The following is a 223,122-nucleotide window of genomic DNA, read 5'->3' as shown; positions in this document are numbered from 1 at the left end:
TTGCTGCTGTCTTTTTATGCCTTTGAGCCCCTGGGACTGGAACCACACCAGGGTCAGATACCTTGACTTGAAGTGTGTTTGAATAGTCTTAGTATCAACCAGTGTCCGCAGTTCCTTGCTCAAGGCTTCCATTACTTCGGGATCGACCGATGCAGTTGCAATCGGAATACTTTCATGCCTGATATTATACTGATTTTTCCGCAGGTCTCTCTTGATAGTAATGGCAAGGCGTGGGATGTTGTGCTTGATCAGTGACATCTTCTTATCAACACTGACATGTGCGAGAAACAGTTTCGAGTAGCTTATATCGAACAGGTTTTCAGCGTTGCTTTGTTCGATTAATGCTTTGATGTCAGCATTGATAAATCTTCCGATCTCGGCGCGCTTGAGCAAGGCGTCCATGCTCTTATGTTGCTCCTGGTCTTCAAACAGATGTTTGTTGCTGGTACCCATAGCGATTGTTCTGGCCAGCTGGTGGGGCCACAGCAAGTCGGGGTTCTCACCGCAGGCCTCAGTCGCCCGAGTGATGAGGTATTCATTGCGCGCCATCCACCTGGGCAATGCCCTCCTGTCCCTCAATTCGAACAGTGCAAGTGAGTTCAGCATTTGCACCAACGCCTTATCCGTGTAGCTGGTAGCCCAGCCCCCATAGACATGGTTGACAATGGTATCCATCAAAAATTGAGACCTGGATTCATGCAGCTGCTCAATGACAGGATACAATTGACCAAAGTTATTTTTCCCTGGTCGGTAGAAAAATTCCTCCGCCTGACGATAAACCTCCTGATCCCCTGTGGTATCAAGTGCCATGGCCGGTATGATATCGCTGGAAGCTACACTGAATTTTTGATTGAGCTCATCATGTTGACTGAATTGACCTGGCAACAGGTTTGGCCAATTCGCCTTCTTATAAATACCCGGCAGAGCATCACCAATACGGCGCATATCGGGAATATCGCGTCTTGACATGGACAAGAAGTCTGCAAAGGCACGTGAGAACTCAGCGAGGGTCAGGTTACCCAGTAATAGCGCGGATTCGAATGGCTGACTGTGAATGTCAAAAAGATGCTCATAGAGTTGTGTGCAGGTGGTGGCAGTGCGAGGGCAGCTGAAGTAGGCGACAGGACTCATTCCCTCGTTAATCCACTGCGAAAACAGTGGGCAGGTTAACAGCATGTCCGTGTCGATGGCGTCGCAGAAATCAGAAAAGGCTTTGTAGGTGTCCTCATCCTGCAGCGACAACCGGGCATCCAGAGCCTTTCGGTGAATAGTCCCGAGACTGAGTTCGCGGCTGACAACGGTGCCGGACGCCTCTTCAAGGAGAACGGCGATCCTCTCCTTGATGATTGCCAGTGCTGGGTGTAGCGGAACTGTTGCGTTCAAAGTCCAAGATCCTCGGCAAGAAATTCCTCGCGCTGCGAGGCGCTAAGCTTAACGTCAGCAGGGGACAATTTCAAAATACGCATGGCCACAGGGCGCCATTTCTTCGAGCGTATGCTTTGACACCAGTCAATGGCCAGGGCCCTGGTGTGTTCATGGCGAAGGGCTCGCAGCATCAGGTGCAACAACCTGGCATTGGTTGCGTCATCGCCGTCCACCAAGTCCTTGAGTCCAAACTTCTCATGAATACGGACTTCGATGGCCTGGGCGCACTGCGGGTCGGCATCCTCGAACTGGCGATCGATTTTCCAGGGTTCGTTGAAGGCTAGATTCCTTTGTTTCACGCGTCCGAAGATTTCACCGCAAAGCACGGGGGCTACCGTTTCAACATACCTGGCTTTCTCCGCAGAATTGAAGATCGAGGACAGCTCAGCACTCATCAGATCCAGCACTCGCGGCGATCCGCCCAGGGCACGTTCCAGCACAAGTCCTGATTCACGCTTGATGTAGGCCCGGAGTTCGTACAGCGAAGGGTGCTCAATCATCATGCTCTCGTGCAACTGCCGGCGCTCTTCAGCCGCCATCGCTGAATCTTCGTTACAGAAGTTGTGGTACACCGCAGCGTAAATTGCAGCTGGCCAGGCCAGGTAACCAGGGCCTTCAAGTATGCGAATGGTTTCAACGGCCTTGTCGATCCAGAACGAGATCCGCGACATCACGCCCTGACTGGGAGAGTCCGATAATTCGCGGCAAAGCGCCTCATCCAGTGAGAAATTAGCCCAGTCCTGATACTGAAGCTCGATGTAGCGTACCAAGCCAGCATGTCCTTCATCCGTGGTTGAATGCGCCAACGCCACCAAGGTCAGCCACTTGACGTCGCTCGGGTCATGCATTCTGAACAGGTTCCGGGCCACGTAGAAGTCACTGTCAGGCGCACCCTGTGTAAGCATCAACAAGGGCATCCATTGCCCCAGTAGCTTGTGATTGAAATGATTTTTCTCTGCACTGCGCCAGAAAGCTTTCCCGAAGAGGCCATGGTCTGGCATGGCATAGTGAAAAACCCTGGGATGCATGACTTCGGGCAATAGCTTGGCTACCTGCAAGACTTCAAGGTAATTGAGCATCTTCAGGGCAACGGCGTCACGAAGAAACGCGATAAATTCCCTTGGGGTAAGGTTGCCCAGCAACGCTTCACCCGAAAGATCCTGGCCAGTGGCGAGCAATGCTCTCAGCGGAGGATTGGCCATCTTGTCGCGCCAAGGCTGCCAGGCAAAGAAGATGACTGGACTCATGCCGGCTTGCACCCAGCTGCGGATGGTATTGCGATCTTGCTGCCTGAAAATCCTCGCTATCTCATGGTCGCCATGAAGCCTGGGGTTATCTTTCAGGGCTCGTCGATAAAGCTCAGGAAGTGTCAGTTGCAAGAGCTTCGAACACCCCTCAGCAGACTCATGCGATTTTATTTTGGCGGCAAAGAGAAACTTCATGTCGTCGATGAAAGCATCATTGGCGGGGTGCATGTCTAGCTCCATGTCTATAGCTAAAGTCTAGGGGGGCCAAGAGGCGATTGTCACCAGAATTTTTCTGGCTTTGGCCAGATGTCGGCGCGATGCGCCTGGTATAAGGCCAAAGAGATGGTCAAAGTCATCGGTTAAACGTAATATTGTGATCTTACGGAAGCTTTGAGGATGAACCGATGAAACGCCTTTCCCTGTTGTGTACCCCCTGGCTGGTTGCGATCGTGCCCGCCCTGATGTTGCTGGTGGCGTTAGCCACTCAGCATTTCCTTGGCTGGGAGCCCTGCACGATTTGCGTTGAGATCCGCGCTGGGCTTGCCGCCTGTACACTTGCCAGCCTTCTGCTGATCCTGACAAGCACCTTCAACCGGTACATCATGATGGGCTTCAGGCTGATGCTGATGGCCTGCTCTTTGGGCGTGGTGTTCTTGAGTGCGAAGGTATGGTTGCTTGAACGCCACATCATCGAGGCCACGTCATGCAGCCCCTTCCCTTTCTATGCCCAGCACATTCCGCTGAACGAATGGCTACCGTACGTGTTTGCTAGCGCGGGGTTGTGCGGTGAAGGCGACTTTGCCATCCTCGGCGTGTCATTCACCGCGTGGACATTGCTAGCTGTCGTCGCATATTTCATCCTGGTCTGGGTGCTTACCGGACGAGCCTGCCTTAACGATGGCCAGGCAGCTTGCCAGCCCACTTCCTCCGCTCAATAGGTGCACAGATGGCCAAGAAATTTTATGCCGTGGTGAAAGGGGCTGAACCAGGAATTTACAATACCTGGGAAGGGGGTGCCAAAGAACAGGTGCATGGCTACCCCGCTGCCCGATTCAGGGGCTTTGCAACCGAAGAGGAAGCCAGAAGCTGGTACTGTAGCCAGGTCGACCCTGACTACCAGGAGCCTTGGGAGCAGGCGGATCTGGACGGGTATGCAATCATGGTCATGCTGCAGCCCCACAACAAGAGCCAAGACCATGTGCAGCTGCTCGGCACCAATCTCTATGATGAAGTGACAGAAGCACTGGCGCGCCAAGCAGCCCTCGATGAGTTCTGGACACCGGAACATGATCTGATGGGCACTCCGATCGTGGAGGTGCACTTTCGCCCTGAGAAGGCACTGGAGGCCGTCAAGACGAACCAGAGGTCAAAAGAGTACGTACCTGAACCTGGTGATGGATACTGACAATGTTTTCATTTGCCCTCGTCAGTCTTGTTTGCGTTGCGCTGATGATCGCGGTGTTGAACATCGCCATGCAGGCTTATGTGCACCAGAGCACGTTGGCACAGGCCAATGGCCTGGTTGCCCAGGGTGCGCAGATCGCGATGGCCGTTCGCATTTTCAAATCCGATGGCCATTTGCTTGAGGAGTACGCATCATTCGACAGGCCCAGCCATTTGTTCTCAGCGCTTCAGGAACAGGGGTATCTGAAAACCATCCCGGTTCCCTATGGCGGTGGCGACTATGAGGTCATGGCGCTTGATGTCGTGGGCCGTTACGGTGTGCCCAGAGGCCCAAGCACGGTAGTGGCGACCAACGCAGAAGCCTCGGCCTCGCTCACCGACAAGCTGTGCAAGGAGATCAATCGGCGACACTCGGACAGGTTCGGGTGCCTGAAAGACCCATCACGCACCGGTAATCTGTTCTGGTACCTGTTGGGTTAGCGAAAAGCCTTGTAGCTGACTTTGCTCCAGTGATGAAATGAAAGAAATCAAGGAGATTCCAACGTGAACATGACCACTCCACGCAACAACCTGCCCGCATTGCTCATGCCATTGGATACCCCAATGCTCGATGAGATCGATGCTGTGTACGAAATTGCAGATGCAGAGCTGCCCAGCCAAGTGAGCGTCTATGAAGACGCCATGCGTATTATCAAAGCCAATCCCAAGCCTCAAGAGCAGTTGGCTGAGATGTTCCTGAGCCATGTACGCGCCATTGCCAAGCGTGACGGCTTGATGGCCGGTGTGCCTGAAGAGAATTTCGTGACAGTGGCCAAGCAGATTGCCAAGGACTGGGACAACACCAACGGCGTGGATTATCGCCGTGAGCAGGCAGCGGCAGCACCTGAGTCAAACCCAGGCCTCTGACGTAACCAACAAGAAATGGCGCCACCTGGCGCCTTTTTTGTGACCGTTGTCCACAAGGGTCAGCTGGAAGGCTCGATGCCGGTGGGTTGATTGACGAGGAGCAGCTTGCGCCAGGACTCAGGCAGTTCACGCACTTTACTGACCATGCTTGGGGCAATGGTTTTGAGACGCTCAATGGCCAGGAAAGGCGAAGTCAGCGGCTCCAGGTCTTTGATGTGCCCTCGAATCCAGCCACTTAGCATCCTGAGCATGGGGATGTTCGCCTGAAAGGTCATTCGCTCGGCAATGAGCAGGTGCTTGACCGCATTCAGAGCTGCCGGTTTGAGCGGTGAGAGGTTGAGCACTTCGGTCACTGACTTGCCCTGATCGAAGCACAGCGTCATGTAGGCATACAGGGATGACATGAAGCGCTGGGTTGGGGCTGCGCCCTGGGTTTCACCCGCCGTATTCAAAATATTGGTCTCAAGCAGTTGGCAGATTCTCGGGGTCAACATCGGACGCAGACGGATGGCATATTGCTCGCCACGAAACAGTTTTGGCATCCTCAGCAAGGACTGCACAGCCTCTTCTTCGGTAATGCCAAGCCGTAGGATGGTATCATTGAACATTTCCGAATTTCTGCCAAGATCTGCACTGCACAAGGCCAGGCCGATGGCAAAACCATCACGAAACCTAGGGTCGATGATATCGATATGGTTGACAGCGGAATCGACGTCCTTGCTGCTGAATTTCGAGGAGAAGCACTCATGAACGATGATCGGGAACAAGTCTTCTTTGCCAATCCACTGATCTTCACTGAGCTCACGCTGCAAGGCGTACAGCGGCTGGAACCCCTGTCGCTCACGGCCCAGCCGCTGGCAAAACAGGAACAGCTCATCGCGGTCTTTCAGCGTCCAGTGGTTGTGGACTGGCAGAGAAATCTTGGGTGCTGGCAAGAACATAAAACCCCCCGTCCGGACGCGGCATTCTAGGTAGCCGCTGATCCGTGTTTTTTTCCATTCTTTCACAGGTGATTTTGGAATTCCAACCAATATTAGCGTAATCCATCAGGGTGTCAGCCAATGGTTCCCGTGATGCTGCTGGATCAAATCACTGCGCATCACATATAATTAACCAAAATGACTGGCCATAAAACGAGAATAATCATGCCTTTGCCCACCCTTGCAGAACAACAGCTGGCGCTTGCCGTGGAAGCCCTCACCCGTATCGAGGAGCACTCTGATGACACCGATTCCCGCCACGCCGCTCAGCATGCATTGATACGAATTCGCAGGATGGGTCATGAGCAGCCGGCACAGGCCGCTCAGAAGGAAAATGCCTGAGGCTACACAGCGGGTGGCGAGCGCCTGATTGCGTCTCGCCAATATTTCAACGCCCCAATCCTGTTGTACAGCTCATCCTGCAGGCGGGCGTGGAAGAAGGTATAGAGCCTTTCTGCGACTACACCAAACCCGGTCATGGCCAGGAAGGCCAGGACACGGGTGATGCGCAGGTGGTTGTGGTCGAATTCTGTAAGCCATAGCACCGACTGCGTGTCGAAATTGGCGGCCTTGATGAAGTCCACGGCCTGGCGCTGAATTCCCCAGTGCCTGAGCATTAGATCCAGGTTGATGCCAATCTGCTTTTTTAGCAGAGGGCTGATCGCGACCGCCTCACAATGCAGCGCAGTGAGCACGGGGGCTTCTGGATTGATGGTGGATACTTCTGGCAAGGGAAACAGCCACTGAATGTAGGTGTGCGTGAACTCCAGTTGATCGTGATCGAACGCCTGAATGTCGCGTAGCGCGTGCCCCTGAGGCGCACTCAGGGACTGCATGAACTGGAACCAAGGATCATCAGTCATTGGGAATTGGCGTTCGATGTGGTTGAGGTCGATGGAACTGCCTGTCTGATCCTGGCAAGCAGCGAAGGGTCGAGGCGCTTGAGCCTTGCATAAGCGGTGTCCCCACTTGATTTGCCGGCAGCGCGCTTGCGATAGTCGTCAAAATCAAGATCTTCGCGCAACAGTCGTTCCGCATCACTTTTAAAATGCCAGAAGCCAAGTGGCGACTTGGCATTTTCAATCCAGAATGCCGAGTCCCGAATACCAAAGAACACCAGTAGCGCTCGGTAAAGGCCTAGAGCAGCCAGGTCGCCCTGCTCCGCAGCGTGCATGGTAGTCATGAGGCTTCTGCCAAGTACCTGCTTCTGCTTGTTGCGAAGCTCAGTCGCCCACGGCACTTGTTTGACCGTGCCCGTCAAAGGTTCGAGGGTGAAGTCCATGTCTTCGGCACCAGGATCATTCAGCCAGCCCTGCATTTTTCGGGAGCAGTCAATGCAGACCATCCGAGATGAAATACGCTTCTCTTCCTCGCGCTCCCTGGCTGTCTTATAGTGAATGGAATCGACCTCCGTGTGGCCGCAGACTTTCCTCACCTGGCTTCTGATATTGATGCTCGACATCGCTTAACCCCATTCGCTGTGTTACTGAATTTTATGGGCCTCGCAAAAAATAGTCAATTTACGCATAAAGCGTGAAACCCCGCGCCACACTGGGTTTCCACCCTCCTGGGGGAGGAAAAATCAAACAACCGTTTGAACAAACTTGAGATATTTTCATTTTATTTGCATCGAGGGGGTTGACGGGAGTTCACGCATTCGCTTTAATGGAAACAAGACAACGGAGAACACCTCAAATGAACGCACATCACTTCAATCAACAGATTACCAAGCAGGCAAAGAATTATTTTGCTGGCTGGTGTGTGAGTGTGCGGTAGGTAACTCGAAAGAGAGCCTACCGAAGCGAAAGCAAAGGTAAGGCTCGAAACAAGCGGATTCTTCCAAGAACCCCGGAGCCTAACCAAAGCTCCGGGGTTTTTGTTTGGACTCAAAAAAATGGGGTTGTGGCAGAGTGGACGAATGCACCGGACTGTAAATCCGGCTTGAAAGACGCCCTGGTTCAAATCCAGGTGACCCCACCATTTTGCAATACAAGGGCTTTGAAGCTCGACAGGCAGGTTGAAGATGAGACGTTTAAGTGCACTGGCGTTTATCCAGGCAGCAAAGCGAGCCAGCTCCCTCCTCGACGAGATTGAAAGAGCGCTTGACGGACTTGAGGTCAAACTCAAGGCGCATGAAAACAATCAGGTCGCTTTAAACAAGCACTGAAAAAATGAACATTTGGCCAGGGTTTTGGCGGGAGAGATGATGTGTCAAACATGAAGGAATTTCATAAAGCACGACTCCTCCAGCAGTTACAGCGCGAGTTCCGCACGCTGGGAAAACTGGTTACCGGCTTCGAAAAACGTCTTGAGAAAGACGGTGATAAACGTAAATTGGACGCCTAGCTCAGCTGGTAGAGCGCTCGACCGATAATCGAGAGGTGGCAGGTTCGAACCCTGTGACGTCCACCAAATTGGGGACTTAGCTCAGCTGGGAGAGCAACTGCCTTGCAAGCAGTAGGTCAGGGGTTCGATCCCCCTAGTTTCCACCAGATCCAAGGGTTTATGGGTAACGCTGTTGACCTGGAGAGCGATCTCCGAAGCAGTTCCAGGGTTGATGTTCTAATGGCATGATGCGGGATTCCAAATCCTTGCGGTTCAAGTTCGAGTCTTGATCAGCCCGCCAATATAGCTGTAAAGGTTAAATTCCGAGATAGCTCAGCGGTAGAGCCGCGCACTGTTAATGCGTTGGTCGCTGGTTCGAATCCAGCTCTCGGAGCCAAATTGAAGCCTGCAAAAGAGTGGCAGGTCAGTGTTACTGGGTAGGTTGTCGAGCGGCCAAAGACGGCGGTCTGTAAAATCGCTCCCTCCGGGTTCAGAGGTTCAAATCCTCTCCTGCCCACCATCAATGACAGGCTGACCGCCTGGAGAAATACAGGGGACTTTACTGCAGTGTAAAGTCAGGATGAAAGCGAGGTGCGGGGCTGCTCATCCAAGGTAGGTGGAGTTGTAAACGGTGCGGGTTTCATGCACCACATTTTCTGAGTGGCTAGCTCAATTGGTAGAGCACCTGGCTTTTAACCAGGGGGTTGGGAGTTCAACTCTCCCGCCATTCACCAGTACACTTCCGGGATAACTCAGTCGGTAGAGTGGCAGACTGTTAATCTGCAGGTCACAGGTTCGAACCCTGTTCCCGGAGCCAAATTCGTAGCACCGTTTTATTGCAGTGATAGCTCAGTTGGTAGAGCGATGGTTTGAAACGCCATGCGTCACAGGTTCGATTCCTGTCCACTGCTCCAAATTGTAATACGCAGTATAGCAGGTTTTGCTCCTCTAGCTCAATCGGTAGAGCGCGTCCTTGGTAAGGACGAGGTTTCAGGTTCGATTCCTGGGCGGAGCACAAGGGTTTGGGGGCAGATGCTCAGATGAGGACGCGAGCACGGCATAAACTAGGCGCCGAGGTGTAACAACCAGCCACGCATTGAACTGAGGGAATGTGACAGAAGCACTCATAGCGGCCTTGGATCGGTAATCACTCCCCCAAGGCGGGGTAAACCAGCAGAGGAAGCGAGCCCTAATCTCAGTTCGAGCTTCGAGGTGTAAGAACCTCCAGGTAATGGCATTCGCGGGTTCGACTCCCGTTGCCTCCACCAAATGAAGTTGTTACAGATTTACGTTGATGTGGCTGAATGGCTAGGCAAGTGATTGCAAACCACTTTTATGCAGGTTCGACCCCTGTCATCAACTCCAGATTGCAGCATGTGTTTCACGGGTGGTTAACTCAGTAGGCAGAGTAGCTGACTCTTAATCAGCAGGTCGCGAGTTCGATTCTCGCACCACCCACCATGATTCGGCGCTTGATTCGAGTTCAAGCATTGTCAGTGTAGCGGCGGGACACTGTCTTTTTAGTGAAGTAGCTCAGCTGGTTAGAGCATCTGCCTTACAAGCAGGGGGTCTTCGGTTCGAATCCGAACTTCACTACCACTTTTTAGGCTCGTAGCTCAGCTGGAAGAGCGCCTGGTTCTGACCCAGGAGGTCGTTGGTTCAAGTCCAACCGGGCCAGCCACATCGCAGTACGCAGTATAGGTTAGTACAGGTTTTATGGTGGAGCTAGCTCATCAGGTAGAGCGCCGGCTTGTGACGCCGGAGGCGACGGGTTCGAGACCCGTGCTTCACCCCACACGTAGGCTCGTAGCTCAGCGGGATGAGCGCCTGGATTTGACCCAGGAGGTCGTTGGTTCGAATCCAACCGGGCCCGCCACATCGCAATAAAGCAGTAAAGGTTTATGGTGGGGCTGGCTCATCAGGTAGAGCGCCGGCTCGTGATGCCGGAGGTGACAGGTTCGAGACCTGTGCTTCACCCACAGACGTAGGCCCGTAGCTCAGTTGGAAGAGCGCCTGGTTCTGACCCAGGAGGTCGTTGGTTCAAATCCAATCGGGCCCGCCACATCGCCGTAGAAAGGGATTGAGTCGCAAGGCAGCCTGGCGCCCTCCTCATCTTCTACCGCAAGTTTGAATGGCTTCTGGGAAAGGTGCGCATCGGCCAGCGCAGCGGAGGGTGACTCCGTGCCTGAAACGCTTGGGATGGCTCTCCGGAGAGCTTGATCTAGCACTGGGCTGTACAGGTATCAAATCCTGTCTTTCCCACCAAACGTGGTACAGCATGCGCCAGCTTCTAACAGGCCCTTCAGGTTCACCGTGACTTGCTGATGTGCCGAAAACTTTGCGTCTTTGGTATACGGGTTGTGCCCTTGTCTGCCAGGCAAGAGAAGCGGGTTCGAATCCCGCAGGACGCTCCATCTCCATGGTTCCGCTGCACATGCGGGGCTTCCATCAACCCTTCAACTCATTTAACAAAATTGGAAGGAAAAATGCGTCATGAGCTTATTCGAGGCAGTGCAAATAAAACGGGCTGAGTTGCGCAAGGACGCTTCTCAGGTTACCGGCTTCAAGATCCTTACCCTGCTGGTCGGCGAGCTGGAAACGCTCACCAAGGGCAAGGAAGTCGAGGTCGCCATCACTGATGAACTGGTGGTGGGGGCAATCAAGAAATTGATCAAGTCCAACACCGAAACCATCAGGCTCAGCGGCGACAACCCTCGCCTGGCAACCGAGAACGCGACCCTGCAGGCCTTCCTGCCGGCTGAAATGAGCGAAGACCAGTTGCGTGAGGCGCTGAGTGCCAGTGGCGCGACCAGCATGAAGGACGCCATGAAGTACCTGGGCGATCATTTCGCTGGCCGCTACGACAAGGGCAAAGCCTCGGCGATCGCCAAGGCGCTGCTGCAATAAGCGCCAATGAGGCCTGGGAGACCAGGCCTTGTTCGTTTCTGCAGGCAATGCGAGTTGACGTCCTCCCCCACCTGAAGGAAGATGTTTCCAAGGCTACGATTGGATGACCCTAGGTAAGGCCTGCAACTGGGGCGACCCGCGCCTTCACAGTCCCAAATCAGCCAGCAGGTGAGTTTCGGCAGTCCCTTCCAGAGCCGGGATAGACAGGATGAGTTGCTTGCACATCCCAGCTGAAAGCATCAGATCGCTGGCTGTTTTGGGGGAATGCCCGCCTGCGATCAGGCAGTTCGCCACATGGCCGACCACGCGCTCCACGGGCGTGGCATTAGCGGCCAAGTAGCCTTTGCTTCCCAGGTTGGACAACGCCTGACATTTGCTCAAGGCTGATAGCATAATACTGGCGATTCGGCTATCACGGGGCGAAAACGTGTAAGGTGCCACACCCATGAGATACCCATGCGTGGCAGCAGCATTGAACAACGCCAGGTAACACCTGCTGATATCCCGCTGAAGCGATCTCGCCCCGTTCGATAAGGTCAGCCTCCTAGGCGCATTCAAGAGCGCCTCGGCTCTGACCCAGTCCCCTGCAGCCAAGTGCGCCCTAAGGGTTCGAAGATCAACCACCGCCATGAAAAAAATTCCTTGCAAGTGAGTATTTATAGACTTCAGGTGGCCAGCAACCAGAAAAGCCCCAAGACCCGAAATCATACCTCAAAAAAGGGCTGTGGCAATATATTAGTTAAGCGAGTTTTCTAAACCAGTCTTTAACGGTCGGATGGGCGCACCATCTCCGTTTCACAGGAAGCATCTGAATGTCACCCTTGACGCATGGAATCTTTGCTACTCTTTTGCCAGTATGGATTTCATCACTGGTTGAGGGCATGGACATGCAACCCATCAGGATCAGGAGCTTCTTACTTTACATGATAATCGTTCTTACGGCGGGCGGCTGTGCCTCTGTCTCAAAGGAAACCTCAATACGTCCCCCCTTTGGTGAGAATACAGATGGGGACAAGGAGATAATTTTTGAGGATCCTGTAACTACAGTCCCCGGAGGGGGGATCTCAGGCCAAAGAATCGCGGTCGTTGACAGAGATGAAGGGGCAGTAGCAGCTGCATATAGGGTTATCGAAGCCGATGGGAAATTTACCCGCCTGAAAGTGAGCTATGCCACAAACAGGCTGGCGAAGAAGGTAGATGGCAACCTGCAATACACGGCAGAGCCTGGCGATTTGTCGTTCGGGCATTGCTATGTCAGCATCCCCAAGGATCATCGCATGGGCGAAATAGAGGCACCTTCAAAGTGGCGCCTTGAGTTCAGACCAAACCCCGAGAAACACATCGTGTTGATGTCTGCCGCCAAAACAACCAGGGAGCAATTCTTCAGTGACATCAATGGTGCCCTGACTGACACCAAGGGTTCCAGTGCCTTTGTGTTTGTCCATGGCTTCAACGTCAGTTTCGAAGATGCTGCTCGGCGAACCGCGCAGATGGCATACGATCTGGAGTTCAAAGGCGTGCCGGTGTTTTTCAGTTGGCCCTCCCAAGGCAATATCCCCTCCTACACCGTGGATGAACGCAACATCGAATGGGCAGAAGCCGACTTGAAGGGCTTCCTGCTGGACTTTCTGCGCAACTCCCACGCCGATAACGTGTATGTGATCGGCCACAGCATGGGCACCAGGGCCTTGTCGCGATCGATCGCGAGCATTGGTGCTGAAGACCCCGCCTCAGCCAGGAAAATCAGAGGGGTGATACTGGCTGCACCTGACATTGATGCGGTTGTGTTCAAACGCGATATAGCACCGAAGCTGATCGGCACCGGTCGAAATGTCACGATGTATGCCTCATCGAATGACGAGGCCCTGGGCCTTTCCAAAAAAATTCATGGCTATCAACGCGCCGGGGATACCAAAGGCGAACTGGTGATCGTCAGTGGTATGGACACCATTGATGCCTCGAACGTCGACACCAGCCTCGTTGGGCATACCTACTACGGCGACAATAGATCCATCATTTCAGACATGCACTACCTGCTGAAGTCTCAACTCCCTGTCCAGGATCGAGCAGGCTTGTCCTCTGCCGGCAAGGCCCCGGCCCTGTACTGGGTGTTCAAGCCCTGACGGCAGCATGTGGAACAACAGCACCCCTTCTTTGGCAAAATGCCTTATACTCCAGGGCATATTGCCACATTAGGAGGTGTCCATGAACACGCAACCCGATCTCAAGGTACTTCAGATCCTCGGGGGCTCCAATGGTATGCGCGCAGATGCCCTGATCCGCTCTGGCGTGCCATTGGAAGCGCTTGAGAACCTCACCAAGCACGGTGTGAACCCCGTGGGCGTGGGGATCATCAATGCCCGCACCCTGCGCCATCGCAAAGCCAGGGGCGAAGCCCTGTCCCAGGAAGAAGGTGATCATTTCTACCGTGTCAGTCGAATCGTTGTCCTGGCTGAGTCGGTCTTTGGGGACAAGGAAAAGGCTGCCCGCTGGTTGGCCAAGCCTCAGGCCATGTTTGATGGACTGACGCCGCTGGCCGCTGTCGCCACAACGCCCGGCTATGTTGGCGTAGAAGATGCCCTGCAGCGTATCCATCACGGGTTTGCCGCATGACAGCGCTGGTCTTGTGGCGTATCTCGAACTACAAGGATCTTACTGGCATAGGCGGAACGATCGTTTCAGGCCGCTGGCACACCAAGGGGCGGCCTGTCGTCTACCTGGCCGATTGGCCCGCCACCTGCGTGCTTGAAGTGCTCGTTCATTTTGAGATGGCGATGGGGGAGCTGCCTGAATCTTTCACCCTGCTGCGCGTCGAATTACCTGACTCGGTTTCAGTCAAGGACGCCCGAGGGCAACTCAAGCCTGGCTGGCATGAGCAGTCCGAAGTCACCCAGGCCATGGGGGACAACTGGCTGACCAGCAGCGAATCGTTGCTGCTGCGGGTACCCACGGCCATCGTGCCTGAGAACTGCAACTTCATCTTCAACCCGCTGCACCCCGACGCCAGCCAGGCCAAACTGACTTCCTTCGAGTTCCCAGCAGACAAGCGTCTGTTCGCCAAACTCTCCTGATCGCACGGGGCTACTTGGCTTGCGTGCTGGCGATGCCGGCCTCACCAGTTGACCCGGACAATGGATTGAGCGCTGATAGCATGCCTAGAATAGAGGAGCTGCATTGACACCAGTGCAGCCCATAATCACCAGGGACTCAGCGATAATGGTCGACCAGGAAAGAATGGCTGAGAATGCCATCATCAAAAGAAAGATCGAAGACCTCGTCGATTACTGCGCGAACGCTATTCCTGGGGCCTCCTATCCGACCTGTGAAAAGCCACCGATTGCGCATTGGCTGTTGACCCTGGAAGACCCGCAGAAAGCTGCTGAATATTTCTACCGCCACCTGCGCGAAATAATGCTGGGCAGCCGCAACTTACTCTACACGGACAACACACCTGACGTTTTCGAAACGCTGACAGACAAGGGCGTCAATGTCATCGACCTGCTCGCCTGTTCGCTCTACATGGATGCACCCACCTATAACGAAATACAGTTCTTCATCCCGACCGTCATATTCGACTTGGTCGCTTGCAAGCACTCCCATCAGCAATATCAAAAAGAGGTGTTGGCGCTCGACAGCCAGTTCCTCAAAGCCCTGCGGGTGCCGACGTTTGTCATCCAGTCATCACGATCATCAGGTCTTTCATTTGAAGATCCCGCAGCCCGACTGTTCACCATGGTTCTGGGCACGGATAACAGCCTCCCTTACCTGGCTCACTCACCCCTGATGCAAGTGTGTCGGCAAGCCTGGTTGGACGCGCTCAAGCATGACAGGAGCGATTATGCGGCGTGGACGGCTACTGAAATGTTGAAACAGTTTCAAAGGCTCCCCGTTCCCGAGGTCGAAGACGCAAAAGCGCTTTACCGAAATTTCTTCCTGGGCATCGCCACGGGGTTCTCCAGCTTTGACTTCAGCGACAATCTGTCGACCAAGGACTTTGCGGGCAAACGCGTATCACGGTACGAACTCCTGGGTTTCTCGCTGGATGAGCGCCTTGAAATGGCCACCTCATGGCTGAAGACCGGTGCCGTGGAGCCTTCCAGGGAGTGCATGCGCAGCCTGTTTGAGTATCCGGATCAATTTGCCGAAGCCCTGGTTCAAGCGCACGCGCCGCAAGAACTCATGCAGGACGTTTTCAGCCACGCCCTTTTCGACTACATGCATCAGATGCAGGATACCGTTCTTGATTTTCAGCTGGATTACCCCTCCACACACCATTTCAAATCCCTTTTGTCACTGATCGACCACCATCGATCAGCCCTGGTCGATGCGGGCTACGTGAACATCAAGGGCAGCACTACGCTGCGAGCGCTCGCCATCGATCTGAGTGTGGCTGAGGCCTTCGAATCACTGGGCTACCTGCCCTGCGAAGATATGCAGTTGGGTGAGTGGTTTTGCTCCAATGACCTGGCGCAGACTCAACCAGACCAGCAAGCCCCATCGCTGCGAAAAATGAACCTGGCTATCAGGCTGGGGCAGACCCAGCTGATTCAGGAGGCTGTTGATTCTGTTTTTTGGCGCAGGGAGGCCAAAAACAATGGCCTTGCGCAAAAGGAGTCTGTCATATACCTGCTTGAAAGCAACTGGGCGGGCCTGGCCAGCATCCTCCCTTCGCGGGTGTACTTCGAGCGAGCCCTTCGCTATGTGCCCGCTGACCTGCTGCTGCGCAATCCTGCGTTCGAGCAGTATGTTGATTCGGCCCTTGAGCATGAACTCGGCTTGTAAAGCTCAAGGGCTCGCCAACTCATTCGAATGAAGCCTCGCAGGCCTCCACGAACCTGGCGACCACCGAACCACCCCGCTCCACACGCTCGGTATCTGGAGTTTGGCCGCCACCACGCAGGAATCTGGTGATTTTTGTTTTGGAGGGGTACTGGCACCAGATCCACGTTGACAACATCGATGTCAGCACCTGCTTGTCATTGCTCAATCAATATATGCATATATCAACTTCCAGAACTGTACGCGCTTCCCGATTTTTTATCCCGCGCATTCATTACTCATCTGGCGGGTGAACAATTACTCACTTGGTGAGTAAACAGGACGCGATTTCCCATTCGCACCAATCCGCATTCAATCTGTGCAAAGAGAACATTTGTACTCTTTCAAGTTCGACGTTAGAATTCAGCGCAGATAAGCCACAGGTGTTGGGCCACTGGATTATCAATTGCATTTAACCACTACCCCAAATTGGGGAAGCCCCTGTTGGTAACTTCAAAAACCTTCGGATCTATTGACGTATGACTGGCAGGAGTAGATCAAACCGCCGTAGAATCCACTATTTGATTGCCGACACCCACCTGGATTTCGGGCTTCGCAGGCCCACCATGATCCATCCAGGTGCACAGCCAGGATTCAGGAGCCACCCATGATCCACGATGATCACACTCCAAACCTTTTTCTTCCTGCAGATGATCGACCGGCAACCCCCGACATCGATGCCCCGTCTACCGAACTAGAGATGGCAGATGGCCTTCATCTGGCGAATGGCCAACCCGAGACGCTGTTCCGCCTGCTGAACATCCACTTGGTCGACTCGCTGTCACGGGGTCGCATTCAAACCATGAGCATCGACGGCGGCACCGCGCTCACCGGGCGCAACGGCCAAGGCAAGACATCGCTGTTGTCGTTGGCACTGATCTTCGCGGGTGTTGAGCCTAAAGATGTGGTTTCCCAGGGCAAGGACTCGTTCATCGACTACTACCTACCCAATCAAACCTCTTTCATTGTCTACGAATACGAGCGCCCAGACGGCAGTCGACGACTCGTCGTGGCCTACAGCAACAGCACGGCTGAGCGCGTCTATTTCCGCTTCGTGAAAAGCGGGTTCCTGCGTGAAATGTTCGTCACCGACGATGGACAGTTCGTGCTGGCTAAAGAGTTTCGCATGCGGCTGGTTCAACTGAAGATTCCGCATGCCGACAAGCAAGTCGAAACCTATGTCGACTTCAGAAGCATCATTCAGTACTGGCAGCCCCACGGCGCGGAAAGCAAGCACAGACGATACCTGCTTGGCATGTCCGCCGACTACGCCTTCACCAGCTACAATCGCCCCCTGCGCCACCTCGAAAAGCTCACCAAAGGGATGTTCTCGCGCAAGGCGAATTTCGATGACCTGCAGCAGGTCGTGGCGGACTGGGTTTTCGACAAACAGTCGATGGGTATCCAGACGGAGCGCGGTCTTGTCGAGAACTGGCCACGTGACTACAGCGCGTACCAGAACATCATGGGCATCCGGCCCTTGGTCAATGAGGCCATCGAGGTGCGCCTGAATCTGGAAAATGCTGAAGATGGCATGCGGGAGCTGAAGGAAAAATTCCTGCTCCTCAAAGAACACCTCGAAGTGACCAAGGCCCAGCGTGAAAGCCAGCGGGACAGCCTTGAGCAGTTCCTCCAGGGACGCAAGGACGAGTACGACCAGGCCTACAGTGCGCTACTGGCCGACATTCAAGCAGCCAAGGCAGATATACACCAGTGCGAAAACACCCTGCAGAGCATTGAAGATGCGCGCTTGAAGATGCTTGGCCAGGATGTTGAGCGCAAGCGCGCAGAATACAGCCAGCGAGAGATGTTTGCCGCAGAACTCCATCGAATCGAGAAGCGCCACGACCTGGTGCTCGGCGCGGCCACCCACATCAAGGCCAAGTACGATCAGGAAATCAACGCTGAAAACAGTCGTCACAATGACTTTCGTACCGCAGTGGCCCAGGAATCTGCGGCGTTGCGCCACCGTGAGCGTGAGGAGCAGGTTGCGGCAGATCAACGCCAACAGGACGCCAGGCGCACCTATCAGGAAGCCTCCAGTGCAGAGCGCGAGGCTTTGCAACGTGCGATCCAGGAAGTCACCCAGCAGATGGGTCGCGACCAGGAACGTGTGAACAATCCGGTCATCGATCCAGCCCTCGGTGAAGCCCTTGAGAACAAGACTGAACAACTCGACCAAGCAGAGGCAGTCGTCGCCCTTCATGACAAGGCAGTCAGGCAGCAAGAAAGCACGGTCAGTGATCTTCAGGCACAGTCGAGTGCCCTTGACCAGGAAATCACCAGGATCAAGCAAGCGGCGAGTAAACAGCTGTCCGTGATTGAAGGTATCAAGCGCGCCCATGCCCCCGAGCCTGACAGCCTGCTTCAGTTTCTGCGATCCAATCGTCCGGACTGGTCAGACAACATTGCAAAAGTGATCAACCCTGGCCTGCTCCACCGCACTGACCTGCATCCTCAGCTTGCCACAATCTCCGACAGCCTCTATGGCATCGCCCTTGACCTGGAATATGTTGACCCCGTGGATGAAGCGGATGAGTCAAAATTGCAGGCATTGCTGGCTGAAGCCCATGAGGAGCTGGCTGCCATCGAAGGCCAGTTGGAGCGCGCAAGCGAGCGCCAGAAAGACCTTCGCCAGACCCACAAGGTTGCCCAGGATGAATTGGGCATCGCCCGATCGAAACTGAGCAAGGCCCGGTCAGTAAAACAAGTCATCGATGCAGAAATCAGCACTCTGAAAAGGGATCTGCGGAAGAATCGCGACGAAGCCATGCTGATTGCCCAGGACACGCTCGCCGAGACAAGGCGCAAGTTGAATCTGTCGCAACAAGCCTATGATGCGTTCGCTCGCCGGCTTGCCAGCGACCAAGATAAGCTCGATGAACGTGCCAAGGCAGAGAAGGCGGCGATCTCTTCCCGGTATCAGCAAGCGGAAGCTGACTTGAATGGCAAGATCCATGCGCATGCTCAGGCCACCGACTTGTCGATACGGTCTTTGAAGGCGGATCTAAACCGCAAGCTGACTGAGGAAGGGGCCGACGTCCAGGTTATTGGAGAGCTCGAAGAGCAAATGCGCGAGCTGAAGGCAAAACTGGTCGAGATCGACAGTTGGCGCGACCTGCTCAACAAATGGCAACATTGGCTGGAATACTCTGAGCCGGAAAAGCCAATCCTTGCGACCAGAATCGAGCAGGCCAACACGCTTATGACCGGCAAGAAGCTGGAGTTGGAAAAGACCACTGAAGCCTGGTCACGCACGAAAACTGACATTGGCGCGACAATCAACGAATGCCGCGACGCCATCAACGGCTGCGTCGAAAATTCGCTGATCGTCGACAACGCCTTGAAAGAAGTATTGGCCCCATTCACTGCCACCAAGCGATTTGAGGCCTATGAGGAGGTCTGGCAGGCCGAAATCCTGCGGGCATCCATGGGCGGTGTTCAGGCTCGCCTTCGCGAGGCGGACAAAGAGCTTCGCACCAAGGTCAGCAAGATGCGCGGAGCATTCGTGACCACGCCACTCGCGCCACCCGCGACGTACTTCCAGGATCGTGTCGCCAACCTGCGAGAAGAGTCCAGCGGTGAGGTCGATACCCGGATGATGCTGCAAGTCATTGAGGACTGGTTTGCCAACCACCACGACAAAAGTCGCCGGCTGTTGATTGCCGATGGGCGCACCATTTTCGGCGAGATCCAGGGCCTTCACCGGGAGCTCAAGAGCTTCTCGGAAAAAATCACCCGCTTCAACACGGGTCTACAGGAACACTTGACCCACAGCTCCCAGGTGTTCGACAGCATCACCAACCTGAAGGTCTCCATCTTCTCCTCCGTGGAAGAGCTCGACTACTGGAAGATCATCAGCAAGATCACCGACGACAGGGAGCAGTGGCTCACCGAAGACACCCTTCCGAACCAGCAGGCAGTGGAGAATCTGCTGGCGCTGCTCAGCCACTGGGACATCAAGAGTGGCATCAACGCCAACTTCAAATCCCTGGTCAGCATTCGCGGCTCCGTGGAGGAAAAGAACAACCTTCGTCAGTTCCGAAATCGCTCCGAGTTGGAGAACGTTTCCTCCAATGGCCTGAGCTATCTGATCCTGATCATCCTGTTCCTGGGCTTCATTTCCAAGGTGCGTGGCAACGCTCCGGTGCAGCTGACCTGGTGTGTCGACGAGCTTAAGGCCATCGATGCCGAGAACGTGATTTCTCTGTGCAATTACCTTGGGCAGAACCGAATCACCCTGTGCACCGCTTTCCCTGATCCGGACGCGGAAACGCTGATTCTGTTCGAGAACAAGTACAAGCTCGATGCGGAACGCCGGCTAGTGGAGTGCAAGCTGGTGGCTACCTCTGACGCTGACGTGGACGTCGAAGGTGATTACGATCTGGATCTGGAGAGCGCCTGATGAACCCATTTTCCCGTGTTGTAACCGGCTTGCTGGAAGGCCAGTTCATCTGCCCCGTCACTGATCAGGAAGGTTACCAGTACCTGACCAGCACACAGCTGACCAATGGGCGGACGAATCTTGAAGAGATCGACCTCTACCTGCGGCGTCTGGACTTGCGGATCACCATGACCCGTGGAGCGGGCGCCTATTTTGCGGCGCACGCCGACATCGACAACGAGGGCAAGAAGGCGGCCAAGAAGCGCTTCACCGAACTCAAGAACATCCTCAGGCCCATGGTCTCCTTCCTGGAGATCGTCATGCGCATAGCCGGTGATGACGGTGCGGTGTCGGCAGGGCAGAAGCTGGATCTCAACCGCATGATGGGTCGGATCGCCGCGAATGCCAGCCTTACAGAACAGCTCCGCCAGACTGCCATTGATACAGGTCTCGTCAGCAAGGATGGATCCGACCGCGAACGACTGAACAGGATCGTGCGCAAATTCCAGAATGACGGGTTCCTGCGCTTAGTCAATCCCGAGTCGGAAATCTACATGTTCACAGGGCGCATCGAATGGTTGATGGAGGCCATCGAATACCTGATGCAGCACGACAAGATCTCGGAAGAAGACAGCGACTTCGAAAAGCGAGTTGAAGCATGAGCACGCTCGAAGATACCGTCATCAACCATCTGAAGCTACTGAACAGCCAGAGCGCGCTGATCGCACAGATGTACGCCGAAGGCCATATCCTGCGCACGGAGCAGAATGCCAAGGCGCTTAACCAGCTGCTCCAGAACCGGGCGGTGCGGATCAACCCGATCGTCGATAACTCCTTTCGACTGTCGCCCAACCTGAGCAAGCTACTGGACGAGGCCACTCACCGCTCACGCAACTACGGTGTGTCAGCTGACTTCGCCGAGCAAATGGGGCGGCTGTCGAAGCTGCTCGACGACTACTCGCATGCCTATTTTGACGGTCGCACGGACGACGTTCAGATCCTGCACGGGGAAATCGATGTCACACTCTACGAAATAGCCGAAGAGATGAATGAGTTCCTCCTGCATGTGCGCACAGCGGCGGAAAACAACTTCGGCAACGTCAGGACGTACAAGGAGAAGGAAAAGCAGAACCTCCACTACCTGGAGCAGCTTGAACGCATCGTCAAAGCCCTGATCCAGTTCGATGCAGTCAGCCTGCTGGAGGAGCTTGCTGCACCCGAGCGCGAGCCCCTGGAGGCCCTCTACCGTAGCCACATCCTGGACAACCTCTCCCGCTGGCGCTCGGCGACGTCTGACATCACCCATGTGCTGAAGATGTACCTGCACAAGCTGCGCACCGTTGAACCCCGCGCCAGGCGCATCCGTGCACTGCAATTGTACCTGCGCCGGCATCCTGAGTACGAGGTCGGGACACCGGATGAATACCCGGAAATCCCGGAGTGGGCGTACCAGCACGAACCCATGAAAATCCGCCTGGAGCCTGACCTGGGTCGACAGGAGATTCGGGATTCGCTGGTTGATGTGGCCATGAGCATCGAGAAGGCCATACCGGTACCAACCAAGGCGCGTGGCGCGGGGAAACTGGTGACCGAAGAGGCGCCGAAGGCTGCGCTGATCAAGGGCTCCCCGCTGGTGGTGGTCAGTCAGCGCCTGCTCAATGAAGCTGCCAGGGTGACGGAACAACTCTCTGCCGCGCACTACTTTGCGCAAGCTCCGGAGACCCAGGTGCTCGACCAGGAATCGTGCTTGATGTGCTTCCTGACCCTGCTGGAAAAACAGATGAAGGTCAACGCCAAGATCATCCGCAGGGTGGCCATCACGCAAGTGGCCAGAAACAGCGATGACTTCCTCAGCGGCAACGTGATTATCGAGGATGTGTTGCTATGCAAACGTTAGGGATCATCAAGCGCCTGCTGGCCATCTACCAATCAGTCGAAAGCGATTATCGCAGCACCAAGCAGCTGGATGCGTTTTGCGCCGAATACGGGATTGGCCAGCGGGTCGGGGCGAAATGGCGCTTCACGCAAGCAGACAAGCAGGCTATTGCGGTCGTCATTCGAAATGTCGGCAAGGTGGATCCGGACACACCTACCAACGCCTGGGAAGGCTCATCCAGGACTGAGGCCTTGAGCAAGGGCGGCAATGAGAAATTCACCGGCAAGCGCTTACGTCACGATCGCGTGGCGGTGAAGTCCCTGCCTGGCCGACCACTGCTCGTGGGCCCGACACCCATCGAGCTTCCGGAGGGCGCTTGCCTCGACCTGGATCGACACTGGGTGGTGAAGCACTGCGGTCACGACAGCGTGCTGCTGGTGGAAAACTGGGAGAACTTCGAGCTGTCGCACCAGACACCGATCCTGACCAATATCACTGGAAACCCTTTGGTCGTGTTTCGCGGCGCGCCTGGCAGCTACCGAACCCAGAGTGCGCAAAGATTGCTCACGGCACTTGAGCTTCCAGTGGTTGCCTTCACGGACTATGACCCCGAGGGTCTGGCGATAGCCGCCAGCCTCCCCTTCTTCAGCCGCTACCTGGCACCGAGCGACGCTTTGCTGACAAAACTGATGGATGAAGTCAGCACGGAGCGGCGCTATCAAAATCAGCTCGTGGGCAAGCTGGCCATGCTTGAAAAACTGAGCGACCCAGACCTTGTTCGGGTGTATCGCATTATCCGAACAGCAGGAAAAGCGTTGCCCCAAGAAAAACTCATAGGCTTGACGGCATTCAGCAGCAGTGAATAACCATCACCTTCAATTTGTTATGAATTGAGTTTAATGGAATACAATACCAGGAATTGCGATGCCACGATGGAAAATGAATTTTTTTTGAGAACTCGACTGTAGCGCATAGAATATCCAAAGCATGGGGGTGCTGCATGAGCAATAAAGAGAAAATCAAAGGGCTTTTCAAATCAACGACGCACCGAACCCGAAGAATCGCCGAATTCAAAAGGTCGTTCCTAGAGTTCAGTCCAGGTGTGGGTCAGGAAGCCTTGTCTCGCCTAGACGAACTTTCCCCCAAGAAGGTTTCTCTTAACGCATCCCAGAAAACCGAGTTGATGATTGACTTGGCATGGTCTTCTTCCAAGCTCGAAGGAAACCGCTACAGTCATCTGGACGTCATCAAGCTTCTCACCTACGGAACACTTCCAAGAAATGCATCTGCAGAAGACACGCAGATGATTATTAACCACAAACATGCATTCGACTTGGTTCGAAACACTGCGGATATTTCCCTGAGAATGCTTAGGGAGGTGCACCGGTGCTTAGCTGACCCAGGTGACATTGAAGGTGATACGCAGCACTTTGTTAAAAAGCACGAGCTCGGCCTAATCCGCGAGACCGAGACCATGAGCATTACTCATACTGCCTACACCCCGCCTGTATTCTACCCAGGTAATGGATCTGAGCGCATCTATGACCTGATCGACTACACAATGAATGCCGCCAGTGAGATAGAAAATCCGGTAGAGTCTGCATTTTACATACTCACCAGAGTCCCCTACATACAAGCATTTTACGACGCAAACAAGCGGACTTCCCGCATCATGGCCAATGTCCCATTACTTGCAGCCGGCTGCATGCCAATATCTTACGACATCATGCAGAAAAGCGATTACCTTGAAGCCATCATGGCCGTCTACGAATTCGCTGACACTGAGATTTTCAGGGATGTATTTCTTGAGTCATACACGGATTCCTACCTCAAGTATTACCCGATTCCTCCAGCCCTTGATGACGACATAAGGTTGGATCTTCGTGGCTATCAGCAGGATCTCGCCAACTTCGTTATTTCGGGAGAAAAGACCGGGAGGGCTGAGCTTTTCTTGGCAGAAGTTTCGGGAAAATCTTTGGGGCGCAAGCCAGGGAAATCTGACCTGGATCTATAATTTGCAAATCAGCAATCGGTATTCACTGGATGTCAGCGAATGATTTTTCATTCCGACATCCAGCAATTTTGAATGGATTCAACCGCGACTCTTCATCAAGTAGTTAGGACAAGCAGAACCCATCATCAGGCTCGGCAGCTCGTGGCCTTTTGCCTTGGGTCTTTTCCTGAAGCTCCGGATGATTGTCGCGCAGCACCTGGAGTTGCACCGCCACTTCTCGGCGCACATCCGCTTCCGTTTGAGTCAAGGCATGCTGAGTCAGGGTGCGCTGCAGGAACCCCTTTGGGAAGGTCATGATGACATCGATACCCAGCGCCTCGGCTACCACCCCACCCGCGAAGTCGGCCCCCGTCTGGCCACCCGAGACGATCAGCTCGAAGGGGTGGTGCGCGGCCACATGCTTGAGCACCTGATACATCCACTCATTCACCGAGTGGTCTGTCCAGCCGTACTTGTTCAAGGTGTAAATGCCGTTGCCAGCGATGTTGAGGGTCTTCACGCCCAGCTCATTACAGCGGCGCCACAGCTGTCTGGCCGCCTGAATTGGTGCCATCGAGAGCGGTAAGGCAATGTAACGCTCTTTCCCACGGGCCTCGGCGAGCTTACGCGTCAGTCGCTCGCCACCAGACTCGTAGTCCTCAGCAAAGGCCACCGTCAGATCAGCCGAATTGGCGTTGAGTTCGGTGCGCGGCGGGTATTTGTCGGATTTGTGTTCGCGGACTTGCATGGCAGACTCCTATTTTAATCAATATAGCAATAAAGAAACCACGTTTTCCAGCTTAGGGTTGTGTTATCATCCCTAGTGCGAACCTTCGACGTGGTTGTTCAGCGAAGAAAACCTTGATAATGAGGTCGTCTCATTTTTTCCTTAAAAATCAGAACGTTACGAATTTGCATTTTGGAAGAGGTCTTGCAAGGGTAAATTCTAGTTACTCATTGATTTTAAAGGTTTTTTGCCATAAAAGCTCTACTTCACCGCCGCGCAGGCGGCTTAGAAAAGCTGGAGAGAAGCCCAGCCCGCGCAGCAGAGCTTCACCGCCGCGCAGGCGGCTTAGAAACTCCAGGGATTCTTATATGCGCCGCTGCGCTTTCTTCACCGCCGCGCAGGCGGCTTAGAAAAGGTCGGCGGGTTTATGAGACTTGAACACCGACTTCACCGCCGCGCAGGCGGCTTAGAAACACGGTGCCGGATCAGATCCCCATTGCCCTTGTCTTCACCGCCGCGCAGGCGGCTTAGAAAAGGTGCGAATCAGCACTGGTCAGCAGCTTGGCCTTCACCGCCGCGCAGGCGGCTTAGAAAGACATGGGGCTTGAGGAAGTCCTGGGACTGGTCTTCACCGCCGCGCAGGCGGCTTAGAAACAGCGCGCCCCGGCTGCCTTCAAGGCATTGGGCTTCACCGCTGCGCAGGAGGCTTAGAAATTAACGTGGTGCTCACCCTTTGTTCGGGCTAACCTCACCGCTGCACAGGCGGCTTAGAAAAAGGCACTGACACGCGAAACCAAATCGCAGCTATTCACCGTCATGCAGGCGGCTTAGAAACGCACACCGGCTAACTCATTGAGACAAAAGCCCTTCACCGCCGCACAGGCGGCTTAAAGTTCCAGCGCGGCTTGCTACCAGGGGTTTCCACTTTACCATCAATAGTCTTGATATCTGACGTCCTGCCCAGCCTATAATGGGTAGGTTCAATAATACGCATTCCTCATGAACATCGAAGACGACATTGCCCGCCTGCGCGCCTCAGGCATCTCCCGCACGAAAGCTGCACAAGCCCTCGGCCTGCCAAAGTGGAAACTCGATACGATGTTGGAGCTCCTCGAAATCGAGTGGAAGCCCCGCATTCGGGGTGGCACCTATGTGATCGACGGGGTTACCGACACCCTGGAAGGTCATGCTCAGGCCTTGGGTGTCGCGCCCACCACGCTGCGCCAGCGCCTTCAGGCTGGCAATGACCTCACAGCCCCGCCTGCAAACACACCTATAAGCTCGGAAGAGGCTCATGCCTTCGCTGAATTGCGTAGGGCAGGTGTAGCCGCCTGGGATGCTGCGAAGCAAATTGGGCGGCCCTACAATACACTGAAAAATGCGGCGAAGAAGTACGTGAAGGACTACGACAAGATCATTGCCACGGCCCCCAGAATTCGACGATCGCCGGAAGAGATTGAGCAAGCCGCTTAGCGTCACTCATCGCCCCGGCGAGTCTTCTATGCGGTTCAGCCTTGAGCGTCAAACGGTGACGACCTCAGTGACTGCAAAGTGCTTGGCGCAGAAGAAATCGCCTGCATATTCCTGGGCTTCTTCCAGACTCTTGAGCGGCTGGCTCAATCCCTGGCGCCCGTCGATTTCACCCATCACATACCAGTCACCTACCTGGAACTGAACGTGTGACTTATGGAGCACCTCCAGGTCTTTTTCCCTCGCCTGGCGGATCAGGCACACCGGAGTGGCGTCAGGCTCGTCGCTGACCGAGCGAACGTACCCCAGATGGGCCTCAACCCGACTGGCTGCTTCACGCTCGGCGGCTTCGCGAAGCATCTCCTCCAGCATCTGCTCGACCTCTTCATCGGTCATGGCCTTCGGCGTATTCATGATATTGATTGCCCGGAGCCACGACTTGTGCTTTTGCGCAGCGTCAGTCAGCATCTTTTCAAGTTTTTTACGCCCGATCGCATTGATGTAGGGAGGCGTGACGAACAACAGTGCCACCACCCCTGGCTGACCTTGCTCCTTGATGTACTGGTTAAGCGAATTTCGCAGCCAGCCCCGAAAATTCAGAGGGGTGACCTGAAGCCCCGGATTCAACGCCATCAACCCTGTTACGCCTGTCATAACCATACTTTCCTTTCAGAATTGATGTTAGCAGCCCTGCGGGCTGTACTCGAATTTGGGCAAAAGCCCTGTTGTGTTGAGCGACGCGACATTATCTCTCAACGCGCTGGCCAGCCGATTGGGGCGGTTGTCCACGATCATGTCCAGCCAGTCAACGAGCTCCTGCAGGTGGCCCCTGGGGACTTCCGCTACCCCTTCGGCACAGGCATCAGCCTGCGCCATCACTTGCGTCAAAATGTTAGTCAAACGCGGGTGATAGTTGACATGCTCGACCCAGCCAACCCCTTCCTTCACCATATCGGCATCAACGCGGATGCACTCATCCAAGCCCAGCAGGCTCGGGGAGACCAGGCCAAAATCAACCGGATAAACCCTGCCCTGAAAGCGATGCTTTTGGCGTAACTGGGCCCCCAGGCGAGGCGGCAGGCAATAGGGATCCAGGGCGATCAGCTCGGCCACCCCTAGTTCCAGACACACCCTGAGCGTTTTGTGCAGTTCTGCGCGCAAACAGACCTCGAAGGAAGGCTCTCCTTCAGGCATCAGCAGCGCAATGAGCTCAGGAATATTTTTAACGTCATGCATGTCCTGACACCGAGAGTAGTGGCCTATGTTGCAATATACCACTAAACCCGAAATCTGCCTAACCGACATCAACCTGCGCGCTTCCACCACTCCTCAACATTCCGTTTCCTGGACAACATCAGGCAGCATCAAATACTGCGATACCCTCCATGGCGCAGATGGCAGATAGGCGCCAAAAAGAAACCCTCTGGCTTCCCGCGAACGATGGTGCATCACCTTGTCATGGCAGAAGCCCATCGTGTCCACGACATGCCGCCCCTGGTCATTGAGCAGTTCCGGATTGAAGATCGCAGTCGTAACGACATTTTCCATGAGCGCGGCAGTCCGGTCATCACAGGTGCAGGTCTCAAGGCTGATCATCACATAATGCTTGCGAGCGACACGCAGATCCGCCTGGACAACGTCATACAACTCATTGCATACAAACGCCCTTTCCAGGTTTGCGTAGGTTACCTTGCGCCTTGTCTTTGCCCGCTCTTCAATCAACGCATCGTAATAGTCCCGGAACACGCCCGAGGGCGTAGTATCCCAGGTCACGAACATTTTCTCCGTGGCAATGCGCCTGGCCAACAGGAACTGGATGCCCAATGCCGCATTGGCCGATACCCCTTCGACAGCGACCGCACGGTCTATAATGAGCGTCAACATCGATATGTTACGCAGATTCAGGCGAGTCGCTGACCCCAAGGTCGGGCAGCTGGCAATCACCTGGGTAAGACGAGATGCCAGCTTATCCGCCAGGGGCGCTCCCAGCATGCCATTGGCCAGGATCAGCTTTGGAAGATCACTCAGCGTGGGTACTGCTTGCTGATGCGCCCTGCGCGCCTCCTCCGTGAAACCGAGCAGCATTAGTTGCTCCGATACCTCCCACCAGGTGGAAGGGGCAGCGCGGCCCAGCAGATCGATTGCACCATCCACCTGCAAATCCACGCCCTGGAAATAGAGCTTCGGGCAATGCGCCAGTGAAAAATGCGAGTATGCCTGCTCAGCGAAGTAGGCCCCGATGGATGAGTTGGGCCACGCCATGGCCGACAGCTCGTCTTCACACAAGAGCATCAACATGCGCGTCAGATCACTCTTCACCTCATCAGTGGCGCGCTGAAAACCAAATGGAGATTCCAGTATGTTGACCGCCTGGGCCTGCTCCAGGCTGAGGGTCATCTCTCCACAAGTCATGCCTGCAGGCGCATCCTTGCGAGTGCCCTGGGTATTCTTGGAGTCGATGGCAATGGTGACCATCTCCGTGACTGGAATCGGACTCTTCCACAATCTGCGATTGATTGCAGCGTGGTATTCAGCTGCACGGGCCCCTGTCGGATCCACCACCAACTCGGTCATGGCCATTTGATACTGTGACCCTGGTTCATAGGGGAACATTTCACCGTCCTCGGTCAGGAAGGGTACCGCATGATCCCCCACCGTCCAGGGTGAAGCTGCCTGCGTGATGGGCAGAAGCGCGGCGGCCTGCGCAAGCTCGATTACGCCGGCAACGGCAATGGCGCCGGCTGGTGTCGACGCCAGGCAGGACTGAATGATTGACTCGTTTCGACAAGCTGATGCCGCCGAACTACCCCACGTCTGTACTGACAGAGAGGATCGACTCAATTGCTTGTTACCCTCCCCGAGCGAGTCCAGCAAACCCTGTTCATGGGACTCGGTAAATTGCCTCCCTGTTAACGCACGCCCCCACCGCTTGAGCCGAGTTTGCTTCAAAACATGCTGCACAGCCAGGTCAACACCTGATTCAAGCGTAAGGCTCACCAACCAGGGCAATCTTCCACCCAGCTTGCCCGCCATCTGGTTGAAATCAAAATCCCTCACTGCTGCAGCGGCGCCAGATGAAATGAGCGCCACTTCAATCTTGTGCTTTTCGGCTGCGTGTCCGCTCAGAGCGGAAGGTTCGACAGGGTGAAGCAAGACCCTGTCCTCAAGTTGCCTGACAATGCCTCGAACAATCGCCTCATGTCGATCCGCGCTCTGTTGCTTGAGGCATGTGGTGACAATCATCCAGGCCTGCGAGTCGCGATGACCGCGTGAATTATCGGTCGGATGCCCAGGGCAAATACCCTGTAGGTGACGGGCGAAATTAAACTCGATTGTGTGCCCTGGCGGTCTCAGAATGCCCCCTAGTTCTTGAGCCAGGTTTTGATAAAAAACCGCCTTCTCACTGGGGCGATGGCAGCCGGGCATCCCCAGGATGGCGTAAGCACTCTGGAGAACTTGGGAGGAGGATCCTGAATTGACGGCTGGCATTGTCAGTCCTTGAGCCATGCGCAAGAAAAATCGAACGATGGCCATAATTGATTTACCGCCAATATACCACTTATCCAAGACTCCATCGCCTGAAGCTTTAAAAATCGAACGCAGGGGAAGCGTCTTCCTCATGGATTGAGGCCAAGCGCTTTTCACGTTGGCGCTCTATATCAAACTGCATGAAGGTAAACATCGACTCCCTCGGCTGACTGTTCGGGTTGTCGATTCGAACATCCGTGATGGCGCCCTCATAACCCTCCCAAAATTCCTGTGCCAGCTTGAGGTAAGCCATGACCGCCGCCCGCGAGTGATACAGCGGTGGCTGGTAGTCATCACTTCGAACGGGTGTATAGCCCCTGACACCCACATCACCGCGAACCAGGTTCCTGAAGGTACACCATTCAATCGTGCCATCCTCAACAACCCTGTACTCACGAAGCTTGCCCCTCACCATCATGGCCAGCTCCTCGGAGTCAGGTGTAAATCGAGCGCGGACGTCTTCAGCGGCGATGCTGCAGGCGTACACACTGACCTGAGGGTTGTCGGTTAAGCGAATGTCCGCAATCATCCAGCAGCCGGTACCCTCATCTTCGGTTGCTTGCGCCAGCACTGGACGATCGGTTTTCGGGTAATCCTGGCTATCCAGCACCAGCGAAATGCGCCCTTTGGTTTTGCAGATTTTTGTCTTCATCAAAATTGATCTCGAATCAGATGCAAAACCCGTCGTCTTGGGGTTTTTGGGGTCTGGCAGGACGCTGCTGTCGCCGTTCCCAGCTCTCGATAATGTCCTGTGGCACCCTCGCGTGCTTGGCCAGGTCATGGATGGTTAGCTCGGCCTTGAATCGTTGATCCTTGTGGGATTCACTGGGAATGAATGCCGGAGGGTTGGCCGGGAATAGCCAATTCAGCGCCAAGCCCGCTGTCACAAACGACAACCCTGAGCGATAGCCAAGGTCGGGGTGCATCTGAACATCAAGGATGCGCAGGCGCTCTCTGGGGTGCAGCGACATCAGCAAGGTGATCAGTGGGCTGGAAGGCTTCTCAGGGCGCTCAAACTTGCCAGTGGCCTGGAACTTCATCATGGCCACAGGATTGCGAATGAGTCGATTGAGGTCTTTAGAGTTCATAAGGGGTCTCCTGATACATCATCATAGACGGCCAGGTCTTCAGGAATCAAACGCACCGCACCAGTTCGGCAAGGCCAATTGGACATGGAAAAAGCTCACTGACCATAATAGGAAAAAAGGAGATCCGCCATGTCCACCAAGCTTGATAACATCAAACCACTTTCTGCCATGTCGATCGAACCCATTGATCCGATTATCAGCCAATTCCTGGATTTCAATGCCGTGTTCGGCGGAGATAATCCATTCGACAAGGCGGTACCAGCCGACGCTGACGTGCGCGCAAAAAGCGCTGCCCTGCGCAAAATGGCGCCTGATGCTGTCGAGCTGCCGACCATCAAACCTCTTCCAGACGATTTATATGGGATGCCTTCGCCTTGAACAGAGGCTCGCAGTGCTTGTAAGCGGCCTTGTCCCGGCTTCACGCGCTCCTGCCAGTTTCGTCGACCAGCCGACGAGGCACTGTCATCGCCACCTCAAGCCACGATTGCACGCCCACGCGTTGAGTCTTCGCCAGTGCCGGTTGTAAGCTTGAACAACACCTCGCAAGGAATAGCCAGATGCCAGACCATTCCAAAAAAACCGTCCATGACGTAAAACCTTTGAGCCAGGACTTTCTGATTGACATCCGTGACATCAAGCCATGCCCGGAGATGCCACGCGTGCTCGAAGGTGAACTTGTCGGCAAGAACAGCCTGGACTCACTCCTCCCAGGTCTCAGCCACCTGTTTGCCCTGCACAATCCGGTGATTGAGGAAATACACCTCACGGATCACTGGTTCCGCCACCACAACGACACCCCAGAAGGCCTTGAGCCTGTCATCGCAGACTTCCTTAAGGAACATCCGCGTTACCTCGGCACCAATGTCGCCGGAGCACTCGGTGAATCCAAGGCCTGCCCGAGGGCCTGGTCGCAGCTCTCAAAAGAGATCCACAAGCTGAACAGGGATCAGGCTGTTGTAGCCGCCAACGGCACCTGGATCGCACCTGAGCGCCTCCTGAGCGTCCTTGTTGGACGTGACCCGGCTATCGCGCTGCTTGACTACGCCAAGTCACGGGGCTTGAACGTGCTGAATCAGATTCCAGGAATCAGCAAAGACCTCAAGGCAATCGCGCCGGACGAGCCTGGGCTCTGAGAACACCGCAAGTACTGGGCGCCTGCTAGGTAGAACGGACGCCCATGGCCATATACCACTCTAACATCAGCCCTCCATCCACGGTGTCTTCTGCATAGACTGCGGTCGCTCTGCCAAGAGGATCTGCAATAGTCCTAATGGGGTTAGAGGCAGGATATTGAGGTCAAAGCGATTGCCAAAGAGAGGTTAGCCGCCGTGGGAAGCGCAAGCCCATCCTCCAAAACATCAGGCGCCTCTTCGCTTGCGGGTAAATCGCTGCGCCTTGGCCAGAAGGCTGCATAGTTTGGCGATTTTCCAGTGCCAGCAGCCGCTCCTGTAGCTGGTTCAGCTCTCCGAGGGCTCTGCTATCCCCCGCCGCCAATCGACGGTACAGTTTGTTGCGCGCCTGGGACGCCAGATCCAGCCCTGGATTTTTACCCGCCAAGATCCAGCATTGAAAAAAACGGCGATTAAAATCCTGGTCGGTAAGTGAGCAGATCATCAAGCAGGCAATGGCTTTTTCTAGTTGACCAAAATTTTCCAGCCGGGTGGGATCAACCATGGTGCCATTGAACATGACGCGAAGGTACGGCATCAGCGCCTCCAGATCCTGACACTGCTCGCCAGCGCCGGAGTAAATCTCATCAAGCTCCAGTGCGCTAAAACAGCGCAGCAGATCAGCTTTGAGGTTTTCAACTGTTGTCTGCGCATCGACAGTGGCCTTGAGCTCGCCGGCAAACTTGAGCGAGACGTGCATCATGAGCTGCAAAAAACGATCGACTTCACACAGCGGATTCAAAGGTAATTCAGTGGTCACGGATCGACGGGGCCCATTCTTAACAGGGATGGCATTATGCCCATGGCGACACCTACTGCCAAGGAAAGCAGTGGCGAAATGACACAACCGTTGATTTCCGCCAGACGCCATCGCTAGCATGGAAAAAAGGATGATCATGAGCAGATTAAACCTGTCGGCCACCAATAAAGCCTTCAAGAAAGCCTTGTCCGAGCCCATCAAGTCGCTCTACCACTACAATGGCTGTGGCTTTTTCGACGGCGGCTGTTTGCTTCTCGCCGATGCACTTGTCCTGTGGAGCGGCGGAGATTTGAAGCTAGGCGGTTGTGTGCGCGAAGCCCATAAGCGCACCATCGATGTTGATCATTGGTTCGTCACCACCGAGCGCCTCGACAGCCTGCTGTGCCTGGATGCCAATGGACTGATGACACCTAGCGCATTCATCCGCTACTGGGAGCATGTCGAAGCCCTAGGCCAGATCATGTTCCGCATCCAGCCATCCCCCAGGGTGGATGGCGAAATTCCAAGAGACCTGATGTTCAGTAAGCTGCTGTCAAACCAATTGGAACAGGCCTTAGGCCCCTATGAACAATGGATTGCCGAGGTCATCCAGAACTGCGTTTCAAGCCAAGGCCCTGGCGCACTGCCCAGATAAGCGGAACCTCCAGGCAAAAAGCATCAAGGGCAAGATTGCAGCGAAAGCGTCGAATGGCTTGGGGCGGGTTCGGCTTTGCCGAAAAACTTGCGGTCGAAGGCGGCAGCCGTCTTGCTATGCTCACACTGATATTGAGCAAATGCCCCCATGGGAATCCTCAATGCCTCAAGCTCACCTTTCCAGGTCGCATGGAAACGCCGCATCAGCTCGAAGTAGTCTTTCTCGGATGGGTTTGGGGTCGCATCCTTCAGCTCAGCCAGCGCATCATCGAACATTTCTCCGATACTAGAGAGGCGGTGTTGTCGCTCTTGCGCTTGGGCAAGATTCAACACCTTGTGCACGTCCGCCTCGTCGACAAAAATGTACTCAATGGCACTATGCACGACGTAGTAACAAGGAATGCCTTGATACAGGGACTTGGCTGCCGTCATGTGCCAATCCTTGGCAAAGGCGCGCTTGCTGTCGTAACCCAGCATGTCGAGCACTTCCTTATCGATACCGGCTTTCTTCGCCACCGTTTCGATGAAATGCGCGGTGGAAATCCCTTGCTGCTGAGGGATATCCTTCATTTCATTGATGTCATCGCCATTGGCTTCGACGCACCGCTTCACAAATACCAGGTTCATGCCCGCTCCCCATCAAATGCCAGGCTGCGCAAGGTGGTCTGTCAGCGTTTTGCGAACCACTGCAGCCTGATGAGCATACATGGCGCGAACGTCTTCAGCGACTTTTCTTGGGCTGTGCCCTGATTGGAGAGCGATCGCCTCGTTCAGCCGTGCGCCAAACTCATCCAGTATCCGGCCATCTGCATGCAACAGCACGGTAGTGACCGAGAACTCATCATCAGCCTCCTCATCGTCCTCCAGATTCTCGCTATTTTCCTCATCCACTTCAGCTTGCGCCTTGGCTTTGGAATCAAACAGCATGATGCCCTGGTACAGGTGATCACCCAGCGGCTGGTCGGTCAAATTGAAGGCCCGAGATACGCCTCCATCAAACTCTACCGCAAACATTTTCAACACTGCGCTCATCGAGAATCACCTGGTTCCGTTATTTCTTCCACCCTAACCTGGGAGAGTCCTGGCCGGCAAGCGGGCCCAGAAGCCTCGTGGTAGCCTAAAGAAGGCTGAGGGCCGTTTGAATGTCCTCTGCCGTCATTTTTTGAAGCAGTCCCATCGTTTCTTTATCGACTGTAACCCACCCAGGTGCTCATCGGCTTAGTCGAAGCACTGTGTGATCAATTTAGATAAAAACCGACTTGGCAGACGCCGCAGCACCCGCTTCATCCTGTGTACCGTGACCTGGCAAGGTAAAAAAGAACATCGCTGAGCCAGCGTTTTATCACGGCGCATACCAGAAGCAGCCTCAATAGCACGTGTCTTCGTGCGCGGAACATCTGGCCCGCAACCACCCATCGCGGTTAATCAGCGATCCAGGGCGTGCGCAGATATCGCACGTTGAGGCAGAACGGGCTTCAGCTTCACTGATCAAGTCCCTGCAGCGCTGATTCCCACCCGATGCATAAAATCGCAAAGTGCCAAACTTCTGCTTGACCTGGCTGACAGTCATCGGCGGACAACCGGAAGATTCAATTTCGGCCTCTAGTTTGGTGCAAAGATCCTCCAGAAGATCGTGCCAACCGTCTCCCGTTTCCACGCCTACGAAAAACGGGTGGCCTCTCATCATCGGGTGTCGATCGCAAAGACAATCCATTAAAAAACTCACAGCTATCTCCCTGACCAAAGTTTTAAACGCTACTAAAGTATCACACCTCCAAAAAATCTCAAAATTTACCATACCAATTTGAACTAAAATTCATAACGTACGAAAACCAGCGCAAGCTTCAGAAAACCTGGCAAAGACAGCACCCGTCAGGAGGACGTGTTTGCAAAAAGAACCGGCATGTGTATGATTGTGACTCTAGACAGGCATGGAAAAACCTGAAATGAAGAAGGCTTATAAACAATCAGTCTTGGATGAGCAACGCTGCAAGCTCACACAACTGCTGATTGGAGACTTGAGTATTCCAGCCTTCTGCTACAACTTCAAGCTAGACCGAAAGGTTCTGATTCCCGTCATGGCGGGCTCCAAGCCTTACACTGACAGGTTGTGGGACGAGGTCTGCTCAAAGACTGGGTTGCCCTCCGAAGGCTCTCAGGTGCCGAAGCTGCGCACCAACATGGAGCGAATTCACCTGCTTGATGAATGGTTGGGCAGTGACAGCGTCGAGCACGCGGCAGCTCGACATGGAGTTGACCCATCCTTGATCTATAGATACTTCATCCATGCTGTTAACCTGGATGCGCGGCACGCCATGAAACTGGCTGTTGCGCTGCAACTTCCAGAAAATTACTTTGAAATAACGCCACTTTCTTCCAGCGCACCTATAAAGCAGTCGACTTATGATTACAGCCATCGTCATCCGCCCGGAGGCATTGACAAGGATCTCCTGAAAAATCGATCGAACAAATTTAAGGCGCTGATAGGGCACCATAACATTCATGAATTTTGCCGTGCCTTCAACCTTGACAGTCGTCTGATTCATGCCGTGCTATTTGACGGCACTCAAATGAATCGCATCCTCTGCAGAGATGTGACGCACGCTTTGAGCTTGCAAAGCGACTTCTTTGATAGACCGATCTGCGATCTCGATCATCTTGAAATACTCAGCGTACAAGATGAACTAAAGCGCTGGCCCTTGACTGAGCAGTTGCGCGTATTGCGTCAAAAAGCCTTGGCGCACCTCGCTCGACTCACTCACTATCGGTAGTACCTGCAAGCCTCATGGCAGTTCAATTGCCCAATGCTCACCCAGTACACTGGTAATCATGTCCATCAGGATGCTTACCATGAGCAAGCAGTGTCTGCAGTTCACCATTGAGGAAATCGCGCCTTCCGTGGCGCCGGATCGCGAGATCCGATTAAAAGGCCAAGCCACCCTGGCGGGTGAAACGGCGACTGCCCCCGCACAAGCCCTTCGGCTTCAGCCCACGACCGATCAGCAATCCCTGATGATCTTTCTGGAGCCAGGTGACACGATTTTCCTTATCGCTACAGTGATCGACCAGGGTGCCGACAAACTGCTGATCATTGACGAGATGTTTTACAATGAATTGGAGTTCGAGCCGGCCCAACATGCGCTGGAAGCGCAGAAGCACGCCGAGATCTTGAAAGCCATTGATAGCAACCTGGAGTTTCTGACCTGGGTAGATCGCTGCGCATTTCCAAAGGATGTTGAAGAGGAATTGGTGGAGCTGGGGGTCGATCGTAGGATCGCACTGGGCCTGCGCATGAACATGACTGCTCAGCGGGGCCGGATAAAAACCATGGTCGAGCTGTTTCAGGACAATATCCGGGGTGGCGAATATAAAGAGGCCCTGCTGACCTACTTGGTCAGCATGCATCATCAATACATGAAGATCAAAGAGGATCAGCAGGTGGCGCAGCCCAAGCATCAGGATCCGGCCCACGAACCTGGTCTTTAGGAGGCCTCATGACCCCATTGCCCCAAGCAATCCATCGACCCAAAATCCGTCCCAAGCGCACACATCAGCAACTGTTCGGCATGCTGGGCGTCACCCACCACACCGTGAAGTATTGTGTTGAACATGACCAGAGTAACCACCTGGACATGCTTACCCAGGTCGACTCAAGCTTCACCCTCAAGGACAGCCACCCCTTCCGCTATGGTGCGCTTTCAGAACAACTCAATCAGGTAGCAGAACAGTTCGGCTGCTGGACAACCGCCTGCCCACCTATCCTGGCGCAGGCGCAGTTCGACGGCAAGGTCGCTTATCTGGTGGTGCTGACCATGATCGATCGAGCGGTGATTCAATTTGACACCAAACAACAGCTGCTCCAGCTGATAGAGCCCATTCAATGCCTATTCAAGGCGCTGGAACCCTATGGCTGCCCTGAGCCAGGACGAGCGCTCTCATCTGAGCGCCTGGCGAAGTGGTTTGTGCAGTCGGCAGCGATTTCCTACCGTAACGATGCCCGCTGCACAGGGTCTCTCGACAAGGTGAAGGCTGAAAAACAGGCGGTGAAAAGCTGCGACCGCTTGCTCGCCGAAGGTGTGTTCGACACCCTCCCCCCGATGATCCGAGAAACGCTGTATGAGCGTCTCGTGTTCAAGATGGGGCGTCAGCACGCGAATACACAGGCGCGGTCACGGGAGTATTCAGGCGCGGAGCCTGTCTAGGGCAGTCGCCGATTCGCCCGCCAGGGCGGCTCAGCGTTGCGGCTCCTGCCCAAAGCCCCTTACAGCCCCGGTTCGCTCAGGTCGTTCGCCCGCAGAACGGTTTTCACCGGGGGCCGAGCAATCGGGGATTGCACGACTTGCGCATGCAACCAGGCCGGCAGCTGATCAGCGATTTTAAAACAGTCGTTGACCATCAGGTCGTCAACCACTGTTTCTGAGGCAGTGAGTTCAGTGCGCTTGGCCTCATCGAAAACGCGTACGTCGAAGTCCTCCAGGACTTTGATCGGCACACTCATGTGAAACGACTCGGCGGCTGTCTCATAGGCCAGTTCATCCGTGAGTTCCGGGTCTATTTTGACCTGGTAGACGCCGGGTAAAGCGGCATCAAGCACATGGATATCGGTGTCGGCAGAGCGTTGGACAACGGCAACAAGCAGGGAACGGGAGGTCATGGCTAATCCTTGGAAGAAATCGAATAATGGCAGAGGATCCTTTTTCGTCGTTGCGGTCAAGAGCGCCGCGACTTCAAGACTCACCATCCTTTCATCATCCACGTGGCATCAGCTGCGTGTCCACTCCCTGCTTGCGCTGTGCTGCAGCGCCGAGGCGCTCAAAGCCCGATATCACACTCCAGCCTACTGGCCACCAGTGATTCACTCACAAGACCCAGCAGGCACCGGGCAGGCACCAGGGCGTAGAGCGCATCTGCACGCTGGGGCGTGGTGGCATAATCCAGGATTTGTGCATCATCAACGGTTTCCAGGAACAGCCGACTCCACGCAGGAAACTGCCTCGCTAATGCAACGATCGCCTCCATCACCGAATGAGTGGGTTCTACAGACTTCAGCACCGAGCGCCAATCCGCCCCATCGGCAATGAGTGCCCGGATCAAGGTCTGACGATGCTGATCAAGCGAAGCATCCTCCCAGCTCGACATCAGCGCCCTGAGCAGCAGTGTCGCCTGATCCCCCTGATCAGCTCCACGCATCTGCGCGTACAGGCCTGCCAGGTGCTCCGTTGGCGCGTGTACAAGCCAGTGGGCATAGTACTCGGGTAAAAGCGCGCCAGCAGGCTCCTGAAGCGGATTAGGCAGCCCGATGTGCCAGGCCCTCATCACCTGTTGAGCCGCCTGGCTGCTGAGCCAGATTTCCAGCGGGTGCGCGAGGGTGATCCCCGGCATACCGAATGACCAGCCGCCCGCCTCCTTTTCAAAAACCCCAAGTATCAGACAGGGCGCCCTGAAGATCATGCGGGCGTGAATCGGTGTATCCCCTTCGATATCCAGGCCCAAGTTCAACGGTTTGATGATGTCAGAGGAGACAACAAGCAAGCACTTGACGGTTTTCTCATCCAGCCTTGAAAAGTCCAACTCCAGATTGACTTCATTGGCGCATCCCCTGGAAAGTTCAAGGGGTTTACCGATCGGTTCGCCTGCGGCACCCAGTTGCACCCAATCTATTTTCAGTTCAACGATGCGCACGGCACCCTGGCCGAAATCATCAAAGAAATGGGTGTCGGTCAACCTGTCCTTGGTGATTTTTGCTGCAAGCGCATTGCTTGCGAAAAAATGATTGCGCACCCTGTTCTCCAGCACGAACGGCAGTCTGACAAGCCCTGGATGATAGCAAATATCGTTTTATCTGTATATTGACTTGAACCCTGAAATTGCTACTCTAGCTCATCGAAATCGGGGGTTCTTCATGTCCACTATCAGTCCGTGTGTCAGCTGTGGGGCGTGCTGCGCTCATTTCAGGGTCTCGTTTCACTGGATCGAATGCCAGGGCTCGGGCGGGCGCGTCCCAGAGGATCTTGTGGAGCTGGTCACCCCGTCGCGGGTGGCCATGAAAGGCACATGCGGTTCCAATCCGCGTTGCGTGTCATTGCAGGGTGCTGTTGGCGCCAGCGTGGCCTGCGCGATCTATGAGCAGCGCTCCGACCCTTGCCGTGACTTCGATGCTTCCTGGTCAGCCGGCGAGCATAACCCCCGCTGTGATGCCGCACGGGCCGCCCATGGCCTGTTGCCGTTGACCCCGGCTGACTATCCAACCCTCATCCCGCTGAGGGATTCCAGCCTGGCGGCGCACGACTGAGTACCCGCTAACCGCCTGTTTACCCTAATGGAGTATCCCATGTATTTGATTATCCTCAAGCGCTACCTCAGCTGCCTCATCGGCTGGACATTTCTGGCCGCATGCCTTTGGGTGGCGGTGATCTGGCTGGTGGATGGCTGGTTGCCCACGGCGGCTTTTGTGCTTGTCCTCGGTACCGCGCTGTTGTCCATTCCGGTGCGCGTCTACCTGGATTACCGCGAGATCCGTGAGCAGGTATTGCAACTGAACGAAGTGCGCAAAGGCCAGGGCGACCTCACTCCCTACCTGGGCATCCTCGCGGAAAAGATCGCCGAGAAAACCGGTATGCCATCGCTGCTGGTTGAGTTTGTGGTGGGTAAAACCCAAGAGCCCTTGCAAAAGTGGCTGGCCAAGCGCCAGGCTTCAGCTGCACAAGCCAGCGCTTGATGACCCTGCGCTGCGCCCACTCGGTCATGGGCGCAGCGAACTAGGCGGCTATTTTCGGCGAGCGGTCGATTCAACAGCCTGGCCCGACTGTATCAGCAGGATTGCCGCCACGCCCTCCAGGGTAAATAGCACCATCTGCACCAGCACGGCGCCAATGGCGCCAGGCACCATCACCGCCTGTTTCTGCTCCAGCGGCAACTGATGAAACTGCCCCGCCAATAGACACAAGCCCAACTCAGCAACCATGCACAGGGTGAGCATGATCCAACCATGCACCCGCAACCGCCCACGCGAAGCATGCAGAAGGTAGTCCGAAAATTTCTCAGTCAATTTACTCATTAATAGGTTCTCGCATTTTTACAGGCCGCAGCCCTTATCAGATTCCGGAAGTGTCTGTTGCCTACCCAGTGCTTTTCCCAAGATGTTCATGACCTGCTGGGCCTGCGCCTCATCGAGGAAGGGCTCGCCCTGTGCCACAAGCTCCCCTGCGCAGTACACGACCGGGCAATTGGATGCTTGCTGCAGCTCGATTTGCTGTCCGGCTTTGACCTTGGCGAGTGTTGCGCCCATTTCCTTGCCGGTGGCAAAGGCCGTCGAGACCAGAAGCGCCTTACCCCTGTCACCAACCACCTTGAAGTAGAAGGCCCCATTTTCCCGGTAGCTCAAAAACTCAGGCCCATTCGCGACCTTGTGTACGGCCTCATGGACTTTGGGAACAAAAGCGCTGAATGATCTGAGTCCCACCGCGTCCCGCAGCTGCTCCAGAAACGGCCTGGCCACGCCCCTGGCCTTGTGCGCGCCATGCTGGAGAATGCCCTCCAGATCACCAGGATTGGCCATCAAGCGCGAGTAGTGCGCACGCATCGGCTCGATCTGCCTGTTCAGCAGCTCGTACAGGCGCTTTTTAGCTTCGCCCCAGCCGAGCCCATGCACAAGATCGGCGCGATACGCTTGTGCCTCCTCAGAGGTGGAGAAGGCCTGGTAGAGGCTGCACAGGACACTGCCCTCAGGATCTTTGGGCTCACCGGGCAATTTGGAATCCGTGACGATCTGCCCGATCGCTTCCTTCAGCATCTTCGGTGAGGTGAAGAGCGCAATGGTGTTGTCGTAACTCTTGGACATCTTGCGGCCATCAAGGCCTGGCAAAGTCGCCACGCGCTCGTCGACTACCGCTTCGGGCATGACAAACACCGGCACGCCGTTGCCGTAAGCGTTGTTGAAGCGCTGGCCAATATCCTTGGCCATCTCGACGTGCTGGATTTGATCGCGCCCCACGGGCACCTTGTGCGCGTTGAACAGCAAGATGTCGGCGGCCATCAGCACGGGATAGGAAAACAAGCCCATGGAGATGCCGGCATCCGCGTCCTGGCCTGTGGCAATGTTCTTGTCGACCGCCGATTTGTAGGCATGCGAGCGATTCAGGAATCCCTTGGCGCTGATGCAGGTAAGCAACCAGGCCAATTCGGTAATTTCCGGAATATCGGATTGTCGGTAGAACGTGACACGTTCTGGATCCAGCCCCGCAGCCAACCAGGTGGCCGCCACCTCCATGCGCGACTGCTCGATGCGAGACGGGTCATCGCACTTGATCAGGGCGTGGTAATCCGCCAGGAAGAAAAACGACTCCGCCGTAGCGCCCTGGCTGGCTTCAATGGCGGGCCTGATAGCCCCGGCGTAATTGCCAAGGTGCGGGGTACCGGTCGTGGTGATCCCCGTGAGAATTTTGGTCTTCATGGTGCGTTCTCAGTTGTTTCCTTCAGATTGCCACAAGCACCCTGGCGCAAGGCGACACTATTTTTAAGGTTCGATACCCATGCCACGCAGGATCAGAACAGCTGCAAGCTCTTCTGGGCCATGCGCTTGAGCGACGCGTCCTGGCTGTACAGCAGATCATTGACCGACATCCATTTGGCCGACAGGCACTCATTTTTGTTGATGCTGACGTCCTGGCCCTTGGCATTCCAGAACGCAAAGCGAACGTCGATGTGCCAATGCTCAGGCTCGCCTTTCTTTTCGCTGGCGGGGATCTTGTGAATATCGAGGTCGAAGATCTTGCGATCCAGCACGACCAGTTCACCCAGGCCGACCTCTTCCAGCACCTCTCGCAAGGCTGCCTCAAGTGCGGTTTCACCGGGATCCACGTGGCCGCCTGGGGCGACGAAGAACTTGTAAATGCCGTGCTCGATCAGCAGGACATTCGACCGCCCCTTGCTCAGAATCCAGCCCGAGGCGGTGACATGCGCGAGTGACTGCCCTCGGGCAAAGAGGTCACCAGTTCCTTTGATCAAATCCCGAAGAACATGGGCATTTTCGGTCTCTGGGTTGGCCTGTAAATAATCGGCAAGCATCCGGCGCATCAGGGATTGGGGCACGGCAATTTCTCCTGTACGAAAGTCCAGAAATCGTACCACGTATAATCCATATATTGAAGGCTGCCCACCGCACCACATCGCGTCAAAGAAGGGTTTCACCCGCGCCCTCGCAGCGACCTTGGCAGCCAGTCTACCCCCGGCTGCCCTTTGGTCGGTCAGGAGTACATTTGTACTCCGCCTGCATTGATTCGCCCGGATCTCCGGCCCATGCTGAAAGCAGTGCTGCAGGCTTTCGCAACTGAGGATCATGGGTCATGTACGTCAACAATCTTGAGCTCAAGCTCACCAGTCAACCCGAACTGCACGAGCACGAAGGGTTTAGCCGCATTGTTTTCATTGGCGCGGCCAAAGTGATTGACAGTGAAGCATTCGACATGGTCAACCTGATCCGCTGCGCCTATCGCGCAACGCCCGAAAGCGCCAGCGCCATCTTGGCAACACTGGCTGCCGGCAGACGCGTCACCGTTGCCGGCACCTATGAGCCGCAGGCCTTCATGAACTCGTGTGACCACTTGCACCACTTGGCCGTGGATAACCTGGCGCTGAGCCGGAAAAAACCTGCTCGGCAGCTTGAAAGCGAGGCGTCACCCGGTCTGTAGGGCTGGCTTTTGAATGCGGGGCCAATCGCGACCAACAGGTTTGGCTGCTGGCGTACCTGCCGTCAGGCTTGCCGGCTCACGATGACGGAGGTTTGGGGTTGGGGTTGGGGTTGGGGTGACAATGCCTGTCTGACGCCCTACTATGCCCCTTTTCATCAGCCATGATGTCTGCCATGCAAGCCAAGAAGCCTCAGTACGAAATCTACACCTCAATGATGGACGCCGAGATCAAGCAGGTGCGGCAACTGCTTGGAACGTCCCTGGACAAGGACGCTTCGCGGGGAGCGGTACTGGAAGAGCTTTTCAGGCGGGCGCCACAATTTTCAAAGACGCTGTCGATACACATCTATGCCGAGGAATATTTCTGGCTTCGAACGGGGGCCAATATTGTTTTCCCGGCCAGCACCGCGCTACTGGATGCATTGCACACTACGCCCTTCGATAAGCGCTCGGCAGATGCATTCCGACTCCCCTTCCAGAGTTTCATGATCAGCATCCCCAGCGGATACAAGATCGACGGCCTCCGGATCCCCAGCTTTCTGGTCACCTGCATTCCCTACCATCAAACGCAGGAACTCATTACCAGTCCATTCGCCCGGCTTGCCAATCAGCAGAAAGGCATCTTCATCAGGCTGGAAGACTCGCCGCCTGACGACGTCTCCATCAGCATCGCCTACCGCGATCCGATCGGGCCAGCAGCCTATGCGCGCACCCACATCAGTACGCGGCATATCCCCGAGCTTTTGGGTGTCGAGATGGATGTAGAGAGCCGCGAACAAATCAAGCGCTACCCCAACTATCAGGATGTTAGCGACCTGTCAGAGCACGACATGCAGATTCAAAAGGCAATGCTGCGCCTGGTGATCGGTCTGGGTGCACACACCCTCAGCGAAAAGGTCGCCTTCAGTGCGGGCTTCCCTGGTGATCGGGAACCCAAGATGATCGGCAGGTTACCCGCCACCTTCAATGGCCTGACGCTGTCGCTGAAGTAGACAGGCTAGGCGGGCAGTACGGCGTCTGTCGAATGTTCGTCGATCTGTGCGCAGCGATCTTTCAGGATGTTGATCCTACGCCGGCACAGCAGGGAACATGCGATCAGGACGGGGAAAGGCGCCACAATCCAGGGCATGGGGGTATACAGCATGCTCTGGATGATGTGGGTCAGCCACATTACTGCACAAACCGACAGAATGAACAGGTTCAGCTGTTGAAGCCTGATCACTTTCCTGAGCAGTTGCAATTTCAGTACTGACTTATTCATTGAGCCCCCTGTCAAGCCGTGGATTGTAGCGATCAAGGCTGCCTTCGTCAAAAAAGCTAACGACCTCGCTGTTTCTAAATACTGCGCCAATACGCTTTATACTGCTGGAACACGTCTATCCAAGATCGCGACCATGCATAAGCAGAAAATGCCGACCATCCTGATCGCAGGCCAATCATCGCTGACAAATGCGCCATGGCTATTCGAGGGCCTGCGTCCGATTCTCAAAAGCCCGGTTTCGCGGGCCAGCACCCCCTCTCATTCGCTGATGCGGCAAAAACCCTGATGCACCAAATAGACTGCAATCGCCTGGGCACATCCATGCCAAGGCAGTAGTTGAGAAACATGCTGCAGCGGCCATAAACTGGTGGAAGGAAATTGCTGCACAGGCGGAGTCACCTCAGGAGAACTCAATGACCACGATCGCCCTAAGAGTCAGGCCCGGCAAGACGCTCAACCTGGACGACAGCAAATATCTATCGGACAAGATTAGTCAGTGGGCAAAGGGAGTACTTGACCTGGATGCGGTCTTGAAGTTTCTGAATAAAACTTCATTGGACAGGCGGCACCTCGCCTCGGGGGTTATGCAGAAAGGACAACTCATCAAGTCAGCGGCGAGCCGCCACGATGATAACGCCAAATACCCATTTGACCAGCAAGCGGGGAAGACCGCACTTGGCCAGTTGATCCTTCTCCTTGAAAACCTGAGAACCCGTACGGCAGCTGTCTCCAGCATCTGGGAGGAAAACCCACCAAACGATCCAGACTGGATCATCAACATCAGCAAGCACCTGTCTGACCGCGCCGTCTACCTCCTGCTCATCACCAGGCCAGAGCCTGCAGCCATTCGCAGCAAGGCGATGAATATCCTGCCCAGCATCGCACAATCAGTCACGAATGAGCGAAAAGAAGTGATCCTCTCCATGGCAAAAAAGCACAGGAAAATAACTAGGCTGTACGCCGCCACAGGTTGGCAGGAATGCAGAGCACTGGCAACGGAAACTGAAAGGTCTGAGTTGCTTGGGCTTGATCTCGGGATCTAGCAGGTTTCTTACTACAGCCCCATGTCGATCGATAGCTGGTTATCCCAGTTTGCCTCGGACGTGTACTCCAACAACCACCGTGGACGACCATGGTGCTCGTACAAAATGTCATTCTCTGCTGGTGTTGCCTGAATGACGTAGGGCATCAGGAATGGCTGGTCGAGCGTATTCAGCAACGCAACCGCCCAGTGCTTTTGATATTCAAGGCCAATGTCACCCATTAACGCACTCACTACGCTGACAGGGTTGTTGTTGACCGGGTTTCCTGTCTCAAGGGTTGCAACCCAATCAGCTCCCCGCCCGATCATCTCCTGGATCAACTCGTTTTTCAGCGGTGTGATGTCAGCGTAGCGCCATGCCAAGGCGCACTGTTGCAGGGTTTCCGAGCAAAGTGACGTCGGTACGCTGCGAAGATGCTGCATTTTCTGGCTGTCACACCCCCAGGCCACCTGAAGAACGGCTTCGCTGAACGATGCCTGCGCCCCAACACCCTCAGGAGCCAGAAGGTTTGGCCAGGACGTCGACACATAGCACATTGGATTTTTGGGCATCTCAAGCAGTTCGGTCAATATCGCAAAATCGCCCGCAAGAGGAATGCCAGGGGCGCTGAAGCTCGTGCTTTGAAGATCAAAGAGGCCCAGCACCACTAGATTCTCATTGAGAACCGGCGAAAGATCGAATTTGGCCTGATGGATGATCTGCCCTTTGCGATGGACAACAAACTCATAGCTACCCAGATGGGCCAGGCCACCACCTTTTTTATATGGAGATGCGACAAACAACAGTCTTGAGGCATAGGTGGGCAATTTTTCAACGCTCAGAACGATGTTACTTTCAGCATCGAGCATGAAATCGTCTCGGGCATCATTAACCTGCTTAAGCCCCTGCCCATATGAACCGGTATTGCCGTAGTAAATCACATCCTCTTGGCCTTCGAGTTGGCCATCTTCATTGAGCAGGTAGCACGCCAGGTCTACATCAATGTTCTTTTCAATGACCAGCGACAGGATCACTTCACCGGATGACATCTCTTTACCCAGCAGACCAGGAAAGTTTTCCAGCCTTGATTTCCATTCGATATTCATTTTGAAGATGGATTCCGTAAAAATAGCGTGAACCGTTTTACCCCAGTATAAATTTTGAAGAATGTCAGCAGCAACAAGCGGTTGACTTAATTCGAAATGCCGCGCCCACGACCGCGTTAAATCACTCACAGATCGGTAACGCACCCCACGCCGTGGTATAGGCCGGTGACAATAAATCCCTGCGCATCGACCAGGACGGATCCCGCTTCAGGCGAGCCGAGTGTATGGCCTGTTTCCCATACCGCAGATTAATCAGATCCATCACGGCGCCCAGCTTGTCACAGGACTCGCTTTGCGCCTCGGCAAACAAATCCGGGGTGAATTCCCCGCGTTGATGCAGATCGCTCAACCTGACCGAGCATTTGGCATAGTTGAATCCTGGTCGAAAGATCCTCTCCAGGCCACCCAGGGCAGCCCTGATTAGCAACCGTGTGTCGTCCGAAGGATTGCTCAACGACACTTCTGTCGCGTTGTAGTAGCGCCTGGAGGGGGACTCATGCATGCCTGTCTGAAGGGATACGCCAATACGCTGGCACAGGGATCGCTGACCCCGAAGCTTTTCCGCAGCACCCGTGGCGTAGCTAGCGGCGGCTTGGCGCAGCTCATCGAGCGACTGGATGCGCCGACCAAACATGCATGACTTCATGATTTCCTGGCGCGGCGGGGGGCTGTGGTGCAACTTCAGGCACGCTTCACCGCTGAGCTCTCTGGCCGTGCGCTCGACGTTGACGTTGAACATTTTGCGCAGGGATTTGTGATCGTAGTGGGCCAACTGCCAGGCCGTGTCGATGTTCATCAAGCCCAACTGGGCGCCAAGCTGGCGGCCAATGCCCCATATCTCACCGATCGGTGCCAGGCGCATCAGCTTTTCCTGGCGCTTTGGGTCAGTGAGATCCACCACACCTCCGGTGGCGGGCCATGTCTTGGAGGCCCACTGCGCCAGCTTGGCCAGCGTTTTGGTGGTGGAAATACCGATTCCGACCGGAAGCCCGACCTCCCGATAAACCTTCTGCTTCAGGTGGCGCCCAAACACCTCCAGCGACCCTGATATGCCATCTAGGTCGGCCCAGCTTTCATCGATACTGTAAACTTCCGCGTCGCACACTTCGCCATGGATGACCTGCATGACCCTGGCGGACATGTCGGCATACAAGGCATAGTTGCTTGAAAACACATGTACATTATGATGTTCAAGAAATGCACGGCGCTGGAAGAATGGCTCCCCCATCTTAAGGCCAAGTTTCTTGGCTTGAGCGTTTCGTGCAATTATGCAGCCATCGTTGTTCGACAACACAACAGCGGCCTGCCCGTGCAAGTCTGGCCTGAACAACAACTCGCAAGAGACATAAAACGAGTTGACGTCAATCAACGCAAACCGCTTCATAGCACCCTGTGACGGACATCCCTGAGCACAAAATCGACAACACCCCAAAGTTCAATGGTTTCGGAGTGTTCTAACTGTGCACGGCGTCCTCTTTTGTCCACAATATACAACTTGAAGGCGCCTGGTTTGCCCTCGGCGAGACAAATCCGGTGCCGGCCATCCACTGCCACGATGGCGATGCGCCCATCAGAAAGTTCCGACTTGCGATTGAGGATCAATATGTCCTTGGCATGCAGGCCAAGGCCCGCCAGCGCTTCGCTCTGCAGGCGCCAGGGGAAGATGTGCGGTGCGCCGATCATGGTCAGCTCATCCAGGGACAGCTTGGGACATTCATAGTCGGCAGCCGGTGACGCAAAGCCTGTAACCTGCAGCTTTGGAGCGAGACGTTCGAGGTGATCTATCCGTTTTCCGGGGGTGCTGAAGGCTTCGCTCATGGGTTTGATCTGACTGGAAAGGCTGTACATTTATCCAGCCTCCGAGGTGATCTGTCAAGACTGCCAGGTCGCGCCCAGGGGGGAGGCCTCGATTGGACAGAAGGAAAGGAGCGTCGAGTTGTTGAGCGACAACACGCCGAAATGGGGTATGCCAGGGGTTACAAATGATGAAGCAGTGCAGTCACTTTCAGTGAACAATTTGCTCCCAGCTAAGTTAAATTTGTGGTTTATCAGACATCAGAAAAAATTTGATTGGCACTGCATGCTGAACTTGAAGTTTTGGCCGTGGTTATAAGTTCAAGAGCAACCCATTGCTATCACTTCACGAGGTTTCGTTACGGACACGGCGCGCTCAAAGTCAAGTCGACCTGGATCAGGGACGTATTTGAAAACACCTTCATGAACATCAAACTTCACTTCGGCCAAATACTCCGTGTTGAAATTCTGCACATCACAGAATGCCTCAGCAGCGGCATCCAGACTGGCGAAGCCGATCGACCAGTAGTCGAATGTGTTGGAGCCTGCCTTCCCACCCAGGTTTTGATGGCAGCCGATCACCTGATAACGGAAGAGGATATTCTCATCGCTTTTCACCAAAATTGCGTGCGAAGCCCAGCTTTGCCCTTTGGCCTGTTTTCGAGGCGTTGCGCGCAGCACAACAGGCTCTGCACGCGGGTCGTAGCGCTCGATGGCCGCCATCAGGCCACGATCAGCAAGAATTGATTCGAGCACATCCTCTTTCAGTAATGGCTTCACGGCAAAGCTCCGAGCAATGTTCAGGCAGGCTGGCCTATTCTCATTGCATTCTGCATGGCTGTATTTCCCGAGTCAATTTACGTTTAACTCGTACTTTTTTGAGGGCGCATTTAATCGAGCGGCGATAGCCGCTAACTGAATCAACCCTTCTGCGGTGGCTAGGGATGTTCGAACTCCCGTACTGACCCGTTGCAGAGGGTTGTCGCACCCTTCAGCGCAAAGATCGCAAGAAGCGCCTTCGCCGAGACCAAAGGTGTCACCGCCTGGCTTTCGCCCAACCCAGGCCGGCCAGGTGGTTGTCGCTTTACCATGGCGAGGGTATCCTTCTGGGCTTCACTCCACGACCGACCTGACATGTCTTTGCCAAAGCCTTCAGACCTCAACGAAATCCTGCGGCCCGCAGCACAGCAAGATGCGTTTACCGAGGAACTGCAAGGGCCCGACTATCGCTTCATGGCGGCCAAGGTTCTCCCCGATGGCACCTACGTCGGGATTCAAGGGCTGCTAACCACATATGCGATCTGCATTGGCATCACTCCGATGACAGCCTTCCAACGTCGCTACTGCTACTTGCACCTGGGCGACTGTATAGAAGCCTACTCCAACCTGAAGCAAGGTGAAGATGTGCCAATCGGGTGGGTCGCCAGGCGTCCGGAAACCCTCGAAGATATCGAGGCGAAGCGGCGACCGCCTCGCAATCAATGAGGGGACTTACCCCTGGCCCAAGCCGATGTTGCTTTGGGCAACATACCGAAGCAATGTGACCCGGTACTCGTTGAGCGCAGACTTGATGCGCTCAATCTTCTCGCCGTCTGAGAGCCCCGATGCTGCGATCTCAAAGACCATGTCGGCCACATAATCGGTTGCGACCTCTTCTGCCGGCGCCTGCATGTGTCGATTGATCAGATCGAGCGGATTGCTGATCTTGCCGGCATCAAAGCCAGGTAAGGTTTTGGGTGTCATTGCGCTGCTCCATGGGTGATGGCCAGCGCTACCTGCGAAGCCAGTTCTACGATCGTCGTTTTCTTGCTGGCGCTGCCCTGCAACAGCAGGTTGGCCTGGGGATGGCCGATGGCCAAATGCAGCCCTGCCAGGTGATCATGCTTCAGCAGCGCTTGCACGGTTTTGACCAATTCCGGGCTGTTCAGCGCGTTGCAGAATGCACTGTCCTTCGTGCCTGCGGCAAAGATCAGGTGCCTGATGTCCATGGCGCTGGAGAACGCCTTTGTAAGCGCTAGCCTGAGCGACTCAAGCCCAGGCGGCCCTGCCAGGGGCAGCACCTTGACACACGAAAGCAGCAAGTCCGGGTTCTGGACGCCCTTTGGCAGCCGGCTATGAACTTCCTGCAGGAAGGCCTTCGTGGCAATTTCGTCCTGTGGCCCGATCACATACCAGCTTTGGGTCGCCGACTTGAATCGCTCATTGACCCATCGCATGTCGCTCGCTGCATAGAGGCTCGGAATAGCCACGGCAGACAACTCTGAGGGTTCCAGGTTGAATTCCCCATTGATCGCCGGGTAAGCCGCTTTGTGGATGAAGCAAGTGGCCACTGAGGTTTGATCCAGCAGCCGCTGAGGATCAAGCTCGTGTGTTCGCACCAGTGCAAGGCTTGCCTCATCGTCCGTGGGCAGCACGATCTTCGTGCGAATTTGTCCGAGCAGGGCTTTGGACTGTGACTCTCCGAGTTTGTGCTGCAGGGCGCTCAGGGAGCTGGAACCCATCACATTGATCGCCGCGCCGGATCGACTGCCCGCAAACCAGACCAGATCCTCTTTCCGAAGGTACTCGGCACCCTCATCAGCAACGAAAAAGCTTTTCCATTTGGAGCCTCCGGGGGCTGCGGCGTGTTCAGCCGGAGTCAGTCCCGCCACCATTTGCCGATAAGCCTCAGTCAGGGCTTGCGCCACCAGCCCTGATGCATCTCCGAACAAGGTGCTGGGCATATCCAGGCAAATGGTCTTCTGGCGATCCACAACCAGCTGCTTCAGGGGCAACGGCTTTCCACCTGCACAGAGCTTGTTGCGGATCCGGCTATCCACCCAGAACGGGCGAAGGGCGTTCAGGATGGGCAGCAGCCGGTTGACGGGCGCTTGCGCCACCCCATCCGAGTAAGACGACCCGTGGACATTCAACAAGCCCAGCGGATCAGCGAGGTTGATCGCAAGTTCAGTGGCCATGAAGCCTGGGAGGGTGGCCGCCTGATGCTGCAGGTACCGATCAATCGCTGTCACTGTCTGGGAAGGGTTGGCCAAGGCTTCATAGAGGTCTGCCAGAGTTGGGGCGACGCGCATCGACTCCTTGAGGTAGCCATACACCAGCATCGCATCATTGACGCCCCCAAGCCCTTCCATGCCGATGACGCTGCCAAGCATTGACCGCAGGCCCTCGGGGGAGATCGCATCAAGCAGGTTGACCGGGTGTACCTGATCAGACACACCGATGAACACCAGCTTTTGCTTGTGCCGCTCCACCAAGCGACTCACACTTGCCAAACTGGAATCCAGCAGAAGCCCGGAATGCCCCAGTTGCATCAATCGATCAAGGATGGGCGCAATTACCAGTGAGGCGCGATCGTGAAAGCTTCCACCAATGACCAGCGCAGACGCCATCAGATCGTCATCGGTGAGAAAAAAGGGGTTCTGATCTTTCGTCACGTCCCGGAAATTCAAAACGTGGTTGGAAGGAGGCTGCAATCGATTCTTGGACATGGCTGTCTTCTTGTTTTAGGGATGACCACTCGCAACCGGAAGATCAAGGCGGTCATACCTGTGAAATTTCCAACAATATACACGATAATCGGTTAGCCGACATGCTTGGCTTGTTGAGGGTCGAAGCGTGATGCTGTCGCCCTGTCAGGCGCTAGACGTCAACAAGAGGTGGTCGGTGCGGCGGTCTTTTCAGCACTGAGTCCTGGCGCACGAGGCGCCCGAAATCACTGATAACAGCCTCAGGGCGTTTGTCATCAAAACATCCATAGAGCCAGATTTCATTTGCCGATGCCACCCTGAGCGACAATGTAAATGCTGGCTTTGCCAGCTTGATGTACCAGTAATCAAGCAGTTGCTGTTGTGCATGCAGCCCAGAGGCATCCAGCATCAGATCCTGGGTGGGATGTCGCAAGCAACTGTGGTGAGGCATGCCCAATTCATCTTCAAGCACCATCACGATCGCGGAGGGGGCGAGTGAGGCCAGCCCGGAAGTCAACGCGAAGCCGGCTTCTGACTCGTAGTGTGCCTGCATGGGTGCACGCAAGGCGTTTTGAGGGTTGGGCCAGGAGATGATTTCAGGCGCTGCTTTCGAAAACCGCCGCATGAACTGCACCGCGTGATCAAACGCGTCTGCATCAAATTCCATGGCTGAATTTTGTTGGCATTCCCAGGGGGTGGGCTGGGGGTTTACTCGATTGGCAAGCATCTGAATCCTCCAAAGATGTTGCACACGATACCACAACTCAATTTGCAGGTAATTCGAAATGCAGTTTTTCCTGACAAACGCAGATCGCGTTTTGACTTCACTCCCAGGCATTCTCTAAAATGAAGCAATTCCCCCTACCAATCATGGAAAGAATTGATGAACAACCCGTTGAAAACGATCAAAACCGGCAGCCACGCCATCGGACTTGGTTTGAACGATGACAACAAGGCTGTTTGCCTGATCGTGAGTGCCGATTCACTGGCCGAAGGGGGCGATCTGGCGATTCAGGCTGCTTACTATCTGCTTGAAGGCGACGACATTCGCCTGAGCGGCCCAAAGGGCTCCGTGATCATTGAGGGGGTCTCACAGATGTGCAAGGACGCGGCGCAGAAAAAACTGCCTATCATCGCTGTCGATCCAGCCAGCCAACAAGAAGAACAAATCGACTGCCTGGCGAATGCTACCGCCGACGTCTACAAGGAGCAAGGACATGAGTGAGACCCAAAAACCCTGGAAATCAAGGCTGCTTGAAAGCCTGGGTGTCACCAGCACCGCGATTCAGACCTCCGGGCCTAAGGGTAAAGCCTGTGGCCTGGCGCTGGCGGCGGCCTTCACCTGTGCGCTGGGCGGCGTCAGCCTCGACACCCAGGCGGCTGAACCGATCAAGAAGGAAAGCGCCTCGGAAGCGGCCTCTACAGTTGCCTACAGCGTTGTGGGCATCGAGGAAGGCGACGGCGTGCTTGATCGCAGCACCAAGGTGGCCGCAACGCTGGGGAAAATTGTCATGTCTCCTCAAACTGAAGTGCTGAGTATGGGTGCCCAGGCTGCAGCGGGATCAGCAGCTGGGGCCGGGACTGAATCATCGTTGAACGGCAAGCACGTCGCAGGCTTGGTCGGCACGGCTGTGGGGGTTTCGGTTGCTGCTCCGGTCTATGCCGGCCTGATGGTCATCAGTCAGGTGCATGACAGCTACGTTTACGTTCAGGAATCTCAAGAACGGGCCGTGAAGGTCAAGATGGAGGAAGTGGAGGAACGGGTTGCCAGCGTCAAGGATCAATTCACGCAGGAAATCCGGATGGAGGATCGCAAAAACCGCCAATCCTGGCCTGAGGACAGAAAGGCCTTCGATCAGAAACGCATGTACGACATGGCCGTGGGCAGTGTCAGCCAGGGCGAAGAATTGAGCGAAGAGGTTCAGATTCGCTATGACATTGAGCAGCAGGTTGTGGCAGCCGGTGGTACGCCAGAGCCCTGGTTTGAACAATTTAGTGAAGTGAAGGAGCAGCTGGCCGCTGACTACCAGGCAAAGACCAGTCAAATGCTGGCGGCTGCTGAAAGCCTGGGTCAGGAAGCCACCACCGGCACGGTTATTGAAAAAATTGACCTGAATGCGGCTTTTGGCGGTGGTGGCCTCAAAACTAGCAACAAGAATTTTTCGGTTTACTCAAAGGATTCGGGCAAAAAACACGACCAGGAATTGGGTCGTTGAGCGCATTGTGGTTTTAGCCCTGCTCCAGGCTAACTGGGGCATGATTCGACACAAGGAATTCTGCAGGATGCGCTTGAAAAAGATTCTCCCGGCTTTGTTCCCCAGCTTGGTCGAAATCCCCTCTGCTCAGGCCAGAGGGCTGAATGCGAAACTCACTGTCAGTCTGATTCGTCGCTATAGCCGGGGTAACCTCAACCTGTTCCGGGGCCGCTTCGTGACGGCGGAGCAGCTCGAACTGCGTAAACAGACATTGGCCAGGCATGCATTCTAAACACAGCAATGCCGAAACCGCCTGCACGGCGGTATCGTCATTGGATCAATCAAGATCAATCTCGACCCTGCAATGCGGGCAATGGCCATCGGCTTCGCCTCGCTGCGCCAGTGTCAGGGACTTTCGGCAACTCCAGCACTGAATGGTCTTGCCGGCAGGGGTGGCTTGCTTTTCGACTGCCTGGCCGGAGGCTGTCGCAGAGATGACCTGCTCCTGGTTGGCAGCGATAAACTCATGCACTTGATCCCGCACCTCTGTGTCACAAAAGCCCCATGTCATCGCCTGGGCAAAGATCTTGTCCGGCAGGATCAGGATAACGGCCTTGATCTGTTCACTGGAAACATCGCCTTGCCCCAGCACTTCACTCAACGCATCGGAGACTGGCCAGAGGTCTGAAGATTCACTGGGCGTGTTGGCCCAATAGGCTTCGCGTACCGCTTGCTGGCGGAGGGCTCGGTAGTCATTTTTCTCAATCATAATGTCGCGTCCACAGCCTTCAAAGAATGTCGATTTTGCCTTATATTGATTTTATGCACCAGCAATAATTTTCACTCCGGCTGCATTTTCCCGATACGAATTATTGCCGTGCCGAATTCCAATTATCCAAGGATTTTCGCCGTGTTCAATGCCATCCTTCGCCAATGGGCGATGATCGTGTGTACCCTCCTCCTGATCCTCACCACTTATGCCGCCCTCCATGACCTCATCACCCCTTGGGCGATTGCGCCCTGGCTGATCCTAGTTATCGTTGGGATTCTCGACTTGTCCCAAAAGACCCATGCGGTGAGGCACAACTACCCCATCATCGGGAACATGCGGTATCTGCTTGAAGATTTAAGACCAGCAATACGGCAGTACTTTTTTGAAGGTGACCATGAGAAGGTGCCATTCTCTCGTTCGCAGCGCAGCATGGTCTACCGCAGAGCTCGCAACATTGCCGCCGACAAAGCCTTCGGCACCCTGGACAACCTGTACGGCTCGGATCACGAGTTCATCAGCCATTCGATCACGCCGGTTTCGGTTGACCCTACAAAACTGCGCATTACCCTGGGTGGCCCCGAGTGTACTCAACCCTACTCAGCCTCCCTCATGAACATCAGTGCCATGTCCTTTGGCAGCCTTTCCGCCAATGCCATCCGGGCGCTCGGCAGGGGCGCCAGGCGCGGGGGATTTGCCCTGGACACGGGTGAAGGCGGTCTTTCCCGCCACCACGAGGCTGAAGGCAGCGACATCATCTGGGAAATCGGCAGTGGTTACTTCGGCTGCCGGAACGAAGACGGCACGTTCAGCCCTGAGCTGTTCAGGGTCAATGCCACCAAGCCCCAGGTGAAAGCCCTCCTCCTTAAGCTCAGCCAAGGGGCGAAACCGGGGCATGGCGGCATTCTACCGTCTCACAAGGTCAGTCCGGAAATCGCAGCCGCCAGGGGTGTGCCAGTCGGCGTCGACTGTGTGTCTCCGGCGTCCCACAGTGCCTTTAGCGGGCCACTTGGCATGATGGAATTTATTGGCCAGATGCGTGAGCTGTCAGGTGGCAAGCCGGTTGGGTTCAAACTGTGCATCGGTCGTCCGATCGAAGCTGCCGCACTGATCAAGGCGATGTTGCACGCTCAAATCTTCCCTGATTTCATAGTCATCGACGGCTCGGAAGGTGGTACGGGCGCGGCGCCGGAAGAGTTCTCCGACAACATGGGTATGCCCCTGCGTGATGGCCTGATCCTGATGCACAATCTGCTGCGCGGCGCGGGTATCCGCGAACGGATCAAGCTGGGCTGCAGCGGCAAGATCATCAGCGGCTTTGACATCGTGCGCCTGCTCGCCTTGGGGGCCGACTACTTCAACGTTGCACGCGGCTTCATGTTCAGCCTTGGCTGCATTCAGGCCCAGAGCTGTGGCTCCAATCGCTGCCCAACCGGGATCGCCACGCAAGATCCTATTCGGCAGAAAGCACTGGATGTGGAGGACAGAAGCCACCGGGTCACCAACTTCCAGCGCAATACGCTGCAGTCCGTGGCCGAGATCCTGGGAGCGGCGGGCATCGATTCCAGTGACGAGTTGACCGCCGAACGCATTCAAAAGCGCGTCTCGGACAGCAAAATCGTAACCTATGCCGCCCTCTATCCGTTCCTGCATCATGGAGAGCTACTCAATGGCCACTCCATGAACACGGAGTACCGTGAGTTGTGGGCCAGCGCCAGGCATGACACGTTCTGATCCCGCGTGGTGTTGACGGTTGTGTTGCGCAGCCGTCAACCTGAGTTAAAAGCGCATTCGAAAAAGAAGAAAGCCCCGATGAGCACCACTTACAACTTTTGGCATGGTTCCCGCCGCTGGGAAGGTGAGCCGCGCATCCACGGCCCCAGAAAGGGCCGTGATGGGAATGGGCCAGGCCTGCACGTGACCACCTGGTTTGATACGGCAGCCGAGTATGCCAAACAGGGGGGATCGGTGCGTCGGATTGTCATAACCCCACGCCTGGCCCTCCAGGACACTGCGCTATCGCTCTCCGATGCCATGGATTTTGTCACCACTGTGATCACCAAGTCCAAGCAGGAAGAGATTCTGGAGCGCTTGATGCGCCGAGCCAACAACGTCCAGCTCCACGACCGGGTGTTGCTCGGGAACGATACACACCATGTCCATGCCGAGACATTGCTGGTGATGTGTGTAAACGGCAACCTTGCCCTGGGCAGCAAGGGTGAAGCCTTGGCGGAATTCTACGCCGGTCAGGGTATCGACTGGGCTTATGAGCGCGCCCGAGGCCGTGATGAGTTTTGGGGGGTGATTTTCAACCCGAAAATCATCGACAGCTACGACCGAGTCAGGGCCGCCGACATTCCGCTTGATCAGCGTGATTTCCCGTCGCCGGAACAACAGCGTGAGCTGGCCATCGAAAATTTGAAACAACCGTCTGCCAGGAATATCTGGCTGCCCGGCGATCCCTCGATCTGAGGAGTTGAAGTACCCTGGCCAGGGCTTCGGCGACTCAGAAGGAGTCCGTGGTCAACGACTTGATCGTCTCGACCATGAGGCCCAAGTTCGTAAACAGGATACACACCAAAAACACGGAAGCCGAGAGCCACAGCAGAAAGTCGCCCACCTTCGCAGACTTTCCTGCCGCGATCTGGGCGCGCAGGTAGCCATTCTCGCACATGGCCATCTCATCATTGCCACCGCACTGGGGGCATTCGCAATAGCAGCTCATCACGCTTCTCCTCGCAGATTTAATATTCAATTTCCTTGAGAACTGAACGCCTGTCAATCATGCTGCCGGCAGTAACCTGGCCACTCAGCGCGGTTCACCAGGATGGAGGGAGTAATGATGCCAACACCACAGCCCGTGTATTTCATTGACTTCGAGGCCTCTGGAATCCATCCGGAGAGCTATCCTATTGCCGTGGCCATCTGCGATTGCACCTGGCATTTCACTGCGCTTATCCAGCCCATGCCGTACTGGACGTACTGGTCTTACGATGCCCAGGATATGCACGGGATCACCCGCGAACAACTGATAGCAGAGGGGACTGCACCGCATGAGCTGGCAATCAGGCTCAATCAACGGTACCACGGCAAAGCGCTTTGCTCCAGCAACCCGGTGGATGCCTTCTGGCTCGACATGCTTTTTGAGGCTGCCGGTGTGGAAGCCCAATTGGATCTCAAGCCCCTCGAAGCCTGGATTGGCCCTAACGCTGCCGCCGAGGTGCTGCGACTGATGCCTTCCCATAGCGCCCACAACGCGCTCAGCGACGCACAAGCACTTGAACGTGCCTACGCCACCTGGCGGATTGCAAACGCCTCAAACACTGGCAACGGCGGAGCCTGATATGGCGGCTAGTTTTTCAGTGATGATCAGCTGGAGTGCCGCCCTCAATTGCGCGCAGCGGGCCCCATAATGCGCCTCGCGGTGGTGATTGGGGCACAGGGCGATGACGTTGGCCTCGGTATCTGCACCCCCTTCGCACAACGCGACAATATGGTGCGTCTCCAGGTAGATGTCACCATTTGCCTTGAGAAATCCCCGCTCCGCGCAGTACTCGCAGAAACCGCCCGAGCGGGCAAGCACCCGCTGGCGCACCACCGCCGATCGCTCCCACACCAGTCCCTGGACGATTTTTTGCAGCGGCTTCTCGGCACCCACAAACTGATCGACGACTCCGACCCCATAGCCAAACGGGCTGATCTGCGGCATCGACGGCTCGACCGGGTCGTGATCAGCGTGCAGTGCCGTCACATCTTCGGCAAGTGAGTCGGCTGTGACAGCGACGATAGGGGCTGGGCCTCTTCGCACATGGAAGCTTCCATCCTGCATCTCGTAATGCACCAGGTGCCAAGGCTCCGGATCGAGGGCGCGGTAATCTGCCGAGGCTCGATTGTCTTCGTCAAACACGCGCTGCTTGGTATCCACCAGGGCAATACGCACCTCTCGCCCCTCCCATTTGCAAAGCTTGAGGATATTGTCCATTTCCTCGGCGCTGTCCCGCCATTTGTTGAGCCGCTGCTTGACCGAGGCGTCCCTTGCATCGTTGGCCCGCTCCTCCCACCGATTCCTGGCTTGCCGAGCATTCCCGAGGTATTCAACCCCGGAGTCCGTGAAGGTAAGCTCCGCGAACCACAAGAACAGCAGAACTTTTGAGCCACCTTCGAACGCCCAGCGGTAACAGAATTTTGGATTGGCGGGCGGCGTAATCTTGGGGGAGACGTTATGCCAGGCCTGTACGCTGATGCCCACCGCAGCCACGGTGTCGTAGACCCTGCTCAACGTCTTGGGCCTGAGCAGTTCCTTCAGCTCTGTATGCATCAGCACAGCCTCACTAGCCAATTGAGGTCGGTATTCTACACTTGAGGCTGGCTACGCAACCACAACCTTTCCAAGAAGGTGCCCCATGAAGCTCATCCCCCACTCGCATACTGCCGCGTTCAATTGGATCAATCAGGCCTGGGCCTTCCTGGAAATCACACCAATGGAAACCGCTCAGCTTCTGGCCCAGATCTGCGGGTTCCATGATTGGGAGGAATTGGCCAATGCCGTTAGCGACCAATCGACGTCCACGCCGTTTTGTGTGCTGACCGCTGATCAGCTTCGCTCCATGAGTGCAAAATCGCTGGAGCAAATCAACGTCAGGCAGCAAAGAGTGCTCAGGCGCCAGTGCCGGCTCTGCGACCATTTTCTGGAGAGCTTTCTGGAAACCATGAGCGTTCTCAAGCTGGAGACGATCAATGACAAGTGCTCAAAAATGCGTACCACATTGCCAGACTTGCTGAAGGAGATCACTGACCCTGTCGGCGACATGGACGAAGAGCTTGGCGAGCTGTTCGAGCTCATGGAAGCCAGCGCAAGCCTGCACCGCCAAGTCGATCCCAAGCGCTACCTCGATTTTGCCCAGGCCATGGGCTGGCGCATTGATGTTTCGACCTTCGTGCCCCACCATACCCCGTATGACGTCAGCTTTTACGCAGCCGATAACGCGGGCAGGGCAATCCCGGTGTTCATTTTTTCATTGGTTACCGAGCCTGGCGACCAAGATGATGAGGAGGCCATGGAGATCAAGAAGCGCGTGGCCACGCTCGCCGACCTGGCCGAATGGGAGCGGGTAATCGTCATGTGGGGCGAATGCCACGTCCTCAGTGACGACCAGGAACACCACATCACCTGTGTGGGGAACCTGCTGAACAAGAACAAATGGCTTGAAATGTTCGTCTGCGCGAGCACGAACTCCGTCGACGCATTATTCAGTCTGAACCTCCAGGCTGAAAAGGATTGGTGCGAACGGCATGAGTTGATGCCCTACGCAACGGACGTTGGTTTTTTTGCTGCCAGCACTTTCAACACTTACGTGCGGCAAACGCAAAAATCCACCAAAGTCGATTAACGTATATATTGACATTGTGACAAGGCTTGGTAGGATCGCTAAAGGAGGATCCTAACCATGTCCGAGTTGCCGCCGCTCCCGCCTCGTTTCAAAACTGTTGGCCAACAAGCCTTGGTCGATTCAGAGCAGCTTTCGCTACCGCGAAAAAGCGTCGGCTCCGCCCCGATCAAAGCCCTCCCGCCTGTACGTGGGTTCAGGACACCAGCAGTGGCGTTTCGATCGGAGGTGATCGCTTTGAATGCTCCTGATAGCGGGGCTGTGTTTGACGAGACCCTCGAAGAATCGCTTGGATCAATCGACGATGGGTTCGTCTTTGATGGTGCCCTGGATGAAGAGGCTGGCGATCTTCCAGCTGAGGAGCCCAGTCATGCGTTATGGCTTGCGCTGTGTGCCACACTGGGAATCACACCGTCCATCATGCTCGAAGACGACATCGTTGGAAACGGGGTCGCGCACCTCAGTCCTTCTCAGGTTCGGGCTGCAGTCGCTCAATTCAACCTGAGGGCTGACATTGCTGATACGGTGGTGCACGCTGCCCACCACTTCCCGCAGGCCATAAATTTTCACACGATGAGGTTTAGGTTTGACCGTTTCCTGCAGGCCATGATTACGGTCGCCAGGTATTGGGAGGAAGTAAAACCCCATCCATGGCCAATGAAAACGCCATCCCCGAACATTTTGAACATCTTCCTGGGGGCTGCGAAGGCAGATTTACCGAAAAAACACTGGGTTCACTTCTGCCAGGACAATCCAAACCTGTATCTGGATGTGCAGGCCATTCCCAAGGCTGTCGACCACACGGTGCTTGCCATTTTCATTCAGGCCTGGGTCTCTCGCCTGTGCTTCCAGCTCTACCCAGAACTCCTGGAAGATCGAGATGCCCGGATTGAGCGGGCAATTGCCTCTTTGCTTCACGCTCCAGCAACAATTGATCAGGGGCGGGTTGGGCTACTAGAGACAACGATGGTCAAGGGGGTGATGCAAGCCAGACGGGAGCTCTTCCTCATCCCCCTACTCAAAACCCAGCATGTGTACGCCATCGTCAAAGAAGCCATGATGATGATCACCGCCGCTGACTTCATCTCGCCTGAAACAACCTTCCATGGTTGTGTTGACTACGTGTGGGCCAGGCACCTTCTGGCAGGCGTGGAAGATAAGCAGATCATCAATGCATTGCTTGCCCCAACAACGTCAATGCCCGAGGAATACCAGGCGTTTGAGGCAGGGTTCAACCAGCTGATAGGCTTGAGTGCCAATGACAATCTTCGCCATCCCTTCAAAATGATGAACCTCCCTTGCGAGGTACGCGATGTCGACAAGCCATCCGAGCCCGTGCAGACCTACCTGCTGCACAGCAGCGCCAAACACCTTGAGCAGTTGGATGACCTCAACCTGAGATTTCCGCACTTCAAGGAGGTCAACGATTACCTGCGGCGCAAGCTGGTGTTTGCCATCAAACTGAACAAGCCGTTCCATACTGGGCCAATCTTGATCAAGGGGCCTTCGGGGATTGGCAAGACCTTCTACCTCAAGGCCTTGAAGGAAGCACTCGGACTCCCGGCGCTGGACATTCACGCCAGTCAGATTACCTGCGGCTCTGCATTGGCGGGCCTGCAATCCACTTGGGGAACAGGTCAGCCAGGCCGTGTGAGCAAGCATTTGCGAAAGACCACTGTTGCCAACAGCATGGTCGTGTTCAATGAGCTCTCACAATTGAAAATGACAGGGAATAATGGTCTTGATCCGGTGGCCGTTCTCCTGCAGCTGCTGGATGCTGATGAGTCTGCCGAATTTGTGGACGCCTTTACAAACGAGACGATGGATCTGTCCAAGCTCAACTGGTTCTTCACCGCCAATCACATCAACAACCTGGACAGCTTCCTGCTGACGCGCCTGACGATTTTCAACGTCGAGCCCATCAAGCACTACCGCGAGCGTCGCATTGTGGACGATATCATTGCCGAGGCGCTGAAGCGGCTGGATATCGAATCCTCCCGACTGTCCACGCCGGATGATCTCTGCTGCCGCCTGGTGCTGGATTACCTGAACAACGGGGGCAACATGCGCAGCCTTGGCACCATGATTGAAGACGCCATCGTGGACAGCGTCGACGAAGACGGGTTGCAACCCAGTGCGCAACTGAGTATTTCCGCCGCGAACCTGAGAAAGCACCTCCGGGCCTAGGGGGCGAAGAGCGCGGCAAAGCAACGCCAGAGAGCGCTTGTCAGCGCGCTGGCACGCCTCCCAACGCTTCGTGGTCGACCTTTGCCTCAGGTGCCGGCAAAGACACTTCGCCATGCTGACTCACACAGATCAGAGGCTTCATTTTCAGGGGCCGGGGAGCGTCATAGAAGTACTCGCCTTCGTTTGTCGCCCGGAAGAGATGGGCGCTCGGTGCCATGGCCGCAGTGACGTGCTGGGGCAGCTCCTCGTAGATCGCCGTGGTCACAGCATGCTCCAGGGTTTTGGCAAGCATTCTCTCCAGGTTGTTCCTGGGCGCGTCACCCGTCTCGTAAGCGCGCACCACCGCTGCCGCCGCCGATTTCAGGGAAACCGGGTCGGTCAAATACACGTAGTCCATGGCATGAGCATGCTGGGATCTGGCATCCATGGCCCGCATGACGCCATATAGGCGCCTTCCCTTGAGATCCTGCAGGCATTCGCCTCGACTGACAGTGCGACGCTCCTGCGCGATGTGCGGCGCCAGCAGATGGCCAAATCGACGCTGGACTTCGGGGTCGACGAATTCGATGACCTTCAGAGTGGCGCTTCTCAGCAGAAAACTGTCCTCAGCCTCCTGACCTTGCGTATACAGGTCACTGACCTGATAGTCGAATGTCAGGCGAACCTGGGGCAGTCTTGCATCCCCACGAGGAGAAAGCTCGGCATTCAGATCGCGGGCCAGGAGAATGCCATCGGGATAGCTGAACACCCTGCCGAGGGTGACATCCACGGGATTTTTGGCCACAGGGGATTCAACGCACAGGAGGTCGAGATTGTAGTCGAGGAGGCGGTAAGCTTGGGGCATGGCGGAAACTCTTTTCTTCTATTCTCCGCTGATAGGCAACCGCAAAATCAACCCTTGTCTCAAAGATAGGCAACCGCAAAATCAACCCTTGTCTCAAAGATAGGCGACGCAGACACCCAAAATCGAGCCAGGTCTTCCGGCAATTGGCCGAACCGTGGCTCGATTTTCAAAGGGTGTGGTTCTCAGACCTACATCCCAAGGGATGCATCTGCGTCATCGCGGCAGACGTGTCCCCATAGCTTGTGGATCTGTTCATTCTGCCTGGCCGCATCCCGCTGGAAAGCCTGGGACTCCAGCAGGTCGTCCGGGATGAAGGGCAGTGCATCCACACCTTGGGTAAGCGCTGCCAGGCAACGGTCGTAGGTGCGGCAATCCGCGTTCACGAGCTTGAGCAGCGCGCCATTCTGGCGCAAGGCCTCCAGCTCCAGTTCTTCGGTTACCAGTTCCTTGGGCAACAGTGGCAGCACCTTGTAGTCCTGGCGCACTGCGTCGAGGAGTAATTCTGGCGAGCAGTTTTCATGCTTGAGCAGGAGGGCGGCGAATGCCCAGCCGCCCAATAGCGCCTTGATGGTCAGCTCGGGGGTTCGCTTCTCGGCGGGGAGCAACATGAGCGCCTCGGGTCTTTTCTCCACAACGAACTCAACAACCCCTGGCGTCAGCTGGCTGTTGCTCAGGTTTCTGACAACCGTAACGTTGCGATCCACGGCCTCGATGATCATTTCTTCGGGGATCGCTTCTCGGCGCAACTCGTAAAGCGTCTTCGGGTTGCTAGCGATTGCCTGGCGATAGAAGGGCAAGGTCTTCAGCTCAGATGGAAGCGCATTAACCACATCAGCGTTGTTGCGTATGGCCTCCAAATACACCGCTTCAGTCCGCAATTCAGCAGGCACGAATCTGTCGTTTTTCGAGCTTCGACTCAGCCCGGCGATAACCATTTCCGCTGTCATCAGCGATTGTGGCACGTACTCCAGGTGGCCGTGCAATTTGGCGATGCTCAGGCAGCGCTCTGCAGTTACGAAGCGCGCAGGCAGACCTTTCAGCGCCAAGGGGGATCTTTTGATCGCAGTGTCGATCAGTGCTTCGGTATAGCAGCTCTCATCAATTTGGCTGAGCAATTCTCCTCGGATCCCGCAGGCGCTCAGCAGGATGTCCAGGGGGGCGATGGAAAAGCCGTTGCTGTTGACCCTCTCCAGGATGATGTCTGGGTACAGGCCCACCACCTGGCGCATCAAGGAGTCGGTTATGTTCTTGGGATCAACCTGCGAGGGCGAAATGGCTCTGATTCTGATGCCATGTACAATCAGCGCCTCGGTGCGGTGGGCTTTAGGCACTTGATGGAAGTTATTGCGCCACTGGTCACGATCGAGCAACTCGATGAGCACCCCATCAAAACGCCCAACCAGGTCGACGCCGAACAGCTGCGGTTCGGGTGGCCAGGCGCACGCCACCTTGATGAACACCTCGGCCACTGGCGCCAGCTGATCCTCGCCACGCTTTGTTTTGCGGAACGTTGGCGCGCCAAGCTCCAACTCCGACACCACCCTGAACTCAATCAGTGCATCGGCGTGTTTCTCCACCAGCTCGGCAACAAAGCCACTGCCCTTGAGGTATTTGGCAGCGGCAGAAGGAAATTTGGTGGAGATATTCATGGTTGCAGACCCTCGCTTGGTGCAGTCCTGGGAGTTTGGGGCATGATGCGCTCGTTGGGAAGGCACTCGATCAAGTGACGATAAATCGATTCGCTGTCAAACAGTTGAACACCTTCCCCCTCAAGCTCGATGGCTTGTTCGTAGTCCAGGCAGGCCACGACAATGGCTCGCTGGGGCGCCAGGCACACGTTGATGACATCCCCAACCCCTTCGAATTCGATCAGGTCGTAGCCATCATTCAAGAGCTGGCGACGCCAGGCCGAGAAATCGGCAAAGGTACGGGTGGGTACATGATCGCCATCAACTCCAAAGAAACGTTCGTAGTCAGTGGTTTGATAAGCTTTGGCGCAAGGAACGGCTACCACGTATACCCGCGCAGCATCCCCCTCACCCGCCTCGTAAGCCATTTGGGCGTAGTCGGCAGCGCTGTCTGGAATTTCAGACAGAAACAGGCCCAGTGCGGAATTACGATCCGCTCCTCTCCCCACGCCCCGTTCGGTGAATGCATGAATGAGCTGGGCTGTGCCGTGAAAGGCCAGGCGGTATTCACCCGAATGGATTTTATGCAGCAGTTCGTCAGGGGTCATGATCGCCTACCTGTGTTGTTTTCTCCCCTTATTATGGAATTGGAGCTCCTCGACTAGGAAGGCCAATGCTGCAGCGTGACGCCCTTTGGATGCGGCTTGAGTGGCCATGCCGACTCAATATTGGTATTATCCGAAAAACATTTTCGGTGTGAACAAATGAAGATGCATTTCAAGTTGCCCCTCATCGCGCTCTCGATGGCGGCGTGCCTTTCGGCGAATGCCGATGACTCTGCCATCATCGGCAAGGAATGCGCGGCGTCGAACAGTTGCGTAACCCAAACTCTCAAGGATTTTTACGCCAAGATCCTGCCGATGAAGCTGACGCCTGCAATCACCCTCACTGACTTTAACATCCAGCAGGACATTTCCGTGGCCTCGGTGTTGCTCACGCAAACCCGTGAACAGCTCATCGAAACCCCTGCTGAGGCGCGAGAGCTGAGCGCCACCCTGGATCAATATGCCAAGCAAATGACCTGTGGTGTCAGCCAGGGGATCGAGCAATATTACTTGCGCACAGGCGGCCAGATCATCTGGAAATACTATTTCTCGGATGGTGAGTATTTTGACAGCCGCGCATTCAGTGGGTGTAATTGAGCGTTGCCCATAGCTATACTGAGGGTGATCTGAGCACGAGTTTTGCGCATGCACACCACCCTCACCGCCTTCAACAAAGCGATTTGCGCCCATGATACCGGCTCAATCCCCGCCATCCTCAGCGCCTGCGACGAACAGCTTGCCAGCCTGGTGAGCGCTCGCAATTACACCGAGATTGCTGCCTACCTGCAATCACTGAGTTTCCTAGGCATTCGCTACCTAACCCATCGGCACAGCAGTCTGGCGATGGGTTTACTGCTTGCCCCGCATTTCAAACTCAGCGCAGGGGACTGCCTCAAGGTTCGGCACAACCAGGTGGCCGCCCTGTGCGCCCGTAAGGTTATGGGTGATGAGGAGATCGAGGCATTGCTGAAAGGATTTGCGCAACAACGTCGCCCCACAGCGTGCCACAACCTGCTCGACAGGCACGCACTGGAACGGCAGTGGCAACGAAGGGGGCGCGATTTTCTCGGCGCCTTTGCGTCGGCCCTGGCCGCCCACGCGAATACTCGAACCACACCTGAAGCGTGCTGGGTCGAGTTCGCCCTCGTGCACGAGCTTGAACTGGCAGACCTGGCTCAAGACCTCCATCTGGGCGCCGACCTTGCTGTCGCCGCGCTGCAATTTGGACTCAAAACGCTGTTGCAGACACTGCAAGAAACCATCCTCTACACACCGGCCAAAAACGACCTCGATCATTTGGCCAAGCTTGAAGCTTTGGGCGAGCGGTTTGATGCTGAAAGGAAGCGATCACTCCTGGACGAGCTGAAGCCGAACAGCGCCAGTGGAGACGCGCTGAAACTGGCGATCCAGGTGCACGACTACCACAGCCAGGCCGACTATGGCGCAACAGTGGGTAAACCGAAGGACGTCTGGGCGCGGAGCGACGCTGCTGAAGTCGCGGCCCACCTGTGGCCTTCGGTGAAAACACGCAACCCATTACCCTTGATTGCCTTGCTGAACAGAGATTTCCCCACACTGGAAAATGCACTGGACGTACAGGATATTTTGCCACCTGACCTCTTTAGAGAAATTGACGCAGCTCGCAGCCACTGCCTGGAGACAGATCTTGGACTTTGACCTGACCAATACCCATCCAAAGCCGCAGCTACAGGTGCTGGCCGACAATTTGTCGTTGGCCCTCGGGCAACACAACCTCCCATTGCTGCAGGAGGTTTCTCACGAGATCCAGCTTGAGCTGCAGCAGTTGGTGGCGGACAACGACATCAGCGGGCTGGCCTGGTTGGCTCAACACACGGAAAGGGCTTACACCTACTACCTCCTGGATGTGGAGGCGAACAGGGAGATCGGGCTTTGGCTGCTGCCGCGATTGAGCGTAGAGCACGAAGATGCTGTCACCATTACCGACCACCACCTGGCCACGAAATTTGCGGAAAAAGCCTGCTCGGGCGGCCAGGTTCACAATGCCCACTTCTTCCTGACCAATTTTTACCGGCAGGGTCGCCCCCACTGTAGCCACGGACTACTGCGCGAGGGAAATCTCCTTGACCTGTTCCGCTTGCTAGAGGAGCCCCAGCAGAAGAGCCTGATCCTGGAAATGGTGGGCAGCATGGCCAGTGATCACGCAGCCGGCAGAGCAAGCCCGGCGCCTTGGGTGGAGCTGCTGGTGGAGGTAGAGAAAGAGCACCCCGATTGGAGGATGCCCACCTGGGAGGGTGCGAGCCTGGCGGCCCTGCTGAAAGAAAATGGACTTCACCAGTGGTTCGACGCCAATATCAGGGAGATTCTCAGATCCCCTGCCCCAGGTGATCTCGACCATTTTCTAAAGCTGGATGCACTGGGCGCCAGGCTCAAGGGCCTGGAGCCTAAGGAGCTGTTCCTGCAGTCGATGTTAGGCTACAGTTCCACCGACAGCGCAGCGGTGCAGAATGATTGCCGGCTCATGATCCAGGCGATCATGGTTTACGACTTCCACAAGCACGATGACTATAGCTACACCACCTGCACGCATAACAAATCCTGCTTGAACCACATGAAAGCACAAGCGACCAGTCACATCTGGAAAACGGCGACCGACCAGCAAAAAGAAGCGCTGGTTGAGATCCTCAACCAAGATTTTGAAGACCTGGAAACTACCAGGGTGGTCAAAAAGCATTTCGACATCGATCTCTATCGCCACCTGGCTGTTGGGGGCGTCGACGCCCTGGAAGACGACCTGGGGCTTTAAACGCCGCTGGGCGTTCAACGATTATTCTTGAACGCATGCTGGATCTGACGGGAAGCCTCGCGAGCTTTCTCGCTGTCACGCTTCTCGTAGTTTTTCTTGCCTTTGGCCAGGGCCACGGAGCATTTGACCAGGTGCTTGTTCCACTGCAAGGACAGCGCAAGGCAGGTGAAGCCTTTCTGACTGACGGCTTCAGACAGGGCATCGAGCTCCTTGCGGCTTAGCAGCAGCTTGCGGGTGCGCAGAGGATCGGGCACCACATGCGTGCTGGCGCTCAGGAGGGGCTGGATGTTCAGACCGAGAACGAACGCCTCCCCGTTTTTGAACACAATATAGCTGTCTGTGAGCTGGGCTTTGCCGGCACGCAAGCTCTTGACCTCCCACCCCTCCAGGGCGATACCGGCTTCGATGGGCTTTTCGATGGCGTAGTCATGGCGAGCCTTGCGGTTCTGAACGATGACCTTTTCCTGATTCTTGGACATGCGATGAATCCTTGTCTATCAGCGGTGCCAAGAGGCCTTCATCGGCAGAAAACCGGAGCCAGGACACAAACTGGAAATGGTTAGAGTGCAAACAATAATACTGAATAATAACAAAAGGGCGAGGTGAGTCAATAACTCACAATGTGCGAGATATGCTTATTTCAGAGCAGAAAAAGGCATTTACCGGGGTTCGATAAATGCCTTTTTCCCTGTAGTGGTGGAGTCGAGGGGATTTGAACCCCTTTCCGCCAGCCCATGGCCTTCGGTCAACTACATGCTTAGCCGTGTCTACTTTGTTAATCCGTAACCGCCCGATCGGCAGGGTGTTTTGGACGAGTTGTGTAGGTTTTAGTCGCTACGCCCACAACGTGCTACACGACGATCCTGTTCTGCGTGACAATCATTTCGAGTTTACAGGCATCCTCTAATGATCGCTGGCACCGAAGTGACCAGAAGGGCGTTTCAGCTGCAGTTAAGCAGCGAGACGTGCGCCCTCGAAGGCATTGTCATTGGCAACTATAAGAAGTTGCAACAGTGGATTTACGAGTTCTGTTACCAACTCGGCATGCACCTAAGGTTCTAAAGCCGGCGTCGAATCCTAATCGACCCCTTGAGCCTTCATTTTACGTATTTATTGCCTGACGTCAATACCTGAAATTGTAATTTTTTAGCCTTAACCGTTAATATGGGAAAAATGCTTGGAGTGCCTGCTTCATGACCACCCTGCCCTTTCACTTCCCCTTCGAGGGAAGGTCTATTTTTGAATACCAGCTGAAGAGCTATCTCAGGGGCTTTCCCGCCGATGGACTGCAGACAGCCTCCGGCCAAGCGGAAATGGACGGGGTGTTCGAATCCATTCGTCAAATGGCGGGATCACCGGACTACGCCTACAGCGCCATGCTGGCAGCCCGACTGATTGCTGAGCAGCTCAGAAGCAACCTGACTGACAGCAGTGTCGAAGGGTTTGCCAAGCACCTGCAGTTTCTGAGTCGATACCGCATCTTTGACCACGCCTTGATCAGCCACATCAAGACGCGGGCGCAGGAGGAGTTAGCCACTCATTGCGAGTCCGGGGGCACCTTTGCTGACTGGCAGGGGCGCAAGAACGCAGAGATCTTGTTTGGCAAGGTCAAGCACGTAGCCCCGCAGTGGAGTGAAGGTTGGGGTTGGCAACTGGAGCATTCGGCACCAGGGTACCAGCTCAAGCAATTGCTGAGTGCCTACCTGGTGGATCCGGATCTGCTGGGAGTAATGAAGCCCTCCCTGGAAAGAGCACTTGCCCTTCATCATTTTCGTGGCAGCCGGGTGATCACGCAACTTACTAAGGAATGTCCAGAACTCCTGGTCGCGAGCGGTATCGAGCACCGGTCGATGGGCACGGCAATGGAGGACATTCTGAGGCGGACTGACTGGCTAAGACACCGTGATGTGCATGTGGCCAATGCCATCTATGGCAAGAACGGGCCTGCCAAGGCCTACGTGGACGGGATCCATGACAAGCGTCAGGCGTTAACGCGCATTACCGAGAAGGTGCTGAGCTATCGGCCTGATCCGCGATACCTCGAAGCCTACCTCACCATGGCTGTCGATCTGGCCAGCCACCTGGAAGCTGAAGACAATGACCAGCCCATCCACACCATAGCGCGACTGCTGTCCCTACCCGACATGGTCGTGGGGTTGGATATTGAAGCGATCACGGAGAGGTTGTCAGCCCTGCGCTTGGGCGATGAAGCGTTGCGCACCGTGATGAAGATGCACGAGCTCAATCGGCTCCTGCCCGATGAAAAGGCCTGGGTGCAGGTGATGCTTGATGAGGGCCTCAAGAAAGAGGTGCTGCGGCATTTCGCGACGCAATACCCCAAAGAAAAAGACAGGATGTACAAGTTGAACGAGCTGAACCTCCTGGACGATCGCGCTGCATCAAGACGGCTGATGCAAGATGTGCTGATGGCGGATCTGGGGTTGTAGCCCCCTCTCGGGGGCTAGCCTTTCAATTGGTACTTGCGTTCTCCAGGTGCTCGCCACAGTACGCGATGACCAGCTTTTCATTGATAACCCGAAAGTAGATTCTCAGGGAGTGTTGCGTACCGTAATTGCGGCCCACACCGACGTGCTGAAGGAACAGCTGCGGTTCACCCTCATAGGTAAATTCTCGCATAGCCCGGAGCCGTGGCGACTTCATTACAGTGTCGGACTCCTTGGCGGCATAACTCTGTGGAAGCACCGTCCTGGCTTTGGCATCCGGCTGGCCGCTTCGAATGCTGTCCAGGTAAGGATTGATCAGGGTATCGAGCAGCTGGGCCAGTCGATCGGGGAGATTGAAGTTGTCAGCCGCCAGTGCAGATTTGCGAGCGGAATCCAAAATCACCAGGCGGTCAGGATAAATAGCCGAAAAGGTCTCCAGAATCATCAACGGCGTCCTTTTGATGTCCCCCTTGAGCAACCCCAGGACTAGCGATAAATCAGCGTCCGCCTGGGCCGCAGGGGCTTGTGCACCTTCGAGCGCCGCTCGCGCCTGCAGCTCCGCACGCGCTTCATGCAGGGCGGTTTTCAGGCTATCGGTTTGTGCCTCCTGATGAACCCTACGATCCTTTTCATTCTCCAGGCTCAGGTAGGCTTGCTTGAGCTGATCATTCAACAGGCTCACCGAGGCTTCAGATTCCTTAAGCTTCCCAGTGGTCTCTGCCAGCATCTGCTCCAGGTTGAGTACCTCGGTTGACTTCTCGACGGGCGCACCTTCGACCACTTGCTTGTTTAGCGCGGCACACACCTCCCGAAAAGCATCTAGGTACTCGTCAACGATCTCTAGGAAGGCCTCGGCATCAGCCATGCACTTGCCTTTCGTGGCCGCTATTGATTGCGTCAACTCAAGGATTTCGTCCAGCGATCCTGTCTGATTGATCGTCATTTCTGTGAGACGGCTAACGTCCTTGCCCATCTTTTTTAAAGAACGCTGAAACTCCCGAAGAAATTCAAAGTTCTCGGAGAGGCATCCGTTTCGGCGCTGCAGAAAAAACCCGATAGCATGAATATCTTTTTCACTAGAAACGCTAATAACGGGAATATCATAGGTGACTACAACCTTTTCCTCTGCAACCTTCCAGGCATTGAGTGTATCGAATACTTTGTAGTTATTAGCAGTGGTGAAGATGCGACTAAACCCTTCTATCACACCCTCATGTTCTTTAGTAAAGGTTTCATTGAAGAAATTTTCCGATTCACATTGGTAATTTCCGGAAAGGATAATTTGCTGAGTAAAGTGTTCATGATAATTCACAATGCCCCAAGGGTTCTCACTTGGTCGGGCATTATTGAACAGCGCCCTGGCATGATGCTGAACGAATTCTCGGAAAGAACTTTGATCGAAAGGCTTGGGCTCTGGCTCCTGTTCGTTCTCCAAGGCCTTCTGCGCATCATCCTCTACGTCCATAGGTTCGACAGCAGGCTGATTGACTGCAAGCCAAGGGTAGGATGCCAGAAACACTGAGGTGAATCGCTCGGTGCCAGGTAGGGCCAGGAGAAGATTCAGCGCCAAATCGAGGGTGTCACGCAAAGGCTCAGAAATGGATTGGTAAAAATTCTGTGAGGCACATCGCTTGAGGAACTCCATGTTCTCAGCAAGATGGTCAAGCTCCTCTTGCTCTATGATGCCAAGTAGTTTATCGCTGAGCCTGGATTCTTCAACAAGCTCCCTGCGCGTTACTCTTTCAACCATGGAGGGATGGAGCTCATAAAGGCCTGTAAATTTCTTGCCGTTATCGGAGAACCATCGTGCCAGCGTTACTCGGTTATCGTGGCTTCTGAAGAATATGGCCAACAAGGCTTCGTCAGGAATGTTGTTGATGATGCGTTTGGGAGCAAAGTTTCCACCTGGACTCTTTCGCAATAACGCCGCCATAGTCTTGATTTTCTTCGCATCAACAATTGCATGACGCCAAGCGCGAATTTGATCAGCATCTTTGCCGGAGAACTTTGGCGGAAGTGGAAGGGAATCCACGGATTCTTCAAAGTGACTGAGGGCGAAACTGAGTAATTCATGAAGCATGCCTAGATTCCTCGCTCGCTCATCGCGTAACCCATTGTTACGAAAGCGAGAAATCTAGCATAAATTGAGTGGCTAGCGAAGCCCTTCGCTATCAGTAGGCGTGGCGCAACAGCACCTTTTGAATGGACTCAACCGGCGCCAATGTCGCTTTCAGAACAGCTTGAGCCAGATCGGCGACATTAACGAACCCGGAGTCGTCACCCAAGACCTTACGCGCTTTCACAATCAACGGAGCAAGCGCCACTGAATAGCCTTGAAGCAGCAACTCAAGCGTTTCAAGGGAAAGCGCTTTAACCAGGCTTTGCTCGTGACCATGATGCATGGCTCGCCTGAGCACCGCATCGACAAGCCCCGGTGTTGCTGTGGTCGAATCAAGGCCATTGAGCAGTTTGTAGTCAAAGTCCCATTCAGGGCCACCATGAATGATGGTATCGGCCAGCGGTAGCTGTGCACCAATTTTTGCCCAAGGGCCTCCATCGTAAAGCATGCACTGATACAGAAGGCGGATTGGCATCCCCATGCTCAGCCAATCCTTGATCTCCACATGCCCCTGGGTCGCGTACACCAGCGCGCCAAGAATTCGAGGGCAGGAGGCGGAGCCAACCAAGTATTGGCGCATTGCCTTGATGGCCGAGGCCTTGTCAAAGACAGGTTGAACAACCTGCTCAAAAGCATCGAGGTCGTTCAGGAGGGAGGGCGAGAATTTGATTACCTTGAATAGCGACTGCTCAAGGGTTTGAGGGCTGGGTGACATAGTGGACTTTATCCTTTTTAGCGAGGATTTTATGTCTTTCCAGTCCACCAAGCAATTGTCAACACTGCGATTATTGCATATATTGCCAGGTTTCGTGCCGAAACCCCGATGTTTAGGTCGGCGAAAACTCGACGTCACGCCGTGTCTTGATGTTCAAGAACTCGCGGTGCTCCGCCTTGAGGGCTTCGACGTCACAATTTTTGATGGTCGCGTCAGGGCGATCGCCTGTAATTTCATACAGCGTGTAACGACCAGGCTCTTCCGAGAGGCATTGGTCGGGCTGCACGATCACAAACGCCTTGTCGTCCAGCTCGACGGTGTGGCCTGCCCCATTGACCACATCCATAAACGCGATAACCCCTTGCGTGAGCTTCATGGGTTTGCTTGGATCCAGGCGCGAAAGCTCATCGAGACCCAGGCAGCCGATCCATTCCGGGTAGACATAGTTGGAACCGCAGTTGTCCAGCAGATCCACCAGTTGATCCTTGGTGATGACAGGCGGCAGATCAGCCTCAATGTCAAATTTGTGCTTCATCCAGGCCCTGATGTTATCATCGTCTTTGTAGTCAATTTTCATCAAAGGCATGAGTACGCGCAAACTCATCCTCAAGAGCTTGGCCAGGCCATCGATTTCGGCACAGGGCCCATGCTGACCAAAAGATTCGGGGTACAGCAACAGATCATCCAGGTCATAGGCCCTTCCTGATTGATGCATGGCGCGGTACATGGGTGAAAACGACAGCGGAATGTTAGGGTTACCGAGCATATCGAAAATTTCTGAATCATCCAATTCCGACATCTTCTCTTCAACTGCATTCCTGATCGCCTCCCAAATCTCCTCGTCATCCGCCACGGGGCCATCCACCTCCGCCAGGATATCCAGCAGATCCTCGTGCAATTGATAAAAGCCTGACTGGTGCAATGCTTCTGATTGGCAATCAATGCAGTCTGAGTCCTCAAATGCTTCGGTGAGCACCCAACCCAGGGTATTTCGAAACGTGGTGTTGGCGCGTTGCTCGACAGTCAGTGCCCGGAACTCCTGAATCGCCCGTGGCACTGCCTCTGCCACTTTTTGCAATTCTTTGTCCCCGAGTCCGTCGCGGTCTCCCTGCCACTGAGTCGTATAATGCTCGCTGGCAAAGTCATCGATGAACGGTTGTAGCGCCTCTAGCCAGCTGTCGCTGGAAGAGGGGTCTGCGACAGTATATTCATCATTATTGAAGACAAAAACATGGGGCTGTGACATAGTTTTCTCCTGGGCCTGCCTCATTATGACCAGCGCGCTTTTTCAGCCGCAAGAATTCTTGCACTGGGCATGGATCATTCCTTATTCTGGGTTTATTGAATGATACACCCGGACAACCTACATGCCTCTGCTACTCACCCCTATTGACCTGAATCCAGACCTGGGCGGCTATCTACTCAAGTACGCCGATCGTGAGTTCCTCACCAACGCCCTGGCTCAGGAAGAATCGGCCCGCGCCCGTGATGCAGGTCTTGAGGATGAGCCTGGGTTTCTCAACGTTTTGAACGCACTTGACCTGCAGAATCTGCGGTGCCTTGCCTATGAGACGGCGGCCACAAACGCCGCCCCATCAGACCCTGCTCGCGAGCAGATCCTGCGCATTGATCGTGATGGCGTGTTCCAGATTAGCCTGGCGGACGTTTACCTCGGCAAAATGGTGCATGCGCTGCAAAGCCTGGCTGTTGCACTGGGAAATTCGGCGCCGCAATCAATTGATAAGAAAAGCGTCATGTGCCTTCTGGGCCAGGAGACCAGGCCGCTGCACCTTGGGGCTCACCGTCTGGTCATCCGCAAGGGCGGCAGCCTCTGTCTCAATGATGGGGCGGAGATGGCAGTGGCCAGGCGGCACCTGACACTTCTCAACAACCTCTACAGCCAGTTCAAGGCTGCTGCTCTCACAACAAGAAACTCGGATCGCCACGCGACCAGAGACATGGGGATTAAATGATGCACCAAGGCGAACACATCAAGCGTTTGGTTTTGGCCGACAAAATGCCCACATTTCTCTCCAGGGTCGAGAGAATTAACGAGAAATTGAAAAGCGGTGGCCTGCCGATCATCAAGATTACCCATGGAGACAGCACTATCAGGGTCATTGATGTTCCAGGCTTTGGCGCGGCCCGATTGCCCATGGTCGAGATCATGATCACCAGGGAAGCGACTTCTTTGTCTGCCGGCGCCGTGCAGTTGCTGGCCAAGACCACGATCGACGCCAGCCTGGGTACCCGCGCCCTGCAGCATCGAACCTACGGGGAGCTGACTGCGGAACAACGCGAGCGCGTTGAACACCCGGCAAACCCCGCTGCGTGCGATCATTGCACCTCGAACCGTAACCGCGCCTATATCTTCACCCTGAACACGCCAGGCGGTGTCATGCGCGTGGGCGGCGGGTGCATGAAGGACTTCATGGGCTTTGACATGACCCGCTGGGCAGGAGCGCTCAACGACGTGATCGAAGAGGCTGAAAAGCTGTCCCAGATCACCTTCAGCGAGGTCAACGAGCACGAAGTCATTCCACTGCGCCTGTTCCTTGGCGAAGCGGTGAAACTGGTGGCTGAGCACGGTTACCAGAAGCGCGAGACGGGCTTCCCCACGGGCGAAGCGGCCTTCGAAATCTGCCAGGCGCTGATCTGCGACAACATTGAAATGGAAAGTCCCGAGGTCAAGGATCGGGTCAGTGCGGTCATCGACTACATCAAGGACAGTGAGTACCGGGAGAAAGACAAGCACCTGGACTACTTCGTGAACCTGCGCACTATGGTCAATGTCGGGCATTTAACGCTCAAGCAATCAAACCTCATCGCCAGTGCCGTGGCGTCACTGGATCGCCACCAGGCTGCGCTGCGCAAAGAGGAGGAACACAAAGGCATCGCCGAGACCTTCGTCGGGCAGTCAAAGGATCGCCTGGTGCTGAAAAACCTCAAGCTCCATTCCGTCAGCCACGGCAGCAACCTCTATGGGGCCACCACCACCTTCAGAATGACCGATGAAAATGGGGCGTACTATCAGTGGAAGGCAGCAGGCATCTTTGACATGGAAGCCGGTGGCATGGTCAACCTGATCGGCACCATCAAACACGAGAAGTTCTACTCCGGCTTCTACAAGAAAGAGATCTGCTGCAATTCCCTCTCGCGTTGCCAATTCCTGACCCCTGAAGAGGTGCTGGCCCTGGAAAGCAAGAAGCCGCGCAAGAAAAGCACGGCTCCCAGTGTAGACAGCAGTCCTGCCCCTTGAGGGTCAGGACTTTACCAAGCGCATCATAGGTTCTGGTGGGCGGTTGGCCATGGCGTTTTTGATTTCAAACACCAGAGTTTCGCCGGCTGTCATCTTGCTCAGATGCTCCATCTTCAGGTGACGCATCTCTTGTTGCGTGCCAGGATCCAGTGCAGCGGCAGACAAGGCGAAGATCGGTGTATCCACGTTCATGGATTCCGAGCGAATGTGGCGCGTAGCCTCGGTGCCGCCGATTTTTGGCATCATGATGTCCATCAAGATCACATCGAAGGCCTGTTCTCGGGCCAAGGCAATGGCTTTCTCGCCACCCAGGGCAGTGACCACTTCCGCCCCATACCCCTCAAGACTCTGACTCATGACATCCAGGTTGGTCTGATGATCATCCACCAGCAACACCTTGACGTCACGCAGGGTTTCGTTTTCGGTTACCCGCAGCAGATCCAGGAAGTGACCCCGGTCGCGGTCTTCACGTCCGCCGACATTCTGCTTCTCGGCGAGTTGACCGATGAAGGTGATCATTTCAATCGACTCAACAAACCCGAAGTCCGCCTCTCCACGGGTGTAGACCCCCTCAACCGCATCCGATTCCAGCGTGGGTTCGAGGCTGATGACATAGTCAAAGCCTTTTTCCTTGAGCTCGGGTAACGAGAAGCCGGCGAATTCACGGAACTCACGGGAGGCCACGCGACGGACGACCAGGATGCGCTGCTGCTCAGTGAGCGACGGAAGCAGCGCCTCCAGTGCCTCGATGCTACCCGCATCGTGACAGAGCCCGTCGAAGTTCAACAAACGAGACTTGATTGACTTACGGAAGCTGTCACGCGGATCCAGGATCACAAACTGCGCATTGAGTTTCTTCAGGCGTGCCTGACCACTGCTCTGGTCAACCGACTGGGCACGGGCACGAGTCAGCGGGATTTCAACCCAGAAGCGCATACCGCCCTCTGGAAGGCGATCCACGCCTCGTTTGCCACCCAGTGCAGCCACATGCTCGGAAACGATCGCCAAACCCAAGCCAAAGCCATTGTGCGAGCGTGTGAGAGCACTTTCGACCTGGGAGAAAGGCTCAAAGATGAATTCCAGCTTTTCCTCTGGGACACCAATGCCGGTATCCTCGACGGCAAAGCGAATCCAGGTGGTGTCTTTGTTGGTCAGTTCGGACTGGCCAAGAATGACCCGGACACCCCCTTCATTGGTGTACTTGATGGCGTTGCTGATGTAGTTGTCAATGATGTGCCCCCAGCTGTTGTCGCACGACTCAACCTGATTCGGCACCTCACCATCCACGATGAAGTCGATGTAGAGCTCGCGGGCATAAGCCTGACCCGAAGCGCTGGATACAGCGCACTCCACCTTCCGGAACAGATCGAAGGAGCCAATGACCGGTGCCCTGGGGTCGCGCCTGTTCTTCGAAAAATCGAGCACGTTATTGATCTGCTGATCGCCTTTGGCCATTTCGCGAATGATCAGATCCACGTTACGTTTGAGGCTCGGCATCGAATTGACCACGGGATCGCGGGCGATGTTCAGCGCTGCAGTCTTGCTGGCATAGAGGGGTTGGCGGAGCTCGTGGCTCATCAGGTTGATGAAGTTGTCCTTGATCTGATTGGCTTCATTGGCCTTTTTCAGCAGCTTGGTGAGGGACTCCGTGGCCAGGGCAATGGTGGTCTCACGATTATTGAGCTCCTCGGTCATGGCGTCTTCCTTGTCATAGTAGCTGCGGACAAGGGCTTTCAAGGAGTTAACCAGGTCATTGATGTCCCGTTGATGCGTCTGCGGGAAATCGCCATCCTTGAGGCGCATACGCTCTTCGCCCTCGGGCTTATTGAGCTCGGCGCGCAATTTGCGCATTAGCAGCAGCAACTTCTCAAGAGGGTCAGTCATGTGGTGCTTGATGGCAGCAGTCAGCGACAGGCTGAACAACGCCAAAATTCCGACAACCAGCATGATGATTGCAATCTGGTTAAGCCTTGGGCCAACAATGTCGGACAGATCCATGGTGATCAGGACGGAGCCAAGACGGCGATTCTGCTTCCCCGTGCTTTCGAGACTTGACTGGAAGTCATCGCTCTTGACGTCGAAGGCGTAAGATTTGTGGAGCAAAGGCTCTGCGCAAATGCTGCACAGGGTTGAGAAAACCTGCAAGGTCAGACCCTTGTGCGACGGCTCAGAGTCCACGCTCAACTCACTGGCCTTGTCGCCAGGCACCACTGGATCGACTTTCAGGGACAACCGCATGACGGCGGTGTCCTTGAGCCCGCTTTCAAGGACACGCAAGGTCTCGGCATCATCACCTGTGGTGATCGGCACCAGAAGCTTCTCGGACAGCGCCTGGGCGATGCGCTCGCCTGTCCGGTAGGCTTCTTCACGAACGCCATCATGAAGAGAGTAAACCTGGGTCACGAGAACGACCAGCGTGAGGAGCAAGGTAGTGCCCATCATCGATCGGGTAATCAATCCCTTGAAGCGGGTCTTCTTTACAAGATGATTGGCTAAGGCGCGCCAAGGCATCTTATCTGCGAAGCGGCGATAGTTCTTAACGATCATCAAGTCATCCATAGTGCACAGAGTTGGCCAGGCACGGGCCTTCCGAATGGCGCATTTAGCATGGTGAAGTACATGGGTGGTCACGCACTTCGTTCACTAATCCTTGTCGCCTAGATGACGAACAATGCAATCTTCGCTCAGTTTCACCCCAGTGCTAATCGTTTGCGAGAACCGTCAAAAAATTGTCTGCAAATTCAAGCATCTGGTGGAAAGCAAGCGTTCGCGTGGGGAGTATCCTCATATATTGAAAGGTCGTCAAGTCTTTTGGCGCCATTAATCCGTCTTCACAATAGTTATCATTCACATGGAGACAGGATGGTGGCTATTCGCTATAGATCGAGTTAGCAGTAAATTAGCAAGCTGTACATTGATACAGTGTTTATACTGTATGTACATCCAGTAAAGCGTCAAATTTACCCCTTTATTTGCAAAATTGACCGCATTTGGGAACTCATGGGGTTGTCAAAAAGTCAATGCATGGCTATTGTTTGCATCGACTCCCAAGCAAAAAAGCCTTAGGTTGTCGTCGCTCATGATGGACGGAGCGAAGCTCGCAAAAGGATGGGCTCCGCAGCAATGTAACTATCATAGAAGACCTAGGTATGATCAATTCAAGACTAAGCACAAGGCCGTTTGCCAGATCTCGTGAAGAGAAGCTGGTGTCGGCTGCCGACGCGCTTTTGAACATGGCGATTGAGCGTCAATATCTTGAAGACATCTGCTCGGCTCTGCTGGTGCCTCATCAGACTCAGGGTTGGCATTTGTCGATCCAAATCCGAGCGCAGGGCGATTCAAACTTTTCCTGGGTAAACATCTACGGCGACAGCAGCGATTTGCTGGCAAAGTTGGATATGACGGTTGGGGTTGTTCTTGAGTCAGGTACCCCATCCCACCCAGATGCTCTGAAGGACTGGAAGAAGCAGATTGCGGCGTTCTACAACACCCCAGGTGAAAGCCTGGTCTTGAAGATTTCCTAAGCGCTTGTTTCCATCAAAGCCCCGCAAGGGGCTTTTTTATTGGACTTTTTCCGGAATGCCGATGGCCTTGAGAAACAGACTGCTGTGCCCTTCCCGCTTCGCTTCAACGATGATTTCCCTGAAGAACTGATCCAGATCAGGGCTCTTGAGTAGCATCCTCAGCAGCTTGATCTTCTGCCCGCTGGCAAACTGCTCATTGGCCACGACGTTGCGAAAACTCGTGGGCGTATCCTGCATGGCAATGAGCACGGGCATCTTGAGCGCCGAGCAACACAGCATCAATTGATCCAGACACTTCTCAAGGTCATCGTGCAACACAGAATCGGGCTGAGCATTTCTCATGGGATGGCTTCTGATTGTCAATATTCGTTATTATGCTATAAAATCCAGGTAAAACAATAAATACAAAAAGGTTCTCGCCCATGAAAAGATTCTACTCAGCGCTCTGCGCCGTCTCCATGATGGCCATTGCTGGCTCAGCCATGGCGGGAAATGGCACGCTCCTGAAGAGAATCGACGTCAAGTCGTATGAGGGATACCTCCAGGTGACGCCAGAAGACTCCAGTGAGGGCAATTTCGACATCAATTTCATCCGCCCGGCGTATGACTACCAGCCTACCACAGCCGGAGCCATGGTGGGACTGATCCAGCTAACTGGGGGGATCAAGGCCATCAGTTACAGTATTGATCCGGCTTGTCGGGGCGAAATTGTCAGTAAAATCGGCCTGCAGCAGTTCGGCGGAGACCGGGTGGGCTATCTCCAGACTCGCTGGACTGCAGATCCATTTACTGAGAAATTGACACTTGAATCTTCCGAGTTTCAGCAACGTGGCGGATTTGTTGAGAGTGTGAATGCCGGCAACATCAGCGGGCGCTTGAGCAAGGGTCAGACCATCACCATCAAGCTCCCCGCTGGAATGAATTACGTGCCTGGCGACATCCTGGTGATGGAAGACATTCGCTACATCAGCAACGTAAACGAATTCAGTTCCTGCCTGGTCAACATCAAGCAGATTCGTTGATCAAAGGCCAAGATCAGCCCCCAGCACACCCTCCAGAACGGAGGCGCTCAGCAAGGACTTGTTGAGCGTATCGGTTTCATAACCCAGTGCGTTGATGGTATTCAGTCGCTTATCATTGACTGCCAGGCGGCTCAGGTCATCCAGGGTCAGGTTGCTTTCTATGATCTTGCCGGTGGTACTCCCAAACCGCTCCCACTCCATCTGCGTCCAGTATTTTTTTGAGAAATAAATGAGGTCTAGCAGGATAAGGCCCGCTTGAAGTTCAGGATTGAAGGCGTGGCGCAAAGCCTCTCTGAAATCCTGCGCCGATTCAAGCTTACTCGTCAGGATCAAGGTCATAGTCTTGATCAAGTCCAACGTTGGCTTACTGTACGTGTCAGCTTGAGGAGCATCTCCCCAAATATCAAATGCCGCGAAATGCTCCTTAACCAGCCAGCGCGCCAAAGGGACATTGGCGCCCCCATTCGGATCGAACGCCTTGAGCTGCCTGAAGAAAAGATCCAGGTGCTTGGCGTCTGGTGTGTCCAGCAGGTCATCGACAACCGCTTCAAAAACCGTATCGGCCAAGTCGACGCTGACGCCATTGCCCTCAGTGGCGCCCTGCAACAGCGCTTGAGCCATTGCTGCCAGCCCAGTGATTTCACCAATTTCACAATTAATGCCTTGCTTGCACAGCGAGTAAATGGCGTTTTTCGCGAACGGAAGGTCGCCAATTTCGTGCTGTGAAAAGGTCTTGAAAATAGACCTGGCGATCGCTTTCGCTGCCCCGGCATCAAGCGGCTCATCGTCCTCAAGGCCCGCCACCAGTTGCTGGAGCTCATACCCCTCCTCAGGAAGACGAACCCCAGCGTTCACCATTGCCGCCACACACGCGAAGTCATGGCGCTCAAACGCAGCCTTCAGTACTCCCTCAGGATCTTCGAGATCCAGCTCCAGATTTTGCTCAAGAGTTCCCATCTTCAGTCAGCCGCCATTGCTTGATCACCAGCCGAATATAGGGCCGGAAGGGTTCATAGACATTTTCACTATATACCCCCCAGTTGCGCAAAATATAGTGCGCTGTTTTCCCTGAGCCGACAGAATCAATCACCGCCAGGGCGTCCAGCTGGTTTTTCTTGATCCAGTTTTTGATGGTAAGCTTGGTGACTGACATCAGACGAGCCAACGCCACAGAATGTGCAGGCCCCGCTTCTTCCAGAATCAGCAGGAACAACCCCATGTCGAAGATCGAAGCGCCATCCAGCGTGGGCGCCCCATGCTCATTGAGCTGATAGGATTCAAAGAACGGGAATTTAGTCCGTAGCTCCCGCGCCAACTGGATCATCGAATGTTCTGTGCTCATGGTGGTTGTTCACTAATTTATTGGCCAGTGTCAGACAACGGTTAGGTTTCAATTGCATCCAAGACAAACGATGCATAGCAGAACGGGTGCTTCACGCCAACCGCCTCAGAAAAAGCCTAGCCGCCCTGCGGGCGAATACAGCGACTGCCCTCGGGGGTCGCCACACTGCTGGGCACGCCGCCACTCCCGGTGGCGAAAAGGCATGGAGCGGGAATCGTTTAGCAAATAAATAGCTATGGCATGATTTAAACGGAGTATACCTATCCTATACCGAGCGAGCAAACACAATATTTGCTTATCATGTATATTGACACCGGCCAAGGCCATGGTATGATTGATGAATGCTCCAGGCCCCGATGGTGAAACTGGTAGACGCAGGGCACTTAAAATGCCCCGCCGAACGGCGTGCAAGTTCGAGCCTTGCTCGGGGCACCACAGCAATGCCCAGATGGTGAAATCGGTAGACGCGGCTGATTCAAAATCAGTTTCCGAGAGGAGTGGGAGTTCGAGTCTCCCTCTGGGCACCACCCCATAATTCCAGCCTTTAGCTCCACTGGTAGTGCGGGATTTTCCAGAACACTACCCCTTCGTGCCACTGTAGCTCAATTGGTTAGAGCGACCAACTCATAATTGGCAGGTTTCGGGTTCGAGCCCCGACAGTGGCCCCATACCCAATGAAATCAGACACTTAGCGCAAAAAGCTGGCGGTTTATGTTTGCGCTGATCGTGAGCGCTGCCCGGCTCTTGGCTCACCCCCACCCAGAATCCAGATTCCCTGACCCCAATATAAAAAACCCGCTGGGGCGGGTTTCTGCTATCACCAACACAGCCTCATAGACTCAGGTCATCTTCCAGAAGGCCAGCGATAGCCCGCTCTCCGATGCAGTGACGAAACTCGGGCGCCAGCTCGTGGATGACTTTGCCCAGTAGTGCTTGTGCGGGTCGATTGGCGTGCGCCATGAGATCGCGCACATGGCCATCCCCCTTGCCCTCCAGCAGCGCCTTGACCCTGCGCTTGATGACTCCAGGCTGCCCCTTTGAGGAAATAAGTTTGCCGCAGGCATTGAGTGTGGACAAGGCGACCGCAAATTGGGTTTTTGTTCGCAAATGACCTGGGAAGTCGTCACTGCTGATGTAATCGCTGCTCAGGTAGCCGCTGACTGAATCGATGTGGCTCCAGTTATGCGCCGCCCCACTGTTCAGCATGTGTCGCTGCATCAGCGCTCGCCCCAGGCCTTTTGGGTCGGTGACCAGCGCCATCAGAGCATCACGGACAGGCAGGAGCAGGTGCTGATTTTCCGGGTTGGCATGAGTGTGCAGGTGCACCAGGTTAGCGAGGATCTGGGTGCAGGAGGCGGGAAAGATCTTCAATGAGCCGTTGGTTGCACACCCGGAAAGACTCGGAATGAAGGTCTCCAGGTAGGAGGCAAATCGCTCTGTAGCCACCGTCATGCCTTGCCCCAGGGTCTCCAGGGTCGCTCGCTTCTTGAGGGCATAGATCATGGCATTGAACAGGTTCTCATCGCGGTTGATGATGACCCGGTTCATGAACTTTACCAGCTCCGGATCAAGGTCGATCTTCAGGGAGCCATCACCCACGTACATCAACCCCTGCACCCATGATGTGATCGGCCTTTGTGCCGTCACTACGGACAGGTCGTTGCGAAGGACACTGCGATGCAAGCACTCAAGAATCGCCACAGAGCTGTCATAGATACGCTGTGTGCTCCCGACATCCGATCGCCTGGCGCTCTCTTCCAGCAAGGTGTCGAGCCAGTGGAAGCCACCCACCGCATCCAACTGCTCACTATGGTTGGAGTTCGAGCTACAGACATGCTCCTTCATCACCGCCGCACTGTGCGCCACCAGGCTGACGTAGAGCTTGAAATCTTCATCGGTCAGTTGCGCCGAGTAGCCCGCCATGGTGATGATTCTGCGCCGACTATCAGCGCCAAGGGTACCAACCTCGTCACAAAGGACTTCTTCAGGGAGAGGCTTGAACGTTTCAACCAGGCGCTGGATATTGGCTGATTCAAAAACCGAATGATCAATCACAGCCCCAACTCCCTGCCCAAGGCCTCTTCAGCCTCACGTTCGTTGAGAAAATCCCCAAACAGGTCAACGCGGCTGAAATGTTCGGCGATGACTTTACGGTGCCGGGCGGGGATCTTGCCCATCACGACCTTCCAGTCGACCCGATCGGCTGTCTGTCGCTCGAACGACGCCCATTTCTGGGTGCCCAGGCTGTCGCTGTATCGCCCCAGCCCCTGGATCACCTTGGCAATCATCACGTTCGCACAGGCCCTGGCCTCCGAGCTGTCGGGCGGCAGATGATTGATGCAGGTCGCGATCTTGATGAACGTGTCGAGCACCCGGTGGGCATGCTCGTTTTTGGTGATCGTTTTCACGCCCGAGAAGGGGGCTAGCGCAACGGCTGGTGAGTAAGACGCAAGCCATTGCCCCAGGTGGGACGCACGCCGCCCAATCAACTCATCCAGCACGGCGACGTTCTCAGGCGCCGCCGTGGCACGCAGCTTGCCCAAGTATTCGAATTGCTTGACCCAGCGGTCTACTTCCCGGACATCGTCGTAGAACTGCCAATGCGCGCTCTTGGCCAGGTTGCCCAGGTGCTGGTTGCCTTCAGCCGAAATAGCGGGCTGCTGAGCCAGGGTTTCCAGGGTGTGCTCGTAGAATGAGTTGAAGACCACGCAGTGCTTGTCCGGCTCATGCTTGAGAGCCAATACCTCATACAGCTCAGCCGCATCCTCTGCCGGCACCACTTGGCAGAGGGCATGGTACAGGCGCCCTTTGAGCAGGGCCCTCATGTTGTCGGAGTAGTCAACTCCGATACCCTTGAGGGCTGGCAGCAGATACCCCAGGGTATCTCGGTTAATGTCGCTGGCTTGACCTTCCTCAATGGTCGTTACCAAGCCCTCCAGCAAAATCGGCACCTTGTTGGGATGGATGTATTGGATCAGCCGACCCATCAGCTGTTCATCCAGCGCCATCTTGAACAGTCGTCCCGACCTGGCGGCAAGGAACCAGATTTGCGCGTTGGTCTCTTCGAGGCTCTCTGCCTCCAACGCCCACACCACTTTCATTTCTTCTGGCGCCCTGGATTCGGACTGACGCTTGCTTAGCGCTGCCCGTAAGGCAAGTCGCTGGGGGAAGTTTGGGGGGTAGTTTGACATGCTAAAACCCTAAATCGTGCTCAAGGAGCTCTGTTATGTTGGATTCTGACAGATCATTCAGCGATTTGGGGTTGAAATCACGCAAGTAGAGGCTCAAATAAACGCCATTGTGACGTTTCAGCAACTCCTGGCACAATTCCAGATCCACGACGCTAAACAGGCTGTTCAGCACCTCGATCAAAAGCTCATAGCTTGAAGATCGGCCATATTGAAGCAGGTGGCCATACTGAGCTAGCAAGCCGGCAAACAAATGAGTGGCGCTACGGCTGACCTGCGCTAAATCCAAGTGTGTACTTACATAGTCCACTGTCACAGCGCATGAACGCAACCTGATTCCTTTATCTTCGCTGCGCACGCCCTTGAGCTGGTTTTGATACGACTTGACTGGCCTCTCCCAGGCATAGGCAACCAGCATCGCCACCTTCTGTGGGTTGAAGAAGCTGATGTCAGTGCAAATGGAGGGCAAATCCTCCAGGCGTGTGGTGACGAACCACGCCAGATTTTCGAAGAATTCACCGCTGCTGATCATTCCCCGATTCGCTGCAAGACGGCAACAAATGCTGTACAGGGGGCGGGTAACTTTCTGCTCGATCCTGGATATGCCTTCGGCATCGAGCTTACCCTCCTCTGCCAGGACAACCACAGGCATCAGCAACCAGGCCAGATTGCTGAGAAAGTCCGTTTGGATATTGTTGGCCAGGTACGCGCCAAAATGCTCCAGATCGACGCCAGGGCCATTGGAGGGCGGGTTTGCAAAGGAGAAGCAGAGGGAGGCCACCAAGGAGAGCCTGGGAGCAAGCTTGAGGCGCGTATAGTCGGCGATGCAGTGGTTGGCGAGGCGGGCCATCGCTCCAGCCCCCTCCTCGTCCAGATCGTGGAGCATCAGTGTCTTGACGACCAAATCTTCGGTATCACTGGAGACCCGGCAATACCCACCGGGAGCCAGGCTCAACAGATCAATCAGCAGGGTGATCGGGGGCGGGGTTTGCAGACAAAGTTTTCGCACCGCAGCATCGAGTTCGTCGACAAGCGCGTCGCCTGGCCGCCATTCTGGCCGAACGGATCGATCAACTGATTGCAGGTGGAAGTGAGCATCAAAGACATTGCCAGCTGAAACGGCCTCCAAGGCGGCCAAGTACCCTGCAGGAAACGATTCGCTTGGAGTCATGAGCAAGTGTTCTTGAATGGGCCAGCAGGGCTCTGTAAGCGCATTCTGGCCTGATTAAACCGACAACCCATACCGCACAGGGTCTACGCGAGGCTCAGCAGCTGGTGGGACGCTATGGGGTGCTAGAAGCCACAAGCTCCCATTCACCCCTGTCCACTAGCCAAGCGAACTGATCACGCAACCGACCTTTCGCACCAGGCTTTCCACCGGAACCCCGGAGGCCTGGAGGGCCAGGATGTCCTGCTCGATATCCTGAAGGCCATTCTTGACAGTGCGGAGGTACTTGATGTTCTTGCGCTGCGCCGACCCTGCCGAAATGGCGCCAAGCTCAGGGCGTATGTCGTAAGGCTGAACGCCCAGGAAATTGGACAGCGCCAGCAACGCCTTCTGAGTCAAGGCCCGCTTGCCATTGAGGAAGTTGGTCAGGTTTGACGGATCGATGTCCAGCTTTTGGGCCACGTTGGCGCGGCTTTCATGCACCTTGTGATCTCGATTCCACAGTGACCAGGCGGCAACCAAACGCAACCAGGCTTCATGGTCTGCAGTTTTGGGGAGCGGGGCATAGGCGACAACCCCCTCCTCCTCGCACAGCGCCAGAATGGTCTTGCCGGCCATCAGGTAGTGTTCATGGGGCGATGGCAGCGATTGCGGACGAATCTTGTGCAGCGCGTGATCTTTTGGCAGCCGGATCCAGATTGAATCGATGGCTTGGCCGAGCGATTGTGTTGTCATTTTTCAAGGCCCACCGGATTGCAGGATTTTACAACGACACCGCCTTCGATCAGGCCGTGCCTGGAGTCTTCCTTAAAGTAGCAGTTGCCGGAAGCCGGGTCGTGGTAGAGGTACCAGACCGAGTCTTCCTTCCAGGTCATGTTCATCAGGCGTGCGCCGGCTGGCAGGCTGATGGTCATGGTGCCGCCCCATTTGCGAGCAGCGATGTTTTCCAGAACACCCACCCACAGGAAAAAGGCCAGAACCGCTACCCCGGCGCCGGCAGAAACACCCAGGGCGATGGCGCGAGCATCGGCGGGCTTGCTGCGTTTGACCCGGAAGACGAGGTAACCCAGCCCGATACTGAGTGCAAGAACAATGAGGGCATACACGGATTCAGTCACGGAAACTCTCCTATTGGCAATACCCCGAATATATCGACAAACTGGCAATGTGTCAATTTATAACTTAATCGAAAAGAAAAACCCCAGGCTTACGTCCTGGGGTTGGGTGAATCAGCGCAGAATGCCGGCTTTCTTCGCCTCTGGAATCCAGCTCGGATACTCATTCATAAGCATGGAATAGAGCAAGTCATCGTCGACTTTGGCAGGGTCTTTGACCGCGAAGAAACCGGCGTTGTCTACGGTTCTTCCCTCCATTTCGTCGAGCCCCATGAGGAAGCCGAAACCGCTGCTGGCTGCCCGGTGCGATCGCGCAGCCGGGGCAGGACGGCTGGCTGGCTGGTCTTCGAGACCAAATAACCTGGCAAAGAACCCTTTCTTCGCCGGGGGCGCTGCTGGAACCTGCTGATCAAAGGCGGTGGCATTGATCTCGGGCAGATAATCAGCTCCCAAGGCCATGAATTGCAGGAATATTGGTTCATTGGACATGGACTTGATCTTTCGCTCAACCGCGCTGGCGTCTTGCGTTTCACCGTCCGTCACGAACATCACATACACCGGCTGCTCACTGTCAGCGTATTTCTGGCTGAGCATGTTCAGTGCCTTGAGGTATTCGGTGCCACCCTCCAGCTTGTGACGGGCGCGTATCGTTTTCACGCAATTTCGGTAATCTTGGGCGTCAGAGCCACGGGTCATGCCGAATGAACCGACGTCGTAACAATTTACACCAAAAGCGAGGCAGTCAACCTGACCATCGTCGTCGAACTGGAGGCCAAGTGCCATCACTTTCTTGACAAGTTCGTCGATCTTGCCGGAATCGTAAAGATCCGACATGCTGGCGCTGATGTCCAATACAAGGCATACCCGAGCCACATGGTCGCGCATCTGAATCTTGTCCAGGGACAAGGCAGTCTTCTTGTAGAGATCCACCAGTTCAGGCGCTTCGCGTTCTACTTTTTCCAAGCTGATAGCAGCCATATTTCACTCCATGGCCCCGGTCGCCCAGGGCTGGTCAGCAAGGCCGGGAACCCCGGCCAGCGAATTTAAAGGATGCGAGCCTGCTTTGCCGCAACGAGCCAGTCTGGATATTCGCTCATCAGCAGACTAAAGAGCTTGTCATCGTCAATGGCGGCGGGATCCGCCACGGCAAAGAACCCGGCGTTGTCGACGGTGCGGCCTGGCAGGGTGTCGAGTTTTGCCAGGAACTTGAAGTCGGTTTCGAAACCAGAGAAAAGACCACCGAACAACCCTTTTTTCTTTTTCGCACTCGCCTCGCCGGGCATGATATCTTGCCCAATGGCCACGAAGGACGTGAATATTCTGGCGTTGGACATGGCGATAATTTCGCGCTCAGCCAGCTCCGGTTCGCTGGTCTCACCGTCCGTGAAGAACGCCACATACACCGGGTCGGTGCTGTCACGGTACTTGTCATGAATCAGGCGCAGCGCTTGGGCATAGCGGGTGCCGCCTTCCAGCGGATGACGACTGAGCACCGTCTGGCAACACGATTTGTAATTTTCCAGGGTAAAGGTGCCGACCTCGTAGGCGTAGTTACCGAAGGCAAAAACGTCGATCGATCCATCCAGATCGAATTGCAGGCCCAGGGCCAGCACCTTCTTCACCAGTTCCTGGACTTTCCCGGACTGATACAGGCCTGACATGGAGCCGGAGATGTCCAGGACGAGGGCAACCTGGGCGCGGTGATCACGCAGGTTCACCTTGTCCAGGCAGATGGAGGTTTTCTTAAACAGATCGACCATCTCGGGTGCTTGTTGCTCAAGCTTTTGCAGACTGATGACGCCCATGGGTAAATTCCTTGGTCTGTGGCCTAAGGCCTCAATTAATCAATAAATCGCGAGCTGGGTCATACTGAGGCTTGAATGACGGATTTTCAAGCCCCAGCCTGCCATTTAGGCGGCGATGAAGTGGCTACCCCAGTCAAACCAGGGCTTCGCTCAGCTTTTTCTGCAGCGCACGCTCATCGTCGCCAGCCACGCCACGGGAGTTGCTGGTGGCCATGATCCCGGCAAACTCGATCAGCTCACGGCGCCAATGCGGCTCTTTCACCGAATCGGCAATTTCCGCGATGCGCTTGTTGACTTCCAGCAAGCGTGAGGTCGAGTTGGTGTAGGCCTTCTGCAGCTCGCCGATGATCACGCCGTACATTTCATGTGCATCAGCCGGCGTCAGGTGCTGCTGGATGCTGCGATGGCCAGCAATGATCTGACTGGACTTCTCGACCTCGCTTTCCTCGGCAGAACCGTCAGCCATAGTCATAAGGGCGGAAATGGTGATCAGCCCTCTAGCAAAACGCTTCTCAGGCGACAGGGCTGCCGGTGCAAAACGCTTGGCTTGTTCGGCAAGGTTCTTGCCCAGGTTGGAAAGAAAACCCATTGTGAAACTCCTTACTCAGTGATGAATTGGCAGGTGGAAGTAGAAAGCGTCGATACTGGACTTGGCATTAGTCCTGCCCTGGCGACCCTTGCTCGCTCGGGCCCTTGCTGCTGGCGGTGCCGAGCTTTGCCCGAAGCTGGCCAAGCGCCTTCCCAACGGCCTCGGCGTGCCCCTTGTCGGTGTCAGTGGCGTGTAGCATGTTACTGCCGAAATCCAACAACTCCTGAACACGTTCCTGGTCGATGTTCTCGGCCACGACGGTAACCAGTCGAAGGATCTCGATCTCCCGGTTACCAGACTCGCTGTTCTGCCATGTCGGGTACTGTTGCTCTCGCATCTGTCGATAAAGCTGTTTCAGCGGCTCCATCTGCCGGTTCAGCAGCGTGTAGCAATTCTCAATATTACCGTAACTCGCTGCAAAAACCGGATTGTTGTGGAAGAGCTGATCGATCAGTTGGGATTGCTGTACCGTCATGCGGGGAGCTGCGCCGGCAAGCACGGCTGCCGCTGCGATCAGCGCGTTGGCATGCCGCTTGGGCTTGCTGACCACTGCCGGCAGCACCTGCCGAGCCAGCGTCAGTGACGTGGAAAGAATCTGGTCGAATCTGGATTTCATGATCTGTCCTCAGGCAGCATGGGACTTCAGAATGCTCTGAACAGTGCACGGTTTTCTCTGCGCAATGAACTGAATCATCTTGGCCCAGTGATGATGCGTCGCCGGCTCGCACATGCTGCCATTGAACTTGAACACAGCCGGTGCATCTTTGGCCAGAATGGCCTCAGCTTCTTCGATTTCCATGTCAGTCGGCATCAGCGCACGCTCGATCACGTCAAGCTGATCCGGGTGAATTGCGGTTTTGCCGATCAACCCGTGGGAGCGGTCGAGTGACACTTCCGCCTTCAGCATGTCGGTGTCGGTGAAATGCTCGAACACAGGCGCGGTGAGCATGAAGCCCAGCGGACGGAACACCGTGACCAGGTTGGCAATCGTGGCGCTAAGCGGCGTGGTGTAGATCGTGGTGTTGCGGGGGCGGCGTAGGCCCAGGCAGTTGAGCAGGTCGTTGCCGCCGATGCGCAAGGCAATCACCCGGCTCGACAGGGCACCCTTCTTCAGCAGCATGCCCAGGAGCTTCATCGCCTCGGCATTGAAGACTTCCGCCGTTTCCAGCGTGGGCATCACGCCCAGTAGCGGATCCGCGCCCTCCATCGCATCAGACCATTGGCCGATGTTGCCCATCTCGAACTTGGGTAGTACAAAACCCGAGGCGCGCTCGATCGACTTGAACTCCAGGAGCGTTTTCAGCACCTGGGTGTTGCGTGGCCGAATGAAAATCTGGACGCCGTCTTCTTCGAAGGTTCGCATATACATCAGGACTTCGCGAATATTGTCCAGAGCACGGACGACATCGTGCTCGGCCACCGCATCTTCAGTGCAAATCACCAACGAGCGGGCACCGGTCTTGGCGGTGGCGACAATGGCCTTGAGGTCAGGATGGGTGCCAGGCACGTACATCGTAGCGCCCAGAGAGAGCGCCTGGCGCTCCCTGAATGTAAGCTCGTTCATGAAATAGGTCTCTCGGAATGGGGGCGCGCTCGTGGGCCCTGAGGTTTATTCGTTGTTCAGTTCTTTGATCAGCGCAACCGCCTGGATTTTCATTTCCGGCAACACGCGCACGCGCACGTTTCGCGCTTTGGCAAGCATCAGCAGATGAGCTACCGCAGGCTCCGAGGGATCCCGCACAATGAGCGCTTCCGGCATGCGCCGCAGCAGCACGCGGCTAGCCTCTCCAAGGCCTGGCTTGATCTTGTTGCGATCCACGGCATGCTCAAGGTGGCTGATCGTGCGCAGCAGCTTGTGCATTTCTTCCGCCACGATGGCGGGTGCACGCACCTTTTCGAACGCCTCCAGGCCAATCTGGCGCAGATCCAGCGGGTTGCCACGAATCAGTTGATCAACAAGTCCCATCATGTGATTGACGAAGCTCAGGCTACGATCGTGCTCAGCCAAGTCAGCCAGGTAAACACCGCCATGCATCTGCGGGACGTTGTTTTCCTGACGATACACCGACCGTGAGATCAGCCCGGAAATCGGGGCGTTGAGCAGGCAGGTCGGCACCAGGGAGTCCAGGCGGGTGGCGGCGAAATTGGCCACGCCCGCAATGTCGCTCAGGACAAACAACTCGTCCTTGATGCCAGGGTAACGCGCTTGCAGCGCCACAATCGACACCGACAGCTCGCGGCGGATCACGCCCTTACCCGTCCACCCGTCCACAAACACCAGGTCTTCAGGCGCGTACCCCAAGGCCATGATGTGATCGATGGCCACACTGTCCAGGCCACGGTCACGCACAATGGACACTGCAAAGTGCGGGGCCTCGTAGCCGTAGTGATTCAGAATGCGCTTGAGCACCACACCCACGGGGGTGCCCCCGCGCACCAGGGAAACCAGTACCGGGCGCTTGCGCGAAGCGGCGATCATGCCCGCCAGGTCAAGCAGCTGGCCGGCTAGCGCCTGGCCAAAGTCGGCGACTTGCTTATCAAACAGCTCCAGGTAGGCGCCGCCCGGTTCTTTCTCACGAGAAAGCATTTCGCTGTAGTGCGTGCCCGACTGGATGGCCGCTTCCTTTTCCTCGACGGACAGGAAAACAGGCTCCACAGGGTGCAGCAGCACCTGCACGTCGTCTTTTTCGTAAGAATGCTGCAGCATCAGAGTGTCTCCTTGTCCATTTCCTTGCGCGCCGTCTCGAAGGCAGACAGGGCAATAGGGCTTTGAGTAGGGGCCATCATGAAGTGGCCGTTTTGCATGAATTCCAGGTCGGTAATGGAATCGCCGATACACACGTTCACTGGATTCTGAATGTCCAGAAAATCACGTGCACGATCAAAGCGGCTGTCACCCAGTCCGTCGACCAAGGCTTGCTGCAGGCGCTTGACCGCTTTGCCTTTGGACACAAACGTCGGCCACAAGCACACCGAGTCCGCCGTTTCATGCAGCACGTAAGCACCGGCCATACGCGCAATCGGCTCGGCAAACCGCACGCGGCAAATCTGCTGGAGTTGTTTCACGCGCTCCGGATCGTCGTGCGTAACAGAGAGTACGATGTAAAGCGGCAGGTGCAGCTTGCCCAGCTGGATCATGTCGATGCGTATCGAATCGAGCAGATCTGCATCACGCAGCCGGCTTTCGATCTGCTCATAATCCTTGGTCAGGCGACGAATATTGGCCTGCACCTGGGACAGGTACTCATCCTGCCAGCGCTCGACCGCATGCCATTGTGCGTCACCGTTGTTGTCTCGCACCAGCAACGTGGCACCAAGGTCAGTCAGGGCCAAGTCATATTCGCGACCGGTCACCCAGCCTGTCACCCGCTCCATTTGCTCGTGTGAACGCGCAGTCACTGGAATGACATAGCCGTTGCCAGCCATCAGGTTGAACAGGTGCTGTTGATCAGGCCTGGCATAGCCCTGGTGTGCACCTTTGCTGTCTTCGCTCATCGGGTGGGTGCCGGCAGCGTCGGATTTGAGACTCTGGAACAAGGTGTGATCCAGGTCGGAATAATAAACGAATGTAGGAGTGGCATTGAGCATGGTGGAGACCCTCTTTTCCTCAATATATGGCTTAATTGACAAAGTGTCAACGCCGCCGAATTAAATCGGCGCGTTAATAATTGCCAACCTGTCACAGGTTATGACAAACATGCCCATTCTTTCATTGAGATTGGGATGGCGCCATCCAATTGAGCGCAAAATTCGATGATGCGTTCATCGGGATCACGCTCACACAACACGATGATGGCCCCGTAGGTACCTGGCGCCAGGTTGTAGAGAAAGTGGGCTACACCATCACCCAGAGGGTCTGGAACACTCATCGCATACTCAATCGCGCCGTAGACCATCACGGGCGAGCGGGTCGTCGACTGCACGAAACAGGTGGCGCCACGCTGCTCCAGTTCGCGAGCGACCAGGTAGGACGCATGCATGAACTCTCCCTGCCCGAGCACCAGCACAGGCTTGGTCGCATCGGCACTCGCCAGGAGCATATCCAATTTATCCTTAAAGGATGGTGGCGGCTGCATCATGCCCTTGAGCCCCATTCTTCCCCATCGGTCGCTGAGCTTGTCGCAGGCCAGCATCGGCACGCCCGAGGATACAGGCGGCACGAGTGTCAACGGCTTTGCCTGGAACTCAAACGATCCCTTGAGGAGGTGGCAGCATGGTCGGAGGGTTTCTTTCGACAGGCAGGTCAGCGTGACCCAGACAACACGCTCAAGGTTCGGCATCCGGGTGCGGATCGATTGCTCAAGGTTCATGAACGTGCGGCCTGTCGAGACTTCATCGTCGATCAGCACCAGGGTTTTGGCCTGTTGGAACAGATCGAGCTGCTCGCCCTGCGGCAGGTACATCCACTGCTCAGCAGCATGCGAATGCTCCTCCCTGAACTCGATGCGCGGCGCCGGGCCCATATCATAGCGCGTCGACGTGAGGAACACCCACGGGTTGTCGCGGCCCAGGCGCTCAAGCGCCGTTTCGTAGACCCCATGACCCAAGCCCGTGGCAGTTTCTGCCATGGCGGCGAACACCGTTGGCGCGCCGGGTTCGATGTGCGCCTGCAGCTGATCCAACAAGGCCTCATGCGCCTCGCGAATCAGCGCTGGGCGGGTGGGGATATGCTTGCCCAGCAGCTTGCTGACGAACAGGAAGCCGCGCTTGGGATTGATCCTGGCGCCTACCCCCATGCACTTTTCAAATGACCAGGGGCTTTCACTGACGTGGATGGTGAGGCTTCCGGTTGGAAGTTCCAGTTGAAAGGACGCTTGATCCTGTTGTGCCGATACTGGGGCGAGCATGGTGGTTATCCTTCTAGCAGTGAGGGGAAGCGACGCAGGGGAACGTGGATGATCGAGGCGTGCACACGCGTGCCGATCACAGGCGCAGGAACGTCATCAGCGCTGCCGCCTGCGGTCAGCTTCAACCACCACCAGGGCAGGTTCACGCCGGCACGTACACTCATCCCGGTGCCACCGGAGAACCGAGGATTGATTTCCAGCACCTTCAGCTCACCCCGTTTATTGCGCAGGAACTGGGCATTGAAAACACCTTTGAGTTTGAACACGTCAACCAGGGTGCGGCAGTAGTCCAGCAGGATTTCGTCCTGAACGATGACTTGCCCCCGGTTACCCCCCTGTTTTTCACGGGCCACTGCCGTCACCAGCTTGCCGTCCCAGGCCAGGCAGTCCACGGAATACTCGGGGCCGCCGAGAAACTCCATGACCATCCAGTTGCTGTGGCCGTGCTGCGAGCCGTTCTGGTGCGCCAACGCGCTGAACAGCGCAGCTTTGATGATGCGACGATCGGGATGGAACAGTTGCTGATGGGCGTCGGGCGTGACGGCCAGACGGAAGAAACCCTGGCCATAGATCCCGCGCACCGGCTTGACGCAGATGGGGGTATCCAGATCATGATCGTCCGACATGGTCGACAGTACGCTCTGGGCCACGCCATCCAGGCCATCGGCGTCGCCGTCATTCCAAATGTCCCACGCGGGCAGCATGCGCTGCTGACCGTGCGCCGCCAGCGTATCATAGAACGCCGACTTGTCATCGATCGCATCCCACGAGGATGCCGGACAGCCGTAGACCAGCTGGACACCCAGGGCGTTGAAGCGCGCCTCTGCCTGGGTCAGGGTCTTGAAGTGATCCCCCACCACCAGGCGATCGATTTTATGGCGTGCCGCGAAGGCCAGGGCCCACTGCACATACGCCTCACCGCTGACGTCGGGCTCGGCCTCACCATGATCGGCCTCGGGGAACCCGACAAACCAGGGGTTTTTGTGGGTGCAGACAATCTTGTTGATAAGCCGCTGTTCCACGAGCAGTTGATCTTCTCGCTCGCGAATTGCACGCATGATAGCGGTGAGGGAAACACCGCTGTTGAACCAGACATTCAGCTTCATTGGTGGATTGCTCGTACGGGAAATAATTCAGGCCCGTAGAATATGGCATAAATTGTCTTTTTGGCAATGCCAATTTACGCTTTATTCGTTCCACTCAAATGATTTCGAAAATACTCGACGGATCGGTGCTCAAGCGTGCACGACTGGTCTCATTCACCAGCCCGGCAGGCGTCCTGGCAGGCCCTGTGGCATCCATCAGCACAAAGCGGCGCCCTTTGTACGGGTAGAGGCTATCGCCTGCCTGAGGGGCCATCTCAGCGCCCAGGAGCATGTGGTCACCGGTACCGATCAGGATGACGCCCATGCCGGGGTAGGTGCTCTTTAGAAAGGTGGCGAGGGCCACCTGTTTTGTCTCACAGTCCCCTCGGTTTTCCGCGAGCATGGCAGCCGGCGTCAGGACGCCGAAGTCAGTCGACTGCTCCAGGGCATCGTACGGGATCGCTTGCAAGAAGCTGAGGTAGCTGTTGACCTGGTCTCTGGGCACTGGATAGCGCTGGGGCCAACTTCTAACCACAGGCTTGATCAGAGGCAGCGCGTCATGCACCATCTGCTGATAATTGAAGTTCACCTCGGCCTCATCTGAAATCCAGAGGTAGGTGTTGGCTTTGATTCGGGAAACCAGCTGCTGTTGGGCCTGCTCCAGGACATTCAGGCGCCTTTGCAGCTCGGCTTCGTCGCGACCTTCCCCTTGGACGTTGATGCCTGTCGACTCCTGAATGACCGTAAATACATAGTTCGCATCCGACAGCCTTTGGGCCTGTGCAGTCACCTCGTTGAAGATGAGTGGGCCCAGCTGGTCGGCACGAATACTCATTTTCGGATCTGCAGCCACAATGGTCGAGAATTCAGGCGACACCTGCAGCGTAAGCAGAAGCGACTGCTGCGCGTAATCCTGCCACTGATACTGGAAAACCTCATGATCGGACATGCGCTGATGGCTAAATTGGTTGTCCTGGGCATCGGCATGTTGTGCTGAAAGCAGGAGCAGCGCGGCGCCCGCCGTTCTAGAAATGTAATTCACTCCAAACCCACCTGTCATTTGCATCCAAGAGCTGGGGCGGGATCTGCCCGAACGGATAAGGCGTAGGCCCGGTAGCATCCATCAACACGATTTTTCGCCCTTCGTATTCAACAGTATCGCGCATGGGCATATCTAGGACAATTCCGGCAATGATGTGCTCACGATCTGGGAGGTTGATCAGGTAGAGGGGCCTGTCGCGGAAGAGCTCCCTGAGCACGCCGACCAAGAACACTTGCTTGCCTTCGCAGTCGCCGCGCTGCTCCACCAGCATCGGAATGGGCGGTGACATCGGAAAAGGCTGGGTCTGCAGATCGTCGTAAGGGATGGATTGCAAGAATGCGAGCAGCTGATTGATGAGCTTCAGGGGGTCGTTGGCCCCAAATTTGCTGAGAAATGCCCTGGCAACCGTACTGAAAACATCCTGGTTGTCCTGCGCAACCGCCCGATAATCGGGCCGTATACCGCCGCTCATGGCATCGTAGATGAAATAGCCGTTGTTGGCGGGATCGGCAATTGACTGCTCCACTTCACGGCGAATTCTGCCCTGCTCTTGCTCGGCATCTGTCAGCAGCCCTGGGGGCGCGCTCACGGCGATATCGAACTGATCGACAGATCCGGTGACCCGGAAAATGATATCTGAGGTCGAGGACGCCCTGGAGAGCATCCAGGCCGTGTCGTAAGCCCTTGCCTGTACGTCTGCCAGGCTGACCTGATCCTTGGCCGACAGCATGCCCTCCACCAGTCGTTCTGAGGGCAAGTCGAAGGTTATAGCCTGCTGCTGGCCGTCAAAGTCTGTCCAGCCGTAGGTCAACGGTTGGGCCAGCGCCATTGGACTGCACGTCAGCAAAGCGGCGAATAGAATCTGTTTTAGTGTCATCGGTCAATTATGGCAAAACCCGATAATCGGCGCCATGGTCAGGGCAGACACCTCTGCGCTGACCGCTACACCTTGTTTCGGCAGTATTTACGCAAGAACCAGTTACCCAAGCTCGTTGAAATCGCCAGAACAATCCAGTAGAGGATCGTGCAGATGACGAAAGCCAGCCAAAGAGTACAAATGACCATAAGCCCACCCAGGGGCCTGAAAACGTAATCATTGATGCCAGGAGACTGGCTGACAAAACGGGCGAATGACAGACCATGTTCATTTGTTAACCAGTCGCATACGAAGCCAATGCCATAACACACGGCGTAGGTCGAAAAACCGCCCACCACCAGGACAACCAGCCCCAGCAGTGCCGGGCGTTTTCGGGCTAAGTTGATCACATCATTCCCTAAAAAGGATTGCATAATGCTGGCAATTTTCACCCTGCTACCCCGCTAACACCTTGCTTGGCTGACAACCACGCGCCGAGCATTTTTGCTGCCTGGTAGATGCACACACAAGCCCAAATAATAAACCAGCACACCATTGCTACAACAAAGCCTACCATTAAAGTCATGTAGGCCAGATACAGCCCTTTTATGGGTTGAAAAATCAACTGCTCAACGACATTTGTTTTCCCGTCAGGAAGCGTCACGGAAAGCTGTAAATGCGCGGGTAGAAAGTCGTAAATTAGTCCCAGTGCCCATAAACCCAGATAGAAAGCGCAGACGATGCCAAGCAGCAGCACTGTCCCGAAAAGCGTCGGGTATTTCTTGATAAGGTTTTTCATGATTGCCCCGTTTCTTGGGTTGAACAATACCGGTCTTGCTAAAAAACCCGGTGATTGCGCACCGGGTTTTTCATATGAGCCGATCAAGCGTCAGATGACGTTCTGGACGTCTTGCATCAGCTGGCTCGCGATCTGGCAGTTGGTCGCATGGCCGATCGCCTTGACCTTCCAGCCGTCGCCGTGGCGATACGCCGAAACCATGATCATGGCGGTGTGTTTGCCTTTTTCAGACAGGATGAACTTGGCCTGCTCGGTGCCTTTGTCGTCGTACAGGCGGCAGCTGGCGTTTTCAACCTTGGAAAAGTCTTGACCCGTAAAGCTGTTCACGCAATAAACCAAATACTCGACTTCGGCTGGCAAAGTTGCGAGGTTGGTGCGAATGGTTTCGTCGTCACCACTGCCTTCGCCGGTACGGTTGTCGCCGGAGTGATGGATGCTGCCACACTTGCTATCCAGCTGGCGGAACCAGACCTGATCGACCAGCTGCTTGTCCTTGTTCAGCATCAGGCAGGATGCATCCAGGTCAACACTGGCGCGGCCCAGGAAGCCGGAAACGCCGTCCCAGGCCAGGCCCATGCTCAGGGTGGTGAATTTGGTTCCATCAGGCTTTTCGAGCGAGATCCGCTGATTTTTCTGCAGGTTGATAACCGACATGTAGATTACCTCTAGAGGGCAGCCAGCATGGCCAGCTGCCGTTGGCATGGGGGGTTAGGCGGTGGCAGTCAGACCGGCTTGGGCCAGCACACCGATCAGACCCGAGGCGTAGCCCTGGTTGATGGTATTGATCTTCCAGCCGCCGTCGTGGCGATAGATCTCGACCAGCACGACGCAGGTTTCGGTCGAGTAGTCTTCCGATGGGTCGTAGGTGTGGCTGACCTCGCCAGTGTCTTCGTCGATGAAACGCACACCAGTGTTGCTGACCTGGCCGAAGGTCAGGTTGTGAGCCGCCGCGTCGTGGATGGTGATCTGGAACTGGATGCGATGGACATCCGCCGCCACGGCTTCCAGGTCGATGGTGATGGTTTCGGCATCGCCTTCGGCACCGCCCTGGCGGTTGTCGCCGTGGGTTTTCACCGCGCCATCGGGGCTGACCGGGTTGCCGTAGAACACGAAGTGCTTGTCGCTCAGGGCCTTGCCCTCGGCATTGAGCAGGATGGCGCTGGCGTCCAGATCGAAGTCGACACCGTCAGTGGCACGCTTGGCCCAGCGCAGGCCGACTTTCAGCTTTTTCAGCGACGGGTTGGCCTTGGTCAGGTCGATCTTCTGGCCCTTGCTCAGGCTGATGGTAGCAGTCATGTGTAACTCCTTTCGCTTTTGCTTGATATTGAGTTTCAGGTTTTTCAGTGCCGCCCAACACCTGCTGGGCGGCGCGGTGACTCAGGCTGCAACCGCTTCTTCGACAGCCTTCGGGTTGTTCTTCTTCCAGCGCAGGCTGGAAACAATGGCCGCGCCGATCAGGAGGGCACCCGCCAGGGCGGTGAAGACCTCAGGAACATGCACGAAACCGGAGGTCAGCATGATCAGGGCGAGGATGCCGATGGCGTACATCGCGCCAGCTTCCAGGTACACCAGTTCGTCCAGCGTGCCTTTTTTCACCAGGTAGATGGTCAGGCAGCGCACGGCCATCGCGCCGATTGCCAGGCCCAGCATGATGACGATCGGATCCTTGGTGATGGCAAAGGCGGCGATTACACCGTCCAACGAGAAGGACGCATCGAGCACTTCCAGGTACATGAAGCTAATAAAACCGCTTTTCTTGGCAACATCTGCTACAGCTTCGCCATCTTCTGGGTTCTCGAAGCAATGTTTCAGCATATCGAGCAAGAAGAAGACGAAAAGACCGAGCGCACCGGAGTACAGGAAGGTGGCCGACTGCGCGCCTTCAAGCACCGTGGAAACCCCCATCAGCAGCGCCAGCGCAACGATGGTACTGATGCCTTCGATCGAGCCCAGCGAGCCGAATTTGGCTTCCAGGGCGCCCAGCCAGTGATGCTCTTTCTCAGCGTCGAACAGGAAGCCCAGGAACACCATCAGCAGGAACACGCCGCCGAATGCCGAGATGGCCAGGTGAGCGTCATGCAGGTGCTTGGAATATTCTTCGGGGTTGTCGAAGACCATTCGCGCTGTATCCATGAAGCCGATGTCTGCTGCGACTGCAACGATACCAACTGGCAGGATCAGGCGAACCAGGAACACCGCCACCAGGATACCGACCGTGAGGAACATCATTCGCCAGAAATTGCTCATGTCCTTCAAGACTTTCGCATTTACTACCGCGTTGTCAAACGAGACGCTGATCTCCAGGACACCGAGGATCATCACCTTAAACGCAGCGGCAGGGCCGCCGTACATGAATGCGCCGATCATGCAAATGAGCGTGACCAGACCTGTACCCCAGAAATGTCGCATTGATTTTTCTCCAGCACGATGAAGGGTTGATTGCCAAAACGGCAACTTGGGGTGAAGTATACGGTTTATTGGAAGGCTGTCAATAACCCTCTAAAGAATTATTTACGCTTTGGATATCGGTGCTCAACCAGGTGGAATTGCCCCCCTGTTCTTCCACTAACACCTCGATTTTTAAGGAAAATTCTTGCCCTGACCAGCTGCAACCCAGGGTTCTGCTGTCTCGATACGACCAAAAGCCGAGGTTTTCCTCCACCAAAAAATCCTCCGGGACATCGGTGCAGTTGATCGCACCTGGCGCCTCCAGATTTGCGCCCTCATCGATCCACACGCTGGCCAGGTCTGGCCTGTTTTTGGCCACAAAGCCAATGATTTCCGGGCCTGGGGAGGGCAGCCCCGGAATTTCGATGTCATTTTGGGTGCCATCGAGCACAGAGAGAAGCTGGATGAATGCACTGGTTGTTTGCACTTGCGGGGTCTGTGCGAGGGCAAGCGGCGAGGCCACCAGCGAGAGTGTTGCAATATATGTGTAAAGGAACTTCTGGGTCAGACTGAACATGGCGACACCTAGGGGAGAGGGTGTCGCCAATATAGCATCAAAGCAATGCTTATTCCTCGACGACCTCTTCGTCGGCCTCGACCTCTACTTCGGCGTCGCCCTTGCCGCCCTTGCCGCCCCGCACGCGCTGGCTATTAGCAACACGCTTCTTGCGAACTGAATCGAAGGCCTGATACATCGAAATCGCAGACAGCGTGAGCGCGCAGCCGATGCGGCCATCGTACGCGGCCTGATACAACCCGTCCTTGGTGATGCGTTTGAGCGATCGCACGCTCTTGTCGGTCGGCGTGTGGTTTTCGTCCAGGGTGAAATTCCCGTAGTACACATCACAGGCCCCCTTGATGATGTGAGAATCCGGCTTCAGCGGGCCACCGATTTTCTCCATGGGGCGTATCGAAAGTCCGGTCAGGTCGCGCATGGCCACAGCCAGGTTCGACTCTGCGACCGGGCCTGCGGATGAGCCCGCACGGGGAAACTCCAGGGTATACACGCCCTCGATGGGGTTGTAGCGTTCCACCAAGAGGAAGTGGTTTTCACGCACATCATGGATGATCATGATGGCTTGATTGCCCTCGGTGTACTCGATGTAGTTGGAGTATCCCTTGGAGGTTTTGACTTCAAACCCAGGGCCTTCGGCAATCACCTCGCCAACCTTGGCCAGCTTGTGAACGCCGGAATCGGCGTGGTTGAATTTCAAATCCTGAATCAACTCTTCGAGCAAGCCTCGCAGGTACTCGGTGACGAACTCATGAAATTCACGGGCGTCATCGTTGACCACGCCGCTTTTCTGGTACCGGGGCAACACGTCGAAATAGGCGTGCAACGCCGGACGCTCACCGTCTTGATGAATTGCGTCCATCAGCACATCCAGGCGCAGCAAGTCCTTGAAGGCATTCAACCCCAGGACTTCCGCAGCGGCCTGACGCTTTTCAACGAACAGCTCAACCGCAGCGGCTGCCAGGGCAAGCGCACCGGAGCGATACAGCTTGCCAATTTCTGAAACTGGGCCAATTTTGCTCTGGATCAGGGCGGTGAGGGATTCAAGTGTGAGGTGGTTCATCGCGGCATTGAACCTTTCGGTCAAGCCAGTCGACTTGAGAAGCAATACTTCAGGATTGAGCGAACTCATGGGTTTACCCTTCTTCTTATTATTATGGAAAATCACTGCATGCCTATGATTTTGCCATCATCAGAAGAAAGATCAACCCATTATCGATTGGCAATTTCTCGGAAGTTAGGTAGGGTTTCAGCCCTCCCCAACCTGTGGATCCTCGATGTTCCCAGGGCGCCCTGGAATGTCTGCTCTGGGGCAGGCCGACTACCGTGGAGTAACCGTGCCTAGCGCTCTTCAGGTGCTACTGGCGCAGCCGATTGCTCCCTGGCCTGGTCGATGAGCCGTTCACGTTCGACCACCAGCATCTCTTCTGCATCGATGAGCTTGGCCAGGTTCTCGTAATCACGCTCTCCCAGGCTGTCGAAGGCATTGGATTCGCCGTAGGTTTCCACAAATAGCCCCAGCGTGTGCAGTCGATTGAGATACAGCGACAAGGCTGCAATCAGCAGGCCCAATGCGCCGATGGCTGCCAACTGCCGGGCGTCATCGCTGTAGATCCCCCATATCGTCAGCTTCAACGAAATGGCCGGGGAAAAACTGAACACCAGAAAGCCAAGCCAGTAGGTGACGGAGAGGATAACGCCGAAAAAGACGAGGTTCTTCAGCGACTTTCTGAGCCAGATCAGAAAGATATTGAGAAAAATGCTCATGGTGGTTCGCCGCTGCTCTCGATCCTTCTGGAACCCAATCAGTATTCTGCGGATAAACGCGCTCACGGAAACCTCGCCTTGTTCTTATTTTTGGTTATCTAAATTATGCCTAGGCTGCTTCAGCGGTTGCAACACAGCTGCGTGCGCCCCTCTGAAAAAATCATCTTTTTGGTTTTCGCTATATTGACAGTTTGGCAATGGTCGGTATACTCAGTATCAACACACAGGCCAGGAGTCGCCGCCATGATCAGCTTCCGTTATGCAGTGCTCTTTGTTCTTGCCGTATCATCGGTAGCTGCTGTCTGGATGGCCAGCCAAGCGCAATTCTTCGATGACAAGTATGTCGGCCACCTGGTGGTCAACGGCAAGCCACTTGATGTTCAGGCAGAACTGCGCGTCGGGAGCTCGATCTTCAAGCATGACCCCCGCTTCGAGATCAAGCTCGCCTCGGCCAAGCCTGATGAAGCCGTTGCCCAGGGTGCACCACGCTACCTGATGTCGAACACCTTCAATCAGTGCCGGGTCTCGGGCTACGATGACCGACGCGAAGGCAGTGATGCGATCATCTCGGTTCAGTTCAACCCGGAAACCAGCCACAACCCGCTGTGCAACCAGGCTGTCATGAAGATCACGGGCTTCAACACCATGAATGTCGTGTTCCGCAACCAGCAGGGTGGCACCTTCGAAATCCAGGTGGAACGCGACTACGCTCGCAACCCCATCATCACTGCCACCGAATGGTTCGCTTACACCATGGGTAAGCGCGCTGACCGCTTCTACTGATCACATCGCGTTGAAAGCCCCCTTCGGGGGCTTTTTTTTGCTCTCAAATCCACGTGCTGTTGGCGTGATGCCCACTGCAAGCATGACCGTTAGGCAGGGATGGAGCGCCGACATTGCATGAGTTCAACACCGCCCTTGTCTTCAGATCACCATGTCCAGCGCAGTTTCGATGGTGCAGAAGCCGCCCTGGTCGGCTTCATGCCGTGCTGCGGCATCCCGCTGGAAGCCGGGCATGCTGCCTAGGAGGATATCGACCATTACCGGATCACTTGTGATCCGGTAGCTGCGTTTGCTTGCTTCCAATTGCGCCGCCTGCCGGCGCTCAAGCTCAGTTTTGGGCATGCCAAAGTACGGCACGCCCAGGGACAGCGCCAGCGACGTGGAGGCGAAATCATAAGCCCCCAAGACAAAGGACGGCTTGGCACAAGCCAGTCTCGCCAGCGTGTCATCTGCAAATAACTCTGAAGTGCCTATGCGCTCAGGTGCCAGGCCGCAGGCCTGCAAATGCTGCTGGATAGCCTTCCAGTCGTCATTGAGTCTGCCAACCAAGAGCGGCGGCCCAATCGCTGTGCTTTTCGCGACATACTCAAAGGGACTGGCGTTAAGCATCATGCTCGAACGCGGGGTATCGGACATTGACGAAAGAAAGGCAATGCCAGGCCTATTGGTCAGCTCGACGACCCCCATACCCACCATGTCGTGCGCCCAGGCATTCAGCTCCGGGAACAGCTCCAGAGAGCGGCTTTCGTCGACGTTGGGTTCTGTGGCAAGGGTCAGGCAGGGGCAACCCAGCATTGTGGCCACAATCACGGCGCCGGGGGCATTGCAGCAGATCACCTGCTCGGGCTCAAGCTCCTCCAACAGGGTTCGCCAGTTGTTGAACTGAATCTTGCGTAGCTCATCAGTCGTCCAGCCCAGGTAGTGCAGCTGCTGGATGACTCCATCGCCCTCGGCATCGTGCCGAAAGGTGAACTTGGGTGTCGAATAGCCCTTATCCGCCCAACTGATATCGACATCTTTAGCCTTGAGGCTGGTGGCCAGGATGATTTCACATTGGGGCATGCGAGCTCGAAGCTCGGCTGCCACAATCTTCATCAAATGAAAATTCTCAGCCGCCGAGCCCATCTCGCTGGCAAATAGTACGCGCATGGAAAAACCCTCCAAACCTAGATGATAGGTGCAAAGGGCTATTTTATCAATTTATAGCTAACCCGTTAAAGGCCCAGGTCATTCTCCAAGGCGTCTTCCAGGATTTTTCCACTCTCCCACGAAATCTGGCGCACCTGATCTTGGGGAATAAACCGATCCGCGTAATTTCGCAACTGACCAAAGTCCTCAAAGCTGATTTTTGCAAGTTCCGTCATGGACTCCGGGGCGCTCATCAGTTGTGTGCAACGGTTGAGAATTTTCACCCTGTCGGGATGGCCACTGTGCTTTGCCAGTAGCGCCAAGCCATGAAAATCCGCTGCTGACAAATGCGTTTTCTCCTGGCTGATGCAGCCAAGGAAATCTTCACCTTCCACGATGAGGAAGTACGCAGAGAGCCGCGCCATCACCGATGAGTCGGAGAAGATGGCTTGCGCCTTCTTGTCCAGGTAGAGCATTGCCACGACATTCGACAGCGACCCTTCATAGGCACGGTGTCGACTACCCATTTGCTCCAGGCCATCAGCGAGCGTGGCACTGAAGCTCGCTTCGCTGCTCATCGACCCCAGGAATGCCTGTCCCGTCTCCAGGACATTCGGCTGCCTGGCGGATCGATTCAAATGTGCTTTCAAGCTGCCAGGCTTTCCACCCGCAGCGGTGAACAGTTTTTCTAAAAGCTCAAAGTTTTTGAAGCTAAGTGGCTGCACTTGATCATTGAAGACTGCTCGCTCGGCAAAATATTTGATTTCCCGCTGCCCAAACAAAGGTAGTGCAGGCAGGTTGGTCAAATCCAGATGATCGCGTGATATGATTTTGTTTGCCAGTTCCTGGGCGATGCTCCGCCCCTCTGCAGTCATCACCTGGTTGTACAGGTCGGGATTGTGCTGATGGAGAGCAACCAGGGCATTCTCGGTGGAGGCGGCTCGGATGACAGCAAGGAACACCCCCTGCGCGTAGCCTACATCTGCTCTGGGATCCAAATGAGGCATCCCATCAGCGAACTCCATCAGTGTGGACAAGGTCTGCAGGTTGGCGAATATGTAATCCACGCCCCATTGAAGATGGCCCTCGTCAAACACCTTGGCGAGCATGAGGCTGATCATCCGCGAGTAGGCATTTTTCTCGTGTTCATGGCAAAACAAATAGGGTTCGGCTTGGCAGAGGTTGTTCAGGAGTAGCTTGCACCAGCCGACTTGGGGCATGTTGACGTAGTCGTAATAAATGCTGCCCATGTCGCGCATCTGCTTGACGGAAGGAACCCCACCCAGTTTCAGAGCGGCATCCGCCATCCTGAAATACTCTTCGTGTTCATCGAGTCGGGCCGAAAACATGTAGGAGGCGGCATTACCGAGCGCAGTTGGTACCGGGCAGATGGCATAACACCTGGCCATCAAGCCAGTTTCACTGACGATCCAGGTGAAGTTCGCAAGCAGGTACTCCGCCATGTCCTGGGCATGGCGTACATAGATCCTGCAGGTGGCAGGCACTCCCTCGAAACCCATCAGCTGCTCACAGGCTTCCAGGCTCTGAGTGATGATCCCAGCGTAATCGATCTCCCGATTCCATTCCCGTGCATGACCAAGCTCGATTCGAGACATGCGCAGCTGCTCACACAGGCGGTTCATCTCGGTTGCCGAGGTTGGGCGTATTGAGTCGTGCATCGTGTCAAAGCCCCATGTCGATTTCAAGTAAGTGGGTGGCAAGCTGCTCATTCTGCTTTCGCTCCAGAATATCCGTTACGGCGGGCTTGGCACCCAGGTTTTCAAGCAGCTTGATCCCCCGAGCCACCTGGTCGACCTCATTGACATCATCGAAGAGAAAGCCACAAGGCTTGGTGCTAAGCCTGTGCGCGTACGCTTGGCCAAAGAGGGCGAGCCTCACTGTATGGTCGTTACCGAGTTTCCGGTTTGCCTGGTCAATGGTCAGCAGCTTCGTGAACAGTTTGCGCAAATCGGCTTCACCGGCTTGCTCAATGCGCGGCGCAACCAGCTCGACAATATCCAAGGACTCTTCCCTGACAGCTTCAAATACCTGGTGAAGAGGAATGGAGTCGAAGACATCCCGGTAGGACGAAGAATACTCCAGGCGCAAGCGCATGCGTAGCCATTGGCCTTCGCTGATATCATCCAAGACACTCTTGGTTGAAACGGACTTTGGGTTGAAGTGGCAGCTTTTAGCCTTCAGCTTCTCATCATAGCGCGCCAGCAAGGGTGCTATGGATTGGTAAAGAAATTTTGCGACTTCAGGGCTGGCTTTTGTGCCTCGCCTTAGCGGATCCCCCGTCCATTCCAAGATGGCTTTTTGTGTTTCATTGGCCAGTATCTTCTTGCCGATCGTTCGGGCAATGGAAAAACGAGGGTTGTCCTCACTGGAGGGTGCCTTCGGGTCATCATAGGCCGCAATGCTGAACCCGATATCGAGCACATCATCAACAGTAACGGCCATGCCAGGGTTTGCGACCATGTGCGCACAAGTGCGGTCAAAGAGCAATTGCGACTGGGTTTCAATGATCACCGCTTGAAGGGTGTCCCAAGTATTGTGCAGGTGGGAGCGTTCTGAATGACCGAACATCAGTCCAACGGAGCGCCAATAGGCACCGGCATACCCCAGGACGTCACAGTTTGGGTATTGCAGCTGCATGGCGCGAAGAATCGCCTCCAGGTTGTTCGCATCTTGAGTTCCATTGGTGCCTGTGCTGATCAACTTCTCGTCGAGCAGGTCGATCAGCTTAGCCAGCTGATCAAGACCCATGTTCGTCAACACGTCATCGGTGAGGTAGCCGTTTTCCATGAAAGGGTTGGCCTTGACGGCTAGCAGGTAAGAAAACACGTCGCTTTCACCGACCTTTTCGAAGGGATGATAATCCCAATCCTGCCCCTCTTTGAACTCATAGACGTCTATGCTCGGGTATTGCGCGATGCCCCGCGTGCGGATATGCGCGGCGAACAGGCTGTTTTTAAGCTCCACGGACGCGGTGGCCAGCAGCAGCCTTGAGAGTCGTTCGGGTTTGAACGCCTGCATCGGGAAGCGGCTGAACGCTGCCGTGACTTCATTTACCAGGGTGCTGCGAGTGTACGCCCAGGAGAAAGCCCGCTGGGCATCAACCGGGGGCTGGTACGTGCACAACTCCCGCTCAATGGCCCCCCAGAATGTCTCGAACCATGGATCGACTTCATCGTCTCCCAACCTCCGCCAGCCACCGGCCAGGCCGTTAATGGTGGGTTCCGGTACACGATAGGTGAAATTGCTCATCATAGCCCCAGATCCACCTGAAGTTTGGCTTCGTTAAACCATTCATACGACGAATAGTTCATGGGGCTGTCGCCTGTGTGCTTGATCCAGAAGTCCAGCGATTTGAAGCTCCCCGTGTAGAATTCGGCCAGGTATTGCCGGGCTTCAGCCTGATAGCCACACGCCGTTATCATTGCCCACAGGTGCAGAAAGTGTTCTGCCAGATGAGGATTTCGCTTCACATCACTGGCCACCTTTGCCGACAGCACCTGGCCCCCGCTATCACCCTTTGGCCCATTATGGCCATTGAGCGTGGTGAAGTCCTTGAGCAGTTGCATGAAAAGAGCGCCCGAGGGCCCTTCATACCGAAGCTGCGTATCCTCCCAGGACGACTCGTAGTATTGGCCGGAAAAATCCTGATCGCTCAGGGATTTGATGTTTTCAAATATACCCTGGAACTTGCTGTGCAAGCGACCGTTGTTGTTAACCTCGGGGGATTGACTCAGGCTCAGGAGCACGTGGTGATCCAGGTTGAGCGTGTCAGGATTGAAAGTTCTGCACCAATTGAGGGCTGCCTCACTGCGCCAGGGGGTTACTGAACGTCCCTCCATGACTTTACTGATTTCCACACTTACGGAATGACCAAGTACCCGACAGGGATTGAAAAAGCGCGCCGCTTCATTCTCAACGACATAACCGCTGCCATGCACCTCATGCGGAATAACCTTTTCAGCCGCTGCACCTACCGCGTTGTAGTCAACCAGCAAGCTCGCCCGAGCGTAATCATCAGCGATCGAGTCCTCGATGATGGACATCACCTTTGCGGAAAATGCGGTGGCGTCGAGGTAACCCTTTTCTTTGACCCCCTGGATGATGCACTTCACCACACGGTTGATGTCCGGGGAGGCAATGTCGTAGTTTCCCGCAGCCACCTGCCTAAACGTGTGCATCACCATTTCGCCGCTGATGTTCACCAGCGAGGGCGTGTATTGAGCGAAAATCTCCTTGCCATGTTGGACAATGCCGCTGACAAGCTCATCCAGGGCTTGAGTGTCGCCGGTCTTACCGATATGGGTTAACACATCCGTGACAAACACTGCATCAAGCCGCCCTTGGCCAACCTGTTGCGCCTGAATAACCCCGATGATTTTGAACAGGTCGTCGAAGTGGCGAGATTCAACCAGCCGCTGGGCATAGCCCTCCATCCCCTCGAAGAAATTCACATGGGTGCGCGCATCCACAAAGCTGCTATCGGGGTAATGCTGCTCGCCCCAGCGTATGACATTGCGCAGGGTTTCCTGAATGCGATAGGAGACTTTTTCAAGCTGGTGCAGCGGCGTGGATTCCAGTGCCTTGCCGACAAGCTCCTGACTGAGAAATCGCATCGCCTGTTCAGATAGCGTTGCAGTCTCGACGACACTTTCCAGTACTGCCCCAAGGGATGCCCGCACTGTGCTGTCGAGCTCCGGGTAAGGCGCCCACAGGCGAACAAACTTTTTATCGTCAAGGAAGGACTGGATTTTCGGATTCATGGTATATTGCCTTGTGATTTAAGTCAGAGTAGCACGTCAGATGGGCACGATTGAAGACGATTTTGTACTCAAAGCCGAGGCCTTGGCGCGGGAGATCTACGCGGGCAAATACAGGTCTGGCGAGAGCAGGCGCGCCTACATTGAGCACCCTTTGGCGCTGGTTGCCATCTTACGGCGCCATGGCGTGTCAGACCCTGTTACCCTGGCAGGGGCTTTGCTGCACGATGCGGTCGAGGAGAATGAGCATGACCCGCAGGTGGCCATCGCCATAGAAAGGGAGTCGGGGACAGAAGTGCTGGCGCTGGTGCTTGAGCTCACTGATCTCAACGGCGTGTCGCGAGAAGAGCGCAGGGCCGAGCAGATTGCCCGCGCCAAGGGTTACAGCGTGCGGGCTGGCCTGGTCAGGACGGCGGACAAGCTCGCCAACCTTTCTGAGATCCTGGACTCACCCCCAAAATGGGCGCCAAAGCACGTCATCGCGTATGCCCGTTTTGCCATGCAGGTGGTGGAGGTCTGTGGCCATGTGTGCCCAGCCATGGCCCTTGAGTGCCAGCAGGCCTATGAGCAAGTTCTCGCTCGATATGCAGCGCCGCAAAGCGCGCCTCAAACGCCCAGCTCATAAGCCAGGGCGGCTGCACGAAAGGCTTCCGGAACCTGTTCTTGCCACCGCTTGGGCAGGTTCATGTGCTTGATCAACAACAGCAGGCGAGCCTCGGTCTGGCAAGACTGAATGGCCTGGCGCTTCTGCTTGGCCGTCATCAGCCAGGAGGCCACCAGGTACAGTGACGGGTTGCTGTCTCGGTCAGCCCTTGTCAGCAGTTCGTGCCAACCGTCTAGGTTGTCAAAGCCAAGCGTGTGTTGCCAACTGATCATCTCGTGACGCACGGCCAATTCAATGACCATTCGGTGGTACGCATCGGGCTTGCTGGCGTACTTTTCGCAGGCATCGGCGAACTGCTGCTCCGAGACTTTGGCACCCAGCGCCAGCATCTTCTGGGTCAGGTCAGCGGACTTTGCCTGGTAGGGATAATTCATCGCCACTTTAGCGGTGGCGGCGTCGAGTCGCGTGGGCAAGGCACTGCAGAATTCAACAGTTTTTCCCTCCGCCATGGCTTGATCCTGCATATCCCAGATATGACTCGCCAGCCTGGCCCTCACATGGGGATAGCGCAGGGCCACTTTGAGGTCAGCCCAACGCCCCTGAAATGTACAGTCATTGAGAAATGAATCAATTTCATCTGCGGCAGCAGATTTCGAGATCGCTGCCGACAAGTCGGGCTTGGCGCTGGAGTCAGTCATCTGGAGAGAATTCGAAGACATATGGATGGCACCTCTGCTTACCCCGATGGTAGCGCGAAGGTTTCATAAGTGCCAGTGATTTGATCAAGGCGCCAGGCGTATCGCCGATGATTCTGAAAATGGCTTGATCGCTAGCTGCTGATACCCGTCTGCGGTTTGTCGCAGAATGACCAAATGGCACGCATTCATGCTTTCCAGGGACTCTGGGTTCACACCAAAGCAGCCAATGACCACGTCTTTTGAATCATTGAACAAGACAAATCCATCTAGGTGTTTTTGGGCGTGGGGTTCATTGGTAAAGGGAATATCCCCTTCGCTGGCTGGCCATATCAAGGCACAGAATGGAACGCCATCCTCAGCGCCAAAAGCCAGCTCGAATCTGTTGATCGTGCGGGTGATGCTTGCCATGTTGGTTCCGTCTTCGATTTATACGTTTATTGTATAAGGGATTCTGGATCAAGGCAATTTTCATCACCAGGTATTTATGCTCACAAGCCCAGCTCGATGCCAAGCTGATCCTCACGCCCTTTCTCGTCAGCTCGGACAAAGTCCTTGCTGCCGACACCCGTGGTGTTGATTAGAAACGCCATGATGAAGGGATCACTGGTTTCAGCTATCCGTACGATTTCGCCGCGATCAAGCTCTGCCAGGCCGCGCAGCACGGGCTGCAAGCGCACCTTGAGTTGACCTGTGCCGACCGATGCCAGTTTCGCCAGGGCTTTGGCCACCGGGTCGTCACCGGTCACGGCATAGAATGGTGTGGTGCACATGGCCTGAACTTCGGCGACAAAGCTGATCAGTTCCTCCGTGGAGGCCTCCTCTCGGAAGAATCGCTCCAGGTACTCGCCGCCAAGCGCATCGTTGCCAGCCGTTCTCACCAGATCCGACCAGCCGCACATTTTTTCCCGGAGCCTTCTCAGGCCCTGAAGCTCTTTGCCCATTGCGGGTTGCTGGGTGACCTGTTTCATAGTCCGAGATCCCTTTCCAGTGCCAGCACCTGCGAGTTGGGGAAGTGCTCAACCACCAGCCGTTTTTGATCGTAGGCGACTGCCATGTACAGATTTTCCGCTGCCTGGATGCTCATGTCACCTGCTATCTTCGCAGTTTCTGCCACACCTGCGAAATGACAGGCGTTGCGGATCGATGTCGATACCGGGTTGTTGGACAGACGCTGGGTGGCATAGGCGTACTCGATGAGCTCGAAATCACTCATGGCATGGATGTCCTTGTTCGCCATCTTCAACTCGTATGCCAGCAATCGAAAATCAGGGACATTCGCGACATTCTTGTCGAACACCCCGCGCAGTGCCGCCAAGTAGTGCTTGAGGAAGCCCTCACCACCCAGGATACGCACACCAGAGTCCATGATGGGCCCAGCAGGCAGGAGTCGATAGCGAGGCATCAGCTCGGGAAGCCTGCGTACGCACATTTCATGCAGCCTGGGCGCCACGTCTTGCATGGCCAAGTATTGCGTGGAGACCCAGTGGAGCAGTTCCAGAGGCGGGGTTTCACTCTGCATTCTGAGCAGCTCAGCTTGAAGCTGCGGGGTCTCAAGCAGCGCATCCTCGCCAAACGTTGAAAGCGCCAGCTTGAACGAAGTGACAGGCCCATCGCCGCTGCAGTTGCGCTGCCCGAGCAGATTGGATGCGAACAGTTCCTTGACCGCCTCATCGCCGAGCACCGCTCTGAACCCCTGCAGATAGGACGGCTTGATGCCCGCCCCGGAGATGAACATGTCGCGGAAAAACACTTCGATGACGTCGAATTCAAGTTTGGTCTTGGTGAAGTGTTCCAGGTACTTCGTGAACGTCTTGGGGTAGTCCACGGCAATGAAGAAGTCACTGTCCCGTGCAACCGCGTTGAAACTGTCGTGCCCGCCCACGTACTTGCTGACCAGACCCGCCAGGGCGGTATCGATCAGGTCAGAGTCTTTGAATTGATCCCTCATCATGTTGCTGATGCAAGGCAGGAGGTTGATCCGTCCGGTGTAGGACTGAATCCAGCCGGCAATACGCCTCTCATCGGGAGGAACGCCCAGGGTGGCAGCCAGCTCGATTTCTTTCGAAATCAGGCTGACTACGCCCGACTGACCGATCGCTTCGGTGCTGGCAATGGTGGGCATCAATTTCGTGTAGGTGAGCACGCTCAGGCTGTCGCACCAATGATTGATGAATTGCCACTTGTCTTTGTCGGGCCACTGCGCAAAGGCGTTGAGCAACGGCGTCATGTGCTTGATGAAGGCGTCATGCGGGGCATTTGGGCTGCCGCCAGTGCCCAGGTGTGCCGCAAGGCTTTTCACCGCCATTTGATTGACCCAGAAGGCGTCACGAAACGCAGCGAGGGTATTGCTCTCTGTCGATGGGTAGTCGACGGCAAGCGTGTTGCGCTCAATGCTTGCCTGCAGGGCTTCCAATCGCTGTGAATCAATTTGGTGGCGCATGGGTACTCTCCTTTCTTGATATTGTGGCGCCGGATAAGCGCATGGATCAAGCGCCCTTCTCCGCCTTTGCCTGCGGTTTGTCGTCACCGGCATACTGGTCAAAAGGAGAGCGCCATGAATCTGAATCACACCCCATTGATCGATGCATCTGCCGAGTACAAGGAAGCGCTTTGCGTGCTTCCTGGTTCCAGGGGTAGCTCGCTCACTGACTTTGATCGCACCCTGTCCCAGATGGAGGGGGATCTCAAACACCAGGCCATGAACTGGCTTCTGGACGGCGCGTTTCTGTGGCAGAAGCGCGACCTCTTGGACTACCTGGTTGAAAACGGCGTAACTCAGCAGCCTGGCTTCTTCAGCGACCTCTCTGGCGCATTGACGCTCTACACCCGTGTTCGCACCGCGAATCTTGCCCATAACGACAAAATCTTGGGCTTCATCGCCCTCCTCCAGGATTATGCCGCGACTCTGGGTGATGAGTTCAAACGCGAGGCCGTTTGCCACCTGCTGCCTCGCAGTGATCGGGCAATGGTCGTTGAAGAGGATTACCGCGAGGAATTCGAGCAACACCTGGATTTGTTCAGAATGGTTTTTGGCAAGGATGTATTTCGGGATCCTGAAATTGGCAATATGCTGCTGTGCCACATTGCGGAAAAGCCTAGCCATGCCTGCAAGTACGGGCAGGTTTTCACCACCCTGATCAAGCACATTGGTGACGATTTTCGCTTCAACGATTATGACGTGACAGCCCGCTTGCTAGAAGACAAGGCCTATTGTTCACAGCCTTTTTTCGACGCTCATCAACAGTGCGTTGCAGGCCTCTTGAGTCAACTAAAGCGTCCCGCCATGCACAGCGCATCACTGGTGAAGCTGGTAAGCGCCATGGGGCACGTTGTCCTACCCATCCTGGCAGGCGATGAGCGTCTTCCTATTGGCTCAGGCGTTATGAGCAATCTCAATGCCTACTTGCTCTATGGCAAGGAAAGGGGTCAGGCAGGCCTGGCCAGCCATCGCCAGATTCACGAAGCGTTGGCCAGGCGGGTGCTTAGCCACCCTGCCTTTGCAAGTCAGGTGTCAATTGCACCGGATTTGCGCTCAGTTCCTGCTAACCCCTATGCCGGTTTGACCACAATCGTGGCCAGGCAGGAGGGCGTCAGTCTCACACTCAGGCCTGCAGAACTTGAAAGCTTCAGCGAGATGATTGCTGAAACACGAGATTTCACTGCAGAAGACCGCCGCGAGTTGCACGCCTTTCTGAAGGAGCAAGTGGGTTACGAAGTCCTGAGTGCCTATGAGCGTGCCCGCAAAACCAGCCCGGAAAACCCAATTGTTTGCATGATGGCTTCCCTGGATCCAGAGATGCTTGTTGACGCTTGCCTGATACAGGTCTGCTATGAGCAGATCCTTAAGCACGGCTCGAAAACACCACCTAGCGCAGCGGATGCCCCCCTGCTTGAGGCTGCGAGAAGCGCAACGCGCAATAACAGCGCAAACCCTCATGCGAAGTTTTACAAGGCGACACGCTGCCTGGTCGAACAGATGGACGACGCCAGAATCATGGCGCATCTACCCAAGAACAAGCGCTTTGCCCAGCAGATGGTGATGAGCAATTTGGTCAAGGATCGGCAATACATTGCCCTGCTCACCCCACGTCAGCAAGAGGACATGCTGAGCAAAGATCTGGGTCTATGAGCGCACCAGCCCCTGAGCGGCGCTGAGCTCTTCACGGATCGCGGCGGTGCGCTGCTTGATGTGGTTGTAGGCATTTACGCCCTCGGTCACGATCGGCATCACCAGCTCAACATTGGGTTCTGGCATCTGCCCTGGCGACAGGGCATGCACCGCGCTTTTCAGGATCTGGGCGTGGTTGATGGTGTTGGTGTTGGTGTCAGTCATGCGATGCCTCCACAACAGCCCTGACCGGGCCATCTTTGAATGTGAGTGTGAGTAAGGTTCCTGCGGGTGCCTGGGTCGAAGATGTCACAAATCCGTCCGGGCTCTGTGCATAGGCATAGCCTCGCTGCAAAATGGCCAGGGGGTTAGCAGCCATCACTTCGGAAATCCACTGATCGGCCTGAGCCTCAGCTTTGTCCAATTGCTTGTGGGCATGGTGAAAAACCAGTTCAAGATCCTGATTCGCCTGCTCCATGATGGTTTGCAGGGCGATCTCGGTATGAGCGCGCAACTGATCCATCGACCGCTCATTGCCAGACTCGGCCTTGTCCAGCTGCATTTCAGCGGCAGTTACCAGGCGCTCGATGTCGCTATCCGCCCGCGCTTCAGCGTTGCTTAACTGTGCTTGCGCATGGTCAAACAGCTGGACGATGCGCGTGTCAGCGTCATGCTCTGCCCGGTCGAGCACCTGATGAGCAATACGGGTGAGATTAAGAAAGTTTTCATGAATCTCGTTTGCTGCTCGGACAATGGTTTCCTTGATATGGGAAATCACCAGGCTGGGCGTTGCGAATCGGCTGTGGGCCACCTCATCGAGCAACAGCTTATCGCGCTCATGACCAATGCCAATCATCACCGGCATGGGCGTGCGGCAAATGGCATGTGCCAGGCGCCTGTGATTGAGCTGGTAAAGCCCTGACTTGTCACCTCCTCCTCTAATGATGATGAGCGCCTGGTAGGGCAGCGCTCGATGCATGTTCACCACCTTGGCCATCGCATCGACGATGAGGTCGCCGGGATTTTCCCCTTGAAACGCGCAATGAAAGTAGTCGAACTGACAGATGCCCAGGGCATGAAGGCGATCAGCCTCCACCCGAAAGTCACCAAGCCCTGCCGCATCGGGCGGCGAAATCACTGCCAGGCGCGTGAAATCATCAGGCATGGCCAGGTTTTTGTTGAGGGTGTAAACGCCCTTTTCCTTCAGAAAAGTGCGAATGTCCCTGAGTCTGGACTCCATGTCACCCAGCGTATAGGTTGAGTCCAGGCCGAGCACCCGCAGCTTGAAGCCGAAGCTTTCGTGGAAGATCGGCTTGACCTTAACCAACACCTTCATGCCCGATTGAAGCTTGTTGCTGGTCTCCGCCTCAAACCGTGTCACATGCGCCGCGTCTCCTTTCCAGATCACGGCACTGGCCTTGGCAACTTCACGGCGATTGCCATCGTATTCAACCAGCTCCAAGTAACGATGAGCCCCAGCAGAAATGGATAGAATTTCGGCGGTAATCCAGGCCTCGGCGAAGGACGAAGTAACGACATCCTTGACGCCGCCCAGGTAGCGAGAGAGGGGTGTGGACTGCATGTGCTTTCCCAGATCGGTACATGCAGCCAGTATAACGCAGTGAGCAGAATATTATGCGGCGATTATCAGGCTTTCGGGCCCGGCGCGGAGGCACCGTCAGGGCCGGCAGGGCCATTGCCCACATCCTTTGAATGCTCCTGCTCCTTTTTCATGTCATGCGCATGATCTTCAAATTCATTGAGCTTCTTCTCCATTTTGGCGACAAGCTTGTCGTAGTCCGCGCCATAGCCCGAAAAGCCATTGGACATCTCTTCATTGCCCTGACCAAATACCTTTTTGAGCATATTGATGATGCCTTCGACCATTTTCTTGAAGGTCAGGTAAATCGCATCCGCCTCGTTGTACGGTTGCTCCTGAGGCCTCATGCGCTCAAACGCGTTAGCCATCTGCATGGCTTTCTGCCGTTGCAATGCGTTGGGGTCATCATTTGCGTGCGATTCCTTGAACTCGGCAGCGGCCCGCATGGCGTTTTCGAAGCCCATGTTCCGTGAGGCCTGGGTGGTAATGTTTTCTGCGCTGGGGTCGCTGGGCAGCACAGCGGACAAGGTGTCAATTTTTGCGCTGACAAGGCCTGCAGCGCCCCCAGAGCCCTCCAGCAGGGGTGCGGCATTGCTTTTCAGGGAAGGTTCAACGGCTGACGCGGCGGGATTGCTCATGGGAAACCTCTTTTCTTTGATTATGCCATGACCAAAACGCCTGTTCCAGATTCTTCGTTTTTTGTGTATATTGTCTGACGACCGCCGAATGATGATGGCTCAACCAAGGCCAGGAGGGATCATGTCACACCGCACATCAAAAATCTGGGGCTGGCGGCAGCGGTTCATCTATCGCCTGAATGACGTTGTGGCCATCCTCTGTGTGATCGCGTTGGTGGCGATATTGATCATTCATGGCTTTATCAAAATGCGGCTGAGTGTCTCGAAAACCCTAGCCATTTTGAACTCAGATGACCTCGGTGACGCCCCTGAGCCATTCCATGTTCTCAAATACATACTCTGCCCTGAGCAGGGGTGCCAGACCTTTGAGGGGTACATAGGGCGGAAAATTCAATCTATGAGTAAGTGGCCTATCACAAACAAGGATGGTATCATAACCGCCAACATGAAACTTGCCATGCTCAGCAAGGCGGTAGAAATTGACTGTCTTCCCGCCAAGTTCCAAAAAGGGCCATTGCTGATTTCAATGCTGTCGTGGTCATCTTTCCTTAAAGTCGGCCCCTCCGCGTACGAAGACCCCTACTTGCTTGAGCTGCTCGTCGCAACCGATAACTTCCCAGAACAGCCCCTGCAAAAGAATTCCCTGGATGCTGAATCCATCAGAATCATTGACACTTACTCGAAGTATCCGGATCGGTGGATGCGCGCTGACAGGTCGGCACATGACACGATTGATCCGTTAGTATCGCTCAAGACACTGCTGCATGACCTGGCACATGCCGACCTGACCGAACAGGAACGGTTCAAGAAACTAGAGGAAACCATAACCCTGTTGATCGATCACAGACTTGACATGGAGCCCTGTCAAAACGACCTGGAGATTAGGGTCTTGCAAGAGCTCTTGGACAATGGCCTGGGGATTTACCACGTCCGAGTAGAAGATCGCCGAAAGGTTAAGGCAATGAACATTGCTGCAGAAGGTATTAATCTCCACCTGCTGCAAAGACTTGGCACCAAGCAACAAGTCGATCATATCGCCAAGACCCCTTTCCGTGGTTATTCTGAAGATGATCATATTTGCATTTTAGGTTTTTTAAGTTCTCGGCCAAAGCTGTTCGAGCGACTTGCTGGAAAGTGGAATGTAACACCAGAAATGGTGGCTAACTATATACGCTCCGGGGCATCGCGAAAGCCGATTTTTTTTGATCATCCATCATTCATCGACAATATCCCCATGCTGGTCGCGGACTACCCTGATGTTGCCTTGAGCATGATAAACAATCATCAGTTTGATGGCCGTACTTTGACAATCAGTAGCGCATTACTGTCAGAAGCGGAAAAACTACCCGAACTTCCAGCCAAAATCACCAAACTCTCGGCACTGAGTCTTATTGAGCGAGCACGCCGTAAGGGATGCTTCTATAGCCTGGCCCAGCTCAAGCGTAGGGACATAAATACTGTGCTCCAAGCAGCGCTGACGCCAGATCAATATACCTTCATCCGGAAAAAATTGATGGTCAGCTCCAACAATGCCGATCTATCGAAATTACCTGACTCCGTCCTCGAAGACGTGTGCATGGAGGAATTGGGGCTTTGAGGTGGAGTAGGGCCTTGCTCCTGTGGGAAACTGAAAAGAAAAAGGTTTCCCCATGCGCAAAAGCACCTGGAGGGCCTACCACGGTAGCCCATTTTGCATAGAGCGATTTGACTATGCCTTCACCAAGCACGGCGACGATATCTTCGGCTCGGGCTTTTATTTTGCAACCCACCTCGACGAGGCTCTCAAGTATGCATCGGACAAGTCCAGTCTCAGCACAGACCAATTAAGGATAAACCCGACCATTCACATTGCTGATATAACCATGAAAAACCCATTGCCTTCAGACTACGAAGGCGAAATCACCCAGGCCCAGGTGCGCGAAATCATCCGCCTTGCTCCTCAGGAATCCCGTGAAGAGGGGCTGTGGAAGTGGGGTGATCTGGGCAGTGACTCGCAAGCTTCAGTGATAAGCGATGCGGCACCGGCCTATGCAGGCTTCCAGTCAGTCCTGAGGGGCTTGAACAACCTCTCCAACGATTTCTTCCAGGGGGAGATCCGCGCCTTCAATAACGCGGTGCAAAAGGTACTGGGCTATGATGGCGTCATCCATCGTCTTGTTGATCGCAAAAACTATTTCCTGGTCGCCTGGTTTCCTGAGCAAATCCAGATCATCGAGCGCACACCTGCTGCCATCATCCGACGCAACCTGCAGCTAGCTGAGGCAAGCCGCCAGGGCGACTCAGACCCAAGCCCTTGAGCATTGGGTCATCTTCAGACCTTGCGGTATACTCAACTTTTTACCAGCAAGGTCAACCAGGATGAGCAAGAAAGACACTCCGGTCTTCGAACTCCACAAGCTGATGATGCACAATACTGAAGAAGGGGTTCGTGCACTCAGTGGCAAGGGCGCGAAAAAACTTACGCGCCAGCAGTTGATCCGGGATGTCGCGCATCATGAGCCCCAGTTTATGGAGTCGCTCAACTTCATCATCATGGCTGAAGAGCTGCTTTGGAGTCGCCGTAGCAAGCGGGTAATCCTGCCGGAAACCCCCGAAATTTTTGAACGACTGCTCAATGCCGAATACACCATGGCAAGCGCAAAAGGCTTCAACCTGCCCTACTCCTCGTTCACCCTGGCGATGCCAGCGGGCCTTAAACACCGGGGCATCGAGCTACCCCCTTGCCTGGTTGACTATGGCCCCTACGAACAGTCTGACGCTCGGATCATCCATCCGTTTTGCGACTACATCGACGCCCCTCGGTCGGATGTTCATATTGAAGATTGCACACCGGGCGCTTACTGCCTGAGCATCACCTACCGTGAGGCGGGAACAATGGCCTATGCACGGGCAATGATCTCCGATGATGACCTCCCGACCATTCTGGAATCTACCAGCCCGCAGGAGTGCCGAGAGCGCATTGGCGATTATGAAAAGCTCAAGCGCCTGGTCGAGATGAACGATACCGACTACGAAATCCAGTACTGGCTACTGCGACTGGTGTCAGCCATTGGCATTTATCACGTGGCTACATCAGGCCAGCATTTGCACGAAGGCTTCCCTGGGAAAAAGCCACCCACGCTGATCAACAAGGATCCTTCCCAAATGATCCTGATGTCTTACCTCTCGACCGCCACTAGCACCGAGATCAAGCCGGCAATCAAGAAACCGGTGCTGGCCAAGGAGGCCCTGTCGCTCGACTCCGCCTGGCACTTCAACCAGAGCACTGGCAGCAGCTATGATGAAGATGAGGCTGATGACAATCCGTTCAGCCTGTATTTTGCGTCCGGAGGACAATAAGCAATGCGCGCCAAAGCCCTGGAAGACCTAGTAAAGCACCTGGAGTACGCTCCCGTGGAGTGCGATGGCATGGCGCGGCTGGTGGCCACAGTACTCACGCAACACAAAGTTGCGTATCAAGGAATGGCAGGCACGATCACACCCAAAGGCTGTGACTACACGATCCCGCACTTCTGGGTGCAGGTTGGCGAACTCGTGATCGACTATCGGGCGCAAATGTGGCTTGGGGATGGCAAGGACATCCCCCACGGGGTGGTCAACCTATCGGATTACGCAGCGCTCTATCAGGGCGAGCCCTTTCAGCTTGATCCATTGTCTGCGACGCTATACGAGATTATGAAAATGCCGTTTCCCATTGAACTGAGAAACGGCTTTCGCGAATCTGAAGGGCCGGGCAACTAGCGGCTATTGCAAGGCCGCTTCACTGTAATCCAGGTCAGTAATCAACTGTCGCATGGCTTCATCGTCAATCAAGCGTTTGCGACGCAGTTTGAACAGCGCCTTGCGCTGCACCCCAATCGCCTTGAGGCGCAGGTCTCGCTCAAGGGCTTCCATCGCCTGGGCGCGCTCCCGAACATTATCCACAGAGTCCAGCGCATCCACATCCTGGCGATAGTCCGCCATGACCCGCGCCAGCACTTCGGTCATCATCACTGCTTCACCCGCATCCTTGCCGATCGAGTGAGTGTGCTCCCATTCCTCAAGAAAGCGGATAACTGCGCTGGAAGCTGTGACTTTTGCCAACAAAACCTCTTTCGCCTGGGATTTCTCGGCATCACCCTGAACAAAGCGCAGGAACACCGGAATCCCCAGTGCGCCAACCACCAGTGACAAGATGATCACCCCCATGGCAAGGAAGATCATGATGTCCCGACCTGCGAACAGTTCACCTGCGATCACTACCGGTACCGACATGACCGCCGCCAGGGTGATAGCCCCTCGCACACCCGCAACCGTCATCAAGCCGGAGACCAGCGCATCTTGCTCGGGCTTGTGCGGCGTTCTGGTAAGGCGCTTGTACAGCACAGTCAGCTTCTTGTAACCGTAAATCCAGACAAAGCGGGTGACAAAAATCGAAGCCGTGATGAGCACCACATACTCCGAGAGGTCAAAGAGGCTGAAGGTGTTGAGGTTGTGGTTGCTCACCGTCCCCTCCAGAATTCCAGGTAGGGCGTTACCCAGAATCACGAAACATGCACCCTCCAGCAGAGCGACGATCACATGCACGACCGATCGGTTCAACATGCGGGTCTGGATATTTTTGGGGAGCATCTCCAAGCGGGACTGCATCCAGCCAGCGCCTACAGCGGCCAGAATGCCTGACAGGTGCAGGTGCTCTGCCATGACAAACGCGGCAAAGGGCACCAACAGCATCAGGAACACCGGGGTAATCGGGTCAAAGAAGCCCCGCGCCGCCATCATCGACTTGCCTTTACCGACCAGCCAGCTGATCGCCCCGCCGACCGCCAGGCCGCCCACTGCCATGAGGATCAGCTTGAAACCCGCCTCTACCGGAGAAAACACACCTGACAGCAAAGCGGTAATTGCTACAGCAAAGAGCGAAAGAGAGCTTCCGTCATTGAGAAGACTCTCGTAGCCCAATTTACGACTAATTCGTTCTGGTAATTTTCCATGCGCCAAAGCCGCAACCGCCACTGCATCAGTCGGCGCCAGCACCGCCGCCAGGGCGAAACAGGCGGCCAGTGGAATCACCGGCAACAGGTAATTGATGAAGAAGCCGCACAAAATGACGGTCAATACCACCAGGCCGATGGCCATGCCCAGCACGGGCCCGCAGTCCTTGGCAAAGGAATTTTTCGGCAGTGAATACGCTTCTACCCAAATCAGTATAGGGATGAAGAGAACCATGAAAATTTCAGGCTCAATTTCAATGCGAACCCCATAGCTTGGAATCGCAATCAACGCCCCCAAAGCAATCTGCAGGAACGGTAGCGGGATTGGTAGCACGTTCGCCAGGATCCTGGCGAAACCCACGGTCATGAACATCAAAAAAATCAGGTTAAGCAGCTCCATCAACCACTCCCGGCAGACAATTTTCAGAATTGACGCAATATATGGCCAAATCGTCAATGTGTCAATTACAAGCCGAGCCCTTCCTCAAGCGCTGCTGCAGCATACCGCTCTCCGCCACTGGGGTGCAGCAATGCTTGCTCGTGAGTGAGCGCCCGCTCTTTGACCAGATAATCCAGGCTGGATTTGGAGAGTCTGTTAAGGGCCTGCAGCCCCAGCTCTTTTACCGTGAGGCGACACACCAGCTCAGCTACGCTTTTGCACGCATCATCGCCGACCACGAGCATTTCATTCACAAATTTGCCCGGCTCCTCCACGTCCAGGTAATTGGCCAACGTTTGAAGACCAATAAAGCTCAAATCTAACTGCTGAATATTGGGTAGCCAACGCCTGACTGCCTCATTCTGACCAAAAAGCTTGGCCTGGTACGCGAACACAGTGGCCAAATCCGCCTGCGGTAGCTGCAGGTAAGCATTGGGGAAGGTCAGTTTTTCCTGAGCCTGCTGGGAGATTTCCAGCCCCGCCTCGTTAAGATGAGGAAGGGCGGCAAAGAACTCGCAGAGGTTCATCATGGCAACCATGTCTCGAACAGCATGGCCCGCCCTGATTCTCAGACCCAAAGCCACCCCGGCTGCATCAGGCCACTGCGGAAAATACATTTCATGCGCAGGCGTCCAACGGCGCATCTCAAGCTCCAGAAAGAGCTCGGCATTGATACTGGTATCACCCGTCTGTTGACTGGTATCAATGCCCTTTAGCAGTTCGTTGGAAATGAAGCTCCCGCTGCCTGTCAGCATCGCCAGCCTCAACAATGCATCTCTACCCTGGGAGGAAGCAAGGATCAGCTGCACCACGAATCTAGACAAAGTGTCCTGGCCACAACCGTTGCGTGCAAAATCCTGCAGAATGGCCTGGTAGTTTTTCTTCGAGAAAAAGTCACTGAAGATTGTGTCAAAATCCGCTTGGATCAAATCCGATCGCAAGTGTCCGTAACGACCGAGGTAGCCATTTTTTTCGAGGTATTCGGTCATTTTGGTGAAGTGCTGAGCGTAACGGACGGACATGTGCGACCCCTTTTTCTTTTAAACACTATAGGCCAGGCCTTACCCAGAGCGCAAAAGCGCTTGTTTGATACACGCTTTAGAAATATATTGCAGCAACCCGAATTTTGGAGTGTCCCATGGAAAACCCTCAAGATTTCACCCGACCGCTCAAACCTGACCCCCGACTGACCTTGCACTTCATCGCCACAGGCTTTGGCTCTGGTTTGCTTCCAAAAGCACCCGGCACGTGGGGGAGTATCGCGGCACTGCCATTGGGCATGGCCCTGCTGGAGCTGCCCACCTTGTGGATGGCCATCGTCATTCTGGTCGCTACCGTGGCAGGCATCTGGGTTTGTGATCAGGTATGCAAAGACCTGGGCACAACCGAGGATAACCAGTCGATCGTCTGGGACGAGTTTGTTGGCATGTGGTTGGCCATGCTGTTCATTCCTGGGCAGCATCAACTGGCCTGGGCATTGGTCGCTTTCGTGCTGTTCCGGATCTTCGATGTCCTAAAGCCAGGCCCTATCGGTTACTTGGATCGCTCGCTCAAAGGTGGGTGGGGCATCATGCTCGACGATGTGGCTGCAGGTTCATCTGCCATGCTGGTGGTGCTGGGCCTGACCTACGTATTCGCCTAACCCTCGCTGCCGCACCTGGTGAAACTCAGCCACCCAGTGAGATTTCCAGGGTGTGCTCCAACCATGCGGCCTCGATGATCGCGTGGTACACCGCCTTGATGTCACACGCATAGAGCCCGGAGGTGGAAAAGGCATTGAGCTCGACCACCTTCGGCACGCCATTTGAAATGGCTACGTCGCACGTGTAGGCAATATCCACTTGATAGGCATGGCTGGCCACCTGTTGCGCCAACGCCTGACAGGCATTGTCGACTTCAGTGGAGATGTCGATCTCGCCGCTGACCATGTACCTCGACCCTGCCACCACCTTGCGGTTAACGATCACAAAGCGGTACTCAGCCTCTACAAGCACTCCTCGGCTGACCAACGTCAGTGTTTCAACCGGCACATTGGTGAGCTGGCGCAGCGCCGAAAACTCCTGGGCTGCCTGGTCACGCTTGATGGGAAGGCCGGTGAAAGTCTTCGCCCCTGAATCTGGGCGGATGAACAGCGTTTCTGACTGAAACAAGTCGAAGAGCCATTCAGGCTGCCTTATCAATTGCGCGTAGGGCACGAACACATGCTGCTCGTTCAGTAGCCACTCGGCGGGCAGCTGATGCATGTACTGGCTACAACGAAACCGCTCATCGTCATAGTACGCGCCAGGGGTATTGCTCTTGTGAACGCGCATGAAATAGCGGGTAAACGGAATGCTGCCGACAATGACCAGGCAGGCGTCTGGGGTAAACAGCGGGGCCGATGGGATGGCATTCACCGCAGGTTTGACCGCCACCTCCACCTGATGCCCTAGCTTCAGCAACCACTCTGGCAGCCACAGCTGATTGTTTTTTTCCAGCTGCGCCCGGTCAAACAAAAAGCAGGTTTTTGAAGTCAAAGCTGCCATTGGAAATTCTCACCATAACGTTTTTGCGGTATATTGACTTAAGCACGTATTTTACGACAGTTGAAGAGCTATGACACGATCTCTTTTCAGCCTGGAGGGCAACACCTGCCGGCGCGTTGCCTCATGGCTACCCAGCCTTGAGCGGGATTTGCAGCGCCTCATGGAGCAGCATCTCAATACATTTCTTGGCGTGACCTTTCTGGCCAGCGAATGGACAATGCACGGCCAGGTTGAAATGCGGGTGGACACGATCGGCATCGATGGCGATGGTTTTCCCGTGATCATCGAATACAAGAAGGTGGGCTCGGACAATATCCTGAACCAGGCACTGTTTTACCTGAGCGCACTCAAGCAGCGACAAGGGGATTTCACCGAGCTGGTGCGATCCCAGCTGGGCGAGCACATGGCCCAGGCCATTGACTGGAAGGGAGCGCGGGCGCTGTGCATTGCCCATGAGTTTCACCCCTATGATCTGAACCTGCTGGATCAAACCCGCGCCAATGTCGACCTGGTGACCTTCGAGTTCTTTGCCAACAGCACGTTTGAGCTCGATATCGTCAAAAGCCACCGGATCTATCGCAAACCACCTCCACAAGCGCCTGCGCCGCGCTCACGACTCACTTTCGGTGAAATGCTGACCTTCGCTTCAGCACAGGTGCAAAGCCTTGCCAGGGGCCTGCAGGAGGCCCTGGGTCAGATTGATGAGGGACTGTATTTCGTCGATTGCAAGGACGGCCTCATCTTCAGCACCTTGAGTGCCGAACTAGGGCGCGTCCACCTCAGTGGCTCGATGCACCCGAAACTCAAGGTGACCATGCATTCTCATCCGAGTGAAAGCCAAGCCCTGGCATTTCCAGGACTCAAGGTTGGTCAGGGTGGCAGTCAGGTCACCTTGCGCACTGCGGAGCAGCTGGATGCGATGGTCGCATGGATCACCGACCAGGTCATGCAGTCAATGCGCTAGGTTGCTTCCCCTCGCTCCGGAAGGGGTAGAATGTGGAAAAGGAGAACCTCATGACCGCACTCATTCACCCGATCGCCATTGAAGCGCAAGCGCTCTGTCACGACATGACCAAATTGGCCTACGACTACGGTGAGTATGAAGACTACATCACCAAAGGCAAGGCACTGAAGGCAGCAATCACGCAGCTGGTTGACCTGGGTGAATACGGGGCACTAGGGGAGCTTTTCAAGCAAACATCGCTCATGCTGGAGCCCTCGACTTACGAAAGGATTGTGGGACGTAAGCCCTATACTTCTCTGCATCTGAGGTTTGAGGCATTGGTGTTCCACCTGGAAAATTTCGGCGCGCATCCTGGGGAAACCCGCCAGTTTGTCTGGGGAGATGCTGCCCTTGATGACCTACTTGTCAAATCCTCACTCAGATCAGAACTACCCACCAATTTCATGGGGGCAAGACCCTGGTTGAAGCTCGGTGGCCAGTTGGCCAAAACGGGAAGCGTAGCAGCGTGGGATCAGCTGTTTACTCGCATGAGTGAAATCGAGGAGATCGCCCTGTTCGTCCAGGGAAACGCCGTCCTTTCTCTGGCGAGCTTCCCACCGGCAGTGCTTGTCGAGCATGCCGAGCTGTTTGATCGCCATATCGACCGCTATGTGGCAAACAGTGGGTCGCACGCCCGATATTTTACGATCGATCGTGAATACTCCCCGTTGAGCGTGCAAGGCACGGAGTTCTATGACGCGCTGTTTACCCTGGGTCGTGAGGAAATTGCCTACCGTTACATGAATAATGACATCTTGGATGAGCACAATATCTTCAAGACCCAGTTGCTCATGCATAAGTATCAATGGATTCCAGATCATACTTGGACAGGTTTTCGAGACAAGCGTCAACACTGGGGCCGCAACGAAACGACCAACAGCATCATCCTCTATTTGCTGACCTTGGAGAATGAAACCGCAGATCTGATTTTCAGTACACCCCGCGAAGTGTTCAAAGCACTCAGCTACCACGGCACGACCCATGACTTCGGTACCATCGAGTTTCCTGCTCGAAAAATCGAGGCCCTGATGAACACCGCGTTCGACCTGATCAGGGGAAGGGACAAGTACCAGCAACTCAAAGCCGTAGGCTTTTCAGATGAGCAACTGGCACTGTGTGAACGGCTCAACCAGGAGCGCCTGGAGAGGGATTTAGGGCTCTAGATCGGGGGCAGCGTGCAAAAGGGCTAGATGGCCGATCCTTTTGCCCCATCCTCCTTAAAGCCCGAGATCCAAAGCCAGGCGATCGGCGATTACGGAGGGCGCCGTCGCATATTTGCGATCCTCATCGAGAAGCCTGCACTGGGCCAGGCTATGGCTGAACATTTTAGCTTGTTGCTCCACAGATAATTTTGGCAGGATCTGGGCAAGCACACTGCGGTCAGCCTTAAGGCGGTCTTCATATTCGAGCATCGCCGCATCAACCCCCTTCATCGCGAGGTTGAACACCTCAAGCGGTTTGAGATCCGCCGTCAGGGATTTGAATGGCACACGCGTTTCGATCTCAGCGCGCAAGTTCGCCGATTCAGAGCGCTCCAGGTGGTGCCTGAATTCGCGCATCGTCAGCTGCGCCAGGTGGGCGGGATCTTTCATGTAGCTGCGAAGACCCGAGTTCAACAGGATGTCGAGGGTGTCAACGACCCTTGGCGTGTCCCTTTGCGCACGTCTCATGCTGTCAAGGGTCGCCCTGATCAACAGCAAGGGGGTAAATTGATCCGATCTTGCCAGGAGCGGCTTGCTGGCCGTGCTTCGCACGGGCTTGTGCGACGCCAAGGCATCATAGGTCAGCGAGAGGTCAAAATTGTCGGCGATACGCTGAATCGAGTCGAAGTCGCAATCAACGATTCGCCCCAAAAGGGTCTCGAAAATCACGCCATGCGCGGCCAACGGCAGGGCATGGGTATCAAGTTCATGCTTGTCCTTGTCATGCGCTAGCACCATCGCCGCCGCAAAGGCATTGCGATAATTGGTGGGGTGACGAGGTGTCAGCTGCTTGAATCCTTCAAAATCGGGTGTCCTCCCCAGCAGTGGGAGCAGGTTGGACATGCCCCGATCAATTATCATGGCCAAGCCCTTGGCATACTCGGGGATGTTGGTGATGTCTCCACCAAAGTAGGAGCCAGAACCCCTGCCCATGTGAGCGATGTGCTGGGGAGAGCGATAGAATTTTCGACCGCCCATTCTTTCGAGTTCTTCTACCACCTGCAGGAAAATCGCCTCATCAATCCTACCCTCGGAGAAGGATCGGATGGCGGCGCCCAGGGGCTGTAATGCCCTGGAATAGCGCTTGCGTGCCGACATGACCTCTTCCACCGTGGCGGCCAGGCTTTTGGCCTCCATCAGGTTCTCGTAGCGGTCATAGACCACCAGGTCGATGGCATCGTTTTGCGTAAGCACGGCCAGTGCCTCATGGCAGCCATAGCCAGCATTGTCGATCAGGGCTTTTTCAAGCGCTGTTCGCAGGTCGTCGCCACCTCGGACATAGGACTTCGAGCTTTGCTTGGCATAACCCAGGCACTCAGGTTCTTGCTCAGTGCGCTTAAGCAGCCATTCGGCATGCCCCACAGCACGCTCGAAGGCGCTCTTGCCGCCGCTGAATTTACGGAATCGTTCGTCTTGGTCTTGGCTGCTGGCTTGCATGGGTGTGTTTCCGATCTCATTGATAATTCAGTATAGGGGCGGCGACTGACAATAAAAAAGCCCCGCAATGCGAGGCCCTTACAATCACTCACCCTATCAATGTTACTCGAACTCAACAAGGTATCGTATACAACCTTGATTCAGTTTGTATACAATAAATTCATTATTTGAGACCCCGCTTTTCCCGCCGATCGCGTAAGTCGAGTCGGTGCCTGGGGCCGGCAGATTTTGGCTCGGGCCCCGTGGAATGTGCTCTTTGCCCATGGCCACGTCGGCCAGAAACATAAAGACTTCTTTTTCTCTTGCGCCAGCCCACCAACCTGTGGCATAATTGAGAGACTTCGTACTTTGGTCTGAATAATATACGCCATTCCCGAACATTCTGCCACATACGAAAGGCGAGCTGGTGGGCGGAATTACGAAGCCACTTTTCAAAATTGACAGCACATTGCCGGGGCGCGTGCCGTGCCACAGGAATTTGATATTCCCCAGTGGGCGACCTTCTTCTTCAAAGGCCTTGGTCATTGCATCAATATTGACCTCGTAGACCCGCTTGATGCCCAGGCCGTAGGAGGCATGCATTTTCTGACGAGTCGATTCGAAGAAATCGGTGATTTTTCTGATCACCGCCTTGTCTTCAACCACGTTGATTTCACAGTTGAAGATTTTCTCAACCTCGATTTTCACTTCGGCATCATCGCCGCCCTGGGCCTTCTTCTTGCGCAGCTCTTCCACCTGGCCGATGGAGGCCTCAAGGTCATCCAGGATGCCGTTCTGCTTCTGGATCGCTTCGCCGTCCGGCAGCACGCCGGCAACCGAGAGCTTTCTGCCAACCTTCTGCGGAATCAGCATCAGGTAGCTGGCCAGCAGGGCTTTGACTTCGTCGCTGTCAAAATCCTTGGCTTCGATGTGAACGCTGAGCTTGTTGAGCAAGTCGCGGGCGTCCTTGATCGACTCCAGGGTAACGATGCCCAATGGCGTCTGGAAAAGACCGGTGTCTTCGTCGTAGGTCAGGTCGGTATTTTTCAGAATAGAGTGCACGTTGGCGTTGACAAGACGCTTGATGAGGTCGGAAACCACATCTTTGTGATGGGTGCGGATCTGCTCGGACGCCGCCATTTCCAGGGCCAGGCGTGACATACCCGCCTTGCTCTTGGTCTGTGCGATACCCTGGAAGGGCTTGTACCCACCCTTAATCTTCTCCCGGACTTTCGAGTCAATGAAGCGATTGGCTTCGTGTTCACTGTTGAATCGTTTCAATGGCTGATTTTGGCCATTGCTCCCGATACGGCCATTGACAACCTGGCAGCTGAAGTCTTCAAAACAGGAAACCTCCCACCATTTATTGTTGTTTTCACCAATATCCGCCTTAACCAGCATCTCTTTACGAATGACTTTCATGCCCGCCACCTCACACAGCTTTGGTCAGGTTGACGTCATCGATGACCGAGGATTTGTACAATTGGCCCATGAAATTGTGGAACGCCTGGTCTTGGCGGAAGCTGTCGGTGTAACCATGGATCTCGACCTGGTCTGCACCGCCCGCTTCCGGGTGGTAACGCACCACGCCTTTGTGCTGGCCACAGAACTGGGTAATGAGTTCGACAAGCTCGTCCTTTTCGTCCTCGTCGGCATCGGGGTTGTAGGTAATGCTGAGCTTGAATTTCGGGATCAGGCCGACGTCCGAACCGGCTTCAGGAATGCCGCGAGGATCCAGGAGGATGTAGGCATGGTAGCCATACTGACCATCGCCGATCAGCACCGAATCGATGCGGTACAGGCGCTCGATCATGTCATCGGGAATGGTTGCGCCCGTACCGACCAGAACGAACTCATTGATGACCTTGGGCTGGTTTTCATCGATGATCCCATGCAGCTTCAGCACGCCGTTTTGGTTGACGAAGCCAATCAGCTCTTTGGGGTGCTGGAACGGATGGCTCTGGATCTCGACGACAGAGACATGCGGGCCTTTTTTGAAATCGGTGTCTTTGATGATGTACGAAAATTGCTTGAGGTGAGACATTTCCAGCTCCAGTTTTTCTTGTCGTTCTAGGCTTTCAGTGTCTCATTTTTACCCTCAAATATCAATATACGCGATACTCGTCACAGGCCAAGGTCACGAGCCAGAAACCCTTCTTTTTGAGCGTCTGTGGTCTCAACCAGCTGCATCCATTGCACATCATCCAGCACCCCGGATTTCCTCCAGTGGGCCATCAGCGATCGCTCGGCGCCAGCCAGGATGTCCCAGTACTTGGGCTGGCTGAGGATCAACAGCATGGCGGTCTTGGACATGTTGCGCGTGGCCTCACTGCTGCTTTCACGGTGCAGGCCGACCAGTTTCAGAATGTCCCCTCCGGTAAACATCTCCGCCAGGTCAAGGTAGCTGTACAGGGCCTGGGCTGGATTGGTGCTGTGGTAGCGGGACTCCCTGAAGGCTTTCGGAAAGGCGACCTTCAGGCCAAATTCCTCCTTGAGCCAACCATACATCCATGCCTCCCGCTCTTGATAATTGGCTAATTGGCCAAACTGCGCAACAAGATCCGACCTACCACAATCCCGCAGCAAGCTGATACCCACGCTGCAAAGGTCGTGGAGCGACCCATGTTGGATCAACCAAGCTTTACCGCCCTTGTGTTTGCACGTCTTGTCGTACACCCACTGGCTGATATCAGGTCGGACTTTGTTGACGCTAGGTAATCGATCAAAACGTCCGCCGTGAGCCATCCCCCATTCGAACAAATCATCCATCTGCTCCATGAACAGGTCGGGGAAATATTGCTCGCTCGCGGTGGCGTCGAGGATCCCTCGGACAAGATTGCCCTGAGCGCCATAGGCTTCAACCATGTCCTGAATGAATGCCCGCGAGGAAGGAGCGTAGGCGTAGAGCCCCAGGAGCATACTCTGAAACAGGGTGCCCGAATCATGCTGAATCGGTTCCAGCAGATCATAGTTTAGTCCCGTGCTCTCCAGGGTTTGCCACAGGAATTCCCACTGAGGGAGCTGCCCGCAGTTTCCGCTTTGCTCGAACTCTCGGAACAGCCCCCACGCGCTCTGTTTGGTGGATTTTTTGGCCATACGCTTCACCCTTTTTCTTTCAGTGTACGTGGGGCAGGAAGGCTGAAAGCAAGCCGGGGTGCGCAGCACCCCGAATCATGCGACTGCCCTGCTTGCCCAGCAGCCTACTTCGGGCAGACATCACTCCGAGGGCGATCCACGGGACTTCTGCTTGGAGTGAACATGAGCACGACAGCACCAATACCAAGCGCCGGCACCAATCCCGCGACAATCACCAGGAACCAGGGCGCTGCCAGCAGCACTGGATTGGCAAGGGAGACCATGTAATGGCCGAAATCCTTACCCAGATTGGCAAGTTCAAATGCCAGGATGGGCATAATCGGCATCAATGCGAAAGCCAAGATCCAACGAATGGGGTTGCGCGATATCTTCATTTCAAACACTCCTCTCTGTCATTCTCTGGCCAGCGTGAGGGCTGGCCGTTGTTGGTCAATGCTCGTCAAGCTGCTCTTGCCCGAGATCCTCAGCCGGCAATTCCTGCACGCGGCGCTTGACCTCATCCAGGCTGGTTCCACGCCTGGCCAAGTCCACGACGACGCCTTTGAGATTGCCGACCTCGGTTGTTGCCAGACCGTTGCCCTGCTCGCTCGCCAAACTGAACCAGGCCAGTGCTTCTACCTCAGCCGGATGAGCAAAACCGGTCAGGGTGGGTTTGTATTTTCGAATGAGCAGGCCGTTGGCGTACTCGTACATCGCAGTAGGGTCTCCGGAGCGCGCTGCGCGCAGATAGAACTCAGCCGAGCCCTGTGTGCTGCCCGATGTCTTGGCAGCGGCGAGAAGGGCCTTGGAGAAGCCCTGGGCGACAGCAAACGACATGGCCTCTTTGGATGCCTGCGGATCTGTGCGGGCGACAATCCGGCTGTAGTAGTACGCCGCCTCACCTGATCCACCTCTGTACGCCTTTTCGATCAGCGCAAGGCCCTTAGGCTTGTCATTGAGGTGGGGCTGCGCCTGGTTGGCATAGAGAAAGCCGAGTTGCATCTGCGCCTTGAGGCTGGTTTCGGCGGCCTCCTCCAGCATGGCCAGGGCCTCGGCGTCCGAAACATCCCTGCGCAGGCGAATCAAGCCCAACACGCGCTTGGCCTCGTCCTTGCCAAGCTCCGCCGACAAGCTGATGTAATGCTCGCCGATCGCCGCATTCTGCTCCACGCCGTCGCCCTCGATATACTGGCGACCCAGGGCATACAGACCATCGGCATCCAGATTGCTGGGGTCGGGTTCAGCCTGCGGCTGCAGGGGCTCGGCATCAATGACCGGCAACTGATCAGGCGGAATGAAGGTGCTGACCGAATCGGCGCCGTAGACAGCATAGCTGTCCTGCTCAGGGCTTGTGGAGGCGTCCACTGGCTCCTGGATCAGGATGACGCCGTAAGGGTTTTCCGTCACAGGCGCCTGAGCGCGATCTACTACAGGAACGCTGCTGTCGGGCAGCTGAGCACAGCCGGCAAGCACGGAAAACATGAGTGCAGCAGGAATCGCATATTTCATGGTCGGATAGGCCCTTGGCGCCTGGGTATGAAGGTGAGTGATCATCTGGCTCAAAGGCCAAGATCAAAGATGAGAAAGTCTTCGTGAAGCTCTTCCAACTGCAATGCCACGCGTTTATCGAGGCCATGTTTTTCGACCAGCAGGTTCATGAAGGTGAAATTGTCCATGCCTTGTATCCGCGCCCCGCGACGATAGACCTCCAGAATCATGCGAAGCTTTCCGGTGGTGAGCAGGTCGCGTTTCTCGAAATCATTGAGCGCGGCCACCAGAGGTTCCAACCTCACTTCGTCGACATGCGGAAAGGGGCAGGCTGTCATTGCTTCGGTCTGCAAGTACACCGCGAGAGCCGCTGAAAAATCCGAGGGCCGCGCTTTCCAGCGGCCCGCGTTGGCAGCGAAGTGCGAGAATTCCCTGGGTGTGGGTCGCCAACCCAGCACCGCGTCCAGATGGGCAAAATGCTCGGTACCTCGCCACTTGGTATTGATGCGCCAAATAGCCAGTTCCCGGCTCCTCGGGCATGCCAGCGCCTCAAGCACCCTCGCTGCCTGATGCTCCGACGCTTCAGTGCGCAGCGCCTCGTCAATACCGCCGATGGCGCAGTAGGTGTTCGCCAGCAGATCGTCGAGCCCCTGGAAAAAGTCCAGCAGCGGCTGTTCAGGGCGTTCCGGTATAAAGCCAAGCAGGTCGAAAATGCAGGCCACGGCGCGCTCATCCTCGGCACACTGATCAACCAGGTGGGTGAAGATCGAGAGTGGCAGTGTGCTGTCGCCATTGGCGAATGCGTCAATCACCGCCGTGGCTATTTTGGGGGACAAAAACATGGCAAACCTGGCTGATGTCCTCGGGAGGCCCACATGGTAACAAACCTAAACCCAATATACGAGTAAAGGTTAAATGCCAAGCGTGTGCTCGTGGTGTGCTGCCGAACGCTTGGCCATCTGCGGCCTGGGGTTTAGCGCCGAGAACGTCGCGAGCATATAGGGAAACTCCCCTGCCACGGGGGTAAATCCGCTACGCTCGTACAGCACACGCAGCTTCGCCCGCAGGCGCAGCTGCTCGGCCTTGTTACCATTAAAGTCCGTCAGGAATGGCGAGGCCTCCAACAGCACTGCGTCATAATGTCGACTGAGGTTTTTCAGTGAACGTAGCAAGCGGGTAGCCAGTCCCTGCCCCCGATGCGCCGGCTGCACCAGAATATTGTCGACATAAAGGATATTGGGCAACGGATCCATGCTATCTGCGGCCCGGATACCCCCAGGCAGCACATCCAGCGCATCGAGTAGCTCATCCCGAAGGCCATAGGTCAGGATATCAGCATCGGAATCTTCAGGGTTGTAGCCGAAGACCCCTTCAAATAGGTCAGTCAATTCCGAGTGCCCGCTGTACATCGCATGCGGGTGGTCATCGGTGGGATCAGCCCAGGAGTCGCGAATACTGGCACCAATAGCCCGCAAGGTCGCAATCACCTGGCCGTCGCGCTCGATCGCCAGGTGATGGATATTGAGGTGGTCAGAGTCCACGCCAGGGTACGGTTCTTTTGTGTGTTTTATCATGAGGGCCTCTTACCCTCATGATTCGGATGGAGCGCTTAAGGTGTCAACGCGCCATCGTCTACCGACCGATTATCCTTGCCAGCGCGGCAAACTGGCTGCGCGTCGAGGTGCTGAATCAGCGCAGACAGGCCTTGCTCAAAGCTTTGGCTCGACCCTGCCCAGCGGGTGGCCAGCATGAGGTTCACCGGGAGGTTGAAATCCTCGACCACCATGCCTTCTGCGTCATGACCGTTTGCACCGGGCACCTTGTCGATCATCGCCCGGTGATCGGCAAAATAGCCCCACACCGGCTTGCCGATGCCACAGGCATAGCCAAACTCGAACACGCTGCCACTGTCTGGCTCGTGCCCCCGGAAGGGGTTCAGGTTGACCAGCACGGCGTCGCAAGAGTCGATCATGCGGACATTGGCGTCGGCGATCCACTTGGCCATGGCGTGTCCGGAAAGGCCTGGAGGGACAACATTGTCGAGCGGATAAAGGCCGACAGCGCCAGCCTTTGCACATTGCGCAACGAGCTGCTCACCATGCGCAATGGAGTCCTGGCGAAACACATCGAAGCCCGCCAGGTAAATTCGGTATGGTTTTTTCACGTTAAAGCCCCAAGTCATCAGCAAGGATATCGGCCCGGAGGTGTTCAGGCACCCGATCAAGATGAGGGGTGATCTCCGAATTTTCAAATGTCCTGAAGAAAAACTCCCATTGGGCCTTGGTTTTGACCAGCGGGATTACCTGCTCGGCACCCATGGCGCGCAGGTAAGCCATCTGCAAGGTGGCATCCTGGACGCGCACCCCTTTGGTGATCGCTTCCTGGATAGAGTTGATTTCCGGTAGATCATCTGGCCACCCGCCCATCATGATCACGTTTTGATAGACATCCAAGAGCGAGCTTTTTCGTTCGGAATTGGGTTTTTCAAGCAAAATGCTTGCCCGCTCGCCATTCTCCTGATTCACCCACAGGTTGTAGCCCCCTGCGGCAAGCTCTCTGAGTGTGCTGGTCGACATTCGCACCACCGAGGCAAACTGCGTCAGTTCCAGCCCCAGATGTTCTTTGGCCAGCAGCAAGCCCTGGGCCTTCAGGCGTGCTTGCGATTGTTCAAACATATAGCGCCACAGCTCCTCTGGAATGATCTTCAGGATTTCCGCACGAGTCCTCTCCTGCTCAAGCAGCAAGAAGAACTTCCTGGCATCGTAGGGCGCTACCTCCACTATCCCTGTGGGGTTGGGCGTAGCAGCGGCATAATCACTGGCGGTCTCAGACAGCTCATAGAAAATATTAACGGGGAAAAAGCCCGAGACAAAATCATGAGCTTCGTTCAGCAGGTCTTCCTGAATGGCTGCCGCTTCGAATTGGGCAAGCCACTGGGTATCCACCATGCACAGGGTGTAGCCTTTCGGGTGATTTAGGCCGGCGAGTGTTTCATCGGACAGAAAATACCGACCCAGCAAGCTAAAATGCTCACCCTCCAGTAGATTGCCATTGTTCACCTGCAAGCCAACATTAACCTCCACAATGGTTTCGAGCCCCACCCTTTCACTGCCCTGCTTTTCATATTTGAGAGCCGACACCCGATTCAGGTCAAAATCACACAGGTTATGGGTGTCGACTGACGCAAAGATGCCTGTTCCGAATGTCCGGATGGTTCGGGTCGTGATGGCTGGCACCGTTGCCGACTGAAGGTCTGCATCGGAAATCCATGCAATGGTCTTGTTGTAGAGCTCAGGGTAGTGGGTAGTGGACAACTCCTGGGCCAGCGCCATCAACATCTCAGGGTTTCTTACCACCCCATTGGCGAGTATGGGCAACGGCAATTTTGATTGGGCAGCCCGAGTGAGTTCAATCACAGAAGCCCATCGACTCGATGACACCATCCATTTGCAAGAGGTGTCATCTTCCGTGTTTTTCCCTACCAGGCTACCAAGCCCTGATTCAACAACCAGTTCGAAGATCTGACGGACTTCCTCAGAATTTCTGCAGTTCGACATGTTTTCGGCCCATGCGGATATCGTATGGCCGTTGATGCTTTTGTAGTCATCCAGGCGCAGCGGGAATTGACTGGCATACCGTTGCTTCAAGGTCTTGGCGATTTCCGCATCCCCCTTGTACAGGGCGGAAACAAAAACTGCCGCAAAACCGTCCCCCAGGTGCTCGATGTAGTTCTGCAGGTCGGAGCGTGGCAAATCCGGATTGTTTATCAGGCCTTCAAAGTAGGAGATGGCAGTCTTTTGGTCGACACCCAGCTTGGCGAAGAACAGGTCTGCCACCTCTGCGAGGTCAGCACTGTCCAATACTGCCCTGAACACACGATTGGCCTGAATCAGGTGCCCTGAATCCATGAGCGCCAAGCCATCCAGCAGATACCCCACCAGTTTCAGGTCGCGAGCTTTCGCTGCCTCATCAAGCAGCTTCTCGTAGTGCGTGTAAGTGGCCATGCTTAGATTCCCAGGTCATCTTCAAGCAGGCTGGCCACCTGCTCATTCAATTTCTCGACGGCGCCTTGGAGGCGAGACACTACATACTCGCGATCTTTGGGTCTCACGAGCGGAAGAATAGCATCGAGATCAACCCACTGGGTGGTTGAGGTCTCGAAGCCTGAATCCTGCCCACCCCAGTGCATCTCAAGGCCTTTGAGCAACAACGTCTTGACTACCTCATTGCGGTTAATCTTGAGGTTTTCAGATAGCACATCGGCAATGCGCGGCATCAGCTCCCAGAAAAACTTGGCCCCGCCAGCTGCGGAAATCGGCTTGCCGTTGAAGTAGGCCTTAGAACTCTGATTGATGATGCCGCCCAGCACCATCACCCCGTTCTCGCGGTGGTTGAGCGCTTTCCAGAGGACATCCTGGCGCTTGATGAACCTCGGGTCTGGATCCTGTGTCAGCAGGGTCGCGTCCGATGTGACAAAGCCAGGGCCCATGCCCGCACTGATCACCAGGTTGTCGCACAATTCGTAGTAGTTGAGTTCGGTTGCCGAACCCCACACATGGAAATTCTTGTAATCAAAGTCAAGATCTCGGGTAAACCCATACAGGTCAGCATGATGCTTGTCTTTGTCAGCAAACAGCCTGCAGAAATGGCTGAGTTGCGTTTTGGTGGTGCAATCGAAAACGGCGAAATCCTTCCCATAATGGGCGATCGCGGCAGTGATGGGGAGTGAGTAGCGGTAGCGGAAATAGGTATCGACCTTGTAGCGTTTCTCGGCGACGTCCATGGTCAGGCCAGCGCCCGTAAACCCAAAGAAATGGTTTTTCACCGATCTTAGGAAATCGGTATTGCCCTCGCGCAGGAAGCGCAAGAAGGGGTTGATGTGTGGGATAAAGCGCATCTCGTCACCTGGCCTGCTTTTTTCAGGCAGGGTGCCCCAGGATTTTTGCGCCTGGATGACGGCTGCACGCACCTCCATCACCAGCCCCGCACGCAGCATGTCCACGAGAAGGTCTTCAATGGGTTTGCCGACCTCCGGGGTCACGTTAAAGGGGTCTATGGCCATCAGCGCTTCTGCGAGCGCCTTGGATGCATGGGCTTGGTGCATGATTGATCTCCTATTTGCACCATCATAGCCCAGGAGAATCGCCGATCAAAAGCTGCGCGTGGCGCCAGGGCATGGGGTTGCCCAGAGGAAAGTGGCCGAGGCGAGGAGATTCGAACTCCTATAATCTTCCCGTTCGAAGCGGGGTGCGTTATCCAGTTTGGCTACGCCTCGGTTTTTTGTTAAATTGGAGCGCATGACCGGATTCGAACCGGCGTCTTCCTGGGTGAAAACCAGGCATCCTAGACCACTAGACGACATGCGCAAAACCTTCAGACAGCAAATCTACTGACTAACTTGCAACGAATGTGGCGGTTCGTACGGGATATCGAACCCGTGTCTGCGCCGTGACAAGGCGCCATTCTAACCACTGAACTAACGAACCAACTAACTGGTGCTCTATAGGGGGCTCGAACCCCTCTTGACGGACTGAAAACCCGCTGTCCTACCAACTAGACGAATAGAGCAAAATCATGTATCTTCGACCCCTGATCTCGGACTAACCAAGATCATTGAATGGTTCGCCATCGGGGATTCGAACCCCGGTCTTCTGGCTGAGAACCAGAAATCCTAGTCCACTAGACGAATGGCGCTTTTGCAATAACAGACCAACTAACACAGCAACTAACATGGCGGTTCGTACGGGTTTCGAACCCGTGTCTGCGCCGTGACAGGGCGCCATTCTAGGCCTCTGAACTAACGAACCAGACAACTGGTGCACCCAGGTGGATTCGAACCACCACATCATCTGACTTCGCAAGTCAGGGCCCTATCCAGTTGGGCTATGGGTACAAAATCTTTCCAATAAAAAACCCCGGAGGCTTCCCTCCGGGGTTCTTATGCCAGGAGGGCGTTTAGCCCTCCTTTCGAAGATGACTAAACGAATGCGCAGGTGCGATCATCGCGATCATTGCGACGTTCAGCAAACCGTTCCTGAGCAAAAGTGTTCATGTCATTCTTCCTACTGATGTTTGGTAGATGATTACAGATTAAAACCCCGACTAAAGCGTGTCAACCACTATTTATAAATTAATTGAATTATTTTTTTTCTGGGCTTCCAGATCCATTTCCAGCATCTCGACTGTCTTGTAGTGCGAGCGGGTAAACCCCTCCTCTCGACAACGATAACCGCGCCGCGTCAGGTGCCTGGACAAACCCTCATTTTGCACTGATTCGACGTACACGGCCCGCCGAGCGGCAAGCGCCAGCTTTTCCACTTCATTCATTAGGATGGGCAGCGCTCCGCGACCGGGTTCGACCACATTCTCCACCGTGGCAATATCCACAGTTGGTTGCATCACACCATCCAGCGGTCGTATGGCTGCCCGCACATAAACACTGAAAGGTGGCATCATCAGGGTAGCCCTGTGCCCAAAGCCACGCTGACTGGCTGCGCCCAAGAAGGCCCCGAGCTGCTCTTGAACACTCAGCCGCAGCGCCGACGCTTCTTGGGCATCCATTTTCGGAATCGCTGCTGAGACGCCATCTGTTCTGCTACCGCCGCGCTGCCTGACCATCACCATTCTCTCGCACTGTTCATTCCTTTAGGGTAGCTCAATCACACCTCTCGATGCACCATTTGCCCTTCACAGCCGTGGTGTATAGGTGGATTTTCCTTTACCCAGACCCTGCTCCACCTTCAATTTAAAGGTATATGCATCCTCATGGAGCTCACGCCATGCTGCACCCTTACAACCAGGCCTTGAACTCGTTCGTGACAGCTAACCAAGCGTCCTTGGCTGCGCTCTTTGGCGTTTCCGAGAGTGCGTTGGACGCACCCCGTTTAGGTAAACTGCTGCAAAGCACCATCGGCGGTCAGTTACAGATCCATTTCGAGTTTCACGGGCGTTTCGACGCCGGCATCCTCAGTGAGCTGCGACTGATACCGCTGGCCAAGCGAACCGCACACAAACTCACGGCGGAGCAGCGCATGGAAATTGGCCGTGTGCAGAACCGCAGCTTGAGCAAAGTGGCCGAACTGCAAAATGACACCAGCACCTTCCTCTCTGCTCAACTTGCTCGCTGGAGAACGGCCAGGATGCGTAGCGAAATGCGCAAGCTTGCCGAAGCCTCTCAGCAGGTCGAGCTGCAGACTCGACGTCTGGTCGCGACCATCCAGCGCTTCAAGCACAACCCGACACCTGAAAATCGGTATGGCATGATGCGATCAATGAAGGGCCTGAACAAGTCGCTGCTCAACATTCACTACAGGGCGCGCTCGGCAGGCGCATGGGCTATTCGCTCTGGCTTCTCGCCCAAGGCTGCAGCCAAGGCCTTGGATCATCTCTACATGCGCAAAATGACCAAGCTGGGCAACAGCTTGCTCCGCCTGGACACCTGGTTTAATGGCCAAGGGGTCAAGTCTTCCATGGGCGTTGGGGTAAAACGACGCCAGCAGATCATGGTCGATGAGTTGCAGCAGGCTCAGGGAGTGGTGAACAGAAACGCTCGGAAAACGCGTTATCCTGAAGCTGACATCACCCCTCCTGGATTAGAACATGGCTAAGGCACCGCACCCAATCTTCGCTGAAGATGCTCCCGATGGCTTGACACAAGACCAGGCAGAATTCGCCCAGGCGTTCGATCACACCGAGAAGGATATGGGGGCTCTTGATCGCGCCTGTCTACTGATCGATGAAGTGCTGGATGCCGTGGCTCAGCCACCTGGCCGCCAGACCCATTGAGCGACTGGGCTTGCCAGCGCCTACAAGCCAAGATCCATGGACAAAAAACTCTCCCGCGTTGCTTCATCCATGTCCTTATGGGTGAGCATCAGCGTGGTTTGAAGCCCCAGTTTGTACAGGTTCTGAAAATGCCTAGGCTCAAGATCCGTGCGCAGGAATTCAGTGACATGCGAAGCAAGGTAGGCCTGCGAAAACTCCCGGTGGGTTGCGCCTCGCGTCCAGCCTTTGTTGGCAATCGTCATGATGACCTGCTCGGCAGGCGAACTGGCTTCAATGGCAGCCACCTCATTGGCCGCTTCCTTGCTGACAACGCCCGTCACGGGGTTCCAGAACAGATTCCGGATTTGCAACGCTGGCACTCCCAATGGAACCAGCAAAGCGCTTTGCCTTGTGTTCAGGCCATGTTCCTGGGCGAACTCAGATCCCCAGCTTAGTAGTGGCAAAAATTGCCAGGCGGCGTACGTAGACCCCAGTAGGGGCGCGGAGGAGGCAAACAAGGCACGAATCCGCTCATCTGCCTGACCAACCTGTTCCTGGTGGATGGCGAGCAACACGCCATAGAACAGCATGGCGTCAATCACCTGGGGCTCACCCGACTCGCCAAGGCGAGCGGGATCATTCAGCGCAAAGGGCAGGCTCGACATTCCCAGCGTTGCTGCCGAGGGCCCGCCAAGGCCCACCACAAGCTGCTCCCGCACAGACTCACCCAGCTCGTTCGCGAGCAGGACAACCAGGTGCAGGGTTTCCAGGCAGCCACCCCGGCCAATGTCGCTCAGCAGCACGCTTACGCCCAAGCCGAGGGTCTCGTAAGGGTCATCCTGCCATTCACATCGACCGAACAAACCGCTTTGCACTGAGGTCAAGTAGGCTTTGCGATCATGGCTCGCGATGACCTCCAGGCCATCGATCGCAGCGCGAATTTGCATGTCCCGCTCAATTTGAAATGAAGATCGATAGATACCGGATACCGGCGAGGGAAAACGGCTGAGTGGATTCAAGCGTTGCGCCAAATCCTGCCAGAATGCCTGCTGCCTCCAGCCGTTAGCGAAACGCTGTGCGTCAGGCGTTCTGGCTTGTAACGAATAAGACTCACTGGTTACGTCAAGCAACTGGTCGGCGATGGTCACTGAACTTCTCCTTTTCTCCATTCTAGGCCCATCGCAGACACCCGATCAAACCTGAACTCAGGTTGCGCCTTCGGTGCTGGCCATACAATGCACAGCGAGGATTTTTCGCAGCAGCACCGCATCCTCATTAGCCACATGGGGCCAGTCCAGCAATTCGATTTGCTCATGGATCTTGGCAACGGATTGCGCCGGCAGATGATCACTAAACAGCGACACGGAAAAGGCCTGGCTCACGTCAACATCGTCATACAGCTTTTTCATCCACTGGATGTCCCACGGACTGTCCACGATGAGGGTTTTGCCCGCAAGCATGGCATTAAGTTCACGTGCGACCAGAAACGCATCACGGCCATGGGTGATGATTGTCTCACGCTCGATGCCATGCAGGATCTCGGCTACCGGATCCCAATCATCCCAGTGTTCCAGCGGGCAGACCAAGCGATACCAGGTCTGCCCGCCTGGGCCAGCAATACCAATGGAAACAGGATAGGACTCATCGTTGTTGTAGCTGCTGGCTTCGATATCCAGCGTCAGCAGCTCGGCAAGGTCTAGGCTCATGCTTCAGTGCTCCTACACTTTGGGATCAAACGCCACACCCTGGTCAGAAAGGATGACCCTTGCCACATCCCTGGCATCATCCACGCCCCGGTGCCGGGTGCCAGAGAAAGCAAGGTTCTGGCGCTTCACTGCCGCACCCAGCCCTCGACGCTTGACCCCACTGCGCGTTTTCGAATAGATCATCTTGGCGTTGAAGTGACGCTCTGCAGGAAAGACCATTTCAGCCCCTTTGCGCTTGGCCTCCACCGTCATCTGGTGCAGGTCGTAGAATCCCCAGGAGCACCAGGCAAAGTCACCCAGCCCTTCAAGCCACGTCTTGGCCACCTGCATGGCTTCGGCAAAATTGTCAGTGCGCACAATGTCATAAGAGACGGTCGGGTCGTCCTGCACCTTGCCTTCAAGCAGGTCATTGGTAATGGAGGTTAGGCCCACGCAAAAATCCGACAGCATGGGGTGCTCGACAGGTTTGACTAGGATGGAAAGTTCGCGGGAGATGGTCAGTGTTGCTACGTCAATGGCCACCATGCCAATCTCGATCACCTCATAGTGCTCTGCACCGGGGTCATTAGGGTCACCCTTATCCCAGCAAGTCGCCTCGATATCCAGGCAACACAATGACGTCAGAGGCCCAGCCTCTTCAAGAATTTTGTCCAGCACGGTGCTTGTTTGCATAGCCCATCTCCATTTTCTTGCCTCAGTGTAACACGCGAAAATAGGGATTCAGATCCCGCCTGAGTCAGCGAACCGCATGGAGCAGGTATTTTGATCAGGGCGCAGGATGGGTCTTGGCAACTGCACTTGTCTTAGGGGTGTTCACAGCCCAAGGAGAGTGATGGCCAATATATCGGAAAGCGATTGCATTCATGTGCAGGATCGCGTGCAGCCCTGGCACCAACCTCGCACCAGGACTTCATCGATGCCCCTGTCGTTGAGCCACAGTAGAGGGTGTTGGACAGTTCAGCGCGCAGGTAGCAGCGAGCTACCAGATATTGCCAACCCCTGGCGTTGATGTCGCCCAGGCCTTTTGCACAGGGCTGAGTGAAGCAGTGAGGCCTTTGACCGTATGTTCGGGTGTCGGCGCATTCATCGCATTCATGACATCGATCATCAACGCGTAACGCTCGGCTTTTGGCGTATGATCCGCCAGGTACGCAGCAATACTACCCAGGTGCTCAGGTCTACCCAAGATGCGCCAGCTATTGGCCTTGCCAGTCAGCGGGCTGTCGACCGTGCTGTGGGCATACACGGCGTTTTCTGGAAGCGTCATGACACGCTGGGTAACCGGGTCGGTAAAGGCCTGGTTGCTGACATTTTTGCGCACCACCATGTGACCCTGCTTGAACACCCCGCCTTTTGTCAGCAGGTCATGAATCGCCTGCGCCAGCACGGGGGCAAAGTCCATGTAGGTCAGTTCTTGAAAGCTAATTGCCCTGTTCATGTCCATTTTAGAGCCCTAAGTCTTGTTCGAGTTTTCCGCTGATGTACATTTCCAGGACATTCTTGGGCAAATGTTCGGAAACACCCACAAAGTCGAATTTCGATGCCAGGAATTTCATGCGCGGCGCCGTGGTTGCCAGCCTGGCCACCTCTACGATGTCCAGACGATCCAACAGGCCTGCTGCCATGTCCTTGATTTTGTCGTCCTGCGAGCGAACGGCTTTGGCCACCCAGGCCTCTGGGGTATCCCCCAGCGCGCTCAAGTCCGCACTGTGACGCTCGCCCAAGCTCGCCCTCAGTCGAGGATGATCGCCCAGGCTGTTGGCATACCCCTGTCGACCTTCGATGTGATAGCTGATCTCCTCGGTAAAGCCCAGTTTCTGGCTTGCCATGAACTCAAGGAAATGCAGCGGCGCGACGATTCTGAATTGAATGTCCCCGAGCGTTTCACGGTAGGTTTTCAGCAGGTCGAGCACCACGGCCAGGTTTTCATCATCGCTTCGGGCATGATCGTAGGTGCTCACACTAAGGCGCTTGGTCTCCTCGGGCCGCTTCTCGTTTTTCATGAACTCTTGGCTCAGCTGCTCACGCTCCAGTGGGCCAGTGAAATATTTGAGCAAGCCTGGCGTGCTATGCAGCTCCACGCCGATGTCCAATTTCGCCATTTCCCGCGTCTTGGAGGAGAACTCCCGATTGATGTCGAAAAATGCCGCAGGCACCCCTTTGAGGTATAGCCTGGTATCCAGGGAGCTGGAAATCCTGCGTGACAGCTGCCCACGAATTTTCAGCACTTCCGGGCGATGGTACTGCACGGCCAGGGCCAACTCCGCTGGCACATCCGCCTTTTCACGGGGGAAATGACTGGGCACGAGAATCACCGCCATCGTCGGATCGGGTGCGATCGACTCCCTCAGCATCGCAATCTGATCGTTGGCCAGCAACGACATGGCCAGCCGGACTTCCACATCAGAGGTCTTGTCGCTCACGCTGGCAAACGCATGCACCGGAGTCATGAATCGGCCATTGCTGTCTTCAACGAGCTGATCAGAACTGACCCTCAATGCAATGGCGCCATGCAGCTCCAGCGCCTTGATATCGGCTGCCGCAGCCACGGCAGGGTAGTGATTCGGGAAATGCTCCAGATGCCAGCCGCCCAGTGACGCCGCGTAGGTCTGGCCCAGCGCAAAGGCCTCGCCCAGCGTCGCATCTTTGACCAGGGGAAGCTCGCCAGCCAGGGTAACCTTGGGTATGCCAATATTGCGCTCCAGCAGAATATCGCCGACGTAATCCACTTGGGCGTTGAATCGGCTTTGCGACCAAAGCCCCCAGGTATTGTCCTGGCCGGTAATGCCAGCAAGGTCGGCACTGGGTGGCATGTCCAAACCCAGGAGGTTCAGCACCTGCAAGGTCGAGCGATCCCATGTGCGGTAGTTGCCCATGATGCGGAAGAACGCCATTTCCTTGTTGATACGGGTGTAGTGGCGCAGATCCTCATGCATCATCAGCCGGATCTCGTCCAGCGAATCCAGCGACTTCAACAGGGTCAGAGCCTGAACGTGGTGACCTTTGGAGCAGAGATTCGCAATGAAGTGATGTCTGGACTCAGGCGTGGCCTTGAGCGCCACCTCTTCAATAAAATCGAGGTATCCCGGCAGCGGGCACAATTTGGCCGACAGCAGCCTCTCGACTTCTTTTGACGAATATTGGCTACGCGTCAGGGCTTGACGCCAGACGTCAGAAAATACGTCATCATGGTTTTTCTGCCCGTCATCCTCCCTGTTTCGGATAACAGTGTCGAGCCGATAGGCTAAATCTTCGAGCTCGATGAAAGGCGCGGCGACCGCAATGAGATCAACGCGCTTTTCACGCTCGGCAAGCTCAAACAGGAGCAGCAGGGCATCTTTGGTGTTGCTTGGAGGGTAATCTCTGGCCATGTTGGTCTCGCGCCTTTTTTACCAGTATTGCGCGCTGCCAACAGGCGAAGCAAGGTTTTGCCCTTGCTCAGGAATACATTTTTGAAATCAAGTGAACAGCTACCCCCATCGACGCCGCGCCGACTGGCACCGCCCACTGCGGCATGCGACGGGTCAGTGACGATGCCATCTGCAACGAGAATGCACAGAATACCGAGGCGATGGCTGAAACCACCAACATGCTGGTGCTGGGGCTCCAGCTCCCAGACAGGCTGGTCAGGAAAATCATGGCGGTCTGCACCAGGTAGATTGAGATGAAAAAGGCATGCCAGGCCAGAACGCCATTCAGGTACGCCTCGGAGAATCGCTGGGTAAACGGCAGGCCTTTGGGCATGGCCAGGATGGTGGGAGCCGACATGAAGCCAATCATCAGAAGGCACGAAACGGCCATGAAGATGCCCGCCTGCAGCCCCATGACCATCGCCGACATGATGAACAACGTCGCGGCGTAGAGGCCGATCCAGCGCAGCTTGTAGCCAGGATCTTCCTGGGCCCATGCCTGCATCACCAGGGGTGCGTGGGTGATGGAACCAATCACGTAATGAATGGGGTGTTGAGCGACTTTCAGGAACATGAGGGGTGCCCACTATTTTTCGTTATATTGTGCGCATATGAACCCACAAACCTTTTTCTGGGTCAAGCGAAAGAACTCGGTTAACGAGTTAATTGACAGCTACCAAATTCCTCCTTAGTATTTTCCCCACCCATTATTGCCTGTAGGAGGCGCATGTGACTTCCATCAACACCATCAACCTGGACAAAGGCCAGCGAATCAGCCTGGACAAGGCGGCTCCGGGCCTGAAGAAAATCATTGTCGGTCTCGGCTGGCGCGAGAGCGGTGTGCCGGGCGTCGCGTTCGACCTCGACGCCAGTGCGTTGATGCTGAACGCACAGAACCGCGTAGGCCAAGATCACCACTTCATCTTCTACAACGCGGCCTTCCAGGTCAGTCCGTGCGGCAGTGTGCGCCACTCCGGCGACAACCTCTCGGGCGCCCAGAACGATGAAGAGTGCGAACAGATCAGCATCAACCTGGAAACCCTGCCCGAGTCGGTGAAGCGCATCGTCGTTGCGGTGACCATCTACAAGGCCACCGAGCGTGGGCAGAGCTTTGGTCAGGTGCGAGACGCCTTTGCCCAGATCAAGAACGAGGAAACCGGCGAAACGGTGGCCCGCTACAACCTGACCCACACCTACGACAAAGAAACGGCCCTGGAAATGCTGGAGATCTACCGCTACAGCGACGGTAACGTCAATGAATGGCGTGTCGGTGCGATTGGCCAGGGCTATTCCCAAGGTCTGAATGGCATCGCCAGCCGATACGGCCTGGACGTCACTGGCGGCTGACAGCCGGCAGCAAGTCATCAAGTCAGCAGCAATGAAATCCCGGCCCTGCCGGGATTTTTTATGGCCTGCATATTGCACCACACGAATCACCAATATATATTTAACTCGTAGTGATCGAGACGATACTACTCACGTGCCTGCGGGGCGTGATTTTCCATTTATTGTCGCTCTTGGAGGACAACATGAACCAAGCCCATCTGCTTTTCAACCTGACTTCCGCCTTTGAATCCCTGGCCTCGCGCCAGCAGACGCCCGGCAAAGACTGGTCATACCCACCGACCGATTTGCTCAAAACCGGCGAGAACAGTTACGAACTTCATTTTGCACTGGCCGGCACCCGGCTTGACCAAATTGACATTTCGTCGGAGCTTCAGCAGCTCACCGTCAGCGTCAAGTTCCCGGAACCTGCTGGTGAAGACCAGTACGTCGTCAAGTCGATTGCACGACGCTCGTTCACCCGAAAATTCGCCTTGGCCGAACATTTCCAGGTCGGTGAAGCAACGTTTGTCGATGGTCTGCTCAAGATCAAGCTGGAGCAGGTCATCCCTGAGGCGCTGAAAAAACGCACCATCCCAATTACCTGATACTCCTACGAAGAGGGGGCCCTTGGGCCCCCTTTTTTCATGCTGAGGTACGCATGCTGGACACCATTCTGAAAGAAGCCGCAGAAGCCGGGCGCCTCGATCGCAAAGACCAATCTGAATGTGCCCCTTACCACTCCGCACGGTACAAGGCGCTGCGAGAGAAGCACCCGGAAAAACATGAGCGCAAAATGCTCAAAGCCTACCTGGATGCCCACCGGGGTTATGTCCTGGACGTCTCCAAACTCCCCCCACTGTTCAACAGGTAATGCCCCATCATGACAACCCTTGACCGCACTTTAGATGTGGCTGTTCCAGACCAAGAAAAACGCCATCTGCTTGAACTGGACGAGAAACTCCAGCAGCTCCTGGCTGCCAAACGATCGGGAGCAGAGGTGACTGATGAGGCCGTGCTGTTCGCCTACACCTGCCGAGCAGCAGAAAGCCGCCGCTTGCAGCTGCAGGTATTGTCTCAGCGCGAGCAATGTCGAAATCACCTGGGGATGCTGATGCTCGATTTTCTGCGGCGCCAGGACAACACTAATCCAGAGGTCACATGGCTGCTGCATGCCTTGGGCGAATCCTACCAGACGCCCACCAAAGAACAGGTCTTGCAGGCTTTCCGCGCCGAAATCTATGAGCGCGGCCAGCACCTGGGTGCTAATGACAGTCTTCGCTGGAATGAGATCGCCTACGGTTTTGCGCTGGCCCGAGGCTGCTCGCAACCGGTGGCGCAGGAAATCATGGTTGACTGGTACGACTACTGCCGCGCCAGTGACCCTGCTTGACCGAGCATCATCGACCCCGGCACGCTGTAGCAAACGAGATTGGATTGCCTGAAATGCGCAAAACTTATGTGATTTACCATGCACACTGCCTCGATGGCATGACCTCTGCCGCCATCGCCTACCAAAAGTTCGGCGACCAGGCGACCTATCTGCCGGGCGTCTATGAAAAGCTCCCGTTCGATGAACTGGTCGACTCGGACGTGTACCTGCTCGACTTCACCCTCAAAGAACAGCCGTTGCGGGATTTGCTCGCCAGCGGGAACCGGGTAACGATCATTGATCACCACGAAGATGCGGTGAAGGCCATTGCCCATGTGCCAATCCACGAGCTGATTTTCGACAACGAGGAGAGTGGTGCGAGCCTGACCTGGGGTTATTTCTTCCCGGAGCGTGAGCCACCGCGAATGGTTACCTACGCCAAGGATTACGACCTGTGGAAATTCAGGCATCCAGAAACCAATGGCTTCATCGCCTGGCTGGAGCAGTTCCCGCTGGACATCCAGGTATTCGCACAGAAGCTGCAAATGGATGATGCCGCTTACACCAAAGCCCTGGAGATCGGCACTCCGCTTTACCAATACAAGATGAACCTGGTGGCCTCAATCGTCGATCAGGCACGCCCCTGTGTGATCAAAGGTCATCATGGCTGGATGGTGAACGGGCCATACCCGTTGGCCAGCGTGATCGGTGAGCAACTGGCGCGCAAATACGACACCTATGCCATGATCTGGTCTGAGCGCGCCGATAAGACGGTGAGGCTGTCTTTTCGGGCTACCGATGGTATTGTTCCTCAGCTGATTGCGCAGGCCCTGGGCGGTAACGGACACAAGAAGGCGGCGGGCCATTCACTGCCCATGGCGGCGTTCCAGCGCCTCATTGCTGCCAGTGACAGGGCCCTGGAGCAGCCAGAACCCTGATTGATCACCAACGGGCGGTTACGCAGCGCCCCAGTGCTTGTACGGGCGCTTTGCCAGGGACGAGTTGTAATACTCTGCTTGCCCGGTCACCTCCTCACCCAACCACTCGGGACGGGTAAAGTCTTCACCCTTGGTCTTGAAGCTGATTTCGGCCACGACCAACCCTTCGTTCTCGCCCTGGAATTCATCGACCTCAAACAGATGGCCGGCATGCCTGATAAAGTGGCGGGTCTTGTCGATACCGCCCGGCTCACACAGGGCAAACATGAAGTTCGCCTCCTCCAGCGTCAGCTGCTTGTTCATTTCCGGGCATTCTTCCCCGGATTCATCACTGGGGCCCTTGATGGTCAGCACGCCACGCCCGTCCTGCACCCGCACTCGAACCGTGCGTTCCGGGTTGGAGTTCAGATAACCCTGGCGAATTACGGCGCTGTGCTCGATCTGCTCGCGCCAGCCTGCCTTGACCAGAAACTTGCGCTCGATTTCCTTTCCCACGCTGTTGCTTTCGGCGAACGCGGCACCTGGGTCAGGGCTGTTGGCAGCCACCAGTTGTTGAATGGTGCTGGCCAGGGCATTGAGTCCTTCCTGGTCATCGATGTGGTAATAACCACAGGCCAGGCCCTTGAAGTGCTCGCGTGGCGACGGGCAGCCCCCATGACCATCAACCCGCACGCTGTGACCGTGCGAGGCATGCAAGGCTTCGGCGGTTTCAACGTCCAGGCCCGGCCCTTTGGCTTCCCAGTACCGCCAGCTGCGCACAAATTCCCAGCCATGCAGATGGCCGCGAACCGAGGTGACGACCTCGCTGTTTTCTTTGCGAAACAGCTCGTGGCTGATGACCTCAATGCCGGCAAGGGCCAACTCTTGCGCGAGTATCGCGTCATTATCCGGATCGTTGCCGGCTCTGTTCAAAAACCCCATGGTTTGCTCTCCTGGACTAAACACAGAAAAACCCGGCGCAGGCACCGGGCTTTGATTGCAAAAAAACGCCGATCAGCCAATCAGGCGTATCAAGTCGTCTTCATTCAACACCGGAATCTTGAGTGCGGCAGCTTCGGCCAGCTTGCCGCCGCCATCAGCCCCCGCAATCAGCGCGGTGGTTTTCTTGCCCACACTCCCGGAGGTCTTCGCGCCTTTGGCTTCCAGTTTCGCCTTGGCTTCGCCACGAGACATCTGGCTGAGCGTTCCGGTCAGCACGTAAACATGGCCTGCCAGCGATGTGTCTTGTTGCGCCACCGGGGCAATGTCCACACCCAGGCTCAGCATGCGCTCTGCCATAACCCGAATCGGCGAGCCTGGCTCAAACGCCTTGGTCAACGACAGTGAGGTTTTCGGGCCGAAATCCGGGAGTGCCAAGAAGTCGTTGTAGGTCTTGCCGAGGATCGCGTCGAAGCTCAGGAACTGCTTTGCAAGATCCTTGGCCGTCCCTTCACCTGCGTTACGGATGCCCAGCGAGCGCAAGAAGCGGTGCAGCTCGGTTTTCTTGGCAGTTTCGATGGCAGCCAGCAGCTTGTTCACACTGGCGTCAGCCATGCCCTCGACGGTGATCAGCTGGTCATAGGTCAGGGCAAACACGTCCGACAGGTCTTTCAGGATACCCATGTCGCACAGGGTCTTGACCGTGGTTTTCCCCAGGCCATCGATATCCAGGACTTCTCGGGACACCGCATTGATGATCATTTCGTCGCGCTGGGCATCACACACGATACCGCCCTGGCAACGACGGTAGGCCTGCTTCACTTCAATCCACTTACCCTTCTTTTTGATCAGGTCGGTGTCATTGAGGATTTCGCTATTGCAGCGCGGGCAGTGGGAGGGCGCCTGGATGGGCTTGGCATCGGGCAGGCGCTTCTCGGCGACCGACATCATCATCTGCGGGATCACATCACCGGCACGCCGAATAATGACCGTATCACCCTCATGCAGATCCAGCCGCGCCACTTCGTCCCAGTTGTGCAAGGTCACATTGGACACGACGACGCCGCCCACCTGCACCGGTCTGACCCGTGCCACGGGCGTGGCAAGGCCGGTGCGGCCAATCTGGGTATCGACCTTCAGCAACTCGGTAGAGACTTCCTCGGCAGGGAACTTCCAGGCAATGGCAAAGCGCGGCACCCGCCCGACAAAACCCATCTCTTCCTGAAGCTCGATTTTGTTGAGCTTGAAGACGATGCCATCGATGTCGTAGTTCAGCGTAGGGCGGCGCTCCAGCAGGTTTTCCCAAGCCTTTTTGACCCCCTCGAACCCTTTGATCACCGCAAGGCCTGGAGTCACCGGGATACCCCAGCTTTTCAGCAGCTCCATCGCCTCGATGTGCGTCTTTGGACGAATGCCATCGGCCTTCACCAGGCTGTAAGCGCAGAACTCCAGGGGTCGGCTGGCGGCCACGGCGCTGTCCAGCTGGCGCAGCGATCCCGCTGCTGCATTGCGCGGGTTCGAGTAAGTTTTCAGGCCCTGCTCGATTTGGCGCTTGTTCAAGGCCTCAAAACCATCACGAGGCATGAACACTTCGCCACGCACCTCCAGGAAGGCCGGGTAATTGCCACGCAGCTTCAGCGGGATGTTGCGTACCGTACGTATGGTATGAGTGACATCTTCCCCAGTCTCACCGTCACCACGGGTAGCCCCCAGGTTCAGGATGCCATCGATGTAAATCAGCGAGGCGGCCAGGCCATCATACTTGGGCTCCTCTGCATACTCCAGGTCGGTTTCGCCAAGTTCAACTTCAATGACCTTTTCGAACTTATGAAAATCGGCGTCCTCGAAGGCGTTGTCCAAGCTCAGCATGCGCACGGCATGGGTGATCGGTTTCAGGCCGCCAACGGCGACATAGCCACCTACCTTTTGCGTCGGGGAGTCGGGTGTCAGTTGCGAGGGGTCGGCAGCCTCGATCGCTTTGAGCTCCTGAAACAGAGCATCGTATTCACGATCCGTGATGGTCGGGGCATCCAGCACGTGATAACGATGGTTATGCTCGTTCAGCAATTGACGAAGTTCGGCGGCACGGGGGTTGATAGGCATAGTGATCTCCTTGGTATAGTGTCAATATAACGCAAAATAGATACATTGAAAGAGGCAATTCCCGTGGCCGCCAAAAATACCCCGCGAAGCCCCAAAAAGCTGTTATGCCTTGACCTGGATGAAACCCTGATCCACGCCAGCATGAAGCCGTTTGAGCACTATCAACTGATTGTGGACGGTGATTTCATGGCGGTTCGACCGGGGTTGATCGCCTTTCTCGACAGGCTGGCACCCCACTATGATTTCATGCTGTGGAGCGTCTCCGGGGAGGAGTATGTCAACGCCGTGTTGAAAGTCATGTGGCCCAAAGAGCACGAGCTCAAGGCCATTTACACCGGCAAGCATGCCAGGCCCCATGTGGAAAATGGCTACGGAATTCCCACCTACAAGGAATTGTACAAGGTCTCCCGGCGCCTGCCGTATAGCCGCAGCCAGATCCTTGCCCTGGATGATCGGCCCCTCGCCCACAAATTCAACTACGGCAATTTGGTACAAATTCAGCCCTTTTTGGGGGATCCGGACGATCGTGAATTTGAAAAGGTGGGCAACCTCCTGGAAAACCTGGCGGGGGTGCCCGACGTTCGTACCGTCGAGAAGCGCTGGTTCAAGATGATGCCTGATATGTACGCCGACAGACGCGCTCAAGGCGCAGGCGAGCCGTCTCCAGGCGCCTGAAGCGTCGCCTCAACGACTGCCAGGCTACGCAGGGTCTTCTGGATCTTTTGCTCGCACATCTGGCAATACTCAAGGCTCATGGCAGGGCCTGATGGGTTGATGACCCTGTCGGCGATCGCAGGGAGGTAGAAATACAGCGAGTTGGTACCATATACCGGCCTGTCGAGATCCCTGAGCAAATCACTTTTGGTAATGTTGTCGATCAGCCGCTCGATCAGCATGCTGCTGGGCAGGCTGGCGACTTGTGTTCGGGCCTCTTCCGCCTTGATGGACATATTTCCCAGCACCGTACCTGGTTTGGCCAGATGACTCAGCGTTTCTTTGAAGGGGAAAAATAGCCCTCGGGTTTTGTAGGTGGAGGATTTCAGTCCAGACTCAAAAGCCCAGAACCCGTTGATGGCGGAGTAGAGTCGCTCAGCCTGATTTAGCGTCGGCAGCGCTGAAGCCCTGCCTGGCTTGATTTGATCGGCCAATGGCACAAGCGCTGACAGCCGATCATCCAACTTTTTCCTGAGCTCTACAACCGTGGCCAGACTGTGTTTAACGGCCTCGCTGGCCCATGAGCCGCAAAAGCGAAACAGCAGCTCATCGATCAGATCCGATGTTCGAAACTGGGGTTTCTGATCTCCCTTGGGGTCATGCATGTCCATGTTCACATGGCGCATGGAATCCTGCACCAGCAACAGCAGTAGCGCCACGTCCGGTACGTGGGGGCCAACCAGGGTGTCCAAGTCCGCAAGGGCAACACGTCGGGTAGCCGCGTCCGTTTGGGAGGCCGCCAGCACGGTATCGAGGAGGATGGGGAGGATTGAGGGCATCAGAAAAGCCTTTTTTCTTTATGGTACAGGCATGGAACGGAAAAATTCAAAGCCGCATATCGCTTTAGCTGTAAATTGACACATTGGCTATTTCTCCCTATAGTCTCGCGATCAAGGAGACTTGCATGAAGCCCGAACTCTATCTAAAAACCCTGAGTGATCAGTGGCCTGTGGTCAGCACGCTGTGGGCCAGCCATGAATCCCGCACCTTCTCGCAAGGCGAACTCTACCGGGTTGCCCGCGATGTCGGTGGCGCGCAGCAAATCGCCGCCAGTGCCATTGCCGCCAGGCTGGTCTCCTGCGCAATTCTGGTCGAGAACAAGCGAGGTGGCCAGGGTTATTCCTTCAATACTCACCTGGTGCCCTTCATCCAGTTCTTGCTGGATGAACAAAAGCTCGGGCTCCTGGCAGAAATCACCGCCAACACCGACACGCTACGCGATCACCTTGATCAGATTCGCATTGCCCTGTTTGAAGGGCGACGCACCGGATTCTTTCAAAAGTGCCAGGAGATGGAGTCGCGGTTTCACACGCTTCAGCGCCTGGTCGATCAGAACACCAAGGCCATCTACCACCTGGTTGATGAGGCCAAGCAGGCTGACCGCAGCCAGCCGATCAAGGAGCGTTACGCCAAGGTCATTACCGCCTGGGATTCCTACGTTCGACCCGCCCTGGAAATGAAAAGTCCGGGCCAGCCGTTCACCACCTTGATTACCCAGATCACACGAGAATTTCAGGCCTGGCTTGAAGACGCCACCCTGAGCGTGTTGATGGCTGACGATGCCCGGCACCAGCTTGAAAGCGTGCATTTCAGGATGCTGGATTTCCGTGAACTGCTCGATCGCTCGATCGACATCATGTCGCGCAAACTGACGCCCCTGATCCAGCAGGCCCGCATCAACACCCAGATTTCGCAAGGGGCCTCCATCGCCTTCCGCAGCCTGGCCAAGACCGGCAGCATTGCCGGGGAGCACGACCTGAAACTGCCAGCCAAGGTCAGGCTGGTGCGCCGGGCCGACTCCAATGCCCTGCTGGAGTTCTACAGCTCGTTCATGGATGCGGTGGTGACCGAGGAAGCCGAGTCGTTGCCGGTGGGGCTGAAGGTTGAAGCCGCTGCACGCAAGGCTCGACGCGAGACCGTCGCCGACATGATTCACTGGATCAAGACGGCTCGACCCGTGGAAGACATCTGTCAAACCCTCCAGGAGCAGTATCCACAGGCCACGGCTCAATCCATCTGCAAAGCACTCGGTGCCCTCAGTCGTGACCCGGCAACCCGCACCTATGTCATGCGTCACGATGACCGGCAGGAATATCACTTCGAGAACCTCACCGTGATCATGATGCGGCGCTCCTTCAACCTGGCCTCGTCGCACAAGATCGCCCCCTATACAGACGTCATCGACGTGCTCCCTCAACGCAAACCAAAGGTTGCCGCACACCATGGATAACGCCGAGCTGATCAACACGGTCGAAATTGAGGCCGAATCCCTGCGCCTGAATCAGGAAATCGAAGCTTCGACTTTGTACTCAAAGCAACTGCAGCAACTGCTGCCCCGCTCAGCCGAGATTATCGGCCTGCTGCAGGCGGGCACCTTCATCAGCTCCAGCGGACACATCAAGCTGCACAAAGAGCTGAGCCGGCACACCCATGCCTACCAGGTGCTCCTGGAAATGACCGGCAATACCCTGGTGCATCACCACGTCGGATTCTTCCACCTGCAGCCTCTGGAAACCCGCTCGCTGAACCTGCGCGAGCGGCAGATTGCCGCCGCGATGTTTGCCTTGGTCGAATGGCTCTCGGATCAAGGGCGCTCGGTAGAATCCATGATCAATGCTGAAGACCCGATCAGCATGAACGATCTGAGCCTGCTGGTTGAACATCACCGCGAACGCCTGCAGCCCTTGGGGCTTGGCACCGTGGACGACTACCTGGCCAATGGCATCAAGAAGCTGGTCGAGGCAGGAGTCATGCAAACGCACACCGACGCCATGAATCAGCAAGCCTACACCCTGGGTATCCCCACGTATTACTACCTGGACATTACCCGTAAATTGGCGAAACAGAAGGAGTCGCAGGCTGCTCAGCAGGATGTAGCTGTCATCGATATCGATGCGGCGGCTGAGGATCTGCTCGAATCCCTGGACGAAGAACTCTGAGGCTCACCATGAAAAACGCAAAACGTTCGAAATACGGCATTCGCCACTACTGCCTGATCAACAGCGGCCCTCACCTGCTCAGCGTCCTGCCCCTGTCTGGCCCTCTGTCGATCGCCGGTTCCAACAACGCCGGCAAATCGTCCGCGATTCAATCGATGCAGTACCTGCTGTTCAATAACCAGTCGCACATGGATTTCGGCAATCACGATGCCAAGGCCTCGCGGGAGTTCTACTTCCCCAAGGACAACTCCTTCGTGATAATGGAAGTCATGCTCTCCACGGGCATTTTCATCATTGGCGCCCATGGCAAAGGTGCGGGCGCGGGATACGACTACGAACTGTTCGTGGCGCGTGGCGAACTCAATACCGATGATTTCCTCGACGACAACCGACTGTTGTCCTACCGCGAGGTGTTTTCCCGCTGGTCTGCCGCAGGCCGTGAATACATGTCCGTCTCTCGCGAAGAGATGCGTCAGCTGCTGTACGGCGAGTACGTCAAGGTGCGCGGCGGGAACTGGAACATCACCCTGGCCCCCATTGCCAACGCAGGCGAGCGCCGCTACGGAGTGTTCCGTCAGATCTACAAGAACCTGCTGACCCAGTCGGTGCTCAAGAGCAAGGAATTCAAAGAACTGATCCTGAACGTGTTCAGCGACAAGCTCTCCAACAGCTCGATCAATTTCACCCAGGTGCGCAAAGAGGCGTTCCGTGACCACGCCTTGCTGGCCCATGAAGTCCAGTCGCTGGAGCAACGGCGCCAGGACATCCTTACACTGTTCCAGGAGCAGCAAACCCTGCAGGATAAATCTGTTGAAGGCGCCCTGCTGACACGACAGCTCAAAGTCAACGTGGAAACCGCCGCGATGGCCTATCCTGAGCTGCTGCGCAAGTGGGAGGCGGAACTGCTCGCAAAGCAGGAAAGCAAGAACCTGCTCAACCAGCATTACAAGACCCAGCATGAAACGCTTACCCAGTTGCACCGGCAAAAAGGCGTGCATGACGCCATGGCCAAGGAGATCGTCAACCTCAAACAGCGCACCTCGCTGGGCAGCCAGGCGGAAACGGAAGCCAGCCTGCAGGCGGTGCAACGTGACATCGCCGGCCTCGAAGCCAGCTTGGCACAAGCCGGGGTGTTCCAGCCGGATGTAATCGAGCGCAAATTGCGCTCCGTTGAAGCGCATCTCAAGACCCTGACTGACAAGCATGCCCGCCTCAAGGATGGCGATGGCCTGGCCCACAGCCTGGGCCTGAGTGAAGGCCAGATCAGTGAGGCTTCCCGCCTGCTGAACCCGCAGCTGTTCGGTTTGAGCAAGCACTGCCTCAAAGAAGCGACCAAGGGCAATTTCAAGAACTACCTGCTGGCGCACCTCACGCCGGAGGATGGCATGCTGGAGCGTGCAGGCTTCAGCCTGAATGCCCAAGGGATCGCCCCAGTCACCTTTGAACTGGATCAGCTCCCTGAACTGGAGCAGCAAATCCAGCTGGAACGAAACAACCTGCAGGCCTTGCAAAAAGACCTGGCTATCGCCAATGACCAGGAGGGCACACGCCAGCGCCTGGCTGAACTGAAACAGACCGCCAGAAAGCTCTCCAGCTCTGTGCATGAGTATGAGCGCCTAGAGCAACTGGAAGCTGATTACCTCGACAAGAAGGGGGAGATCGTCGGCTTAGAGCTGCAAATTGAGGAGTTGACCGAAGCCACTGATCAATACGCAACCAAGCTCGAAGCCATCAATGCCGCCATCCATGCCATTGGCGTCGATCTCGAAGCGCTTCGCCGCAAGCAAAAAGCCGTCCGCGAGGTTCAGGAGAAACTTAGCTACAAGATTGACTTCTTTGGCTTGGCCGAAGGCGATGACGAAGCCTTCGTTTGCGACCTGAGTGAGTTTGACTTCGACGAAGTGTTGGCGCGGCTGAACAGCCTTGAAATGGCGGTTCGCTCCATCCAGAACAACGCCAAGGTTTGCCAGGAGCGGATAATCGAATCCCTGCCCCAGCTCGCTGAGCACCTGGAAGACAATTCGCTTGCCCTCAAGGCGAAAGAGCGGATTGATGCCTTGCCACAGACCCGTGAATGGCTGGCGCGCCTGCAGGAAGCGGCGATCATCAAGATTGCCGGCAGCCTGCGCGACCTGCAGGATAACTTCCTGCAGCTGGAGCACGAAATTACCTTGTTCAATCGCAGCATCGGTGCGCGCAAGGTGTCCAACCTCAAGCGTTTCAGCATCGAGTTGCGCCGCAATGACCAACTCCTTGAGTCCATCGACACCATGCTGCAATTCATGAACAGCAGCGATTTCTCGGCTGACCTGTTCGGTGGAGTCGGCGAAGAGATTTCCAATGCCGAGGTTAAGCGTGCAATGGATCGGATCTCGCGGGTGGTTGACAATGAAAAGGATGGCAACCTGGAAGTCGCTGACCTGTTTGAAATGGCCTTTACTGTGGTCGACGCCCGTGGGCGCGAAACCACCAGCGAGAAGCTCGATGACATGGCTTCGACGGGATCAAGCATCGCCCTCAAAATTCTCGTCTTGTCAGCCCTCATTCGCCACCTGATGGACAAAAAGGTCAAGGATGAGCCGTTCCTGCCTTTTTACCTCGACGAGGCCGAGCGTGTGGATGAGCAGAATCAGAAGGTCATTCTGGGCTACGCCCAGGACATGGGTTTCACCCCCGTGTTTGCATCGGTTCATCCGACGTTGACCGGTGATTTCGGGGTCAACCTGAGTGAGTGCATCCAGGATGATTCTCGCATCGTCATCCTGCCGGTAGACTGGCAGCACTTTGTTCACCATGACAAGGTCGTGGCCGACAATCAACTGGAGCTCCCGGCGTGACCGGCAGGGTGAACCGCAAAGTCATACTGCAGGCACTGGAGGCCCTTCAACGTGAAGGCCTGCAGCCGGCCACCGCCTGGCAGACCCGACTGGCCACCGAGCTCAAGGGGCTGCGGGACATCGGCGTAGTTGCCATCGCCGTCCCCCCAGGCAAACGCACGCCGCAGGTCATCATCACCGACCATGGGCGGCTTCAGGCGCGCATTGACGCCCTGAAAGGGGAAGCCATTGCCGAGAATGCCAGTGTCCGGGCCACCAATCTGGGGGTGCGCGGCGATACAAAATCGGGAAGCCGGCTGCCCTACATGCTGATCAATGTCCTCGGTGGCGCGCAGACTGCCTGGGCAAGGCCATCAGGAGCCTCGCTGGCATCCGCAGGCGACGATCCAGGGGCATACCAGGGCATCATCCTTCGTGACGACGGAATCGATGATTACGAGCCCTCAGGGGATGTGGTGCTCATCGAGAACCGCGACGTGTGGCTCAACATCCGTCCGTTGTTACCGAAGTCCCTCAACGCTGCCGCCTTGATTCAGTATGAGGGCTGGCTGTCAGACCGCTTTGCAGCACGCCTGGCCCACTGGCGCCATGCCAGGCTGTTTCTGCTGGCCGACTACGACCCGGTGGGCTTTCAAAACCACCTGCGCCTGCAGCACGTCAGGCCCGACGCGCAAATGCTGATTCCGGACATGAGTGATGATCAGCTCGACCAATGGGGTAACCGCCACGTTTGGCAGAAATCCACGCGCCACCTGTATACTCTTAACGAATGGGCTAGCGCGTGTGATTCTGAAGCAGCCCGATTCTACAATCGCATCGCCAAGAAAGGTCTGGCCATTGAGCAAGAAGCGCTCCTCGGCATCCAGAGCCTATCCTGGCGACCGCTGGAAAGGGTTTATCATGCAAAACCAGCAGGCAATGCTCAGGCTTTATCAAGCCATGATGGAAATCAAGGGGGACAGCTTGACCCTCCCCCTCCCCCGTCGGCTTCAGCTGCCCGTTGTTAAAGAGTTCCGCCAGCTACTGCTGTCGGAGTTGCAGCCGATCTACGACTCCTACATTGAAGCGGATGCAACGATGGGAGAGTTTTTCGGCGGGGCCATCGATTACATCCAGACACTGGAATCAGCCAAGCGCTATGGCGAACAGGCGATTCGGATTGGCTACATGATCTCCAAGCATCAGCGTCTGGGCGGCGCGATTTTTACCGTGTCCGAACCGCTTGAAAAAATGTTGGCCGACACTGGCCTGAAAAACAATATTCCTGTCAAATTCTTCACGCCGCCACACCGGGTCAGCTACATCGAATTCTGCCCAGCTGAACACAGGGAGACCTTTCGCTTGTCCACCTATGCAGGAGGTGGCACCAACATCAGCGAAGGCTGCTATCTGCAGGAGAAAAAGGTGGACAAGCTTCCGTTGATGACACGCGAAGCTCGCGAGGCCTTGCAGCTTGATCCGCAGCAAGGAGCTAGGATTCTGGATATTGGAATCACTGTCTCCCCCCTGAATAATCAGGAATTAGCGGGCGTCGGCACCAAAATTGCCATTGACACCGTTGATAATTTCACCCTGTACATTCAGGACGAGGCCGAGCCCCTGGCGGACGTGCTGGAGCGTCATTTCGAGTTTTACAATCAGCGGGCGCTGAACTCTGGTGCCAAGAACGGCATCGCCGATCGCGACCTGTTCAAAAGCCGAACAACCGAGATTTTCAGCTATCTGACCAAGGTCTTGATGTACCTCTACATTGAAAAAAAGGCCCGGTACACCGTCAATGAGGCCAGTGAACTGGAGGAGCGCATCCAGAAGGTCGCCGAGAAGAAACGCTCGAAGCTGGAGAAGCAGCTCAACCGCGTCTACGACCGCATCGTGATCGGCCCGAAAAGCTACACCCCGCTGGCCGAACGCATCGCCAGCCAGGGCGCGGCGAAGGGCACCAAGCGCCCGCATTTCCGCTCGGGGTACTTTGGCATCCGGTGGAAAGGCACAGGCCAGGCCAAGCTGCCCGAACTGGTGCGGGTCGACGAGACGATCGTCAACGAGCAGATGCTCAAGGATGCGGATGCCCCGACAAGGCGAGACTACGAAATACGCTGAGCCCCCGCTTCGCGGGGAAGGGGGCGACTGCTCTACAACCCCAGGTCGCTACCGAGGATCTCTTCCCGGTAGCGTTCGCTGACGCGGTCTACGACAAAAGGCAGCCGCCACTCCCGCCACAGTTTGTCCGCTGACTTTTGATCGTACGCAAGCTGGATAAAGGGCTCTTTGCCCAACGCCTGGATCAGCGCTTGCCCCAACGGCTTGCACCCGTTGTTTTTCGCGCCAGACATCACCGCTGCCAGCTCGGCTGTCGGATCAGGCGTACGCCCCACCAGGTCGAAGTACGCGCACGCGCCACTTGTCTTTTGTTCAAAGGCGATGTACCAGTCCGCGCCATCTTGGATGAGCTGTTTCATCACCTGCATGACTGCCTTGGAATCCTTGTCCATCAGCTCCCGGATCACTTCGTGCCCCACCTTCTGGGCGAATTCCGGAAGTGAAGGCACCTGCGTGTTGTCATATCTGAGCTTCGCCAAACCGAGCATTTCGTCCACGTAGTGGGCGTAGGATTTGGGCATGAATGCGTTCGTGGCAAGGTAGCGGGTTCGCAGTATCGACGCCGGATCCAGGGGGTATTCACTCAGCCAGGTGGACACTTTGCCAGGATCGAAGACCTTGGCAATTTTCGGAACCTTGAGGAGGTACTGAAATTGCTCGGCATTGTCTGCTTTGATCGCCGTCCACATCAAAAACTGGATCATCGATTTATTCTGGCACAAGTAATTGATTGCTTGCAGAGGCACCATTTCGCCCGATGAACACCGCAAAGAATTTGCACCAGGGTTCTGCGGGAAAGCATCCCCAGGAACATCCCTGGCGCTCACCTTCAAACGTTGATGCGAGGCATACGAAATGAAATCAGCCATATACAAAGGCCTACGCAAAAGCGAGAACGCACGCAAGCGTGTAAGGCGCTCGAAGCTGTTATCACCATAGGGCGTCAGAGCGTATGGAGAAATGGCTTGTATCCGCCGTAGATTATTTTTCGCGTTCTCTTCCGCAATTTGTGCAATTGCAGCGAGCGAGTGGTTTTCCATTACCAAGGCGTGCAATGTATGACAGGCAATTTCATCCTCGGCGTCGGTCAGATATCCAGGGAAAATACTCAGTAAATCGAGGTTGAATGCAGTGCTCATAAGCCCAAGTCGTGTCCTAGAATTTTTTCGTGGTAACGGGTGTCTTTCACATCATGCAGCGCATGCTCAAGGCCCAGTTGGTAGGCCAGAAAGCGGATGCGGTCATTGCGCAGCTCACGGCCCGTGGTCACCGCGTCCATGGCCTGAACCTTCTGGAAGATCACGGTCGCTGCACTCTTAAACCGGGCAATCAACCGCTCCTGATCGACCGTTTCCTCGACCCTTGTCATGAGGTTTTCGAACAGATCGCCCCAGGTCTCATTGGCCCCCTTGAACTCGAATTGACCCGAGATGGCCTGGCGCACAATGGTTTCCATGCGCTCACTGCCCTCGGCCACCCGCATGGCCTGGCTGTAGGCCTTGGCCTGGCACAACAAAAGCGTCTGACGCTCTGCCGAAATGTACTTGTCCAAGGCGGTTTCTTTCAGGGTGGCCCTTGGGATGTCCTTCAGCACCTGCCCCACCTCAACCGACTCATTGGCAGCCAGCATCGCATCACACATGGCATGGGCGATTCTGAACCGCGATTTGGCCAGCGCGTCGGCCAGCACCGACTCGCGCATGCTGGTGTTGATTCGGGTCAGACAATTGCGCTCGTTGTCCCACTGTTTGAGCTGAATGATCGCAAAGCTTTCGGGCATGTGCTTAAGCACGGCATAGTAGGTGGCCTTACCAATACCCATTACCCCCTTGATGATGTTGATCATGCGTTTGAGGCAGTGCTGGTCGACGTTCGGGCAAATCCATTCTGCGTTCTGCAGGATCAGGTCATTGGCTACGAAGACCGCCTTGGCATCTCGCTCAAGGATGGTGAGCATCAATTCCGAGAGACCACGAGTGCGCCCTTCATCACTGAAGGCCAGGATCAAAAATTCAGGTGACATGGCGGCAGGGTGGAACGCCGACATGACATCTGCGATATCCCCGGTTTTCAGGGCGTTCTTGGTGATGACTTCCAAAGCTTGCATGCAAAATTCTCTATCCGTTAGGGTTCAAAGACCAAGGTCATCCATGAGGATGTCCGCACGCCCTACCTCCGACGCTTTCTCCATCCATCCACACTGCGGCATGACCTCGGCGAATACACTGACCGTCGTATCCGACATCTTGCGCGGGTAAATCTTGTGGACATCCACCCCATCCAGCAGGCGCTGCAGGGAATCCTGAAACGCGGCCCATTCGTCTTGACCCAGCACCCCTTTCCAGGCGCGCTTGGCGGTTAGCGCAGCTTTCTCCAGCGGCTTCAACGCGCCGCGATAGAGGTCGAAGGACATGGGAAAACCGGCTTCTTTTGCATCCAAAAGCAGCAGCGGTGCGCCGACGATCATCTGTCTGAAACGCTTGGTGGAAAGCTGCTTTTTGATGTCCACCGCGTTATCCGGAGAAAAGACCGTGAAGGCCACCGCGAGCAATTTTTCCATGACTCGCTGCTGGTCATCGCCAAGCTTGGCCAGATCCCCTCGGATGTCGCGCCAGAAATAATTGGCACCGAGGTCGAGATCCACCTTTTGAAGGGTTTTCGAGCGGGTTTGCTGAAGCAACTGGTCGAAAATGTAATCCTGAAATTCAAAATCCCCCTGCAACGCCGGAGTCAGCACCGACTTCCAATGATCGGTTGAAAACTGATGCAGCTTGTCTGGGGCGTGCTCGATACACAGCTTGTAAAGCTCAAGGTCGCAATAGTAGGCCTTGCCTTGGACATCAGGCTGTTTCAGGTTGTTCTTGTGCACCTTGTCGGCATAGCACCAAAGCCGCTCGGATATTTCAATCATGTCCAGGTAGGCGCTTCTGAAGTCTGACGATTTCCACTCTGTTGCATGGTAGTTCATGCGGAAAACAGCTTCCGTGGCCAAACCATTGAGTGACGCGGTTACCCAGGTCGGATCATTGTTGGTAGGCCTGGCATCGACCAGGCGAGCGAAGAACTGCTTAGCCTCGGCATAGTCACCGGACTTGAACAGGAGCGGTAGCAGCTCCTGGGGTTCCGCCAGGCCCTTGGCGACGAACTCAGGAAGACCCTGCAACTGCGGGAAGGCATCGAGCAGCATGCCGTGCATGACTTGCCGACTGAACGGTCTTTCACCGCCCGTCCAGAACAGTTGATGTATGATCTGTTCCTGAAGCTCATGTTGCGACATGACAATTACCGCCCTTTAAACTGGTGGATCGAACTGATAATCCCAGTGTGCCAGAGGAGCATCAATCGTGTAACGGGGCAATGGCCTTTGCTGCCCGCTCACGGATCATCTCGCGGATAATCTCTTGCTTGGATACCTTGTTACCGGACTGACAGGAAAGCTCGACAAGGCCCAGGAGTGCTTCGTTGTCACCAGCGGTAAGCGGCACTCCGATGCGGACAGTGCAAGGCTCAGGCTGAAGTCTGGGGCGACCCCGCCCACGCTTGGAAACACCAGTTTCAGATTTATCACTCATACTCGCGCACCTCAACCCCTGCACCAGGAATGGCGATGAATATTTGCGCCTGGCAGTGGTATTCTGTCGTTATCTATATTCCATATACTGCTGGGTGCGAAATGAATAAATCAACGAGACTGAGCATTTCAAAAGAGGAGGGAGCATTCATCCAAGTCTGTGTAGACATGCTGCAAAAAACCGTCGAGGGTGATCCCCGGCCTCTTCTGAACCTGGTGTTGACTACCCGAGAGAAGGCCTTGCAGTTTGTCACCACGGACATCTGGGCAGAGATGGTCAATCATATGGCGCGCTTTATCAACGCCAGCTGCGCGCAACCGGATTACCGAAACGTGCTCAGAAGATGGCGCGACGACTGCGACCGTGCTGTGCAAAAGCTCGATCTTGGCAGCCTGGGCATCGAGCCGTTGCGCTTCATGGAGGATGCGCTGGAACTGCACCTGAGGATGCAACTGCTGCAGTATGGAAGGATTGCTGAAATTCAACGCTACGGCACGTTCTCGACCGCCAGCAAGGATGCGCTGTGGGACTTCGTCAACGGCTGGAACAGCGGGGGCCCCAACCTCAGGAGCGCGGCACCCTCTGCGCGACAGGCCGCGCAATTGATGGACAAGGTCAGTCCACTGATCAAAACCTTGCGCCAGGAGCCAATCTGGCGCGCCCTGGCCTCTAACCCAGAGCGCGATCGATAATCATGAGGGCCAGGGTGGCGGAGAGCCCGGCAAGCCCCATGGTTACATAGCGCGTCAGGTAATAGGCCTGTACGTAGGTGTGCAGTGCCTCAATCACTATTTGGCGCTGCGTGCCGACAAGCTTGTCAGACAGCAAGAGATTGTTTTCTGGCATAATGAGGTTGACCAGGCCCTGGCGTTCCAGGCGATCGCACAGCATCAGCTCTTTGAAATACTTTAACGGAGTCGTCATAGGATGCCCCAACACGCTTTGATGCCTGAATTATAATGTTGGATGACATCGTGTCAATCGCCAATATACACATAAAAACGCAATGCTTGATCCGCATCACAGATTTCGCATGCACAGTGACTTTGGCCTAGCGTGTTCGGCATGCCCGGCAAGTTGGGTGCTTATCAGTTGGCCTGGATCAGCAACGCGGCTTGTGTGCTCACCTTGAGGTGCGCTTGTCAGGCTTTATGGTGGGGCGTAAAAGCGCGATCAGGCATTCCTGCTACCAACATGCAGGCACACAGCCTGCGCTCACCACTGCGGGGCATGAGCGCATTACCGGCAACAGACCTTCTTCAATCATCAGCGGAGATCAAGCATGCATCCACTAGCCCCGAAACTAGGCCCTGATCAGGCTGCAGAAAAACTTGGCCGGGATCAATATTGGATTAACTTCGCACGAAGAATTCAGCATCATCCGGTGGTCAAGCAGCAGTTGATGGCCAATCAAGGCGGGCGATGCCCCGTTTGTGCCCGTGGCGTGGCATTGACCGACACGGTGCACCATGTGTCCTACCTGCGCCGTTGCGTGTACACGCACCAGGTGGAGTTTTCCGCCGCGACCCCCAAACGCCCCAACAAAACGGTGACTGCACCGCCCTGCGAAGGGTGCCCGCAGCTTGAACAATGCGCCAGGCTGCTGGTACTGGTGCATGACAAGTGTCATCACCTCATTCACAAGGTGTAGCAGTCATGCGCTCAGAAGATTCCGGTCTTGCTGCGCCGCTTTCATGCGCACTTCGAGAATCGCGATGATCTGGGCAAGCACCACCTCAGGGGGCTGACTGGCATCAATCACGACGAAGCGCTCAGGGTCTTCCTGGGCCTGAATGAGGTAACCGCTGCGGGCCCGGCGATGGTAGTCGATGGGCTTTTGTTCGAAAACGTCGGCCTCGGCGTTGCGGGCGCGGGTGCGCTCAATGCCGATCTGCGGGTCGATGTCGAGGATGAAGACGATGTCCGGCTGGAACGGCCCCAGAGCCACCTGGTTGGCCGCTTTAACGACTTCGATGGGCAGGCCTTCGGCATACCCCTGGAAACTCACAGACGAGGTCGCCCAACGGTCACACAGGATCAGCTTATCGGCCTGAAGCGCAGGGAGGATCACTTCGCGCAGATTCTGGGCTCTGGCCGCCGCAAACAGCAGCAGCTTCGATTCATTGAACAGCTCTGGATATTCATTGTCGAGAATCATCTTGCGCAAGCGCAGTCCAAACCGAGTCGCGCCAGGCTCCTTGCTCAGCACGACATCGCGGCCTTGTTGGGCGAAATGCGCCTCCAGACCTTCGATCACCATGCCCTTTCCGCCGCCGTTCACGCCCTCGATTACAACCATGTAGCCTTTCATTTCCACCACCTGCTTTTACAATTTCGGATGGGTCAAAAACCAAAACAGCCCGCGAGGCGGGCTGTTTTCTACGGGTTTCAGACAGCGTTTTCAGCTTCGGCTGGCGCCGGCAGCAGTTCGATCACATCGCCATCCGCAGGGGCGGGCTCGGCAGCAGCATCGACCACTTCGGCTGCGTCAGCAGCCGGCTTGGCAGGTTCGAGGCCAGCACCGAAGGTGGTTGACACCACGGCACTCGCCAGGCCCACAGCACCGCCTGTGGCAACAGCGCCAACAGCAGCTGCAGTGGCAACACCCGCGTCGTCCGCACCACCTTGATCATCATCGTCCTTGTCCCCAGCATCGCTGTGCGACAGGCCGAGCAGCTCGTCGATGTTGCAAGCGCCCTTGGCCACGATTTCAAATGGCAGGCCACGCACCTTCTGCGCCATCCCTTGCAGGGCATCGGCGATCATTTCGTTGCTGTGCGCGTAGGTGTCCTTGTAGGCCGCGCTGACCGAAATCAGGACGCTCTCAAAGCGTGCGCGCAGGTACAGGGTCTGACTGGCGTCCAGGGTGGTCTTCATCGAGTCCTTGGACAGGTCGATCAGCTCAATGGTCGGGATGCCTGCACCCACCAGCTTGACCTTGATTTCACCACCCGTTTCCGCGACGAATTTGTCAATGCGCGGCTGCATTTTTTCGCGAATGACGACCGGATCGTCAATGACGTCGGTCATGACCTCCAGGGCTTCCTGCAGGCGGGTGTAGGCTTGTTGTTGTTGTTTGCTGAGATTCATGTGGCCTCCGTTAATTGTGATTCGATTATCACATATATTGAATCGGACGACCACCCTTTGCTACAACCCGATATCCTCACTCAGTGCTTCTTCCAGGTGCCTATCCTTGATCTTGGCGTCAGCTGGGCTAATCAGCCCCGCCATGCAGAATTCCAGGCGGTGTTGCAGTGGCACACCCAGCACATCTTCGGCGCTGAGCTCAATCTTCCTGGCGTGCACGATATTTCTCACGGACGCCGACTTTAGGGTTTGTGGGTTGATCCATAAGCGCGACTCAATGCCTCGATCATAGAGGGTGCCAAGGAAGGTCTCCTGGGTCTCATTGGCGGATTTTTCCTGGATAATGATTTGGGTAAACATGGTGATCATGCGCATTTTTTCACTGTCTGGCCAAGTGTTCACCGGGGTGAATACCACGTCCAACAATGTCCCCCTGCCCTCACATAAGGCAAACATCAGGTCGGGGGTCGGCTCCAGGCTTTGCATGGGGAGTCCGGCCACGCAAAATAGCCGAATGGACTCCGAGCGTAATGCCGCCATGATGACCTGTTGCTGAAAGTGACTGTCGAGGATTGTCGGGTGGGCATCGATGGCAATCGTTAGCACCTGGATGGTGCGGTTTTCACGCCACTGGCTGTTGAACACAAGGTGACTGTTCAAGAGCGTGAGGCACAGTTCACGCAGCCTGCAAGCACCGATCAAGCCAGCTTCCACAGCCTTGACCAGGGCAAAGGCGAGTTCGACCAGGCGGTGTTTGTCTTCGACTTTCTTGTCAAATGTCTCGCAGCAAAAATCCCAGGATGCCGGCACACCAAACTCGCGCATGATGGCTAAAAAATCGCGAGCCTTACCCTCTGTCAGTGCTTTTTCCAGCGGGTGGACAAGGCGCCGTCCCGTGGCGGCCAGTGATTTATGATCAGTCATGCGGGCGCGTCCAAGTCACGGGCACAGCGATGCCGCTGACCACCGAGGGTGAACGTAGGTTTTTTCTGGTGAGTGGTGAGTTCATTAACGCATCGACGACGCCGGAGGCCAGATGAATATTGGCAAAACTCGAAAGACCCGTGCTCAGGTAGTAGCGAGCCAAAGACTCCTTTTCAAAATCGCTGCCGACCAGCATCTCATCTCCCGGCAAGTCAGCCTTGAGAAACATTGCATCGTGCTCAGCAATGGCTGCCTGCAGGGAACCGGGTTTCCATTCGAGGAAGACAGCCATCGCGGTGGTGGACGCCTGCCGCGCATTTTCAAGGTGGGACAGGAAATGCCAGGCTTCAAAATGGTGCTGGACATGAATCAGTGTGCCAGCCAGGTGGATCATGTTGCCCCGCTCATCAGGCGCCAGCCGATCAGTGTCGATCAGACGGCCATAGAGCATGTGGGTCGTGGGTAGTTTGTCGACAAAAATAACCGGCACCAATCCCTGCTTGCTGCTAACCAGTCCAGACAAGCCTGGGTGGCAGCGGTGGGTCAGCACCTCACTTTCCGACAGCGGTGAACTGGCGATCTCTGACGCACTATAGGGCAGCACGAGGCCTTGAGAAGCCTGGATGTCGATCTCTGAGATTTGCATTGATTGAGCCCTCTTAGCAAATGCCAAGAACGCAGGGCTGGAAAGCCCCGCATCTGGTATTCAATCAGTCTAACTCAAAATGCAGCGCTTTCGAAAAAGCCGCCATCCACTCTCAGCTTTGCTCAAATACCTCGTGCTGATGAGGGGCTTGCTCTTGTACCTCAAATTCGCCTTCGAGGTCATCGGCCTGCGACTCCAGATCGGCGATCGTCAGTTCCGAACGGCAACGGATGTCGGCGCCCAGTTTCAGGCCACGAATGAGGTCTTCGCCATCTTCGTTGCGATAGAACTCCCAGCCGGATTCGATCCAACCATTGCTCTCCCACAGCTTCAAGCGCTTGTTCAAGTCCGACTTCATGCGACGCTTTACCTTCGCGTACTCGGAAATAGAGCCACTGAACTTGTGGTAGTTCTCAAGCTTGATCGGATACACGCCGTCACGGTGCGAAGCAATGAACGGCAACAGCTTCTTGCCGAAGCGGTCGAGCTTGTCGTAAATTTCAAAGGGCAAGAGCGTGGTATTAACACCATCAAAGAAGACGGCGGATATCAGATCCAAGCTCAACAGGGTCTTGCCTGTCATCGAGTTGTGGGCCCGGTTGGCAATGAAGCGCATCGTGATGTCCACGGGCTCGTCATTTTCAAGTCCATGGGCGATCATCTTGAGCATGGGCCCGAAGCGGTTCTCGATCGATTCCTTGTAGAACTTGCCATCCGGTCGATCGGCAATCGTAGGACTGGTGAGGATGTCATACAGGCGTCTCAGTGCCATCCGGTCGGCAATCTTGATTTCGCCTGTGGCCAGGTCATCCAGGATGGTGCGGGCTTTGGCGAAGTTGGCACCTGAGTCGCCCAGATCCAGCCAGCGCAGAATGTCGGCCAAGAAGACGTGCACCGGCTTGGTCAGGGACTTGCCTCGGGCCAGCGTGAGTAGCCTGGCCATGACCACCTCGTGCTCAATGGTCAGACCGGGCCCTTTGTACATGATGCCGCTTCTGCCGAAAGAAAAAATCGGTGTCCACTCGGTGTAGACCTTGCCCATCTTGGTGGTGCTGTACAGGGCACTGCGTACAATCGGGTTGGACTGCTCAAAGTACTTCTCGTTGGTGAGAGGAAGGACGCCCTGGCCAGATTCGAACTCAAACTTCGCCTGAAGCTTGGTTTTTCTGTCGTCAATGACCTCTAGGGCTTCTTTGATTTGGGGCGTTGGCATGATTCTTCCGCTCGGGCGTTTCCGTTCGAGCGTAGGATATATTCCATGAATCGCAAGGTGTACTCTGATTATAGACTTTTTTGATATAAGTAGACACCTCTACAGCCCTGGCGGTTTGGTTGACCGGAGTCCTGTGTACGCCGGCTTGGTCAGGAGAGGCGCTGGTTACCAGACTCCTCCGACTACTGGCCGTGCAGTGTCCAACACTCCCCTGCCCAAGGCCACGGAATTCGTGGTGTACACAAGATTCCGGTGATATCCCTCACTCTCGCGCTCACACGATTCCGGTCTGTAATTCTCGCCAAGCTTGGCCGAGATTGTCTGTGCAGGGGTTTTCAACGCCTCCCAGTGTGCCGCTCTTCCTTATATAGGCGCTGTACGCAAGATCACGGTGCGCGTACACAGATTTCCGGTCGTAAGCCCCAGATAGCTCCGTTGGCGGCCAATCTCCACTCGCGCACATGACTTTCCGGTGTCCGCACACAGGATCACGGTCAGCGTACACAAAACCACGGTCACCACAGACCCCAGGCGGTTGGATTTACCTGGCGCACAGGAAACTCCGGGATGGGTTGAGCACCTGGGTGCGCTTTGAGGTGTTGCGCACAGCAAATTCCGGTACACCCCAGGCTGCGCACACAACTTTCCGGTGAGCGCTCACAGAAATCCGGTGGCCGCCCGCTGATGTCGGCTGCAGGCGGGATAACTTAAGTTCTAGGCGCACACAGCTTTCCGGTGACCGCTCAGAAAATTCCGGTTTGGCACAGTAGGAGCGCGGGTCTCGTGGCCATGACGCGCCAGTGACCGCTTGCAACTGTCAAAAGGCGAGGCAAACAGGGCGTTTGCACATGAAACTCCGGTCGCTGTACACAAAATTCCGGTCTGCGCTCAAAAGATTCCGGTTAGCGCTCAGAAAATCACGGTATATCAACAAGATAGCCAAACTGGCTTGGAGTCCGTCAAAAACAGGCGGCACAAGGCGGCGCGTACACAAATTTCCGGTGAGCGCTCAGAAAACTCCGGTATATCAGTTGGTTAGACAAGATTTTGGCAACTGGCGCACAAGAGATTCCGGTGCGCGCACACAAAATTCCGGTCGAAAGGCGTGCTTCAGGCCGTCAAAGCCATGTCAGGAGCTGTTGGCGCTCAGCAATTTCCGGTAGGTGCTCACAAGGTTCCGGTCGGCGTACACGTAACTCCGGTCGGCATCGCGCCCGCGCACACAAGAATCCGGTCAGCGCACATCAAATTCCGGTCGACGCTCCCTCCTGGATGGGAGGATGAGTGTCTGCGGACGTTGATCCACAGCTCGCACATACGAATCCGGTCGCTGCACACCAATTTCCGGTGACTTCGGGGCACCCTGCTCGTTCCAGGCCGCGAGTGAGGGTGCGACCGCTGCCTTGCTGCCCTCCAGCCGACCAGCTGCACACCAAATTCCGGTCTTATCGGGCTCTTGTACAGAAAACTCCGGTCAGCGCACACAAGATTCCGGTCGCACTTGGAGGAAAGCTCCTGCTGCACAGCCTGGCACCTGCCCAAGGGTATTGCGAAAGCCTGGCGGACGGTTGTACACAGGACTCCGGCAGGTGTACACGAACTTCCGGTCATATCCACGTCAGACGCTGGATCCGTTGGATGGCGACGATCACGGCGCACTCGCAATTCCGGTCGGCGCACGTGAATCTACGGTCGATTGGCGAGGTGACGCCCCTATCCTCCCCAATATACCTCAGTGCTGCGGATATGCTTCGGCTCACGCACATGGGATTCCGGCTAGCGCACACCAATTTCCGGTCGGGAAGGTTTTTCATCGCGGCTCCAGCATCGGCCAGCTACCCGACCCGCTCTCCAGCTGACTGTTTCCAGCGGGGTGTACACATATTTCCGGTCTGCGCTCAAAAGATTCCGGTTGAATTCGGGAAAGCCGCTGTTTTCCTGGAGCGCACAGGAATTAGCGGTATTTCATGTGAATTCGCCCGTGAGCAATGCTTGTCCCCTGTAAAAATTGCACGGATATGCACGCAGCCCCTATGAATCGGGGCTTGCAGCTAACCCGTGGAATTTATATACAAAGTTATTAACTGGTTATGCACAGCTTACTCACAAAAAATCAGGGTATTTTGGGGTTTAGAGCGGAGTTTTGTGTGCGCTCTCCGGACTTTCCTGAGCGCCCACCGTAATCTCATGAGCACGGGCCGGATTTTCCTGAGCGCTTACCGGTATTCCATGAGCGGTTACCGGAATGCTGAAAACGCTCACCGGAAAGCTGGTTACAAGCGGGTACACCCAAAGCCCAACAGGCACGGGCAAAAGCCCCAGTTATCAACAAGCCTTAACCCCGTAGATCTAATCCCACGTTTTTAATCCCGGTTTTCCTAACCCCGTCAGCAGCCCTAACCATCCTTTTTTGTAACCCTTTGGCTTTGCTCACCCGCAAACTCAGGCTCAAAGCCGACCCTGAAGAATTTCGCCAAGGCTGTAGGCATCAAGCATGGGGTTGTTCATGACCTCATCAAGATCAGCTTGCTGGATGGCTTTGTCGAGAACCCCGACATCGAAACTCGGCAAGCCGAGCTGCCTGCTCAACTCGCTTTCGCGTTGGCTGAGGCTTCGCAATCGGCATAAGGCAAAGCGCAGGTGCCGATCGGGGTGGGCGCTCATCAGATTCCGGGCTGCACGCACACCGGCTTCATGCAACTGCTGACGCACTTCGACAGGGATATGAAAATCTGCCGTGTCAATTGTCCCCGTGCGAAGGATGCCGATGTTGTTCAGCGCTTCTTCGGAGGTGACCTGGGGATTATGGTGGGACATGAACTGTCCCACAGTGGCCGACACCGCCCTGAGCATATGAATCTTGATGGCATCCCAATGTCGCCGCAGTGAACCAATCCTGGGCAGACCCAAGGCATTCAGGTCGAACTGATACATCTGTCGTTGAATTTCCTCATCGAGCATGATGCGCAGCTTGCTGCCCTTGTTGTTGATCAGTTCATCCACCGCCTGATACTCCAGGTCAGACTCAGTTGAGGACTGAATGAAAGCAATTGTCTGGGCATCGGCCTCTTGCTGAGAGGCGAACTGATCCGTGAACATACGCAGGGGGAGGTTGTTGTTGACCCCGCCGTCAATCAGATTCATACCATTGAACTTCATGACTTTGAAAACCACCGGCAAATTCATACTGGCCCTGACTGCTTTTTTGATGGGCATGTGCTGATGTTCGCCAAAGCGCCCATCCTTGTTGGCAGCTCTGGCAAAGATCGGTTTGAAGAACAAGCGGTTATCAAGTGCGCCAAACCCGTCGTCCACTTTTTTCCCCTCCGTGAACGCTGTAATCGTTCGCTGAACCAGACGTGCGCAAAAGCGGCGGACTGCCCTGGGGGATATAGGGAGGTGGTGATCGGTCATAGCCACCCCAAACTCCTTGAAACCTTCCTGTGGAAACAGGTCGGCAAGTTGTTTGAGCTGAGCGAAGGTGACGTTACGCCGGGCTTTTCGAGTATTCAGGGGAGGGGTGATGGATTCAAGGGCATGGGGATTCAGGCGATCCAGGCGGCTCTGAATCACATCGCCGATAAATTCCTCAATCGTTTCGGATTCCGGATCCAGCCTGGATTTCGCGAAGCGTAAACATTGAATGGCGCCCTGATAAGCTTCCGAGCGACCAAATAACCCCACAAATTGAAGCGTTTCAGCTTCTGCTCTGAGCCCCTGCGCATGCATATCGCTGAGGAATTGCCTGCGAGCCTGATGGTAGATCTCTGCAAGGCTAACTTCACCGCGAGCAGCAACACCTTCCAGTCGCTGTAAATGGGTATGGATAACCTCTTCATCCATTTTCAGCCACTGGTTGGTGGTAATTCCAGTGTGCTCGACGAGCATGGGCACCATGTATTCCCGACTGAAATCCTTGAGCATAATGCCTTCAGTCTGGGGTGATGTTTCTGTGGATATTGAGCGCAGATAGCGCTTGCCTCGCACCCGCGCAGCAATGGTTTTGACAGTTTCCGTGAATTGTCGCTGGTATTTCGCAGCCATGCTGATGGGCAATGCACTTTCAGCAAAAAATTGGGCAAATCTGCCGTAATGCACCAGGTGTTTTATCTCTTTTGCCGGGAATCCGAAGGCCATCATGAGGCCAATCAAGGCCCCGGCTGACGTGCCGCCAACGTACTTGATATCCTTCAGGGCGCCGATTTGCTCCAGGTATTCGGCAACACCACTGGCACCCATTTTTTTGGCACCCCCGCCCTGAAAAATCACAGCTTTGGGGGCAAATACAATATCCTGCTTCTTACGCATATTGACCGCTCTGTCACAGGCGCTCTCCAGAATATTCTCTTTCTGCTGGAGGATCAGCTCTGCCTTGCGCCGGTCGGTGGCACTGGCATCAGCCGCCATGCCTTTGGTAATCACACGATTGGTGTCTGCAATGTGATTTTTGAGCACACCCAGCTTTTTCTTCAGGGCGGGGTCGATTTTGGCCAGGCCCCGTTCTAGGTCTTTAAACAGGTGGCGATTGTCACGACCATGGGGGTCTGCAACTGCAAAAAATCGCTCATCGTCTGCCTGATCGCTGTGCATGACTCGGGTCAGAATGCCCAGCAGGTAGGGTTTGACCTCTTCCGGATCCTGGTTTTTCATCTGCTCAGGGGTAAACACATAGCTGCCGACGCGCAGGAAAGCCACCCATCCATCGGATATCAGCCGCGCCATTTCGTGAATTTGTCTTTCACGCAAAAAAACCGCAAAAGCTTCCTGCCGCTTGACCTTGATTTCGTGGAGCGAATTACTCATCAGCTTCGACTCGTATCAATATACCTATTATTAAGCGCACAGAAAGCAGTGCAACGACAACTATGCGCGGTACCAGCCAGAACGAGTGGAAAACCTGTGCATGACAACATCGGTAGCAGCGCCAATATCATCAAAAAGACCTTGTAAGGTGAATTCAACAATTGCCCCTCGAAGCACACCATGGTCGCTACGTGAAATTTCGGCCAGGTCACAAATGGCTACTCCTTGGCACATGGGAGCCGCTGGCGCGAGCAGCGCCATCTCATTGGCATTTGCCCAAGGTTTGATGTACCGGATCGTGATGGTTTTGTTCTCATTGTCGATGTTGTCTACAGTGCCCCTGACCCGCGATCCTGGCTGACCCCATAGGGCGCACTTCTTGTCCACTGCCGACTGCGGGGGCAAAAGATCGGGGATAAGCCACGCATTGAAGACCGCATCGGCAGCCTCTCGCAGATCAGCACTGCAAGAGTCCACGGCAATGACCTCAACGCGCACTCCCTGGCGCCTGGCTGCTTTAATCAGCGGGGCAAAGTCACCATCACCGGTGAGGATCACCACGCGATCGAGTCTCCCCGCCCCCTCCAGGACATCAACTGCAATCTCCATGTCCACGTTTGACTTGACCACGACACGATCACCCTCATCAAAATGTTTGGCAAGCTTGACCGTGATGTTGTAACCCAGGGCTTTTATGGCTGAGTGATACCCCTGAACACGGCCAGCCAGCGCAGGATCTTTCTCCAGTCTTACTGGATCAAGGGAAGTGTAAACGTTCATGTGCACCGCTCTGGAGCCTCCACGCAAGGCAAAATCTCGCAGCACGGTGTAGTCCATGGTGAAACCACCACTGGCATTGATATTTGACTGATCAACGAAAATGCCCACCCTATCCTGACTCATGACTCACCCGTCCTTAATTTTTATCGTTCCATTTAATCACAAATCGAAGGCATGTGTCGTTGACAGCAGGGCTTGCCGTTCCTATATTGGAGCGGCTGAAGTACCCTCCCAAGCATTGAGAGTCGAACAATGAGTAAAGTAGCCGAACTGAAACGCCTTGAAGCCGCGCATACTGCGACGCTTCAGCGCATTGAAACGCTTCGCAAAGAGCTTGCTGGCGTGGGAAAGATCGTTGACCATGTTCGCCAGGAAGCTGATAAGTCAGGCATCGATTTGCTTGAAATCTGCTATGCGCTGGTGCCTTCGCTTGAGCCTAAAGTCAAAGGCAAAAAAAACAGTGACGGTGGAGAGCCCGCTCGTCGGCAACAACGACGCCTGAAACGCTACGAAAACCCTAATAACGGTGAAATCATCGAAACCAAGGGTGGCAATCACCGGGGCCTGAAGGAGTGGAAGCAGCAGTATGGCGCGGATGTTGTCGAGTCCTGGGCAACCGTGGTTGATTGATCGATAATTTCACGTCCTTCGACCCTGTTCTACTGGCTGCACTAGCGGTAGGTAAGCAGGGTCGCCTTTTCCTAAAAAAACCTGCAAAATAGAAAGAAAAAACAGGTTTCTATCATGTGGGACATCATTGCCTACGTCGACAGTGAAATTAGCCTGCTACTCAAGCAGCGTGATATCTATTACATTTTCAAATACCCTTGGAAAGAGCCGAAGGCCATTCCCGCCTTGCTCACCACCCCAAGGCCCGAAGCGATCAACGTGCAGACCGACAAGCTACTGGGTGAACTTGTGGTCAGAAGCCGCCTCACAGCCCTTGAGCATGTCTGCAATCTGACCAGAGGTGCGCTGAAAGGAATGCCTGCTGGAAGTGAACGCGAGCTGGTAACAGAAGCCCTGAAATTCGCCCTGCGACGCAAGAAAATGGATTTGATCCAGGCTTCTGAATTTATTCGGATGTTGACATCGTGCGCGCTGCTGACGGTGATTCCGGACAGTTTCTGGAATGCCTGTGCCTCCGAGATGGACGGTGACACGCTCAACAAGCTACGTGCCTCGCTCAATACCCTGGAAGTCTTGCACCCGCGCAACGACGATTGGCTAAACCAGGCCAGCGAATTCCTGGCTCGGGTCGCATGGTCGCAAAACCAGTTCCTGATGATTGAAACCACCTGCCGTCAGTTGTCTTACCTTCATTCCAAATTGCCCGTTGGCGAGGTTTTTGCGGAGCTTCGAAAAAAATCCACGAGCATGATTCAGCGTGAAGCGATTGAGCGTGACATGCTGAATCAGAAGCCTTGGCAAAAAAATGCCGTGCCGACGAAAAAGTCGATCAAAATCGGCCCCTACTCCAAATCAAGGCCTGATCGCCCTGCTGACTCCACCAACAAGAAGAACGCCGAGACTGACGAATGATTAGGGGTTGATGAGTGATCTTGGCCAAGCTATAACAGGGAAGACGTTCTCTCTCGGGGTTTTGACCAAATGGAAGTATCCCTGCTCAAGGATCAGCTAAAGACACTCAATGACAGCATCCTGAGCCTCAATGAATTGTTGAGTGCTGGTCAAGCATGCTTTGCCACTAAAGACTCGGGAGAATTCAAGGTCGGACAAGAGGCAATAAAAGTTATTAAAACGGCCTATGCGTCCCTGTGGTACGAAGAAGGTGTATCCGATGGTCGGGTAACACCTATTTGGCTGGGCGCCATGGCCGTAGATAGCGATGTCCTTGCCGCAGCCGCTCAGGTCAACCGGAACAAGGATCAGTTTCAATCAATAGTGATTGCGGCCAAGAAAAGGCTGCGCGACCTTCATGCGCAGTCGGTGGCTGGCACCGATAAATCATTTCGCAGACTGATGAACGAGATTGGCCTGGGCCGCTTGTCGTTGCGGATGGCCTATCGGCACATTCCCCTTTTGGAAAAAACACCTGAGTCCATTCGCTTCTCGTTTTCATCATCAGGGAAAAGCATCACTCGAATCACTCCCGAACAAGCCCTTATAGAACTGCACGAGACCGGATTCACCGGCTCCCATATTGACTATCAGGCGACAATCCTCAGGAAAATTCACCCGGATACCCCATTGGCAAAGATTCAACACCTTGCGGGCTACTATAAGGCCAATCTCAAGTTTGAAAACGAGCCCTTTCGAAAGACGTTGCCCACCTTTTTGCCTATTTTATACCCCGCTGGGGAGCGGGAGCCCGATCGTCAGCTGGAAGTTCCCGAGGCCTGGTCTACCATCAGGAACCGGCGCAAGGATCAAAAACTCTGTAGCATTCCCTTGATACCGACGCTCAGGATTCACACCTATCTCTCTTAGTCGAGAATAGGTTCCCGAATCAGCGCCTTCCAGTCCATTTCGGGGGGCTGCACTTCGACGGTGCGGGTTTCCACTACGATTTTCTCGATCACTTTTGGCACCAGTGATTCGTTGAGGGCCTGGAACCCCCAGGTTGGCATCAGGTGGACATGGTAGAGCTTGTCGGCCAGACGGGCTTGCACGGTCTCGCATAACAGGAGCGGGGCGGCAGTAGATTCCTTGGTCTTGAGGGAGTAGACGATGTTCAACGCGTCGCGGGTATCCACGCTGACAATGTCAAATTCCTCTTGCAGGATCATGCGCACCTCGCTGTCATAGCCAAGGTGCTTGAAGATAGCCAGGCAATACACCCCTCCTGCATCGGGTCGCCGCACGCCATGCTGAGCAAGGATTTCGGACACCCCGATGATCATGCGGTCTACCTGCAGTCGCACGAACTCCTTGAAAGCCACTTCCAGCTGCGCCTGGCGCAGAATGTTGATGGTCACTGGCGCACTCAGGATTCCGGAGTCATTGGTCAATTCAAGGCGCACGCCATCTGTGACAGTTCGAGCCTGAAACTTAAGCCCAGCTTCAAGCGAAAGATGCTCCACCGACTGAACCAGGTCGCACAGCTCAGCGAGTTCGTTACTGGCCTGAATGGTGTAGCTGAGCCGCCCCAGCGTCATTGTGACAGCCAGAGTCAATTTTGGTTTATTGGGTATTTCAAATGGCAAAATCAAGCTGCCAAATGCATTAAGCTGCATACATGAGCCAATATTAGGCAAAATCAATAAGCGTGGATCCTGCCCGTAGCTGGCTGCAGCATGCAAATAACTATGGGAGTTCTCAGCGAGAGAATTCAATATTCCTTGAAAAATATCGCTTCGCAATTGTTCGAAGGAAAGCTGCATCTCAGACATAAGCACCTCTTTTCCTTTATTGAACCCTGATTCGCCCAGGAAATCCAGAGGATATCGCTTGCCAAGACTGTTGTTTTCGTTATAATCGCGAGGCATTCAGCACCACACAAGGATCAATCTATGAGTTGGCTCAATATTTCGGGATCCGCCAAGGCTCTGGTCTATGGCAAAGAGCTTGAGCAATCAGGTGGCATCATCATTACCCGAAATGAGACCGAGGCAACTACCATTGCATCCGAAATTCCATTTTTCTACCCAGGCTTGACTGAGCGAGTTGTCTATCTGCCTGAGGGCGAGGTCTTGCCCTACGACCTTGAGACCACGCCGCCGTCGATCAAAGCTGTTCGCGCCACTGCCCTGACCCGCTTGATGTCCGGGATTGAAAACCCAATCCTGGTGATCAGCGGCCCCAATCTGATGCAACCGGTCGCCGCCAAATCATTCTGGCTCGGCTCTCAGTTCGAGCTCAAAATCGGCTCGACACTGCCCGATGGGCATGAAAAGCTGCTGGAGGCCTGGGGTTATACCAAGTCCTTCCGCGTCAAGTCTCCTTCGACCTGGTCGCAGCGCGGAAAGGTTTTTGACATCTACCCGGTCGGTCTGGCTGAGAAACAATCCGGGTCTGAGTACTGCGCCCTGCGCATGCTGTTGGATGATGATCAGCGCATTGAGTCGATTCATCGCCTCGACCCACTGACACAGGATTCCGGCGAAGCGGTTAACTCGGTGGTGATATTTCCGGATCGGGAGTACCCCCTAAACGCTGAACTGACCAACCTGTTCCGCAAAAAGTCATTTGATGTTCACCCTGAGCCACGAGACGAAAAAACCTACAAGGTGATCAGTGAGGGCAAAGACCACCCGGAGCTCTCGACGTGGTCGCATTTTGCCGATCTTGGCGCTCAATACCTCGCCGAGATTTTGAGTGGTGGTGTGATTTACGATGACGGTGCAAAAGCTTCCATTGAGAAGCAGTGGGCGCTGATTCACCGCCGCCATCATGATGTGATTCAGGACAGCTCCCGGATTGTACCTGCCCCGAGTGATGCCTGGGCCTCTCCGGAGCACTTGCAGCAACTGCTTGCCCCTTACCAGTCTTTTGAGTTGGTGGAAAAACCGCGCCCCGATACTGTCGACCTTGGCTACTACCCCAGCGGCATGATCAGGAAGGGTGTTCTCAAAGAGGCCATCGGCGTTTTGGAAGGCATCTTTGAAAGCAACATTCCACTGCTGTTTGTCATCAAAAGCGAGGTTCGCCACCGCCATGTCGCCGTATTGACGGAAATGGCTTCCGGTCACGAAGCGATCTCCGTTGCTAGTTTCGATGCTTTCGCAGCGTCCCGCCCCATGGTTGCCATTACCACAGGTGTCATGGAGCGTGGGTTCCTGGCCGGCAATGAGTACCGCGTCATCAGCGAGAAGGAGATCTTCGGCATCTCCATCGAATCGTCTCTGGACGGTGAACTGGATGAGCACCATCGCCGCGTGATTCTCCAGGGCTTACATGAGATCAAGCTCAACGAGCCCATTGTCCATGCCACCAAGGGCGTGGGCCGCTTTCAGGGCTTTGAGCAAATCAACATGGGCGGTGGTGCGACAGACATGGTCAAAATCGGCTACGCTGATGATGCCAGCACCTTCGCCCACATTCGCGACCTGGATCTGATCTCGCGCTACTCGGGCGGCGATCCTGAAAAGGCCCCTCTTTCCAAGTTGGGTGATCCGAGCTGGCTTGCGGCACTCAAAGATGCCCAGAAAAGCGCCCTGAAGGTGGCCTCCGAGCTGATCGACTTGCGCAACACCCGCGAACGTGCATCGGGCATTATCCTGAAGATGCCGGGTGATGCTTACGACCGGTTCTGCCACACCTTCAGCTATGAAGAAACGCCCGGTCAAATACTGGCCATTCAGGATGTCATCAAGGATCTGACGTCTGGCAAGCCGATGGATCGCCTCATTTGCGGCGACGTTGGCTTTGGCAAGACCGAGGTGGCCATGCGGGCGGCCTTCCTGATGGCTGATCAGGGTTATCAGACTGTGGTACTTGCGCCGACCAAACTGCTGGCTCAGCAGCATTACGACAGTTTCGTGAGCCGGTTCGAAGAAACGCCGTACAACATCATCCTGGCCAGCCAGCAGACGTTCACCAAAGCCCAGATGAAGCAGCTGGAGTCGGGCGCAGTCTCCATTGTCATTGGTACCCACAAGCTGTTGCAGGGTAACGTCGACTTCAACAACCTGGGACTGATTATTGTTGATGAAGAACATCGCTTCGGCGTGGCGCAAAAGGAGCACCTGCGTACCCACAGGGGCAACAAGCATGTCATGACCATGGCGGCAACGCCCATCCCGCGCACGCTCAGCATGGGGCTCTCCAACATTCGCGACATGTCCATCATCGCCACCCCGCCAGCCAAGCGCCTGTCGGTGCGCACCCTGGTGCGTAACGACGAGGATTCGGTGATCCAGGAGGCGTTACAACGTGAGATGGCCCGTGACGGTCAAGCCTTTGTCATCCACAACTTCATTGATTCCATGGATGCTTGCGTGGAGCGAATCCAGCGGATTGTGCCGTCCGCCAGGGTTGCCAAGGTTCACGGCAAGATGTCTGAAACCGAAATGACCCGGATCATGCAGGCTTTCCGCGACCACCAGTATGATGTCCTGGTGGGCACAACTGTCATCGAGATCGGTATCGATGTGCCGAACGCCAATACCCTGATTATCGAGCACCCTGACAGGCTTGGCCTTGGGCAAATGCACCAGATTCGCGGACGCGTTGGGCGATCGACGCGCCAGGCCTATGCGTACCTGCTGACTTCCAAGGAAGGCCCCAAGGAAGGCCCCGTCTACATGCGCCTGAAGGCCATGGAGCAGGCATCAAACCTGGGCGAAGGCTTTGTGATCGCTAGGCACGACATGGAAATCCGAGGGATTGGCGAGATCCTTGGCGAAGAGCAAAGCGGTCACGTGCACAAGATCGGTTTCACGCTCTACATGCGCCTGCTTTCCCAGGCCATCAAGGCGCTCGACGAGGGCGGTGATCGCGCCACCCTGGAAGTGGCTGCAATCATGAACAGCGTGGACTTCCCTATGCGAGGCTCAATCCCCAGCCATTTCATCACCGAGGTAGGTGAGCGCTTGGCCTGGTACCAGCGAATCATGTGTAGCGAGTCTGTGGAAGAGGCTGCCCTGAACCTGCGCGAGCTCAACGACCTCTATGGCTACCTGCCTGCAGAGGTTCTGGAGTTCAAAGAGTGGGTTAAAGAGATGATTGCCCTCAAGCACTGGCAGCTGACCAGGGTTGAGAGCGTGGACGATGGTGTCCTGGTCTCGGTCAGCCATGGCTCGATGCGGCGCTCTAGCCAGGCAATGATGGCCTTGAACTTCGGGCGCTCGTTCAAACCTGCTGAGCGCAGCAATCAGTTCCGGGTCGACGGGGTCAGCATTCGGCAGTTTGTCGAAACCGTCGTCCAGGCTACCTTGCATTAAGCGCTCAACGACCTGCCTCGGGGCGTGACGCGGGACACCCAGAACTGATGTTGGGTGTCCTGTGCTGCAAATTGGGCCAGCACGTAAGCTACATCCAGATTGCCTTGCACAAAGGCCTTAATTCGGCTGCTCAGCGTCATCACGGCATGTCCGTACTCCGGGCTCTTGTAGAGCTCTCCTGACATCGGGTGATAGCCATCGTCGACCAAGCGTTGGCTGGCATAGGTGGAGAGCCTGACCTCCCTGACGCACTCGTCATGAAAGTCAAAAAAACCTTTGAGTTCGATCATCAGCACATCGACAGGCATGCACTGGCCTGTTGACCTGAAGTGCAGGGAGCCGTCACCGACCTTGGTACCTGGCTTGAACCCAACGGGCCGATGGATCTTCAGCAGCCAGTCTGCCAGTGCCATCCACGGGTCTTCGGTGTTCAGCATCGATCTTACGACCCCGATCCGATTGATCTCTTCCACAACATAGATGATACGCATGCGTCCCCCTGGCGGAACTTTGGCGAAATTTTGTTGACGCAGTTCTCAATATGCCATATAAAGGCCATCAGATCTCGGAGGCCTGATGAACACGCTCACCTACATAGACCCCATGTACTCAAGCAAGGCATCTATTAGCTTCGGCCAGTTTATGCTTTCAGTCAATATTGAAGGTCTGAAGGCGGTTAATTTTGTCGAGCCAAAGCTTCCCGAACTCTTGCCTCATGCTTCCGCAGAAGCCATTGCGACCATGCTGAGCATGAGCAACGCGGAACAGTGGATGATCGAGCTGAATTTCGAACAGACGCTGAGCCGCATGGCAGAAGCCTTCCGGATGAAGGACTTTCCCGCCATCGCTGAGCAAGTCGAAGGGCTCAGGGTGACTCATCCTGATACCGAGCTGCGCCCCTACTGGGCAAAAGTGATTCGACCAGGCATTCTGGACAAGGCCGCTGAACTTGGTCTTGACACCTCATCTGAAGATTTCAATGCCGTCCTGACCTGGGCCCATCCCGCCAACACTAGTCGCAGGCTCCACCCCAGGGCTATCCGTTTCATCAGCCACGGTTTCCCCGACCTCTTGAGCCAGTTTCGCTCTGGTCGATCCTCGCTGATCAAGTCTGCCTGACCCGCTACGCCTGACCGTTCCCGGTGAGGACGTGTTCACCGGGAATAAACGCTATACGACCTGCCTTTGCGTCAACCTGCCCCTCCCGTCTCCCCCGTCTCTCACTGTCATCCACACCCCAGCTGCAAATTGAAATAATCCCCCTGACGTGTCAATATTTGCCAATCTAATAACAAGCTATGGGATTGCCAAATGTCCATTCTCGATTTTCCCTTGTATGCGGATCTTCCACATGCGTTCTGGTCGATATTTATTTTCCTGGGGGCTGCCCTGGGCAGTTTCTTCAATGTTCTGGCGCTACGTTGGCCCGCCATTCAAATTGCCCACAACCATGCCGAGGCGACAGCCTGGGTCAGCCTAAACAAGGGTAAGGTCACAGGCTTGAACCTCAGCACGCCACTGTCACTACTGGGTGGGCGCTCACAATGCCCATGCTGCAAAAAGCCGATCCCTGCCTACCACAATATCCCGCTGCTCTCCTGGTTGTTGCTTCGCGGCAAGTCGGCATGCTGCCAGACACCCATCCGTTTCGTGTACCTGGGGATGGAGTTGGTCGGCGCCGCAGTCTTCACGGCGGTGGCTTTCACCATGGGCCCTACGATGGCGGGCTTGATTACGGGCAGCATTGTGATGCTACTGGTGCTGATGGCCAGAATTGACGCCATTGAGGGCTTCATCCCCGATTCATTGTTGTTCTGCACCACTGCGCTGGGCTATGTGCTGGCCATGTCTGGCGTCGGCGTCGGCGTTGAACAGGCGATGGTGACACACCTGATCGTGTTTTTTTCGCTATATTGCATTTTTCAGGGGATCAGCTGGCTGACCAAGGCTCAGCCCATGGGCATGGCAGACTACCACCTATTTTCAATCGCCGGAGTATTGCTGGGTTCGGACGTGCTCTTGGTATTTTGCTTGTTTCTGCCCATGCTGATCCTCACCCAAATTTGCAAGCACTGGTCAAAATGGGAACCTGGGGTATTTGCCCGGCTGGTTGGCTCGAAAGCCGTTCCAGCGGGCCCAGCAATCGTTGCCAGCACGGTGCTGGTCTTGGGCCTTAGGGTTAACGGCTTTCTTCCCTGAGCTCTTCAGGGCTTTCGGAGCGGTTTTGATTAGCACAGGTTGTATGAAGATTCCCGCCTTTTTCTGGGCGGGCTGTCAAAGCCACTTGAAATTGTCATCCCCTTTATCAATACTAACAAAAAGAGGTGGATTCGATGAAAAAATTACTCGGCGTTTTACTGTTTTCGCTTTTAATCCCATCCGTGTCCCATGCTGCGGATCTTTCCTGCCTATCGATTCCTGCGAACGACGATATGCTGACCAACACGGGGTCTTTCAACAAGAAAGAGTACCGAGAGGAACTGATCGGTCAGCAAGAAAATCCAGCAACCGACCTGATGGGTTGTGCAGCGTCGGTGCTTGATGGAAAAAGTGCGGCATCCTCGGTCAAGGGCAACTGTGGTTGCAAGAAAGCGATCGCCAGTCTGTGCTCGTTCAACATCAAGAAACACCGGATCAAAGCCTCTGGAGGCGCCTCGGTCGCCTGGTGCGCACCGTTTGCGCCCTGGAACCTCTGAAATCCAGGCATGAAAAAACCCGGCGCTGCCGGGTTTTCGTTGTCAGCCCTCAGGCAAATTCGGCGTAACACTCGCCCAGACGCTGGTACAGCAGCTCCATGCCGTCATCAGGCACCCAATTCTTCATCAGGTCTTCCAGGTACAGGTTGTCTTCGCGGCCCGACCAGACCTTGATGTACGTGCCCTGCTTGTCACCATTATTCTGGCGGAACAGGTTCAGCACATTCTTGGCGGCGTAGATCGAGTACAGCGAATCAAACGAAAGGCCAGCATCTTTCATGATGGCGCGGTACAAGCTCCAGTTGATCCGCTTGGCGCAGGACAAGCCCATCAGCAAGTCCATTTTCTCCAGGGCAGGGAGATCTTCAATCACGTACTCCACGTTGTCGAAGACAACCACCGTGTCCTCGACTGCCCAGGCTGCCAGCAGATCCTCACGCGCCTTGTCCGGATCGTTGGCAATGCGCGCCACTTCGCTGAGGTAGAAGTGGATGATGTCGACCAATTCCAGCTGCATCTGAACGACGTCTTTGCGCACCGCTTTCCACCACTTGTAGCCATGATGTTCGATCATTTCGCCGCTTTCGACGCTGGCTGCGCGCAGGTAGGCATGGCGGTTCACTCGCCACTGGGGGTCGAATACGTTATTGAGCTGCTCCTGATAATGGAGCATCGTTGCCAATTTGTTGTTGTATCGCGATGGCATCTTCAGACCTTATTGTGCGGGTTGATAAATTTTGTGGATGCCTGCGATTTTTTCACGCATGGCGGGATTGTCCGGTAGGGACGGGCTCACGGAACGCATGATTTCGTTGACGTCCCAGCTGGTCAGGATCATGGCATGCAGGGGCAGATAACCTTTGCTCACGTAGGTGTCGTACAGCTCTGCCGCATTGGGCAGTGGCACGATGAACTCACGCATCTTGTCCGCATTGGTGATCTGGCTGATCGACAGCGACTCCGCTTGATGGGTGACTGGATTGACCAGACTCAATTTGAAATTGGCAGCCTGGGTCTGGGTGCTTGCTGGAGCCTGAGTGGCCGCTGCGGGTGCTTCAGTACTGGCATGGGAGGGTGTCGAAACGACCATAAACGGAATGGCCGTGGCCGCCAGCAGCCCAAGGATGGATTTTTTCATTGTGATGACCTCTCAATCGGATCGGACAACCCGTGTGTTGATGAGTCAATATACCCATAACCCAATATGCGGTCAAAGCGTAAACCGTAAAGCCACCCAATTTACAGCAAAACCGAAATCCAGTAGGATTTCCTGATACAGGAGATCCCCCCGATGATCAAACAACTAGACAATTATCTGCTTGGTCGAAGCGTACGCAAATACCGTGCAGAAGCTCAGATTATCCAGCACCATAGCCTCAGCCTTGGGGGCGTCCCCGATGGTTCGCTTGCCAACAGTTTCCAGAATCTTCGCGGTCGCACCGACCGGGAAGCGATGCAGGTGGGCTTTGCAATCATCGTCGAGATGGCTGATCGAACGCTTGGAAAGCGCCCTTATGAAGTGCAGATCATGGGCGCCCTGGCGATGGCGGATGGCCGTATCGCCGAAATGGCCACGGGTGAAGGCAAAACCCTCACCGCTGCGCTTCCGCTGGCCTGGAATGGCCTGCAGACTCGCGCCCATGCCATGACGGTCAACGATTTTCTGGCTAGACGTGATGCCCAGCAACTTGACCCCCTGTTTGAAGCCCTCGGTCTGACCGTGGGTTATCTGCAGGACAACTTCGGTCGTGAATCTCGCCAGATCGCCTATCAATGCTCGATTGTCTACGGCACCCCGTCGCAGTTTGTATTCGACTACCTGCGTGACCACATCGTCCATCGCCATGCACAGCTCATGCAGCAAGGCCGGAATTTCCTATTGGTTGATGAGGCTGACTCCATCTTCATTGACGAAGCTCGCACGCCCATGGTGCTTTCGGGCGATGGGGCTCTTGATCCGAGCCTGTGGACTGATCTCTATGCATTTGTCTCGTCGCTGACCCATGAAGACATGCGTGAAGACAAGCGCACACAGCTGGAGAAAATCCTCGTCGACAACCACGGCTACGAATCGCACCTGATCGTCGATCGCACCAAGTCTTCGGCGTTCTTCAGCGAGAGCGGCATCACCGTGGCCGAAGACTATCTGTTGGACAAGGGTGTCATTGCTACCCGCGATGAAATCTGGCAACCGTCACGCTCCCACATCTGGCGTGCCCTAAACGCCTGCGCCAAAGCTGCGCACCTGTTCGTTCGCGACCGGGACTACATCATCGCGGATGACAAAGCGATTATCGTTGACCAGGAGACGGGACGCCTGTCCCACGGCAAGCGCTGGAACGATGGGCTTCACCAGGCGGTGGAAGCGAAAGAGTCCTTGTCCATCAAGCCTGAGTCGGAAGAGCTGGGGCGAATTGCTTTGTCGAATTACGTTTCGCTCTACAGCTCGGTGGGTGGCATGACCGGTACGGCCATGACTGAGGCCAAGGAAATCCATGATCTCTACGGGCTGACCACTGTCCCTATCCCGACTCACCGCCCGCGTATCCGCGTCGATCATCCCGACATCGTCTTCATGACCCAGGAAGGCAAGTGGCGGAAAATTGTCGAGGATGTCAAAACGATCCACGCCACCGGCCAACCTATCCTGATCGGTACCGGCAGCATTTCCGACTCCGAGCAGCTCTCCGCACGCTTCGAATCGCTGGGGATCGACCACCAAGTGCTCAATGCCAAGCAAGACGAGCATGAAGCGATGATTGTGGCCCAGGCGGGGCGTCTGGGCGCCATCACCATTGCCACAAACATGGCTGGCCGTGGCACCGACATCATTCTTGGTGGCAACCCGGAACTGATGGTCGAGGAGGAGGCTGACGAGGAATCGATTGCCCGCGTGGAAGAGGCGTGCCGTAACGAACGGCAGGCAGTCATGGAGGCAGGTGGCTTGTTTGTGATGGGGTGCGAGCGTGGCGACTCCCGCCGCATTGACCTGCAATTGTCAGGTCGTGCAGGCCGCCAGGGCGACCCAGGGGCTTCACGCTTCTACATTGCCCTGGACGACCCGTTGCTCAAGAACTACGGTGGCGATGCCCTTAAGCGATTCTTCCTGGCCCTGGGCCTGGGCGAACATGATGGCGTCGAGCACAGCATGATCAACAGCTCCATCGCCAAAGCGCAGGCCAAGAAACAGGCTATTCACATGACCTCGCGCAAGGAAGGCCTGAAGCAGGATTCGGTCATCGACAAACCGCGCCATGTGTTTTTCCAGCTGCGTGATGAGCTGTTAGCTGAGGATCCGGCAACCATCTTCGACTTTGCCAGCAACAAGGTCGAACAGGCGGTCGAGCGCATGCTGTGCATCTACCTCAACAGCGGCAAGGGTTTCCCCGAAACCTGGAACAAGGCAGGCCTGCGCGACAAGTTGGTGGGCTGGGGACTGTCCGGTGACTGGTTTGATGGGATGTATGCGGACTTTGAAAATGACCATTACAAGATCCAGAGCCTCAAGGATCAGCTGGTCAACTGGGTTCAATTTGATCTGCGGGCCCGCTCATCTCAGCTTCAGGACAAGCGCGATGCCATGATCCACAGCAGCCTGTTGCATGCCATCGACACCCAGTGGAAGGCCATGCTGGAGGAGGCTGATCACATCCGTGCCGGGATCCATCTGCGTGCCTACGCCCAGGAAAAGCCCGACCTGTCGTTTCAGAAGGAAGTATTTCGACTGTTTAAGGCACTGTATTTCGACATCCCGGTGGTGATGATTGATTACGTCTATGCTTGCGTGAGTCACCGTGAAAGCCAGCTTGATCAGGTCGAGGATACCGCAGCAGCCTGATTTGCGTGCAAAACAGAAGCCCTGGAGGTGATGCCTTCGGGGCTCTTTCCGTTTGAGCGGTGAATAATATAGATATTGGCTTCGAGTTTCCCCTATTATTGGGTATACCACTGGCTCAGCACAGGCCTTCCGATGACATCATCTACTGATGCCGTTTCCGCGAAAAAAATCATCGAATACGTCAAAGGCCTCCCGGCCAGAGACAGACAATTGATGGAGGGAGTTTTTTCCCGCACAGAAGGCTTCTTTGACAACCTAGGCCTGGATGACATCGGCCTCATCTCCACGCACCTTCGCCTGCTGGGGTTGACGAAGCCACCTGTTGAGCAAACCGATGAGCAACGGATTGAGATGTGGGGGCATTACGGCCTCACAGTCTCTGTTCCTGCCGGCAGGGCGAGATTCAGTGGATCCATGATGCTCGCACCACATGATGGCGTCCCCTACTGCGTGAACGAGGATACTCATTATGCCAGAACCGGGAGCGACGACCGTATCCGACACGCGATTGGCCACCGTCAGATGATGATCGATTGCTACCACGCCAAAATCAAGGCTCTGTATAATTACTGCCTGGCTCTGGAACGAGGCCCTGTGTGGGTGCTCACCGGGGGAGGCTCTCGGGTTCAGGCATTCTTTGGCTATGAGCAAGGTTATTTTGCAAATCTCTGTCTCGATTTGCAGGATGTTCCGCGCCACACGGAGGAACAGCGGGCTGAGCTCGCTGGACGTACCCATTCACTGACGCCGAATTTTGAACACCATGAGCCTCTCTTTGAGCGGCTGGACATACCAGGGGTGAAGGTCTCCCTGCACGATTGACCTTTATCTCCACCCGCTTGAAAGAGGATTTCTCGCATGACGTACCATGAGATGCAGAAACTGGTGGTTGGCCCTGGCCAGGCCCATGACATGAAAGCGCTGATCGAGCTGATCCCTGCGCTCGCGCTGCTGGAGGCGACTCCCCAAGACCCCTCCTACCACGCAGAGGGGAACGTACTTGTCCATACTGACCTGGTGGTGGGCGCCATGGTCAACGGCCCAGACTACCGCAGCGCGACTGAGAATGAACGCTTTGTCTTGTTCTACGCCGCGCTGCTACACGACATCGCCAAGCCTTCGACCACGGTGATTGACCCCGTCACTGGCAAAATCGGCCAGCCCGGTCATTCGCGACGTGGCGCGATTGATGCCCGGATCCTGCTATGGCGGGCTGGGGTGCCTTTCGAGCTGCGTGAGGAAATCTGCCGGATCATCACCGTGCACCAATTGCCCTTTTTTGCCCTCAATGGTGACAAGCGCAGCGGCAAGCCGGCTGAGTTCCTGATTCACAAGCTGTCCTGCGAACAGCAGCTGTGGATGCTGTGTGCCATGGCGGTGGCTGACATGGAAGGACGGGTCTATCACGACAAGCGGAACGTGCTGGCCGACATCGAGCTGTTTCGCATGCTTGCCGAGGATGAAGGCTGCCTGCGATCGGCCAAGCAATTTCCGGACACCTACACCAAGCTCTGCTACCTGCGCGGCGCCTCGATCTCGCCGGACTACCCGTTTTTCCGTGAGCGCACAGGTTCGCAGGTTACCGTGATGTGCGGCATGCCGGCATCTGGCAAAAACCACTGGGTAAGCCAACACCGCCCAGGGCTTCCCGTGGTGTCCATTGATGATGCCCGTGACGAACTGGGGCTCCGGTATGGCAAGAACAACGGGGCTGCCGCGCATTATGCCTACGACAAGGCCAGGGAACTGCTCCGCCGACAGGAGCCTTTTGTGTGGAACACCACCCTGCTCTCGGCTCAAATGCGCACCCAAACCCTCGATTTTCTTCATGATTACCATGCGGACGTGCAGCTGGTGTACCTGGAGCAACCAGAAAAGGTTATTTATCAACGCAACAGCAAGCGGGACACCTCCCTGAAGAATGAGGGTATTCGGGATATGCTATTTAAATGGGAGGTGCCCTTGGCCACCGAGGCTGCCTCAGTGGAGTACCGGATCAACGAAACCAGTCGAAAACCGATCTGCGATCCTGAGCCCTAAAGGAAAGGGGCGAGCGTTCTGTTAGGCCGCCCCTTACAGCAATTCACTTTCCAAGACGGCACAGCGCACAATTTCATTGTCGATGCTGTCCAGGTCGTCGCGGGTGACCAGGTTCAGCTGCACGACCAGCGCGGCCAGGGAATGATCCTGAATGGTGTTGAGGGCCAGGCGTCGATCGGCAAGCGCCATGAGCTGCAGGTTCTTGATGCAGCGCACCGGGGCTGTTTCATAACCGTGCTGGAGGTTGACCAGCGGGGCACCCTCAAATGCCCCGAGGTTGGCCAGGACGGGGGCGCCATGCTCCAGGAGCAGGGTCTGGAACTCGGCAGGAAACATCTCCAGGTGATCGATGTCCTGGAAAAATTCCAAGGCCCAAGCGGTTTCCAGTAGCATCGCTTCAATCTGCACGTCACCGACGATGCCGTCACGCAAGTACAGATGCCTGCCAAATTCGATGGCCGCTCGGCTGATCTCGGGCGCGAAGGACGCGTAGGTGGTGACAATGAACAGGTTGAACGAGCGGCTGGTGCCTAACAAGACGGCCATATGCCCTTGCTTGGCATCGCTCAAGTGCAACATGTGCAGGTCGCGCAATGCCTGGTAGTCCTGCGCCTGCACCAGGTGGTTGATGTGCGCCTTCATCTGGCCAACCGACCAGCCTGGCAGAACTGGCACCACCGAGGCCACCTGAGAGGCCTCCTGGCGCCGCGCAGCAACGTTATTGGCCATAGGCTGGGTGATCGTCCCGTGGGGCGCGCACGAACGGCGCAGGCGTAGCGGAGAGCTTCAAGGTGCGATCGCAGTTCTTGTCCAGCTCCAGGACGTTGCCAATGGCCTTGCCGTACGCATGAATGCTGCTCAGAAGCACGGTATTGTTCGCCCGAAACTCACGCTTGACGGTGTCGGCATTGCGCATGGCAATCGGGCACGCCAGGTAGGCGTTCTGGTTCGCAAAGTTCACGAACGGCGCGAAGTGGAAGCGTTTGTCGACAAAAGCCTTGAGTTGCTTGGGCATGCCATGGCCGCCGCGCATGAATTCCTTGAGGTACTTCTCGTTGGAAATGGGGCCGCAGTTGACACGCTGGATCGGAATGATCTCGATCTCGAAGCCTTTTTTCTTCATGAACTTGAGCCAGCCCGAACCACGCGGGACAAATTCATCCCAGATGGTCGTGACATCGGGAACCTTCTGTTCCCGGTAATCGAACTGGTGATTCAGGCGGCGAATCCCATCCACCTGAACAATTCGAGACTGTCCCGAGTTATCAACGGGGCGCATGATGACGCCGCCGTACATGCCGCATTGACTGTTGGATTCGATCATTTCCAGGATGGTGCTGCGCACCTTGGCCTCGTTGTCCAGATTCAGGGCTTCAAGGCGCTGGTACTGGACATCGACGCCGATGTAAAAGCTCTTCTTCTGGTTGATGTACAGGTCGATGGCGAGCTGCTCGCGCATCATGCTGTATTCGAGCAGGCTCATGCCTTCGAGCTCTTCAGTCGATTCGGTCGCCGCTTCCAGGATGGCATTCATCTCCATCAGGCGGATCCGCTGCTGTTCGTACTCCGCAGTGTTCATGGGGATACGGTTCATCTCCAGGTATCCCACGCCGATCTTGGGCTTGGCCGCACGATCTTCGGCGCGCAACACTGAGAGCCAGTTGCACGACAGGATGTTCTTTTCGGCATCCACCACCTTGACCTGCTCTGCCAGGAACACTCCCCCTGTCATTGAGCCGGGGCCGTTGGTCTCGTCAGCAAAACAGGGGTTGCGGGCTGTGCGATGGGTTTCACTCAGTGAGGCAAGGTCGGGGATGATGACGTCCTTTTTCTTCTTTGCTTCCTGAATGAACCGCTCTGGCACCGTCAGCTGCAGCGTAAACCGCGCCCCCGCCTGGTCAACCCCTTCCACATACTGGTCGGATGGATGGTCGCCAATCATATAGCGAGTGGGATAGCCTACAAAACCTGCAGTCGACCCTTTCTTGAGTGCTTCGACGCTGCCAAGGATGGGCGTACCTGCGCGGCTTTCTGAAGACATAACGAGTACCTCGAATCAATTTATGGTCAAATCGTAGCCCCGGATTGGCGATTATTCAAGTCCCTGGGGTATCCGTTGACAATGAAAAAGGATCTGCGTGTAACTGACGCCTATACGTCAATATACGTGCAAATCCTTTGTGTTGCCAAGCGCGGTTAGCGCATGCCCATCGAAGACTCCTGGTGAACCGGTTTCGGCTTGCTGGTGAAGCTGCCGACCAGTCTGGCGAAGAAGCCTTCCTTCTGCGTAGGCAGCTGGGAGTCGCGCATGAACACACCCTCATTGGCCTGCTCAACGCGGGCTTCGTAGGTGGCCGTCACGGCCTTCGACAGCTTGCCAATGAGCAGCTCATGCATGTTGTCCTTGTTTTCTTCCATGAACTGCTTGCCCATGCGATAGGCAGCGACGAACTTGCCACCGGCATAGCTTGGCAACGGAGCGGAGTCGCGCAGCAGGCTCATCTCTTCCGGGTTCAGGGTCTGAACGTCGATCAGCAGCTTGGCCTGGAAGTGCTTGGTCTTGTCATCGCCAGAGTGCAGTTCAGCCCCCGAGACTGCTTGAATCAGGTTGTCGATGCGGATGTTTTCCACGTTCTTTTTGAGATCGCGCAGGTTGTAATGGCTGCTTAGGGACATGACGGCTTCCTCTTATTCTTATTAACTTCAGTTTCCGCAATGAGCCAACACAGTGACAATTCGCACCTGGCGCGGATTCAGTTATAAAATCGCCGTTGTTTTGATCTGGGGCAGCAATCACCTGCTAAATTCAATTGAAAATTATTTTTTCGATAAAAAACCCGGCATTGCCGGGTTGTGTGTGCCTGCAGCTCAGGCGTCCTTGTTCTTGTCGATTTGCTTGAGCATCAGCTCCAAAGTCTTACTCACGATTTCTTCGCTGAGGCGATTGGGCTGTGGCTCGCTCGGGTATTGAATGCGCTCATCGATGATCTCCAGGCCACGACGCGCTTCGGCTTCAGCATCCTCTTCATCAAGGCCATGCTCCATTTCAATCGCTTTCAACTGCTGCAATGGCAGTGCTTCCGCCTGCGCCTTCGGCGACAGAGGCTCTTCATGGCTATCGATCTGCTCTTGAATGGTGTCGTTGATGAGCTCAGAGAGCGATTTATAGATGCCTTTCGCTTCTTCCTTCAGCTCATTGTCCGATTCGTAGGCTTCCCGCATGAATGGCAGGCCCGAACTGACCTGGTGTTGAAGTTCGTCATCCTGAGCCTTGTCGATCTCCACCCTGCGCTCTTCGCGGTGCTGATCGGCAGTTGGCTGGGGTCGCTCAGTGATGGTCGGCTCCACTCGTGATTTTTGTGGCGCGACCGGTGATGTATCCCCCTTGATTGCTCTCACAAAGGTTTCGTCGAGCAACTGCTCCTGGTATTCCATCAGGCCAAAGGCGAGGCGTGCACTGCCATTGGGATCCTGGTTGCGGTCACGGGCCAATTCGTAGCCGGTGAATAGGGCCTTCAGACCCGCATCAAGATCGGTGTTTTTCAGCTTGCTCAGCGGCAGGCCAGAATCGAAGACCTTGCCAATGTTGCCACGGGCCTGGGTGATCTGCTTGATGGTTTCCTGCCGTGGGCGGTTCACCATCAACATGCGGTTGATGCGGTACTCAGGTGATTGGTTGGGTTCGGCGTAAAACAACCTGCAGCGAACCAGCAAGTCACCAAACATGACATGTGCCTCGCCAGGCTTCTGGTCGACCAGGTCGCGAATGGTGATCCGCTTGCGGCGTTCGATGCGGGTTTGCAGGTTGTCGGCGTAACCCGATACCAATTCACCCTTGACTTCATGACCAGCGGTCGCAGCAGTTTCACCTTCGCCCGCACGTTCAACAGCCAACTGGAAAGTGTCGCCCTGGTCTTCAAGCTTCATGAAGACTTTAATGTTGGTGTTGGCTGTTACGGATTTGGCTTCGTCCTCGCCCCCGCGTTTAAAGCTTGGGAAGTCCTGGCCGGCGAAGATTACCGCAATACCCAGCGATCGGGCCTGCGCGGCAACTACCGAGAAGCCCTTCACGGAGTAATACCCATATTCATCGAGAATAAGCAGGAACGGCACATCGGAGTTGGTGGGTTTGGCATCCATAACTTCTTCGTGGGAGCCTTCCACCTTTTCGCCCAGTGCTGGCGCCAGTGCGCTTCGAACCCCGGCTACGACCAGTTTGCCAAGACCTGACAGCGCGTCCGGGTCTTTTTCGAGGGCTGGCAACATCACAAACAGGATTCGGCGGTTATAAACCAAGTCCTTGTAGTCCACCTCACCCATGGGGGCGTTAAAGATATGCGCATAGGTCGAGGACAACTCAGAGAGTACCTCGGTTAGCTGCATTTGCAGGTACCCATGTTGTTCGTAGCACTTTGGCGACAGCGAGCCATTGAGTGCATCGTCTTCGTTATAGCCGGGCAGGTCGAGCAAGTATTTCTTGAGCTGCACAATGCCATGCTCAGGAATATCACGGCGTTGGGTAAGTTCAAGAACCCGATCAAGTGGCATGTAATCACGCAACTTCCCGACGTCCATGTTGATCTCACCGGAATCACGCAGGTAGACCAGGGTGTCCAGCAAGGCGGCGAGCAATGCACTGGCTCGGCCTTTCCACATGTCGTCGCCGCCACCGTCACGCATCAAGCTCACGACCAGTGAACGCAACTGGGCGGACGGGCCGTAGGCGAAGGGGTTTGTGGTGTTTGACAGGCGTGTCCCGTCGCCTTTTGCACCGGGTGATTTTGAGCCTGTCAGGTAGTTGATCAGCAGCAGGTCATCTTCACGACCCAGGCGCCTGACCATCGAGAAGACCAGGCCAAATACCGTCGTGTCGCCCTTCCCGTCGACGTACATGACCCCGGAACCGAGCAACAGGGCCTGGTAGAACAGCCCCAGCAAGAACCGGGTCTTGCCGCTGCCGGTAGATCCGAACACCAGCATATGGGTACGGGCATCATCGTTGGAGACCCAAAACGCCTCGCCACTGACCTTGTCATTGCCAATCAGGATGATGCCGTTGCCCATCCGCCGCTTGAGAATTTTTTTCGGATCCCCTTTGTCCTCGGGCTTGAGCTTAACGGTCGGGTCGATCTCCAGCGGATCCATCGGTCGGCGCAGAGGGTAGGCCCGACGATTGTTTCGGCTGAGCATGAGCATGATCAAACCGAAGAAGATCATGAAGTCGGAGGCGGCCCCATAACCTATCCAGGGGGTGATGAACGCCGAGCAGCCAAAGAAGGCCGTGACTGCACCACCTGCGATGGCGAAGAAGTCCTTGATCCGATAACGGAACGGGCGCACCTCGCGATGTAGCAACGCCGGATCAAGATCCGCATTCTTGGAAATACCGTGAACCATGGTTTGCCCATTCTTATTATTATAGGGTTAATCCAGTTACGACCAATTTACATCAAAAGCGAATTTTAGGAAATCTTTATCCTGCCCTCTTTTCGCCGACACCGCTCCAGGATAGACTCCAGCCTGGCGATCTCCTCGGGAGCGCCCAGGGCCTTCGCGCACTCGCTTGGCTCAATTCCCAGCAGAAGACTCAGGGCAAATGAAAGGCGCTGGGCATGGCAATTGGCGGCATTCAGGACATGCCTGACTGTTTGGGTTGAAAACACCTCGTCGGCCCAGCCGCCCTGCCCTTCCAGGTGCGCCCAGTCACTGAGGATGTTGAAGATCCGGGAGCAGTCATTGGTCATTGGCTGCTCGCGAATCTCGACACAGTCACGCCGACTCAAGTCCACTCATCCTGTTTGGCGGCGCCCGCCCGCGCCGGCAATTCCAGGGCAATGCGCAAGGCTTCGATCGCCTCGGTGGTTTCAGCATGCGGGACGCTGATCTTGATCTCTTTCTCCAGCAGCCAGTGCCCGTAGGTGCCAGCTGATTCGGTGAAGGCAGTTTTCTTGCCGACGCAGTTGAGGGCATACCACAGGGTGCGGTTGCGCCCCTTCAGCCAGCGGAACGATGATGGTGCCAGGGTGGCGCCATCGCGGGCGGCTTCCAGGAGGGTCATGAGCCCGGTGTAGGTGAAAGCATGCCTGGCCAATCTGCTGTCGGCCATGATGTGACGCAGCGTGTTTTTCAGATCCTTGTTGGAGACCATCGAACGGATGTCCGACTCCTTGACTTTGAGCGTGGCGCCGTGTTTCTTGTACATCCCGTCGATCATGGTGGTCAGCATTTCAACCAGCGCTTTGTGGGAACCAAAGTCCTCCTGCAGCTTGACCTGAGCTTTGGGCAGGGTCTTGATGTCCAGGGCGGCCAGGGCTTTCTTGTCGGTAGGAATGAGCTTGTTCGCGTTGCGGTGCTCGGTAATCTGCGCGACATAGTCCATGAGGATGGGCAATACCTCAATGCGCTTGACCAGGATCTTGCTTCTGAACAGATCCGCCAGCTTCTTCTCGTCTTCATTGAGGCGGTTGTGACCCATGTACAGGCTGCCCAGCTGCTTGTCGAAGGCCTTGCGACACAGGTCGTCATTGAAGCCCTGCTGGCCATCCCAAATGGCCTTGCGCAAGGACGCATCGCGCTTGGCTTCCTTGTCCAGGCCCACGGGTGGAACGCACTGGGCAAATTGACGCTCGGTCATTGCCATCGAGTACTCGTAGCTGTCCGGGTCATCCGGGTAGAAATCCAGCGGGGTCAGCTCCGGGTGCACGTTCAAGAACATCCGGTTGTTGGGAAACGCCCTGGACATTTTCAGCAACAACGACTCCATGTTGTATTTGTTGAAGGAGACGTTTTCCGAGGCCAAAAATAGCTTGGCACCGGCAATGGCGAGGAAGCCGCCTGGCAGCCAGTTGAAGAACTTCACATAAATGTTGTCGAACCCGCTGATCATCGACGCCGTCATCAAGGTTGGCTTGGTGTCCAGGAGGAAGCGAAGCCCGGCGCCGAAATCGACGCCGATCAGATTTTCCACGGCATGGGGCACGGTGAAGGCGAATAGCGAAATTTCGGCAATCCTCACCCACCGCCACATCGTTGCGTATACCCAGAAATTGTGGCTGATCAGCCAAAAGGCCAGACAAACCAGGACGACGATCAGAAACGCCCACATCTCCATGTTGGTGTCTGAAGCGCCCGCTCCGCGTTGAGCCATGACTATTCCTCTCTCATCATTTGAAGTCTTTGTAGGGGATCCATGAAGTCGTCATCATCGTCTTCATCGGGGTAAGCGGCGTTGTCTGGGGGCGATGGCAGCAGGGTTTCGTAGGTGCCTGCGAGCTCCACAACTCCCTCAGCAGGCTCTTTCGGGCTTATCGGATCGGGCTCTACAGCCGGTGGGTGCTCAACCCGCAGTGGCGGAACCGGGAGGCCTGCGGGTGCTTGTGCCGCTGTCCCTGGCGGTGGAGTTGAACTCAGCGCTGGCACTTCGGCAACGGGGATCGGTTTTTGTCGGGCTTTTGCCTCTCTACGCACGGTGCGCACGTCGGGGTTGCGCGCCGCAAACCAGGCTTGTTCACCACTCTCCTGACGCAGGACGACACGAGCCCCGATCATGAGCATTTGCAGCAAGGCCTGGGCCTGACGATTCCGGCCTTCAATACCCTCCAGATACTCCAGGAGTTCAGCATGACTGGGGTCAGCCTCGTACAGACTAATGACCTTGCGATGGCGCATTACTTCTGCCCCATCGCAAATTCGGCGTACTTGAGCATGCCTTCGGCGTTGGCAAATGCGGCATCTTCCAGCAGCACCTGTTGCTCAAACCAATCTGCCAGGTGGGGCCTCAGGAACTCGCTGGTGCCGCCGATGAAAAACACCGTGTCAATGTCACCGGACTTCTGCAGTTGGCGCATGACGGTGGCCTTGATACTGTTCAGCACCGACATCGTTGCCGAATCGACGATTTCGCCGACGACATGCAGTTTGCCTTTGACCTTCACCTGGCGGGTGGTGAGCGCTTGTTCGACTTGCTCGTCAGTCAGGTCGACACCGTTGAAGAAGTCGTACAGACGATCCTTGAGGGCGGTGACGATTTTGATCATGCCGATTTCATCGGTGGTGGAGCGATCTCGATCGAGCACCCAGTCCTTGACCACAGCTATATCTAGCGTGCGACCACCAATATCGATGATTGCTGTGCGCTCAAGGGCCCTTTCCTTGACAATGCTCAGCTTGCCCTCAGGATTGCGCTGGATGACGTAGTTGACCCAGCCGGCGATCGCCTCAGACAGCACATCATGCCGCTTGATGACTGCCGGGGCATACCCATCCACACCTTTGACATCGTAGATTTTCAGGTTCTTCTTTTTGCGCCCGATAAGATCCTTGTTCAGGTCGCCGTTGAGGTAGAAGCGCTTGAGTGGAAGTCCGGTGACAATATCCAGGGTATGCGACTGGTTAAGGCCGAGCTGGCGCAGCGCATGAGCCACAATGACACGGTTTTGGGCACTGGTTGGATAGCCATCATAGGCCGTATCTTCAGCCGCCTCGATATTGCCAACCGAAAACGGGCCGTCCTGGGTCAGGTAGCTGAACACGCCGCTTTTGGCGCCGTTGAGCGAGATCTGATTGGACAGGCCGCTCATGGCCCTGGAGGGTGTGGAGATGCGCAGTCCATTGGATACCACAATTTTCGTCTCGCGGTTGCCGTCATCAACGCCCGCGAAAAGGTGATTTTCTGACATTTTTTATTCTCGTTATCAGTCAATATACGTAATACTAAATGACTCTGGTATCACCTTCAACCAATAACGGGCAAAGCCAAGCAATATATGAGATAAGCGGACTAGGCTCTCCCGGCGCTGGGTTTCCTGCGCATGCCCCTTAATTCGCCGACCTGCTATTGAGCTCGTCGCTCGCCGGAATGTAATGCTGTCTAGTTGCCAGAGCGGTCGAGCCGTCCCTGGCTTCTCGCGAGCTGATGTGGGCAGTTACAGGCCTTCGCGCTTGACGCGATAAGGCATGATTTCACACCCATAATTCCTGAATGGACATTCCAGGCAACCCTTGCAAAAAGCATCGTTCGACCTGGCCTCCTTGGTCAACGCTCCGACTTCCAGCCGCTTGTCATCGGAAATCCCAAGAATGCGCATTTGGTAGCCATAGAGGTTTTTTCTACCGGCGCTCGCTGTCACCCAGCCTAACTCGCGCAGCTTCTTCGAGACCCACTCAGGCTTCATCCATACCAGGGGCTTACTTTTGATGGGCTTCTGCCCCATGGCCTGACGGAGGCGGAGCATGACCTCCACCACACTGATCGTTCTGGCCCCTTCCCTCGCGCATTGCTCAATCACATAGGCCAGAGCATCGGTGGCCGAACGGAATGTGATCTTGCGCTCTGTCTGCTTCTCCAGCGAGCGCTCAATCGCCTGTTCTGCCTCCGCCAGGCCTGACAGCTTGGCCAGCACCCTCAGCGGTGCGGCAATTTCCTGTTCACGATCGGCGCTAGCACCAAACAGATTGCGGTAGCCATTGCTGACGTCGTTGACATGGTCAAAGGCCCAGCAATGCAACTCATTTCGCAGCGTATGCAGTTCATCGGAACTGAGCTCGTGTCGGGCAAGGAACGGATCCAGCTGATCCTTGGGGATAAGCTGGGTGGATATTTGAATCATCCGTGTTCCCAGGATCCGATCGACTCCTGTGGTATTCGAGACAATTTTGACCCCAAAGAAATTTACGATCTCGGTTTTCTTGCGGTCATTCGTGATCACCTTGTTGGCGGAAGCTTTCTTATAGCTCACCTTCAACACTTGCACCATTTCTGAAAACGATTCGCGACCGGCGCCCGACGCTCTTGCCCCAATGGATTCCAGGTCGTCAATCACTACCAAGCCTTTGGCTTCATCCATCAGGCGAATCATCGAGGAGGGGCTGGTCTTGCCGATCATGACCGCATTACAGGACACATCTGTCATGGCTTTGCCCAGGTCGCTCTTTCCTGTGCCACCTTCTCCATTGAGAAGAATCAAAGGCACAGCATCGAAGATGGCTTGGACATAGGAGGTGATGCAGGAAAAGGTGAGCACCCAGTAATCATCAGGATCCGGAAGCCACACTTTGGCATGCAGGTGCTGGTACACACGCCTGGCTAGGTGCCGCAGGCTCTGCGGGGTGTAGTCATTGGCCAGGTAGCGTTGTATCGAATCCCATGACCAAGTCGACTGAAACCCTGCAATGGGTGGTTTTTGGAGCAAGGTGCCATCAGTCAGGCGACAAATATGCGACTGGCGCCCCTTGGTGGACTTGGTTTCGATCACATTTAGCAGTGTGCGGTCGGATCGCACCACCACCACATCAATCGATTCGCTGCCCGCTTGAGCTACTCCATCCACGACATGCGGGGTGGAAACCAGGGTCTGCACGGAATAATAGAGGCAGCCTCGAAGAAAGGTGGAGCCCAAATCCACCGGGGCATAGGCCGCACGCGTGGGTAGTAGCTCAGCGGGCTCCACTGGCTCCGGTTCGCTTGCCAGGTGATTGCCTGAGAGCTTTTCAAGGCGGTAGACCATCCGCCAGATCATGAGCTTGGCCTGTACAGCAGCAAGTTCGGCCTGACTCCCCTTGCCCTCCAGATTGCTCACGACGGTTTCAACAACCGAATCCCAGTCTTCTGCATCGAACAAGTCCGAGGTGTTGTCATCCTCACCGAGGTTGGCCACTTTCAACAGTTGATCCAGCGCTAACAAAGCGATGCCGGCCTCGGCCAGACCGAAACTGTCGATTGCTTTATCTCTGAGCGTTCGTCCGGTGATCATCTTGATGTCCAGGTGTGGATGTGGCAGTCGAAAGCCCGGATTTCGTGGCTTTGCGGTGTCTCCAGTTAGAGTCCAGATATCATCACATAAGCAGATATCTTCGTCCAGTGTTGTCCAACATGATTCCTGCTTAACTAGCAGTGATTGACCGTTAAACCCCGTATTGATTGGCTTAGTCTTTTAAGATTTTCTAAAGGCTTAAACTGGACAACAACTGGAATTGAGAAAAAAGCCTGCATAATCAATGACTTAATGGTGTTTTAGTCCGGTTCTGCTGGTTTATAGCTGTGATCTGAAAACCTGCTTAATTTGATGGTATCAATGTGCCATCACTTGCACTGTGTGCTCGATTGAGTCTTGAAAAGACCATGGATGTTCATGCTTGTTGACCCTTCCCCTGCCATGCGATGCAATTTATTGATGGTTTGTTCTAGTCTCCCTTTTAATGAAAGGAACATCTCGTTCAGGCCTGGGCAACGATCTGCGGCACTCGCCGGCTCACCGCTTCGTTTCCACAACATTTACTGCGACTTGCGTCGGAGGGACTGGGCTACCCAGGGCGAGATCGTAGCCCCTTTGCTTGTTTTCGAGAGATCCTGAATCACCGTCTCCCTGGTCAGGCTTTATAGGACAGGCCATCAATCTAGCTGGCTATCGTTTGTGCTCGTTGAGTTGCTCGGTTATTGCGTGTCTATGCAATCGATTTGACTGTCTAGGATGCCCAGCTGTTCTGGGCCAATGTGACACGGTTGTACTGGATTCAGCTCTAACCTGCACGACAGCAGTGATCAGTGAGTAACATCAATGCCCACAAGATTGACCCAATTACTTGCCGGGCATCCCTGTGAGATTCAGGGGCTGCTCAGGGCGCCCTCCCCGCTTTCATTTTTAGAGTGTTTGCTTGACCCAGCACTTTGCTTCGCTTATGGCTCTTGCCGGTGACGCCAGAGAAAAGACGCGTCGGTTGCGTTCAGCTTTAGCATATTGATGATTTGCAATGCGACCGCAGTCCAGGACTCATCATTGGTTTGCTCGGCGTCTCCCTTGTGCTTGTTAGTGGGCCTCGCTTGATAATACTTGGGCAAATTTTGCCGCTGATTCTCATGCTCTAGCCTCCCATGGAGAGCTGTCTCAAGTGCTTCATCCTGGATGTTTAATGCCCTGAGTGGAATGCCCTTTCAAGGCACTTCCCCCCCTCCCCTCCCCTTCTTGCATCTGCTCTTCCGTGCACGTAATAGGGGTCAGCGGTTGGGTGCCATCAATCCCTCGACACCGCCGACCGCTGGACAAGATGACGAGACGATGCGCACCTGAAGCCTATGGTCAGGTGCGTGAATGATTCGGCTGCGCGCAACATCCAACGATTTCCCCAATTTGGGGTTCCTACCAGGGTAGTCGTTTGTCTTATCTTCGGGCATGAAAAATTTCGGTCTGCTCCGTGAGTCGTTACCACCCTGCTTTGCGGTAGCGCACTTTCGTAAACCGCCTCCGCATCGGCAGCCTGTATGGCATGTTGGCCTTTGTGGTGTTGGCGTGGATGTGAATAACCCCAAATTGGGGTAATGGAGTCGTCATCAATCTTGCCTCGAATCTGTTCCTGCCCTTCCGATCTTTTGTGGGTCGGGCCTACGAGCGACAGACTTTAGTTTTAGAGTTGATGCTTTACCCCAATTTGGGGATCCGCAGGTGCAGTCGATTACTGCTTGTCGTATCAGCTATGGTCAGTGTTGTTAAGTGGTGATTTTGATGTGAGTCACCCATCCCAAATTGGGGTGCTCCCCAATTCGCAACGCCGACTGCCCTCTTGTAGCACTTCCTCGGACATGCTTGGCACCATGCGCCATCGAGTCATCCTTAGCTGAAACTAAAGGGGGCAGCCACCCCAAATTGGGGCTCCATCCTGCACCCTGTGGCAGGTCACCTAGCTTCTCAGGCCGGCTGATCCGACAAGCTATCTGTGCTGGTCTTGGCGCAAGCCCAAATTGGGGTAATGCGCCACTCGCTACAACTACGGGTAATCGCCTGATCTCACAGCTTCCCCGCAGGCTTGCCACGCCCTTCCGTTGGCTGTAACAGTCGAGTTGTCAGCTGATCATAACCACCCCAATTTGGGGTTGCTCAGTTTAGGAGGATCGATGGTGGAGTTCTGAGGATAAACCCAGCCGAGATTTTATCAGGGCGGTGAGTCTATCGTCTGCCGCGTATGCATTAACACTGACCTCCCCAAATTGGGGGAGCCGTGGTATCAGGCTCCGTGTGCCGGCGACCATCTACTTAGCGCAGCGAAGGCGCTGACTTCTCAGGGCTTATCCTCTCAGCGTCATCCCCAATTTGGGGGTGGAGTAGGTTGACGGTCGTGACCTGAGTGCTATCAACCAGTCCGCAGCCAAACCAGATCCGGCCTGTCAGCCTCTTGCCCAAGTCGCCTTGGAATGTGAGTACTGGCTAGCCCTATGTCCCAAATTGGGGTGATCCGCTCTGCGCCAGGTAGGCTTCATTGTGAATGGTTGCCTGAGTCCGCTCAGGGGAAGGCTATCCACCGGGAGCATTTCTGTCGTCAGCCATTTGCCTAGATTTGACTCTCCGAAGTTTGCCTGGTCACCGGTGTTTCTTTCGGTCAGGCTCTGCGGCGGGTGTCACATTGCAGCTTTGAGTCATCTAGCATGTTATCACTGCCGTCTTTGTCTGCTGGGCAATCCCCAATTTGGGGGCTAGCCTTCCTTCACTATATCCGCCTAACCCCGCGCACAGGCAGCCGATGCTTATGGTGCTTGAAGTCGCTGTTCTGCAAAGCGACCCCTTGAGCCATCTTGATGTCCACTCGTCTAACTGTCCTGCAGATCGCACCCCAATTTGGGGTGGCATGCGTAGTCGCTTAAATCTGGGCGCCAAGGTGTGATGGAGAAGTCTGATGCCAGGCGCGCACAATAGCAGGGGGGGAGGGCAGGCATTGCTCATAACTGACTGAGTCGCAGGCGAATCGTCCCGGCAAGGTCGACGCTAGACCCCTTAGACAGTCAAGAATGACGAAAGCAAATTTGGGGATGAGGCTTCGGGGTGCGGATGGCATAAGGCGATCATGTGAGTCGAGACGAGCGCCAATCCGAGCACGCCAGGCACCTGTTCGAACAGGGATATGCATCCCCAAATTGGGATGAGCCTGCAGCTATGAATTGAGTTGGGCTGACGATGCGGATAGCCCCCCGATGCCAGTAGTCCTAGACCTATCCGTAGGCGCTCGCCAAAATTGTTCATTCGCGTGCGTGGGTCACCCCAAATTGGGGTTAACACTAGACTGGGAGTGACCCTTCTCACCCTCGTGATTGCTACTGAGCTACTGTTATCGACCCTGCATCTGCACGAAGATTGGCAGCCTTTCGTTCCGGAACTAAAAGATCAGGGCCCGGTAGTTGAATTCCACAGGGAGTAACGTCAAAGCGTATGTCAATGCTCCAGCAGGCCTGAACCCCAATTTGGGGCGTGATTCACAGATGGCTTATTGGGCGTCAAACAGCAATGACTGAGGCGGCTTTGGCAATTTTGGAGGGGACCTCAGTGCACTTGAATAGTGGAAGGGTGAAGCTTGTCAGAAAATTCCACAACAAAAATCCCTGACTTCCGCTTGTATTCCGAACTTGCACGTCTATCATCTATTGGGACTTGGCTGGCATCTTTGCAGGAACTACCCCAAATTGGGGAGAGCACCTTGACCCTGGGTAGATGACTCGGTATCTTGTCACTCAAGGCTTGATTTGGATGAGAATGGTTCTCAACTGTGAGGGGGTGGCAATGAAGCAAACGATGGTAATAAGCCTGGTGAACCACAAAGGTGGCGTTGGTAAGTCCACCAGCTCGATCAACTTAGGGGCGGCCCTGGCATTCGCCAATAAGTCAGTGGTGATTATCGATGCGGATCCGCAGATGAACACTACAACGCATCTGTTGCCGCACCTGGTCGGCCTTGAAAGCACCGTGACTCTGTCGATGCTGCTGTTCAACCCAAGCGTTGAAATTCAAGATGCTGTCCAGGAAACAAACGTTCCGAACCTATACATGATCATGGCTGATCGGGATCTAGAAATGCTGCTGGAATCCAACAAGCACCGCTGGATGAAGCCCTTTGAACTCCTGAGCGATCGCATCGCGCTGCTCGACGGAGAAGTTGACTTCATCATTATTGACTGTCCACCGAACTTGGGGCTGGCAGTCGAAAACGCCCTGGTTGCTTCAACCCATTTCATCACGCCAATCGACGACTCGGCCTATTCCGAACTGGGTCTAATCCCGCTTGAAGACAACATGCTCAGGAAGGTGTCCCAGGTCAACAAGGGCCTATCGTGCCTTGGCGTGCTGCCGGTGATGATGAAGAAAGGTACTGCGCTCGACAGCAACATTCAGGATAAGGTGACATTTGGCAACATGAAGATGCCTAAAATGGATATTTCCATCCCATTCCGCCAACAAGTACGCAACAACACCCATACGGGCGAGCTGGTCGCCAGCGCCGTGGCCAGGACGGACATCGCCAAAGCCTACAAGGCCTTGGCCAACTTTGTCATTGCCAGTAAGGAGAAGTGGTTGAACCAAGCAGGGGAGGGGGTCGCATGACCATGAACTTGAAAGATAAATTGACTGCCAAGAGTGCTGATCTGATCGGTAGGATCGCGGAAGTATCGAGTAATCTGCATGAAGAGCCCAAGCAGTGGGAGAAAATCCATACCCTGGACTGCTCGCGGATCTCGCCTAACCCTTATCAGTACCGGTTGTACTTCTCCGAGGAAAAAATCATAGAGCTGATGGAGGCATTCGATAAGGATGGCCAGCTACAGCCGATTGGTGTTCGCCGCGTTGGAGACAACTACCAGATCATCTTTGGCGAGCATCGCTGGCGGGCCGCTACCCGGCGAAATGGAAAGGTTTTGGCCATCATCAGAGAAGTCACTGATGAGCAAATGGCCTCGATGTGCTTTGGTGAAAACAAGCAGCGCTCGAACCCTTCGGCTTACGAAGATTACCGGGCCATTGTCATCCAACGGCAAATGGGTAAGACGCCGAAAGAAATCATGGCATCCCTGCAGCTGAGGAACCAGGATTACTACAAGCTCGATGCCTTCTCTAAATTTCCTGAACCAGTCATCCAGTATATCGAAAAAAACCTGACGGTCATTGGGAAGACCGAAGCAGAGGCCCTCAGCCAGTTTTTGACTGATGACAAGGGTCGTTATGATTCAGGAAAATTCACGGAAGTTGTCCTGGATGCCATGGACAGGTTTGTTCACGGCAACATCAAAACCAGAAAGCAGTTGATTTCTTACGTTGAGGCCAATCTCAAAATCAAGACCGAAAAGCCCGCGAGGACTTCGCCTAAAAGAGTTGATTTGGAACCAAAGTCAGAACCCGTCAGCTTTGAGGGCAAACCGGTTGGGACACTGACACACTCATCGACAACACTAACGTTGTCGTTGAACAAGGAGGAGTTGCCGCAAGACAAAATTCAGGAATTCCACGATTTCGTCGAAAAATTCCTGAAGTCCTGAAGCAGGGCCGCTTAGGCGGCCTTTCTCCGCTTCGAATCGGCGGCAACTGCCAGTGCCAGGGCATCAATCATCTCCGCGCCATAGCGCGCACGGAGGAGGGTGAAGGCATGGTGCTGCTCATTGTTGCCGTACGCTTCAGCGAATCTCATCCGCAGGGATCTGGCCTTGCCACATTGGCGTGAGAAATACGCCTTTGACTTCATCAACGCATGGTTGACACGTCCAAACCAATCCTTCATCTCGTTCGCCCTGGGCGCATTCAGCGCCATCTGGTTCAGCATTGACGATTGATCCTGGAAGGACGATTCGAGCTTGCGGTAACAAGTCTCAATCGACTGAAGAATGACGGCAGGGCAGTCGTAGCCTTCGACCTTAAAGGCTTGGCCTGCCAATTCATGCTGAAACTCAGCATTCATTTCCGGGTGGAGGAGGGCAAATGCCTCCAAAACCCGAGTTTCGAAATGGAGTTGTTTTCGAGCCTTGGTGACCGCTTCAGCATCCATGATCCGGTAGCGAAGCATGGCTCTAGCAAAACGAAGCTCTTCAAGCCTCAGGTGGGCGCCAGGGACAGAATTAGCGAGGGTGGAGCCAGCCTGCAGAAACTCGGCAATTTCGGATTCTACCTCCTGTTCCTGGGCGATAAGCTGCCCCTGAAGCCTGATCAACGAGGAAAATGGAGAGTTCAGCAAATCCATGGAGAGCATCCTGTGTCAATATACGCTTAAATTAAATCGCAATTCTGAACAATATACAAGTAAATCGTGTTGAAACGGCTAAAGCTCCCTGCCAATCTGTACCTGAAATCTCGCATGCAGGGGGACATAATAATGGATAGCCCTAGACTAGACGCCACCCAGCTCAATATTGGGCCTGATAATGGCGCGATTATGGTTACCCACAAGCCTAAATTTTTCTGGGTTGATCTTACAACTCGGCCTGGTATCGCGCTGACTTATGCGATTGATACCAAGGATTGCTGGGGCCCAAAAGGCTTTGATCCGAGCAAAGCTGTACTGGACAAGCAAATGCCACGACCGCTGTCCATGAAGACGTTTGCTGACGAATTCATGGTGTCTGATATCGATGATGCAGGGAAATCCGGCGTCTATTACATCCAGACAGGAGTGCGATACGCCGTGCGGATGGGCTGCGATTTCTGCGTGCACAATTTCGACCACACCGAATGGCCCAGTGGCAATAAGGGTGATTGGCTGGTCACCAACGGCGAGATGAAAATGCCCGTCTCCGCCAAATCGTTCGAGCAGAAATTCGTCAGGGTGGATTCGTTCAACGCCATGCTGAAAATGGATGGGCCAAGCTGGGCGCGTGATGATTTTGGGTTGCCGATGAAAGATCAGCGCCGGATGCCTGCTCCGGACAACGTGGTGCCTTTCAGGCGCAGGGAAAGCGCGGTATCGCAGCTAGGGCTCTAACAACCCCGGCTGCGACGGAGAGAAGGCTTAGAACTTGTCTTTGAAGGCCTTCAGCGGTTTTGCGCTCGGAACGATCTTTTCAGGGATCTGGATCGCTGCACCGGTCGCGGGGTTTTTGCCGGTGCGGGCCTTACGGGTGACCAGTTTGACGGTGGCAATGCCTGGCAGAGTGACAGCTTGATCGTCACTGGCCTTGATTTGTGCCACCAGCACATCCGGCAGGCTTTTCAGCACAGCCTTGATGGAGGCTTTCGGCAGAGAAGTCGCTTGGGCGAGATCGTCAATCAATTGTTGTTGGCTCATATTACATCCTCATTGGTCATGCGCAGAGTGCGCTTTTCATGGCTGCCAGGGAAAGCTTGGCAGTTTTATCAAAATCGTATCGGCTGATGTCATGATCGGTAAGGTAGTTCGAGGCACCGTCGTACACCTGATGTTCGCCAATTTTTATGAGTAAAGCAGCTTTTCCGAGGGCTGGCAATCGCTCAAAGGCCTGGCCCACGCGCTGGATTTCGGTTTGCATGATAACCAGATCCTCGACGCTATGACCATGGTTTTCACTCACCGTGTCCAGAGGCAAGACATCCGTCATCTCAAATAGACTTGTGGCGAGGGTAAGGTCGATATCCAGGCTTTCGCTGATCGCCTCCAAGCTGTATTTCTGGGAAAGCCCGCGCACCTTCCAGGCCAGATCGCGCATCCGGGTCGGCATGGACAGCTTGATCAGGGAGCTTCGCAAAAAACGCTCGATGTAGGCGCGTATCCAGGGCACAGCATAGGTCGAGAAGCTGAAGCCCAGTTCCACATTGAATTTCTCCAGTGCACGATACATACCCATCAGACCTTCCTGGACGATGTCATCATGCTCAGAGGACAGCCTCGGGTTGCAAAGGTAGCATTGAGCGATTTTGGTAACCAGTAGTCGGTTCTGAATCAGGAAGATATTCTGGCTACGGCGACAGCCCTGCTTCGCTGCCATGAAAATTTCCGGCTTGCTACGGGTTCCGAATGCACTCATGACCATCCATCCTTTCGATCAGTTTTTTCGAATATAATGTAAATTGACAAACTGTCAAGGCCTGGATATATTTTTCTCGTTGTATCCCCCCTTTCTTCTAATTCATAGTGAAGAAAAGAAATAATTTGAAGTGGTCAAAAAATGGCTCGCGAAAAATCCAAACACCGAAAAGCGGCAGCGGCTACAGAGCTTGTCTATGGTTTTCCTGGAAACCTGTTGTCGAAATGGGAAGCGGAGCTCATTGATGAGAACCAGGGCCTCTACAAGGTGCACCGTAAGAACGGAAGCACCCGCATGGTCAAGCTCGATCAAAGCATCGAAACGCTGAACGGATCCACCATCGTGTCAAAAAACCCTAACGGCACCCTGATCGTTGGCGAGCACAGTGTGCTGATCGGGCGGAATCTCAAGCATGGGTTTCAGGCACGGGCCATGGGCAGGGGTAGCGTGACGTTCCTGCTCAAAAGTGACGACGATAAAACCCTGGGGAAGGTGACTGTCGGTCAATCCTTCAACGGCGTCCCGGTGACCTTGATTGCCCCACATCTGCTCAAAGTAGGTGAGGACATCTATCCTGTTACACCGAAACTGCAGGAAACCAAGCTGCTGGTGTATAAAACACCGCTGGAGAATGGCTACCTGTCTTATATCAACGTGATAGAGCCAGACAACCCTAGGAACGGCGACGATGGCACGCCGGGCACCTTTGTACCCCCTGCGTCGCCACAAGACCCTGGTATGTTCTATGAGGAATTTGCTGGCCAGAAAGTCCTGACTGGCCAGTTCTGGCTAGAGAAGGGCGATCAGCGACTGACCTTTCACGGTCGCGATGGCGCTACGGCCCTGGAGGAAATTCGGGTCAAGAAAACCATGCAGGCAGCGCTGGAAATGGCGGTCTCCGTGGGCATCGACCCCATGGAGTACCACGAATACAAGGAAGCCCACGATCAACTTAAGGTGCTGCAGGAGCGCTGGATTAAAAAATCTATGTATGTGCTCGATGGGGCCGAAATTTTCAAACCCCACGACATGCGTGCCGTCATCCAGTCTGGCATGGGCTTCTGAAGCCTTGGGGCTAAGCCAAGCCCCTTTTCGCTAGGAAGCCTGCGAGGCCCTTCGGTTTCTTTCCTGGCGCCTGTGGAGGTGCTGCAGGCTCCATCTTATCCACGATGACTTCTGGCTGCTCCAGCCCGTCAGCCTCAGCGCCAGAAGTCAGCATTTGTGGCTCCAATTCGGGCTCAAATTCAAGCTCAGGCGAGGGTTCTGATACCAGCGCCGGCTCACCCACGCCCAAAAGCTCCATGACAGGAGCAGAAACTGGTGGTACAGCAGGAGTGCCGCCCTCTGGCACTGCCATTTCAGCTTCCGCAGGCACCATGGAAGCATTGCCTGATTCGATTGGGGTGGGCTGCATTTCCGATTCCGGGGTCAATACAGGCTCGTCATCGCTGCCAAAAGCCCAGGATGCATCCGGCTCATCCAACGCGACTTCCGAAGGATGGTCGTTAACAGGATCCAGGGCGGGCTCATCATCCATTACCATGATCATGACACCACCGTCCTCACACGCTGTGGCCTGCTCACTTGGCGACTCCACGATAATTGCAGCGACTGGCGCTGGAAGCTGTGCTGGGGCAGGTTTGTTGTCAAAATCAAACGCCTGATCGGCAACGGATTCGCTTGAGGCGGGCATAGCGGAGCTGAGCTCCGGCACCAAGCTTGGAGGCTCGCTGTCAACGCCGGGGGAGGGCGAGACTTCAGTGATGTCATCGACAATCACCAGTTCGTCGAGCATTTCCGGGTCAGTGGCAAATGTGAAGGTGCCAGCATCAAGCGCCGTAGTCTCCTGCGGGGCATCTGGATCAGATTCTTCGACCGTCAGGTCATGCAGCATCGGAAGGTCATTCTCATCGATCAGTACCCTGGTCGGTTCAAACCAGCTTGGGAAGAACATCGGAGCCTTGAAATTAAGCCCAGCAGCGATCTTTTCTACCACTTCGCCTGGTTCATCGCCCGCCTCGCCAACAACCTGCGCCAGGAAGTCCCCATGCTCATTGAGCTTCATTGCTGGCCCCATGGGGCCGCCCAAAGGGTGAACCCTAAGCAGCAAGGGGCTGCCATCGTGCAAACTTTGAGAGGCCGCCAACAGTGAAAGCTCAGCACGCCCGCCAGGGTAGTACTGCTGCTTCAGCTTTTGGAAATTCTTGGGCTCGCCATAGAACTTCTTGAAAACCTGGCCGGCGATATGGCATTCAACGGGCATGATCACCAGGCTCACGTCGTCGCCGATACCTGCAAGCTCTGGAATCAATTTGTGCAGCCAAGAGACGATTTCTGCGCCGTTTTGATAGCGCCTGTCTCTTGGGTTCCAGATGGGAATCAGCTCCGCGTCAATTTCGGGCAGGTACTTACCGCTGCTCAGTCTTGCTCGTACAAAAACACCGGTCACAGTGCTGTTGGTACCGCCCGTGTTGATGACATCAATGATCCACTGCTCCCAAGCTTTGGTGTCTGCGCTTGGAAACATCCGGGTGCGGGCATATTGGTAAAGTCGAAGAGAGTAGGCGAACCGCGTGGCGTCATTGAGGTCTTGTTCAAGCCTGACCACTCGGGCTTCCCAGCCAATCGGCTTGGCTTGCTGCAGGGCCTCGATGTCTGTACGGATGCCACGATTACGTGATGTTTCTTCGGCAACATGAATGCGACCGATGCCGATAATAGGGGCAGGAGAGTCACCATCAGCCACCAGGCGGTACGCCCAGCGTGCAATATAGCTGGTAATGCCTTTTCGGTTTTCCCCGTCAGGTTCGCAGCCTGTAAACAGAAGGATGCCCTGTCGATTTGTCGGAGAATTGTCGGGGGTGGCAATGCACGCATTCTTGGCCCCATAGTCTTCCCGCGCAAACTCGGCGATGCTCGGCGTGCCATCGCGACTGGCATATTTGCTGGCCACGCGCAGCTTTACGTTGACCTCCTCGCCGTCTGCAGTGACCCCTTGCACCGAATGCAGAGACTCGTCCCCGCGCTTGTTGTAGCTATGGGGGTACAGGATGATGTTCTCAGGGGATGACGTATTGCTAGGCATCGGTTGTCAATTTCCGTTTAAATCGTTAGACTGCGAGCCCATTTAGGCCTTTCCAATATTCTATGCAGTACAGGGTGAAAAATCCATGCGCATTCCTGATGAGATTGCTTCGCTGATCAGAGATCAGTTCCCGGCCTTCGATCAACGGGCAGTAGCACGGGAGCTCATTGACCTGATGCTGATGGCCCAGACGCCGGGCGAAATACCGTTCCAAAGCCAGGAATTGTCGCGCTCATGGGGCGTGGACGAGGCGCTGATCTGGGATGTGGTGAATGCCCTGACCGTGAAAGGGGTGATAGAGGTCTGCCAGGGAGTGGTTTCCAATGTGCTCATCTGCGTCGGCTTGAAGTCCTCGGCCAGCGCCGTGAAAAAACGCTCCAAGCGCCTGGACATGGATTCGGTCAAGAAAAAAGCGATCCAAGCACGAGCTGCCGACCTCAAGCTCAAGGATGTCGGGCCTGCGGCCATCACGGAAATTTCGCGCCGAATCCCCTTTGAAGAGCGCAACATCGAACTGGACATGGGCTTTCAGGGGTGGCTGCCAACCGCGCTGTACGGCCTGGATGGGGCCATCTTCATCATCACCCCGGATCAACGCCAGCAGCTGGAGCTGGAACACCCGACCGTGGACATGCAAGCCGCTTTCGCGCTGATGTACGATGATCTCAGGTCGGAGCGTCAATCCAGACCCACCGTGCCGAATGCCCCTTACTGGATTCGGGAGTGGATCAAGAAACACGGTGCAAACCTGGCCCGGCAGCAGGACGATGAAGCGCCTAACCTTGAAGACATGGTAATCGAGGCAGAATATTGATGAAAATCACCATTCCCCAGGAGTTGGCGGCGGAGTGCCGCACACTCGCAATGCAGGTCGAGCGTCGCTACGGAACCCCCATGTTCCGAAAAATGTACGGGGAAAGTACCGCCTACGCCAACGATTGCGCGCTTGGCTTCATGCGCTCGAACATCGATGCTCAATGTGTAAAAAATATCCGCAGTTGGCTGCTTCAGGGTTTGAAGCCATTTGCTGAATACCCGCCGAATCTTGAAATGCTGATCCAGATAGGTCGTGTCCTGAAAATCTGTCCTGTCACCGATGGGCAAGTTCAATATGCCGAGTTCTGGTACAAGCTCGATGCCCACTTCTGCCAGGGGTATGGTCGCTTCTGGCGATTGGACAGCACCATTGAAAGCCTCCAGCGTGAACGTGTCTGGCTGGCAGAATTCGAAAACGTTCAGGCATCCATCGGCGAGCTGGAGCAGGCCCTGAAAAAAATCCAGGCAAGCACAGTCTTCCGAAGCTTCCCGCCATCCCTGGAGCAGTTCAAGGGAGCGCTACTGTCGCATCGAAAGGGCGGGGCACCGCTGGTCGAAGATGCCTGGCTGTTGGCGCTTAGTGTTCGCCCTGGTCAACCGCTGCACCCATTGATCGTCAAGGCCCGCGCCAGGATCAGTGCCTTTGACCTGAACACCAATGGGAAGAGTCGTGAAAACGAGCAGCGTTTCAAGGATGCCTACTTGAGCCTGTTGGTATCGGTGGAAGACAATGAACACTGGGATTTGTCAGGGGTGGTGCAGGAAGAAGAGGTTATTGAGTATGCCTCTACTGAAGACCTGCTAAGTACACTGCGCCAGTTAGGCAGCTAGACCACCCAGGCTGGCAAGGGTCGGATGTCGTCCGACCTGCAGACGCAATGTCACTGCTGGCCTGCATCCTTCACACCCAAATGCCGTTTCAGTCGCGCCACTCCAGCCGCTTCCAGTTGACGCACCCTTGAAATAACCACGCCCAGCGTCGCAGCAAGCTCCGCCAGGGTCTTTTTGGGGTCTTCCAGGTGCCTGGCAATGACAATGAGGCGCTCGCGCTCAGGTAAGCTGGCAATGCCTTGTTCCAGGGCCTGGTATTGGCTCTCGCTGTACTGAGGGTCTTCATCCGGCACGCAGGCTTCCTCCAGCACATCGAGACTGCTGGCGCTCAACGCGGTGCTGCTGGCATACCAGTAGGCGATCAATTGGCACAACCTGAACCGGGTAATCCCCGATTCTTCGCTTAGCAAGTCCAGCAGTTTGCAGGAGATGAGTTCGCCTGCGCGTAGATGCTTTTTGAGGTCGCGCAGTACCGAGGTTTCTTTGCGCGATAGGCGGGGCTTGTCAACAGCCGTTTGAGTCAGATAGGTGAGCAGCCGTCTGCGCATACATAACCAAGCATAGTGCGCAAATTTTTCCTGCATGTCCTCACGCCATTCGAACGTGGCTTCCCACAACCCAAGCTTGACCTCCTGCAGTGCATCTTCGGTCAGATCAGCGTTGTAGCAATAGTCTCTCACGAGGTCGGCGGTAAGGTGCAGATGAGCCTGCCAGAGGCGCGTTTGATGGCCAGAATCGATCAAGAGAACATCCCAAATGCATCGTTTGACTCAATATACGGTTAAATGTATGCTCTCACGACCTCGCAATGCTGGCAATCACCAATTTACGCCTAAAGGAACCGAGCCATGTTCTTCAAGAACCTTAATATTTACCGAATGGGCGAAAAGGTCGACCGTGAGCGTTTGGTCGGATTCCTGGACGCAAACCCCTTCAATCCGTGCCACAAATCCCAGGAAAGAAGCGCAGGCTTCACCGAGGTGGTGGGGTTGAACGAACGCGTCTTCACTGTCAGTGGCTACCACCTGTTTTGCCTAATGGTCGAGGAAAAAAAGGTTCCCCCGGCAGCGATCAAAACCGCCTTGAACAAGGAGGTGCAGGAGCGCGAGAAAAAGGAGGGTCGGAAACTCAAGCGAGACGAAAAGAAAGCCTTGAAAGAAGAAATCAAGGCTCGCTTGCTGGTGAATTGCCCACCTCAGGCCAAAGAAACCTGGGCCTACGTTGATACCAACACCCGACTGCTGGTGATCAACTCCTCGTCCAGAAAGACAGGGGACGCAATTGCCCAGGCAATTCGCGGGGCAATGGAATCCAACGTGTTGTATCCCGTTCGTCCGCAACACGAAGTGTCCAAAATGCTCACCTTGTGGGTCAGTGAGGACAAGGCGCCACAGCCGTTTGACCTTGGTCACAAATGCACGATTGGCGACGGTGATGGCACCATCGGATATCGCAATCGTGATCTTGCTGACGAAAAGCTCCAGGAGTACTTGCGCAACAACCTGTTTGTCTCGGAGCTGGCGCTGACCATGGGTGAGCGCAATTCTTTCACCTTGACCGAAGACTTCATGATCAAGGAGTTCACCCTGAGCGAGATCGCTATGGCGGATCACGACTCAGGTGGCGGCGAACCTATGGAAATTCTACAGGCCGACGTCATTCTGATGGCTGCCGAGGTGAATGCTTTGCTGGAACACCTGCTTAACTCGCTCGGTGGTGAGGCAAGCGGCGAAGAAACCCAGCTTGAAATGGATCAAGAATCGCAACTGGACGAGGAGTGAAATCTCGTTCACGCACCTCGCTTTACTTGGATATTGACATGAAGTTGTTTAAGATAGCTTGAAATGACCAACACCCAAGGTTCAGTCCAAACGACGTGCAATGGCACCTGTGGCTGCTGTGACCATGATGAGGCTGGAAATCCTCGTGGTTCCTAGACTGATGTCGATGGATTATCGCTGAGGTTCATCGCCATGAGCATCATACAATCGCGTTTTCCTTGCGGTGGGTTGAATTTCCAGGAGCGCTTTACAAATGAGTCTCGATTTAGATAGAAATTGTGAAAACCCAGAGCGTGCCAACGACAGTACCAGCGCCATCAAGATTCGTATGGCCTTGCGTGAAGCGGAACATTCCGAGCTGGATGTCACGTTTGTCCGGGCGTCGGCGGAAGGGTCAAGACTCTCAGGATTTGTCAGCTCCTGGCTTGCCGATCCTCGCAATCACCACGAAGGCAAGTTCCTGCTGATGGGCAGGCCAGGTTTGGACAACGACGGGTTCAGAAATCACCCTGAATTCAAGTTCACAGAACTGTCGGATTCCGTAAAGATCAAGGACTTCTCAGAATTTTTGCTGCTTGGCAAAGAGGTGCTGATCGTCGATATGCGTGGCGAAATCAGCATCCATCGGATCAAGCAGCATGTCGACCTGGGGGTGAAGGCGGTTAAGACTTTGCGCCGCATCGGCCTTCTCGAAGCACAAAGGGCGAATTGAAATGAAGAACCAGCTCTTTCTTCTGATGATATTGGCGGCATCTGCTCATGCACAAGCCGAACAGAACCCGTTCCTGCCACCGCAAATGCGCCAGGTGACTGTTACATCAGAAGGGGGCTACCCATCCTCTCCTTCGGGCGTTCCAGGCGTTTCCCGCACAGGTAGTCCGATCGTAGATCCCGTCGCCCAGCGCAAAATGAATGATCTCGCAGGGGCGAGGATGGTGGCGATCATTGATCGACAGGAAGTCTGGTACAAACCGGAACAGGGCCTCTATGTTCGCTACCCGGCTGACGGCACATCGATCAGCACTCTTGAAGCCCCCAAGCCTTCGGACGATATCCAGCAAATCAAGCAAGCCATCGCGCCTCAAGCGGGCAAACCGACAACAAAAAAAGACGCCAAAGGTAAAACATGGTAATCCACAAATGCTTCAAGCTGACGGCCTTGGCTATCGTGATGGCCCTGACTGGCTGCTCCGGCAACAGGATCCCAGAAAGCTCGGAAATGCCATCGCGGGGCGCGTTGACCGACGATATGCGCAAAGCCTGGGCTACCGAAACCCCAGCCATTCGCACCGTTGGCCTGGGGCATGGGTTTACCATTGAGGCGCCGCAGTCCATCCCCACGGCAGTGGCGAACAAGAAAGTTGAAGTCATGTTCAGCAAGGACTCCACCCTCGACGATCTGGGCGCAGTCATGAGTCATATGGGCTTCTACCTGGTTGTGCCCGACGACGCCCTTCGTCAGAAAAAAATCGTGATCTTCAATTTCCAGGGGCGGTTTGGTGATTTCCTCAACGCCATATCCATCGCCCACGGCCTGTCCTTCAGCTGGCTGCCCGGCAACATCCTGATGGTAACCGAAAGCAAGCCGTACATTCTGCAGATCCCGCAGAATGCGGGTGTGGCAAAAGCGATCGAGGACAATATCACCGGACTTGGCGCAACGGATGTCAAGGTGTCGATACAAGCAGGCACCATCCAATATTCGGCGAACCACCAGAATCAGCAGCGCATCGCAGAAATGATCGAGAAAATGGGGATCAACGCCTCTCTGGTCTCGATGCAAGTGGCGATCCTGAACACCGCGATCGACAAGGAGCGCAACACCGGTTTTGACTGGAGCTCGCTAAAAGCAGGACTCGGTGCCCTTGGGCTAGCCAATGACGAATCGGACGCCAGCGGTGGCACTGGTTCGGGCAATGGCCTCACCAATGGCAATAGCTCCGTAGTTGGCAGCACTTCCACCGACACCGATGGCTCCGATGGCTCCTCCAGCAGCCCCAGTGGGCGCACAAGCGGCTTGTACCTGGGGCTTGGAAAAGATGGCTTGCAGGTCAATATCGGCTCGGGCAATTTCAGCTTCCTGTCGGCGTTCAACCTCCTCTCGACCTATGGCGAGACCAAGACAACCCAGTCTGTCTCCATGGACACCATTTCGGGTGAAGAGGTTTCAATCAAGTCGGGGCAGAAGATCCCCTATATCGACTCGATTGGCGTCAATACCGGCAATGGGTACAACAGCAACAACAGCAATGGCTACTCAAATAACAGCCTGGGGTCAACCAGCGTCAAGGACGTGGATATCGGCCTTGAGTTGAAACTCAACCCTTACTTCGACTACCGAACCCGGCTGGTTTCGATCAAGGTTGATTTGAAATTGAGCTCACTGCTGCGTTTTGTCGAACTTTCGGCGGGCAACCAGATCGGCACCCTGAGCCGACCACAAACCCAAGAACAGGCCTTTACCGACAACGTGAAGGTCAGGGCCGGTGAAAGCCTGATCATTGGTGGTTTGACTTACGATCAAATCACCGACACCCGCAGCAACCTGGCGGTAATGGACACGAAGGACACCGCTTCAAAAGAATACAAGATATCGCGAACCGCCATGTTCATTCTGATTCGCCCTACTGTGACCGTCTTCTTGGCCAAAGGAGCTAAATATGATTGATAAGCGCCTGGAGCCAGGTTTCCCCCTGGGGGAGGATGAGCTCATCGAGGTATCACCACGTATTTCGGGAAGATTCGGTGGATTAAACATTGATCAGGGGATCAGCGAAGATTTTCAGACGCGCTTGGCGCAAGCGACTGAGGCAGATTTTACTGAAGAGCTTCCTCAGTCAGCGTCAAGGCAAGAGGGGTTCCCAGCAGCAACCAATTTGAAAGGGCGGCACATGGGTCGCACCAGGGGTATGATGGAGCGGTTCATGCGCTGGGCAGACCCCCTGAACCACCCTGTGGAACCTGAATCGCCTGAAGACCCTGCGAATTGGCCGAAAAAGCTTCACATGGGATTCATGTCCGAAGTGAAGCGCAAAGACCTGCTGCGCTACATTGGCGAGTGGGTCATCGACAACGCCGAGTCGAAGACGGCCTGTTTCTATCAAATTGTTCCATGGTCAGGCGGCTTTGCCTATGAAGTTCAGGAGGGGGGTGCCGGCTTTGGCGTCCTCCGCTCGGCCCTGGAAGCTCTCGATACCCAAGGTGAGGTTACGCTGCCGGCCAATGACAGAAATGTCCAGCTGGTGCGCAAGGCGGTCGGTTTTGCAACCTACATGCCGAACGAGCTGGAGGAGCAGGTGATCAGTCCAAATCTTTTCTTCAGCGATCCGCTCAAGCCTGTGTATTCGCGCCACCATGGCCTGATGGTGTCTGGAGTGCTGGCATCCCTGTTTGGCGTGGTGGCTTTCCTCAGTGCATGGTTTGTCGTCTATCAGATTTATGGCAAGGACAAGGTTCCTGTCTACTCCCAATCCGCACATGAACTTCCATGGCAGCAACTTGGGAAAGTTGAGTCCGTGCTGCAAAAACCGGAAGCGTACCTTCACAAACTCACCTATCAAAACGGTGCCTGGAGGGTTGAGGAGAAGAAGGTTGTCCAGGAACAACCTACAGCCGCTCCAGCGCCCCCTATCAACCAGCCTGCAACGAGTGTCGATGCGGCAAGCCAGCGCATTGAGCGTGCGAACATCCTCAATGAGTTGGAAAAAACCATTTCGGAGAGCAAGTGATGAAGCGCACCAATGCACTCTACAACGCCTTGGTCGGGATTGGGGGACTGATGGCATGCGCCATTTTACTGGTGTCTGCCACAGCACTACTGCTGAGCCCGCGCCAACAAATTGCCCTGCAAGATCTGAAGACGAAAAACATTCAGGCCTGCACTACGGCCATGAAGTCTTCAGGTTTCGAGGTGATTCGCGAGGGCAACAGCCTTCAAGCCAAAATGCCTGGACTGAAGGACTACAAAAACAAGTTACTGCAAGGCTCTCTGGCAATCAGTGCCTGCGATAATCTGAAGCTGGTTAGTTACTGCATGGGCACCTGCAAAGACCCTTCCGACCCTAAGGGTGGATCTGTCAATGGGACGTTCCTGAGAATGTCGTATCTGGATCCTGTCCTTCAATAGCCCTGCAAAGCAGACAAAGCCCTCGAATGAGGGCTTTTTTGTGTCAGCAGGGGGAGCTTGCAGCAGGATGACCAAAAATTACCTGCTGTATATCGCAAACAAAACCACTGTCAATATTGATGTAAAGGAGAATCTTGATAAGATGATGACATTCAGAGACGAAAACCCAATAAAAACAACAAGAAAGAGGTTTTGCCCCCATGTTTGCACTGATTATCGCCATCATCGCCATCGCACTGACCGTCTATCTCGCCGTATCCACCCTGTTCTACGGCGGTGATGGCCTGTCCAACGGCTCGGCGCGTGCCATCGCTTCGACCTTCATCAACCAGGGTCAGCAGATCAACGGCGCCCACGTGCTGTACAAGAACGACAACGCTGGCGCTTCGCTGAGCGCAGCCGATGAAACCGCCTCGGGCGCCACCGCTGTCAGCACCGAGCTGACCAAGCTGGTCACCCAGAAGTACCTGTCCAGCGTGCCGACCCCGCCAAAAGGCAACGCCTACCGCATCTCCGACAACCTGTCGGCCACTGTTCCTGAGGCCACTGGCGTGACCGCGAAGGTGATCTACGACACCAGCGACGCTATTCCGGAAGAAGTCTGCACCATCATCGCCGACCAGGCCGCCAACAGCACCGGCACCTTCGGCTGCGTGACCGGCGCCGACGCCAACACCGTCTGGTACCG

224 protein-coding genes, 27 tRNA genes and 1 other RNA gene (1 of these 252 only partly in view) are annotated in these 223,122 nt (G+C 55.3%); 115 read left to right on the top strand and 137 right to left on the bottom strand.

Features of this window, described 5'->3' with window-relative positions; translation table 11 throughout:
* Positions 1–1,383, bottom strand: partial view of a hypothetical protein gene (locus tag ACLCGK_RS07580; protein ID WP_410951695.1) — the 5' portion only. The gene continues 138 nt to the left of window position 1, outside the view; only the first 1,383 of its 1,521 coding nucleotides appear in the window; it begins with the start codon at positions 1,381–1,383; its stop codon lies beyond the left edge, outside the window.
* Entirely contained in the window at positions 1,380–2,900 is a 1,521-nt protein-coding gene (locus ACLCGK_RS07575) for a hypothetical protein (protein WP_410951694.1), read from the bottom strand. Before ACLCGK_RS07575 ends, ACLCGK_RS07580 begins: the two co-directional genes overlap by 4 nt.
* 176 nt (positions 2,901–3,076) lie before the next feature.
* On the opposite strand from ACLCGK_RS07575, the gene ACLCGK_RS07570 reads away from it, so the two are divergent.
* The 4 genes from ACLCGK_RS07570 (at position 3,077) to ACLCGK_RS07555 (ending at position 4,982) form a co-directional block, all read left to right on the top strand.
* The gene (locus ACLCGK_RS07570; RefSeq protein WP_410951693.1) at positions 3,077–3,610 is read left to right on the top strand and encodes a disulfide bond formation protein B; all 534 of its coding nucleotides are present in this window, start codon (positions 3,077–3,079) and stop codon (positions 3,608–3,610) included.
* Between the two features lie 8 nt (positions 3,611–3,618).
* Entirely contained in the window at positions 3,619–4,077 is a 459-nt protein-coding gene (locus ACLCGK_RS07565) for an RNase H1/viroplasmin domain-containing protein (RefSeq protein ID WP_056798185.1), read from the top strand.
* A 2-nt stretch (positions 4,078–4,079) separates the two neighbouring features.
* On the top strand, positions 4,080–4,556 hold the full coding sequence (locus tag ACLCGK_RS07560) for a hypothetical protein (protein WP_410951692.1): 477 nt from the start codon (positions 4,080–4,082) through the stop codon (positions 4,554–4,556).
* Between the two features lie 69 nt (positions 4,557–4,625).
* Complete coding sequence (locus ACLCGK_RS07555; protein WP_410951773.1) at positions 4,626–4,982, top strand: hypothetical protein; 357 nt, start codon at positions 4,626–4,628, stop codon at positions 4,980–4,982.
* Between the two features lie 59 nt (positions 4,983–5,041).
* Here the strand turns inward: ACLCGK_RS07555 and ACLCGK_RS07550 are convergent, their stop codons facing one another.
* Complete coding sequence (locus tag ACLCGK_RS07550) at positions 5,042–5,923, bottom strand: hypothetical protein (RefSeq protein WP_410951691.1); 882 nt, start codon at positions 5,921–5,923, stop codon at positions 5,042–5,044.
* Between the two features lie 204 nt (positions 5,924–6,127).
* On the opposite strand from ACLCGK_RS07550, the gene ACLCGK_RS07545 reads away from it, so the two are divergent.
* Complete coding sequence (locus ACLCGK_RS07545) at positions 6,128–6,304, top strand: hypothetical protein (protein ID WP_156675894.1); 177 nt, start codon at positions 6,128–6,130, stop codon at positions 6,302–6,304.
* Positions 6,305–6,306: 2 nt separating this feature from the next.
* On the opposite strand, the gene ACLCGK_RS07540 is transcribed toward ACLCGK_RS07545, so the two are convergent.
* Both ACLCGK_RS07540 and ACLCGK_RS07535 read right to left on the bottom strand, forming a co-directional pair.
* On the bottom strand, positions 6,307–6,825 hold the full coding sequence (locus ACLCGK_RS07540) for an opioid growth factor receptor-related protein (RefSeq protein ID WP_410951690.1): 519 nt from the start codon (positions 6,823–6,825) through the stop codon (positions 6,307–6,309).
* Positions 6,822–7,424, bottom strand: a complete 603-nt coding sequence (locus ACLCGK_RS07535; protein ID WP_410951689.1) for a hypothetical protein — start codon at positions 7,422–7,424, stop codon at positions 6,822–6,824. The genes ACLCGK_RS07540 and ACLCGK_RS07535 overlap by 4 nt, the downstream gene beginning before the upstream one ends.
* 434 nt (positions 7,425–7,858) lie before the next feature.
* On the opposite strand from ACLCGK_RS07535, the gene ACLCGK_RS07530 reads away from it, so the two are divergent.
* From ACLCGK_RS07530 to ACLCGK_RS07430, 21 genes are all read left to right on the top strand, one after another.
* A tRNA-Tyr gene (locus tag ACLCGK_RS07530) sits at positions 7,859–7,942 on the top strand.
* Between the two features lie 43 nt (positions 7,943–7,985).
* The gene (locus ACLCGK_RS07525; protein ID WP_156675893.1) at positions 7,986–8,129 is read left to right on the top strand and encodes a hypothetical protein; all 144 of its coding nucleotides are present in this window, start codon (positions 7,986–7,988) and stop codon (positions 8,127–8,129) included.
* 50 nt (positions 8,130–8,179) lie between these two features.
* Positions 8,180–8,308 carry a hypothetical protein gene (locus tag ACLCGK_RS07520; protein WP_410951688.1) on the top strand — a complete coding sequence of 43 codons (129 nt, stop codon included), beginning with the start codon at positions 8,180–8,182 and terminating at the stop codon, positions 8,306–8,308.
* Positions 8,299–8,374, top strand: a tRNA-Ile gene (locus ACLCGK_RS07515). Before ACLCGK_RS07520 ends, ACLCGK_RS07515 begins: the two co-directional genes overlap by 10 nt.
* Positions 8,375–8,378: 4 nt before the next feature.
* Positions 8,379–8,454: transfer RNA gene (locus tag ACLCGK_RS07510), tRNA-Ala, on the top strand.
* Between the two features lie 59 nt (positions 8,455–8,513).
* A tRNA-Trp gene (locus ACLCGK_RS07505) sits at positions 8,514–8,588 on the top strand.
* Between the two features lie 21 nt (positions 8,589–8,609).
* Positions 8,610–8,684 (top strand) — tRNA-Asn (locus tag ACLCGK_RS07500).
* Positions 8,685–8,722: 38 nt separating this feature from the next.
* Positions 8,723–8,807, top strand: a tRNA-Tyr gene (locus ACLCGK_RS07495).
* 138 nt (positions 8,808–8,945) lie between these two features.
* Positions 8,946–9,021 (top strand) — tRNA-Lys (locus ACLCGK_RS07490).
* 7 nt (positions 9,022–9,028) lie between these two features.
* Positions 9,029–9,104: transfer RNA gene (locus ACLCGK_RS07485), tRNA-Asn, on the top strand.
* Positions 9,105–9,125: 21 nt separating this feature from the next.
* Positions 9,126–9,201: transfer RNA gene (locus ACLCGK_RS07480), tRNA-Phe, on the top strand.
* Between the two features lie 28 nt (positions 9,202–9,229).
* Positions 9,230–9,302: transfer RNA gene (locus ACLCGK_RS07475), tRNA-Thr, on the top strand.
* A 275-nt stretch (positions 9,303–9,577) separates the two neighbouring features.
* A tRNA-Cys gene (locus ACLCGK_RS07470) sits at positions 9,578–9,652 on the top strand.
* Between the two features lie 20 nt (positions 9,653–9,672).
* A tRNA-Lys gene (locus ACLCGK_RS07465) sits at positions 9,673–9,748 on the top strand.
* A gap of 61 nt (positions 9,749–9,809) precedes the next feature.
* Positions 9,810–9,886: transfer RNA gene (locus tag ACLCGK_RS07460), tRNA-Val, on the top strand.
* Positions 9,887–9,892: 6 nt separating this feature from the next.
* Positions 9,893–9,968, top strand: a tRNA-Gln gene (locus ACLCGK_RS07455).
* A gap of 38 nt (positions 9,969–10,006) precedes the next feature.
* Positions 10,007–10,082 (top strand) — tRNA-His (locus ACLCGK_RS07450).
* A 108-nt stretch (positions 10,083–10,190) separates the two neighbouring features.
* Positions 10,191–10,265 (top strand) — tRNA-His (locus ACLCGK_RS07445).
* A 162-nt stretch (positions 10,266–10,427) separates the two neighbouring features.
* Positions 10,428–10,552: transfer RNA gene (locus ACLCGK_RS07440), tRNA-OTHER, on the top strand.
* A gap of 75 nt (positions 10,553–10,627) precedes the next feature.
* A tRNA-Gly gene (locus ACLCGK_RS07435) sits at positions 10,628–10,701 on the top strand.
* A 79-nt stretch (positions 10,702–10,780) separates the two neighbouring features.
* Entirely contained in the window at positions 10,781–11,194 is a 414-nt protein-coding gene (locus ACLCGK_RS07430; protein ID WP_410951687.1) for a GatB/YqeY domain-containing protein, read from the top strand.
* Between the two features lie 144 nt (positions 11,195–11,338).
* Here ACLCGK_RS07430 and ACLCGK_RS07425 read toward each other — a convergent pair whose 3' ends face one another.
* Positions 11,339–11,824: a hypothetical protein gene (locus tag ACLCGK_RS07425; RefSeq protein ID WP_410951686.1), complete on the bottom strand. Its 486-nt coding sequence runs from the start codon at positions 11,822–11,824 to the stop codon at positions 11,339–11,341.
* Positions 11,825–12,006: 182 nt separating this feature from the next.
* On the opposite strand from ACLCGK_RS07425, the gene ACLCGK_RS07420 reads away from it, so the two are divergent.
* From ACLCGK_RS07420 to ACLCGK_RS07380, 9 genes are all read left to right on the top strand, one after another.
* Positions 12,007–13,317 carry an alpha/beta hydrolase gene (locus ACLCGK_RS07420; protein ID WP_410951685.1) on the top strand — a complete coding sequence of 437 codons (1,311 nt, stop codon included), beginning with the start codon at positions 12,007–12,009 and terminating at the stop codon, positions 13,315–13,317.
* 82 nt (positions 13,318–13,399) lie between these two features.
* Positions 13,400–13,807 (top strand): antitoxin Xre/MbcA/ParS toxin-binding domain-containing protein, encoded by a 408-nt coding sequence (locus ACLCGK_RS07415; RefSeq protein WP_410951684.1) that lies wholly within the window; start codon positions 13,400–13,402, stop codon positions 13,805–13,807.
* Complete coding sequence (locus ACLCGK_RS07410; protein ID WP_056798158.1) at positions 13,804–14,265, top strand: RES family NAD+ phosphorylase; 462 nt, start codon at positions 13,804–13,806, stop codon at positions 14,263–14,265. The genes ACLCGK_RS07415 and ACLCGK_RS07410 overlap by 4 nt, the downstream gene beginning before the upstream one ends.
* 145 nt (positions 14,266–14,410) lie before the next feature.
* On the top strand, positions 14,411–15,976 hold the full coding sequence (locus ACLCGK_RS07405) for a hypothetical protein (RefSeq protein WP_410951683.1): 1,566 nt from the start codon (positions 14,411–14,413) through the stop codon (positions 15,974–15,976).
* A gap of 643 nt (positions 15,977–16,619) precedes the next feature.
* Complete coding sequence (locus ACLCGK_RS07400) at positions 16,620–20,417, top strand: ATP-binding protein (RefSeq protein ID WP_410951682.1); 3,798 nt, start codon at positions 16,620–16,622, stop codon at positions 20,415–20,417.
* Complete coding sequence (locus ACLCGK_RS07395; protein ID WP_410951681.1) at positions 20,417–21,058, top strand: condensin complex protein MksE; 642 nt, start codon at positions 20,417–20,419, stop codon at positions 21,056–21,058. Before ACLCGK_RS07400 ends, ACLCGK_RS07395 begins: the two co-directional genes overlap by 1 nt.
* Complete coding sequence (locus tag ACLCGK_RS07390; protein WP_410951680.1) at positions 21,055–22,293, top strand: hypothetical protein; 1,239 nt, start codon at positions 21,055–21,057, stop codon at positions 22,291–22,293. Before ACLCGK_RS07395 ends, ACLCGK_RS07390 begins: the two co-directional genes overlap by 4 nt.
* Positions 22,281–23,138 carry a hypothetical protein gene (locus ACLCGK_RS07385; RefSeq protein ID WP_410951679.1) on the top strand — a complete coding sequence of 286 codons (858 nt, stop codon included), beginning with the start codon at positions 22,281–22,283 and terminating at the stop codon, positions 23,136–23,138. The genes ACLCGK_RS07390 and ACLCGK_RS07385 overlap by 13 nt, the downstream gene beginning before the upstream one ends.
* Before the next feature lie 134 nt (positions 23,139–23,272).
* Positions 23,273–24,286, top strand: a complete 1,014-nt coding sequence (locus ACLCGK_RS07380; protein WP_410951678.1) for a Fic family protein — start codon at positions 23,273–23,275, stop codon at positions 24,284–24,286.
* A 103-nt stretch (positions 24,287–24,389) separates the two neighbouring features.
* Here the strand turns inward: ACLCGK_RS07380 and ACLCGK_RS07375 are convergent, their stop codons facing one another.
* A complete protein-coding gene (locus ACLCGK_RS07375) occupies positions 24,390–25,013 on the bottom strand; it encodes a YpsA SLOG family protein (protein ID WP_056798139.1) in 624 nt (207 codons plus the stop codon).
* Positions 25,014–25,991: 978 nt separating this feature from the next.
* Here ACLCGK_RS07375 and ACLCGK_RS07370 point away from each other — a divergent pair.
* Positions 25,992–26,465 carry a hypothetical protein gene (locus ACLCGK_RS07370; protein WP_056798137.1) on the top strand — a complete coding sequence of 158 codons (474 nt, stop codon included), beginning with the start codon at positions 25,992–25,994 and terminating at the stop codon, positions 26,463–26,465.
* Between the two features lie 48 nt (positions 26,466–26,513).
* Here ACLCGK_RS07370 and ACLCGK_RS07365 read toward each other — a convergent pair whose 3' ends face one another.
* From ACLCGK_RS07365 to ACLCGK_RS07345, 5 genes are all read right to left on the bottom strand, one after another.
* Positions 26,514–27,116 (bottom strand): hypothetical protein, encoded by a 603-nt coding sequence (locus tag ACLCGK_RS07365; protein ID WP_410951677.1) that lies wholly within the window; start codon positions 27,114–27,116, stop codon positions 26,514–26,516.
* 27 nt (positions 27,117–27,143) lie between these two features.
* Complete coding sequence (locus tag ACLCGK_RS07360) at positions 27,144–27,698, bottom strand: hypothetical protein (RefSeq protein WP_410951676.1); 555 nt, start codon at positions 27,696–27,698, stop codon at positions 27,144–27,146.
* A 93-nt stretch (positions 27,699–27,791) separates the two neighbouring features.
* Positions 27,792–30,029 carry a hypothetical protein gene (locus ACLCGK_RS07355; RefSeq protein WP_410951675.1) on the bottom strand — a complete coding sequence of 746 codons (2,238 nt, stop codon included), beginning with the start codon at positions 30,027–30,029 and terminating at the stop codon, positions 27,792–27,794.
* A 19-nt stretch (positions 30,030–30,048) separates the two neighbouring features.
* Entirely contained in the window at positions 30,049–30,642 is a 594-nt protein-coding gene (locus tag ACLCGK_RS07350) for a hypothetical protein (RefSeq protein ID WP_410951674.1), read from the bottom strand.
* Positions 30,643–30,658: 16 nt separating this feature from the next.
* A complete protein-coding gene (locus ACLCGK_RS07345) occupies positions 30,659–31,078 on the bottom strand; it encodes a hypothetical protein (RefSeq protein WP_410951673.1) in 420 nt (139 codons plus the stop codon).
* Between the two features lie 129 nt (positions 31,079–31,207).
* Between ACLCGK_RS07345 and ACLCGK_RS07340 the strand changes: the two genes are divergently transcribed.
* Entirely contained in the window at positions 31,208–31,456 is a 249-nt protein-coding gene (locus tag ACLCGK_RS07340; protein WP_410951672.1) for a hypothetical protein, read from the top strand.
* Positions 31,457–31,635: 179 nt separating this feature from the next.
* Positions 31,636–32,211, top strand: coding sequence for a hypothetical protein (locus ACLCGK_RS07335; protein WP_410951671.1), 576 nt, complete (start codon positions 31,636–31,638; stop codon positions 32,209–32,211).
* A 163-nt stretch (positions 32,212–32,374) separates the two neighbouring features.
* Here ACLCGK_RS07335 and ACLCGK_RS07330 read toward each other — a convergent pair whose 3' ends face one another.
* A complete protein-coding gene (locus ACLCGK_RS07330; RefSeq protein ID WP_410951670.1) occupies positions 32,375–33,007 on the bottom strand; it encodes a hypothetical protein in 633 nt (210 codons plus the stop codon).
* Between the two features lie 136 nt (positions 33,008–33,143).
* On the opposite strand from ACLCGK_RS07330, the gene ACLCGK_RS07325 reads away from it, so the two are divergent.
* Positions 33,144–33,641: a hypothetical protein gene (locus ACLCGK_RS07325; protein ID WP_156675887.1), complete on the top strand. Its 498-nt coding sequence runs from the start codon at positions 33,144–33,146 to the stop codon at positions 33,639–33,641.
* Between the two features lie 23 nt (positions 33,642–33,664).
* Here the strand turns inward: ACLCGK_RS07325 and ACLCGK_RS07320 are convergent, their stop codons facing one another.
* Together ACLCGK_RS07320 and ACLCGK_RS07315 are read right to left on the bottom strand one after the other, a co-directional pair.
* Positions 33,665–34,267: a hypothetical protein gene (locus ACLCGK_RS07320; protein ID WP_410951669.1), complete on the bottom strand. Its 603-nt coding sequence runs from the start codon at positions 34,265–34,267 to the stop codon at positions 33,665–33,667.
* A 12-nt stretch (positions 34,268–34,279) separates the two neighbouring features.
* Entirely contained in the window at positions 34,280–34,672 is a 393-nt protein-coding gene (locus tag ACLCGK_RS07315; protein WP_410951668.1) for a hypothetical protein, read from the bottom strand.
* 899 nt (positions 34,673–35,571) lie between these two features.
* On the opposite strand from ACLCGK_RS07315, the gene ACLCGK_RS07310 reads away from it, so the two are divergent.
* The 3 genes from ACLCGK_RS07310 (at position 35,572) to ACLCGK_RS07300 (ending at position 37,842) form a co-directional block, all read left to right on the top strand.
* Positions 35,572–36,411 (top strand): hypothetical protein, encoded by an 840-nt coding sequence (locus ACLCGK_RS07310; protein WP_410951667.1) that lies wholly within the window; start codon positions 35,572–35,574, stop codon positions 36,409–36,411.
* Between the two features lie 79 nt (positions 36,412–36,490).
* Positions 36,491–37,126, top strand: coding sequence for a hypothetical protein (locus ACLCGK_RS07305; RefSeq protein WP_410951666.1), 636 nt, complete (start codon positions 36,491–36,493; stop codon positions 37,124–37,126).
* An 8-nt stretch (positions 37,127–37,134) separates the two neighbouring features.
* Positions 37,135–37,842, top strand: a complete 708-nt coding sequence (locus tag ACLCGK_RS07300; protein WP_410951665.1) for a hypothetical protein — start codon at positions 37,135–37,137, stop codon at positions 37,840–37,842.
* Positions 37,843–37,901: 59 nt separating this feature from the next.
* On the opposite strand, the gene ACLCGK_RS07295 is transcribed toward ACLCGK_RS07300, so the two are convergent.
* Together ACLCGK_RS07295 and ACLCGK_RS07290 are read right to left on the bottom strand one after the other, a co-directional pair.
* Positions 37,902–38,294: a hypothetical protein gene (locus tag ACLCGK_RS07295; protein WP_410951664.1), complete on the bottom strand. Its 393-nt coding sequence runs from the start codon at positions 38,292–38,294 to the stop codon at positions 37,902–37,904.
* A 158-nt stretch (positions 38,295–38,452) separates the two neighbouring features.
* A complete protein-coding gene (locus ACLCGK_RS07290) occupies positions 38,453–39,421 on the bottom strand; it encodes a hypothetical protein (protein ID WP_410951663.1) in 969 nt (322 codons plus the stop codon).
* A 121-nt stretch (positions 39,422–39,542) separates the two neighbouring features.
* Between ACLCGK_RS07290 and ACLCGK_RS07285 the strand changes: the two genes are divergently transcribed.
* Positions 39,543–39,932, top strand: coding sequence for a YkgJ family cysteine cluster protein (locus tag ACLCGK_RS07285; protein ID WP_410951662.1), 390 nt, complete (start codon positions 39,543–39,545; stop codon positions 39,930–39,932).
* A gap of 39 nt (positions 39,933–39,971) precedes the next feature.
* The gene (locus ACLCGK_RS07280; RefSeq protein WP_410951661.1) at positions 39,972–40,358 is read left to right on the top strand and encodes a hypothetical protein; all 387 of its coding nucleotides are present in this window, start codon (positions 39,972–39,974) and stop codon (positions 40,356–40,358) included.
* A 48-nt stretch (positions 40,359–40,406) separates the two neighbouring features.
* On the opposite strand, the gene ACLCGK_RS07275 is transcribed toward ACLCGK_RS07280, so the two are convergent.
* The 3 genes from ACLCGK_RS07275 to ACLCGK_RS07265 form a co-directional block, all read right to left on the bottom strand.
* Positions 40,407–40,697: a hypothetical protein gene (locus ACLCGK_RS07275; RefSeq protein ID WP_056798085.1), complete on the bottom strand. Its 291-nt coding sequence runs from the start codon at positions 40,695–40,697 to the stop codon at positions 40,407–40,409.
* Between the two features lie 18 nt (positions 40,698–40,715).
* A complete protein-coding gene (locus tag ACLCGK_RS07270) occupies positions 40,716–42,092 on the bottom strand; it encodes a tryptophan--tRNA ligase (RefSeq protein WP_410951660.1) in 1,377 nt (458 codons plus the stop codon).
* A 92-nt stretch (positions 42,093–42,184) separates the two neighbouring features.
* The gene (locus ACLCGK_RS07265; protein ID WP_410951659.1) at positions 42,185–42,829 is read right to left on the bottom strand and encodes an NUDIX hydrolase; all 645 of its coding nucleotides are present in this window, start codon (positions 42,827–42,829) and stop codon (positions 42,185–42,187) included.
* A gap of 155 nt (positions 42,830–42,984) precedes the next feature.
* Between ACLCGK_RS07265 and ACLCGK_RS07260 the strand changes: the two genes are divergently transcribed.
* Both ACLCGK_RS07260 and ACLCGK_RS07255 read left to right on the top strand, forming a co-directional pair.
* Positions 42,985–43,329, top strand: coding sequence for a hypothetical protein (locus ACLCGK_RS07260; RefSeq protein WP_410951658.1), 345 nt, complete (start codon positions 42,985–42,987; stop codon positions 43,327–43,329).
* 173 nt (positions 43,330–43,502) lie between these two features.
* Positions 43,503–44,321: a hypothetical protein gene (locus tag ACLCGK_RS07255; RefSeq protein WP_056798071.1), complete on the top strand. Its 819-nt coding sequence runs from the start codon at positions 43,503–43,505 to the stop codon at positions 44,319–44,321.
* A gap of 5 nt (positions 44,322–44,326) precedes the next feature.
* Here the strand turns inward: ACLCGK_RS07255 and ACLCGK_RS07250 are convergent, their stop codons facing one another.
* Positions 44,327–44,590 (bottom strand): hypothetical protein, encoded by a 264-nt coding sequence (locus ACLCGK_RS07250; RefSeq protein ID WP_056798069.1) that lies wholly within the window; start codon positions 44,588–44,590, stop codon positions 44,327–44,329.
* 413 nt (positions 44,591–45,003) lie between these two features.
* Between ACLCGK_RS07250 and ACLCGK_RS07245 the strand changes: the two genes are divergently transcribed.
* Entirely contained in the window at positions 45,004–45,633 is a 630-nt protein-coding gene (locus ACLCGK_RS07245; RefSeq protein WP_410951657.1) for a hypothetical protein, read from the top strand.
* Between the two features lie 11 nt (positions 45,634–45,644).
* Here ACLCGK_RS07245 and ACLCGK_RS07240 read toward each other — a convergent pair whose 3' ends face one another.
* From ACLCGK_RS07240 to ACLCGK_RS07225, 4 genes are all read right to left on the bottom strand, one after another.
* Positions 45,645–46,847 carry a TerD family protein gene (locus ACLCGK_RS07240; RefSeq protein WP_410951656.1) on the bottom strand — a complete coding sequence of 401 codons (1,203 nt, stop codon included), beginning with the start codon at positions 46,845–46,847 and terminating at the stop codon, positions 45,645–45,647.
* On the bottom strand, positions 46,840–48,087 hold the full coding sequence (gene umuC / locus ACLCGK_RS07235; protein ID WP_410951655.1) for a translesion error-prone DNA polymerase V subunit UmuC: 1,248 nt from the start codon (positions 48,085–48,087) through the stop codon (positions 46,840–46,842). The genes ACLCGK_RS07240 and umuC overlap by 8 nt, the downstream gene beginning before the upstream one ends.
* Before the next feature lie 11 nt (positions 48,088–48,098).
* Entirely contained in the window at positions 48,099–48,566 is a 468-nt protein-coding gene (locus tag ACLCGK_RS07230) for a peptidase S24/S26 domain-containing protein (protein WP_410951654.1), read from the bottom strand.
* A gap of 267 nt (positions 48,567–48,833) precedes the next feature.
* Entirely contained in the window at positions 48,834–49,292 is a 459-nt protein-coding gene (locus ACLCGK_RS07225; protein ID WP_410951653.1) for a hypothetical protein, read from the bottom strand.
* A gap of 354 nt (positions 49,293–49,646) precedes the next feature.
* Between ACLCGK_RS07225 and ACLCGK_RS07220 the strand changes: the two genes are divergently transcribed.
* Positions 49,647–49,997, top strand: coding sequence for a hypothetical protein (locus ACLCGK_RS07220; protein WP_410951652.1), 351 nt, complete (start codon positions 49,647–49,649; stop codon positions 49,995–49,997).
* Between the two features lie 6 nt (positions 49,998–50,003).
* Here the strand turns inward: ACLCGK_RS07220 and ACLCGK_RS07215 are convergent, their stop codons facing one another.
* The 3 genes from ACLCGK_RS07215 to ACLCGK_RS07205 all read right to left on the bottom strand — a co-directional run bounded on the left by ACLCGK_RS07215 (position 50,004) and on the right by ACLCGK_RS07205 (position 52,706).
* Positions 50,004–50,255, bottom strand: coding sequence for a hypothetical protein (locus ACLCGK_RS07215; RefSeq protein WP_410951651.1), 252 nt, complete (start codon positions 50,253–50,255; stop codon positions 50,004–50,006).
* On the bottom strand, positions 50,252–52,000 hold the full coding sequence (locus ACLCGK_RS07210) for a hypothetical protein (protein ID WP_410951650.1): 1,749 nt from the start codon (positions 51,998–52,000) through the stop codon (positions 50,252–50,254). The genes ACLCGK_RS07215 and ACLCGK_RS07210 overlap by 4 nt, the downstream gene beginning before the upstream one ends.
* A gap of 151 nt (positions 52,001–52,151) precedes the next feature.
* Positions 52,152–52,706 (bottom strand): hypothetical protein, encoded by a 555-nt coding sequence (locus ACLCGK_RS07205; protein WP_410951649.1) that lies wholly within the window; start codon positions 52,704–52,706, stop codon positions 52,152–52,154.
* 156 nt (positions 52,707–52,862) lie between these two features.
* Between ACLCGK_RS07205 and ACLCGK_RS07200 the strand changes: the two genes are divergently transcribed.
* The 3 genes from ACLCGK_RS07200 (at position 52,863) to ACLCGK_RS07190 (ending at position 54,466) form a co-directional block, all read left to right on the top strand.
* Complete coding sequence (locus ACLCGK_RS07200) at positions 52,863–53,204, top strand: hypothetical protein (protein ID WP_410951648.1); 342 nt, start codon at positions 52,863–52,865, stop codon at positions 53,202–53,204.
* Positions 53,197–54,195: a hypothetical protein gene (locus ACLCGK_RS07195; protein WP_410951647.1), complete on the top strand. Its 999-nt coding sequence runs from the start codon at positions 53,197–53,199 to the stop codon at positions 54,193–54,195. Before ACLCGK_RS07200 ends, ACLCGK_RS07195 begins: the two co-directional genes overlap by 8 nt.
* Positions 54,196–54,262: 67 nt before the next feature.
* The gene (locus tag ACLCGK_RS07190; RefSeq protein ID WP_410951646.1) at positions 54,263–54,466 is read left to right on the top strand and encodes a hypothetical protein; all 204 of its coding nucleotides are present in this window, start codon (positions 54,263–54,265) and stop codon (positions 54,464–54,466) included.
* 45 nt (positions 54,467–54,511) lie between these two features.
* Here ACLCGK_RS07190 and ACLCGK_RS07185 read toward each other — a convergent pair whose 3' ends face one another.
* Complete coding sequence (locus ACLCGK_RS07185; protein ID WP_056798031.1) at positions 54,512–54,943, bottom strand: hypothetical protein; 432 nt, start codon at positions 54,941–54,943, stop codon at positions 54,512–54,514.
* 171 nt (positions 54,944–55,114) lie between these two features.
* Between ACLCGK_RS07185 and ACLCGK_RS07180 the strand changes: the two genes are divergently transcribed.
* Together ACLCGK_RS07180 and ACLCGK_RS07175 are read left to right on the top strand one after the other, a co-directional pair.
* Positions 55,115–56,677: an FMN-binding glutamate synthase family protein gene (locus tag ACLCGK_RS07180; protein ID WP_056800071.1), complete on the top strand. Its 1,563-nt coding sequence runs from the start codon at positions 55,115–55,117 to the stop codon at positions 56,675–56,677.
* A 78-nt stretch (positions 56,678–56,755) separates the two neighbouring features.
* Positions 56,756–57,415, top strand: a complete 660-nt coding sequence (locus ACLCGK_RS07175; protein ID WP_410951645.1) for a hypothetical protein — start codon at positions 56,756–56,758, stop codon at positions 57,413–57,415.
* A 34-nt stretch (positions 57,416–57,449) separates the two neighbouring features.
* Here ACLCGK_RS07175 and ACLCGK_RS07170 read toward each other — a convergent pair whose 3' ends face one another.
* Positions 57,450–57,668 (bottom strand): hypothetical protein, encoded by a 219-nt coding sequence (locus tag ACLCGK_RS07170; RefSeq protein ID WP_410951644.1) that lies wholly within the window; start codon positions 57,666–57,668, stop codon positions 57,450–57,452.
* A 114-nt stretch (positions 57,669–57,782) separates the two neighbouring features.
* Between ACLCGK_RS07170 and ACLCGK_RS07165 the strand changes: the two genes are divergently transcribed.
* A complete protein-coding gene (locus ACLCGK_RS07165) occupies positions 57,783–58,286 on the top strand; it encodes a hypothetical protein (RefSeq protein ID WP_410951643.1) in 504 nt (167 codons plus the stop codon).
* Here the strand turns inward: ACLCGK_RS07165 and ACLCGK_RS07160 are convergent.
* Positions 58,260–59,261, bottom strand: coding sequence for an HNH endonuclease (locus ACLCGK_RS07160; protein ID WP_410951642.1), 1,002 nt, complete (start codon positions 59,259–59,261; stop codon positions 58,260–58,262). The genes ACLCGK_RS07165 and ACLCGK_RS07160 overlap by 27 nt on opposite strands.
* Before the next feature lie 85 nt (positions 59,262–59,346).
* Here ACLCGK_RS07160 and ACLCGK_RS07155 point away from each other — a divergent pair, with 85 nt between their 5' ends.
* Both ACLCGK_RS07155 and ACLCGK_RS07150 read left to right on the top strand, forming a co-directional pair.
* The gene (locus ACLCGK_RS07155; RefSeq protein ID WP_056798013.1) at positions 59,347–60,333 is read left to right on the top strand and encodes a hypothetical protein; all 987 of its coding nucleotides are present in this window, start codon (positions 59,347–59,349) and stop codon (positions 60,331–60,333) included.
* A gap of 57 nt (positions 60,334–60,390) precedes the next feature.
* The gene (locus tag ACLCGK_RS07150) at positions 60,391–62,517 is read left to right on the top strand and encodes an AAA family ATPase (RefSeq protein ID WP_410951641.1); all 2,127 of its coding nucleotides are present in this window, start codon (positions 60,391–60,393) and stop codon (positions 62,515–62,517) included.
* Between the two features lie 40 nt (positions 62,518–62,557).
* Here the strand turns inward: ACLCGK_RS07150 and ACLCGK_RS07145 are convergent, their stop codons facing one another.
* The 3 genes from ACLCGK_RS07145 to ACLCGK_RS07135 form a co-directional block, all read right to left on the bottom strand.
* Positions 62,558–63,361 (bottom strand): hypothetical protein, encoded by an 804-nt coding sequence (locus ACLCGK_RS07145; protein WP_410951640.1) that lies wholly within the window; start codon positions 63,359–63,361, stop codon positions 62,558–62,560.
* Positions 63,362–63,549: 188 nt separating this feature from the next.
* Entirely contained in the window at positions 63,550–65,010 is a 1,461-nt protein-coding gene (locus ACLCGK_RS07140; RefSeq protein WP_410951639.1) for a hypothetical protein, read from the bottom strand.
* Entirely contained in the window at positions 65,007–65,597 is a 591-nt protein-coding gene (locus ACLCGK_RS07135; protein ID WP_056798002.1) for a hypothetical protein, read from the bottom strand. The genes ACLCGK_RS07140 and ACLCGK_RS07135 overlap by 4 nt, the downstream gene beginning before the upstream one ends.
* 156 nt (positions 65,598–65,753) lie before the next feature.
* On the opposite strand from ACLCGK_RS07135, the gene ACLCGK_RS07130 reads away from it, so the two are divergent.
* Genes ACLCGK_RS07130 through ACLCGK_RS07120 form a run of 3 tightly spaced genes read left to right on the top strand, consistent with a single transcriptional unit; the run spans position 65,754 to position 68,379 of the window.
* Positions 65,754–66,191, top strand: a complete 438-nt coding sequence (locus ACLCGK_RS07130; protein WP_056797999.1) for a hypothetical protein — start codon at positions 65,754–65,756, stop codon at positions 66,189–66,191.
* Positions 66,192–66,239: 48 nt separating this feature from the next.
* Positions 66,240–67,271 (top strand): hypothetical protein, encoded by a 1,032-nt coding sequence (locus ACLCGK_RS07125; protein ID WP_410951638.1) that lies wholly within the window; start codon positions 66,240–66,242, stop codon positions 67,269–67,271.
* Entirely contained in the window at positions 67,261–68,379 is a 1,119-nt protein-coding gene (locus tag ACLCGK_RS07120) for a hypothetical protein (RefSeq protein WP_410951637.1), read from the top strand. The genes ACLCGK_RS07125 and ACLCGK_RS07120 overlap by 11 nt, the downstream gene beginning before the upstream one ends.
* A 14-nt stretch (positions 68,380–68,393) precedes the next feature.
* On the opposite strand, the gene smpB is transcribed toward ACLCGK_RS07120, so the two are convergent.
* Both smpB and ssrA read right to left on the bottom strand, forming a co-directional pair.
* Positions 68,394–68,867 carry an SsrA-binding protein SmpB gene (gene smpB / locus ACLCGK_RS07115; RefSeq protein WP_410951772.1) on the bottom strand — a complete coding sequence of 158 codons (474 nt, stop codon included), beginning with the start codon at positions 68,865–68,867 and terminating at the stop codon, positions 68,394–68,396.
* A 206-nt stretch (positions 68,868–69,073) separates the two neighbouring features.
* Positions 69,074–69,468, bottom strand: a transfer-messenger RNA (tmRNA) gene (ssrA, locus tag ACLCGK_RS07110).
* Positions 69,469–69,572: 104 nt separating this feature from the next.
* On the opposite strand from ssrA, the gene ACLCGK_RS07105 reads away from it, so the two are divergent.
* On the top strand, positions 69,573–70,826 hold the full coding sequence (locus tag ACLCGK_RS07105; RefSeq protein WP_410951636.1) for a hypothetical protein: 1,254 nt from the start codon (positions 69,573–69,575) through the stop codon (positions 70,824–70,826).
* A 22-nt stretch (positions 70,827–70,848) separates the two neighbouring features.
* Here the strand turns inward: ACLCGK_RS07105 and ACLCGK_RS07100 are convergent, their stop codons facing one another.
* The 3 genes from ACLCGK_RS07100 to ACLCGK_RS07090 all read right to left on the bottom strand — a co-directional run bounded on the left by ACLCGK_RS07100 (position 70,849) and on the right by ACLCGK_RS07090 (position 74,903).
* Positions 70,849–72,903 carry a hypothetical protein gene (locus ACLCGK_RS07100; RefSeq protein WP_410951635.1) on the bottom strand — a complete coding sequence of 685 codons (2,055 nt, stop codon included), beginning with the start codon at positions 72,901–72,903 and terminating at the stop codon, positions 70,849–70,851.
* A 91-nt stretch (positions 72,904–72,994) separates the two neighbouring features.
* Positions 72,995–73,657 (bottom strand): hypothetical protein, encoded by a 663-nt coding sequence (locus ACLCGK_RS07095; RefSeq protein WP_410951634.1) that lies wholly within the window; start codon positions 73,655–73,657, stop codon positions 72,995–72,997.
* A gap of 112 nt (positions 73,658–73,769) precedes the next feature.
* Entirely contained in the window at positions 73,770–74,903 is a 1,134-nt protein-coding gene (locus ACLCGK_RS07090; RefSeq protein WP_410951633.1) for a hypothetical protein, read from the bottom strand.
* 121 nt (positions 74,904–75,024) lie between these two features.
* On the opposite strand from ACLCGK_RS07090, the gene ACLCGK_RS07085 reads away from it, so the two are divergent.
* Positions 75,025–75,630: a hypothetical protein gene (locus ACLCGK_RS07085; RefSeq protein ID WP_410951632.1), complete on the top strand. Its 606-nt coding sequence runs from the start codon at positions 75,025–75,027 to the stop codon at positions 75,628–75,630.
* The gene (locus tag ACLCGK_RS07080; RefSeq protein ID WP_410951631.1) at positions 75,627–76,916 is read left to right on the top strand and encodes a hypothetical protein; all 1,290 of its coding nucleotides are present in this window, start codon (positions 75,627–75,629) and stop codon (positions 76,914–76,916) included. Before ACLCGK_RS07085 ends, ACLCGK_RS07080 begins: the two co-directional genes overlap by 4 nt.
* 3 nt (positions 76,917–76,919) lie before the next feature.
* On the opposite strand, the gene ACLCGK_RS07075 is transcribed toward ACLCGK_RS07080, so the two are convergent.
* Entirely contained in the window at positions 76,920–79,463 is a 2,544-nt protein-coding gene (locus ACLCGK_RS07075) for a hybrid sensor histidine kinase/response regulator (RefSeq protein ID WP_410951630.1), read from the bottom strand.
* 602 nt (positions 79,464–80,065) lie between these two features.
* Between ACLCGK_RS07075 and ACLCGK_RS07070 the strand changes: the two genes are divergently transcribed.
* Positions 80,066–80,440 (top strand): hypothetical protein, encoded by a 375-nt coding sequence (locus tag ACLCGK_RS07070; protein WP_056797968.1) that lies wholly within the window; start codon positions 80,066–80,068, stop codon positions 80,438–80,440.
* Between the two features lie 36 nt (positions 80,441–80,476).
* On the opposite strand, the gene ACLCGK_RS07065 is transcribed toward ACLCGK_RS07070, so the two are convergent.
* Positions 80,477–80,782 carry a hypothetical protein gene (locus tag ACLCGK_RS07065; RefSeq protein ID WP_056797965.1) on the bottom strand — a complete coding sequence of 102 codons (306 nt, stop codon included), beginning with the start codon at positions 80,780–80,782 and terminating at the stop codon, positions 80,477–80,479.
* An 80-nt stretch (positions 80,783–80,862) separates the two neighbouring features.
* Between ACLCGK_RS07065 and ACLCGK_RS07060 the strand changes: the two genes are divergently transcribed.
* Positions 80,863–81,462 carry a hypothetical protein gene (locus ACLCGK_RS07060; RefSeq protein ID WP_410951629.1) on the top strand — a complete coding sequence of 200 codons (600 nt, stop codon included), beginning with the start codon at positions 80,863–80,865 and terminating at the stop codon, positions 81,460–81,462.
* Here ACLCGK_RS07060 and ACLCGK_RS07055 read toward each other — a convergent pair whose 3' ends face one another.
* Complete coding sequence (locus tag ACLCGK_RS07055) at positions 81,463–82,419, bottom strand: hypothetical protein (protein ID WP_410951628.1); 957 nt, start codon at positions 82,417–82,419, stop codon at positions 81,463–81,465.
* The gene (locus ACLCGK_RS07050; protein ID WP_156675884.1) at positions 82,406–82,804 is read right to left on the bottom strand and encodes a hypothetical protein; all 399 of its coding nucleotides are present in this window, start codon (positions 82,802–82,804) and stop codon (positions 82,406–82,408) included. The genes ACLCGK_RS07055 and ACLCGK_RS07050 overlap by 14 nt, the downstream gene beginning before the upstream one ends.
* Before the next feature lie 350 nt (positions 82,805–83,154).
* Between ACLCGK_RS07050 and ACLCGK_RS07045 the strand changes: the two genes are divergently transcribed.
* The 3 genes from ACLCGK_RS07045 to ACLCGK_RS07035 all read left to right on the top strand — a co-directional run bounded on the left by ACLCGK_RS07045 (position 83,155) and on the right by ACLCGK_RS07035 (position 83,472).
* Positions 83,155–83,239, top strand: a tRNA-Leu gene (locus tag ACLCGK_RS07045).
* Positions 83,240–83,246: 7 nt separating this feature from the next.
* Positions 83,247–83,331 (top strand) — tRNA-Leu (locus ACLCGK_RS07040).
* Between the two features lie 64 nt (positions 83,332–83,395).
* Positions 83,396–83,472 (top strand) — tRNA-Ile (locus tag ACLCGK_RS07035).
* Between the two features lie 163 nt (positions 83,473–83,635).
* On the opposite strand, the gene ACLCGK_RS07030 is transcribed toward ACLCGK_RS07035, so the two are convergent.
* From ACLCGK_RS07030 to ACLCGK_RS06915, 24 genes are all read right to left on the bottom strand, one after another.
* Complete coding sequence (locus ACLCGK_RS07030) at positions 83,636–84,859, bottom strand: hypothetical protein (protein ID WP_410951627.1); 1,224 nt, start codon at positions 84,857–84,859, stop codon at positions 83,636–83,638.
* A complete protein-coding gene (locus tag ACLCGK_RS07025) occupies positions 84,856–85,905 on the bottom strand; it encodes a hypothetical protein (RefSeq protein WP_410951626.1) in 1,050 nt (349 codons plus the stop codon). Before ACLCGK_RS07025 ends, ACLCGK_RS07030 begins: the two co-directional genes overlap by 4 nt.
* 91 nt (positions 85,906–85,996) lie before the next feature.
* Positions 85,997–87,163, bottom strand: coding sequence for a hypothetical protein (locus tag ACLCGK_RS07020; RefSeq protein WP_410951625.1), 1,167 nt, complete (start codon positions 87,161–87,163; stop codon positions 85,997–85,999).
* A gap of 156 nt (positions 87,164–87,319) precedes the next feature.
* Positions 87,320–87,778: a helix-turn-helix domain-containing protein gene (locus tag ACLCGK_RS07015; protein WP_410951624.1), complete on the bottom strand. Its 459-nt coding sequence runs from the start codon at positions 87,776–87,778 to the stop codon at positions 87,320–87,322.
* 113 nt (positions 87,779–87,891) lie between these two features.
* Entirely contained in the window at positions 87,892–88,278 is a 387-nt protein-coding gene (locus ACLCGK_RS07010) for a hypothetical protein (RefSeq protein ID WP_410951623.1), read from the bottom strand.
* Between the two features lie 111 nt (positions 88,279–88,389).
* Positions 88,390–89,253: a VWA domain-containing protein gene (locus ACLCGK_RS07005; RefSeq protein WP_410951622.1), complete on the bottom strand. Its 864-nt coding sequence runs from the start codon at positions 89,251–89,253 to the stop codon at positions 88,390–88,392.
* Between the two features lie 65 nt (positions 89,254–89,318).
* Positions 89,319–90,080 (bottom strand): VWA domain-containing protein, encoded by a 762-nt coding sequence (locus ACLCGK_RS07000; RefSeq protein ID WP_410951621.1) that lies wholly within the window; start codon positions 90,078–90,080, stop codon positions 89,319–89,321.
* A 133-nt stretch (positions 90,081–90,213) separates the two neighbouring features.
* Positions 90,214–90,669 carry a hypothetical protein gene (locus tag ACLCGK_RS06995; RefSeq protein ID WP_410951620.1) on the bottom strand — a complete coding sequence of 152 codons (456 nt, stop codon included), beginning with the start codon at positions 90,667–90,669 and terminating at the stop codon, positions 90,214–90,216.
* A 67-nt stretch (positions 90,670–90,736) separates the two neighbouring features.
* On the bottom strand, positions 90,737–91,285 hold the full coding sequence (locus ACLCGK_RS06990; RefSeq protein WP_410951619.1) for a hypothetical protein: 549 nt from the start codon (positions 91,283–91,285) through the stop codon (positions 90,737–90,739).
* Positions 91,286–91,294: 9 nt separating this feature from the next.
* Positions 91,295–92,233, bottom strand: a complete 939-nt coding sequence (locus ACLCGK_RS06985) for an HpcH/HpaI aldolase/citrate lyase family protein (RefSeq protein WP_410951618.1) — start codon at positions 92,231–92,233, stop codon at positions 91,295–91,297.
* Between the two features lie 45 nt (positions 92,234–92,278).
* The gene (locus ACLCGK_RS06980; protein ID WP_410951617.1) at positions 92,279–93,376 is read right to left on the bottom strand and encodes a cysteine protease StiP domain-containing protein; all 1,098 of its coding nucleotides are present in this window, start codon (positions 93,374–93,376) and stop codon (positions 92,279–92,281) included.
* The gene (locus tag ACLCGK_RS06975; RefSeq protein ID WP_410951616.1) at positions 93,376–94,257 is read right to left on the bottom strand and encodes a hypothetical protein; all 882 of its coding nucleotides are present in this window, start codon (positions 94,255–94,257) and stop codon (positions 93,376–93,378) included. Before ACLCGK_RS06975 ends, ACLCGK_RS06980 begins: the two co-directional genes overlap by 1 nt.
* Positions 94,258–94,355: 98 nt before the next feature.
* On the bottom strand, positions 94,356–95,516 hold the full coding sequence (locus tag ACLCGK_RS06970; RefSeq protein WP_410951615.1) for a phosphoribosyltransferase domain-containing protein: 1,161 nt from the start codon (positions 95,514–95,516) through the stop codon (positions 94,356–94,358).
* A 5-nt stretch (positions 95,517–95,521) separates the two neighbouring features.
* Complete coding sequence (locus tag ACLCGK_RS06965) at positions 95,522–96,622, bottom strand: ATP-grasp domain-containing protein (protein WP_410951614.1); 1,101 nt, start codon at positions 96,620–96,622, stop codon at positions 95,522–95,524.
* Between the two features lie 94 nt (positions 96,623–96,716).
* Positions 96,717–97,643: a hypothetical protein gene (locus tag ACLCGK_RS06960; protein ID WP_410951613.1), complete on the bottom strand. Its 927-nt coding sequence runs from the start codon at positions 97,641–97,643 to the stop codon at positions 96,717–96,719.
* On the bottom strand, positions 97,627–98,472 hold the full coding sequence (locus tag ACLCGK_RS06955; protein WP_410951612.1) for a hypothetical protein: 846 nt from the start codon (positions 98,470–98,472) through the stop codon (positions 97,627–97,629). The genes ACLCGK_RS06960 and ACLCGK_RS06955 overlap by 17 nt, the downstream gene beginning before the upstream one ends.
* A 113-nt stretch (positions 98,473–98,585) precedes the next feature.
* Entirely contained in the window at positions 98,586–98,951 is a 366-nt protein-coding gene (locus ACLCGK_RS06950) for a hypothetical protein (protein ID WP_410951611.1), read from the bottom strand.
* Positions 98,948–99,298, bottom strand: a complete 351-nt coding sequence (locus ACLCGK_RS06945) for a hypothetical protein (RefSeq protein WP_410951610.1) — start codon at positions 99,296–99,298, stop codon at positions 98,948–98,950. Before ACLCGK_RS06945 ends, ACLCGK_RS06950 begins: the two co-directional genes overlap by 4 nt.
* A 90-nt stretch (positions 99,299–99,388) precedes the next feature.
* A complete protein-coding gene (locus ACLCGK_RS06940; RefSeq protein WP_410951609.1) occupies positions 99,389–99,952 on the bottom strand; it encodes a TerD family protein in 564 nt (187 codons plus the stop codon).
* Positions 99,953–100,006: 54 nt separating this feature from the next.
* Positions 100,007–100,594, bottom strand: a complete 588-nt coding sequence (locus ACLCGK_RS06935; RefSeq protein WP_410951608.1) for a TerD family protein — start codon at positions 100,592–100,594, stop codon at positions 100,007–100,009.
* An 81-nt stretch (positions 100,595–100,675) separates the two neighbouring features.
* Complete coding sequence (locus ACLCGK_RS06930) at positions 100,676–101,707, bottom strand: DUF475 domain-containing protein (protein ID WP_410951607.1); 1,032 nt, start codon at positions 101,705–101,707, stop codon at positions 100,676–100,678.
* Positions 101,708–101,786: 79 nt separating this feature from the next.
* A complete protein-coding gene (locus ACLCGK_RS06925; protein ID WP_410951606.1) occupies positions 101,787–102,263 on the bottom strand; it encodes a hypothetical protein in 477 nt (158 codons plus the stop codon).
* A 49-nt stretch (positions 102,264–102,312) separates the two neighbouring features.
* On the bottom strand, positions 102,313–103,392 hold the full coding sequence (locus tag ACLCGK_RS06920; RefSeq protein WP_410951605.1) for a hypothetical protein: 1,080 nt from the start codon (positions 103,390–103,392) through the stop codon (positions 102,313–102,315).
* 209 nt (positions 103,393–103,601) lie between these two features.
* A complete protein-coding gene (locus ACLCGK_RS06915) occupies positions 103,602–104,093 on the bottom strand; it encodes a hypothetical protein (RefSeq protein WP_082476781.1) in 492 nt (163 codons plus the stop codon).
* Positions 104,094–104,270: 177 nt separating this feature from the next.
* Between ACLCGK_RS06915 and ACLCGK_RS06910 the strand changes: the two genes are divergently transcribed.
* The gene (locus ACLCGK_RS06910; protein ID WP_315695104.1) at positions 104,271–104,810 is read left to right on the top strand and encodes a hypothetical protein; all 540 of its coding nucleotides are present in this window, start codon (positions 104,271–104,273) and stop codon (positions 104,808–104,810) included.
* A gap of 141 nt (positions 104,811–104,951) precedes the next feature.
* Here ACLCGK_RS06910 and ACLCGK_RS06905 read toward each other — a convergent pair whose 3' ends face one another.
* The 4 genes from ACLCGK_RS06905 to ACLCGK_RS06890 form a co-directional block, all read right to left on the bottom strand.
* A complete protein-coding gene (locus tag ACLCGK_RS06905; protein WP_410951604.1) occupies positions 104,952–105,959 on the bottom strand; it encodes a hypothetical protein in 1,008 nt (335 codons plus the stop codon).
* A 65-nt stretch (positions 105,960–106,024) separates the two neighbouring features.
* The gene (locus ACLCGK_RS06900) at positions 106,025–107,668 is read right to left on the bottom strand and encodes a hypothetical protein (protein WP_410951603.1); all 1,644 of its coding nucleotides are present in this window, start codon (positions 107,666–107,668) and stop codon (positions 106,025–106,027) included.
* Positions 107,622–109,211 carry a hypothetical protein gene (locus ACLCGK_RS06895; protein ID WP_410951602.1) on the bottom strand — a complete coding sequence of 530 codons (1,590 nt, stop codon included), beginning with the start codon at positions 109,209–109,211 and terminating at the stop codon, positions 107,622–107,624. The genes ACLCGK_RS06900 and ACLCGK_RS06895 overlap by 47 nt, the downstream gene beginning before the upstream one ends.
* A complete protein-coding gene (locus tag ACLCGK_RS06890; RefSeq protein ID WP_410951601.1) occupies positions 109,208–110,719 on the bottom strand; it encodes a hypothetical protein in 1,512 nt (503 codons plus the stop codon). Before ACLCGK_RS06890 ends, ACLCGK_RS06895 begins: the two co-directional genes overlap by 4 nt.
* Positions 110,720–110,759: 40 nt before the next feature.
* Between ACLCGK_RS06890 and ACLCGK_RS06885 the strand changes: the two genes are divergently transcribed.
* The gene (locus ACLCGK_RS06885) at positions 110,760–111,341 is read left to right on the top strand and encodes an HD domain-containing protein (RefSeq protein ID WP_410951600.1); all 582 of its coding nucleotides are present in this window, start codon (positions 110,760–110,762) and stop codon (positions 111,339–111,341) included.
* On the opposite strand, the gene ACLCGK_RS06880 is transcribed toward ACLCGK_RS06885, so the two are convergent.
* The 4 genes from ACLCGK_RS06880 to ACLCGK_RS06865 form a co-directional block, all read right to left on the bottom strand.
* Entirely contained in the window at positions 111,323–111,991 is a 669-nt protein-coding gene (locus tag ACLCGK_RS06880; RefSeq protein WP_410951599.1) for a hypothetical protein, read from the bottom strand. The genes ACLCGK_RS06885 and ACLCGK_RS06880 overlap by 19 nt on opposite strands.
* A 111-nt stretch (positions 111,992–112,102) precedes the next feature.
* Positions 112,103–112,426 (bottom strand): hypothetical protein, encoded by a 324-nt coding sequence (locus ACLCGK_RS06875; RefSeq protein ID WP_056797863.1) that lies wholly within the window; start codon positions 112,424–112,426, stop codon positions 112,103–112,105.
* Between the two features lie 80 nt (positions 112,427–112,506).
* Entirely contained in the window at positions 112,507–112,986 is a 480-nt protein-coding gene (locus tag ACLCGK_RS06870; protein ID WP_410951598.1) for a hypothetical protein, read from the bottom strand.
* Positions 112,983–114,458 carry a hypothetical protein gene (locus tag ACLCGK_RS06865; protein WP_410951597.1) on the bottom strand — a complete coding sequence of 492 codons (1,476 nt, stop codon included), beginning with the start codon at positions 114,456–114,458 and terminating at the stop codon, positions 112,983–112,985. Before ACLCGK_RS06865 ends, ACLCGK_RS06870 begins: the two co-directional genes overlap by 4 nt.
* Positions 114,459–114,572: 114 nt before the next feature.
* On the opposite strand from ACLCGK_RS06865, the gene ACLCGK_RS06860 reads away from it, so the two are divergent.
* Positions 114,573–116,147: a hypothetical protein gene (locus tag ACLCGK_RS06860; protein ID WP_410951596.1), complete on the top strand. Its 1,575-nt coding sequence runs from the start codon at positions 114,573–114,575 to the stop codon at positions 116,145–116,147.
* Here ACLCGK_RS06860 and ACLCGK_RS06855 read toward each other — a convergent pair.
* The 3 genes from ACLCGK_RS06855 to ACLCGK_RS06845 all read right to left on the bottom strand — a co-directional run bounded on the left by ACLCGK_RS06855 (position 116,142) and on the right by ACLCGK_RS06845 (position 118,364).
* Positions 116,142–116,351, bottom strand: coding sequence for a hypothetical protein (locus ACLCGK_RS06855; RefSeq protein WP_410951595.1), 210 nt, complete (start codon positions 116,349–116,351; stop codon positions 116,142–116,144). The two genes, ACLCGK_RS06860 and ACLCGK_RS06855, sit on opposite strands and share 6 nt — an antisense overlap.
* Positions 116,344–117,708, bottom strand: a complete 1,365-nt coding sequence (xseA, locus tag ACLCGK_RS06850) for an exodeoxyribonuclease VII large subunit (protein WP_410951594.1) — start codon at positions 117,706–117,708, stop codon at positions 116,344–116,346. The genes ACLCGK_RS06855 and xseA overlap by 8 nt, the downstream gene beginning before the upstream one ends.
* Before the next feature lie 65 nt (positions 117,709–117,773).
* Complete coding sequence (locus ACLCGK_RS06845; RefSeq protein WP_410951593.1) at positions 117,774–118,364, bottom strand: hypothetical protein; 591 nt, start codon at positions 118,362–118,364, stop codon at positions 117,774–117,776.
* Positions 118,365–118,485: 121 nt separating this feature from the next.
* On the opposite strand from ACLCGK_RS06845, the gene ACLCGK_RS06840 reads away from it, so the two are divergent.
* The 4 genes from ACLCGK_RS06840 (at position 118,486) to ACLCGK_RS06825 (ending at position 122,105) form a co-directional block, all read left to right on the top strand.
* On the top strand, positions 118,486–119,961 hold the full coding sequence (locus ACLCGK_RS06840; RefSeq protein WP_410951592.1) for a hypothetical protein: 1,476 nt from the start codon (positions 118,486–118,488) through the stop codon (positions 119,959–119,961).
* 52 nt (positions 119,962–120,013) lie between these two features.
* On the top strand, positions 120,014–120,661 hold the full coding sequence (locus tag ACLCGK_RS06835; RefSeq protein WP_410951591.1) for a hypothetical protein: 648 nt from the start codon (positions 120,014–120,016) through the stop codon (positions 120,659–120,661).
* Between the two features lie 61 nt (positions 120,662–120,722).
* Positions 120,723–121,703, top strand: a complete 981-nt coding sequence (locus tag ACLCGK_RS06830; RefSeq protein ID WP_056797838.1) for a hypothetical protein — start codon at positions 120,723–120,725, stop codon at positions 121,701–121,703.
* Between the two features lie 3 nt (positions 121,704–121,706).
* Positions 121,707–122,105 (top strand): hypothetical protein, encoded by a 399-nt coding sequence (locus ACLCGK_RS06825; protein WP_056797836.1) that lies wholly within the window; start codon positions 121,707–121,709, stop codon positions 122,103–122,105.
* A 3-nt stretch (positions 122,106–122,108) separates the two neighbouring features.
* Here the strand turns inward: ACLCGK_RS06825 and ACLCGK_RS06820 are convergent, their stop codons facing one another.
* On the bottom strand, positions 122,109–123,737 hold the full coding sequence (locus ACLCGK_RS06820) for a Na+/H+ antiporter (RefSeq protein ID WP_410951590.1): 1,629 nt from the start codon (positions 123,735–123,737) through the stop codon (positions 122,109–122,111).
* A gap of 65 nt (positions 123,738–123,802) precedes the next feature.
* Positions 123,803–124,798, bottom strand: a complete 996-nt coding sequence (locus ACLCGK_RS06815) for a hypothetical protein (protein WP_410951589.1) — start codon at positions 124,796–124,798, stop codon at positions 123,803–123,805.
* 116 nt (positions 124,799–124,914) lie between these two features.
* Between ACLCGK_RS06815 and ACLCGK_RS06810 the strand changes: the two genes are divergently transcribed.
* Positions 124,915–125,418 (top strand): phosphatidylglycerophosphatase A, encoded by a 504-nt coding sequence (locus ACLCGK_RS06810; RefSeq protein WP_315695138.1) that lies wholly within the window; start codon positions 124,915–124,917, stop codon positions 125,416–125,418.
* A gap of 25 nt (positions 125,419–125,443) precedes the next feature.
* On the opposite strand, the gene ACLCGK_RS06805 is transcribed toward ACLCGK_RS06810, so the two are convergent.
* Positions 125,444–126,301 carry an ATP-grasp domain-containing protein gene (locus ACLCGK_RS06805; protein WP_410951588.1) on the bottom strand — a complete coding sequence of 286 codons (858 nt, stop codon included), beginning with the start codon at positions 126,299–126,301 and terminating at the stop codon, positions 125,444–125,446.
* Positions 126,302–126,371: 70 nt separating this feature from the next.
* Here ACLCGK_RS06805 and ACLCGK_RS06800 point away from each other — a divergent pair, with 70 nt between their 5' ends.
* Both ACLCGK_RS06800 and ACLCGK_RS06795 read left to right on the top strand, forming a co-directional pair.
* The gene (locus ACLCGK_RS06800) at positions 126,372–127,265 is read left to right on the top strand and encodes a hypothetical protein (RefSeq protein WP_410951587.1); all 894 of its coding nucleotides are present in this window, start codon (positions 126,372–126,374) and stop codon (positions 127,263–127,265) included.
* A gap of 50 nt (positions 127,266–127,315) precedes the next feature.
* Entirely contained in the window at positions 127,316–128,467 is a 1,152-nt protein-coding gene (locus tag ACLCGK_RS06795) for a hypothetical protein (protein WP_410951586.1), read from the top strand.
* A gap of 54 nt (positions 128,468–128,521) precedes the next feature.
* Here the strand turns inward: ACLCGK_RS06795 and ACLCGK_RS06790 are convergent, their stop codons facing one another.
* From ACLCGK_RS06790 to ACLCGK_RS06705, 18 genes are all read right to left on the bottom strand, one after another.
* Entirely contained in the window at positions 128,522–129,943 is a 1,422-nt protein-coding gene (locus tag ACLCGK_RS06790; protein ID WP_410951585.1) for a hypothetical protein, read from the bottom strand.
* Between the two features lie 102 nt (positions 129,944–130,045).
* Positions 130,046–131,344: a WGR domain-containing protein gene (locus ACLCGK_RS06785; RefSeq protein WP_410951584.1), complete on the bottom strand. Its 1,299-nt coding sequence runs from the start codon at positions 131,342–131,344 to the stop codon at positions 130,046–130,048.
* A gap of 10 nt (positions 131,345–131,354) precedes the next feature.
* Complete coding sequence (locus tag ACLCGK_RS06780; protein WP_410951583.1) at positions 131,355–131,966, bottom strand: hypothetical protein; 612 nt, start codon at positions 131,964–131,966, stop codon at positions 131,355–131,357.
* An 80-nt stretch (positions 131,967–132,046) separates the two neighbouring features.
* Positions 132,047–133,018 (bottom strand): hypothetical protein, encoded by a 972-nt coding sequence (locus ACLCGK_RS06775; protein ID WP_410951582.1) that lies wholly within the window; start codon positions 133,016–133,018, stop codon positions 132,047–132,049.
* Positions 133,019–133,122: 104 nt separating this feature from the next.
* The gene (locus ACLCGK_RS06770) at positions 133,123–133,392 is read right to left on the bottom strand and encodes a hypothetical protein (RefSeq protein ID WP_410951581.1); all 270 of its coding nucleotides are present in this window, start codon (positions 133,390–133,392) and stop codon (positions 133,123–133,125) included.
* A gap of 55 nt (positions 133,393–133,447) precedes the next feature.
* Positions 133,448–134,551: a tetratricopeptide repeat protein gene (locus tag ACLCGK_RS06765; protein WP_410951771.1), complete on the bottom strand. Its 1,104-nt coding sequence runs from the start codon at positions 134,549–134,551 to the stop codon at positions 133,448–133,450.
* A gap of 5 nt (positions 134,552–134,556) precedes the next feature.
* Entirely contained in the window at positions 134,557–135,327 is a 771-nt protein-coding gene (locus ACLCGK_RS06760) for a hypothetical protein (RefSeq protein WP_410951580.1), read from the bottom strand.
* 69 nt (positions 135,328–135,396) lie between these two features.
* A complete protein-coding gene (locus ACLCGK_RS06755; RefSeq protein ID WP_410951579.1) occupies positions 135,397–136,059 on the bottom strand; it encodes a GNAT family N-acetyltransferase in 663 nt (220 codons plus the stop codon).
* Positions 136,060–136,094: 35 nt separating this feature from the next.
* Positions 136,095–136,667, bottom strand: coding sequence for a nucleoside 2-deoxyribosyltransferase (locus ACLCGK_RS06750; RefSeq protein ID WP_410951770.1), 573 nt, complete (start codon positions 136,665–136,667; stop codon positions 136,095–136,097).
* Positions 136,651–138,489 carry a hypothetical protein gene (locus ACLCGK_RS06745; RefSeq protein ID WP_410951578.1) on the bottom strand — a complete coding sequence of 613 codons (1,839 nt, stop codon included), beginning with the start codon at positions 138,487–138,489 and terminating at the stop codon, positions 136,651–136,653. The genes ACLCGK_RS06750 and ACLCGK_RS06745 overlap by 17 nt, the downstream gene beginning before the upstream one ends.
* A gap of 2 nt (positions 138,490–138,491) precedes the next feature.
* Positions 138,492–139,589 (bottom strand): hypothetical protein, encoded by a 1,098-nt coding sequence (locus tag ACLCGK_RS06740; protein WP_410951577.1) that lies wholly within the window; start codon positions 139,587–139,589, stop codon positions 138,492–138,494.
* A 92-nt stretch (positions 139,590–139,681) separates the two neighbouring features.
* Positions 139,682–139,760, bottom strand: a tRNA-Arg gene (locus ACLCGK_RS06735).
* Positions 139,761–139,774: 14 nt separating this feature from the next.
* Positions 139,775–139,851 (bottom strand) — tRNA-Glu (locus ACLCGK_RS06730).
* Positions 139,852–139,895: 44 nt separating this feature from the next.
* Positions 139,896–139,971: transfer RNA gene (locus ACLCGK_RS06725), tRNA-Asp, on the bottom strand.
* Positions 139,972–139,978: 7 nt separating this feature from the next.
* Positions 139,979–140,053, bottom strand: a tRNA-Glu gene (locus ACLCGK_RS06720).
* 163 nt (positions 140,054–140,216) lie between these two features.
* A tRNA-Asp gene (locus ACLCGK_RS06715) sits at positions 140,217–140,292 on the bottom strand.
* Between the two features lie 7 nt (positions 140,293–140,299).
* Positions 140,300–140,378: transfer RNA gene (locus ACLCGK_RS06710), tRNA-Arg, on the bottom strand.
* A 230-nt stretch (positions 140,379–140,608) separates the two neighbouring features.
* Entirely contained in the window at positions 140,609–141,046 is a 438-nt protein-coding gene (locus ACLCGK_RS06705) for a hypothetical protein (protein WP_410951576.1), read from the bottom strand.
* A gap of 218 nt (positions 141,047–141,264) precedes the next feature.
* On the opposite strand from ACLCGK_RS06705, the gene ACLCGK_RS06700 reads away from it, so the two are divergent.
* Both ACLCGK_RS06700 and ACLCGK_RS06695 read left to right on the top strand, forming a co-directional pair.
* Positions 141,265–142,092 (top strand): hypothetical protein, encoded by an 828-nt coding sequence (locus ACLCGK_RS06700; protein WP_410951575.1) that lies wholly within the window; start codon positions 141,265–141,267, stop codon positions 142,090–142,092.
* Positions 142,085–142,270 (top strand): hypothetical protein, encoded by a 186-nt coding sequence (locus ACLCGK_RS06695; RefSeq protein ID WP_315695166.1) that lies wholly within the window; start codon positions 142,085–142,087, stop codon positions 142,268–142,270. Before ACLCGK_RS06700 ends, ACLCGK_RS06695 begins: the two co-directional genes overlap by 8 nt.
* A gap of 20 nt (positions 142,271–142,290) precedes the next feature.
* Here the strand turns inward: ACLCGK_RS06695 and ACLCGK_RS06690 are convergent, their stop codons facing one another.
* The 6 genes from ACLCGK_RS06690 to ACLCGK_RS06665 form a co-directional block, all read right to left on the bottom strand.
* A complete protein-coding gene (locus ACLCGK_RS06690) occupies positions 142,291–143,397 on the bottom strand; it encodes a hypothetical protein (protein WP_410951574.1) in 1,107 nt (368 codons plus the stop codon).
* Between the two features lie 57 nt (positions 143,398–143,454).
* Positions 143,455–143,955, bottom strand: a complete 501-nt coding sequence (locus ACLCGK_RS06685) for a hypothetical protein (protein WP_410951573.1) — start codon at positions 143,953–143,955, stop codon at positions 143,455–143,457.
* Between the two features lie 12 nt (positions 143,956–143,967).
* Positions 143,968–144,627 (bottom strand): 3'-5' exonuclease, encoded by a 660-nt coding sequence (locus ACLCGK_RS06680; protein ID WP_410951572.1) that lies wholly within the window; start codon positions 144,625–144,627, stop codon positions 143,968–143,970.
* A gap of 307 nt (positions 144,628–144,934) precedes the next feature.
* Positions 144,935–145,357 carry a hypothetical protein gene (locus tag ACLCGK_RS06675; RefSeq protein ID WP_410951571.1) on the bottom strand — a complete coding sequence of 141 codons (423 nt, stop codon included), beginning with the start codon at positions 145,355–145,357 and terminating at the stop codon, positions 144,935–144,937.
* A gap of 43 nt (positions 145,358–145,400) precedes the next feature.
* Positions 145,401–147,326: a hypothetical protein gene (locus tag ACLCGK_RS06670; protein ID WP_410951570.1), complete on the bottom strand. Its 1,926-nt coding sequence runs from the start codon at positions 147,324–147,326 to the stop codon at positions 145,401–145,403.
* A gap of 67 nt (positions 147,327–147,393) precedes the next feature.
* Entirely contained in the window at positions 147,394–147,939 is a 546-nt protein-coding gene (locus tag ACLCGK_RS06665) for a hypothetical protein (RefSeq protein ID WP_410951569.1), read from the bottom strand.
* 155 nt (positions 147,940–148,094) lie between these two features.
* Here ACLCGK_RS06665 and ACLCGK_RS06660 point away from each other — a divergent pair, with 155 nt between their 5' ends.
* The 5 genes from ACLCGK_RS06660 to ACLCGK_RS06640 all read left to right on the top strand — a co-directional run bounded on the left by ACLCGK_RS06660 (position 148,095) and on the right by ACLCGK_RS06640 (position 150,998).
* Positions 148,095–148,712 (top strand): TerD family protein, encoded by a 618-nt coding sequence (locus ACLCGK_RS06660; protein ID WP_201785241.1) that lies wholly within the window; start codon positions 148,095–148,097, stop codon positions 148,710–148,712.
* Positions 148,713–148,894: 182 nt separating this feature from the next.
* Positions 148,895–149,296: an Hsp20 family protein gene (locus ACLCGK_RS06655; RefSeq protein ID WP_056797765.1), complete on the top strand. Its 402-nt coding sequence runs from the start codon at positions 148,895–148,897 to the stop codon at positions 149,294–149,296.
* A gap of 53 nt (positions 149,297–149,349) precedes the next feature.
* Entirely contained in the window at positions 149,350–149,562 is a 213-nt protein-coding gene (locus ACLCGK_RS06650) for a hypothetical protein (protein WP_410951568.1), read from the top strand.
* Between the two features lie 9 nt (positions 149,563–149,571).
* Positions 149,572–150,081 (top strand): hypothetical protein, encoded by a 510-nt coding sequence (locus ACLCGK_RS06645; RefSeq protein WP_410951567.1) that lies wholly within the window; start codon positions 149,572–149,574, stop codon positions 150,079–150,081.
* Positions 150,082–150,134: 53 nt separating this feature from the next.
* A complete protein-coding gene (locus ACLCGK_RS06640; RefSeq protein WP_410951769.1) occupies positions 150,135–150,998 on the top strand; it encodes a phosphoesterase dhha1 in 864 nt (287 codons plus the stop codon).
* An 18-nt stretch (positions 150,999–151,016) separates the two neighbouring features.
* Here the strand turns inward: ACLCGK_RS06640 and ACLCGK_RS06635 are convergent, their stop codons facing one another.
* Together ACLCGK_RS06635 and ligA are read right to left on the bottom strand one after the other, a co-directional pair.
* Positions 151,017–151,919, bottom strand: coding sequence for a CYTH domain-containing protein (locus ACLCGK_RS06635; RefSeq protein WP_410951566.1), 903 nt, complete (start codon positions 151,917–151,919; stop codon positions 151,017–151,019).
* Positions 151,920–151,991: 72 nt separating this feature from the next.
* The gene (gene ligA / locus ACLCGK_RS06630; RefSeq protein WP_410951565.1) at positions 151,992–154,019 is read right to left on the bottom strand and encodes an NAD-dependent DNA ligase LigA; all 2,028 of its coding nucleotides are present in this window, start codon (positions 154,017–154,019) and stop codon (positions 151,992–151,994) included.
* 63 nt (positions 154,020–154,082) lie between these two features.
* Between ligA and ACLCGK_RS06625 the strand changes: the two genes are divergently transcribed.
* Entirely contained in the window at positions 154,083–154,694 is a 612-nt protein-coding gene (locus ACLCGK_RS06625) for an HAD family hydrolase (protein WP_410951564.1), read from the top strand.
* Here ACLCGK_RS06625 and ACLCGK_RS06620 read toward each other — a convergent pair.
* Complete coding sequence (locus ACLCGK_RS06620; protein WP_410951563.1) at positions 154,661–155,512, bottom strand: hypothetical protein; 852 nt, start codon at positions 155,510–155,512, stop codon at positions 154,661–154,663. The two genes, ACLCGK_RS06625 and ACLCGK_RS06620, sit on opposite strands and share 34 nt — an antisense overlap.
* A gap of 125 nt (positions 155,513–155,637) precedes the next feature.
* Here ACLCGK_RS06620 and ACLCGK_RS06615 point away from each other — a divergent pair, with 125 nt between their 5' ends.
* Genes ACLCGK_RS06615 through ACLCGK_RS06595 form a run of 5 tightly spaced genes read left to right on the top strand, consistent with a single transcriptional unit; the run spans position 155,638 to position 162,609 of the window.
* Positions 155,638–156,963 (top strand): hypothetical protein, encoded by a 1,326-nt coding sequence (locus ACLCGK_RS06615; RefSeq protein WP_410951562.1) that lies wholly within the window; start codon positions 155,638–155,640, stop codon positions 156,961–156,963.
* Positions 156,956–157,672: a condensin complex protein MksE gene (locus ACLCGK_RS06610; protein ID WP_410951561.1), complete on the top strand. Its 717-nt coding sequence runs from the start codon at positions 156,956–156,958 to the stop codon at positions 157,670–157,672. The genes ACLCGK_RS06615 and ACLCGK_RS06610 overlap by 8 nt, the downstream gene beginning before the upstream one ends.
* 8 nt (positions 157,673–157,680) lie before the next feature.
* Entirely contained in the window at positions 157,681–160,509 is a 2,829-nt protein-coding gene (locus tag ACLCGK_RS06605) for a hypothetical protein (protein WP_410951560.1), read from the top strand.
* An 8-nt stretch (positions 160,510–160,517) separates the two neighbouring features.
* Positions 160,518–161,516, top strand: coding sequence for a hypothetical protein (locus ACLCGK_RS06600; RefSeq protein ID WP_410951559.1), 999 nt, complete (start codon positions 160,518–160,520; stop codon positions 161,514–161,516).
* A complete protein-coding gene (locus ACLCGK_RS06595) occupies positions 161,410–162,609 on the top strand; it encodes a hypothetical protein (RefSeq protein WP_410951558.1) in 1,200 nt (399 codons plus the stop codon). The genes ACLCGK_RS06600 and ACLCGK_RS06595 overlap by 107 nt, the downstream gene beginning before the upstream one ends.
* A gap of 32 nt (positions 162,610–162,641) precedes the next feature.
* On the opposite strand, the gene ACLCGK_RS06590 is transcribed toward ACLCGK_RS06595, so the two are convergent.
* From ACLCGK_RS06590 to ACLCGK_RS06580, 3 genes are read right to left on the bottom strand one after another with little or no spacing between them, the layout of a single operon-like run.
* Complete coding sequence (locus ACLCGK_RS06590) at positions 162,642–163,748, bottom strand: hypothetical protein (RefSeq protein ID WP_410951557.1); 1,107 nt, start codon at positions 163,746–163,748, stop codon at positions 162,642–162,644.
* Positions 163,745–164,716: a hypothetical protein gene (locus tag ACLCGK_RS06585; protein ID WP_410951556.1), complete on the bottom strand. Its 972-nt coding sequence runs from the start codon at positions 164,714–164,716 to the stop codon at positions 163,745–163,747. The genes ACLCGK_RS06590 and ACLCGK_RS06585 overlap by 4 nt, the downstream gene beginning before the upstream one ends.
* A gap of 24 nt (positions 164,717–164,740) precedes the next feature.
* Positions 164,741–165,886 (bottom strand): hypothetical protein, encoded by a 1,146-nt coding sequence (locus ACLCGK_RS06580; RefSeq protein ID WP_410951555.1) that lies wholly within the window; start codon positions 165,884–165,886, stop codon positions 164,741–164,743.
* Between the two features lie 330 nt (positions 165,887–166,216).
* Between ACLCGK_RS06580 and ACLCGK_RS06575 the strand changes: the two genes are divergently transcribed.
* The gene (locus ACLCGK_RS06575) at positions 166,217–166,873 is read left to right on the top strand and encodes a hypothetical protein (protein WP_410951554.1); all 657 of its coding nucleotides are present in this window, start codon (positions 166,217–166,219) and stop codon (positions 166,871–166,873) included.
* Here the strand turns inward: ACLCGK_RS06575 and ACLCGK_RS06570 are convergent.
* Entirely contained in the window at positions 166,851–167,105 is a 255-nt protein-coding gene (locus ACLCGK_RS06570) for a hypothetical protein (RefSeq protein WP_410951553.1), read from the bottom strand. The two genes, ACLCGK_RS06575 and ACLCGK_RS06570, sit on opposite strands and share 23 nt — an antisense overlap.
* A gap of 358 nt (positions 167,106–167,463) precedes the next feature.
* On the opposite strand from ACLCGK_RS06570, the gene ACLCGK_RS06565 reads away from it, so the two are divergent.
* Positions 167,464–167,832 carry a hypothetical protein gene (locus ACLCGK_RS06565; protein ID WP_156675867.1) on the top strand — a complete coding sequence of 123 codons (369 nt, stop codon included), beginning with the start codon at positions 167,464–167,466 and terminating at the stop codon, positions 167,830–167,832.
* Positions 167,833–167,835: 3 nt separating this feature from the next.
* Here the strand turns inward: ACLCGK_RS06565 and tmk are convergent, their stop codons facing one another.
* The 7 genes from tmk to ACLCGK_RS06530 form a co-directional block, all read right to left on the bottom strand.
* Entirely contained in the window at positions 167,836–168,492 is a 657-nt protein-coding gene (tmk, locus tag ACLCGK_RS06560; protein WP_410951552.1) for a dTMP kinase, read from the bottom strand.
* A 77-nt stretch (positions 168,493–168,569) separates the two neighbouring features.
* On the bottom strand, positions 168,570–169,271 hold the full coding sequence (locus ACLCGK_RS06555) for a hypothetical protein (protein ID WP_410951551.1): 702 nt from the start codon (positions 169,269–169,271) through the stop codon (positions 168,570–168,572).
* Between the two features lie 60 nt (positions 169,272–169,331).
* Positions 169,332–170,195 carry a hypothetical protein gene (locus ACLCGK_RS06550; RefSeq protein ID WP_410951550.1) on the bottom strand — a complete coding sequence of 288 codons (864 nt, stop codon included), beginning with the start codon at positions 170,193–170,195 and terminating at the stop codon, positions 169,332–169,334.
* Positions 170,188–170,841, bottom strand: a complete 654-nt coding sequence (locus ACLCGK_RS06545; protein ID WP_410951549.1) for a hypothetical protein — start codon at positions 170,839–170,841, stop codon at positions 170,188–170,190. The genes ACLCGK_RS06550 and ACLCGK_RS06545 overlap by 8 nt, the downstream gene beginning before the upstream one ends.
* A 112-nt stretch (positions 170,842–170,953) precedes the next feature.
* Positions 170,954–172,054 carry a TrfA gene (locus ACLCGK_RS06540; RefSeq protein ID WP_410951548.1) on the bottom strand — a complete coding sequence of 367 codons (1,101 nt, stop codon included), beginning with the start codon at positions 172,052–172,054 and terminating at the stop codon, positions 170,954–170,956.
* 2,448 nt (positions 172,055–174,502) lie between these two features.
* Entirely contained in the window at positions 174,503–176,857 is a 2,355-nt protein-coding gene (locus tag ACLCGK_RS06535; protein ID WP_410951547.1) for a patatin-like phospholipase family protein, read from the bottom strand.
* Positions 176,858–176,917: 60 nt separating this feature from the next.
* Positions 176,918–177,760: an NYN domain-containing protein gene (locus tag ACLCGK_RS06530; RefSeq protein ID WP_410951546.1), complete on the bottom strand. Its 843-nt coding sequence runs from the start codon at positions 177,758–177,760 to the stop codon at positions 176,918–176,920.
* 129 nt (positions 177,761–177,889) lie between these two features.
* Between ACLCGK_RS06530 and ACLCGK_RS06525 the strand changes: the two genes are divergently transcribed.
* The 3 genes from ACLCGK_RS06525 (at position 177,890) to ACLCGK_RS06515 (ending at position 180,088) form a co-directional block, all read left to right on the top strand.
* Entirely contained in the window at positions 177,890–178,267 is a 378-nt protein-coding gene (locus tag ACLCGK_RS06525; RefSeq protein WP_056797694.1) for a histone-like nucleoid-structuring protein, MvaT/MvaU family, read from the top strand.
* 114 nt (positions 178,268–178,381) lie between these two features.
* Positions 178,382–179,179: a hypothetical protein gene (locus ACLCGK_RS06520; protein ID WP_410951545.1), complete on the top strand. Its 798-nt coding sequence runs from the start codon at positions 178,382–178,384 to the stop codon at positions 179,177–179,179.
* Between the two features lie 69 nt (positions 179,180–179,248).
* The gene (locus tag ACLCGK_RS06515) at positions 179,249–180,088 is read left to right on the top strand and encodes a hypothetical protein (protein WP_410951544.1); all 840 of its coding nucleotides are present in this window, start codon (positions 179,249–179,251) and stop codon (positions 180,086–180,088) included.
* Here the strand turns inward: ACLCGK_RS06515 and ACLCGK_RS06510 are convergent.
* Entirely contained in the window at positions 180,085–181,086 is a 1,002-nt protein-coding gene (locus ACLCGK_RS06510) for a hypothetical protein (protein ID WP_236707488.1), read from the bottom strand. The two genes, ACLCGK_RS06515 and ACLCGK_RS06510, sit on opposite strands and share 4 nt — an antisense overlap.
* 24 nt (positions 181,087–181,110) lie before the next feature.
* Between ACLCGK_RS06510 and ACLCGK_RS06505 the strand changes: the two genes are divergently transcribed.
* Complete coding sequence (locus ACLCGK_RS06505; RefSeq protein WP_410951543.1) at positions 181,111–184,482, top strand: DEAD/DEAH box helicase; 3,372 nt, start codon at positions 181,111–181,113, stop codon at positions 184,480–184,482.
* Here ACLCGK_RS06505 and ACLCGK_RS06500 read toward each other — a convergent pair.
* Positions 184,479–184,973 carry a hypothetical protein gene (locus ACLCGK_RS06500; protein WP_056797680.1) on the bottom strand — a complete coding sequence of 165 codons (495 nt, stop codon included), beginning with the start codon at positions 184,971–184,973 and terminating at the stop codon, positions 184,479–184,481. The genes ACLCGK_RS06505 and ACLCGK_RS06500 overlap by 4 nt on opposite strands.
* Before the next feature lie 85 nt (positions 184,974–185,058).
* Between ACLCGK_RS06500 and ACLCGK_RS06495 the strand changes: the two genes are divergently transcribed.
* From ACLCGK_RS06495 to ACLCGK_RS06485, 3 genes are all read left to right on the top strand, one after another.
* Complete coding sequence (locus ACLCGK_RS06495; protein WP_056797678.1) at positions 185,059–185,601, top strand: hypothetical protein; 543 nt, start codon at positions 185,059–185,061, stop codon at positions 185,599–185,601.
* Positions 185,602–185,793: 192 nt separating this feature from the next.
* Positions 185,794–186,681, top strand: a complete 888-nt coding sequence (locus ACLCGK_RS06490; protein WP_410951542.1) for a prepilin peptidase — start codon at positions 185,794–185,796, stop codon at positions 186,679–186,681.
* Between the two features lie 134 nt (positions 186,682–186,815).
* On the top strand, positions 186,816–187,178 hold the full coding sequence (locus ACLCGK_RS06485; protein ID WP_410951541.1) for a hypothetical protein: 363 nt from the start codon (positions 186,816–186,818) through the stop codon (positions 187,176–187,178).
* A 49-nt stretch (positions 187,179–187,227) separates the two neighbouring features.
* Here ACLCGK_RS06485 and ACLCGK_RS06480 read toward each other — a convergent pair whose 3' ends face one another.
* Together ACLCGK_RS06480 and ACLCGK_RS06475 are read right to left on the bottom strand one after the other, a co-directional pair.
* Positions 187,228–187,851, bottom strand: coding sequence for a dUTP diphosphatase (locus ACLCGK_RS06480; RefSeq protein WP_315695242.1), 624 nt, complete (start codon positions 187,849–187,851; stop codon positions 187,228–187,230).
* Between the two features lie 42 nt (positions 187,852–187,893).
* On the bottom strand, positions 187,894–188,316 hold the full coding sequence (locus ACLCGK_RS06475) for a hypothetical protein (RefSeq protein WP_056797667.1): 423 nt from the start codon (positions 188,314–188,316) through the stop codon (positions 187,894–187,896).
* Between the two features lie 153 nt (positions 188,317–188,469).
* Here ACLCGK_RS06475 and ACLCGK_RS06470 point away from each other — a divergent pair, with 153 nt between their 5' ends.
* The 3 genes from ACLCGK_RS06470 to ACLCGK_RS06460 all read left to right on the top strand — a co-directional run bounded on the left by ACLCGK_RS06470 (position 188,470) and on the right by ACLCGK_RS06460 (position 193,056).
* Positions 188,470–191,016 (top strand): DEAD/DEAH box helicase, encoded by a 2,547-nt coding sequence (locus ACLCGK_RS06470; protein WP_410951540.1) that lies wholly within the window; start codon positions 188,470–188,472, stop codon positions 191,014–191,016.
* Positions 191,017–191,148: 132 nt separating this feature from the next.
* Positions 191,149–191,838, top strand: a complete 690-nt coding sequence (locus ACLCGK_RS06465; protein ID WP_410951539.1) for a hypothetical protein — start codon at positions 191,149–191,151, stop codon at positions 191,836–191,838.
* Positions 191,839–191,874: 36 nt separating this feature from the next.
* Positions 191,875–193,056 carry an AAA family ATPase gene (locus ACLCGK_RS06460; RefSeq protein WP_410951538.1) on the top strand — a complete coding sequence of 394 codons (1,182 nt, stop codon included), beginning with the start codon at positions 191,875–191,877 and terminating at the stop codon, positions 193,054–193,056.
* Between the two features lie 33 nt (positions 193,057–193,089).
* On the opposite strand, the gene ACLCGK_RS06455 is transcribed toward ACLCGK_RS06460, so the two are convergent.
* The 9 genes from ACLCGK_RS06455 to ACLCGK_RS06415 all read right to left on the bottom strand — a co-directional run bounded on the left by ACLCGK_RS06455 (position 193,090) and on the right by ACLCGK_RS06415 (position 203,807).
* On the bottom strand, positions 193,090–193,785 hold the full coding sequence (locus ACLCGK_RS06455; protein WP_410951537.1) for a hypothetical protein: 696 nt from the start codon (positions 193,783–193,785) through the stop codon (positions 193,090–193,092).
* Positions 193,775–195,097 carry a hypothetical protein gene (locus ACLCGK_RS06450; protein WP_410951536.1) on the bottom strand — a complete coding sequence of 441 codons (1,323 nt, stop codon included), beginning with the start codon at positions 195,095–195,097 and terminating at the stop codon, positions 193,775–193,777. The genes ACLCGK_RS06455 and ACLCGK_RS06450 overlap by 11 nt, the downstream gene beginning before the upstream one ends.
* 155 nt (positions 195,098–195,252) lie before the next feature.
* On the bottom strand, positions 195,253–195,732 hold the full coding sequence (locus tag ACLCGK_RS06445; RefSeq protein ID WP_056797648.1) for a hypothetical protein: 480 nt from the start codon (positions 195,730–195,732) through the stop codon (positions 195,253–195,255).
* A gap of 192 nt (positions 195,733–195,924) precedes the next feature.
* Positions 195,925–198,453, bottom strand: coding sequence for a type IV secretory system conjugative DNA transfer family protein (locus ACLCGK_RS06440; RefSeq protein WP_410951535.1), 2,529 nt, complete (start codon positions 198,451–198,453; stop codon positions 195,925–195,927).
* 65 nt (positions 198,454–198,518) lie between these two features.
* Complete coding sequence (locus tag ACLCGK_RS06435; RefSeq protein ID WP_056797643.1) at positions 198,519–198,839, bottom strand: hypothetical protein; 321 nt, start codon at positions 198,837–198,839, stop codon at positions 198,519–198,521.
* Positions 198,836–200,203, bottom strand: coding sequence for an IcmP (DotM) (locus ACLCGK_RS06430; RefSeq protein WP_410951534.1), 1,368 nt, complete (start codon positions 200,201–200,203; stop codon positions 198,836–198,838). Before ACLCGK_RS06430 ends, ACLCGK_RS06435 begins: the two co-directional genes overlap by 4 nt.
* Before the next feature lie 2 nt (positions 200,204–200,205).
* Positions 200,206–200,724, bottom strand: coding sequence for a hypothetical protein (locus ACLCGK_RS06425; protein ID WP_410951533.1), 519 nt, complete (start codon positions 200,722–200,724; stop codon positions 200,206–200,208).
* Complete coding sequence (gene parM, locus ACLCGK_RS06420; RefSeq protein WP_410951532.1) at positions 200,724–201,734, bottom strand: plasmid segregation protein ParM domain-containing protein; 1,011 nt, start codon at positions 201,732–201,734, stop codon at positions 200,724–200,726. The genes ACLCGK_RS06425 and parM overlap by 1 nt, the downstream gene beginning before the upstream one ends.
* A 246-nt stretch (positions 201,735–201,980) precedes the next feature.
* Positions 201,981–203,807 (bottom strand): hypothetical protein, encoded by a 1,827-nt coding sequence (locus ACLCGK_RS06415; RefSeq protein ID WP_410951531.1) that lies wholly within the window; start codon positions 203,805–203,807, stop codon positions 201,981–201,983.
* A 3,789-nt stretch (positions 203,808–207,596) separates the two neighbouring features.
* On the opposite strand from ACLCGK_RS06415, the gene ACLCGK_RS06410 reads away from it, so the two are divergent.
* Both ACLCGK_RS06410 and ACLCGK_RS06405 read left to right on the top strand, forming a co-directional pair.
* Positions 207,597–208,415, top strand: a complete 819-nt coding sequence (locus tag ACLCGK_RS06410; RefSeq protein WP_082476775.1) for a ParA family protein — start codon at positions 207,597–207,599, stop codon at positions 208,413–208,415.
* Positions 208,412–209,344 (top strand): ParB/RepB/Spo0J family partition protein, encoded by a 933-nt coding sequence (locus ACLCGK_RS06405; protein WP_410951530.1) that lies wholly within the window; start codon positions 208,412–208,414, stop codon positions 209,342–209,344. Before ACLCGK_RS06410 ends, ACLCGK_RS06405 begins: the two co-directional genes overlap by 4 nt.
* An 11-nt stretch (positions 209,345–209,355) precedes the next feature.
* Here ACLCGK_RS06405 and ACLCGK_RS06400 read toward each other — a convergent pair whose 3' ends face one another.
* On the bottom strand, positions 209,356–210,039 hold the full coding sequence (locus tag ACLCGK_RS06400) for a hypothetical protein (RefSeq protein WP_410951529.1): 684 nt from the start codon (positions 210,037–210,039) through the stop codon (positions 209,356–209,358).
* 132 nt (positions 210,040–210,171) lie between these two features.
* Here ACLCGK_RS06400 and ACLCGK_RS06395 point away from each other — a divergent pair, with 132 nt between their 5' ends.
* Complete coding sequence (locus ACLCGK_RS06395) at positions 210,172–210,777, top strand: hypothetical protein (RefSeq protein WP_410951528.1); 606 nt, start codon at positions 210,172–210,174, stop codon at positions 210,775–210,777.
* Positions 210,778–210,804: 27 nt separating this feature from the next.
* Here ACLCGK_RS06395 and ACLCGK_RS06390 read toward each other — a convergent pair whose 3' ends face one another.
* A complete protein-coding gene (locus ACLCGK_RS06390) occupies positions 210,805–211,080 on the bottom strand; it encodes an HU family DNA-binding protein (RefSeq protein ID WP_056797621.1) in 276 nt (91 codons plus the stop codon).
* A 16-nt stretch (positions 211,081–211,096) separates the two neighbouring features.
* A complete protein-coding gene (locus tag ACLCGK_RS06385) occupies positions 211,097–211,795 on the bottom strand; it encodes a sigma-70 family RNA polymerase sigma factor (RefSeq protein ID WP_056797620.1) in 699 nt (232 codons plus the stop codon).
* 141 nt (positions 211,796–211,936) lie between these two features.
* Here ACLCGK_RS06385 and ACLCGK_RS06380 point away from each other — a divergent pair, with 141 nt between their 5' ends.
* Positions 211,937–212,860, top strand: coding sequence for a hypothetical protein (locus ACLCGK_RS06380; RefSeq protein ID WP_056797617.1), 924 nt, complete (start codon positions 211,937–211,939; stop codon positions 212,858–212,860).
* A gap of 10 nt (positions 212,861–212,870) precedes the next feature.
* On the opposite strand, the gene ACLCGK_RS06375 is transcribed toward ACLCGK_RS06380, so the two are convergent.
* A complete protein-coding gene (locus ACLCGK_RS06375; protein ID WP_410951527.1) occupies positions 212,871–214,880 on the bottom strand; it encodes a hypothetical protein in 2,010 nt (669 codons plus the stop codon).
* 85 nt (positions 214,881–214,965) lie between these two features.
* Between ACLCGK_RS06375 and ACLCGK_RS06370 the strand changes: the two genes are divergently transcribed.
* Complete coding sequence (locus ACLCGK_RS06370; protein WP_410951526.1) at positions 214,966–215,694, top strand: hypothetical protein; 729 nt, start codon at positions 214,966–214,968, stop codon at positions 215,692–215,694.
* Positions 215,694–216,527: a hypothetical protein gene (locus ACLCGK_RS06365; RefSeq protein ID WP_056797610.1), complete on the top strand. Its 834-nt coding sequence runs from the start codon at positions 215,694–215,696 to the stop codon at positions 216,525–216,527. Before ACLCGK_RS06370 ends, ACLCGK_RS06365 begins: the two co-directional genes overlap by 1 nt.
* Before the next feature lie 50 nt (positions 216,528–216,577).
* Here the strand turns inward: ACLCGK_RS06365 and ACLCGK_RS06360 are convergent, their stop codons facing one another.
* Positions 216,578–217,270 (bottom strand): sigma-70 family RNA polymerase sigma factor, encoded by a 693-nt coding sequence (locus ACLCGK_RS06360; protein ID WP_410951525.1) that lies wholly within the window; start codon positions 217,268–217,270, stop codon positions 216,578–216,580.
* Between the two features lie 105 nt (positions 217,271–217,375).
* On the opposite strand from ACLCGK_RS06360, the gene ACLCGK_RS06355 reads away from it, so the two are divergent.
* The 7 genes from ACLCGK_RS06355 to ACLCGK_RS06325 form a co-directional block, all read left to right on the top strand.
* Positions 217,376–218,308, top strand: coding sequence for a recombination-associated protein RdgC (locus tag ACLCGK_RS06355; protein ID WP_410951524.1), 933 nt, complete (start codon positions 217,376–217,378; stop codon positions 218,306–218,308).
* Positions 218,309–218,561: 253 nt separating this feature from the next.
* On the top strand, positions 218,562–219,020 hold the full coding sequence (locus ACLCGK_RS06350; RefSeq protein ID WP_056797599.1) for a hypothetical protein: 459 nt from the start codon (positions 218,562–218,564) through the stop codon (positions 219,018–219,020).
* 1 nt (position 219,021) lies between these two features.
* Positions 219,022–219,441 (top strand): hypothetical protein, encoded by a 420-nt coding sequence (locus ACLCGK_RS06345; RefSeq protein WP_410951523.1) that lies wholly within the window; start codon positions 219,022–219,024, stop codon positions 219,439–219,441.
* Positions 219,435–220,976: a type II secretion system protein GspD gene (locus tag ACLCGK_RS06340; RefSeq protein WP_410951522.1), complete on the top strand. Its 1,542-nt coding sequence runs from the start codon at positions 219,435–219,437 to the stop codon at positions 220,974–220,976. Before ACLCGK_RS06345 ends, ACLCGK_RS06340 begins: the two co-directional genes overlap by 7 nt.
* Positions 220,969–222,036 (top strand): hypothetical protein, encoded by a 1,068-nt coding sequence (locus tag ACLCGK_RS06335; RefSeq protein WP_056797591.1) that lies wholly within the window; start codon positions 220,969–220,971, stop codon positions 222,034–222,036. The genes ACLCGK_RS06340 and ACLCGK_RS06335 overlap by 8 nt, the downstream gene beginning before the upstream one ends.
* On the top strand, positions 222,036–222,434 hold the full coding sequence (locus tag ACLCGK_RS06330; RefSeq protein ID WP_056797588.1) for a hypothetical protein: 399 nt from the start codon (positions 222,036–222,038) through the stop codon (positions 222,432–222,434). The genes ACLCGK_RS06335 and ACLCGK_RS06330 overlap by 1 nt, the downstream gene beginning before the upstream one ends.
* Before the next feature lie 200 nt (positions 222,435–222,634).
* Positions 222,635–223,122, top strand: a 488-nt coding sequence (locus tag ACLCGK_RS06325; protein WP_410951521.1) for a hypothetical protein, incomplete at its 3' end; no start/stop codon positions are given.

Source organism: Pseudomonas sp. S1(2024) (assembly GCF_046557535.1).
The sequence above is the reverse complement of the archived record's forward strand: the minus strand, read 5'-3'. Positions and strand labels throughout refer to the sequence as shown.

Excerpts from the sequence above, each read along its gene's own strand:
- ACLCGK_RS07575 (WP_410951694.1), bottom strand. The coding sequence starts at position 2,900 with ATGCACCCCGCCAATGATGCTTTCATCGACGACATGAAGTTTCTCTTT.
- ACLCGK_RS07570 (WP_410951693.1), top strand. The coding sequence starts at position 3,077 with ATGAAACGCCTTTCCCTGTTGTGTACCCCCTGGCTGGTTGCGATCGTG.
- ACLCGK_RS07565 (WP_056798185.1), top strand. The coding sequence starts at position 3,619 with ATGGCCAAGAAATTTTATGCCGTGGTGAAAGGGGCTGAACCAGGAATT.
- ACLCGK_RS07560 (WP_410951692.1), top strand. The coding sequence starts at position 4,080 with ATGTTTTCATTTGCCCTCGTCAGTCTTGTTTGCGTTGCGCTGATGATC.
- ACLCGK_RS07555 (WP_410951773.1), top strand. The coding sequence starts at position 4,626 with ATGACCACTCCACGCAACAACCTGCCCGCATTGCTCATGCCATTGGAT.
- ACLCGK_RS07550 (WP_410951691.1), bottom strand. The coding sequence starts at position 5,923 with ATGTTCTTGCCAGCACCCAAGATTTCTCTGCCAGTCCACAACCACTGG.
- ACLCGK_RS07545 (WP_156675894.1), top strand. The coding sequence starts at position 6,128 with ATGCCTTTGCCCACCCTTGCAGAACAACAGCTGGCGCTTGCCGTGGAA.
- ACLCGK_RS07540 (WP_410951690.1), bottom strand. The coding sequence starts at position 6,825 with ATGACTGATGATCCTTGGTTCCAGTTCATGCAGTCCCTGAGTGCGCCT.
- ACLCGK_RS07535 (WP_410951689.1), bottom strand. The coding sequence starts at position 7,424 with ATGTCGAGCATCAATATCAGAAGCCAGGTGAGGAAAGTCTGCGGCCAC.
- ACLCGK_RS07525 (WP_156675893.1), top strand. The coding sequence starts at position 7,986 with ATGAGACGTTTAAGTGCACTGGCGTTTATCCAGGCAGCAAAGCGAGCC.
- ACLCGK_RS07520 (WP_410951688.1), top strand. The coding sequence starts at position 8,180 with ATGAAGGAATTTCATAAAGCACGACTCCTCCAGCAGTTACAGCGCGAG.
- ACLCGK_RS07430 (WP_410951687.1), top strand. The coding sequence starts at position 10,781 with ATGAGCTTATTCGAGGCAGTGCAAATAAAACGGGCTGAGTTGCGCAAG.
- ACLCGK_RS07425 (WP_410951686.1), bottom strand. The coding sequence starts at position 11,824 with ATGGCGGTGGTTGATCTTCGAACCCTTAGGGCGCACTTGGCTGCAGGG.
- ACLCGK_RS07420 (WP_410951685.1), top strand. The coding sequence starts at position 12,007 with ATGTCACCCTTGACGCATGGAATCTTTGCTACTCTTTTGCCAGTATGG.
- ACLCGK_RS07415 (WP_410951684.1), top strand. The coding sequence starts at position 13,400 with ATGAACACGCAACCCGATCTCAAGGTACTTCAGATCCTCGGGGGCTCC.
- ACLCGK_RS07410 (WP_056798158.1), top strand. The coding sequence starts at position 13,804 with ATGACAGCGCTGGTCTTGTGGCGTATCTCGAACTACAAGGATCTTACT.
- ACLCGK_RS07405 (WP_410951683.1), top strand. The coding sequence starts at position 14,411 with ATGGTCGACCAGGAAAGAATGGCTGAGAATGCCATCATCAAAAGAAAG.
- ACLCGK_RS07400 (WP_410951682.1), top strand. The coding sequence starts at position 16,620 with ATGATCCACGATGATCACACTCCAAACCTTTTTCTTCCTGCAGATGAT.
- ACLCGK_RS07395 (WP_410951681.1), top strand. The coding sequence starts at position 20,417 with ATGAACCCATTTTCCCGTGTTGTAACCGGCTTGCTGGAAGGCCAGTTC.
- ACLCGK_RS07390 (WP_410951680.1), top strand. The coding sequence starts at position 21,055 with ATGAGCACGCTCGAAGATACCGTCATCAACCATCTGAAGCTACTGAAC.
- ACLCGK_RS07385 (WP_410951679.1), top strand. The coding sequence starts at position 22,281 with ATGCAAACGTTAGGGATCATCAAGCGCCTGCTGGCCATCTACCAATCA.
- ACLCGK_RS07380 (WP_410951678.1), top strand. The coding sequence starts at position 23,273 with ATGAGCAATAAAGAGAAAATCAAAGGGCTTTTCAAATCAACGACGCAC.
- ACLCGK_RS07375 (WP_056798139.1), bottom strand. The coding sequence starts at position 25,013 with ATGCAAGTCCGCGAACACAAATCCGACAAATACCCGCCGCGCACCGAA.
- ACLCGK_RS07370 (WP_056798137.1), top strand. The coding sequence starts at position 25,992 with ATGAACATCGAAGACGACATTGCCCGCCTGCGCGCCTCAGGCATCTCC.
- ACLCGK_RS07365 (WP_410951677.1), bottom strand. The coding sequence starts at position 27,116 with ATGACAGGCGTAACAGGGTTGATGGCGTTGAATCCGGGGCTTCAGGTC.
- ACLCGK_RS07360 (WP_410951676.1), bottom strand. The coding sequence starts at position 27,698 with ATGCATGACGTTAAAAATATTCCTGAGCTCATTGCGCTGCTGATGCCT.
- ACLCGK_RS07350 (WP_410951674.1), bottom strand. The coding sequence starts at position 30,642 with ATGAAGACAAAAATCTGCAAAACCAAAGGGCGCATTTCGCTGGTGCTG.
- ACLCGK_RS07345 (WP_410951673.1), bottom strand. The coding sequence starts at position 31,078 with ATGAACTCTAAAGACCTCAATCGACTCATTCGCAATCCTGTGGCCATG.
- ACLCGK_RS07340 (WP_410951672.1), top strand. The coding sequence starts at position 31,208 with ATGTCCACCAAGCTTGATAACATCAAACCACTTTCTGCCATGTCGATC.
- ACLCGK_RS07335 (WP_410951671.1), top strand. The coding sequence starts at position 31,636 with ATGCCAGACCATTCCAAAAAAACCGTCCATGACGTAAAACCTTTGAGC.
- ACLCGK_RS07325 (WP_156675887.1), top strand. The coding sequence starts at position 33,144 with ATGAGCAGATTAAACCTGTCGGCCACCAATAAAGCCTTCAAGAAAGCC.
- ACLCGK_RS07320 (WP_410951669.1), bottom strand. The coding sequence starts at position 34,267 with ATGAACCTGGTATTTGTGAAGCGGTGCGTCGAAGCCAATGGCGATGAC.
- ACLCGK_RS07315 (WP_410951668.1), bottom strand. The coding sequence starts at position 34,672 with ATGAGCGCAGTGTTGAAAATGTTTGCGGTAGAGTTTGATGGAGGCGTA.
- ACLCGK_RS07310 (WP_410951667.1), top strand. The coding sequence starts at position 35,572 with ATGGAAAAACCTGAAATGAAGAAGGCTTATAAACAATCAGTCTTGGAT.
- ACLCGK_RS07305 (WP_410951666.1), top strand. The coding sequence starts at position 36,491 with ATGAGCAAGCAGTGTCTGCAGTTCACCATTGAGGAAATCGCGCCTTCC.
- ACLCGK_RS07300 (WP_410951665.1), top strand. The coding sequence starts at position 37,135 with ATGACCCCATTGCCCCAAGCAATCCATCGACCCAAAATCCGTCCCAAG.
- ACLCGK_RS07295 (WP_410951664.1), bottom strand. The coding sequence starts at position 38,294 with ATGACCTCCCGTTCCCTGCTTGTTGCCGTTGTCCAACGCTCTGCCGAC.
- ACLCGK_RS07285 (WP_410951662.1), top strand. The coding sequence starts at position 39,543 with ATGTCCACTATCAGTCCGTGTGTCAGCTGTGGGGCGTGCTGCGCTCAT.
- ACLCGK_RS07280 (WP_410951661.1), top strand. The coding sequence starts at position 39,972 with ATGTATTTGATTATCCTCAAGCGCTACCTCAGCTGCCTCATCGGCTGG.
- ACLCGK_RS07275 (WP_056798085.1), bottom strand. The coding sequence starts at position 40,697 with ATGAGTAAATTGACTGAGAAATTTTCGGACTACCTTCTGCATGCTTCG.
- ACLCGK_RS07270 (WP_410951660.1), bottom strand. The coding sequence starts at position 42,092 with ATGAAGACCAAAATTCTCACGGGGATCACCACGACCGGTACCCCGCAC.
- ACLCGK_RS07260 (WP_410951658.1), top strand. The coding sequence starts at position 42,985 with ATGTACGTCAACAATCTTGAGCTCAAGCTCACCAGTCAACCCGAACTG.
- ACLCGK_RS07255 (WP_056798071.1), top strand. The coding sequence starts at position 43,503 with ATGCAAGCCAAGAAGCCTCAGTACGAAATCTACACCTCAATGATGGAC.
- ACLCGK_RS07250 (WP_056798069.1), bottom strand. The coding sequence starts at position 44,590 with ATGAATAAGTCAGTACTGAAATTGCAACTGCTCAGGAAAGTGATCAGG.
- ACLCGK_RS07245 (WP_410951657.1), top strand. The coding sequence starts at position 45,004 with ATGACCACGATCGCCCTAAGAGTCAGGCCCGGCAAGACGCTCAACCTG.
- ACLCGK_RS07230 (WP_410951654.1), bottom strand. The coding sequence starts at position 48,566 with ATGTACAGCCTTTCCAGTCAGATCAAACCCATGAGCGAAGCCTTCAGC.
- ACLCGK_RS07220 (WP_410951652.1), top strand. The coding sequence starts at position 49,647 with ATGTCTTTGCCAAAGCCTTCAGACCTCAACGAAATCCTGCGGCCCGCA.
- ACLCGK_RS07215 (WP_410951651.1), bottom strand. The coding sequence starts at position 50,255 with ATGACACCCAAAACCTTACCTGGCTTTGATGCCGGCAAGATCAGCAAT.
- ACLCGK_RS07210 (WP_410951650.1), bottom strand. The coding sequence starts at position 52,000 with ATGTCCAAGAATCGATTGCAGCCTCCTTCCAACCACGTTTTGAATTTC.
- ACLCGK_RS07205 (WP_410951649.1), bottom strand. The coding sequence starts at position 52,706 with ATGCTTGCCAATCGAGTAAACCCCCAGCCCACCCCCTGGGAATGCCAA.
- ACLCGK_RS07200 (WP_410951648.1), top strand. The coding sequence starts at position 52,863 with ATGAACAACCCGTTGAAAACGATCAAAACCGGCAGCCACGCCATCGGA.
- ACLCGK_RS07195 (WP_410951647.1), top strand. The coding sequence starts at position 53,197 with ATGAGTGAGACCCAAAAACCCTGGAAATCAAGGCTGCTTGAAAGCCTG.
- ACLCGK_RS07190 (WP_410951646.1), top strand. The coding sequence starts at position 54,263 with ATGCGCTTGAAAAAGATTCTCCCGGCTTTGTTCCCCAGCTTGGTCGAA.
- ACLCGK_RS07185 (WP_056798031.1), bottom strand. The coding sequence starts at position 54,943 with ATGATTGAGAAAAATGACTACCGAGCCCTCCGCCAGCAAGCGGTACGC.
- ACLCGK_RS07180 (WP_056800071.1), top strand. The coding sequence starts at position 55,115 with ATGATCGTGTGTACCCTCCTCCTGATCCTCACCACTTATGCCGCCCTC.
- ACLCGK_RS07175 (WP_410951645.1), top strand. The coding sequence starts at position 56,756 with ATGAGCACCACTTACAACTTTTGGCATGGTTCCCGCCGCTGGGAAGGT.
- ACLCGK_RS07170 (WP_410951644.1), bottom strand. The coding sequence starts at position 57,668 with ATGAGCTGCTATTGCGAATGCCCCCAGTGCGGTGGCAATGATGAGATG.
- ACLCGK_RS07165 (WP_410951643.1), top strand. The coding sequence starts at position 57,783 with ATGATGCCAACACCACAGCCCGTGTATTTCATTGACTTCGAGGCCTCT.
- ACLCGK_RS07160 (WP_410951642.1), bottom strand. The coding sequence starts at position 59,261 with ATGCATACAGAGCTGAAGGAACTGCTCAGGCCCAAGACGTTGAGCAGG.
- ACLCGK_RS07155 (WP_056798013.1), top strand. The coding sequence starts at position 59,347 with ATGAAGCTCATCCCCCACTCGCATACTGCCGCGTTCAATTGGATCAAT.
- ACLCGK_RS07150 (WP_410951641.1), top strand. The coding sequence starts at position 60,391 with ATGTCCGAGTTGCCGCCGCTCCCGCCTCGTTTCAAAACTGTTGGCCAA.
- ACLCGK_RS07145 (WP_410951640.1), bottom strand. The coding sequence starts at position 63,361 with ATGCCCCAAGCTTACCGCCTCCTCGACTACAATCTCGACCTCCTGTGC.
- ACLCGK_RS07140 (WP_410951639.1), bottom strand. The coding sequence starts at position 65,010 with ATGAATATCTCCACCAAATTTCCTTCTGCCGCTGCCAAATACCTCAAG.
- ACLCGK_RS07135 (WP_056798002.1), bottom strand. The coding sequence starts at position 65,597 with ATGACCCCTGACGAACTGCTGCATAAAATCCATTCGGGTGAATACCGC.
- ACLCGK_RS07130 (WP_056797999.1), top strand. The coding sequence starts at position 65,754 with ATGAAGATGCATTTCAAGTTGCCCCTCATCGCGCTCTCGATGGCGGCG.
- ACLCGK_RS07125 (WP_410951638.1), top strand. The coding sequence starts at position 66,240 with ATGCACACCACCCTCACCGCCTTCAACAAAGCGATTTGCGCCCATGAT.
- ACLCGK_RS07105 (WP_410951636.1), top strand. The coding sequence starts at position 69,573 with ATGACCACCCTGCCCTTTCACTTCCCCTTCGAGGGAAGGTCTATTTTT.
- ACLCGK_RS07100 (WP_410951635.1), bottom strand. The coding sequence starts at position 72,903 with ATGCTTCATGAATTACTCAGTTTCGCCCTCAGTCACTTTGAAGAATCC.
- ACLCGK_RS07095 (WP_410951634.1), bottom strand. The coding sequence starts at position 73,657 with ATGTCACCCAGCCCTCAAACCCTTGAGCAGTCGCTATTCAAGGTAATC.
- ACLCGK_RS07090 (WP_410951633.1), bottom strand. The coding sequence starts at position 74,903 with ATGTCACAGCCCCATGTTTTTGTCTTCAATAATGATGAATATACTGTC.
- ACLCGK_RS07085 (WP_410951632.1), top strand. The coding sequence starts at position 75,025 with ATGCCTCTGCTACTCACCCCTATTGACCTGAATCCAGACCTGGGCGGC.
- ACLCGK_RS07080 (WP_410951631.1), top strand. The coding sequence starts at position 75,627 with ATGATGCACCAAGGCGAACACATCAAGCGTTTGGTTTTGGCCGACAAA.
- ACLCGK_RS07075 (WP_410951630.1), bottom strand. The coding sequence starts at position 79,463 with ATGATCGTTAAGAACTATCGCCGCTTCGCAGATAAGATGCCTTGGCGC.
- ACLCGK_RS07070 (WP_056797968.1), top strand. The coding sequence starts at position 80,066 with ATGATCAATTCAAGACTAAGCACAAGGCCGTTTGCCAGATCTCGTGAA.
- ACLCGK_RS07065 (WP_056797965.1), bottom strand. The coding sequence starts at position 80,782 with ATGAGAAATGCTCAGCCCGATTCTGTGTTGCACGATGACCTTGAGAAG.
- ACLCGK_RS07060 (WP_410951629.1), top strand. The coding sequence starts at position 80,863 with ATGAAAAGATTCTACTCAGCGCTCTGCGCCGTCTCCATGATGGCCATT.
- ACLCGK_RS07055 (WP_410951628.1), bottom strand. The coding sequence starts at position 82,419 with ATGGGAACTCTTGAGCAAAATCTGGAGCTGGATCTCGAAGATCCTGAG.
- ACLCGK_RS07050 (WP_156675884.1), bottom strand. The coding sequence starts at position 82,804 with ATGAGCACAGAACATTCGATGATCCAGTTGGCGCGGGAGCTACGGACT.
- ACLCGK_RS07025 (WP_410951626.1), bottom strand. The coding sequence starts at position 85,905 with ATGAAAGTGGTGTGGGCGTTGGAGGCAGAGAGCCTCGAAGAGACCAAC.
- ACLCGK_RS07020 (WP_410951625.1), bottom strand. The coding sequence starts at position 87,163 with ATGACTCCAAGCGAATCGTTTCCTGCAGGGTACTTGGCCGCCTTGGAG.
- ACLCGK_RS07015 (WP_410951624.1), bottom strand. The coding sequence starts at position 87,778 with ATGGCCGGCAAGACCATTCTGGCGCTGTGCGAGGAGGAGGGGGTTGTC.
- ACLCGK_RS07005 (WP_410951622.1), bottom strand. The coding sequence starts at position 89,253 with ATGGCTGCTATCAGCTTGGAAAAAGTAGAACGCGAAGCGCCTGAACTG.
- ACLCGK_RS07000 (WP_410951621.1), bottom strand. The coding sequence starts at position 90,080 with ATGGGCGTCATCAGTCTGCAAAAGCTTGAGCAACAAGCACCCGAGATG.
- ACLCGK_RS06995 (WP_410951620.1), bottom strand. The coding sequence starts at position 90,669 with ATGGGTTTTCTTTCCAACCTGGGCAAGAACCTTGCCGAACAAGCCAAG.
- ACLCGK_RS06990 (WP_410951619.1), bottom strand. The coding sequence starts at position 91,285 with ATGAAATCCAGATTCGACCAGATTCTTTCCACGTCACTGACGCTGGCT.
- ACLCGK_RS06985 (WP_410951618.1), bottom strand. The coding sequence starts at position 92,233 with ATGAACGAGCTTACATTCAGGGAGCGCCAGGCGCTCTCTCTGGGCGCT.
- ACLCGK_RS06980 (WP_410951617.1), bottom strand. The coding sequence starts at position 93,376 with ATGCTGCAGCATTCTTACGAAAAAGACGACGTGCAGGTGCTGCTGCAC.
- ACLCGK_RS06975 (WP_410951616.1), bottom strand. The coding sequence starts at position 94,257 with ATGCTCAATGCCACTCCTACATTCGTTTATTATTCCGACCTGGATCAC.
- ACLCGK_RS06970 (WP_410951615.1), bottom strand. The coding sequence starts at position 95,516 with ATGCTCGCCCCAGTATCGGCACAACAGGATCAAGCGTCCTTTCAACTG.
- ACLCGK_RS06965 (WP_410951614.1), bottom strand. The coding sequence starts at position 96,622 with ATGAAGCTGAATGTCTGGTTCAACAGCGGTGTTTCCCTCACCGCTATC.
- ACLCGK_RS06955 (WP_410951612.1), bottom strand. The coding sequence starts at position 98,472 with ATGGCGCTGGCCCAACCGTTGACCTACGGCTGGACAGACTTTGACGGC.
- ACLCGK_RS06945 (WP_410951610.1), bottom strand. The coding sequence starts at position 99,298 with ATGAAAAACCTTATCAAGAAATACCCGACGCTTTTCGGGACAGTGCTG.
- ACLCGK_RS06940 (WP_410951609.1), bottom strand. The coding sequence starts at position 99,952 with ATGTCGGTTATCAACCTGCAGAAAAATCAGCGGATCTCGCTCGAAAAG.
- ACLCGK_RS06935 (WP_410951608.1), bottom strand. The coding sequence starts at position 100,594 with ATGACTGCTACCATCAGCCTGAGCAAGGGCCAGAAGATCGACCTGACC.
- ACLCGK_RS06930 (WP_410951607.1), bottom strand. The coding sequence starts at position 101,707 with ATGCGACATTTCTGGGGTACAGGTCTGGTCACGCTCATTTGCATGATC.
- ACLCGK_RS06925 (WP_410951606.1), bottom strand. The coding sequence starts at position 102,263 with ATGTTCAGTCTGACCCAGAAGTTCCTTTACACATATATTGCAACACTC.
- ACLCGK_RS06920 (WP_410951605.1), bottom strand. The coding sequence starts at position 103,392 with ATGAGTTCGCTCAATCCTGAAGTATTGCTTCTCAAGTCGACTGGCTTG.
- ACLCGK_RS06910 (WP_315695104.1), top strand. The coding sequence starts at position 104,271 with ATGATCAGCTTCCGTTATGCAGTGCTCTTTGTTCTTGCCGTATCATCG.
- ACLCGK_RS06905 (WP_410951604.1), bottom strand. The coding sequence starts at position 105,959 with ATGCGCGTACTATTTGCCAGCGAGATGGGCTCGGCGGCTGAGAATTTT.
- ACLCGK_RS06900 (WP_410951603.1), bottom strand. The coding sequence starts at position 107,668 with ATGAGCAGCTTGCCACCCACTTACTTGAAATCGACATGGGGCTTTGAC.
- ACLCGK_RS06895 (WP_410951602.1), bottom strand. The coding sequence starts at position 109,211 with ATGATGAGCAATTTCACCTATCGTGTACCGGAACCCACCATTAACGGC.
- ACLCGK_RS06890 (WP_410951601.1), bottom strand. The coding sequence starts at position 110,719 with ATGAATCCGAAAATCCAGTCCTTCCTTGACGATAAAAAGTTTGTTCGC.
- ACLCGK_RS06885 (WP_410951600.1), top strand. The coding sequence starts at position 110,760 with ATGGGCACGATTGAAGACGATTTTGTACTCAAAGCCGAGGCCTTGGCG.
- ACLCGK_RS06875 (WP_056797863.1), bottom strand. The coding sequence starts at position 112,426 with ATGGCAAGCATCACCCGCACGATCAACAGATTCGAGCTGGCTTTTGGC.
- ACLCGK_RS06870 (WP_410951598.1), bottom strand. The coding sequence starts at position 112,986 with ATGAAACAGGTCACCCAGCAACCCGCAATGGGCAAAGAGCTTCAGGGC.
- ACLCGK_RS06865 (WP_410951597.1), bottom strand. The coding sequence starts at position 114,458 with ATGCGCCACCAAATTGATTCACAGCGATTGGAAGCCCTGCAGGCAAGC.
- ACLCGK_RS06860 (WP_410951596.1), top strand. The coding sequence starts at position 114,573 with ATGAATCTGAATCACACCCCATTGATCGATGCATCTGCCGAGTACAAG.
- ACLCGK_RS06855 (WP_410951595.1), bottom strand. The coding sequence starts at position 116,351 with ATGACTGACACCAACACCAACACCATCAACCACGCCCAGATCCTGAAA.
- xseA (WP_410951594.1), bottom strand. The coding sequence starts at position 117,708 with ATGCAGTCCACACCCCTCTCTCGCTACCTGGGCGGCGTCAAGGATGTC.
- ACLCGK_RS06845 (WP_410951593.1), bottom strand. The coding sequence starts at position 118,364 with ATGAGCAATCCCGCCGCGTCAGCCGTTGAACCTTCCCTGAAAAGCAAT.
- ACLCGK_RS06840 (WP_410951592.1), top strand. The coding sequence starts at position 118,486 with ATGTCACACCGCACATCAAAAATCTGGGGCTGGCGGCAGCGGTTCATC.
- ACLCGK_RS06835 (WP_410951591.1), top strand. The coding sequence starts at position 120,014 with ATGCGCAAAAGCACCTGGAGGGCCTACCACGGTAGCCCATTTTGCATA.
- ACLCGK_RS06830 (WP_056797838.1), top strand. The coding sequence starts at position 120,723 with ATGAGCAAGAAAGACACTCCGGTCTTCGAACTCCACAAGCTGATGATG.
- ACLCGK_RS06825 (WP_056797836.1), top strand. The coding sequence starts at position 121,707 with ATGCGCGCCAAAGCCCTGGAAGACCTAGTAAAGCACCTGGAGTACGCT.
- ACLCGK_RS06820 (WP_410951590.1), bottom strand. The coding sequence starts at position 123,737 with ATGGAGCTGCTTAACCTGATTTTTTTGATGTTCATGACCGTGGGTTTC.
- ACLCGK_RS06815 (WP_410951589.1), bottom strand. The coding sequence starts at position 124,798 with ATGTCCGTCCGTTACGCTCAGCACTTCACCAAAATGACCGAATACCTC.
- ACLCGK_RS06810 (WP_315695138.1), top strand. The coding sequence starts at position 124,915 with ATGGAAAACCCTCAAGATTTCACCCGACCGCTCAAACCTGACCCCCGA.
- ACLCGK_RS06805 (WP_410951588.1), bottom strand. The coding sequence starts at position 126,301 with ATGGCAGCTTTGACTTCAAAAACCTGCTTTTTGTTTGACCGGGCGCAG.
- ACLCGK_RS06800 (WP_410951587.1), top strand. The coding sequence starts at position 126,372 with ATGACACGATCTCTTTTCAGCCTGGAGGGCAACACCTGCCGGCGCGTT.
- ACLCGK_RS06795 (WP_410951586.1), top strand. The coding sequence starts at position 127,316 with ATGACCGCACTCATTCACCCGATCGCCATTGAAGCGCAAGCGCTCTGT.
- ACLCGK_RS06790 (WP_410951585.1), bottom strand. The coding sequence starts at position 129,943 with ATGCAAGCCAGCAGCCAAGACCAAGACGAACGATTCCGTAAATTCAGC.
- ACLCGK_RS06785 (WP_410951584.1), bottom strand. The coding sequence starts at position 131,344 with ATGAAAGTCATTCGTAAAGAGATGCTGGTTAAGGCGGATATTGGTGAA.
- ACLCGK_RS06780 (WP_410951583.1), bottom strand. The coding sequence starts at position 131,966 with ATGTCTCACCTCAAGCAATTTTCGTACATCATCAAAGACACCGATTTC.
- ACLCGK_RS06775 (WP_410951582.1), bottom strand. The coding sequence starts at position 133,018 with ATGGCCAAAAAATCCACCAAACAGAGCGCGTGGGGGCTGTTCCGAGAG.
- ACLCGK_RS06770 (WP_410951581.1), bottom strand. The coding sequence starts at position 133,392 with ATGAAGATATCGCGCAACCCCATTCGTTGGATCTTGGCTTTCGCATTG.
- ACLCGK_RS06765 (WP_410951771.1), bottom strand. The coding sequence starts at position 134,551 with ATGATCACTCACCTTCATACCCAGGCGCCAAGGGCCTATCCGACCATG.
- ACLCGK_RS06760 (WP_410951580.1), bottom strand. The coding sequence starts at position 135,327 with ATGTTTTTGTCCCCCAAAATAGCCACGGCGGTGATTGACGCATTCGCC.
- ACLCGK_RS06755 (WP_410951579.1), bottom strand. The coding sequence starts at position 136,059 with ATGATAAAACACACAAAAGAACCGTACCCTGGCGTGGACTCTGACCAC.
- ACLCGK_RS06750 (WP_410951770.1), bottom strand. The coding sequence starts at position 136,667 with ATGACTTGGGGCTTTAACGTGAAAAAACCATACCGAATTTACCTGGCG.
- ACLCGK_RS06745 (WP_410951578.1), bottom strand. The coding sequence starts at position 138,489 with ATGGCCACTTACACGCACTACGAGAAGCTGCTTGATGAGGCAGCGAAA.
- ACLCGK_RS06740 (WP_410951577.1), bottom strand. The coding sequence starts at position 139,589 with ATGCACCAAGCCCATGCATCCAAGGCGCTCGCAGAAGCGCTGATGGCC.
- ACLCGK_RS06705 (WP_410951576.1), bottom strand. The coding sequence starts at position 141,046 with ATGGATGCCCAAGAAGCGTCGGCGCTGCGGCTGAGTGTTCAAGAGCAG.
- ACLCGK_RS06700 (WP_410951575.1), top strand. The coding sequence starts at position 141,265 with ATGCTGCACCCTTACAACCAGGCCTTGAACTCGTTCGTGACAGCTAAC.
- ACLCGK_RS06695 (WP_315695166.1), top strand. The coding sequence starts at position 142,085 with ATGGCTAAGGCACCGCACCCAATCTTCGCTGAAGATGCTCCCGATGGC.
- ACLCGK_RS06685 (WP_410951573.1), bottom strand. The coding sequence starts at position 143,955 with ATGAGCCTAGACCTTGCCGAGCTGCTGACGCTGGATATCGAAGCCAGC.
- ACLCGK_RS06680 (WP_410951572.1), bottom strand. The coding sequence starts at position 144,627 with ATGCAAACAAGCACCGTGCTGGACAAAATTCTTGAAGAGGCTGGGCCT.
- ACLCGK_RS06675 (WP_410951571.1), bottom strand. The coding sequence starts at position 145,357 with ATGGACTTTGCCCCCGTGCTGGCGCAGGCGATTCATGACCTGCTGACA.
- ACLCGK_RS06670 (WP_410951570.1), bottom strand. The coding sequence starts at position 147,326 with ATGGCCAGAGATTACCCTCCAAGCAACACCAAAGATGCCCTGCTGCTC.
- ACLCGK_RS06665 (WP_410951569.1), bottom strand. The coding sequence starts at position 147,939 with ATGTTCCTGAAAGTCGCTCAACACCCCATTCATTACGTGATTGGTTCC.
- ACLCGK_RS06655 (WP_056797765.1), top strand. The coding sequence starts at position 148,895 with ATGAACCAAGCCCATCTGCTTTTCAACCTGACTTCCGCCTTTGAATCC.
- ACLCGK_RS06650 (WP_410951568.1), top strand. The coding sequence starts at position 149,350 with ATGCTGGACACCATTCTGAAAGAAGCCGCAGAAGCCGGGCGCCTCGAT.
- ACLCGK_RS06645 (WP_410951567.1), top strand. The coding sequence starts at position 149,572 with ATGACAACCCTTGACCGCACTTTAGATGTGGCTGTTCCAGACCAAGAA.
- ACLCGK_RS06640 (WP_410951769.1), top strand. The coding sequence starts at position 150,135 with ATGCGCAAAACTTATGTGATTTACCATGCACACTGCCTCGATGGCATG.
- ACLCGK_RS06635 (WP_410951566.1), bottom strand. The coding sequence starts at position 151,919 with ATGGGGTTTTTGAACAGAGCCGGCAACGATCCGGATAATGACGCGATA.
- ligA (WP_410951565.1), bottom strand. The coding sequence starts at position 154,019 with ATGCCTATCAACCCCCGTGCCGCCGAACTTCGTCAATTGCTGAACGAG.
- ACLCGK_RS06620 (WP_410951563.1), bottom strand. The coding sequence starts at position 155,512 with ATGCCCTCAATCCTCCCCATCCTCCTCGATACCGTGCTGGCGGCCTCC.
- ACLCGK_RS06615 (WP_410951562.1), top strand. The coding sequence starts at position 155,638 with ATGAAGCCCGAACTCTATCTAAAAACCCTGAGTGATCAGTGGCCTGTG.
- ACLCGK_RS06610 (WP_410951561.1), top strand. The coding sequence starts at position 156,956 with ATGGATAACGCCGAGCTGATCAACACGGTCGAAATTGAGGCCGAATCC.
- ACLCGK_RS06605 (WP_410951560.1), top strand. The coding sequence starts at position 157,681 with ATGAAAAACGCAAAACGTTCGAAATACGGCATTCGCCACTACTGCCTG.
- ACLCGK_RS06595 (WP_410951558.1), top strand. The coding sequence starts at position 161,410 with ATGCAAAACCAGCAGGCAATGCTCAGGCTTTATCAAGCCATGATGGAA.
- ACLCGK_RS06590 (WP_410951557.1), bottom strand. The coding sequence starts at position 163,748 with ATGAGCACTGCATTCAACCTCGATTTACTGAGTATTTTCCCTGGATAT.
- ACLCGK_RS06585 (WP_410951556.1), bottom strand. The coding sequence starts at position 164,716 with ATGCAAGCTTTGGAAGTCATCACCAAGAACGCCCTGAAAACCGGGGAT.
- ACLCGK_RS06580 (WP_410951555.1), bottom strand. The coding sequence starts at position 165,886 with ATGTCGCAACATGAGCTTCAGGAACAGATCATACATCAACTGTTCTGG.
- ACLCGK_RS06575 (WP_410951554.1), top strand. The coding sequence starts at position 166,217 with ATGAATATTTGCGCCTGGCAGTGGTATTCTGTCGTTATCTATATTCCA.
- ACLCGK_RS06570 (WP_410951553.1), bottom strand. The coding sequence starts at position 167,105 with ATGACGACTCCGTTAAAGTATTTCAAAGAGCTGATGCTGTGCGATCGC.
- ACLCGK_RS06565 (WP_156675867.1), top strand. The coding sequence starts at position 167,464 with ATGCATCCACTAGCCCCGAAACTAGGCCCTGATCAGGCTGCAGAAAAA.
- tmk (WP_410951552.1), bottom strand. The coding sequence starts at position 168,492 with ATGAAAGGCTACATGGTTGTAATCGAGGGCGTGAACGGCGGCGGAAAG.
- ACLCGK_RS06555 (WP_410951551.1), bottom strand. The coding sequence starts at position 169,271 with ATGAATCTCAGCAAACAACAACAACAAGCCTACACCCGCCTGCAGGAA.
- ACLCGK_RS06550 (WP_410951550.1), bottom strand. The coding sequence starts at position 170,195 with ATGACTGATCATAAATCACTGGCCGCCACGGGACGGCGCCTTGTCCAC.
- ACLCGK_RS06545 (WP_410951549.1), bottom strand. The coding sequence starts at position 170,841 with ATGCAAATCTCAGAGATCGACATCCAGGCTTCTCAAGGCCTCGTGCTG.
- ACLCGK_RS06540 (WP_410951548.1), bottom strand. The coding sequence starts at position 172,054 with ATGCCAACGCCCCAAATCAAAGAAGCCCTAGAGGTCATTGACGACAGA.
- ACLCGK_RS06535 (WP_410951547.1), bottom strand. The coding sequence starts at position 176,857 with ATGAGTAATTCGCTCCACGAAATCAAGGTCAAGCGGCAGGAAGCTTTT.
- ACLCGK_RS06530 (WP_410951546.1), bottom strand. The coding sequence starts at position 177,760 with ATGAGTCAGGATAGGGTGGGCATTTTCGTTGATCAGTCAAATATCAAT.
- ACLCGK_RS06525 (WP_056797694.1), top strand. The coding sequence starts at position 177,890 with ATGAGTAAAGTAGCCGAACTGAAACGCCTTGAAGCCGCGCATACTGCG.
- ACLCGK_RS06520 (WP_410951545.1), top strand. The coding sequence starts at position 178,382 with ATGTGGGACATCATTGCCTACGTCGACAGTGAAATTAGCCTGCTACTC.
- ACLCGK_RS06515 (WP_410951544.1), top strand. The coding sequence starts at position 179,249 with ATGGAAGTATCCCTGCTCAAGGATCAGCTAAAGACACTCAATGACAGC.
- ACLCGK_RS06510 (WP_236707488.1), bottom strand. The coding sequence starts at position 181,086 with ATGCCTCGCGATTATAACGAAAACAACAGTCTTGGCAAGCGATATCCT.
- ACLCGK_RS06505 (WP_410951543.1), top strand. The coding sequence starts at position 181,111 with ATGAGTTGGCTCAATATTTCGGGATCCGCCAAGGCTCTGGTCTATGGC.
- ACLCGK_RS06500 (WP_056797680.1), bottom strand. The coding sequence starts at position 184,973 with ATGCGTATCATCTATGTTGTGGAAGAGATCAATCGGATCGGGGTCGTA.
- ACLCGK_RS06495 (WP_056797678.1), top strand. The coding sequence starts at position 185,059 with ATGAACACGCTCACCTACATAGACCCCATGTACTCAAGCAAGGCATCT.
- ACLCGK_RS06490 (WP_410951542.1), top strand. The coding sequence starts at position 185,794 with ATGTCCATTCTCGATTTTCCCTTGTATGCGGATCTTCCACATGCGTTC.
- ACLCGK_RS06485 (WP_410951541.1), top strand. The coding sequence starts at position 186,816 with ATGAAAAAATTACTCGGCGTTTTACTGTTTTCGCTTTTAATCCCATCC.
- ACLCGK_RS06480 (WP_315695242.1), bottom strand. The coding sequence starts at position 187,851 with ATGCTCCATTATCAGGAGCAGCTCAATAACGTATTCGACCCCCAGTGG.
- ACLCGK_RS06475 (WP_056797667.1), bottom strand. The coding sequence starts at position 188,316 with ATGAAAAAATCCATCCTTGGGCTGCTGGCGGCCACGGCCATTCCGTTT.
- ACLCGK_RS06470 (WP_410951540.1), top strand. The coding sequence starts at position 188,470 with ATGATCAAACAACTAGACAATTATCTGCTTGGTCGAAGCGTACGCAAA.
- ACLCGK_RS06465 (WP_410951539.1), top strand. The coding sequence starts at position 191,149 with ATGACATCATCTACTGATGCCGTTTCCGCGAAAAAAATCATCGAATAC.
- ACLCGK_RS06460 (WP_410951538.1), top strand. The coding sequence starts at position 191,875 with ATGACGTACCATGAGATGCAGAAACTGGTGGTTGGCCCTGGCCAGGCC.
- ACLCGK_RS06455 (WP_410951537.1), bottom strand. The coding sequence starts at position 193,785 with ATGGCCAATAACGTTGCTGCGCGGCGCCAGGAGGCCTCTCAGGTGGCC.
- ACLCGK_RS06450 (WP_410951536.1), bottom strand. The coding sequence starts at position 195,097 with ATGTCTTCAGAAAGCCGCGCAGGTACGCCCATCCTTGGCAGCGTCGAA.
- ACLCGK_RS06445 (WP_056797648.1), bottom strand. The coding sequence starts at position 195,732 with ATGTCCCTAAGCAGCCATTACAACCTGCGCGATCTCAAAAAGAACGTG.
- ACLCGK_RS06440 (WP_410951535.1), bottom strand. The coding sequence starts at position 198,453 with ATGGTTCACGGTATTTCCAAGAATGCGGATCTTGATCCGGCGTTGCTA.
- ACLCGK_RS06430 (WP_410951534.1), bottom strand. The coding sequence starts at position 200,203 with ATGGCTCAACGCGGAGCGGGCGCTTCAGACACCAACATGGAGATGTGG.
- ACLCGK_RS06425 (WP_410951533.1), bottom strand. The coding sequence starts at position 200,724 with ATGCGCCATCGCAAGGTCATTAGTCTGTACGAGGCTGACCCCAGTCAT.
- parM (WP_410951532.1), bottom strand. The coding sequence starts at position 201,734 with ATGTCAGAAAATCACCTTTTCGCGGGCGTTGATGACGGCAACCGCGAG.
- ACLCGK_RS06415 (WP_410951531.1), bottom strand. The coding sequence starts at position 203,807 with ATGATCACCGGACGAACGCTCAGAGATAAAGCAATCGACAGTTTCGGT.
- ACLCGK_RS06410 (WP_082476775.1), top strand. The coding sequence starts at position 207,597 with ATGAAGCAAACGATGGTAATAAGCCTGGTGAACCACAAAGGTGGCGTT.
- ACLCGK_RS06405 (WP_410951530.1), top strand. The coding sequence starts at position 208,412 with ATGACCATGAACTTGAAAGATAAATTGACTGCCAAGAGTGCTGATCTG.
- ACLCGK_RS06400 (WP_410951529.1), bottom strand. The coding sequence starts at position 210,039 with ATGGATTTGCTGAACTCTCCATTTTCCTCGTTGATCAGGCTTCAGGGG.
- ACLCGK_RS06395 (WP_410951528.1), top strand. The coding sequence starts at position 210,172 with ATGGATAGCCCTAGACTAGACGCCACCCAGCTCAATATTGGGCCTGAT.
- ACLCGK_RS06390 (WP_056797621.1), bottom strand. The coding sequence starts at position 211,080 with ATGAGCCAACAACAATTGATTGACGATCTCGCCCAAGCGACTTCTCTG.
- ACLCGK_RS06385 (WP_056797620.1), bottom strand. The coding sequence starts at position 211,795 with ATGAGTGCATTCGGAACCCGTAGCAAGCCGGAAATTTTCATGGCAGCG.
- ACLCGK_RS06380 (WP_056797617.1), top strand. The coding sequence starts at position 211,937 with ATGGCTCGCGAAAAATCCAAACACCGAAAAGCGGCAGCGGCTACAGAG.
- ACLCGK_RS06375 (WP_410951527.1), bottom strand. The coding sequence starts at position 214,880 with ATGCCTAGCAATACGTCATCCCCTGAGAACATCATCCTGTACCCCCAT.
- ACLCGK_RS06370 (WP_410951526.1), top strand. The coding sequence starts at position 214,966 with ATGCGCATTCCTGATGAGATTGCTTCGCTGATCAGAGATCAGTTCCCG.
- ACLCGK_RS06365 (WP_056797610.1), top strand. The coding sequence starts at position 215,694 with ATGAAAATCACCATTCCCCAGGAGTTGGCGGCGGAGTGCCGCACACTC.
- ACLCGK_RS06355 (WP_410951524.1), top strand. The coding sequence starts at position 217,376 with ATGTTCTTCAAGAACCTTAATATTTACCGAATGGGCGAAAAGGTCGAC.
- ACLCGK_RS06350 (WP_056797599.1), top strand. The coding sequence starts at position 218,562 with ATGAGTCTCGATTTAGATAGAAATTGTGAAAACCCAGAGCGTGCCAAC.
- ACLCGK_RS06345 (WP_410951523.1), top strand. The coding sequence starts at position 219,022 with ATGAAGAACCAGCTCTTTCTTCTGATGATATTGGCGGCATCTGCTCAT.
- ACLCGK_RS06340 (WP_410951522.1), top strand. The coding sequence starts at position 219,435 with ATGGTAATCCACAAATGCTTCAAGCTGACGGCCTTGGCTATCGTGATG.
- ACLCGK_RS06335 (WP_056797591.1), top strand. The coding sequence starts at position 220,969 with ATGATTGATAAGCGCCTGGAGCCAGGTTTCCCCCTGGGGGAGGATGAG.
- ACLCGK_RS06330 (WP_056797588.1), top strand. The coding sequence starts at position 222,036 with ATGAAGCGCACCAATGCACTCTACAACGCCTTGGTCGGGATTGGGGGA.